At 62.8% G+C, this 201,914-nt stretch carries 183 protein-coding genes (1 of these 183 only partly in view); 87 read left to right on the top strand and 96 right to left on the bottom strand.

Going from position 1 to position 201,914, the window contains the following annotated elements:
* Positions 1-741: 741 nt before the first annotated feature.
* On the bottom strand, positions 742-1,929 hold the full coding sequence (locus ABXS05_RS17980) for a DUF2778 domain-containing protein (RefSeq protein WP_367624879.1): 1,188 nt from the start codon (positions 1,927-1,929) through the stop codon (positions 742-744).
* A gap of 415 nt (positions 1,930-2,344) precedes the next feature.
* Positions 2,345-3,766 (bottom strand): aminotransferase-like domain-containing protein, encoded by a 1,422-nt coding sequence (locus tag ABXS05_RS17975; protein ID WP_367624878.1) that lies wholly within the window; start codon positions 3,764-3,766, stop codon positions 2,345-2,347.
* 156 nt (positions 3,767-3,922) lie between these two features.
* Here ABXS05_RS17975 and ABXS05_RS17970 point away from each other — a divergent pair, with 156 nt between their 5' ends.
* Positions 3,923-4,342, top strand: coding sequence for a DUF983 domain-containing protein (locus ABXS05_RS17970; protein WP_311944250.1), 420 nt, complete (start codon positions 3,923-3,925; stop codon positions 4,340-4,342).
* A gap of 128 nt (positions 4,343-4,470) precedes the next feature.
* Positions 4,471-5,379 (top strand): hypothetical protein, encoded by a 909-nt coding sequence (locus ABXS05_RS17965; RefSeq protein ID WP_367624877.1) that lies wholly within the window; start codon positions 4,471-4,473, stop codon positions 5,377-5,379.
* A gap of 4 nt (positions 5,380-5,383) precedes the next feature.
* Here ABXS05_RS17965 and ABXS05_RS17960 read toward each other — a convergent pair whose 3' ends face one another.
* A complete protein-coding gene (locus ABXS05_RS17960) occupies positions 5,384-6,841 on the bottom strand; it encodes a DHA2 family efflux MFS transporter permease subunit (RefSeq protein ID WP_311944252.1) in 1,458 nt (485 codons plus the stop codon).
* Positions 6,842-7,247: 406 nt separating this feature from the next.
* On the opposite strand from ABXS05_RS17960, the gene ABXS05_RS17955 reads away from it, so the two are divergent.
* The 3 genes from ABXS05_RS17955 (at position 7,248) to ABXS05_RS17945 (ending at position 9,080) form a co-directional block, all read left to right on the top strand.
* Positions 7,248-7,427, top strand: coding sequence for a hypothetical protein (locus ABXS05_RS17955; protein ID WP_367624876.1), 180 nt, complete (start codon positions 7,248-7,250; stop codon positions 7,425-7,427).
* A gap of 287 nt (positions 7,428-7,714) precedes the next feature.
* On the top strand, positions 7,715-8,251 hold the full coding sequence (locus ABXS05_RS17950) for an HNH endonuclease (RefSeq protein ID WP_311944254.1): 537 nt from the start codon (positions 7,715-7,717) through the stop codon (positions 8,249-8,251).
* 103 nt (positions 8,252-8,354) lie between these two features.
* Entirely contained in the window at positions 8,355-9,080 is a 726-nt protein-coding gene (locus ABXS05_RS17945) for a haloacid dehalogenase type II (protein WP_367624875.1), read from the top strand.
* Between the two features lie 83 nt (positions 9,081-9,163).
* On the opposite strand, the gene ABXS05_RS17940 is transcribed toward ABXS05_RS17945, so the two are convergent.
* The 4 genes from ABXS05_RS17940 to ABXS05_RS17925 form a co-directional block, all read right to left on the bottom strand.
* Entirely contained in the window at positions 9,164-9,772 is a 609-nt protein-coding gene (locus ABXS05_RS17940; protein ID WP_367624896.1) for a SagB/ThcOx family dehydrogenase, read from the bottom strand.
* 144 nt (positions 9,773-9,916) lie between these two features.
* Positions 9,917-10,516: a hypothetical protein gene (locus ABXS05_RS17935; protein WP_367624874.1), complete on the bottom strand. Its 600-nt coding sequence runs from the start codon at positions 10,514-10,516 to the stop codon at positions 9,917-9,919.
* Positions 10,517-10,561: 45 nt separating this feature from the next.
* Complete coding sequence (locus tag ABXS05_RS17930) at positions 10,562-11,599, bottom strand: aldo/keto reductase (protein WP_311944258.1); 1,038 nt, start codon at positions 11,597-11,599, stop codon at positions 10,562-10,564.
* 92 nt (positions 11,600-11,691) lie between these two features.
* Complete coding sequence (locus ABXS05_RS17925; RefSeq protein WP_367624873.1) at positions 11,692-12,576, bottom strand: LysR family transcriptional regulator ArgP; 885 nt, start codon at positions 12,574-12,576, stop codon at positions 11,692-11,694.
* A gap of 108 nt (positions 12,577-12,684) precedes the next feature.
* On the opposite strand from ABXS05_RS17925, the gene ABXS05_RS17920 reads away from it, so the two are divergent.
* Positions 12,685-13,296 carry a LysE/ArgO family amino acid transporter gene (locus ABXS05_RS17920; RefSeq protein WP_394314316.1) on the top strand — a complete coding sequence of 204 codons (612 nt, stop codon included), beginning with the start codon at positions 12,685-12,687 and terminating at the stop codon, positions 13,294-13,296.
* Between the two features lie 341 nt (positions 13,297-13,637).
* Here the strand turns inward: ABXS05_RS17920 and ABXS05_RS17915 are convergent, their stop codons facing one another.
* From ABXS05_RS17915 to gloB, 9 genes are all read right to left on the bottom strand, one after another.
* Positions 13,638-14,318, bottom strand: a complete 681-nt coding sequence (locus tag ABXS05_RS17915; RefSeq protein ID WP_367624871.1) for a response regulator — start codon at positions 14,316-14,318, stop codon at positions 13,638-13,640.
* A gap of 99 nt (positions 14,319-14,417) precedes the next feature.
* A complete protein-coding gene (locus tag ABXS05_RS17910; RefSeq protein WP_367624870.1) occupies positions 14,418-17,087 on the bottom strand; it encodes a DUF4118 domain-containing protein in 2,670 nt (889 codons plus the stop codon).
* A gap of 204 nt (positions 17,088-17,291) precedes the next feature.
* Positions 17,292-17,897 carry a potassium-transporting ATPase subunit KdpC gene (gene kdpC / locus ABXS05_RS17905; protein ID WP_311937467.1) on the bottom strand — a complete coding sequence of 202 codons (606 nt, stop codon included), beginning with the start codon at positions 17,895-17,897 and terminating at the stop codon, positions 17,292-17,294.
* A 167-nt stretch (positions 17,898-18,064) separates the two neighbouring features.
* Positions 18,065-20,116 carry a potassium-transporting ATPase subunit KdpB gene (kdpB, locus tag ABXS05_RS17900; RefSeq protein ID WP_367624869.1) on the bottom strand — a complete coding sequence of 684 codons (2,052 nt, stop codon included), beginning with the start codon at positions 20,114-20,116 and terminating at the stop codon, positions 18,065-18,067.
* A gap of 12 nt (positions 20,117-20,128) precedes the next feature.
* Positions 20,129-21,838, bottom strand: coding sequence for a potassium-transporting ATPase subunit KdpA (gene kdpA / locus ABXS05_RS17895; protein WP_367624868.1), 1,710 nt, complete (start codon positions 21,836-21,838; stop codon positions 20,129-20,131).
* 196 nt (positions 21,839-22,034) lie between these two features.
* The gene (kdpF, locus tag ABXS05_RS17890; protein WP_195826137.1) at positions 22,035-22,133 is read right to left on the bottom strand and encodes a K(+)-transporting ATPase subunit F; all 99 of its coding nucleotides are present in this window, start codon (positions 22,131-22,133) and stop codon (positions 22,035-22,037) included.
* Positions 22,134-22,334: 201 nt separating this feature from the next.
* Positions 22,335-22,769, bottom strand: a complete 435-nt coding sequence (locus ABXS05_RS17885) for a hypothetical protein (protein ID WP_367624867.1) — start codon at positions 22,767-22,769, stop codon at positions 22,335-22,337.
* Positions 22,766-23,191: a cupin domain-containing protein gene (locus ABXS05_RS17880; RefSeq protein ID WP_367624866.1), complete on the bottom strand. Its 426-nt coding sequence runs from the start codon at positions 23,189-23,191 to the stop codon at positions 22,766-22,768. The genes ABXS05_RS17885 and ABXS05_RS17880 overlap by 4 nt, the downstream gene beginning before the upstream one ends.
* A 29-nt stretch (positions 23,192-23,220) precedes the next feature.
* Positions 23,221-23,988, bottom strand: a complete 768-nt coding sequence (gloB, locus tag ABXS05_RS17875) for a hydroxyacylglutathione hydrolase (protein ID WP_367624865.1) — start codon at positions 23,986-23,988, stop codon at positions 23,221-23,223.
* 114 nt (positions 23,989-24,102) lie between these two features.
* On the opposite strand from gloB, the gene ABXS05_RS17870 reads away from it, so the two are divergent.
* From ABXS05_RS17870 to ABXS05_RS17860, 3 genes are all read left to right on the top strand, one after another.
* Entirely contained in the window at positions 24,103-25,590 is a 1,488-nt protein-coding gene (locus tag ABXS05_RS17870) for an HAL/PAL/TAL family ammonia-lyase (RefSeq protein ID WP_367624864.1), read from the top strand.
* 65 nt (positions 25,591-25,655) lie between these two features.
* Entirely contained in the window at positions 25,656-27,527 is a 1,872-nt protein-coding gene (locus tag ABXS05_RS17865) for a tetratricopeptide repeat protein (protein WP_367624863.1), read from the top strand.
* 35 nt (positions 27,528-27,562) lie between these two features.
* Entirely contained in the window at positions 27,563-28,417 is an 855-nt protein-coding gene (locus tag ABXS05_RS17860; RefSeq protein ID WP_311937441.1) for an amidohydrolase family protein, read from the top strand.
* A 197-nt stretch (positions 28,418-28,614) separates the two neighbouring features.
* Here the strand turns inward: ABXS05_RS17860 and ABXS05_RS17855 are convergent, their stop codons facing one another.
* On the bottom strand, positions 28,615-30,069 hold the full coding sequence (locus ABXS05_RS17855) for a M48 family metalloprotease (RefSeq protein ID WP_311937438.1): 1,455 nt from the start codon (positions 30,067-30,069) through the stop codon (positions 28,615-28,617).
* A gap of 22 nt (positions 30,070-30,091) precedes the next feature.
* A complete protein-coding gene (locus ABXS05_RS17850) occupies positions 30,092-30,820 on the bottom strand; it encodes a thermonuclease family protein (RefSeq protein WP_367624862.1) in 729 nt (242 codons plus the stop codon).
* A gap of 170 nt (positions 30,821-30,990) precedes the next feature.
* Here ABXS05_RS17850 and ABXS05_RS17845 point away from each other — a divergent pair, with 170 nt between their 5' ends.
* From ABXS05_RS17845 to ABXS05_RS17800, 10 genes are all read left to right on the top strand, one after another.
* Positions 30,991-31,329 carry a P-II family nitrogen regulator gene (locus ABXS05_RS17845; RefSeq protein ID WP_068293571.1) on the top strand — a complete coding sequence of 113 codons (339 nt, stop codon included), beginning with the start codon at positions 30,991-30,993 and terminating at the stop codon, positions 31,327-31,329.
* Between the two features lie 47 nt (positions 31,330-31,376).
* Complete coding sequence (locus ABXS05_RS17840) at positions 31,377-32,690, top strand: ammonium transporter (RefSeq protein WP_311937432.1); 1,314 nt, start codon at positions 31,377-31,379, stop codon at positions 32,688-32,690.
* Between the two features lie 349 nt (positions 32,691-33,039).
* The gene (locus tag ABXS05_RS17835) at positions 33,040-34,611 is read left to right on the top strand and encodes an ABC transporter substrate-binding protein (protein ID WP_311937430.1); all 1,572 of its coding nucleotides are present in this window, start codon (positions 33,040-33,042) and stop codon (positions 34,609-34,611) included.
* A gap of 227 nt (positions 34,612-34,838) precedes the next feature.
* Positions 34,839-35,789, top strand: coding sequence for an ABC transporter permease (locus ABXS05_RS17830; RefSeq protein WP_311937427.1), 951 nt, complete (start codon positions 34,839-34,841; stop codon positions 35,787-35,789).
* Between the two features lie 10 nt (positions 35,790-35,799).
* The gene (locus ABXS05_RS17825) at positions 35,800-36,633 is read left to right on the top strand and encodes an ABC transporter permease (protein WP_068293556.1); all 834 of its coding nucleotides are present in this window, start codon (positions 35,800-35,802) and stop codon (positions 36,631-36,633) included.
* A 10-nt stretch (positions 36,634-36,643) separates the two neighbouring features.
* On the top strand, positions 36,644-38,269 hold the full coding sequence (locus tag ABXS05_RS17820) for an ABC transporter ATP-binding protein (RefSeq protein WP_311937422.1): 1,626 nt from the start codon (positions 36,644-36,646) through the stop codon (positions 38,267-38,269).
* Positions 38,270-38,339: 70 nt separating this feature from the next.
* Complete coding sequence (locus ABXS05_RS17815; protein ID WP_367624861.1) at positions 38,340-40,340, top strand: CocE/NonD family hydrolase; 2,001 nt, start codon at positions 38,340-38,342, stop codon at positions 40,338-40,340.
* Positions 40,341-40,410: 70 nt separating this feature from the next.
* Positions 40,411-40,761 carry a ferredoxin FdxA gene (fdxA, locus tag ABXS05_RS17810; protein ID WP_367624860.1) on the top strand — a complete coding sequence of 117 codons (351 nt, stop codon included), beginning with the start codon at positions 40,411-40,413 and terminating at the stop codon, positions 40,759-40,761.
* 147 nt (positions 40,762-40,908) lie between these two features.
* Positions 40,909-41,247 carry a ferredoxin FdxA gene (gene fdxA, locus ABXS05_RS17805; protein WP_311937414.1) on the top strand — a complete coding sequence of 113 codons (339 nt, stop codon included), beginning with the start codon at positions 40,909-40,911 and terminating at the stop codon, positions 41,245-41,247.
* 514 nt (positions 41,248-41,761) lie between these two features.
* Positions 41,762-42,352 (top strand): CarD family transcriptional regulator, encoded by a 591-nt coding sequence (locus ABXS05_RS17800; RefSeq protein ID WP_367624859.1) that lies wholly within the window; start codon positions 41,762-41,764, stop codon positions 42,350-42,352.
* Between the two features lie 149 nt (positions 42,353-42,501).
* On the opposite strand, the gene ABXS05_RS17795 is transcribed toward ABXS05_RS17800, so the two are convergent.
* Positions 42,502-43,719, bottom strand: coding sequence for an MFS transporter (locus ABXS05_RS17795; RefSeq protein ID WP_367624858.1), 1,218 nt, complete (start codon positions 43,717-43,719; stop codon positions 42,502-42,504).
* Positions 43,720-43,948: 229 nt separating this feature from the next.
* Here ABXS05_RS17795 and ABXS05_RS17790 point away from each other — a divergent pair, with 229 nt between their 5' ends.
* Positions 43,949-44,860 (top strand): LysR family transcriptional regulator, encoded by a 912-nt coding sequence (locus tag ABXS05_RS17790; RefSeq protein ID WP_367624857.1) that lies wholly within the window; start codon positions 43,949-43,951, stop codon positions 44,858-44,860.
* 17 nt (positions 44,861-44,877) lie between these two features.
* On the opposite strand, the gene prmC is transcribed toward ABXS05_RS17790, so the two are convergent.
* From prmC to ABXS05_RS17760, 6 genes are all read right to left on the bottom strand, one after another.
* Entirely contained in the window at positions 44,878-45,747 is an 870-nt protein-coding gene (prmC, locus tag ABXS05_RS17785; RefSeq protein WP_367624856.1) for a peptide chain release factor N(5)-glutamine methyltransferase, read from the bottom strand.
* The gene (prfA, locus tag ABXS05_RS17780) at positions 45,744-46,823 is read right to left on the bottom strand and encodes a peptide chain release factor 1 (protein WP_367624855.1); all 1,080 of its coding nucleotides are present in this window, start codon (positions 46,821-46,823) and stop codon (positions 45,744-45,746) included. Before prfA ends, prmC begins: the two co-directional genes overlap by 4 nt.
* Positions 46,824-46,931: 108 nt before the next feature.
* On the bottom strand, positions 46,932-49,196 hold the full coding sequence (gene ptsP, locus ABXS05_RS17775) for a phosphoenolpyruvate--protein phosphotransferase (RefSeq protein WP_367624854.1): 2,265 nt from the start codon (positions 49,194-49,196) through the stop codon (positions 46,932-46,934).
* Between the two features lie 264 nt (positions 49,197-49,460).
* Positions 49,461-50,711: an aspartate kinase gene (locus tag ABXS05_RS17770; RefSeq protein ID WP_245314937.1), complete on the bottom strand. Its 1,251-nt coding sequence runs from the start codon at positions 50,709-50,711 to the stop codon at positions 49,461-49,463.
* Positions 50,712-50,943: 232 nt separating this feature from the next.
* A complete protein-coding gene (locus tag ABXS05_RS17765; protein WP_367624853.1) occupies positions 50,944-53,016 on the bottom strand; it encodes an OmpA family protein in 2,073 nt (690 codons plus the stop codon).
* 194 nt (positions 53,017-53,210) lie between these two features.
* Complete coding sequence (locus ABXS05_RS17760; RefSeq protein WP_068293722.1) at positions 53,211-53,639, bottom strand: Lrp/AsnC family transcriptional regulator; 429 nt, start codon at positions 53,637-53,639, stop codon at positions 53,211-53,213.
* Positions 53,640-53,762: 123 nt separating this feature from the next.
* Here ABXS05_RS17760 and ABXS05_RS17755 point away from each other — a divergent pair, with 123 nt between their 5' ends.
* From ABXS05_RS17755 to ABXS05_RS17730, 6 genes are all read left to right on the top strand, one after another.
* Positions 53,763-54,851, top strand: a complete 1,089-nt coding sequence (locus tag ABXS05_RS17755; protein WP_311937392.1) for a saccharopine dehydrogenase family protein — start codon at positions 53,763-53,765, stop codon at positions 54,849-54,851.
* A 183-nt stretch (positions 54,852-55,034) separates the two neighbouring features.
* The gene (locus ABXS05_RS17750) at positions 55,035-56,306 is read left to right on the top strand and encodes an ROK family transcriptional regulator (RefSeq protein WP_367624852.1); all 1,272 of its coding nucleotides are present in this window, start codon (positions 55,035-55,037) and stop codon (positions 56,304-56,306) included.
* Between the two features lie 123 nt (positions 56,307-56,429).
* Positions 56,430-59,006 carry an ATP-binding cassette domain-containing protein gene (locus tag ABXS05_RS17745; protein WP_367624851.1) on the top strand — a complete coding sequence of 859 codons (2,577 nt, stop codon included), beginning with the start codon at positions 56,430-56,432 and terminating at the stop codon, positions 59,004-59,006.
* Positions 59,003-60,013, top strand: a complete 1,011-nt coding sequence (locus ABXS05_RS17740; RefSeq protein ID WP_367624850.1) for an ABC transporter permease — start codon at positions 59,003-59,005, stop codon at positions 60,011-60,013. The genes ABXS05_RS17745 and ABXS05_RS17740 overlap by 4 nt, the downstream gene beginning before the upstream one ends.
* Positions 60,014-60,067: 54 nt before the next feature.
* Positions 60,068-61,078: a rhamnose ABC transporter substrate-binding protein gene (locus tag ABXS05_RS17735; protein WP_367624849.1), complete on the top strand. Its 1,011-nt coding sequence runs from the start codon at positions 60,068-60,070 to the stop codon at positions 61,076-61,078.
* A gap of 159 nt (positions 61,079-61,237) precedes the next feature.
* Positions 61,238-62,287, top strand: a complete 1,050-nt coding sequence (locus ABXS05_RS17730; RefSeq protein ID WP_367624848.1) for a hypothetical protein — start codon at positions 61,238-61,240, stop codon at positions 62,285-62,287.
* Between the two features lie 23 nt (positions 62,288-62,310).
* On the opposite strand, the gene ABXS05_RS17725 is transcribed toward ABXS05_RS17730, so the two are convergent.
* Positions 62,311-62,670 (bottom strand): pentapeptide repeat-containing protein, encoded by a 360-nt coding sequence (locus tag ABXS05_RS17725; protein WP_367624847.1) that lies wholly within the window; start codon positions 62,668-62,670, stop codon positions 62,311-62,313.
* Positions 62,671-62,768: 98 nt separating this feature from the next.
* A complete protein-coding gene (locus ABXS05_RS17720) occupies positions 62,769-63,416 on the bottom strand; it encodes a glutathione S-transferase family protein (protein ID WP_367624846.1) in 648 nt (215 codons plus the stop codon).
* Between the two features lie 160 nt (positions 63,417-63,576).
* Here ABXS05_RS17720 and ABXS05_RS17715 point away from each other — a divergent pair, with 160 nt between their 5' ends.
* The 3 genes from ABXS05_RS17715 to ABXS05_RS17705 all read left to right on the top strand — a co-directional run bounded on the left by ABXS05_RS17715 (position 63,577) and on the right by ABXS05_RS17705 (position 67,009).
* Complete coding sequence (locus tag ABXS05_RS17715; protein ID WP_367624845.1) at positions 63,577-64,491, top strand: aminotransferase class IV; 915 nt, start codon at positions 63,577-63,579, stop codon at positions 64,489-64,491.
* A gap of 397 nt (positions 64,492-64,888) precedes the next feature.
* A complete protein-coding gene (gene sthA / locus ABXS05_RS17710) occupies positions 64,889-66,277 on the top strand; it encodes a Si-specific NAD(P)(+) transhydrogenase (RefSeq protein WP_311937363.1) in 1,389 nt (462 codons plus the stop codon).
* A gap of 54 nt (positions 66,278-66,331) precedes the next feature.
* Positions 66,332-67,009: an HAD family hydrolase gene (locus ABXS05_RS17705; RefSeq protein WP_367624844.1), complete on the top strand. Its 678-nt coding sequence runs from the start codon at positions 66,332-66,334 to the stop codon at positions 67,007-67,009.
* 277 nt (positions 67,010-67,286) lie between these two features.
* On the opposite strand, the gene ABXS05_RS17700 is transcribed toward ABXS05_RS17705, so the two are convergent.
* Positions 67,287-67,916, bottom strand: a complete 630-nt coding sequence (locus ABXS05_RS17700; RefSeq protein ID WP_367624843.1) for a DUF4893 domain-containing protein — start codon at positions 67,914-67,916, stop codon at positions 67,287-67,289.
* Positions 67,917-68,069: 153 nt separating this feature from the next.
* On the opposite strand from ABXS05_RS17700, the gene ABXS05_RS17695 reads away from it, so the two are divergent.
* The 4 genes from ABXS05_RS17695 (at position 68,070) to ABXS05_RS17680 (ending at position 70,980) form a co-directional block, all read left to right on the top strand.
* On the top strand, positions 68,070-68,915 hold the full coding sequence (locus ABXS05_RS17695) for a lytic transglycosylase domain-containing protein (protein WP_367624842.1): 846 nt from the start codon (positions 68,070-68,072) through the stop codon (positions 68,913-68,915).
* Positions 68,916-69,378: 463 nt separating this feature from the next.
* A complete protein-coding gene (locus ABXS05_RS17690) occupies positions 69,379-69,645 on the top strand; it encodes a hypothetical protein (RefSeq protein ID WP_367624841.1) in 267 nt (88 codons plus the stop codon).
* A gap of 419 nt (positions 69,646-70,064) precedes the next feature.
* On the top strand, positions 70,065-70,568 hold the full coding sequence (locus tag ABXS05_RS17685; protein WP_311937346.1) for a class I SAM-dependent methyltransferase: 504 nt from the start codon (positions 70,065-70,067) through the stop codon (positions 70,566-70,568).
* Between the two features lie 52 nt (positions 70,569-70,620).
* Entirely contained in the window at positions 70,621-70,980 is a 360-nt protein-coding gene (locus ABXS05_RS17680) for a DUF4180 domain-containing protein (protein ID WP_367624840.1), read from the top strand.
* 1,156 nt (positions 70,981-72,136) lie between these two features.
* Here ABXS05_RS17680 and ABXS05_RS17675 read toward each other — a convergent pair.
* From ABXS05_RS17675 to ABXS05_RS17650, 6 genes are read right to left on the bottom strand one after another with little or no spacing between them, the layout of a single operon-like run.
* Positions 72,137-72,475 carry a slr1659 superfamily regulator gene (locus ABXS05_RS17675; RefSeq protein WP_311937522.1) on the bottom strand — a complete coding sequence of 113 codons (339 nt, stop codon included), beginning with the start codon at positions 72,473-72,475 and terminating at the stop codon, positions 72,137-72,139.
* Positions 72,476-72,496: 21 nt separating this feature from the next.
* Entirely contained in the window at positions 72,497-73,051 is a 555-nt protein-coding gene (locus ABXS05_RS17670; protein ID WP_311937338.1) for a slr1658 superfamily regulator, read from the bottom strand.
* 4 nt (positions 73,052-73,055) lie between these two features.
* On the bottom strand, positions 73,056-75,404 hold the full coding sequence (locus tag ABXS05_RS17665; RefSeq protein WP_311937336.1) for a SpoIIE family protein phosphatase: 2,349 nt from the start codon (positions 75,402-75,404) through the stop codon (positions 73,056-73,058).
* Positions 75,401-76,576 (bottom strand): class I SAM-dependent methyltransferase, encoded by a 1,176-nt coding sequence (locus ABXS05_RS17660; protein WP_367624895.1) that lies wholly within the window; start codon positions 76,574-76,576, stop codon positions 75,401-75,403. The genes ABXS05_RS17665 and ABXS05_RS17660 overlap by 4 nt, the downstream gene beginning before the upstream one ends.
* Before the next feature lie 5 nt (positions 76,577-76,581).
* Entirely contained in the window at positions 76,582-77,106 is a 525-nt protein-coding gene (locus ABXS05_RS17655) for a ubiquinone biosynthesis methyltransferase UbiE (protein ID WP_311937334.1), read from the bottom strand.
* A 41-nt stretch (positions 77,107-77,147) separates the two neighbouring features.
* Positions 77,148-78,866 carry a putative bifunctional diguanylate cyclase/phosphodiesterase gene (locus ABXS05_RS17650; protein WP_311937331.1) on the bottom strand — a complete coding sequence of 573 codons (1,719 nt, stop codon included), beginning with the start codon at positions 78,864-78,866 and terminating at the stop codon, positions 77,148-77,150.
* Positions 78,867-79,375: 509 nt separating this feature from the next.
* On the opposite strand from ABXS05_RS17650, the gene ABXS05_RS17645 reads away from it, so the two are divergent.
* The 3 genes from ABXS05_RS17645 to ABXS05_RS17635 all read left to right on the top strand — a co-directional run bounded on the left by ABXS05_RS17645 (position 79,376) and on the right by ABXS05_RS17635 (position 83,914).
* Complete coding sequence (locus ABXS05_RS17645) at positions 79,376-79,762, top strand: class I SAM-dependent methyltransferase (RefSeq protein WP_367624839.1); 387 nt, start codon at positions 79,376-79,378, stop codon at positions 79,760-79,762.
* 283 nt (positions 79,763-80,045) lie between these two features.
* Complete coding sequence (locus ABXS05_RS17640) at positions 80,046-80,516, top strand: Ros/MucR family transcriptional regulator (protein WP_367624838.1); 471 nt, start codon at positions 80,046-80,048, stop codon at positions 80,514-80,516.
* 677 nt (positions 80,517-81,193) lie between these two features.
* Positions 81,194-83,914 (top strand): excinuclease ABC subunit UvrA, encoded by a 2,721-nt coding sequence (locus ABXS05_RS17635; RefSeq protein WP_367624837.1) that lies wholly within the window; start codon positions 81,194-81,196, stop codon positions 83,912-83,914.
* 265 nt (positions 83,915-84,179) lie between these two features.
* Here ABXS05_RS17635 and ABXS05_RS17630 read toward each other — a convergent pair whose 3' ends face one another.
* From ABXS05_RS17630 to ABXS05_RS17540, 19 genes are all read right to left on the bottom strand, one after another.
* A complete protein-coding gene (locus tag ABXS05_RS17630; protein WP_367624836.1) occupies positions 84,180-84,932 on the bottom strand; it encodes a siderophore-interacting protein in 753 nt (250 codons plus the stop codon).
* Positions 84,929-86,905, bottom strand: coding sequence for a Fe(3+)-hydroxamate ABC transporter permease FhuB (gene fhuB, locus ABXS05_RS17625; RefSeq protein ID WP_367624835.1), 1,977 nt, complete (start codon positions 86,903-86,905; stop codon positions 84,929-84,931). Before fhuB ends, ABXS05_RS17630 begins: the two co-directional genes overlap by 4 nt.
* Entirely contained in the window at positions 86,898-87,797 is a 900-nt protein-coding gene (locus ABXS05_RS17620; RefSeq protein WP_367624834.1) for an ABC transporter substrate-binding protein, read from the bottom strand. Before ABXS05_RS17620 ends, fhuB begins: the two co-directional genes overlap by 8 nt.
* Positions 87,797-90,157, bottom strand: coding sequence for a TonB-dependent siderophore receptor (locus ABXS05_RS17615; protein ID WP_367624833.1), 2,361 nt, complete (start codon positions 90,155-90,157; stop codon positions 87,797-87,799). Before ABXS05_RS17615 ends, ABXS05_RS17620 begins: the two co-directional genes overlap by 1 nt.
* 219 nt (positions 90,158-90,376) lie before the next feature.
* On the bottom strand, positions 90,377-91,375 hold the full coding sequence (locus tag ABXS05_RS17610; protein ID WP_367624832.1) for a FecR family protein: 999 nt from the start codon (positions 91,373-91,375) through the stop codon (positions 90,377-90,379).
* Between the two features lie 98 nt (positions 91,376-91,473).
* On the bottom strand, positions 91,474-91,992 hold the full coding sequence (locus ABXS05_RS17605; RefSeq protein ID WP_311937310.1) for an RNA polymerase sigma factor: 519 nt from the start codon (positions 91,990-91,992) through the stop codon (positions 91,474-91,476).
* A 360-nt stretch (positions 91,993-92,352) separates the two neighbouring features.
* Positions 92,353-92,529 carry a type 2 periplasmic-binding domain-containing protein gene (locus ABXS05_RS17600; RefSeq protein WP_187829455.1) on the bottom strand — a complete coding sequence of 59 codons (177 nt, stop codon included), beginning with the start codon at positions 92,527-92,529 and terminating at the stop codon, positions 92,353-92,355.
* A gap of 122 nt (positions 92,530-92,651) precedes the next feature.
* Positions 92,652-92,993, bottom strand: coding sequence for a helix-turn-helix domain-containing protein (locus tag ABXS05_RS17595; RefSeq protein ID WP_149249266.1), 342 nt, complete (start codon positions 92,991-92,993; stop codon positions 92,652-92,654).
* A 511-nt stretch (positions 92,994-93,504) separates the two neighbouring features.
* Positions 93,505-94,302, bottom strand: a complete 798-nt coding sequence (locus ABXS05_RS17590; protein WP_367624831.1) for a polyamine aminopropyltransferase — start codon at positions 94,300-94,302, stop codon at positions 93,505-93,507.
* A gap of 77 nt (positions 94,303-94,379) precedes the next feature.
* Positions 94,380-94,598 carry a hypothetical protein gene (locus ABXS05_RS17585; RefSeq protein WP_311937299.1) on the bottom strand — a complete coding sequence of 73 codons (219 nt, stop codon included), beginning with the start codon at positions 94,596-94,598 and terminating at the stop codon, positions 94,380-94,382.
* Between the two features lie 179 nt (positions 94,599-94,777).
* Positions 94,778-95,083: a zinc ribbon domain-containing protein YjdM gene (locus tag ABXS05_RS17580; RefSeq protein WP_149249269.1), complete on the bottom strand. Its 306-nt coding sequence runs from the start codon at positions 95,081-95,083 to the stop codon at positions 94,778-94,780.
* A 30-nt stretch (positions 95,084-95,113) separates the two neighbouring features.
* A complete protein-coding gene (locus ABXS05_RS17575; RefSeq protein WP_367624830.1) occupies positions 95,114-96,112 on the bottom strand; it encodes a spermidine synthase in 999 nt (332 codons plus the stop codon).
* Positions 96,113-96,165: 53 nt separating this feature from the next.
* Positions 96,166-96,684: an NADH-quinone oxidoreductase subunit B family protein gene (locus ABXS05_RS17570; RefSeq protein WP_367624829.1), complete on the bottom strand. Its 519-nt coding sequence runs from the start codon at positions 96,682-96,684 to the stop codon at positions 96,166-96,168.
* Positions 96,685-96,694: 10 nt separating this feature from the next.
* Entirely contained in the window at positions 96,695-98,218 is a 1,524-nt protein-coding gene (locus ABXS05_RS17565; protein ID WP_367624828.1) for a hydrogenase large subunit, read from the bottom strand.
* Positions 98,219-98,228: 10 nt separating this feature from the next.
* Positions 98,229-99,677 carry a hydrogenase 4 subunit F gene (locus tag ABXS05_RS17560; RefSeq protein WP_367624827.1) on the bottom strand — a complete coding sequence of 483 codons (1,449 nt, stop codon included), beginning with the start codon at positions 99,675-99,677 and terminating at the stop codon, positions 98,229-98,231.
* Positions 99,674-100,336 carry a hydrogenase-4 component E gene (locus tag ABXS05_RS17555; protein ID WP_367624826.1) on the bottom strand — a complete coding sequence of 221 codons (663 nt, stop codon included), beginning with the start codon at positions 100,334-100,336 and terminating at the stop codon, positions 99,674-99,676. The genes ABXS05_RS17560 and ABXS05_RS17555 overlap by 4 nt, the downstream gene beginning before the upstream one ends.
* A gap of 1 nt (position 100,337) precedes the next feature.
* The gene (locus ABXS05_RS17550; RefSeq protein WP_367624825.1) at positions 100,338-101,288 is read right to left on the bottom strand and encodes a respiratory chain complex I subunit 1 family protein; all 951 of its coding nucleotides are present in this window, start codon (positions 101,286-101,288) and stop codon (positions 100,338-100,340) included.
* Entirely contained in the window at positions 101,279-103,288 is a 2,010-nt protein-coding gene (gene hyfB, locus ABXS05_RS17545; RefSeq protein WP_367624824.1) for a hydrogenase 4 subunit B, read from the bottom strand. The genes ABXS05_RS17550 and hyfB overlap by 10 nt, the downstream gene beginning before the upstream one ends.
* 4 nt (positions 103,289-103,292) lie before the next feature.
* Entirely contained in the window at positions 103,293-103,586 is a 294-nt protein-coding gene (locus ABXS05_RS17540) for a helix-turn-helix domain-containing protein (RefSeq protein ID WP_367624823.1), read from the bottom strand.
* Between the two features lie 335 nt (positions 103,587-103,921).
* Here ABXS05_RS17540 and ABXS05_RS17535 point away from each other — a divergent pair, with 335 nt between their 5' ends.
* From ABXS05_RS17535 to ABXS05_RS17470, 14 genes are all read left to right on the top strand, one after another.
* Positions 103,922-104,713 (top strand): YoaK family protein, encoded by a 792-nt coding sequence (locus tag ABXS05_RS17535; RefSeq protein ID WP_394314305.1) that lies wholly within the window; start codon positions 103,922-103,924, stop codon positions 104,711-104,713.
* 399 nt (positions 104,714-105,112) lie between these two features.
* Complete coding sequence (locus tag ABXS05_RS17530) at positions 105,113-106,000, top strand: amino acid ABC transporter permease (protein WP_311937274.1); 888 nt, start codon at positions 105,113-105,115, stop codon at positions 105,998-106,000.
* Complete coding sequence (locus ABXS05_RS17525) at positions 105,997-106,758, top strand: amino acid ABC transporter ATP-binding protein (protein WP_311937271.1); 762 nt, start codon at positions 105,997-105,999, stop codon at positions 106,756-106,758. The genes ABXS05_RS17530 and ABXS05_RS17525 overlap by 4 nt, the downstream gene beginning before the upstream one ends.
* A gap of 26 nt (positions 106,759-106,784) precedes the next feature.
* Positions 106,785-107,612: an ABC transporter substrate-binding protein gene (locus ABXS05_RS17520; protein ID WP_149249281.1), complete on the top strand. Its 828-nt coding sequence runs from the start codon at positions 106,785-106,787 to the stop codon at positions 107,610-107,612.
* Positions 107,613-107,765: 153 nt separating this feature from the next.
* Entirely contained in the window at positions 107,766-108,575 is an 810-nt protein-coding gene (locus tag ABXS05_RS17515) for a polysaccharide deacetylase family protein (protein ID WP_367624822.1), read from the top strand.
* Between the two features lies 1 nt (position 108,576).
* A complete protein-coding gene (locus tag ABXS05_RS17510) occupies positions 108,577-109,485 on the top strand; it encodes a polysaccharide deacetylase family protein (protein ID WP_367624821.1) in 909 nt (302 codons plus the stop codon).
* Entirely contained in the window at positions 109,478-110,878 is a 1,401-nt protein-coding gene (locus ABXS05_RS17505) for an MmgE/PrpD family protein (protein ID WP_367624820.1), read from the top strand. The genes ABXS05_RS17510 and ABXS05_RS17505 overlap by 8 nt, the downstream gene beginning before the upstream one ends.
* A complete protein-coding gene (gene argH / locus ABXS05_RS17500; RefSeq protein ID WP_367624819.1) occupies positions 110,875-112,281 on the top strand; it encodes an argininosuccinate lyase in 1,407 nt (468 codons plus the stop codon). The genes ABXS05_RS17505 and argH overlap by 4 nt, the downstream gene beginning before the upstream one ends.
* Positions 112,282-112,367: 86 nt before the next feature.
* Positions 112,368-113,276 carry a LysR substrate-binding domain-containing protein gene (locus ABXS05_RS17495; protein WP_311937257.1) on the top strand — a complete coding sequence of 303 codons (909 nt, stop codon included), beginning with the start codon at positions 112,368-112,370 and terminating at the stop codon, positions 113,274-113,276.
* A 195-nt stretch (positions 113,277-113,471) separates the two neighbouring features.
* Positions 113,472-114,059 (top strand): TetR/AcrR family transcriptional regulator, encoded by a 588-nt coding sequence (locus ABXS05_RS17490; protein ID WP_367624818.1) that lies wholly within the window; start codon positions 113,472-113,474, stop codon positions 114,057-114,059.
* 76 nt (positions 114,060-114,135) lie between these two features.
* Entirely contained in the window at positions 114,136-114,765 is a 630-nt protein-coding gene (locus ABXS05_RS17485) for a hypothetical protein (protein WP_311937252.1), read from the top strand.
* Between the two features lie 106 nt (positions 114,766-114,871).
* Entirely contained in the window at positions 114,872-115,726 is an 855-nt protein-coding gene (locus tag ABXS05_RS17480) for a cytochrome b/b6 domain-containing protein (protein WP_367624817.1), read from the top strand.
* Entirely contained in the window at positions 115,723-116,499 is a 777-nt protein-coding gene (locus ABXS05_RS17475; RefSeq protein WP_367624816.1) for a molybdopterin-binding protein, read from the top strand. The genes ABXS05_RS17480 and ABXS05_RS17475 overlap by 4 nt, the downstream gene beginning before the upstream one ends.
* 208 nt (positions 116,500-116,707) lie before the next feature.
* Positions 116,708-117,283, top strand: a complete 576-nt coding sequence (locus tag ABXS05_RS17470; RefSeq protein WP_311937244.1) for a DUF308 domain-containing protein — start codon at positions 116,708-116,710, stop codon at positions 117,281-117,283.
* Between the two features lie 438 nt (positions 117,284-117,721).
* Here the strand turns inward: ABXS05_RS17470 and ABXS05_RS17465 are convergent, their stop codons facing one another.
* From ABXS05_RS17465 to ABXS05_RS17435, 7 genes are all read right to left on the bottom strand, one after another.
* Positions 117,722-118,471 carry an SDR family oxidoreductase gene (locus tag ABXS05_RS17465; RefSeq protein WP_311937241.1) on the bottom strand — a complete coding sequence of 250 codons (750 nt, stop codon included), beginning with the start codon at positions 118,469-118,471 and terminating at the stop codon, positions 117,722-117,724.
* A gap of 160 nt (positions 118,472-118,631) precedes the next feature.
* The gene (locus ABXS05_RS17460) at positions 118,632-119,558 is read right to left on the bottom strand and encodes a helix-turn-helix domain-containing protein (protein WP_367624815.1); all 927 of its coding nucleotides are present in this window, start codon (positions 119,556-119,558) and stop codon (positions 118,632-118,634) included.
* A gap of 460 nt (positions 119,559-120,018) precedes the next feature.
* Positions 120,019-120,711 (bottom strand): aspartate/glutamate racemase family protein, encoded by a 693-nt coding sequence (locus tag ABXS05_RS17455; RefSeq protein WP_367624814.1) that lies wholly within the window; start codon positions 120,709-120,711, stop codon positions 120,019-120,021.
* A 536-nt stretch (positions 120,712-121,247) separates the two neighbouring features.
* Entirely contained in the window at positions 121,248-122,282 is a 1,035-nt protein-coding gene (locus ABXS05_RS17450; RefSeq protein ID WP_367624813.1) for an ABC transporter permease, read from the bottom strand.
* Between the two features lie 11 nt (positions 122,283-122,293).
* Positions 122,294-123,280 carry an ABC transporter permease gene (locus tag ABXS05_RS17445; protein WP_367624812.1) on the bottom strand — a complete coding sequence of 329 codons (987 nt, stop codon included), beginning with the start codon at positions 123,278-123,280 and terminating at the stop codon, positions 122,294-122,296.
* A 7-nt stretch (positions 123,281-123,287) separates the two neighbouring features.
* A complete protein-coding gene (locus ABXS05_RS17440; protein WP_311937229.1) occupies positions 123,288-124,784 on the bottom strand; it encodes a sugar ABC transporter ATP-binding protein in 1,497 nt (498 codons plus the stop codon).
* Positions 124,785-124,889: 105 nt separating this feature from the next.
* A complete protein-coding gene (locus ABXS05_RS17435; protein WP_367624811.1) occupies positions 124,890-125,894 on the bottom strand; it encodes a substrate-binding domain-containing protein in 1,005 nt (334 codons plus the stop codon).
* A 197-nt stretch (positions 125,895-126,091) separates the two neighbouring features.
* On the opposite strand from ABXS05_RS17435, the gene ABXS05_RS17430 reads away from it, so the two are divergent.
* The 3 genes from ABXS05_RS17430 to ABXS05_RS17420 all read left to right on the top strand — a co-directional run bounded on the left by ABXS05_RS17430 (position 126,092) and on the right by ABXS05_RS17420 (position 130,300).
* Positions 126,092-126,985 carry a MurR/RpiR family transcriptional regulator gene (locus tag ABXS05_RS17430; protein ID WP_311937225.1) on the top strand — a complete coding sequence of 298 codons (894 nt, stop codon included), beginning with the start codon at positions 126,092-126,094 and terminating at the stop codon, positions 126,983-126,985.
* Between the two features lie 11 nt (positions 126,986-126,996).
* The gene (locus tag ABXS05_RS17425; protein WP_367624810.1) at positions 126,997-128,673 is read left to right on the top strand and encodes an alcohol dehydrogenase catalytic domain-containing protein; all 1,677 of its coding nucleotides are present in this window, start codon (positions 126,997-126,999) and stop codon (positions 128,671-128,673) included.
* Between the two features lie 88 nt (positions 128,674-128,761).
* A complete protein-coding gene (locus ABXS05_RS17420) occupies positions 128,762-130,300 on the top strand; it encodes an FGGY-family carbohydrate kinase (protein ID WP_367624809.1) in 1,539 nt (512 codons plus the stop codon).
* Positions 130,301-130,693: 393 nt separating this feature from the next.
* Here the strand turns inward: ABXS05_RS17420 and ABXS05_RS17415 are convergent, their stop codons facing one another.
* The 9 genes from ABXS05_RS17415 to ABXS05_RS17375 all read right to left on the bottom strand — a co-directional run bounded on the left by ABXS05_RS17415 (position 130,694) and on the right by ABXS05_RS17375 (position 139,100).
* Complete coding sequence (locus tag ABXS05_RS17415) at positions 130,694-131,890, bottom strand: low temperature requirement protein A (RefSeq protein ID WP_367624808.1); 1,197 nt, start codon at positions 131,888-131,890, stop codon at positions 130,694-130,696.
* A gap of 4 nt (positions 131,891-131,894) precedes the next feature.
* On the bottom strand, positions 131,895-132,569 hold the full coding sequence (locus ABXS05_RS17410; protein ID WP_367624807.1) for a YoaK family protein: 675 nt from the start codon (positions 132,567-132,569) through the stop codon (positions 131,895-131,897).
* 80 nt (positions 132,570-132,649) lie between these two features.
* Positions 132,650-133,336: a YoaK family protein gene (locus ABXS05_RS17405; RefSeq protein WP_367624806.1), complete on the bottom strand. Its 687-nt coding sequence runs from the start codon at positions 133,334-133,336 to the stop codon at positions 132,650-132,652.
* An 87-nt stretch (positions 133,337-133,423) separates the two neighbouring features.
* On the bottom strand, positions 133,424-134,710 hold the full coding sequence (locus ABXS05_RS17400) for an alginate export family protein (protein ID WP_367624805.1): 1,287 nt from the start codon (positions 134,708-134,710) through the stop codon (positions 133,424-133,426).
* Positions 134,711-134,849: 139 nt separating this feature from the next.
* Positions 134,850-135,242 carry a DoxX family protein gene (locus ABXS05_RS17395; protein ID WP_367624804.1) on the bottom strand — a complete coding sequence of 131 codons (393 nt, stop codon included), beginning with the start codon at positions 135,240-135,242 and terminating at the stop codon, positions 134,850-134,852.
* Between the two features lie 82 nt (positions 135,243-135,324).
* A complete protein-coding gene (locus ABXS05_RS17390) occupies positions 135,325-137,310 on the bottom strand; it encodes an amidohydrolase (protein WP_367624803.1) in 1,986 nt (661 codons plus the stop codon).
* Complete coding sequence (locus tag ABXS05_RS17385; protein WP_149250343.1) at positions 137,310-137,585, bottom strand: XapX domain-containing protein; 276 nt, start codon at positions 137,583-137,585, stop codon at positions 137,310-137,312. The genes ABXS05_RS17390 and ABXS05_RS17385 overlap by 1 nt, the downstream gene beginning before the upstream one ends.
* 116 nt (positions 137,586-137,701) lie before the next feature.
* Positions 137,702-138,397, bottom strand: a complete 696-nt coding sequence (locus ABXS05_RS17380) for a hydrolase (RefSeq protein WP_311937193.1) — start codon at positions 138,395-138,397, stop codon at positions 137,702-137,704.
* A 67-nt stretch (positions 138,398-138,464) separates the two neighbouring features.
* Positions 138,465-139,100 carry an alpha/beta hydrolase gene (locus ABXS05_RS17375; protein ID WP_367624802.1) on the bottom strand — a complete coding sequence of 212 codons (636 nt, stop codon included), beginning with the start codon at positions 139,098-139,100 and terminating at the stop codon, positions 138,465-138,467.
* Positions 139,101-139,461: 361 nt separating this feature from the next.
* On the opposite strand from ABXS05_RS17375, the gene ABXS05_RS17370 reads away from it, so the two are divergent.
* Together ABXS05_RS17370 and ABXS05_RS17365 are read left to right on the top strand one after the other, a co-directional pair.
* Positions 139,462-140,400 (top strand): LysR family transcriptional regulator, encoded by a 939-nt coding sequence (locus tag ABXS05_RS17370; protein WP_367624801.1) that lies wholly within the window; start codon positions 139,462-139,464, stop codon positions 140,398-140,400.
* A gap of 182 nt (positions 140,401-140,582) precedes the next feature.
* On the top strand, positions 140,583-141,341 hold the full coding sequence (locus tag ABXS05_RS17365) for an IclR family transcriptional regulator domain-containing protein (RefSeq protein WP_367624894.1): 759 nt from the start codon (positions 140,583-140,585) through the stop codon (positions 141,339-141,341).
* A gap of 24 nt (positions 141,342-141,365) precedes the next feature.
* Here ABXS05_RS17365 and ABXS05_RS17360 read toward each other — a convergent pair whose 3' ends face one another.
* Positions 141,366-142,211, bottom strand: coding sequence for a helix-turn-helix domain-containing protein (locus ABXS05_RS17360; RefSeq protein WP_367624800.1), 846 nt, complete (start codon positions 142,209-142,211; stop codon positions 141,366-141,368).
* Positions 142,212-142,539: 328 nt separating this feature from the next.
* Here ABXS05_RS17360 and ABXS05_RS17355 point away from each other — a divergent pair, with 328 nt between their 5' ends.
* Genes ABXS05_RS17355 through ABXS05_RS17345 form a run of 3 tightly spaced genes read left to right on the top strand, consistent with a single transcriptional unit; the run spans position 142,540 to position 145,482 of the window.
* Positions 142,540-144,225 (top strand): FAD-dependent oxidoreductase, encoded by a 1,686-nt coding sequence (locus ABXS05_RS17355; RefSeq protein WP_367624799.1) that lies wholly within the window; start codon positions 142,540-142,542, stop codon positions 144,223-144,225.
* Between the two features lie 25 nt (positions 144,226-144,250).
* Complete coding sequence (locus ABXS05_RS17350; protein ID WP_311937178.1) at positions 144,251-144,712, top strand: nuclear transport factor 2 family protein; 462 nt, start codon at positions 144,251-144,253, stop codon at positions 144,710-144,712.
* Between the two features lie 50 nt (positions 144,713-144,762).
* Positions 144,763-145,482 carry an SDR family NAD(P)-dependent oxidoreductase gene (locus ABXS05_RS17345; RefSeq protein WP_367624798.1) on the top strand — a complete coding sequence of 240 codons (720 nt, stop codon included), beginning with the start codon at positions 144,763-144,765 and terminating at the stop codon, positions 145,480-145,482.
* A 543-nt stretch (positions 145,483-146,025) separates the two neighbouring features.
* Here the strand turns inward: ABXS05_RS17345 and ABXS05_RS17340 are convergent.
* The 9 genes from ABXS05_RS17340 to ABXS05_RS17300 form a co-directional block, all read right to left on the bottom strand.
* Positions 146,026-146,826: an intradiol ring-cleavage dioxygenase gene (locus ABXS05_RS17340; protein WP_367624893.1), complete on the bottom strand. Its 801-nt coding sequence runs from the start codon at positions 146,824-146,826 to the stop codon at positions 146,026-146,028.
* A gap of 147 nt (positions 146,827-146,973) precedes the next feature.
* Positions 146,974-148,731 (bottom strand): FAD-dependent oxidoreductase, encoded by a 1,758-nt coding sequence (locus ABXS05_RS17335; protein WP_367624797.1) that lies wholly within the window; start codon positions 148,729-148,731, stop codon positions 146,974-146,976.
* Between the two features lie 115 nt (positions 148,732-148,846).
* Complete coding sequence (locus ABXS05_RS17330; RefSeq protein WP_367624796.1) at positions 148,847-149,911, bottom strand: branched-chain amino acid ABC transporter permease; 1,065 nt, start codon at positions 149,909-149,911, stop codon at positions 148,847-148,849.
* An 11-nt stretch (positions 149,912-149,922) separates the two neighbouring features.
* Positions 149,923-150,786 carry a branched-chain amino acid ABC transporter permease gene (locus ABXS05_RS17325; protein ID WP_367624795.1) on the bottom strand — a complete coding sequence of 288 codons (864 nt, stop codon included), beginning with the start codon at positions 150,784-150,786 and terminating at the stop codon, positions 149,923-149,925.
* A complete protein-coding gene (locus ABXS05_RS17320) occupies positions 150,783-151,490 on the bottom strand; it encodes an ABC transporter ATP-binding protein (RefSeq protein ID WP_367624794.1) in 708 nt (235 codons plus the stop codon). Before ABXS05_RS17320 ends, ABXS05_RS17325 begins: the two co-directional genes overlap by 4 nt.
* The gene (locus ABXS05_RS17315) at positions 151,490-152,209 is read right to left on the bottom strand and encodes an ABC transporter ATP-binding protein (RefSeq protein ID WP_367624793.1); all 720 of its coding nucleotides are present in this window, start codon (positions 152,207-152,209) and stop codon (positions 151,490-151,492) included. The genes ABXS05_RS17320 and ABXS05_RS17315 overlap by 1 nt, the downstream gene beginning before the upstream one ends.
* Positions 152,210-152,280: 71 nt before the next feature.
* A complete protein-coding gene (locus ABXS05_RS17310; RefSeq protein ID WP_367624792.1) occupies positions 152,281-153,558 on the bottom strand; it encodes an ABC transporter substrate-binding protein in 1,278 nt (425 codons plus the stop codon).
* A gap of 142 nt (positions 153,559-153,700) precedes the next feature.
* Positions 153,701-154,762: a maleylacetate reductase gene (locus ABXS05_RS17305; protein ID WP_367624791.1), complete on the bottom strand. Its 1,062-nt coding sequence runs from the start codon at positions 154,760-154,762 to the stop codon at positions 153,701-153,703.
* Positions 154,759-155,568 (bottom strand): dioxygenase family protein, encoded by an 810-nt coding sequence (locus tag ABXS05_RS17300; RefSeq protein ID WP_367624892.1) that lies wholly within the window; start codon positions 155,566-155,568, stop codon positions 154,759-154,761. The genes ABXS05_RS17305 and ABXS05_RS17300 overlap by 4 nt, the downstream gene beginning before the upstream one ends.
* A gap of 128 nt (positions 155,569-155,696) precedes the next feature.
* Here ABXS05_RS17300 and ABXS05_RS17295 point away from each other — a divergent pair, with 128 nt between their 5' ends.
* Positions 155,697-156,647: a LysR family transcriptional regulator gene (locus ABXS05_RS17295; RefSeq protein ID WP_367624790.1), complete on the top strand. Its 951-nt coding sequence runs from the start codon at positions 155,697-155,699 to the stop codon at positions 156,645-156,647.
* Positions 156,648-157,081: 434 nt separating this feature from the next.
* Here the strand turns inward: ABXS05_RS17295 and ABXS05_RS17290 are convergent, their stop codons facing one another.
* Positions 157,082-157,507 (bottom strand): MarR family winged helix-turn-helix transcriptional regulator, encoded by a 426-nt coding sequence (locus tag ABXS05_RS17290; RefSeq protein WP_311937140.1) that lies wholly within the window; start codon positions 157,505-157,507, stop codon positions 157,082-157,084.
* A 329-nt stretch (positions 157,508-157,836) separates the two neighbouring features.
* Between ABXS05_RS17290 and ABXS05_RS17285 the strand changes: the two genes are divergently transcribed.
* The 14 genes from ABXS05_RS17285 (at position 157,837) to ABXS05_RS17220 (ending at position 170,770) form a co-directional block, all read left to right on the top strand.
* Complete coding sequence (locus ABXS05_RS17285) at positions 157,837-158,880, top strand: substrate-binding domain-containing protein (protein ID WP_311937139.1); 1,044 nt, start codon at positions 157,837-157,839, stop codon at positions 158,878-158,880.
* A gap of 101 nt (positions 158,881-158,981) precedes the next feature.
* Positions 158,982-160,220 carry an urea ABC transporter substrate-binding protein gene (locus ABXS05_RS17280; RefSeq protein ID WP_367624789.1) on the top strand — a complete coding sequence of 413 codons (1,239 nt, stop codon included), beginning with the start codon at positions 158,982-158,984 and terminating at the stop codon, positions 160,218-160,220.
* A gap of 81 nt (positions 160,221-160,301) precedes the next feature.
* On the top strand, positions 160,302-161,168 hold the full coding sequence (locus tag ABXS05_RS17275; RefSeq protein ID WP_311937133.1) for a branched-chain amino acid ABC transporter permease: 867 nt from the start codon (positions 160,302-160,304) through the stop codon (positions 161,166-161,168).
* Entirely contained in the window at positions 161,168-162,211 is a 1,044-nt protein-coding gene (locus ABXS05_RS17270; protein WP_367624788.1) for an ABC transporter permease subunit, read from the top strand. The genes ABXS05_RS17275 and ABXS05_RS17270 overlap by 1 nt, the downstream gene beginning before the upstream one ends.
* Positions 162,211-162,939 carry an ATP-binding cassette domain-containing protein gene (locus tag ABXS05_RS17265; RefSeq protein WP_311937127.1) on the top strand — a complete coding sequence of 243 codons (729 nt, stop codon included), beginning with the start codon at positions 162,211-162,213 and terminating at the stop codon, positions 162,937-162,939. Before ABXS05_RS17270 ends, ABXS05_RS17265 begins: the two co-directional genes overlap by 1 nt.
* Entirely contained in the window at positions 162,939-163,646 is a 708-nt protein-coding gene (locus ABXS05_RS17260) for an ABC transporter ATP-binding protein (RefSeq protein WP_149249257.1), read from the top strand. The genes ABXS05_RS17265 and ABXS05_RS17260 overlap by 1 nt, the downstream gene beginning before the upstream one ends.
* A 92-nt stretch (positions 163,647-163,738) precedes the next feature.
* Complete coding sequence (locus ABXS05_RS17255) at positions 163,739-165,253, top strand: amidase (protein WP_367624787.1); 1,515 nt, start codon at positions 163,739-163,741, stop codon at positions 165,251-165,253.
* 9 nt (positions 165,254-165,262) lie between these two features.
* Entirely contained in the window at positions 165,263-165,604 is a 342-nt protein-coding gene (locus tag ABXS05_RS17250; protein ID WP_311937118.1) for a putative quinol monooxygenase, read from the top strand.
* A 49-nt stretch (positions 165,605-165,653) separates the two neighbouring features.
* Complete coding sequence (locus tag ABXS05_RS17245; RefSeq protein ID WP_367624786.1) at positions 165,654-166,115, top strand: urease accessory protein UreE; 462 nt, start codon at positions 165,654-165,656, stop codon at positions 166,113-166,115.
* Positions 166,108-166,785 carry an urease accessory protein UreF gene (locus ABXS05_RS17240; RefSeq protein WP_367624785.1) on the top strand — a complete coding sequence of 226 codons (678 nt, stop codon included), beginning with the start codon at positions 166,108-166,110 and terminating at the stop codon, positions 166,783-166,785. Before ABXS05_RS17245 ends, ABXS05_RS17240 begins: the two co-directional genes overlap by 8 nt.
* A 12-nt stretch (positions 166,786-166,797) precedes the next feature.
* Positions 166,798-167,493 carry an urease subunit beta gene (ureB, locus tag ABXS05_RS17235; RefSeq protein WP_367624784.1) on the top strand — a complete coding sequence of 232 codons (696 nt, stop codon included), beginning with the start codon at positions 166,798-166,800 and terminating at the stop codon, positions 167,491-167,493.
* Between the two features lie 126 nt (positions 167,494-167,619).
* Positions 167,620-169,326: an urease subunit alpha gene (gene ureC, locus ABXS05_RS17230; RefSeq protein WP_367624783.1), complete on the top strand. Its 1,707-nt coding sequence runs from the start codon at positions 167,620-167,622 to the stop codon at positions 169,324-169,326.
* Positions 169,323-169,943 carry an urease accessory protein UreG gene (gene ureG / locus ABXS05_RS17225; RefSeq protein WP_367624782.1) on the top strand — a complete coding sequence of 207 codons (621 nt, stop codon included), beginning with the start codon at positions 169,323-169,325 and terminating at the stop codon, positions 169,941-169,943. The genes ureC and ureG overlap by 4 nt, the downstream gene beginning before the upstream one ends.
* Positions 169,940-170,770: an urease accessory protein UreD gene (locus ABXS05_RS17220; protein WP_367624781.1), complete on the top strand. Its 831-nt coding sequence runs from the start codon at positions 169,940-169,942 to the stop codon at positions 170,768-170,770. The genes ureG and ABXS05_RS17220 overlap by 4 nt, the downstream gene beginning before the upstream one ends.
* 340 nt (positions 170,771-171,110) lie before the next feature.
* Here the strand turns inward: ABXS05_RS17220 and ABXS05_RS17215 are convergent, their stop codons facing one another.
* From ABXS05_RS17215 to ltnD, 4 genes are all read right to left on the bottom strand, one after another.
* Positions 171,111-171,578, bottom strand: coding sequence for a hypothetical protein (locus ABXS05_RS17215; protein ID WP_367624780.1), 468 nt, complete (start codon positions 171,576-171,578; stop codon positions 171,111-171,113).
* A gap of 525 nt (positions 171,579-172,103) precedes the next feature.
* Positions 172,104-174,968 carry an autotransporter family protein gene (locus tag ABXS05_RS17210; RefSeq protein ID WP_367624779.1) on the bottom strand — a complete coding sequence of 955 codons (2,865 nt, stop codon included), beginning with the start codon at positions 174,966-174,968 and terminating at the stop codon, positions 172,104-172,106.
* Positions 174,969-175,678: 710 nt separating this feature from the next.
* Complete coding sequence (gene otnI, locus ABXS05_RS17205) at positions 175,679-176,482, bottom strand: 2-oxo-tetronate isomerase (protein ID WP_367624778.1); 804 nt, start codon at positions 176,480-176,482, stop codon at positions 175,679-175,681.
* Positions 176,483-176,487: 5 nt separating this feature from the next.
* The gene (gene ltnD, locus ABXS05_RS17200) at positions 176,488-177,402 is read right to left on the bottom strand and encodes an L-threonate dehydrogenase (protein WP_367624777.1); all 915 of its coding nucleotides are present in this window, start codon (positions 177,400-177,402) and stop codon (positions 176,488-176,490) included.
* 198 nt (positions 177,403-177,600) lie between these two features.
* Between ltnD and ABXS05_RS17195 the strand changes: the two genes are divergently transcribed.
* The 5 genes from ABXS05_RS17195 (at position 177,601) to ABXS05_RS17175 (ending at position 181,757) form a co-directional block, all read left to right on the top strand.
* Positions 177,601-178,572 (top strand): LacI family DNA-binding transcriptional regulator, encoded by a 972-nt coding sequence (locus ABXS05_RS17195; RefSeq protein WP_367624776.1) that lies wholly within the window; start codon positions 177,601-177,603, stop codon positions 178,570-178,572.
* A gap of 31 nt (positions 178,573-178,603) precedes the next feature.
* A complete protein-coding gene (otnK, locus tag ABXS05_RS17190; RefSeq protein WP_367624775.1) occupies positions 178,604-179,869 on the top strand; it encodes a 3-oxo-tetronate kinase in 1,266 nt (421 codons plus the stop codon).
* Positions 179,866-180,513 carry a 3-oxo-tetronate 4-phosphate decarboxylase gene (gene otnC / locus ABXS05_RS17185; RefSeq protein ID WP_367624774.1) on the top strand — a complete coding sequence of 216 codons (648 nt, stop codon included), beginning with the start codon at positions 179,866-179,868 and terminating at the stop codon, positions 180,511-180,513. The genes otnK and otnC overlap by 4 nt, the downstream gene beginning before the upstream one ends.
* A 419-nt stretch (positions 180,514-180,932) precedes the next feature.
* Complete coding sequence (locus ABXS05_RS17180) at positions 180,933-181,181, top strand: hypothetical protein (RefSeq protein WP_311937078.1); 249 nt, start codon at positions 180,933-180,935, stop codon at positions 181,179-181,181.
* 378 nt (positions 181,182-181,559) lie between these two features.
* Positions 181,560-181,757: a hypothetical protein gene (locus tag ABXS05_RS17175; RefSeq protein ID WP_311937075.1), complete on the top strand. Its 198-nt coding sequence runs from the start codon at positions 181,560-181,562 to the stop codon at positions 181,755-181,757.
* Positions 181,758-181,993: 236 nt separating this feature from the next.
* Here the strand turns inward: ABXS05_RS17175 and ABXS05_RS17170 are convergent, their stop codons facing one another.
* The 3 genes from ABXS05_RS17170 to ABXS05_RS17160 form a co-directional block, all read right to left on the bottom strand.
* The gene (locus ABXS05_RS17170) at positions 181,994-182,230 is read right to left on the bottom strand and encodes a hypothetical protein (RefSeq protein ID WP_311937071.1); all 237 of its coding nucleotides are present in this window, start codon (positions 182,228-182,230) and stop codon (positions 181,994-181,996) included.
* Between the two features lie 188 nt (positions 182,231-182,418).
* Complete coding sequence (locus ABXS05_RS17165) at positions 182,419-182,808, bottom strand: lysozyme inhibitor LprI family protein (protein ID WP_367624773.1); 390 nt, start codon at positions 182,806-182,808, stop codon at positions 182,419-182,421.
* A 26-nt stretch (positions 182,809-182,834) separates the two neighbouring features.
* Positions 182,835-183,722 (bottom strand): hypothetical protein, encoded by an 888-nt coding sequence (locus ABXS05_RS17160; protein WP_311937065.1) that lies wholly within the window; start codon positions 183,720-183,722, stop codon positions 182,835-182,837.
* A 340-nt stretch (positions 183,723-184,062) separates the two neighbouring features.
* Here ABXS05_RS17160 and ABXS05_RS17155 point away from each other — a divergent pair, with 340 nt between their 5' ends.
* The gene (locus ABXS05_RS17155; protein WP_367624772.1) at positions 184,063-184,557 is read left to right on the top strand and encodes a DUF3471 domain-containing protein; all 495 of its coding nucleotides are present in this window, start codon (positions 184,063-184,065) and stop codon (positions 184,555-184,557) included.
* Between the two features lie 108 nt (positions 184,558-184,665).
* Here the strand turns inward: ABXS05_RS17155 and ABXS05_RS17150 are convergent, their stop codons facing one another.
* Entirely contained in the window at positions 184,666-185,694 is a 1,029-nt protein-coding gene (locus tag ABXS05_RS17150) for an L-idonate 5-dehydrogenase (protein ID WP_367624771.1), read from the bottom strand.
* Positions 185,695-185,703: 9 nt separating this feature from the next.
* Positions 185,704-186,642: a 2-hydroxyacid dehydrogenase gene (locus tag ABXS05_RS17145; RefSeq protein WP_367624770.1), complete on the bottom strand. Its 939-nt coding sequence runs from the start codon at positions 186,640-186,642 to the stop codon at positions 185,704-185,706.
* 196 nt (positions 186,643-186,838) lie between these two features.
* Between ABXS05_RS17145 and ABXS05_RS17140 the strand changes: the two genes are divergently transcribed.
* The 8 genes from ABXS05_RS17140 to ABXS05_RS17105 all read left to right on the top strand — a co-directional run bounded on the left by ABXS05_RS17140 (position 186,839) and on the right by ABXS05_RS17105 (position 194,893).
* On the top strand, positions 186,839-187,600 hold the full coding sequence (locus ABXS05_RS17140; RefSeq protein WP_367624769.1) for an SDR family oxidoreductase: 762 nt from the start codon (positions 186,839-186,841) through the stop codon (positions 187,598-187,600).
* Positions 187,601-187,678: 78 nt separating this feature from the next.
* Positions 187,679-188,584: an NAD(P)-dependent oxidoreductase gene (locus ABXS05_RS17135; protein ID WP_367624768.1), complete on the top strand. Its 906-nt coding sequence runs from the start codon at positions 187,679-187,681 to the stop codon at positions 188,582-188,584.
* Positions 188,585-188,715: 131 nt separating this feature from the next.
* Positions 188,716-190,215, top strand: coding sequence for a sugar ABC transporter ATP-binding protein (locus ABXS05_RS17130; RefSeq protein WP_367624767.1), 1,500 nt, complete (start codon positions 188,716-188,718; stop codon positions 190,213-190,215).
* Between the two features lie 19 nt (positions 190,216-190,234).
* Complete coding sequence (locus tag ABXS05_RS17125; protein ID WP_311937047.1) at positions 190,235-191,284, top strand: ABC transporter permease; 1,050 nt, start codon at positions 190,235-190,237, stop codon at positions 191,282-191,284.
* Positions 191,285-191,310: 26 nt separating this feature from the next.
* The gene (locus tag ABXS05_RS17120) at positions 191,311-192,420 is read left to right on the top strand and encodes a substrate-binding domain-containing protein (RefSeq protein WP_367624766.1); all 1,110 of its coding nucleotides are present in this window, start codon (positions 191,311-191,313) and stop codon (positions 192,418-192,420) included.
* Between the two features lie 127 nt (positions 192,421-192,547).
* Entirely contained in the window at positions 192,548-192,892 is a 345-nt protein-coding gene (locus ABXS05_RS17115; protein ID WP_367624765.1) for a hypothetical protein, read from the top strand.
* Positions 192,893-192,895: 3 nt separating this feature from the next.
* Positions 192,896-193,804 (top strand): SMP-30/gluconolactonase/LRE family protein, encoded by a 909-nt coding sequence (locus tag ABXS05_RS17110; RefSeq protein WP_367624764.1) that lies wholly within the window; start codon positions 192,896-192,898, stop codon positions 193,802-193,804.
* Positions 193,805-193,894: 90 nt separating this feature from the next.
* Positions 193,895-194,893: a LacI family DNA-binding transcriptional regulator gene (locus ABXS05_RS17105; RefSeq protein ID WP_311937511.1), complete on the top strand. Its 999-nt coding sequence runs from the start codon at positions 193,895-193,897 to the stop codon at positions 194,891-194,893.
* A 124-nt stretch (positions 194,894-195,017) separates the two neighbouring features.
* Here the strand turns inward: ABXS05_RS17105 and dhaL (ABXS05_RS17100) are convergent, their stop codons facing one another.
* The 7 genes from dhaL (ABXS05_RS17100) to ABXS05_RS17070 all read right to left on the bottom strand — a co-directional run.
* Positions 195,018-195,671, bottom strand: coding sequence for a dihydroxyacetone kinase subunit DhaL (gene dhaL / locus ABXS05_RS17100; RefSeq protein WP_311937036.1), 654 nt, complete (start codon positions 195,669-195,671; stop codon positions 195,018-195,020).
* Between the two features lie 30 nt (positions 195,672-195,701).
* Positions 195,702-197,813: a bifunctional sugar-binding transcriptional regulator/dihydroxyacetone kinase subunit DhaK gene (locus ABXS05_RS17095; RefSeq protein ID WP_367624891.1), complete on the bottom strand. Its 2,112-nt coding sequence runs from the start codon at positions 197,811-197,813 to the stop codon at positions 195,702-195,704.
* Between the two features lie 142 nt (positions 197,814-197,955).
* The gene (gene dhaL, locus ABXS05_RS17090; protein WP_367624763.1) at positions 197,956-198,597 is read right to left on the bottom strand and encodes a dihydroxyacetone kinase subunit DhaL; all 642 of its coding nucleotides are present in this window, start codon (positions 198,595-198,597) and stop codon (positions 197,956-197,958) included.
* 12 nt (positions 198,598-198,609) lie between these two features.
* Positions 198,610-199,602: a dihydroxyacetone kinase subunit DhaK gene (locus ABXS05_RS17085; protein WP_367624762.1), complete on the bottom strand. Its 993-nt coding sequence runs from the start codon at positions 199,600-199,602 to the stop codon at positions 198,610-198,612.
* 33 nt (positions 199,603-199,635) lie between these two features.
* Positions 199,636-200,409, bottom strand: coding sequence for an SDR family oxidoreductase (locus ABXS05_RS17080; RefSeq protein ID WP_311937030.1), 774 nt, complete (start codon positions 200,407-200,409; stop codon positions 199,636-199,638).
* Between the two features lie 57 nt (positions 200,410-200,466).
* Positions 200,467-201,459: a substrate-binding domain-containing protein gene (locus ABXS05_RS17075; protein WP_311937027.1), complete on the bottom strand. Its 993-nt coding sequence runs from the start codon at positions 201,457-201,459 to the stop codon at positions 200,467-200,469.
* An 82-nt stretch (positions 201,460-201,541) separates the two neighbouring features.
* Positions 201,542-201,914: the end of an ABC transporter permease gene (locus ABXS05_RS17070; RefSeq protein WP_311937025.1), read on the bottom strand. 632 nt of this gene lie beyond the right edge of the window; the window shows 373 of its 1,005 coding nt (coding positions 633-1,005); the start codon falls outside the window, past its right edge; it ends in the stop codon at positions 201,542-201,544.

Below are 201,914 nucleotides of genomic sequence, written 5' to 3'. Positions count from 1 at the left end.
TTCAGGGCGCTGCAAAGCTGGGGCAGCCGTGCCGATCGATGTGGAACTCAAGCCGGTTTCCTCCTTCACGCGTTCTTATTCGAATGCAATTCCCGGACCAGACGAGCGCGGGGCGACGCCACGATGGCCGGTCGGCCTATGCGGGGGATGGCCCGCATGCAAAACGGGTACTTGGCCTGCTGCTCATCGTCCGCGCGGGGGGCGCAGGCAAAGGCAAGCAGACATGGCCTAGCGAGTAGCGTGCCGCGGCGCGTTCAAGGGCCTGAGGCGAGAGAGTGCAGCGTTCCGGTCTCCCTTGGCCAGCATGCACTCGAAGAATTGATTTAGCTCTATTGATTGCAGCTATGATCCATCAGGATAGAAGCCCTTGGAAGTGGCTCCCGATCGGAAGGACTTCCGCGCCAGATGTGATAATGCCTGTGTAGCGCGGTGGGCAGGGGCTGCGAATATTGCGGTGCCGGCATCAATACGATGCGGCTACTCGGCCGGTGCAGCCAAGGCGCGAGCCGGATCTGCCAGATTGAATGACAAGCTGCGATCCTAAAGCAAAAAGTGATTACTCACGAGAGTCATCCCGGACGCACTGCAGCATGCAGCGATGCGGTGCAGATCCAGGATGACCAAAGGGTGAGTAATGAAAGCAAAAGCGTTCGGGCGCAAACACTTCCTTATCTGCGTGCTTTGGTTCGAAGTCGCTTCGCGATCGACGCTTGCCTTCCGTAGCAAAAGGCTTCGGCAGGCTCAGCGCCCGGACGCAAACCACCAGCGGCTCTTGTTGCGCGAGGCGATCTGGCTGCTCGCCTTGCCGTTCCCGGTGACGACCACCAGCCTGTTGACCTCGCCATTGCGATAGGCGCGCAGGAAGCGGGCATAGTCCTTGAAGGAGACGCAGCCATTCGAATCGCCGCGCGGCCCGAGCATGTAGGTATGCGCCAGCAGGCCGTCGCGGCCGAGCACGGTGCCCGATCCGTTGGCAGGGATCATGCGCAGGGCGGCAACGCCATGGAACAGGGCTTCGCGCGGCTTGAGGTCATAGGTCTGCGGCGGCGTGGCGCCCCGGTTCTTCACATGCACCGAGCCGGGATCGTCGAGATAGGGGCCGAGGCCGGAATGGGCTTCGAGACGCTCGCCACTGGGCAGATAGACCGTGCGGGCGGAGATATCGTAGATGGCGGTGCGATTGCCGGCCATCGGGCGCGACAGCGGAGGCTCGATGGCGGGCCGGTCGAGGGGGCGTGCCTCATCCGGGTCGATGGAGGCGAGGGCCGTCAGGGGGATGGCCGGCCGGGTGGGCGGCAGCGGGACCAGATCGGCCGGATCGTTCTCGGCCAGGCCAGCGCCGATTTGACCCTCGGCGATCTGGCCGCCGTCGAGGGGGCGGATCGGCGGCAGGGGTAGGGCTTCGGCTGCGGTATCAGGCACGCTGCCGGTGGCGACGACATCCGGGGCCGCCGCTTCTGCCGGCGGCGAGGGCAAGGCCGCGACCGTCTGCACGGAACGGATGACGGGGAGGGCCTCATGCGTGCCGTCGTCATCAGGGGCAAAGGCCATCAGGCTGGCGAGCATGGGGGCAGACGGGTGAACGCGGCCGTCTGCGGCTGGCAGGCGCACACCCTGCGCGATTTCGGGACCGGTGTTGTCGGTTGCCGGTTTGGGTGCGGCGGCGGCAACCTCATGTTCCACCGGCAGTGGCGCTGGCCGGAGCACGCTCGCCTGTACCAGGGCCTTGGGCGCAAAGGGATCCTCGGCGCGCAGATGCAGATGGGAAGGCTTGGAAGCGGAGACCATCGAAGGCGCTACCAGTGCGACCGCCGTCCAGGTCGCGGCAGCAGCCCCGAAGCACAGGCCCGCAAGCGCCATCCAGCCGGCGGTGTTCCGGCGAGGCCTGCGGCTTCGGACATAGCTGCCGGTGGGACGGGCGTGGGTCATGCTACTCGCTTCCGGGTGGCCAGGCGGCCTTGCGGCGCGAGGACCCCAAGACGCGTCGAACCAAAGAGCTAGAGCAAAAAAGCGTTCACGCCTGAACGCGCTTTGCTCTAGGGGTGGGTACTGTTTGCGGGTGGTTGCGAGGGGGAACGCCCAGCGCCGTCGATCCGCCGACCGACGCGCAAATCTTTGCCCAATCTTGGTAACCAAACCCTTTACGCACGGGCCCGGATTGTCCCGTTCGCGTAATTGCGCGGTTGGTTGGATGTGGAGAGCATGGGAGTATCAGCCTCACGGCTCTATCCGATGATCGAGCGGGGCTGACATCTCGCCGATCGGCGCATGCTTCGTTTCTACGATGTCAGCCGGAGGCTGACACTCCGCATGGATGTGCCTCTTCGTTCTAACACGCCCTCGGTCAGACGATTCCCGGCACGCCCTCCGGTGGTACCGAAAGCAGGGCTGCCAGCGTGTTGAGGCCTTGGCGCAGGGCCTCGTGGCTCGGTGCCGCACCGAGCGAGATGCGCAACGCCGGCGGCGGGGCGCCGACTGCGAAGGCAGCGCTGCCGACCAGGGCGAGCCCGGCTTTGCGGGCGACGGCGCTGAGATCGGCCCCGACCCAGGCCGTCGGCAAGCTCAGCCAGAGATGGTGCGCATCCGCGGCCGCGCGATAGGTGAAGCCATTCAGCGCCGTCGCGGCGATGGCCTGGCGTGCATGGTTCTCGCGCCGGATGGCGGACGTCAGGCGGGCCATGGTGCCGTCCTTGATCCAGGCGGTCGCCAGGCCGGACATCAACGGGGGCGCCATCAGATTGATGATCCGGGTCTGGGCCGTGATTTCGAGCGCCTCGGCCTGGCCCGGCGTGGCGACATAGGCCAACCTCAGGGCGGGCGTCGCGCATTTGGACAACGTGGCGACGTGCCAGCTTCGTTCGGGGGCAAGGGCTGCAAGCGGGGCCGGCGCGTGTTCGGGCAGCGCGCCATACGCATCGTCCTCGATGAAGGCGACATCGTACCTGCGGGCGATGGCGACCAAGGCCTGCCGCCGCTCGGCGGGCAAGGTCGCGGTGGTCGGGTTGTCGAGCGTCGGCACGCAATAGAGCGCTTTCGGCCGGTTGGCACGGCAGAGCGCTTCGAAATCGTCCGGCAGGAGGCCGTTCTGGTCGGTGCGCACCGCCGCTAGCCTCACACCGCAGCGAGCGGCCACCGAACGCAGACCGGGATAGGTGACCTCGGGCGCCGCCAGCACCGATCCCGGTTCGAGCAGGGCCGAAACCACGGCGAAGAGAGCCGCTTGCGAACCCGAAGTCACGACCAGCCGCTCCGGCGCCACCGGACCGAGGCGGGGCGCCAGGAAACGGGCGCCGGCTGCACGGTCGCCGGGAATGCCGGCATTGTCCTGGTAATGCAGCCGCGCCAACGCATGGGGGGAGGCAAGGACGGTGGCGATGCCTTCGGCGATCGCCTCGCGCAGGCCGGCTTCGGCCGGCTGGGGCGGCATGTTCATGCTCAGATCGATCAGGGCCGTCGCCTCGGCCGGGCGGTGCTCGTCGACGATGATCCGGGCAGGCACGGTCCGGGAGGGGCTGACGATGGTGCCGCGTTTGGTGTTGCCCTCCACCAGCCCGGCGCGCCGGACCTCGTTGAACGCTCGCGTCACCGTGGTGAGGTCGACGCCGAGTGCCTTGGCGAGCTGGCGCTGGGGCGGCAATTGCACGCCCGCTGCCAGGCGTCCCGAGCGGATGTCGGCCGACAGCGCCTGGGCGATGGCGAGATATTTGGGTGCATCGCGGGCCAGTTCGGCGGGGAGCCAGAATGCCGCAGGCGAATTGTCTTGCATTTGTATGCCTACAATAATACAAAGCGTGTGTTGATTGACCCAGAAAATCGCAAAATTCTTCGATTCCAGGTCGATCCCTTGATTCTTGATGGCAGGATAGTCACATTTGTATGGAAATTCAATCCATACATTCTGCCGGAACGAAGGAGCCCTTCGATGGAAGAACAATCGGCAGCCTCTCAATCGATCTGGCGCTGCGGTATGCGTGGCCGTTGCCCGCGCTGCGGACACGGCAAGCTCTTCAACGGCTTCCTGACGCTCGCTCCCAAATGTAATGCCTGTGGGCTCGATTACTCCTTTGCCGACCCGGCTGACGGCCCGGCCTTCTTCGTGATGATGACCATGGCCTTTCCGGCCACCGGCTTCGGCATGTGGATGGAACTGAGCTTCGAGCCGCCGCTTTGGGTGCATTTCGTCACCACTTTGCCCTTCCTGCTGCTCTCCTGCATTCCCATCCTGCGTCCGATCAAGGGCGTGCTGGTGGCGAGCCAGTACATCAACAAGGCGGAGGAGGGGCGCCTGGTGCCGCAGGACGAACCCTCCCATGAGCAGCCGCGCCTGGCCCGACAGAGCTGACGGGCGCGATTGCCTCAGCCGGTCGCAATGGGCCAGAATGGCGCTTCTTCCGGTGCAAACGCATTCGTGACCGAGCGCTTGGTTGCGCCGGTCTTGGGTTCGACACCTGAAACAGCGGGGCTCGCCTCATGTATTCGTCCTTCGCCGTTCCGGTGTCGCCGCGCGGTTTCCATGACCGGATCTATGCCGGCGAGATCGCTCGCTTCGGCGGGCTCTCGCCGATGCAGGCATTGGTAGCCTTCACCCGAGACCTGCTGGAAGAGGCCTTCCTTCCGCACCAGCCGCCCGAGATTCATCGCCATCTCGACCATGACCAGCAGGTCGAGGAATTTTCCAGGCTGCAGAAGGCATTTGTCCAATCCGCCGAGGTCAAGCGCCTGTGGAGCGAGGTTTTCGCGGTGCTCGGCCTCGATCCGGAAAAACTCGCGCGTGACCGGCTGCATCTTCGCTTCCAGCCCCACCAGCCGCCTGCAGCGAACCTGCCACGGGCGCGCAGCACCGCCACCATCGCCTTTCACCGCGACACCTGGGGCTCCAACCTCTATGCCCAGACCAATTGGTGGGCGCCGATCTATCCGATTACGGCCGGGCGCACCTTCGCGATCTATCCGGATCTGTGGACCCGGGCGGTGCCCAATACCAGCGCCTCCTTCGATCTGGAGGCCGTGCTGGCCCGCGCCAGGATCGCCGGCCGCCATGCCGTCGATGCCGACGATGCCATTCCGCATCTGAGCGGGGCCGTGGATGTCGGGGCCGTCGAACCGGTGGCGGTCGAGCCAGGCGAGGTGATCGCCTTCTCCAGCGCGCATGCCCATGCCGGCGTGCCCAACAGCACCGATTTCACGCGCATTTCGCTGGAGACGAGGACGCTGTGGATCGAGGATGTCGCGGCCGGACGCGGCGCCCCCAATGTCGACGGCGATGCGCCCTGGATGGCCCCCGGCTGGTTTAAGCGCGTCAGCGACGGTGCCAGGCTGACGGAACTCCTGGGCCTCAACGCCCTCGAGCCTTACCGGCGCGAAAGCCCGGTGGCCTGACGTCTCACGTCGCCTGTTCGGCCTCGTGCCGCTTGCGGTGGCCGCTCATCGAGGCCCCCGCATTGTAAGGTAGCTTGGCGTTCACCGGCGAAGCCAGCAGGGAGATCGCGGTGACGAACAGGAAGGCCATCGAGAAATCCGTCAGCGTAGCGTGCTCATGGCCCAGGACCAGCTTCGAGCCGGTCAGAGCGAGGGCGCCGGCGCAGATGCCGAAGGACAGCATCAACTGCTGGAAGGTGGTGTAGAAGCTGTTGGCCGAGGAGGTGCGCGTCGGCGGAATGTCGTCGTAGCAAACGGTGTTGTAGGCGGTGAACTGCAGCGACATCGAGAAACCGCAGACCAGCAGTACGGCGAAGATGGCCCAATGCGGCCAGTCGGGGCGGAACAGGGCGCAGGCCGCATAGAGCAGGCTGGAAAAGATGCTGTTCCAGATCAGCGTGGTGCGGAAGCCGAAGCGCTTGAGGATCGGCTTGGCCGCCGCCTTCATCAGCATGGAACCGCAGGCGGTGGCGAGGGTGAGCAGGCCGCTCTCCGCCGCCGACATGCCGAAGCCGATCTGCATCATGAGGGGCAGCAGAAAAGGCTGGGCGCCCTGGGTGATGCGCGAGAGCGAGCCGGCGACCAGCGAGATGCGGAAGGTGCGCACCCGCATCAGGCTGAGGTCGAGGATCGGGGCGAAGTCGCGCGGCTTGCGAGCATGGACGACATAGATCGCACCACTGACCAGGCCGATCACCAGGAGGGCGATGGCGAGCGGCGCCTCCTCGGCGCTGCCGCGGCTGGTCATTTCGAAGCCGAACAGCAGGCAAGCGAGCGAAATGCCGGAGAGCACGAATCCCTTCATGTCGAAGGGCTCGCGCTTGTCTTCCTTCATGTTGGGAATGAAGATCTGGGTCAGCACCAGGCCGAGCAGGCCGATCGGGATGTTGATGTAGAAGATCCAGCGCCAGTCGAGGAAGGTGACGATGAAACCGCCGACCGGCGGGCCGAGGATCGGGCCGATCAGCGCCGGCACCAGCAGCCAGCCCATGGCGGAGACGAGGTCCGACTTGTCGACGGTGCGCAGCAGCACCAGGCGGCCGACCGGCACCATCATCGCCCCGCCCGCGCCCTGCAGGAGCCGCGCGGCGACCAGGACGGGAAGAGTCGGCGCCCAAGCGCACAGGATCGAGCCCAGCATGAACACCGCGATGGCGATGGAAAACACGCTGCGGGCGCCATAGCGGTCGGCGATCTTGCCACTGGCGGGAATCAGCACGGCCAGGCTGAGCAGATAGGACGTCAGAGCGATGCTCATATGCGCAGGCGAGACGTCGAAGGATTTGGCCATGGTCGGCAGGGCTGTCGCCAGGATGGTGGCGTCGAGCTGTTCCATGAACATGGCGCTGGCAATGATCAGCGCGGTGGTTCTGAAATTGGGCCGTGCCATCCGGGGCATCAGGCCAGCGGTCACTTCGGACATTGGAGCAGGCAATTCATGACAAGGCCCGTCCCAAGGGGCGGGCCAGAATGGTGGCCGACTCGACGCCGGTCATGACGCTTGATTGGTTATAGGCACGCTTTTGTTCTGACGAAATGGCAAAAGTAGGGAGAGACAACATATAGTTTCGCATAGCTGAATCGCGCTGGGCGAGATGCAAGCCGGTTTGCAGGTCCGGCGCGTCGACGCCGCATATGCCGAAGACTTTATTCAGCGATATAAGATATTATCTAATTGGATCATACATCCCGGAAAAGAGCGGGATTCTTTCGAAATTTTTGCTGTTTTTGCGGGTGGATGACGCTTTCGCGCTTGATTTTTGTCGTTTTCGGGCGGCATAAGCCTAGTCATCGGGAAGGGGATGGGCCTCTTCCTTCAAGAGCCGGACATGCCGTTGCCGACCCATTTCAACATCTTTGCGTTTGCGGATGACGCCTCCTCCCTGCCGGCCTGCATGCCGGGCATGGGCGTGGCTACCCGCAGCCAATGCAAAGTTGCCGGCCGCGACCTGTCGAATGCGAACCGTATGATCGTCGCCAGACTGGCGCAGGATCACACGAGAATCTGAACCGGCGGCAGGGCAGTCCCCTCCGCCTTGATGGCAGGAGGGTATGTACGCCCGCGACACACTCCAAACAATCCGGACGGTCGGCATGCTCCGCATGCCAGCGTGTGGCCGCGTGCACATCATCGTGCTGTCATCATTCCGTCTTTTCGTTGCCGGACAACTGTCCAGCTAGACCAGCCAACGGGGCTGGCCGGGAGTCAGACAGCGAAAACCAGAAGCCGGCCGGGTAACCGGTCATCCATTCCTCCAGCCCGTGTTAACTCCAGGAGCCGAGCGTTGAGGTAGTCATGTCGTCCCACCCCGCTTTGATATTGAATGCCGATTTCAGACCCTTGCGGTATTTTCCGCTGTCGCTGCTGTCGTGGCAGGATGCGCTGAGGGCCGTGTTTCTCGACCGCGTGAGCGTGGTGGCGGAATATGATGCCGTGGTGCGCAGCCCGTCGACGACGATGCGTCTGCCCTCCGTGGTTGCCTTGCGCGACTATCAGAAGGTGGAGCGCATGGTGCCGTTCACCCGTTTCAACCTGTTCTTGCGCGACGGCTTCACCTGCCAATATTGCGGCGATGGTTTCCAGGCCCGCGATCTGCAGTTCGAGCATGTGGTTCCCCGCTCCAAGGGCGGGGCGACCTCGTGGGAGAACATCGTCGCGGCCTGCGGCGACTGCAATGCCCGCAAGGCCGACCGCATGGACATGAAGCCCTTGCGCCAGCCGGCGCGGCCTTCGCCCTGGGAACTTCTGGAGGCGAGCCGGCATTATCCGCACAACTATCTGCACGAAAGCTGGGTCGACTATCTCTACTGGGACAGCGAACTGGTTTCGTGACAACCAAAAGGACAGGGAGGGCGGTGGCGACACCGCCCTCCTTGCGTTTGCGGCATGGGCGCCACGGCGTCTGCTGAATTCAGGGTTTTTCGAGGAGGAACCAATGCCGGAACTGGCGGACTTCAAGGTCTTGACCTTCGATTGCTATGGCACGCTGATCGACTGGGAAACCGGCATCTGGAATGCGCTCCAGCCCCTGCTCAGTGCCGGCGGGCGGGTGATCGGCCGCGAGGAGGCGCTCGCTGCCTTCGCCCGCCGCGAGACCGAGCAGGAGCTCCAGACGCCTTCGCTGCTCTATTCGTCCCTGCTTTCAGTCACCCATGCGCGGCTGGCGCAGGATTGGGGCATTGCCGCCCATGCCGACCTGCATGAGCGTTTCGGCGCCTCTGTGCCGGACTGGCCTGCCTTTCCGGATTCGGCGGGGGCGCTCTCCTATCTCAAGCGCCACTACCGGCTGGTCGTGCTCTCCAATGTCGATCGCCGCAGCTTCGCGGCCAGCAATACCAAGCTCGGTGGCCTTTTCGATGCGGTCTACACCGCCGAGGATGTCGGTTCCTACAAGCCGGACCCGCGCAATTTCAGCTACCTGCTCGAGCATCTGTCGCTGCAGTTCGGTCTCGAGCCGGCCGATGTCCTGCACACCGCCCAGAGCCTGCACCATGATCATATGCCGGCGGCCCGTATCGGCCTGGCGCGAGCCTGGATCGACCGCCGCGCTGGCAAGCAGGGCGGTGCCACCTTGGTGGTGGAAGGCGTGCCGGAGCCGGATTTTCACTTCCACAGCCTCGACGCATTGGCCGAGGCGCATCGCAAGGCGTATGCGGGGTGAGGCGGTCGTTGCAGTAGTGAAACCGGTAAGGGCCCGCTGGGCGGGGGACGGGCGCCATGACCCCCTTGGTGGGAGTTCCCGACCTATCCGGCTTTCGGATAGCCAACGGGCATCAGCCCAAGCGGCTTTTCCGTCGGGGGGATGCAAAAAGCCCGGCCCATGGCTGCATCGTCGAAGCCGGCAACCAAAACCGTGGCCAGATCCAGCGCGGCGGCTGTCAAGGCTGCATTCTGCGCAACATGTCCGGCTTCGAGCCACACATAACGTTCGGCTCGCCCTGCCGGCGGTTGATCCGCGTAGGGGATCGTCGTCTTCTCGAATGCCGCCGAAATGTGAAGCGCCAGAGCCGCCTCCGCGACCCAGGGCGCCTCGAAGGTCGCCGCGGCTGCCTTCGACAAGGCCATGGCATCGTTGTCTATCGCATCGAGAGCATGGCGTTCGACATCATAGCGGTAGAGACCAGCCGACAAGGTCGCCACACGGCGAACAGCAACCGTCAGTGTCAATGGATAGCGCGCACCCGCGGACGGCGTGAGCCTCTTGTCGTTAGCCCGTCGACGTCCCTGCATGGCGAAGAGCAAGGTACCAAGGTCGTCGATGGAAACGGACCGATCCGCGAAGTCACGGATCGAGCGGCGTGCTTCCAGCCTTATGGCAGGCAATCTGCTGGTCGGGTCTGTCAGGACAATCATCGGCACTCACCTTGCAATCCGGATGTCGCGGATGTCCGGGACAACGATGCACCGCCCTGTCCGACTTCTGCAACCCTCGGGCACGGGATCTTGCTGAACGGGATTGGCAGGCAACGGCCAGGAGCTTCGCCTTCTGCCGGCGGATCACCGACCTTTCTCGATGTGAGGCGACTGGCCGTCGCACTCGATCCCCCAACCCCATAGTTTGATCTGGCCCGCTTCCAAGTGTTGGAATGCGTCAGGCATGATCGGTGTCGAACCTAGTTTCGCGGGGGAGGACGTCTTCACCTTTCGCTGGATTCCTCTCTCAATGGAGCCAAAGGCCTTCCAATCGACGCTATCGATGATGTCCTCTGAAAACATGGAGCGCTGACGGACCCCTTTTTCGTTCCAGCATGTGATGTTCGTGGCAGCAAGGCAGCCATTCTGATCGCTGTTGCGGATAATTCGAATGAGTGCCGGACTGTGCAGTACGGACCGGCCTTTGGCATCGAGCTGGCGTTGCGTATCGAGGGCGAAGGTTATTTGCTCCAAGAACGGAACGCCGCCGACATTTTGAGGCCACGCCGCAAGACTGGAGCGGCCACCTTCAAAATAAGCGAGCGTTTTATCCCATGTTTCAAACCAACGATTGGGCTGATCCGGACGAGAGTGGTTCTCGAAGAATCTCATTTCCGGAATATCGTAAAGCCAGCGCAAGACCTGAACAGCATCGACATCCGTTCCAAAGAATGATGTTTGCATGTCGTTCCCTCTCGGGTCTTACGCCGCTTGCCCAAGCTTTCCGGGTTACGGCGCCCTCGCATCGATCAGCCCCTGCTGGCGCAGATCGCTCCAGAAGGCGTCGGGAATGGCGACACCCAGCAGGCTGACATTCTCGGCCGCCTGTTCCGGCGTAACGGCGCCCGAGATCACGCTCGCCACGATCGGGTGGCGCAGCACGAACTGGAAGGCGGCCGCCTTGAGCGGCACCTTGTGGGCAGCGCAGACGGCCTCGATCTTGCGCACCTTCTCGATGATCTCCGGGGCGGCCGGGGTGTAGCGATAATAAGGCGTGGGCACGCCGGCACCGGTGGCAAGGATGCCGGAGGCGAAGGGCGAGCCGATCACCACGCCGACGCCGCGCTCCTGGCAGAGCGGGAATTCGAGGTCGAGCGGGCCCTGGTCGATCAGCGTGTAGGGCATGGCGACCAGGAAGAAATCGAGGTCGAAGCGCTTGAGCATTTCGGGAATGGTGCCGAGCACGTTGACGCCGGCGCCGATGCCCTGGATCTCGCCGTAATGCTTGAGCATTTCGAGCGCCCGCCAGCCCGAGCGCTCCAGGTCGAGGAAATGCTGGGCGACGAGGTCGGCCGAGCCGACATGCGGAACGTCGAGGTCATGGATGAGCAGGAGGTCGATACGGTTGATGCCGAGCCGCATCTGGCTCTGCTCATAGGCGCGCATCACGCCGTCATAGGTGTAGTCGAAACGCTCCTGGAAGGAGAGGCCGCCATACCAGAACGGGCCCTTGAAAGTATCGACATCCTTGGGCCGGTGGAAGGTGCGCCCGATCTTGGTGGAGAGGATGAAGTCCGAGCGCGGCCTCTGCCGCAGCGCCTCGCCGAAGCGCAATTCGCTGAGGCCGCGGCCATACCAGGGCGAAGTGTCGAAATAGCGGATGCCGGCGTCCCAGGCGCCCCTGAAGGTGGCGCGAACCTTGTCCTCGTCGAGGTTCTCGAACATGTCCCCCATCGGGCCGCCGCCGAGGCCGACGGGCGTAAGCATGACGGAGGTCTTGCCGAGCCGGCGGGGCGCGGCATTGCCGGGCATGATGGGGAGCTGCATGGATTTCCGTCCCTGACGTCTTGAAGGTTGGATTCTGATTTGTCCGACAATGGTAGTGGTAAACTCCGTCCTGTCCAGAGGCCATGGCACCATTATGCCTGTTCCAGCCTCGCCCGCGCCGTACGCAGGATGGAGGCGGTGATGTCCTGGAGGCCCTTCTCCACGGCCCGGCTCCAATGCCAGTAGAGCGGCACCAGCAGCCGCGAGCCGGGGTGAATTGCGACGAGGGATCCCTCCTCGATATGGGGCCGCACCAGTGACAGCGGGTTCATGCCCCAGCCGAGCCCCGCCAGGGCAGCGTCGACGAAGCCGCGCGAGGAGGGGATCCAGTGGCTGGGCCGGCTTATGGGCCGGCCAAAAGTCTCGACCAGCCAGCGGTCCTGCAAGGCGTCCTTGATATCGAAGGTGAGGCAGGGGGCCTGCCGCAGAGCCTCCTCGCTGAGACCGTCGGGAAACCAGCGCCTGACGAAGGCGGGGCTGGCTGTGGCGATATAGGTCTGCACGCCCAATGCGCGGCTGCCGCAGCCCTGGAAGGGGCCCGGTGCCATGGCGACTGCCGCGCTGACCTCGCCGCGTCGCAGCCATTCGGCGGTGTTGCTCTCATCGTCGAGCACCAGATCGAACAGGCGCCCCTCCAGCCCCGACAGGGCAGGGAGGAACCAGGTTGCCAGGCTGTCGGCATTGACGGCGATACGCACGGTTGGGGCAGCCCCCGACGGCATCAGGCCGCTAAGTTCGCTGCGCAGCGCATGCTCCATCAGGCCGACTTCCTCGGCATGGCGGCACAGCCGCCTGCCGGCCGATGTCGCCGTGCAGGGTTGGCCCCTGACGACCAGGCCGGTGCCGAGGCGCTCTTCCAGGAGCTTGACCCGCTGCGAAATCGCCGAGGGCGTCACCCCGATCTCCTGCGCCGCCTTGTCGAAGGAGCCGCTACGCACCACGGCGGCCAGGGCTTCCAGCAGGGCGTAATCCAGCATCGGATCAATTTTCCTAATCTAGAGATAGATTAATTAAATTCTCTAATTTCATCGATGCGTGTAGTCAAACGCCGCTCCGACCAGTGGGTCGGATCGGGACAGCCCGTGATGGGGGAGACCATGACCAACGCGCTCATATCCGGATTCCTGCTCGGCCTCAGCCTGATCGTGGCGATCGGCGCGCAGAACGCCTTCGTGCTGCGGCAGGGCCTCAGGCGCGAGCATGTGTTCTGGGTCTGCCTCGTCTGCGCTTTGTCGGATGCCGTGCTGATCAGCGTCGGCGTTGCCGGCTTCCAGGCGGTGGGCGTGGCCGTGCCCTGGATCGAACCGGTGATGCGCTATGGCGGCGCCGCCTTCCTCATCCTGTACGGTCTCCGCAGCTTCCGCTCGGCGCTTGCCGATCATGGCGGGCTCGATCCGGGCGATGGTGCGGGGCTTGGACTTGGCCGGGCGCTCGCCACCTGCCTCGCCTTCACCTGGCTCAACCCGCATGTCTATCTCGACACGGTGGTGCTGCTCGGCTCGATCTCCACCCAATATCAGGGGGCCAAGCTCGCCTTCGGTGCCGGTGCGGTCACCGCCTCCTTCCTGTTCTTCTTCTCGCTCGGCTATGGCGCGCGCCTGCTGCGCCCGCTTTTCGCCCGGCCCGGCGCCTGGCGGGTGCTGGACGGGCTGATCGGCATGACCATGTGCGGGCTGGCGCTGAAGCTGGTAATGTGAGGGCATTGGGAGCCGGCCCTCGGACCGGGCTGGACCCGCGGCTTTTCCGGCAAAGGACGCCTTGAGAAGGAGGTGCTCTTTCTTCCCGTATTTCGCAGCCCCTCACCCTTACCCTCTCCCCGTAAGAACGGGGCGAGGGGGACGCAAGCGTCTCGACTTGTCTTCGAGATAGACACTCATCTCGCCCGACGGTTGGGCGAGATGAGACCGTGTCGGCAAAAACGAGTCGTCGAAGTTCCCCTCTCCCTGTTCTTACGGGGAGAGGGTAAGGGTGAGGGGCTGCGTTACTGATCAAACAAAGTACTTATTCTTTGGCCGGCCCGAAGACCGGCCCCCGGCGCTCACTCCTCGTCCTTCAGGCGATAGCCGATGCCGGCTTCCGTCTGGATGATGCGGGGATTGGCCGGGTCGCGCTCGATCTTGGCCCTGAGCTGGCCGATGAAGACGCGCAGGTAATGCAGGTCCTCGGCATGCGCCGTGCCCCACACCGAGGTCAGCAACTGGCGGTGGGTGACGACGCGGCCGGCATGACGCGCCAGCATGGCGAGCAGGTCATATTCCTTGGGCGTGACGCGGATGGCCTCGCCGTCCCGGCTCACCAGCCGCTTCAGCGTATCGATCACTAGGCCGTCGCTCTCGAAGCGGGTGGCATTGCCCTCCTCATGGGCCTTGTGGCGCAAAGCGGTGCGGATGCGGGCGATCAATTCGCCGATGCCGAAGGGTTTTTCGACATAGTCGTCGGCGCCGAGGTCGAGGGCAGCGATCTTCTCGGTTTCGCGATCGCGGGCAGACAAGACGATCACAGGTACTTTCGACCATTCCCGCACCTTGGTGATGATGTCCTTGCCGTCCATGTCGGGCAGGCCGAGATCGAGAATGACGAGATCCGGCGCGGCGGTGGCGATCAGGCGCATGGCGTCGGTGCCGTTGACGGCCGGCGTCACCTCATAGCCGGCGGCAATGAGGGCCGGTTTCAGGAAGCGCTGGATCTGCGGCTCGTCGTCGACAACCAGGATGTGCATAGGGGAGGGAACTCTCATTCACGGGGGGCGGGTCTTCGGACCCGCCTTCTCGATGCGCGTCGTCAGGCGGGTCCGAAGACCCGCCCCCCAATGTCGTCATCATGCCTCGGCTGGCAGACGGATGACAATGCGGGTGCCGCGCTTGCGCACGGCCGGGCTCTCGGCTGTGATGGTGCCGCCCATGGCCTCGATGAAGCCGCGGCTGATCGAGAGCCCGAGGCCGGTGCCTGGTGCCCGGCCGTCGACCTTGCCCCGCCGATAGAATTTGTCGAAGATCTTTTCCAGATCGGCCGGCGGAATGCCCTTGCCCTGGTCGGTGATGGTAACCACCACTTCGTTGTCCTCGCGCCGGGCGAACACGGCGGTCGAGGAATCCTCCCCGCCATATTTGTGTGCATTGTCGAGCAGGTTGAACAGGACCTGGCCGAGCAGCGCCTGGTCACCGCGCACCAGCGGCAGGTCGGTTGCCAGGCTGGTCTCGACCAGGCGGGTCGGAAAGGCTTTTCGCGCGCGCTCCACCGCGCCGCGGACGACGTCGGAGACATCGAGGAGGTCGCGTCGTGCATTGAGGGCGCCGGCCTCCAGGCGGCTCATGTCGAGGAGATTGGCGACGAAGCGGCTCAGCCTGGCTGCTTCCTCCTCGATGGAGGCGAGCAGGTCGTCGCGGCTTTCCTCGTTCATCTTGGTGCCGAGCTGGCGCAGCGTGGTGACGGCCCCTGTAATGGAAGCCAAGGGCGTGCGCAGATCGTGCGAGAGCGAGGAGAGCAGGGCGCTGCGCAGCTTCTCGCTTTCCTCGAGCGCGGCGGTGCGCACATTCTCCTTGGCGAGCTTGGCCCTGTCGATGGCGATGGCGGTCTGGTCGAGAATGGCGACCAGAATACGCTCCTCGGCCGGGGAAAGTGGCTCGGCCCCCTCAGGCTGCGCCAGGCCGAGCACCCCGACAGCGCCATTCGGGGTCAGGATCGGCCTGAACTCGAAGGCGATGTTGGGCAGGGTGCCGGTGCCCCGGCCGGCGATCTCCTTCTTCTCGAAGGCCCAGCGTAACGCCGTCATGTCGGTTGAATCGAGGTTGATGTCCGGTGGCCAGGCGGCCGTGACGGTGAGTTCGTCCTCCTGGGGCACGGCGATGACCACCCGTCCGTGCAGCGTCGCCTGCGCATGGGCGACGGCGGCCCAGAGCACGTCGTCCAGGCTGGTGATGCCCGAGAGCTTACGGGAGAATTCGTAGAGCGACATGATGTTGGCGGCACGCCGCCCTTCGCCCTCCGCCCGCTCGCGTACCCGGCCGGCAAGGTCGCCCGCCACCACCGCCACGATCAGGAACACCGCCAAGGCGAAGACCTCGTGCGGCTCGGCGATGGTGAAGTTGTAGAGCGGCGGGATGAAGAAGAAATTATAGGCGAAGAAGGACAACACCGCCGCCGTGATGGCACTCCAGCGCCCGACCGTGAGGGCACTGGCGAGCACCGCCATGAGGAAGAGCATGGAAGCGTTGGGCAGATAGACGAAATGCCGGAGGCCGATCCCGATGCCGACGGCGGCCGCCACGCAGCCCACCGCCATGGCGAGGCCGGCGAGCGAGGGCTGCAGGACAAGCCGGCGCCACCAGCGCCGTGCGGGCGGAGCCTCGGTCCCGGTGTTGGTGATGACGGTAACATTGATCTCGCCGGAGCGGTGCAGGAGGTCGTCGGCGAGAGAACGCCCGGTGACGCGCTGCCACCAGCTCGCCTTGCCGCTGCCGAGCACGATCTGGGTGACGTTTTCGGCGCTGGCGAGCCTGAGGATCTCGCCGACATAGTCATGGCCGTTGAGCCGCCTGACCTCCGCGCCCAGGCGCTCGGCGAGGCGCAGATTGGCCTCGAGGCCTGCAAGCGCGTCACCTCCGATTTCCTGGCCGGGCCGCTCGACCGTCACGGCCAGCCAATCGGCATTGAGCCCGGTCGCCAGGCGTCCGGCCGCCCGCACCACCTGCTGGGAAAACTGGTCGGGGCCGACGCAGACGATCAGCCTGTCGGCGGTTTCCCAGGGGCCTTCGATGGCGTTCTGGCGCAGATAGGCCAGCATCTGGTCGTCGACGCGCTCGGTCGTGCGACGCAAGGCGAGTTCGCGCAAGGCAGTGAGATTGCCGGGCTTGAAGAAGCCGTCGGCAGCGCGCCTCGCATTGTCGGGCAGATAGACCTTGCCGTCCTCCAGGCGCTGGATCAATTCGGTGGGCGTGATGTCGACGACGATGACCTCGTCCGCCTTCTTGATCACGCTGTCCGGCACGCTTTCGCGCACCGTCACGCCGGTGATGCGGGAGACGACGTCGGTGAGGCTTTCCAGGTGCTGGATGTTGAGCGCCGTCCATACGTCGATGCCCGCGCCGATCAGTTCCTCGACATCCTGGTAGCGCTTGGGATGGCGGCTGTCCGGGGCATTGGTGTGGGCGAGCTCGTCGACGATGATCAGGTGCGGCCGGCGGGCGAGCGCCGCGTCGATGTCGAACTCTTCCAGCTCACGGCCGCGATACTCGACCGTCCGCCGCGCCAGCAGCTCCAGCCCGTCCGTCAGGGCAGCGGTTTCGCTGCGTCCATGGGTTTCGACGATGCCGACGACGACGTCGACGCCGGCCTGCTTCTCCCGCCGTGCCCGCGACAGCATGGCATAGGTCTTGCCGACCCCCGGCGCCGCGCCGAGAAAGACAGTGAGGCGGCCGCGCCCCTCCCGTCCCGCCAGGCTCAGCAGGGCATTGGGATCGGGACGTCTGTCGGAGGGGCTTACGGGCAAACTTGCTTTCCAGGACTGGCGCCGATGCCTTCTCCACGAAGTGGGGAAGGTGTCATTGCGGAGCAATGACGGATGGGGTGTGGGCCGCTAGCTCTTGCCGTCTTGATAGGGAGCATGAGCGGGCCGCACCCCATCCGTCCCGACTGCGTCGGGCCACCTTCCCCACTTCGTGGAGAAGGCGCCCGCGCTTGTCCGGCAATCGTGTCACTTCGGCTTCATAGCATCAAGCGCCAGGTTCAGGGCGAGAACATTGACGCGCGGCTCGCCGATCAGGCCGAGGAGCCGGCCCGATGTCTGGCTGTCGACCAGGGCCTTCACGTCGGCTTCCGGCAGGTTGCGGGCCTTGGCGACACGCTGGATCTGCAGGGCGGCGTCGGCCGGCGAGATGTCCGGGTCGAGGCCCGAGCCTGAAGTCGTCACCGCATCGGCGGGAACGGCGCCGGTCACGCCCTGCTTGCGCAGGTCCTCGACCGAGGCGGCGACCCTGTCGGCCAGTGCCTTGGAGGTCGGGCCGAGATTGGAGCCGCTCGAATTGCTCGCATTGTAGGGTTGCGCCACGGTCTTGCTGGCGTCGTTGGGATCGGTGCCCGAGGTTGCCGAGGGCCGGCCCTGGAAATAGCGCTCGGAGGCGAAGTTCTGGCCGATCAGGGACGAACCGATCACCGTGCCATTGCTGGTGATCAGGCTGCCATTGGCCTGGCCGGGGAGGGCGACCTGCGCAATGCCGGTGATGGCGAGCGGATAGAGAATACCCAGCAACAGGGTGAACAGGGCCATCATCACGATGGCGGGGCGAAGATGGATCAACATGGGCTTGCTCCCTTGGAGCGTTGAAGGTTCTACCCTCCCCTGGAGGGGGAGGGTCGGCCAAAGGCCGGGGTGGGGTGGGAAACACATCGGTGGGCTGGCGTTGCGCTGCCACCCCACCCCGACGCTGACGCGTCGACCCTCCCCCTCCAGGGGAGGGTGTGTTGCCGTCACGCCAGGTGCAGGGCGGCGATGACGAGGTCGATCAGCTTGATGCCGATGAACGGCACCAGCAGCCCGCCGAGACCGTAGACCAGGAGGTTGCGCCTGAGCAGCGCGGCCGCGCCGACCGGCCGGTAGGAGACGCCCTTGAGGGCCAGCGGGATCAGGGCGACGATGATCAGGGCGTTGAAGATCACCGCCGAGAGGATGGCCGACTGGGGCGAGGCCAGGTTCATGACGTTCAGCGCCCCGAGTTCGGGATAGGTCGCGATGAACAAAGCCGGGATGATGGCGAAATATTTGGCGACGTCGTTGGCGATCGAGAAGGTGGTGAGCGAGCCGCGCGTCATCAGCAGCTGCTTGCCGATGCCGACGATCTCGATCAGCTTGGTCGGGCTGGAGTCGAGGTCGACCATGTTGCCAGCTTCGCGTGCCGCCTGGGTGCCGGTCTGCATGGCGACGCCGACATCGGCCTGGGCCAGTGCCGGCGCGTCATTGGTGCCGTCGCCGCACATGGCGATCAGGCGGCCGCCCGTCTGTTCCTTGCGGATATAGGCGAGCTTTTCTTCCGGTGTCGCCTCGGCCAGGAAGTCGTCGACGCCGGCCTCGGAGGCGATTGCGGCGGCGGTGATCGGGTTGTCGCCCGTCACCATCACGGTGCGGATGCCCATCGAACGCAGCTCGGCGAAGCGCTCCTTGATGCCGGGCTTCACCACGTCCTTGAGGTGGACGACGCCGAGGACGCGGCTGCCGTCGGTGACGCCGAGCGGGGTACCGCCCGTGCGGGCGACCTTCTCCACCGCTTGCCGGAAGGTTGACGGTGCCGCCTCCAGCGTGGTGCCGGCGAATTTCACGATGGCATCGACCGCACCCTTGCGGATGGAGCGGCCGTCGATGTCGATGCCCGACAGGCGGGTCTGGGCGGCAAAGGCGATGGTGGTTACAGCCTTGCAGGTCAGGTCCGGCTGGGCCAGGCCATATTCGCCCTGGGCGAGTGCGATGATGGAACGCCCCTCGGGCGTCTCGTCGGCGAGGCTGGCCAGCAGCACGGCCTCGGCCAGGTCCTGTTCGCTGACGCCGGGTACCGGCAGGAACTCGGTCGCCATGCGATTGCCGAAGGTGATGGTACCGGTCTTGTCGAGCAGCAGGGTGTCGACGTCGCCGGCGGCCTCGACCGCGCGGCCGGAGGTCGCCACCACGTTGAAGCGGATCAGGCGATCCATGCCGGCAATACCGATGGCCGAGAGCAGGCCGCCGATGGTGGTGGGGATGAGGGTGACCAACAGTGCTACCAGCACGGTGATGGAGAGCAGCGTGCCGGAATAGCCGGCAAGGCCCCACAGCGTCACCACGGCGATCAGGAAGATCAGCGTCATGCCCGACAGCAGGATCGACAGGGCGATCTCGTTGGGGGTCTTCTGGCGCTCGGCGCCCTCGACCAGCGCGATCATGCGATCGATGAAGGAGGAGCCGGGTTGGGTGGTGATGCGCACCTTGATCCAGTCCGACAGTACCTGCGTGCCGCCGGTGACGGCGGAGCGATCGCCGCCGGATTCGCGGATCACCGGGGCGGATTCACCGGTGATGGCGCTTTCGTTCACCGAGGCGACGCCCTCGATCACCTCGCCGTCGCCGGGAATGAGGTCACCGGCTTCGACGATGACGATGTCGCCGACCACGAGCTTGGTGGCGTCGATCACCTGGAAGTTTCCCAAGGCAGCCGCGGCCGAAGGCATGCGCTTGGCCTTGAGGTCGGACTTGGTGCGCTTGAGGCTCTCGGCCTGCGCCTTGCCGCGCCCTTCGGCCACGGCTTCGGCGAAGGTGGCGAACAGCACGGTGAACCACAGCCACGCAGCGATCTGCGCGCTGAAGCCGATGCCGGCACCGGTAAAGGCGTCACGCAAGCTGAGCACGGTGACCAGGGCGGCCACGACCTCGGTGACGAAGATCACCGGATTGCGGACGAGGAGTCTCGGGTCGAGCTTGACGAAGGCATCCTTGATGGCGGGCAGCAGGATGGCCGCGTCGAACATGGAGGGGGAGGTTGGTTTGGATGACATGATAGCCATTCCTCAAAAAGTCTTGCCGGCGAGCATGACGAAGTGCTCGACGATCGGCCCCAGCGCGAGCGCGGGGAAAAATTGCAGGCCGCCGACGATCAGTATGACGCCGACCAGAAGGCCGACGAACAACGGCGTGTGGGTGGGGAACGTGCCGGCCGAGGCGGGAACCCTGGTCTTGGCGGCCAGGGAGCCGGCAATCGCCATCACCGGCACGACATAGGCAAAGCGTCCGAGCAGCATGGCGATGCCGAGCGTGGCATTGAACCAGGGCGTGTTGGCCGACAGGCTGCCGAAGGCCGAGCCATTGTTGGCTGTCGTCGACGTATAGGCGTAGAGCAGTTCCGAGAGGCCGTGCGGACCGGCATTGCCGAGCTGCGACAGGGCGAAGGGCGCCATGGCCGAGATCGCGGTGAAGCCGAGGATCGCGGTGGGCAGGATCAGGATCGCCAGCACGGCGAATTTCATCTCGCGCGATTCGATCTTCTTGCCGAGGAGTTCCGGCGTGCGGCCGACCATCAGGCCGGCGATGAACACGCTGAGGATGGCGAAGACGATCATGCCGTAGAGGCCGGAGCCGACGCCGCCGGGCAGGACTTCGCCGAGCTGCATCAGGAACATCGGAATGAGGCCGCCGAGCGGGGTGAGCGAGGAATGCATGGCGTTGACGGCGCCGCAGGACAAGCCCGTGGTGACGGCCACGAAGACGGCGGTCATGGCCTGGCCGAAGCGGATCTCCTTGCCTTCCATGTTGCCGAGAGCACCGTCGAGGCCGAGATGCGCCAGGATCGGATTGCCTGCCGTTTCGGACCAGTACACCACGGCCACACCGGCGATCAGAAGGACGCCCATGGCCGACAGCAGGGCCCAGCCCTGGCGGCGGGAGCCGACCATCTGCCCGAAGGCGTAGACCAAGGCCGCCGATATCGACAGCATCGAGAAGATCGACAGGAAGTTGGCCAGTGCGGTGGGGTTTTCGAAAGGATGGGCCGAATTGACGTTGAAGAAGCCGCCACCATTGGTGCCGAGCTGCTTGATCGCCTCCTGGCTCGCCATCGGCCCCATGGCGATGGTCTGCTTGGCGCCTTCCAGCGTGGTGGCGTCGACACCGGCCTGCAGCGTCTGCGGGATGCCCATGGCTACGAAGGCCAGCGCCACGACGATGGCGATCGGCAGCAGCACATAGAGAGTGGAGCGGGTGAGATCGACCCAGAAATTGCCGAGAGTCGTGCCGCCCGAGCGCATGAAGGCGCGGGTCAGGGCGAGGGCAAGGGCAATGCCGGTGGCGGCCGAGACGAAATTATGCACGGTAAGACCGGCCATCTGGCTGAAATGGCTCATGGTGCTTTCGCCGGCATAGTTCTGCCAGTTGGTGTTGGTGACGAAGCTTATCGCCGTATTGAAAGCCAGATCCGGCGCCACATTGCCGAAACCCTGCGGATTGAGCGGCAGATAAGCCTGCAGCCGCAGGATCGCGTAGAGCGAGGCAAAGCCCGCCGCGCTGAAGAACAGCATGGCCAGCGTATAGGCAAGCCAACCCTGTTCCCGGGCGGGATCGATACCGGATAATTTGTAGAAACCCTTCTCGACCGGGGCCAGCACGGGCGTGAGGAAGGTTCTCTCACCGGTGAAGACACGGGCCATGTAGGCACCCAGTGGCTTCACCGCTACGAGCACCAGAGCGAACAGAAGGATGATCTGAAGCCATCCGTTCAAGGACATGGAAATTCTCCAAAACAACGCGAGCCCCGCCGATCCTCAGGGGAGATCGTCCCTTGGGGGATTGGCGTGGAGCCCGAAAAAGCGAGAATGAGCAGGGAGCGGGACCGTTTCCCGATGAGCCGGTCCCGCGCCCCCTCACGCGCCATCGCACCGGTGCGGGGGCAGCCGGCGTGGGAGGGCGGTGAAGCCGTGGAACTCAGAAGCGTTCGGGGCGCACCAGCGTGAAGACGAGATAGGCGCCGAGCAGGACGGCCACGAGGAGGCCGAGGAGGGGATCGAACATGATGCGCCTCACAGCCTGTCGAGGACGCGGGCATAAAGGACCATCAGCGACAGGCCACCGAGCCCCAGCGCCATATAGGCAAGATCTAGCATGACAAACTCCAACCCGATTGGGCATGGGTGTGGTTTGCCACCAAAGGGCGTCAGGGTTCGATTCCGATTATCGAGCCCGGGCGTAAGGAAAGTGTAAGGATTGGGGTCGGCGCCGACGACGTCAGAGTGTCCCCGGAGTCCATTTCAGATCGATGATCTTCCAAGCGTCGTAGAATCGCTCGTCAAAGCGAAGAGCATCCTTGCGCGCGAGACACCGCGTGGCGGCGCGAAGGACGTTGGCCCCGACCGTGGCGCTTGTCGCAGCAACCAATTCAGGTCGTCGCGCAAGCGTGCTGTCGCGATTGAAGAAAATACGCACGGTTGCCCATTGGGTGCCGGATTGCCCGATCGCGGGTGCCACACAGGGGCGCATGGCACGGGTCAAGATCTCCTGCATTTGCATGATCTGCGCAGGGTCGATCCTCGCTCTATCTGCCCGTGCTGCTGCCCCAGGGATCGCGAAGCAGGCAATGAGGGTCAGCCCAACCGCGACCGAGCGCAGGCCCTCGCCTTTCCAGATCAGGTTCGTACATGGCAAATTGCGTCGCAGGATCACTGTCCGGGCGCCCAGTTGGGCGGGGCCAGTTCGAAGCCTTCGAAGCGGAAGCCGGGCGCAACCGTACAGCCCACCAGAGTCCAGTCGCCGAGGCTGCGAGCCGCCTGCCACACGCCCGTCGGTACCACGCCCTGCGGCCGTTGGCCTGCGGCGAAATCGGTGCCGAGGATCAGGCGCTTGGTGGCAATTCCATCCGCCGAGAGGTCGAGGGCCAGCGGCGCGCCGGCATGGAAGTGCCAGATCTCGGCGGCGTCGACCCGATGCCAATGCGAACGTTCGCCGGCCTGGAGCAGGTAATAGATCGCGGTCGAGGCCGACCGGTCGCCGTGAAGGGCGCTGTCTTCGAACGTGCGGACATAGTGGCCGCCCTCGGGGTGGGGCTGCATGTCGAGGAGGGCGATGATCTCGGCGGCGGTCTTCATGATCATTTCCATTGTGTCGAAGAGGGTATTCAGAACCGGTTCTTGCGCTCGCGCAGTTCGGTGAACACGGCGACGGGATCGGCCCCGGCCAGCCCGACGGCCTTGGCGACGCCGGGATCGTCGGCGCGCAGGAACGGATTTTCCTGCTTTTCGGCGCCCAGCAGCACCGGCAGGGTGAAGCGGTGGGCGCCGCGCTGGGCCTCGACCTCGGCGGCGCGCCTGGCCAGAGCCTGGTTGGCGGGATCGACCGTGAGGGCGAAGCGGGCATTGGCAAGCGTGTATTCATGCCCGCAATAGAGCTGCGTATCGTCGGGCAAGGCTCGCAATTTCAGCAGGGACTGCCACATGTCGGCCGGCGAGCCCTCGAACAGCCGGCCGCAGCCCAGCGAGAACAGGGTGTCGGCGGCAAACAGCAGCTTCTGCTCCCGGAACCAGTAGGCGATATGGCCCACCGTGTGGCCCGGGGTGTCGATGATCTCGGCCACGAGCGAGCCGACATTGACGGTGCCGCCCTCCACGACGGTTTCGTCGACGGCCGGGATGCGGTGGGCATCGGCTTTCGCTGCGACCACCCGGCAGCCATAGGAGGTCTTCAACGCCTCGATGCCCTCGACATGGTCGGCGTGATGATGGGTGACTAGGATGTCGGTCAGCCGCCAGCCACGTCGTTCGAGGGCGGCTTCGATCGCTTCGGCCTCCGGTGCGTCGATGGCCGCGGTGCGTCCGGTCGCCTCGTCATGAAGCAGCACGCCGAAATTGTCGCTCCGGCACAAGAACAGTTCGATCAGCGCGCTCATTCTCATCCTCGCGGCATGCACATTTATTTGGAGATGCGTCCCCTTCTATGCGATTGGCGGTGCGAGGTCACGCAAACGATGGCGCGGGCCGACAGTGATGAGGGAACCCTGAAAATGTCCGGCGGAACTGTGGTGATCGGCGATGCGCCCCTGACCATCGATGCGCTCACCGCCATCGCCCGCGAGCGTTGCCATGTGATCCTGTCGCCGGCCGCCCGCGAACGCATCGGTGCGGCGCGCTCGGTGATCGAGCAGGCCATTGCCGAAAACAAGCCGGTCTATGGCCTGACCACCGGGCTTGGCGCGGGCGTCGACACCCGGCTTTCCGCCGACGATCTTGCCGCCTTCCAGCGCCGCGTTGCCTTTGCCCGCGCGGTCGGGGTGGGTGATGAAATGCCGGTCGCCGAGGTCAGGGCCATGATGGCGGCGCGTATCGCCGGCATGAGCGTCGGCCAGACCGGCGTGTCGCTCACGGTCGTGGAAGCGCTGGCCGCGGCCCTCAATGCCGGATTTCATCCCATCGTGCCGACGATCGGTTCGATCGGCGCCGCCGATCTCGCACCGCTTGCCCATATGGCCCTGGCACTGCTCGGCGAAAGCGAAGCCGACTATCGCGGCGAACGCCTGTCCGGTGCCGAGGCGCTGCGGCGGGCCGGGCTGCAGCCGGTGCCGATCGGACCGAAGGACGGGCATGCCCTGGTGGTGGCCAATGCGGCCTCCACCGGCCGCGGCGCCCTGGCGCTCGCCGAAGCGCGCCTGGCGCTCGATACGCTCGACCGCGCCGCGGCCCTGTCGATGGAAGCCTTCGGCGCCAATATCACTCCCCTGTCCGAGGCGGTGAACGCGGCCCGTCCGGCCCCGGGCCAGCGCGAGGCAGCCCGCGCGATCTATGCCCTGCTGGCCGGCGGCCCGCTCAGCGACAACAAGGCGAGCCGGCGGGTTCAGGATCCGCTCTCCTTCCGTTGTGTCGCACCGGTGCACGGTGCCGCGCGCACCGCCTTTGCCGAGGCCGAGGCGATGGTGCTGCTCGAACTCAACCATTCCGGCGACAATCCGGTGATCGTCGAGGGGCAGCTGGTGTCCAACGGCAATTTCGACATGACCGGCTTCACCCTGCGCTTCGAGGCGCTCTCGCAGGCGCTCTCCCATGTGGCGACGATCTCGGCACAGCGCGCCTTGAAGCTGATGTCGCCCGTCTATTCCGACCAGCCGCGCTTCCTCACCCCGATGGGGCAGAGCCGCACCGGCTTCGCCACGCTGCAGAAGGCGATCGGTGCGCTGGAGGGCGAGATCCGGGCGCGGGCCCAGCCGGCGACCCTGGCCTTGCTGCATGCCGCCGACGGTGTCGAGGACCATGCCGCCAACGCGCCGGCGGCGGTGACCAAGCTCGGGGAGAGCGCGGAGCGGCTGCTGGTGCTGGCGGCCTGCGAACTGGTTGTGGCGGCCCAGAGCATCGACCTGCGCGGTACGGTTGCGCTGGGGCAGGGGACTGCGCGCATCCGCGATTTCGTGCGTGCCCATGTCGAGCGCCTGGAAGAGGATCGCCCGAGCGGCCCCGACGTCTCCCGCCTGGCGGAGGCGATCAGGGCGCGGGGGTGGTGAGGCTTTACGTATCGTTACGCCTACGATAGCTCTTCGAGGCACAGTCAAGTCCTTGAAAGCTGCCCATGTCCTGGTTGCGCCGCTGGTTCGAACGTAAGCCCGTCCGAGCCGTCCCCGTGCGGGACGAGCCCGACGAAGTCGAGGAATCCTCCGGTTGTAGCCATGATCAGGCCGAGATCGAGCAGCGGATCGGCACGCCGGACTTCGATCTCTTCGTCGCCGAGGGCGAATTGGAGATCGGCGGAAATCTGAAACACGGTGCGCATCATCTTGCCTGTCTGTTGCTGGTCGATCCGAGCCGGCCCGATTGGCGCCAGTTGGCAGATCGCTATGTGGCGAAGGCCGGCAGTCGGCTCGACCGGCTCATCCCCGAAACCGCCGAGCGCTATGCGGCGACGGAAGCCTTGCGTGCCTATTTCTGGCACGCCCAGGGACGTGTAGAGGAAGCACTCCGGCACCTCGTCGGCGTTACCGAGGCGATGCATGATAAACGCTATCTCGATGCATGGGCGCATGAATGGCTGGCAGTCTCCGGCGCAGTCGAGGCGCTGCCGCCCGATCTCATTCTGAGGCTGCTGGGCTATGTCGTGACGAGGGCGCCAGAGCCTCACAAGGCATCGTTGCCGCAGTTGCGTATGGCCGAGCGCTGGGCGGATCTTGCTTGCCGTGCTCTGCCGGGGGAATTGTCCGGATTGCAGGCCATGTTCAAGGCGGGGTTGTTGCGCAAGGCTGCCCGCTATGAAGAGGCGCTCGTGGCTGTCGGGCCGTTGGCGCAAAGCGATGAAAATCAGGCGATGGCGCGCGGCTTGGTCCTGCGCCGGCTGAACCGTCCCGAGGAATCGCAGGAGGCCTTCGCCCGTGCCATCGAGCTTTCGCCGGGCAATGAGAGTCCTTTTCTGGAAGTTGGTGATACCTGGTTCGATCTTGCCCAGTGGCAGCATGCCCTGACCTGGTATGAAGGTGCGCTCGCCGTTGAGGCTGACCAACCCTGGGCGAAGGCCTCAGCTGCGTTTTGCCACTGGAAGCTGGAAGGAGGCGAGGCCCGCTACCAGCAGTTCATTGAACTAGCCAGGGAGGGGAACGGCAGAGCGAGGCAGATCTGGTACGCCCATTTCGACGCCTTGCCGCAATTCCATGATGCCACCGCCAATTGCTGGCGTCAGATGCGCTCTGATCTTGCGAAGGCAGCGCCGGGCCGGCCGGAGGGCGACCGGTTCGAATTCAAACTGGGGTTTTCGGCTCTGGAGGCTCCGAGCAATCGGCTGGCCATCGCGCTGGATTGTACCGCCGCCGGCAAAGCCCCGGCGATGGAGATCAGCGTCGATGCGATTCCTAGCCCGGATCCTCGTGTTCCTCTTACCACGGTCGACTACCTCCTATGGCGTTACGACGGTACAACGCCATTTGCTGCCGTTGATCCGCCTCGCGAGGCGATCTCGGAGCGCATCGCCGCGATGGCGCGCAAGCGCTATTCGATGGAGGCCAATTGCGCCGAGGCCAGCTTCGCCGCCGCCGAATTAGGCGTGGAAGCAATAGGGGATCTGCTCGCCGTTATGCTCCATCCGCCGGCCGTGCCGGAGGACGATCAGGCCTTGGCGTGGGTGCCTCGCATCCAATTGACGGCGGCTCTCGTCCTGGCGCAGATCGACCAGGGGTGGGACATATCGGAGCGGCGCAAGGCGTTGTATTCGATGTTGTTCGGGCCTTCCGACTGGATTACCGGAGCGGCCATTCGTGCCCTGGCCTGGATTGCGCAGACAGAGCAGGCACATGCCATGGATATCCACGAGCAGTTCCTTTTCCTGGAGCGGCAAATACCGGATATGGGAGGTTGCTGCCGGGCTGACATACTCTATGACCAATGGCGACATCTGCCCTTTCAGTCCGACGCTGAACGAGAACGATATGAGAAACGGCTGCAGGAACTGAGCGAATAGCAGTTTCGCGGCGGCGCGCCTCCACGGAGATCCCCATGCTCGACTACCCCATCATCGACAGCCATGTTCATCTGCTCGATCCGGCGCGCCTGGGCTATGCCTGGGCCGAGGGCATCACAGGCCTGCGCTCGAAGGCGGTGCCGGCGGATGTGTTCGCTGCGGCCAGACCCGTCGAGATCGAACGTTTCGTCTTCGTGGAAGTCGATGTCGATGCTGGCCAGCATCTCGACGAAGCCGCCTGGGTCAGCGAGCTTGCGGCGGCCGAGCCTCGGCTCGGCGCCATGGTCGCGAGCCTGCCGCTCGAAAAAGGGGCGGCGGTCGAGGCAGATCTCGATCGCCTGCGCGAGCACAAGCCGCTGCGTGGCATCAGGCGATTGATCCAGGGCCAGGCCGATCCGGAATTCTGCCTGCAGCCCGGTTTCCTGGCCGGCCTCAAGCTGCTGGCCCGCCACGATCTCTCCTTCGACATCTGCATCCTGCATCACCAACTGCCGAACGCGGTCCGCATGGTGCAGCAATGCCCGGATGTCCGATTCGTGCTCGACCATATCGGCAAGCCGGCGATCAAGGCGGGCGAAATGGAGCCCTGGCGCGCCGATATGAAGCGGCTCGCTGCCTTGCCCAACGTGCATTGCAAGATCTCGGGTGTATGCACCGAGGCCGATCACCGCAGCTGGACGCGCCAGGAGATCACGCCCTATGTCGAGCATGCCCTGGAAAGCTTCGGTTTCGAGCGCGTGATGTTCGGCTCGGACTGGCACGTGCTGGAATTGGCGGGGACCTATCCCGACTGGGTGCATGTCGTCGACGAGATCACGCATGACTGCTCGCCGTCGGAACGGCGCAAGCTGTTCAGGGACAATGCCGCGGCGTTCTATCGGCTGAGGTGAGGAGGCCGAGGATGGCGTTCTGTCGAGCGGCACCCCTCATCCCCCTGCCGGGACCTTCTCCCGCAAGGGGAGAAGGAATTTGATTGGGATGGGCTGCAAAATCTTGCATGCGGCCAGACCGCGCCCCTTGCCAAATGGAGCCCCTTCTCCCCTTGCGGGAGAAGGTGGCGGCAGCCGGATGAGGGGTGGACCGCCCTCTACTGCGTGACGACCTTGACGCGGTCGCCCGGCCTGAGCGGGCTGGTTTCGTCAAAGCCGTTCAACACCAGGAAGCGCTCGAGCTGGTCCTGGGGGCCGGCCATGCGGGCTGCCAGGGACTGCAGCGTGTCACCCGAGCGCACGGTGATGATGTCGATATGCTCGGGCCGCACATTGCGCAGCTCGTCCGGCGTCATTCGCCGGAAGCTGTTGGCGGTTTCCTGGAACAGGGCGTCGGTGGCGGGGTTGAGGTCGCGGGCCGCCAGGATCAGGCGGTAGACGTCGCTGCCGAAGCGGATGGCATAGAGGCGGAAGCTCCAGTCCGTGCCACGGGCGAGGGCGGTTGCCGCCTCGTTGCCGTTGATGCGCAGGGTGGAGACCGAAGAGGTGTCCACGCCGCTGATCCATCCCGAGGCAAGATAGTCGGATAGCGACTGGCCATCCTTGGTCTTGACCGTGTCGAGACGCAGCGCCCGACCATTGCCGTCGACACCGAGAATGGCCTGCGGCGTGTTGTCGAGGGTGAAATTGGGGGGCGCGGTGAAGGTGAAGGCCAGGCGCGGCTGCCAGAAGATACGGCCCTGCACATAACCCTGCGCGGGATCCTCGCCATAGGTGATGCCGTCGATCACCGACAGATAGCGGAACTTGTCATGCTCGCCCGAGCCGGGAGCGCCATATTGGGCAGCTTCGGTGTTGGCCTTGGCGATACGTTCGGGCGTGGAGGGATGGGTTGACAGGAAGTCCGGCGTCGCCTGGCGCGAACGCGCCTCCACCTGCCGGCGCATCGAGGTCAGGAAACGCGCGGCGCCATAGGGATCGAAGCCGGCCTTGGCGATCGTGCGAATGCCGATCTCGTCGGCATTCAGCTCCTGCTGGCGCGAAAAGCTCGCCAGGCTGTTCTGGCTCGAGGAGACCAGGCCGGGATTGTGCACCATGCTCGCCACCTTGGAGACGACCAGGGATTGGCGCTCGCGATCGGCACGCGCGGCAGCGTGGCGCGCCGAGACATGCGCCATCTCATGGGCGATCACGGCCGCGATTTCGGCATCGTCATTGGCCAGCGCGAGCAGGCCGCGCGTCACGTAGAGCCGGCCGGAGGGCAGGGCGAAGGCGTTGATCGACGAGGCGTTCAGCACCGTCAGCTTGTAGGGAATGTCGGGCCGGTCGGACTGGGCGGCAAGACGCTGGACGAGATCGTCGAGATAGCGTTCCAGGGCGGCGTTGCGATAGGCGCCGCCATAGGAAGCGAGAACGCGGGCGCTTTCGCGGTCCTCCGCATTGGGGGGAGCGATGACACGCGGGGCTTCGGCCGGAAGGGCTGCGGGCGTGGCGCGCGGAAGATCGCCCGCCTGGTCGTTGTCGCCCACGGTGGCGCAAGACGACAGGCCGAGCGCAAGCGCCAGGGCGCAAGCCCTCCGCCAGTTCGGTTGTCTCGCCGCGCCCCCCAGCATCTCGCTCAGCTTCCCACTCCTCCTACGGCGACACCGGTGCGACCTGTTCGATCGCCGCCGGCTCGGTAATTTCGATGCGGGGCCCGTCGCGCATCGTCACGACGCCACGAGCCCTGACATAGCTGCCCTCGAGAGCGGCAGCGGTGTGACCGGTTGCCTCGAAACGTGGCCATTGTTTGGCGGGTATCGCCAAAGTCACGTCTTCGCGCCAGATTTTGCCGAAATCGATCCACACGGTCGTCTTCGTCACTCCAACATGCAGCACGCGTCCCGCCACGATGGCGAAGCCATCGGCGTGTCGGGCAACGGCCTCAGGAGTCGCCGCATCGGCGACTGCATAGCCCGGTTCGGCCCAGAGGCCAAGCCGAGCCCGGCGGGCATTGTCTTCTGCAGTCATTAATTCTGTGTAACACACATCTTCCCCAACGGAAGGCCGAATGCGCGCCAAGCCGCGGGCTGCGAGATCGGCCGCCAGATCGCGGCCTTCGAAATAGAGCGCTCCGCGCCATGCGCCGTGCCTGTCGGGCGTGGCCGGGCCCACCAGGGTCGCAGTGGCATCGGCAAGATCGGGCAGCCTCAGCGAGGAAAGATCCACGCCCGCAAGCCTTATCCTGCGGCCGTCCGCGAGCAGGAGGTGGCCCTGTTCGTCCTTGCCGGCAATCGTCACATTCTCGCCTGCTTCCGCCGGGACGGCGCACGGATCAGCGAACGCCTTGTGCACGTTGCTCGAAAATATCGCAACGACGGCCATTGTGCCTAATATTTGCGCAACCCTTGGCAAGCGAGTGGTCCTTACATTGGGCAGGGGTAATTTTTATCGTGATTTTTCATGATCTTAGCATGGCGTTTGGCAGTTGGCACGCGGCTTGAAAGAGGATGTCTGACGCCAAATTGCAAAACGCCTTAAGGGGATAGAGCAGCATGAAAATAGTGATGGCCATCATCAAGCCGTTCAAGCTCGAGGAGGTGCGCGATGCCCTCACGGGTCTGGGCGTGCACGGTCTGACCGTGACCGAGGTGAAGGGGTATGGCCGCCAGAAAGGGCATACCGAGATCTACCGCGGCGCCGAATATGCCGTGAGTTTTCTGCCCAAGCTGAAGATCGAGGTCGCGGTGCCCAGCGAGCTGGTCGCCAAGGTGATCGATGCGATCACGGCGGCCGCCAAGACCGGCCAGATCGGCGACGGCAAAATTTTCGTCATGCCGATCGAAACTGCGGTGCGCATCCGCACCGGCGAGCGCGACGGCGACGCGCTCTAGGTCTGCCGCCGATGCCCTCGACTCCCATGAGACAGGATCCTTTCCCGATGACTTCCCTCCGTTTCCTCAAATCCGCCGTCATGGCCCTCATGGGCGCCGGGCTGCTTGCGGGCCCCGCTCTCGCCCAGACCGCAGCGCCGCCGCCCACCCTGAACTCGGGCGACACGGCCTGGATGCTGGTGTCCTGCGCGCTGGTGCTGATGATGATCGCGCCGGGCCTCGGCCTGTTCTATGGCGGCCTGGTGCGCGCCAAGAACATGCTCTCCATCCTCATGCAGGTGCTGATCGTCGCCTCGGTGGTGATGGTGATCTGGGTCTTCTACGGCTACACCCTCGCCTTCAGCGACGGCGGTCCCCTCTTCGGCGGTTTCTCCAAGGCCTTCCTCGCCGGCATCACCAAGGACACGCTGAGCGGCACCATTCCTGAATATGTGTTCGTCTGCTTCCAGATGACCTTCGCGGCGATCACGCCTGCCCTCATCGTCGGCGCTTTCGCCGAGCGCATGAAGTTCTCGGCGGTGGTGCTGTTCTGTCTGCTCTGGGTCACCTTCATCTACATCCCGGTCGCCCATTCGGTGTGGCAGTCGACGGGCTGGCTGTTCAAGCTGGGCGCCTTCGATTTCGCCGGCGGTACCGTCGTGCACATCAATGCCGGTGTCGCCGGCCTGGTGGGCTGCCTGATGATCGGCAAGCGCACCGGCTTCGGCAAGGAACAGATGCCGCCCCATTCGCTCACTCTGTCCTGGGTCGGTGCCGGCATGCTGTGGGTCGGCTGGTTCGGCTTCAACGCCGGTTCGGCCCTCTCGGCCGGCGCCAGCGCGGGCCTGGCCATGATGACCACCTTCGTCGCCACGGCGGGCGCTATCCTGGGCTGGTCGCTGGTCGAATGGTTCACGCATGGCAAGCCCTCGATGCTGGGTGCGGTCTCGGGTGCGGTCGCCGGCCTGGTGGCGGTGACGCCCGCAGCCGGCTTCGTCGGTCCGGCCGGCGCCATCGCGCTTGGCTTCATCGCCGGTATCGTCTGCTTCTTCTTCGTGACGACCGTGAAGAATGCCTTCGGCTATGACGACAGCCTCGACGTCTTCGGCGTGCATGGCATCGGCGGTATCCTCGGCGCTCTCGGCACCGGCGTGCTGGCATCGCCGTCGCTGGGTGGCGTCGGCTATGCCGATGGCGTGACGATGGGCGCCCAGCTCTGGGTGCAGGTCGAGGCGGTTGCCTTCACCATCGTGATGACGGGCGTGGGCTCGGCGATTCTGTTCAAGCTGGTCGATCTCGTCGTCGGCCTGCGTGTCGACCGCCAGACGGAGGCCGAAGGCCTCGATATCGTCGAACATGGTGAACGCGCCTATCACAGCTGACGTGATGGCATACGCAAGATCCGATCCCCGGCCGCATGGCCGGGGGTTTTCTGTTTATGGGCGGATGGATCCGATATCATCCGTTGTCGCTCGCGCCGGGCGAGATCCTTTTTGGCCGAAATTGACGAAAATTAGGCCTGCTAATTGAAAATTGGGCTTTACCCGACGTTCAAATTCGCAAATCGAGCCTGATTTGGGTTTCATGAAAATGAAAGAACGTCGCCCTGCTGTCATTTGATGTCGTTTGTAGGTCTCTTGCACAGCGGCTTGCAGGACACGATAGTGGGCAGGTCGAACGCTCGGGCAACGAGCGCAAATTCCATACAGGCGAGCCGCAGGGAACATTGACATGACGGGTAAGAACTTTACGCAGGGATCGGGCCTGATCCTCGACCGCCGCGAATTGATGAAGAGCGCTGCTGCGCTCGGTTTGAGCCTTGGTGGCCTGGGCGCGCTCGGCGGCTCGGCCCTGGCGGCTGATACCCCCAAGAAGGGCGGCACCTTGAAGCTGGGCATGGAGGGCGGTTCGGCCTCCGACAGTCTCGATCCTCGCACCTATGCCGATTCCGTGCCGATTTCCTACGGCTACCAGATCTGCAACGGGTTCGTCGAAATCGGCGATGACGGACTGCCCAAGGGCGAGTTGTTCGAAAGCTGGGAATACAAGCCCGGCGCCAAGGAATGGATCTTCAACATCCGCAAGGACGTGACGTTCCACAATGGCAAGACGCTCGATGCCGATGATGCGATCTATTCGATCAACCTGCATCGCGGCGACACCAAGTCCGCCGCCAAGGATCTGCTGAGCTCGATCACCGACGTCAAGAAGCTCAGCGCCAACCAGATTCAGATCACCTTGTCCGAGGGCAATCTCGACCTGCCCTACAACCTTTCCGATTATCACGTCCTGTGCGTGCCCAACGGCTATAGTGACTTCTCCAAGCTGGTCGGCACCGGTGCCTACAAGCTCGAAGTGTTCGAGCCCGGCGTGCGCGTGGTCACCAAGAACACCGGCAATTACTGGAAGCCTGGACGCGGCAATTTCGATGGTATCGAGCTGCAATACATCCAGGACCAGGCGTCGCGCCTGCAGGCCCTGATCTCAGGCCAGGTCGATGCCATCAACCGTCTCGATGCCAAGACCATGGACATCGTGACCTCCTCGCCCGACGTGAGCGTGGTGCAGAGCAAGGGCACCGGCAACCGCTTTGCCTTCGTGGCGCTATGCGACACCGACCCCTATACCAATGCGGACCTGCGCTGGGCGCTCAAATACGGCATGGACCGCAAGAAGATCGTCGACACCGTCTACCAGGGCTATGCCACCGTCGGCAACGACACCACCATCAGCCCGTCGCACAAATACTATGCCAAGGACGTGCCGCAGACGCCCTACGATCCGGAGAAAGCCGCCTTCCACTACAAGAAGGCCGGCAGCCCCAAGCTGGAACTCAAGGTTTCGGAAGGCGCTTATAACGGCGCAACCGACGCTGGCTTGCTCTACCAGGAAGCCATGAAGCAGGCGGGCATCGACCTGACCGTCACGCGCGTTTCGGGCGATGGGTACTGGTCGAATATCTGGCTGAAGGAACCCTTCTGCGCAGTCTACTGGGGCGGGCGCCCCAACATCGATCTGCAGCTGTCGCAGACCTTCCTGTCCACCGCCAATTGGAACGACACCCATTGGAAGCGGCCGGAATTCGACAAGCTCTTGATCTCCGCCCGCGTCGAGACCGACGATGCCAAGCGCGCACAGATCTACTCGGAATGCCAGAAGATGATCCACGACGATGGCGGCATGGTCTGCTACGCGGTCGGCGATTATCTCGACGCCTACTCCAAGAAGATCATGGGGACGGCGCCGCATCCGCGCTACGACATGTGCGACCAGCGTGTCGCCGAAAAGGGCTGGTTCGCCTGAGAGCTCTGGAGCCGGGGGCGTTTGGCGACAAACGCTGCTTCGCCCCTGCTCCTTGTTTCGACGTGTCCTTGCGAATCCTGGCGTAGCCGCCAGACCGCAGGGCGTGTCGGGGGCGACGCGCGTGAGGCGCCTCGCTCTTTTCCTTTCATACTGCAGAGGGACGGGCGCGTGCGGGGGGAACTGCAGCGTGCCCGGCCTCCGTCGGCAACAGGTCGAAAGGGCACATTGTGGGACGTCTTATCGGTTGGCGCATCGTCCAGGGGGTGGCGACGCTCTTCGCCATCTCCCTCATCTTGTTTATTCTAACCCTCAACCTGCAGGGAAATGCGGCGGATGCCGTGCTCGGCCAGGCCGCAACGGCGGAAACCAAAGCCGCTTTCGAACGCAGCATTGGCCTCGATGTGCCGGCCTGGCAGCGCTATCTGAGCTGGCTGTGGAACATCATCACCCATTTTGATTTCGGCCGGTCCTATACCAACCAGAACGTCATCGTGAACGATCTGTGGCCGCGTTTCACCAACACGCTGTTCCTGGCCTGCTACGCCGCCGTGATCGCCGTGCCGCTCGCGGTCATCACCGGCATCACCTGCGCCATCACCGAGGGACGTCTGGCTGACCGGGCCGCCAACGTGCTGGCGCTGATCGCCATCTCGCTGCCGGAGTTCTTCATCGGCGGCGTGCTGATCCTGCTCTTCGCCGGTTATTGGCGCTGGTTCCCGCCTCTGGCGGCCGTCAACCCCGACATGGGCTTTTTCACGCGCCTCTACGTGACTTTCCTGCCGGCGGTGGCGCTGACCTGCCTGGTCACCGCGCATATGATGCGCATGACGCGCAATTCGGTGCTGTCGATCATGTCGACGCCCTATGTCGAAATGGGCTTCCTCAAGGGCCTGACGCGGGCCCGCGTCGTCACCAAGCATGCGCTGCCGAACGCGGCCTCGCCGATCATCTCGGTGGTGGCCCTGAACATCGCCTATCTGGTGGTCGGCGTGGTCGTCATCGAGAAGGTGTTCACCTATCCTGGCGTCGGCCAATACATGATCGACGCGGTGACCAAGCGCGACGTGCCGGCGATCCTGGCCTGCGGCATCCTGTTTGCGGCCGTGTTCATCATCCTCAATACGATTGCCGACGTGCTGGCGATCATCCTCAATCCGCGTCTGCGGCATCCCCGGTAGAGAGGGCAGCATGGTCATTTTCGGACACAAGGCGCCGCTCACCGCCGTCATCGGCCTGTTCATCATCGCGCTCAATGTCGTCGTCGCCATAGCCGGCCCTTGGCTCGCGCCCTATTCGGAGACGCAGACCGTCGGCAAGACCTGGGCGACGATTTCAGCGACCAGCTGGCTGGGGACCGACCAGATCGGCCGCGACATGCTCACCCGCCTGATCTACGGCGCCCGCCTCACCATCGGCATCGCCCTGGTCACCACCATCCTGTCCTTCGCCATCGGCATCACGCTCGGCCTGGTAGCGGCCGTGACGGGGCGCTGGATCGATGCCGTGCTCTCGCGAACCGTCGACATCGTCATGTCGGTGCCGCTGCTGATCTGGGCGCTGATCATTCTGTCGATCTTCGGCCAGACCCTGACTTCGCTGGTGCTGACCATCGCCTTCCTCGATTCCAGCCGCGTCTATCGTCTCGCCCGCGCGCTCGGCATGAACCTCGCCTCGCTCGATTTCGTCGAGGTGGCCAGGCTGCGCGGCGAGGGCATCTGGTGGGTGGTCTGGCGCGAGATCCTGCCCAATGCCGCAGCACCGCTGATGTCGGAGTTCGGCCTGCGCTTCTGCTTCAACTTCCTGTTCATCGCCGCGCTGAGCTTCATCGGCCTCGGCGTGCCCCTGCCCTATGCGGACTGGGGCGGCATGGTGCGCGACAACATCACCAGCCTCAAGCTCGGGCGGGCAGCGGCCCTTTATCCGGCTGCCGCCATTGCTCTCCTCACCATCGGCATCAATCTGGTGGTCGATTGGTTCCTGTCGATCGATGCCCGCCCGTCCGGCGCGCAGGCGGAAATGTAAGGGGGCTGAGATGGCAAACGACAAGACCTCTTCCGATCTGATCCTCGAACTCGAAAAGCTCAGGGTCGAGACCATCACCGGCCGCGTTCTCGTCGACAATGTCGACGTGACGCTGCGGCGGGGCGAAATCCTCGGCCTCATCGGCGAATCCGGTGCCGGCAAGTCGACCATCGGCCTGGCGTCGATGGCCTATGCACGGGCCGGCATGCGCATCACCGGCGGCTCGATCAAGCTCGACGGTACCGAGCTGCGCGCCTCCACCGCCGCGCAGCGCCGTAATTTCCGTGGCAAGAGCATCGCCTATATAGCCCAGAGCGCCGCCGCCTCCTTCAACCCGGCCATGACGCTGATGGACCAGGTCTGCGAGGCGCCGGTCGTGCATGGCGTGATGACGCGGCCGGAAGCGGAAGCCTATGCCCGCAAGCTTTTCCGCATCCTGCAGCTGCCCAATCCCGACACGATCGGCGATCGTTACCCCCACCAGGTCTCGGGCGGCCAGCTCCAGCGTGCCATGGCCGCGATGGCGATGAGCTGCCGGCCCGATGTGATCGTGCTGGACGAGCCGACCACGGCGCTCGACGTCACCACCCAGATCGAGGTGCTGGCGCTCTTGCGCGACCTCATCCGGGAATTCGGCACGGCCGGCCTCTACATCACGCATGACCTTGCCGTGGTGGCCCAGATCGCCCATCGCATCATGGTGTTGCGCCATGGCAAGACCGTCGAGGTCGGCGAAGCCCAGCAGGTACTGGAGGCGCCGCGGACCGACTATGCCCGCGCTCTGGTGAACGAGCGGCGCGAGGCCGAGCATCTCCAGCTGACCGCGCCGGCGGAGGGCGCCGAGCCCGTACTCTCCATGACCAACGTCACCGCTGGCTATGGCCCGGTTGCCATCGTCAAGAACGCCTCCTTCAAGCTCGCCAAAGGCGAGACGCTGGCGGTGGTGGGCGAGTCCGGTTCCGGCAAGAGCACGATCGCGCGCATCATTGTCGGCCTGCTGCCGCGCTGGGAGGGCGATGTCTCGCTGAACGGCAAGACCCTGCCGCCGGCACTGCCCCAGCGCAGCAAGGACATCCTGCGACGCCTGCAGATGGTGCACCAGATGCCGGATGTGGCGCTCAATCCGCGCCAGACCCTGGGGCAGATCATCGGGCGCCCGGTGAGCTTCTACTTCAACCGCTCGGCCGGCGACGTGCGCAAGCGCGTGCTCGAACTGCTGCGGCAGGTCGGCCTGCCGGAGGAGTTCGCGGATCGCCGGCCCGGCCAGCTTTCGGGCGGGCAGAAGCAGCGTGTGTGTATCGCCCGCGCCCTCGCCGCCGAGCCGGAGGTGATCATCTGCGACGAGCCGACCTCCGCGCTCGACCCGCTGGTGGCGGAGGACGTGCTCAAGCTCCTCAAGAAGCTGCAGGACGATCTCGGCCTCGCCTACATCTTCATCACCCACGATCTCGGCACGGTGCGCCGCATCGCCCATCGCACGGCGGTGATGTTCAAGGGCGAGATCATCGCCCAGGGGCCGACGGCGGATATCTTCGCCCCGCCGTTCCATCCCTATACGGAGAAACTGATCAGCTCCGTGCCGGAGATGGATACGCATTGGCTCGACAATATTCTCGCCAGCCGCAAGGTGGCGTGATCCAATGGTTCGTTGAAAGGGCCGGTCTTCTGACCGGCCCTTTCGTTCGTTTTTCTTGAAGTATTTTCCAATGTCCCCAGTCCGCACGATCGAACATTTCTTCATTCCCCTCGCCGATGGTACCCGGCTTGCCGCGCGCCTGTGGCTGCCCGAGGATGCCGAAGCCAAGCCGGTGCCGGCGATCCTCGAATATATCCCCTACCGCAAGCGCGACGGCACGCGCGGGCGGGACGAGCCGATGCATGGCTGGTTCGCAGCCAATGGCTATGCCGCCATCCGCGTCGACATGCGCGGCAGCGGCGAGTCCGACGGCCTGCTCGAGGATGAATATCTGCAGCGCGAACTCGACGATGCCTGCGAGGTGATCGCCTGGCTCGCGGCCCAGCCCTGGTGCTCGGGCTCCGTCGGCATGATGGGCAAGAGCTGGGGCGGCTTCAATTGCCTGCAGGTCGCGGCGCTCAACCCGCCGGCCCTCAAGGCCATCATCACCGTCTGCTCCACCGATGACCGTTACGCCGACGACATCCATTTCATGGGCGGCACCTTGCTCAACGACAATCTGTGGTGGGGCTCGATCATGCTGGCCTATCAGGCCAGGCCGGCCGATCCGGCGCTGGTCGGCGAGGCCTGGCGAGCGCAATGGCAGTACCGCCTCGACCATCTGCCCTTCTTCCCGGCGCTCTGGCTCGCGCATCAGAGGCGCGACGCCTATTGGCGGCACGGTTCGATCTGCGAGGATTTCTCGGCGGTACAATGCCCGGTCTTCGCCGTCGGGGGCTGGGGCGATGCCTATACGAATGCCATTCCCCGCCTGCTCGAGGGCCTCACCGTACCCAGGCTCGGCCTGATTGGGCCCTGGGCCCATATCTATCCGCAGGACGGCGTGCCGGGGCCGGCCATCGGCTTCCTGCAGGAAGCAACCCGCTGGTGGGATCACTGGCTGAAGGGGACGGATCGCGGCATCATGGCCGAACCGATGATGCGGGCTTTCGTCGAGGAGTGGACGCCGCCTGGTCGTCGCGATCCGGTGCCTGGCCGCTTCGTCGGCGAGGCGACATGGCCTTCGCCGGCGATCGTCGCCAAGACCGTCCATCTGGCGCCGGGCACCCTGGCGGTTGAAGCTGGACCGGCCAGCGAGATCGCCTTCACCTCGCCGGCCTGGACGGGAGCGGCAGCCGGGGAATGGATGGGTACCGGCGTCACCGGCGAGGAGCCAGCCGATCAGCGCCATGACGACGCCTTCTCCTGCTGTTTCGATGGCGAAGTCCTGACCGAACGGCTCGAACTGCTCGGCGCCCCGGAGATCGAGGTCGAGATTGCTTCCGACAAGCCCCTGGCCCAGCTCTGCGCCAGGCTCTGCGACGTTGCGCCGGACGGCTCCTCGCGCCGTATCGCCTATGCGGTGTTCAACCTGACCCACCGCGACAGCCATGCCGAGCCCGAGGCGCTGGTGCCTGGCCGCTTCTATCCCATCCGCCTCAAGCTCAGCGATTGCGGCTATGCCCTCGCGCCGGGCCATCGCCTCCGGCTTGCCCTGTCGACCGCCTATTGGCCGCTGATCTGGCCGGCGCCCGAACCGGTGACGCTCACCCTGCGCTGCCCGGGCCGATTGGCCCTCCCGGTGCGCCAGGCCCGCGCGAACGACCCCGTCGTTGCCTTCGAGCCGGCGCTGAGCGCTGCCCTCACCCCGACGACCAAGGTCGCCGAAGGCCGCATGGCGCGTACCACCTCGCTCGACCTGCTGACGGATACGGCTACCTATGTCACGGAAGGGGAGGGCGGCCTGTTCGGCGAGGGCGTGCTGCGCTTCGACGAGATCGACACCACGCTCTCCCACAGCCTCCGGCGCGAGCTGACCGTCAGGGGCGATGACCCTCTCAGTGCGCGCTACCGCCTCAGCGAGAGCTATGAGATGGGGCGCGAGGGCTGGCAGATCCGCATCGAGGTGAAGACCGCGATGCAGGCGACCGCCACCGATTTCATCCTGGAGGGCGAACTCAGGGCCTCAGCCAATGGCGAGCTGGCCGCCGAGCGCCGCTGGTACGAGAAAATCCCCCGCGATCTCTTGTGACCGCAATTGCGCCTTAGGCGCGCCATAACCGGCCGTTCCACTGAGGGCTCTCTCCGGATGGAACGGCGCCATGGCCTATGTGGTCACCGAAAACTGCATCAGATGCAAATATATGGACTGCGTGGCCGAGTGCCCGGTCGATTGCTTCCGGGAAGGCGAGAATATGCTCGTCATCGATCCCCTATTATGCATCGATTGCGGCATCTGCGAACCGGCCTGTCCGGCGGATGCCATCCGCTCCGATGCGGAGCGCGGATTGGAGGCTTGGGTTGAATTGAACGCGCGCTATGCCCATCTCTGGCCGGAGATCACGGCGCGGCGCGAGCCGCCATTGGATGCTAAACAATGGGACGGCGAGCTTGGCAAGCTCGCCTTGCTCTCGCCTCGGCCGGGCGCCGGAGACGCAGGACAGGCCGGGTAGAGGACAGGTCCAGTGCTCCGTTTGTGATGAACTGAGTCAAAGCCTCTACCGCGGCGAATGGCTGCTCTGTGCAAGCGCGCCTTGAACCGTCGGCGCAGTTCGGCTAGGCAGTTTTAGCAAGATTATAAACTTTCGGGATTTTCTGGCATGACCTACGTGGTCACTGAGAACTGCATCAAGTGCAAATACATGGACTGCGTGGAAGTCTGCCCGGTGGACTGTTTCTACGAGGGTGAGAATTTTCTCGTCATCCATCCCGACGAATGCATCGATTGCGGTGTCTGCGAGCCCGAATGTCCGGCGGATGCCATCAAGGCCGATACCGAAAAGGGCCTGGAGGCCTGGCTCGAGCTGAATGCGAAATTCGCGCAGAGCTGGCCCAACATCACGGTCAAGCGTGACGGTTTTCCCGATGCCAAGGAGTGGGACGGCAAGCCGGACAAGCTGCCGCTGCTCTCGCCGGAACCGGGCCAGGGCGACGCCTGATTGCAAATTCCGGCCGAATCCGACAGGGTTCGGTTTCCCCTGCACGGGTAGCATGGCTGCCCGTTTTAGGGGCTTCGGCAGCGGGCATCTGTCGAGGCACCCTTTGGACCGCCCGGCGCTTTTTGCATAGCGGCTATTCACAAAAACCGCGCAGTATCAACCTTAACGAGCGCTTTACGCGCCGTTTTGGCGTGTAAAAGCGTTGATTTTTGCCGATTTTTGGTATATACAGGGGCATGGTCAAGAGAGAGACCGAGTTACCCCGCCGCTGCTCCGCACAGGGGCAATTTTTTTGTGCTCAGCTTCAAGGGACCTCAGTCGGTCGGTGCGGGTAGCGCCGATAGATACATGGAATTTTTGACCGTCCTTCATTTCGACGTTCCTCGCGGCGGCTCTTGAAGCTTTGGCCTGGTTTCACTGTCGAATGGTGTTTGCGGCAACAGGCGTGAGCCTGCCCGTGGTTTGGTGCGGCTGCCGATTCGGCATCCGCCAATGATAGGAGCGTTGAAGCGTCATGACGACAGCGAAGAAGACGTCCACGAAGCAGGGTTTCAAGACGGGCGAGAGCATTGTGTACCCCTCGCATGGCGTCGGCAAAATCGTGTCGATCGACGAGCAGGAAGTAGCCGGTTTCAAGCTTGAGCTGTTCGTGATTTCCTTCTCCAAGGACAAGATGACGCTGCGCGTGCCCACCACCAAGATCGCTTCCGTCGGCATGCGCAAGCTGTCCGAACCGGCCGTGGTCGCCAAGGCGCTCGAAACGCTCAAGGGCCGTGCCCGCATCAAGCGCACCATGTGGTCGCGCCGTGCGCAGGAATACGAAGCCAAGATCAATTCGGGCGATCTGATCGCCATTGCCGAGGTCGTGCGCGATCTCTATCGCTCCGATGCTCAGCCCGAACAGTCCTATTCCGAGCGTCAGCTCTATGAAGCGGCTCTCGATCGTATGGCGCGCGAATTGGCCGCCGTCGACGACCTCATCGATTCCGAGGCCGTAAAGGTGATCGAAGCCAATCTCGCCAAGGGTCCCAAGCGCGGTGGTGCCAAGGAAGCCGAGGCCGAGTTCGACGATGCGACCGAGGAAGAAGAGGAAGCCGCCGCCTGAGGCGTTTCCCCATCAGACATACGGAAAACCCCGCTTCGGCGGGGTTTTCTTTTGGCTGCGAGGCCGAGAATGGCGGAAAGCCCAGACAGCAAGGGAGCAGGTAGGCCCTGGGTCTCGCCGTGCCCGGGTCCTGTCTCGCGGCAATGGCCTCAGGTCGGGTCGGGGCAGTCGGACCAAACCTCCGGCTTGGTTGCCTTCTCGGTGCCGACGAAGGTGAGGGCGAGGCCGACAAGGGCCAGCAATCCGCCGGCAATCGGAATGGCAGCATAGCCCAGGCCCAGGCTGAGGGTCGCGCTGCCGATAGCCGCGCCAAGGGCGTTGCCGAGATTGAAGGCGCCAACATTGATCGAGGAGGCCAGGCCCGGCGCGGCCGATGCCACTTGCATCACCCGCATCTGCAGAGGCGGCACGATGGCGAAGGCGGCCATGCCCCAGACCATGAGGCCGATGGCGGCGCCATAGCGGGAGGTCAGGGCGAGCGGCAACACAGCCATGATCAGGCCGAGGGCCGCGAGCGAGAGCCTGGCGGCACCGTCGAGTGACCAGTCGGCCAGGCGCCCGCCCAGCGCGTTGCCCAGGGTCAGGCCGATGCCGATCAGGGCAAGGGCGAGGGTGATGAAGCCGGCCCCGGCGTGGGTAATCTCGATCAGGACCGAAGTCACATAGGTATAGAGCACGAACATGGCACCTGCTCCCATCACGGTCGCGGCCATGGCGGTCAGCACGCTGGGCTGGGCGATGGCGCCGAACTCCCGGCGAATGTCGGGCATGCGGCCGGGCTCCCCCTTCGGCAGGGCGAGGAAGAGCGCCAGGATGGCCACCAGCCCGAGCAGGGCCGTCGCTGCGAAGGTCTGCCGCCAGCCGATGGCCTGGCCGATCCAGGTGGCTGCCGGTACGCCGCCGACAGTGGCGATGGTCAGGCCCAGGAACATTGCGGCAATGGCGCTGGCCTGGCGTTCACGCGGCACGAGGCTGGCAGCAACGATGGAACCCAGGCCGAAGAAGGCTCCGTGATTGAGGCTGGTGATGATGCGGGCGGCCATCAGGGTCCAATAACCCGGTGCGATCGCGGCCAGCAGATTGCCGAGCGCGAAGATGCTCATCAAGGCGATCAGGGCCGTGCGTTTGCGTAAACGCGCCAGCAACAGCGTCATGAGGGGAGCACCGGCCATCACGCCGATGGCATAGGCGCTGATCAGCAGGCCAGCCGTCGGGATGTCGACGCTGACACCCTGCGCGATGTCGCGCAGCATGCCCATCGGCGAGAATTCGGTGGTGCCGATGCCGAAGGCCCCGATGGCCAGGGCCGTCAACGGCCAGAAGCTGGAAGGTGTATCGGTGTTGGGGGTGCGTGGTTGTACGGCCATGGCATCCATTGCGTCTCGACTTTCGATTTCATCGGTTCCAGTCAGCCGCGGCCCAGGCGGGGTTGGATATTCTGCGGAGTCCGCCTGATCGTGCCCGTGGCTCGATCAGGAGCCCCCTGCCTGGCCGCTGCTGAAGTCGGGATGGAAATGGGCTCGTCGACGAGCGCTGGAAAGGCGCCCGGGATCACCTTATTTATGAAATCGTTTCATCAATGAGAGAGGCCCGACCATGGACAATCGCTTCGGCGAAATGCAGGTGTTCCGGCTGGTCGTCGAAACAGGCAGCTATTCGCGTGCCGCCCGGCAGCTGCGCATGACGCCCTCCACTGTGAGCAAGCTGATCGCGCGGATCGAGGCGCGCCTGGGATTGCGCTTGTTCGAGCGTTCCACCAGGCGCCTGTCTCTCACCGAGGAGGGACGGGCCTATTACGAGCGCGGCGGCGCCGTCATCGACGATCTCGATGCGATCGAGCGGGATTTGAGCGGGCAAGCCGTCACGCCCACCGGCACCGTGCGCGTGACGACGTCGCTGGCCTTCGGGGCAATGGCGATCGAGCCGATCCTGCCGGCCTTCTGGCAGGCCTATCCGGAGATTGCCGTCGACCTGGCGCTTTCGGAAGAAAAGCTCGACCTCTATCTGGAGCGCATCGACGTCGCTTTCCGTGTGGGCGCCTTGCCCGATTCGCGCCTGCGGGCACGTCGTATCGGCACCTCGCGACGTCTGATCGTCGCCGCTCCTGCCTATCTCGACCGCCACGGCACGCCGCGATCAGTCGACGATCTCGTGCGGCACAATTGCCTGGGCTTCAGTTTCCGCCGCGCTGTGCCGGTGTGGCCGCTCAGCGAGAGCGGTCGTATCGTGGACCGCGCCGTCCGCACGACCCTGCTTGCCAACAATGGCGAGACGCTGCGCCGCGTGGCCGTCGCAGGCATAGGTCTGGCGCGCCTCGCCGATTATCATATACGCGACGATCTCAAGGCGGGGCGCCTCGTCGAGATCCTTGCAGACGTCGTCGCGCCGGATGAGGAGGACATGCATGCCCTCTTCTTCGGCGGGGACAACATTCCCCATCGCGTCAGGGTATTCCTGGATTTCTGCGTACCGAGGCTCCAGCGCTTTCTGCGGGAGGCTGCGGGTTGAAGGCATATCCGCGCAAATCAGGCCGGTCGCGGGTTCCCCGGCCACCTGCCTGCCAAGGCGCGGGGAACGCCCCCGAGGTCCCTGCGCGCCGGACCGAGCATCTCGAAGCCTGCACGGCGCATCAGCCCGGCCACAGCCTCTTCCTGGCCGATGCCGAGCTCGAAGACCAGCAGCCCGCCGGAGCGCAGCAGGCGAGGGGCGTCGGCGGCAATGAGGCGATAGGCATCGAGGCCGTCGAGGCCGCCGTCGAGCGCGAGCAGGGGATCATGCTCACGTACCTCCGGTTCCAGCCCGGCAATGTCGGCGGAAGGGATATAGGGCGGGTTGGAGACGATGAGGTCGACTTCATCCTCCAGGCCCTCCATCCAGTTTCCCAGCCGGAAATCGGCTCTATCGGCAACGCCGTTGTCGGTGGCATTCAGGCCTGCGACCGTCAGGGCGTCGGCCGCCTGGTCGATCCCGATCCCGCTCGCGCGCGGTCTTTCATGCAGCAGGGCGATCAGGATGGCGCCGGTGCCGGTGCCGAGATCGAGCAGGCGGTAGGCCGCTTCGCGGTCGGGCAAGAGGGACAGGCAGGTCTCGACGATCGTCTCCGTATCCGGCCTTGGCGACAGCGTGGCTGGGCCCAGGCGAAATTCCAGGCTCCAGAACTCCCGGTGCCCGAGGATACGGTCCACCGGTTCTCCCTGCAGGCGCCGGGCCTGGAAGGAGCGGGCCTTCTCCGCAGCCTCGACCGTCACAGGGCCGTCGGGGGAAAGCGTGATTGCGGTCGCCGGCAGGCCGGTGGCTCCAGCCACCAGCCAGCGGGCATCGAGTTCGGGCGTGGGCAGTGCGGCAGTGCGGAAGGCAGCGAGGAGTTCCCGGTAAAGGCCGCCGAGCGTGCTCACGCCCTTGCCTCGCTGGCGGCGAGGAGCCTCGCCTGGTTCTCAGTCACCAGCGCGTCGATCACTTCATTGAGGGCGTCGCCGGCGATGATCTGGTCGAGCTTGTAGAGGGTGAGGCCGATGCGATGGTCGGTCAGGCGTCCCTGCGGAAAATTATAGGTGCGGATGCGTTCGGAACGGTCGCCGGAACCGACCTGGTCGCGCCGATCGGCGGCGCGGGCACTGTCGACGCGTTCGCGTTCAGCTTCGTAGAGGCGCGCGCGCAGCATCGCCATGGCCTGCGCCCGGTTCTTGTGCTGGGAGCGCTCTGCCTGCACCGCCACGGCGATACCGGTGGGCAGATGGGTGATGCGCACGGCGCTGTCAGTGGTATTGACGTGCTGGCCGCCCGCGCCGGAGGCCCTGAAGACGTCGACCTTGAGGTCCTTCTCCTCAATGGCGATGTCGACCTCCTCGGCCTCGGGCAGGACCGCGACCGTGGCAGCCGAGGTGTGGATGCGCCCGCCGGCTTCCGTCACCGGCACGCGCTGCACCCGATGCACGCCGGATTCGAATTTCAGCTTGGCGAACACGCCCTTGCCCCTGATGGCCAGCGCGATTTCCTTGTAGCCGCCCATGGTGCCTTCGGATTCGGACAGGATCTCGGTCTTCCAGCCCTGGAGATCGGCATAGCGCATATACATGCGCAGGAGATCGCCGGCGAAGAGCGAGGCTTCGTCGCCGCCGGTGCCGGCGCGCACCTCCAGGATGGCGGATTTTTCGTCGGCGGCATCCTTGGGCAGCAGTGAAAGCTTGATCGCCGTCTCCAACTCGCCGAGGCGCTCGAGCAAAGTCTTGCGCTCCTCCTCCGCCATCTCGGCCATCTCGCCGGCCATGGCCGGCTCGGCGATGATGGCCTCGACGCCTTTCAACTCGTCCTGCGCGCCCTGCCATTCGCGGATGAGCGCGGCAACGGGATCGAGCTCGGCAAGTTCGCGCGCCAGGGTCACATAGGTATCGGCGTCCGGGCCGGAGGCGAGCTCGGCCTCGACGAAATCGCGGCGGCGAAGCAGGGCATCAAGGCGGTCGAGGGGAAGCATAGGGCGGTCCTGGGAGTGTCGGAGCGCGGACATCCTGTCCGCATCTGGAAACGATGTGCATGGGGAGAAAAAGCGGACGAGGACGTCCGCGCTCCCAGGGCAGCCTCGCTATAACGGAATGCCGCGTTCGGCGGCGAATTCCCTGAGAGCAAGGCGCAGCGGCCTGTCCGCTTCCGGCTTGAGATGGTGATCGACGAGCTCCATGATCTCGGCTGCGTCGATCTCGAGCAGCATGGCCTTGACCGGGCCGATGGCCGACGGCGTCATCGACAATTGCCGGAAGCCGAGGCCGATCAGGGCAAGCGCCTCCAGCGGCTTGGAGGCCAGCTCGCCGCACAGCGTCACCGGCACGCCGGCCGCGTTGGATTTATCGGCGATCATCTTCAGGGCCCGCATCACCGAAGGTGAGAGCGTGTCGAAACGGCCCGCCACGCGCGCATTGCCGCGATCGACCGCATAGAGGAACTGGAAGAGATCGTTCGAGCCGACGGACAGGAAATCGGTGCGCTGCAGGATCTCGTCGAGCTGGAACAGTAGGCTCGGCACTTCCACCATGGCGCCGAGCTTGACGAGATCGGGCAGGGGTTTGCCGTGGCGGCGCAGGAAGGTAATCTCGCGCTCCACCACTTGACGCGCCTGGTCGAATTCCTCGGAGGCCGAGATCATCGGGAACATCACCCTGAGCTCGCGCCCGGCGGCGGCCTGCAGCAAAGCGCGGAGCTGCGAGCGCATCAGGCCGGGACGGTCGAGGCCGAGGCGGATGGCGCGCCAGCCGAGCGCCGGGTTCTCTTCCTCGATCTGGTGCATATAGGGCAGCACCTTGTCGCCGCCGATATCGAGGGTGCGGAAGGTGACCGGCCGGTCGCCGGCAGCCTCCAACACGGCCTTGTAGAGCGCATATTGCTCGCCGGTGCGCGGGAACTGCGAGGCGATCATGAACTGCAGCTCGGTGCGGAACAGCCCGATGCCGTCGGCGCCGCTTTCCTTGATGTGCGGCAGGTCGACCAGGAGGCCGGCATTGATATAGAGCTTGATATCGCAGCCGTCGCGGGTGCGGCTGGGCTTGTGGCGCAGGGCGAGATATTGCTCCTGGCGCTTGGCCCGGAAGCGCACCTTCTCGGCATAGGCATGCTCGACATCCGGGGCCGGGCGCACCTGGACTTCGCCGACCGAGCCGTCGACGATGATGGCATCGCCCTGCTCGACCAGGCTGGTGATGCCCTCGACCTCGCCCACGGTGGGAATGCCGAGTGCCCGCGCCACGATGGCGACATGGCTGGTCGGCCCGCCCTCCTCGAGAATGAGGCCGCGCAGGTTGTCGCGCGAATAGTCGAGCAGGGCCGCCGGCCCCATCGAGCGCGCCACCAGCACTGCATCCTTGGGCATGGACTCGGAGGGGACGTGATGTCCGTCGCCGGTGAGCTGGCGCAGCAGGCGATTGGCGAGATCGTCGAGATCGTAGAGACGCTCGCGCAGGATCGGATCGGCGACGCGCTGCATGCGTGCTCGCGTATCGGACTGCACGCGCTGCACCGCCGCCTCGGCGGTGACGCCGGTGGCGATGACCTCGCGCATCTTGGTGATCCAGCCGCGATCCTGCGCGAACATGCGATAGGCTTCGAGCACGTCGAGCGTCTCGGTGGCGCGGGCGAGGTCGCCGCGGTCGAGCATGGCGTCGATCGCATCGCGCAGGCCGACGATGGCATTGTCGAGGCGATCGGTCTCGCGGCCGACATCGTCGGCGATCAGGGTCTTCACCACCACCCGCGGCTCGTGCAGCACGACATGGCCGAGCCCGACGCCTTCGGAGAGCGGTGCGCCGGTCAGCTGCAAAGCACGGCGGCTGGCGAGGTCGGCGCCCGGGCGGGCCAGGGCCTGGAGCTCGCCGGAAGCGATCATCTCGGCCAGCACCATGGCGACCGTGGCGAGCGCCTCGATCTCCTCTTCCGAATAGGCTCGCTGGGCCTTGTTCTGCACGACGAGGACGCCGAGCGTCTCGCCGGCACGCAGGATCGGCACGCCGAGGAAGGCGTTGTAGATCTCTTCGCCCGTTTCCGGCTTGTAGGCGAACAAGGGATGGTGCTGCGCGTCCGAGGTGGTGACCGGCTCGGCTTCCTTGGCGACGAGGCCGACCAGGCCTTCGCCCTTGCGCATGGTGGTCAAATGCACCGCGTTCGGATTGAGGCCTTCGGTGGCATAGAGTTCGAGCGTACCGTCGGTGCGCAGGACATAGACCGAGCAGACCTCCGCGACCATGTTCGCGGCGATCAAGACCACGGTCTTGTCCAGCCTCTCCTGCGCCGAAACAGGCTCCGCCATGACTTCGCGGAGCCGCTTGAGGAGCAGGCGCGGGCCGCCGATCGCGCCACGCATCCGATGCCTCCATGTCCTCGACAGGTCAGGTGACCCGGCGAACCCGGGGCCGTCCGCTGCCTCAGAGGGCCGGCCGGTTCTGGCGAAGCGGCCGGTCATAGAATGAATAGGGGGCGTGCCTCGCGCGAGAATCCAAACGAAGCACGCACTAACTTTTTGTTCTGTCGCAAGATTTCACGGAAATTGAAAGAAGTATTTCCGTTTCTGCCAGGCACTGCGTCATCGGGGCGCTGTGCCGTCGTCGTGAGAACAAGGCGCGGTTGCTCAGGCCTTGTCGAGCCCGTAGAGCGTGTGCAGCGTGCGGACCGCCAGTTCGGTATAGGCCGCATCGATCAGCACCGAAATCTTGATCTCGGAGGTGGTGATGGCGCGGATATTGATGCCGCGGCCGGCAAGGGCCTGGAAGCAGGTTGCCGCCACGCCGGCATGGCTGCGCATGCCGATGCCGATCACCGAAATCTTCGAGACGTCCATATTGGTCTCGACATTGTCGCACACCACGTCCTTGCGGGCCTTGTCGATCACGTCCTTGGCGCGCTGGAACTCGGCCTGTGGCACGGTGAAGGTGATGTCGGTGGAAGCGCCGTCGGCCGAAATGTTCTGGACGATCATGTCGACATTGATGTTGGCGTCGGCCAGGGGCACGAAGATGGCGGCGGCGACACCCGGGCGGTCGGCCACGTCGCGCAGGGTGATCTGCGCTTCATCCTTCGAATAGGCGATGCCGGTCACAACCTGCTGTTCCATGATGTCTTCCTCGTCGCAGATCAGGGTTCCGGGATTGGGGTTTTCGGGATCGTCGAAGGACGATCTTACATAGGTTTTCACCTTGTGGACCATGGCGAGCTCCACCGAGCGCACCTGCAGCACCTTGGCGCCGAGGGAGGCCATTTCCAGCATTTCCTCGAAGGCGATGCGGTCCATGCGCTGCGCCTTCGGTACGATGCGCGGATCGGTGGTGTAGACGCCGTCGACATCGGTGTAGATGTCGCAGCGCTCGGCGCCGATCGCGCCGGCGATGGCGACGGCCGAGGTGTCGGAACCGCCGCGTCCCAGCGTGGTGATGCGCCCGCTCAGGGGCTCGATGCCCTGGAAGCCGGAAATCACCGCAACTTCCCCGGCAGCAAAGCCGTCATCGAGATTCTTGGAGGGGATCGCCGAGATGCGCGCGGAGCCGTGGGCGGCCGAGGTCTCGATCGGCACCTGCCAGCCCTGCCAGGAACGGGCCTTGATGCCGATGCTGGTGAGCGTCAGCGCGAGCAGGCCCGAGGTCACCTGTTCGCCGGAAGCGACGATGGTGTCGTATTCGCGCTGGTCATACAGCGGCGAGGCCTCGTTGCACCAGCCGACCAGCTCATTGGTCTTGCCGGACATGGCGGAGACCACCACCGCCACGTCATAGCCGGCGGCAACCTCGCGTTTGACATGCTGCGCCACATTCTTGATGCGCTCGACAGTGGCGACAGAGGTGCCGCCAAACTTCATGACAAGACGGGGACGCGGGCTGCCGGACATACGGCCACTAGGCTCCGATGAATTCTCGAACGTTGGTAAGACGCTCTCGATGAGGGGACGCCGCACAAAAGCGGGCCAGGATGCGGTCCCGGCCGTGGCTACATGCATGAGGCGAGGAGATGCGGAGACCTGCGGTCACCGCGCCGCGGGATTTAAGCGAAAGGGCCGAGGATGGCAAGCAAAAGCGGCGCGCATCCGACAGGGATGTGCGCCGCGATCGTGATGGTAGCCGTCAGTTCTGCAACAGGGGCGTGATGCGGCGCAGGGTCACGCGGCGATTCTCCTGCTCGGGCTCGGGCGTCGGGATCTTGAGATAGCGCTCGCCGAGGCCCGCCGTGACCAGGTTGTCGGGCGCGATCACGTAATATTGGGTCAGGGCCTGCTTCACCGCCTCGGCCCGCTCCTTGGACAGGCGCAGATTATAAGCATCGTCGCCCACCGCATCGGTATTGCCCTCGATCACGAAGACCTCGTTGGGATGGGCGGCCACGATCCGCTCGATGATGCGGCCGATGCGGTCGAGATTGGCGATCTCCTCCTCGCGCACGAATGATTCGTTGAAGCCGAAATGAATGGTGTCCAGTTCCACGCTGGGGATGGACTGGCGGATGGCCGGCTGTTCCATCACCGCTTCGGGCTGGGCAAGGAATTCGGACCGCGCATAGCGGCGCGGCAGCGGCTTGAGCGGACGGGAGGCGAATTGCTGCTCGATCTGGTCGTCGTCGACTTCCGCGGCCCAGACGCTCTGGTAGCGCTGTCCACGCGGATTGATGTCCACGTCGAAACGCCCGTCGCCTTCATAGCGCCGTAGGCGATCGGTGCGCTGGCCGCGATCGCTCAGCAGGCGGCGGCGCAGGTCGTTGCGATCGTCCTGCAGATATTGTGCGAAGGCCTCGCGGTCCTCGGGGTTGTAGCGCTGGTCGTTGGCGGCATCGCGATAGACCAGGATGCGCCGGTTGAGCTGGTCGACGGTCAGCACGTTGGAGGGGCGCCGGTCCGCCAGGATGGCGGGGATGTCCTGCGGCCGGGGCGAGCCCTGGCGGAACTGGGAGCGGCCGAAGGGCGAACCCTGCCCACTCTGGCCCTGCTGCTGTTCGCCGCCATATTCCTGGTCGGCCACGCGGTTGCGCAGGGCGGCGCGCGCGCCGTTCAGGCGCTGGATCAGGGCCTGTTCGGTGGCTTCCGACAGGTTGCCGGCTGACAGGGCCGAGCGGTAGACGTTGAGGCGCTGGCGCAATTGCTGGTCGTTGAGGCGATCGGGCGGCGTGGCATCACCCAGCAGGCCGATGGCGCGCTGCTCCGCTGCCCGGTCGACCGGACCCTGCAGGGGGCGGCCCTGGCCTTGCTGGCTGCCGTTCTCCGGCTGCGGCGGAAGGCCCGGTCGGCCTTCCTGCCCCTGTTGTGGGCCGTCGGCCGGCAGGGGAATCCCGCCTTGCCCGGGGAGCTGGTTGCGACCGCTGGGGCGACCATCCAAGGGGCGGCTGTCCGGCTGGCCGTTGTCGAGGCCCTGCGGCGCCCCCTCGGTGCCGGGCTGGCCCTGGGTGCGGTCGCGACGCTTGCCGCGCGGTTCGGGCGTGCCACCGTTTTCCGGTCCTGCACCCGGCTGGCCGTCGCCGGCGGTGGGCTGCTGGGGCACAGGCTTGGGCTGGACAGGCTTGGTCTGCGCGGGCGCGCCGCTGCCTTGATCCGCATCCGGCTCGGTGGGAGTGCGGGGTTTTGCTGCGGGCGTGTCTTGTCCCGTGGTGTCGCTAGGCGCTGTGGGCTTTTGGCGCTTGGGCTTTGCAGCCGGGGCCTCCTGTGCAGGTTCTCCCGCGGTTGGCTTGCCGGGAGCTTCCTGGCCGGCCGAATCGGCGGCCGGCTTCTGGCGCTTGGGCTTGGCAGCGGGGGGCGCTTCGCCGGGCGCGGGTTCGCCGGGCGCGTCCTGGCCGGCGGCCCCCGGGGTCGGCTTCTGGCGGCGGGGCTTGGCGGCAGGCGCTTCGTCGCCGCCTGAACCGGATGCTGCGCCGTCCTGCTCGGCGCTCGGCTTCTGCCGCTTCGGCTTGGCGGCCGGAGCACCGCCGTCCTGGTCCTGCGATTCGGCGGGAGCTGCCCGTTTTGCCGGCGCGCCCTCGCCATCCTGGCCGCCGCCCTTCTTGTGGCGCTTCAGCACGTCCTCGATCGAGGGCTTGGCACCCGGCGCGGGCGCTTCCGTGGTGGGCGCCTGGGCATCCTGCGCCAGCGCGTCCTGCACCAGCACGATCGCCGTGGGCGAGACGGCGAGCATCAGCGTACCAGCCAGACTGATCAGTTTCTTGCGCAGGAGCATCGCGACCTCTCTTGATTGGGCCGCCATCATCCCGATTGCGGCTGAACCGAAACTGAACGCGGATCGTCGAATATCCGTCGGTGCCGGGACACGCCTCACACGGCCGGACTCGATTCCGAAATCGAGACCGTTGCCGTAAATCATTGTTATTGCATGATTTCTTCCGAGAATCGACGCGCGCTTTTCGGTACGCCCTAGCGTTCGATCCGCGTCGACAGGATGAGGGAGGTCGACGTGCGCTCGACGCCTTCCAGCGCGCCGATGCGATCGGCCAGTTCGTCGAGCTCGCCGACCGAGCGAGCCTCGATCACCGCGATCATGTCGAAATTGCCGCTGACCGAATGCAGCGTGCGTACGGCCGGAATCTCGCGCAGGCCCGCCTCCACCTGGCGAATCAGCTTGGGCACGGTGGTGAGCAGCACATGGGCGCGCAGCAGCGAACGGGTATGCTCCTCCGAAAGCCGGATGGTGTAGCCGGCGATCACGCCGCGATGTTCGAGACGAGCCAGGCGGCTCTGCACTGTGGTGCGGGAAACGCCGAGGCGCCGGGCGATCTCGGCCGTGGAGGCGCGGGCGTTCTCGCGCAGGATGGCAATCAGGGCGTCATCGGCGGGCGTCGTCATAACGACGATATAGCGGATGGCATTGTGCAAAGATAGCTCGGCATTTCGTCGAAATGCAGGCTTCGAAAAGCAGGGAGGCAGGCGTAGGCTTTGCTCAGGGAAACACGGCAGGGGAGGCGGACAATGCGCAAGATCGTGGTGGCGGGAGCAGGCAAGATCGGCGCATGCATCGCCGATATCCTGGCGGTCAGCGGGGACTATGAAGTCACGGTGATCGACCGGTCGGCCGCGCAACTGGAGGGCGCCGAACTGTCGGCGGGCGTGGAGCAGCGTGAACTCGATCTCGAGGACGGAGCAGCCCTGCGCACCGTCCTGGACGGTGCCTATGCCGTGCTCAGTGCCGCGCCCTTCCATCTCACCACCCGTATCGCCGAGGCGGCGGCGCGCGCCAACGTTCATTATCTCGACCTGACCGAGGACGTCGCCTCGACCCGCCGGGTGCGTGACCTCGCGGCTTCGGCCAGGAGCGCCTTCATCCCCCAATGCGGTCTGGCGCCCGGCTTCATCTCGATCGTCGCCAACGATCTCGCCCAGCAGTTCGACAGCCTCGATTCCATCCGCATGCGCGTCGGCGCACTGCCGCAATATCCCTCCAACGCGCTCAACTACAACCTGACTTGGTCGACGGACGGGGTCATCAACGAATATTGCGAGCCTTGCGAGGCGATCGTCGACGGTCATCGCGTCGAGGTGCCGGCGATGGAGGAGCGCGAGGAATTCTCGCTCGACGGCGTCACTTATGAGGCCTTCAACACCTCGGGCGGGCTCGGCAGCCTGTGCGAAACCTATCTGGGGCGGGTGCGCACGTTGAACTACCGTACCATCCGCTATCCCGGCCATGCGGCGATCATGAAGGCGCTGCTCAACGACCTCGATCTCCGGCATCGCCGCGACGTGCTCAAGGACATTCTCGAAAATGCCCTGCCGGCAACGATCCAGGACGTGGTGGTGATCTTCGTCACCGTCAGCGGCAAGCGCCACGGCCATCTGGTGCAGGAAACCTATGCCAACAAGATCTACAACCGCCGCGTCGGCTCGCGCCTGCGCAGCGCCATCCAGGTGACGACGGCCTCGGCCATTTGCGCCGTGCTGGACATGCTGGCCAAGGGTGAACTGCCGCAGAAGGGCTTCATCCGCCAGGAGGATATCGCGCTCTCGGCCTTCCTCGCCAATCGCTTCGGCAGCGCCTATGCGCAGACGGCGGCGCGATAGGTTTCCAGAGATCGCAGGCGTCCTCGCCCGCATTCACTTTTTCTGCGTAGTCAGAGTTTTCAAGAGCGGGCAGGGTGCCTGCGGTCCCAGGACGTCCCCCCTTGATAATTAAGCATAGTGCTTTAATAATTGAAGGATCTTTCCGGCTCGAGATCCTTCATTCCTTGGAGCACGATGGCGATCATGTCCCAGCCGAACGCGCCCGCGAGCCGCAAGGGCAGCAATTCCGTCCAGGTGCGGCGCTACAATGAGCGTGTGGTGCTCGAGGCGTTGCAGCGCCTTGGCCAGGCTTCCAAGGCAGAGCTCGCCCGTTCCGCCAATCTCACGCCCCAGGCCGTGGCCGTCATCGTCGATCACCTCGAGGAAGTCGGGCTGGTCCGCCATGAAGGCAAGCGCGCCGGACAGGTCGGCCAGCCTTCCACCCTCTATGCGCCGGCGCCCGACGGCGCCTTCTCGATCGGCCTGCATGTCGGCCGGCGGGCCTTCGATGCGGTGCTGGTCGATTTCACCGGCCGCACCCTGCGCATGGAGACCAGCGAATACGAATATCCCGAGCCGCAGATGGTGGCGGAACTTGCGGCCGCCTATGTCCGCACCTTCCGGGCCGGCCTGACGCCCGATTTGCGCAGCCGGGTGGTCGGCGTCGGGGTGGCGATGCCCTATTTCATGGATAGCTGGACCAAGGAACTGGGCATGCCGGCCTCGATCACCCAGGCCTGGGAGGATTTCGATTTCGCCAAGGCCCTTGCTGACAGCATCGACCTGCCGTTGTTCTTCGAGAACGACGCCTCCGGCGCGGCGACAGCCGAACTGGTCTATGGCCGGGGCCGGGAGGTCCGGGACTTCATCTATCTGTTCATCTCCACCTTCATCGGTGGTGGACTGATCATCAACGGCAATCTGGAGACCGGCCCGAACGGCAATTCGGCGGCTTTCGGTCCCTATCCGGTGACGCCTTCGCTGCTGTCGAGCGTGCCGGCGCCGAAGGGACCCTTCGAGATCCTGCTGCGCCGCGCGTCGATCTATGTGCTGACCAATCATCTGCGCGAGAACGGCGTGCCGATCCGCCGGGCTCTCGAGCTCGACGAAATCGGCGAGAAGGCCGAACCCTTTCTCGGCGAGTGGGTCGAGGACTGTGCCGATGCCCTGGCTCAGGCCATCGTCGGTGCCATCGCCGTGGTCGATGTCTCGGCCATCGTGATCGACGGCATCCTGCCGGCGGCCATCCTGCAGCGCACGGTCGAGGCGGTGTCGCGTCGCTTCGGCGAGATCGTACCCGAAGGCCTGTTCGCGCCCGAGATCGCGGTCGGCACCATGGGGCCGCGCGCCGCAGCGATCGGCGCAGCCATCCTGCCGCTCTATGCCATGTTCGCGCCGGACAGTGCCACGCTGGTGAAGGCCAAGGCGCCGGGCATCGGGCGTGCCAGCCTGAGAACCTATATCGGGGCCGCTTAGGCGCGAGGGGCATGCGCTTGACAGTTTGGGGTCATCGATATATCCATTTGCTTTAATAATTAAAGGTGAGGGGACGTTGATGGTGGGCGCATCTCGGTCGCATCGTCGCCGGCGGGCAAGGCCATGAAGAGCAGCCTGGCGGATGAGGATTTCGGAGCCTCGATCGCGTCCTCCGTCGCGGCCGCCGGCTTGGTGAACGCCTCCAAGCGCTTCGGAGGGACGATCGCCCTTTCCCACGCCAGTTTCGATCTCCTGCCCGGTGAGGTGCTGGCCCTGTTGGGCGAGAACGGTGCGGGCAAGAGCACCTGCGTCAAGCTGCTTGCCGGCGTCTACAGGCCGGACGAGGGTGCGGTGACCATCGGCGGCGATCCGGTGGAGCATTGGTCGCCCCTCGAAGCGCAGCGACGCGGCATTGCGGTGATGCACCAGCATCCCGGCCTGTTCGGTGACCTGACGGTGTTCGAGAACATCTTCGTCGGCCACATGCCGCAGCGTGCCTTGGGACGCATCGACTATGAACGCATGCGCGAGGAAGCGCGCGCGCTGCTCGATGTGGTCGGGCTGCAGTGCTCGCCCGAGGACACGCTGAAGGAACTGCGCACCTCCGAGCAGCAGTTGGTTGAGATCGCCCGCGCCCTGTCGGTCAATGCCAAGGTGCTGATCATGGACGAGCCGACCGCGGCCCTGTCCCAGCGCGAGGTCGAGCGGCTCTTCGCCGTGGTCGCCGACCTCAAGGCCCGGCAGGTGGCGATGATGTTCGTCGGCCATCGCATGGAGGAGATCTACCGGATTGCCGACCGCATCGCCGTCCTGCGCGACGGGCACCTGATCGGCGTGACGCAGGCAGCCGAGCTCGACCGCGACCAGGCCGTGCAGATGATGATCGGGCGGCCGCTCAAGGCCATCTATCCGCAATGGGAATCAAAACCCGGCCAGGAGGTGCTCTCCGTCTCCGGCCTGTCGCGCGAAGGGGCGTTCGAGGATGTCTCCTTCAATGTCCGGGCCGGCGAGATCGTCGGCCTCGGCGGGCTGGTGGGCAGCGGGCGCACCGAGATCGCCCGCGTGCTGTTCGGCATCGACCGGCCGACGGCGGGCCGCATCGAGATGGAGGGCAAGGCGGTGGCCTTTGCCGATCCGCCTGCTGCCATGGCCGCCGGCATCGCCTATGTCTCGGAAGACCGGCTTGGCCAGAGCCTGGTGATGGATTTTCCCATCCTCGACAATGCCTCCCTGCCGGTGATCGAGAAGGCCACGATGGCCGGGCTGGTGATGCGCCGGCAGGAGCTGGCCCTGGTCGAGCCGCATCTCAAGCGCCTGAAGCTGAAATTCCGCAGCTTCGACCAGCCTGTGAAGACACTCTCGGGCGGCAATCAGCAGAAGGTGGTGCTGTCGAAATGGCTCGCCACCCAGCCCAGGCTGCTCATCCTCGACGAGCCGACCCAGGGCATCGACGTCGAGAGCAAGTCCGAAGTCCATACCATGATCGCGGAACTTGCCCAGCAGGGGCTGGCGATCATCCTGATCTCCTCGGAGCTGCCGGAACTGGTCAGCATGTGCGACCGCATCGTGGTGCTGCGCGAAGGCCGGATGGCCGGCGCCTTCACCCGCGAGGAGGCCGACCAGGAAAAGGTCATACGCGCGGCCACGGATGCCGGCGGGGTGATTGCGGACAAGCAACCGGCGCTGGCATCGCGGGATGACGCCACCAAGGCCGATGAGGCCAAGGCGGGCTGGCTCAAGGCGCTGCTGCGCCGGCGCGAGGTCGGGCTGGTTGGTGCCATGGCCGCTGTGGTCCTGCCGGTGATGTTCCTCAATCCGCGCATGGTCAGCCCGGAAAACCTCACAGCCATCGCCATGGACGCGGCGCTGCTGATGATCGTCGCCGTGGCCCAGATGCTGGTCCTGCTCACGCGCAACATCGACCTATCGGTGGCCTCGGTGATCGGCCTCTCGGCCTATGGCGCGGCGAGCTTCATGCATGCCCACCCGGACAGCTCGGTGCTTCTGGGCGTCGGCGTGGCCTGTGTGGTCGGCCTGGCCTGCGGTGCCCTCAACGGGCTGGTGGTGACCCTTGGGCGCGTGCCGGCCATCGTGGTCACCCTGGGGACGCTTTCGGTCTTCCGGGGCCTGAACAGCCTGTGGGCGGGCGGCCGCCAGATCAGCGCCGACCAGGTGCCGCAGGCCTGGCTCGACATGACCAGCGCCCGCATCGCCGGCATTCCAGCCGTGATCCTCATCGCCCTTGCCTGCCTGGTGGTGATCGGACTGATCTTGAGGCACTGGCCTGTCGGCCGGGAGCTCTATGCCATCGGCTCCAATCCGGACGGCGCTGCCCTGATCGGCATCCGCCGTACGGCCCTAGTGCTCGGGGCCTTCATGCTGGCAGGCCTGCTGGCCGGCTTCGACGGCGCCCTTTGGGCCTCGCGCTATGCCACCATCGACGCCCGCGTGGCGCTCGGCTTCGAACTCACCGTGATAGCCTCGGTGGTGGTGGGCGGCGTCGCCATCAGGGGCGGGGCCGGAACGGTGCTCGGCGTCGCCCTGGGGGCGCTCACCTTGCTGGTGATCCAGAACGGACTGACGCTGGTGCGCGTCGATCCCCTCTGGCTGCAAGGGGTCTATGGCCTCGTCATCCTGCTCGCCATCGGTGTCGATACCATCATCGGGCGGCGAACCCATCAGGGACGGAGGGCGCGATGAAGACCAGCCTCATCGAAAGGATCGCCAGCTGGGAGAACTTCCTGGCCCTGTTGACGGTGGCGGTGCTCGCCTATGCGGTGTTCGCCGTGCCGAACTTCGCCACGGTCTTCAACATCTCTCAGGCCATTGCAGGCGCATCCGAGCGGGCGCTGATCGTGCTGCCGATGGTGCTCCTGATCATCGCCCGCGAGATCGACCTGTCGGTTGCCAGCATCCTGGCCCTGTGCAGCGTGGTGTTCGGCGTGCTGATCCGCGAGGGCCTGCCGCTGGAGGGGGCGATCGCGCTGGCACTGCTGACCGGCATCCTGGCAGGCGCCTTCAACGGCGTACTGGTGACCTATCTCGGCCTGCCCTCGCTGGTGGTCACCCTCGGCACCATGGCGATGTTCCGCGGCATCGGCTACATCCTGCTCGGTACCGGCTCGGTGAACGAGTTTCCCGAGAGCTTCACCGATTTCGGCATCGACACGCTGGGCGATACGCCGATCCCCTGGACCATCGTGCCCTTCCTCGTGCTGGCGCCGGTCTTCGCCATCCTCCTGCAGATGAGCAGTATCGGCCGGCGCATCTATGCCATCGGCGGCAGCCCCGATGCGGCACTCTATGCCGGCGTGCGGGTGGCGCGCATCCGCCTCGGCCTGTTCGTGCTCAGCGGCTTCATCTGCGCCATTGCCTCCATCGTATTCACTGCCCGCCTTGCCAATGCGCGGGCCGACAATGCCATCGGCCTGGAGCTCGACGTGATCACCATCGCGCTGCTCGGCGGCGTCAGCGTCTTCGGCGGCAAGGGCAAGCTCACCGGCGTGTTCCTGGCGCTGGTGCTGATCGCCACGCTGCGCAACGTGCTGGGCCTGAGCCAGATCGGCGGCGATGCACAGGGCACGGTGATCGGGCTCTTGCTGATCGTCTCGCTGCTGCTCAGCACCACGGCCCAGCGCCTTTATGGCGGCCTCCAGGCGAAGTTCAAGACAGCCAGCCTGCCGAAAGGGCCGGAACGAACGACCTGACTGAAAGCGTAGACAACAACGACCTCGAGAAAGGCGTGAAGGAGGAGACAAGCCATGAAAAAAGCGACGAGAACCCATCTGATCCTGACCACGGCCGTCATGCTGGGCGCCCTGGCGGCCCCGGCTTTCGCAGCCGAGAAATGCGCGAAGGAACCCGTGACCGTCGGCTTCCTGCCCAAGCTCGACACCGATCCCTATTTCCAGGTCGCCAGGACCGGGGCGGAGGAGGCGCAGAAAGAGATCGGCGGCAAGGTGATCCAGCAGGCGCCGTCCCAGGCGACAGCCGAAGCGCAGATCGAGTTCATCAACAATCTCGTGTCCCAGAAGGTCGACGTCATCGCCATCTCCGGCAATGACGCCAATGCCGTGGCGCCCGCCCTCAAGCGCGCGGCCAAACAGGGCGTCAGGATCGTCTCCTATGATTCCGACGTTTCGGAAGCCGCCCGTTCGCTGTTCTTCAACCAGGCCAAGGGCGACAGCCTGGCCGAGATGATGCTGGAGAGCATGGGCCAGATGATCGGCTATGAGGGGGATTTCGCCATCCTGTCCTCGACCCCGACGGCGACCAACCAGAATGCCTGGATCGACTTCATCAAGAACAAGATGAAGGAGCCGAAATTCGCCAAGATGAAGCTGGTGCAGATCGCCTATGGCCAGGAAAGCGAGCAGGTCAATCAGCAGCAGGCCCTGGCGCTCGTCCAGGCCTTCCCGAACCTCAAGGGCATCATCATCCCGGCCGGCATCGGCCTGCCGGCGGCGGCGCGCGCCCTCGACCAGGCGGGCAGCCTCGGCAAGGTCAAGCTGACGGGGCTCGCTCCTGCCACCCTGATCAAGAAATACATCCAGAACGGCTCCGTCCAGGACATCTGGTGGAACGTCAAGGACCTCGGCTACCTGACCTATTACGGCGCCCAGCAACTGGCGCAGTGCAAGATCGCCGGCAAGCCGGGCGACAAGTTCAAGGCCGGGCGCCTCGGCGACTACACGGTGGGCGAGAAGGGCGAGGTGGTCCTCGGTCCCGCCAAGATCGTCACGCCGGCCAATGTCGAGGAATTCAAGTTCTAGCCGAACCGGCGAAGGGGGAGGACCTTTGTCATGCCCGGGCTTGACCCGGGCATCCAGCGCTCCGGTCGTCGCTGCTTCGAACGCAAGACTGGATTGCCGGGTCGAACCCGGCAATGACAAGGGTCGAGCCACCTTCGTTCAGACATTCGGGACATTCGCATGCCGCAATCCTTCTCGCTCGACTGGTCACACGGTCAGGTGACGGTGCATGACGGCGCCGCCGCTCTGGGCCGCGTGCGCTTTCGCCTCGAGGATGGTCGCTTCGTCGAACCCTTCCACGAGGCGCCTTGGATCACGGCCGGCGAGATGGTCGAGCCGGGCCTGGAGAATCTGCGCGGCGATTGGCCCTGCCTGCCCTTTGGGCGGCTCTATGGCGGCGATGATCCGTTGGTCGGCGCCTGGCGGAGGCTGGTGGATGCCTCGCTGCCGGAGACTGCCCATCCGCTGGTCTCGAGCGACCGCCTGCTGCATGGCTACAGCGCGGCTGCCGAATGGAAGCTGGTGTCTCGCACGCAGGATGCGATCACGCTTGGCCTCGATTATCCCGGCGACTCGCCGGTCGAGCGGATCACGCGCACGATTCGGCCAATCGACGGGCAGCCCGGGCTGGAGGTCTGCGTCGAGATCCGGGCTCGGCGCCGTTGTGTCAGGCCCTTCGGCTTTCATCCCAACTTCGCCCTGCGCGGTGCGCCGGGATCCTTCCGCATCGAGCCCGGCCCCTATCGGTTCGGCCTGACCCATCCGGTCGCGGAGCCGGCGGCGCGGGCCGAACCGGATCGCCGGTTCACGACACTTGCCGAGGTCGCGGTCAAGTCAGGCGGGCACGAGCGTTTCGACAGGCTGCCCTTCGCCGATGACCGCGAGGACATCCTGCAACTCTGCGGCATCGAGGGCGGCGTGCATCTCGTCGACGAGCACGACCGGGTTGCCTGGGATCTTTCCTGGGACACGACGAAGCTGCCGTCCTGCCTGCTATGGATGAGCAATCGCGGGCGCAAGTTCGTGCCCTGGAACGGGCGCCACCTGTGCGTCGGCGTCGAGCCCGTGGCCTCGGCGTTCGATTTCGGATCTGTGATCGCCGCCTCGGACAATCCGATTGCCCAGTCCGGCGTGCGCACGGCGATCACACTCGAGCCGGGAACGCCGCTCACGCTCGGCTGGCGCATTCGTGGCCACGCCTTGGCGCTAACCAGACCGGAAGAAATCTGAGCTTTTTCGACCTGTAGGGACCGCTATCTCGGAAATTCCCCCTTTGTGAACACGTGTCCCTGCGCGCTTGCTTCTTGGAAACTGGCGCCGTTTAAGTCGGCTCCGTCAAAAATCGCTGCATCCAGCGCCGATCCGGAGAACGTCGCATGGGCGAGTCTTGCCCCCGAGAAGTCGCATGTTTTCACATTGCAATCGGTGAAGTCCGCATCTCGGAGATCAGCGTTCCTAAAGCTGGCGAGGATAAAACTTCCAGTGAAAATCGCACCGCGAAGGTCAGAATCGCTGAAATCGTAGAAGCGATCATCGAGATCGAAATCTCGAAAATCCCTGTCCCCTGCTGCGTAGCGGTCAAGGATTTCCTGGGTTTTGGAATCGCGGCTCATACGATCACAGAGGTCAGAAACTTTTCTGCAGTCAAGAGTTCCTGGCTAAGAACATCTAGCTCGTAGATTCTGTCGGCTGGACTTTGTGAGCGTATGTTTTAACGGTCTGATGGGGCGTTGACCGCAAATTGGGCGGCAAAGGCCCTGACATAGGCGGGCCGGGCTTCGCCGCGAGCGACATAGGCCGCCAGGTTTTGATATTCGTCCAGGAGGCCCGACATTCTCAGGCGCAACAGCACGGATACCATCAACAGATCACCGGCGCTGAACGCCCCGTCGAGCCAGTCGGCAGTGCCCAGGCGCGCCGAGAGCTGGTCGAGCCGGGCGCGAACGCGGTCCTTGACCAGCGGCAGGCGCTCCTCGCTCCAGGGCTTGTCGGCTTCGAATATCCTTGCTGTCGTCAGGTCGAGGATCGGCGGCTCGACGGTGTTGAGCGCGGCGAACATCCAGGTGATCGCCCGCGCGCGGGCATTGGGATCCTCAGGCAGCAGGCCCGCATGCTGCTCGGCAAGGTGAAAGACGATCGAGCCTGTCTCGAACAGCGACAGGGAACCGTCCTCATAGGTGGGGATCTGGCCGAAGGGATGGAGGGCCAGATGGGCAGGTGCCTTCATCTCAGCGAACGAAACCAGGCGAACCTCGTAAGGCTGGCCCACTTCCTCGAGCGCCCAGCGCACGCGGGTATCGCGCGCCAGTCCCTTGCCGCCGTCGGGCGATCGTTCAAATGCCGTGATGGTGATCGTCATCGTGTCGGTTCCCTTGCCTGGCCGAATGTCCCGGCCTCCTCTCGTGACGACGAACGAGCCGACCGGAGGGCGACATCAGCCTTGAATTATTTCGAGGGCCGGGCGCAGATCGCGCATGTTCGATTCCGATGAGAGATCGCAGGGACAAGAGTGGGGTCGCATGAACTATCCTGCCGGAACAGCCTATATCGATGGCGCCTTCGTGCCGATGTCGGAAGCCAAGATCTCGGTGCTCGACTGGGGCTTCCTGCATTCGGATGCGACCTATGACGTCGTGCATGTCTGGAAGGGCCGCTTCTTCCGTCTCGACAGCCATATCGAGCGCTTCGCGCGCTCGGCCGACAGGCTACGCCTCACTTTACCGGTCTCGCCCGGCGAGTTGGCCCGGATCCTCGCCGAATGCGTCGCCCGCTCCGGTTTGGAGGATGCCTATGTCGAGATGGTGCTGACGCGCGGCACCTCGCCGACCTTCTCGCGCGATCTTCGCGAGGCCCGTAACCAGTTGATCTGCTTTGCCATTCCCTTCGGCTGGATCCTCAAGCCCGAACAGCGCGAGGCCGGGCTTTCGATCGTGCTGTCCGACATCCGCCGCATCCCGCCGGATTCGGTCGATCCCACCGTCAAGAACTATCACTGGCTGGATTTCGTCATGGGCCTTTACGACGCCTATGACCGCGGCGCCCAGAGTGCCGTGCTGACGGATGCCGGGGGCAATCTTGCCGAAGGCCCCGGCTTCAACATCTTCACCGTGCGCCAGGGCCGGATCGCCACGCCGGATCGCGGCGTGCTGCGCGGCGTCACCCGCCAAAGCGCCATCGAACTTGCCGCCGAGTTCGGCTTTCCCCTGGAGGAGCGGGTCGTGGCGGCGGCCGAGGCGCTGGCAGCCGACGAGGTCTTCATCACCTCGACGGCCGGCGGCATCATGCCGGTGACGCGGATCAATGCCGCCGCCGTCGGCGAGGGGCGCATGGGGCCGGTCACAAGGGCGCTGCTCGAGGCCTATTGGGCCAAGCACACGGATAGCGGATGGTCGACGGCGGTCGCGGATGTGCTGCCGGGCCGGCGGGCAGGGTAGGGCGCGACGGACGTTCTGCGCGAAGCGGCTGTCGCAGTCGCACATCTGACGAATTCAGTATTGAGCGCAGCGACGGAAGGGGGAGAGTGGAGCAACAGGTCAGAAAATGGGGAGGTCGCACCACTCTACCCCACTCGACCTCGCTACGCTCGGTCACCCTCCCCGAAGTCGGGGAGGGATCCTTGCGCCTGAATGCGGCGGCCGCTTCGCGGCGAAGGCAAATGTGCTTCATTCTGCCGGCAGCATGGCAGATGGTTCGACAGTGCCGTGGCATTTTTTCTTGTCTCTTGGCAGACGGCAGCCCTATGTGCATTCATGCTGTCATGCAGCATGACGATGCTGCGGGGCATTTCCCGCCTTTCGACACCTTGTTCCAACGGCCTAGAGACTTCCCTCCATGTATGATTATGACATGCTCGTCATCGGTTCGGGCCCGTCCGGCCGGCGTGCCGCCGTACAATCGGCCAAGCTTGGCAAGTCGGTCCTGGTGGTGGAGAAGGGGCGGCGCGTCGGCGGCGTGTCGGTGCATACCGGAACGATTCCCTCCAAGACGCTGCGCGAGACGGTGCTCAATCTTTCGGGCTGGCGCGAGCGTGGCTTCTATGGCCGGGCCTATCGGGTCAAGCAGGATATCGGCGCCACCGATCTGATGGTCCGCCTGCAGAAGACGCTCGACCACGAGGTCGAGGTGCTGGAGCACCAGTTCAGCCGCAACACCGTGCGCACGGCCCGCGGCGAGGCGCGCTTTCTCGGCCCGCACGAAATCGAGATCACCACCGAGACCGGAACCAAGAGCACGGTAACGGCGAACTACATCCTGATTGCCTGCGGCACGCGGCCCTTCCGCCCCGATTACGTGCCGTTCAATTCGGACAATGTCTTCGACAGCGACGAGATCATCGAGCTGCCCCGGCTGCCGCGCAGCCTCACCGTGATCGGCGCAGGGGTGATCGGCGTGGAATATGCCACCATCTTCAGCGCTCTCGACGTCGCCGTCACGCTGATCGAGCCGCGTTCGAGCTTCCTCGATTTCATCGACAAGGAGCTGATCGAGGAATTCATGCATGAATTGCGCGATCGCAACGTCTCGCTGCGCCTGGGCTCGCCGGTCGTCTCGATCGAGCGCGAGGAGAGCCGCGTCGTCACCAAGCTGGGCGATGGGCGCAAGGTCTCCTCCGAGATGCTGATGTTCGCGGCCGGGCGCGTCGGCAATACGGATCGGCTCAACCTCGATGCCGCTGGCCTGAAGACCGATCACCGCGGCCGCATCGGCGTCACGCCCGCCACCCTGCAGACCGAAGTTCCGCACATCTATGCCGCCGGCGATGTCATCGGCTTTCCCAGCCTGGCCTCCACCTCGATGGAGCAGGGGCGGGTGGCCGCCTGCCACGCCTTCGGCCTCGATCCACCGCCGCCGCCCGAATATTTCCCCTATGGCATCTATTCGGTGCCGGAGATCTCCACCACCGGCCTGACCGAGGAGGAAGTGCGCCAGAAGGGCATTCCCTACGAGGTCGGCATCGCCCGCATGCGCGAGACCTCGCGCGGCCACATCATGGGGCTCGACAGCGGCATCATGAAGATGATCTTCTCGACCAAGACCCGCCGCCTCCTCGGCGTGCACATCCTGGGCGAGGGGGCGACCGAACTGATCCATATCGGCCAGGCCGTGCTCAACCTCAAAGGCACGATCGATTATTTCATCGAGAACACCTTCAACTATCCCACCCTCGCCGAGGCCTACAAGATCGCCGGCCTCGACGCCTGGAACCGGATGGGGCGCTGACGCGGTTCGTTCCGTGCCACGTCCGCCGTTCGCCTAACCTCACAGGAGTTCGCCGTGTCCCCTGACCGCAAGCTCGTCGTCCTTCTCGACGTCGACAACACGCTGCTCGACAATGACCGCTTCGGCGAGGACCTCGGCGACCATATCGAGGAAGCCTTCGGCGCCGACCAGCGCGCACGCTACTGGGCGATCTACGGCAAGATCCGCGACGAATACGGCTATGCCGACTATCTCGCTGCGCTCCAGCTCTTCCGCGCCGGGCTGGACGATGATCCCGACCTCCTGCAGATGTCGAAATTCCTGCTGGAATATCCCTTCGCCGAGCGCGTCTTCCCCAAGGCCCTGGAGGCGATCGCCTATCTCAAGACGTTCAGCGCTCCCGCCGTGCTCTCGGATGGCGACATCGTGTTCCAGCCGCGCAAGGTGCAGCGCGCCGGCCTGTGGGACGCGGTGGAAGGGCGGGTGATGATCTATCTGCACAAGGAGCAGATGCTGGATTCGGTGCAGCGCCACTACCCGGCCGAGCATTACGCCATGGTCGACGACAAGCCGCGCCTGCTCGCCAAGATGAAGGCTGTGATGGGCGACAAGCTCACCACCATCTTCGTGCGCCAGGGCCACTATGCCCTGGAAGCCGACATGAGCACCATCGAGCCCAAGCCCGACGTCACCATCGAGCGCATCGGCGATCTCCTAGCGCTGGATCGGACGGCCTTTACAAAGGTGGCATGAAACCGGGGGCGAGTTTTCGACCCCCCATCTCAAGGTCATTCGGAACAAACCGGAGAAAGGCTGGATAGGGCATCACGACCCCTCATCCGCCCCTACGGGGCACCTCTAGTCAACTCAAGAGCGTTGACGACACCCGCAAGGGGAGAAGGCGACTGGCTCGTGCTGCGACTTCAAAACAATCCCCTTCTCCCCTTGGGGGAGAAGGTGCCGGCAGGCGGATGAGGGGGGTGCACCGCTCTATCGGCACTCCATACCCGGCATTTCTTTCCCGGCAGGCTCAGCGCACCAGTTCGAGGATTTCGAGCGTGCTGCAGCAGGTTTGCGGCAGTTCCAGGCGCAGCTTGCGCGGGCCGGCCTTGAAGAGATAGGCGACCGCATCGGATTTGGGCGAGGCGCCATAGGCGACCGGCGGATCGTCGCCATTGGCATTGCCGCCGAGGAAGACGAAACGGGTGTTGCTGACGCGATAGAGAAAGCCGCTGACGCGCTGGGAGCCGTTCACCTTGGCGAAGAAGAGCTTGCCGCCGCGCTCGCTGATGGCGCATTTGAAATAGGGATAGGTATAGACGCTGCCCTTGCCGTCATTGGTCTTCGAGCCATCGTCGAGCTGGGCGCTGCGGCAGCGCCAGGTGCCGACGAGTTCGCGCGTATTGGCGATCGGCCTGGGATCGCCGGCGAGGATCTCCTCCAGGGCCATGCCGTCGGCGGTGTGGCGGGCATTGGAGCCGAGCACCGCATCGATGGCGCTGCGGCGCGTCGCCTCGAAGTTCATCAGGCGGGTGCGGTCGGCATCCTCGATCGACACGGGCAGCAATGGCGTGGGATCGAAGTCGGAGGCGGCCAGGGCCGTGCCGGCGGAGGCCGCGAACCAGGCGAAAGCGGCGACGACCCAATGGCATCTAGTCATGATGGAACTTCCAAGTGGCGGGGCGTCCTGTTTGCACCAGTCGACGCGATCCTGGCAAGGCGGGCCCGGCGTCATGGGTCATCGCATGGCATCTGGAGCGCCGCAGTGTTTTCGCCTAAATGCTAGCTTGCCCCCAACGGCGAGACATTGTCTGTGAACGTTCGTTATCTCATTGCAGCAGCGCTGCTGTCGGCAGCTTTCGTTTGCCTTGCCATGCCGGGGAAGGCTCAGGCCCGCCAGGAGAGCCTGGACGAGGCGATCTGCCGCCTGATCGAGACCTCGGCGCGTGCCAACGACATTCCACCCGAGCTCTTCACGCGGCTGATCTGGCGCGAAAGCAGCTTCCGGCCGCACGTCGTCTCCAGTGCCGGCGCGCAGGGCATCGCCCAGTTCATGCCGGGCACGGCCGCCGAATGGCAACTCGACGATCCCTTCGATCCCGAAAAGGCGATACCGGCCTCGGCCGCCTATCTTACCGCCCTGAAGAAGCAGTTCGGCAATTGGGGCCTGGCGCTGGCCGCCTACAATGCCGGGCCCAAGCGCCTCTCCGACTGGCTGGCGGGTGGGCGCTACCTGCCCTCGGAAACGCGCGCCTATGTCTATTTCATCACCCATCGCAATGTCGACGATTGGGTTTCCGGCGACGGCCTCAAAGCCGGGGAGGAACCCGCTGCCAAGCCAGTCGATTGCCTCGCCGTCGTCACGGCCGTGCGCAAGGAGGTGCCGCGCCTGATCGAGGGGCCCTACGCGCCTTTCGGCGTGCAGCTCTCCGGCAATTTCTCCAAGGCCATCGCCATCGCCTCCTATGAGCGGGCGGTCAAGCGCTTCCCGGCCATCCTGGCGGGCCGGGAGACGCTGATCCTCGGCACGCGCATGGCCGGGCGCGGCCGGCGAGCCTTCTATCGCGTTCGCCTGCCGGCACGCAGCATGCGCGAGGCCAGCCTCATCTGCGACAAGCTGCACCGGGCCGGCGGCAGTTGCGCGGTGCTGCGCAACTGAAGCCGATACGGCCGGTGCAAAGAAAAAGCCGGATGCGGGGGCACCCGGCAGTTGGGTCGTTGGGTCGGGCCACAGAGCCCGAGGAAACTACGAGTGCGTCAACAGCTCGAAGTCATGCGGGCGGGCCCGCTCGAATGCCAGGAACGGTCTCAAGGCATCCGACTGGGGACTGAACCGGTGGGCCGGGATTTGGTTCCATGCTTCGTGCGAAAATTTTTTGAGTTGCCACGAATGCGCTGCCGAGAGCGTCGGCTAGGGCGTGACGGCTTTGTCGATATTAGAACATATCATGAACAAAAAGCTCGACAGCCACGGCACCCTCGCCTAATTTTCCGGTCTCGATTCCGAAATCCTCCAGCGGTTTGCCGGCAACGGCAGAGACCAGGCCGGGTGGGATTCGTGCATCGTCCCGGTGGAGCGCGATATCCGCTGGTTCCAGTTTTCTGAACAGGGAGATCCGTCAATGACGTCGCAAGCCAGCAAATCCGAACAGGCTTTGCCGGAGGATCTGGAGGCGAGCGTGGAGCGCGTCATCGCCGATTGCGACGGCGATGCGCGGATGGCCGTGCGCGTCCTGCTGGTCGCCAACAGCCACGCCATGTCCGAAATCGCTGCGATCGAAGCCGAGATGGCCAAGCTCCTTGCCGACGTCTCGCGCGGCTATGCCCGCGGCCACTGGGAGTGGCTGCTGGAACGGGCCGAGATCGGCATTCCCTATTCCCGCGGATAACCGAACGGAAGCTGGTGCAGCCCGGCGCCCCTATCAATGCAGGCAGGAAAAGAAAAAGCCCGCTTGCGCGGGCTGGGAGGTTAGACGAGAGAGAGACGAGCTGGAAAGACGCGAACAACACGGCAGGGAGGGGATCTGTTCGGAGATTGCCGCGCCGTTCGCAGAATCAACTTAGCCGGTACGCTGTGTTCGCGCACACCGGCAAATTTGACGGACATTCGGAGGGACCCGCATGCGGTGGCTGTCAGGCCGCCCGGCGTCGTGGAGCCCGCAGGATCGCTTGCCTCGCTCGGGGCCGGTGGCTTATGACGATCGGCATATCCGGTCCGGAGGCTGCATCCGAGAGCCGGCTCCCGGCGCCCGCCGGGACGGCGGCCCGAATGGCCGGCCGGGATTTCTGCAATGATGTGAAATGGATAATGAGCTACCTCGATAATTTCATCAATCGCATGACGGCCCAGCGCAATTGCCTCGACCTTGCCGTCGAACTCGTCCGGGGGATCGAGGGGCCGGTGCTCGAATTCGGCCTTGGCCATGGCCGGACCTATGACCATCTGCGCCAGAACTTTCCCGATCGGGACATCTATGCCTTTGAGAACCGGGTAAGCCCCAATGTCTTCGTGCGCCCGGCGGATGAACTGCTCTTCCTCGGCGACATCGCCGATACGATCCGCACTGCCGCGGCGCGCCTGCCGCGCAAGGCGGCGCTCGCCCATTCCGACCTCGGCCTCAAGGACAGGCAGGGCGCCGTGCCGATCGTGGCCGACATCATCGCCTATCTGCCCGGCTTGATGGCGAAGGGCGGCTTCTACATCTCCAATGTCGACATCGCTCTGGTCGACGGCAGCGTGCCGCCCGCCTTCCGGCGCCGAGACTTTCCGCAGGCGACGGGCGACCAGTATCACATCTACGAGATCGTCTGAGGTCGGAGCCACCGGCACATGCCGCTGCGACGGGCCGCTTAGGAGAATAGTCATGAGCGACAGAGTCGAGGAGATCCGGGGCATCCGGGTGCTCATCTGCGCCGAGGACGGTAAGAAACTCGCCGGCGAAGGCGATATCAACGGTTTTCTCGGCAAGGCCTGGGAGCAGGAAGCGACGATGGTGGCGATCCCTGTCGCCCGGCTTGTCGACGACTTCTTCCGTCTGCGCACGCGGCTCGCCGGCGCCGTGGTGCAGAAGTTCGTCAATTACCGCCTGCGTCTTGCCGTGATCGGCGACATCTCGGCCTGGGTTGCCGAGAGCGACGCCCTACGCGATTTCGTCCGCGAAGCCAATCGCGGCCGGGACATCTGCTTCGCCGCCGATTTGGCCGAGCTGCGCAGCCGGCTGTAAGCCGGCAGGGATTGGACGGGTGTTTCCTGCAGCCACACCTGTTGGCGCCGAGGCTCGCCGAGGTGAAAGTTCCGGGCGGAATCGTAGCAGAGGCCGCAGATGACGGTGACGCCCGCCTGCGCTTCCTTTTCATCGCCCCAGACATAGTCGGCCTTGGCCAGACCGGTCTCGCAGGCATCGCACCAGGCATCGGATCTGGGATTCACCGGATCGTCGCCGAACCAGAAGCCGACACGATAGCCACGTTGGGCACCCTGGACGATGTGCTGGCAGACAAAGGCCGCCTGCTGCCGTCCGTGGATGGGGCAGTGAATGGTTCTGTCTGCTGGATCCACGATCGGCCCCGGCGGCTCTTGGTGACGATGCACGATAGGTTGTCCGGTCCGATCTGACAATCGTGTCGGGCTCGGCACGCCTGCCGGCCTGCCTGTTGCTTAGAGCAAAGCGCGTTCAGGCGTGAACGCTTTTTTACTCTAACTCTTTGATTCGACGCGACTTTGCGATTCTTGGTGGTTCAACCAAATCGCAAAACGCTTTAGTGCTTCGATGGTCTCCATGGAAGATAGGAGGGGCCCTGTTGTATTGGCGACAGTTCCCAACGCTTCGCGGATCCTTGTTCCCAGTTGATCATCCGAGCCAGTCGCCGAACGGATGTTGATGGCGAGTGCGAGAAAAATGGTGCGAGGCCATGGCCGTTTCTCCACGTCGGAGCGAATGGAGGCGACGATGTTTGAGTGTCCATTTCCTGGCACCGAGTTTACCCGGTAGCCCACCTGTCAAAGGTGCCGGCGCCTGTAACTCCCAGTATGACGGCATTGGGCGTGGCGGTGTCGATGGCATCGCCTTCGGTCGGCAGCACGGCAGGCATCCAGCTGGCTGCACCTGTCGAGTTCTGCGCCTTTAACCATGCCGACCAAACAATACGCGGTCAGCATCATTGTCACAAGTAGATCATCGAAATGGGGACAAGTGTGACACATTTTCTTCGCTGCAATGTGTCACCCAGAGCCATGAACCACGTCTTTCAAGTAGAATTTCTATGGAAGAACAAGATGATCTCTATTCGATTTGAAGGCTGCCTTGCAGAGATCTCTTGCTAAGCAATCCAGATCTTGAAGCCGACGCTTACTACCATCGCCTGCCTTGGCCGAACGGGTCAATCGATCTGCAGGGAGATCGCCTGGTGGAGCTTCTTGAGATTGGGTAGGGACTTGCTCTGCCAGGGAATCTCGGAACTGCCGCGCACGACGAGCGTCACGTCTGGGTGCTTGCGCACCTCGATTGTAAACTTTGCCAACAAGTTAATTCCTGAAGAATTGAGGAACTCGAGATCGGTCAGGTCGAGGACAATCGTCGGCGGCGCGGCCGTCAGGATGTCAGTCATGAGTGTCATGATCGGAGCATAAGCATCCGTTCCCGACAGGCGCATCGTGCCGTCGAAATGGATGACATTGTCTTCGGCCCAGACTCGATATTCGTCAGTCGTGATCTCAATATTTGGCTTCATGGTTCACTGTTAAAAATGAGTGACGGGAAGGGTGGCGAATGTTCCTACATGCACCCGGCTGCCATCTTCAACGGGGTTGAAAATCCAGGCCAGGCGAGCGCCATAGTCATTCATCAAGGTCAGCAATCCAAGACCCGATCCGGAAGTCTCTGGATCTGCAGCGTTGGCTTCGATGCGCTCGATGAGCAGGTCACCAGGGTCACCAACAGTAATTTCAGCGAGCAGGGCCTGGAATGAGGTGGCCGCGTTGGCGCTGACAACATTGGAAACCTTCACTTTAAAGGCATCGGTATCCATCGCCGCCTCGACTCTGATTTCGCCGGGCTCATGGAACTTGACCGCATTCTCGATCAACTCGTTTACCAGGTACCCGATATTGTGCCGGACCGCGCGATAGTCGTTGCGTGAAGTTCGGAATGGCAGGGCGAATATGTCGGCGATGAAATCCGATGTCGTTGCGCAATGGTGCCATCGCAGGTCGAGGGGACCGTCGAATAGGCTCACGCGGCTCACGCGTTCGTTCATACCGATCACAATGTCTTTCGATCCGTACAAAGTGGTCATGATGTTACCTGTGCCTAATAACGACGAGCGTTATGTCGTCGTGGATCTTACTGGTTCCAATGTAGTCCATCAGATCTTGAATAATCCCGTTCTTTATTTCCTCAGCGCTCGAGCCATGACGCTGACGTGCGCTCTCGACAAGACGATCCAAGCCGAACAGTTCGCCCTTCCCACCTTCGGCCTCGGTCACACCATCGGTATGTAGCACCACCACGTCACCGCTTGCGAAAGCTATGTTGCGGGTGGCGACAAAAGGCGAAATGTCCTTTTCGAGTCCAATCGGAAATCCCAGATCAATGGTATCGATACGCTCAACTCCACCGCCTGCACGCACCACCACGACTTCCTCGTGCTGGCCCGAAAGCGTGAGCTTACCATCCTCATAGTCTAGAAATGAGAGCGACAGATGCTTGTCCGAATTGGTTCGCTCGAGATTTTTGAATATTGCTCGGTTGAGTCGATCAAGGAACTGGGCGGGATTATTCTCGCCGGTTTCTTGGAGCGCACGCGCTACCGACTGCACCATCAGCATTAGAACGCCGCTCTCCAAGCCGTGGCCGGTGACGTCACCGATGCCCACCTTAAGCTTCTTGCCGTCCCGCAATACGTCGTAATAGTCGCCCCCCACCTCGTCCGCGGGGCGCATGTAGGCTGCGATCTCTACCCCTGGCATTGCGGCTAGTTCGCGCTCTTTGGGGAGCACCATTTTCTGGATCTGGCGGGCCACGTCGAGTTCGGCACCGAGCCGCAAATTTTCGCTGCGCAGCTGTTCGTTAAGCGATGAAATTTCCAGGTTAGCGCTCTCGAGATCGCGCGTGCGATCCTCGACGAGCTTCTCCAGGTTCTCGGTATGGTAGCTTATCTCCTCGGCCATTCGATTGAATGCCACCCCGACCTCGCCGACCTCATCCTTGGTCGGAATGTGGACCCGAACAGAATAATCCTTGGCCTGCAGCTTACGCGCCGCTCCGGCCAAGGCGCTGAGGCCAGCCGTGATGCGTTTCGACAGACCGAATACCGCTGCAAATACAATGCATAACGCAACGAAAATTGCTGCGAGTTGATAAAGAAGAATACGGTTTGTCGCCTTGGAAATACTATCCTGAGCGGCAATCAAGGTGGCGTATATCTCGTGCTCGGGAACGACGATGCCGACCGTCATTGTTTCCTTGGTTATCGGGCCGGCACTCCACATGTTCGTCGGTCTGAGTTTTTTGAGGACGACGATGTAGTTGACCTTTTCGCCGTTCCGGTCGAGCGAAATGGTCTGTATGACGCCATCGTTGTTCTGATCGAGTGGTAGCGCCGCGACTGCAGCGTCGGTGCTTTTGCGCAGTGACCGGTCGAACACCGTCGGGCTCGAATTGCCGATGCCCAGTGTTTTCTCACCCTCGGGCGTGACGGCGAGTACATTCCCATTGGACATAGCGAGGAATGCAAACCCGGTGTCTGCAATCTTCACGCTTTGCACGATGTCTGCCATCTGATCCAATGTAAGGTCAGCACCAACGACGCCGGCGAGGTCCTTGCGGTCCTTGGTCCATACGGGTTCGAAGAAACTGACGATCAGCTTGCCCGTGACTCCGTCCTTATAGGGCGAAAGCGTCGTGATTTTCTCGTCGACCGGCTTGCTCGCGGGATCCTTGAGCCACCGCTGCCAATCCTCGTAAAGTTGAGGAAAAAAGAAGTCCCACCAATTCGTTGCGTTATGGCCCGGATAGACGCGATCGAACGTGGTGCCTTGGTCAGTATAGGGGGTTGAACGCAAAATGGGAGCGCTCTTTGGGCCGATATAGTAGACTTGCAGCTTTCGTGTGCCGTTAGCCTGGACTGCGGGACCGAAAATGTTGAAAGCCGTGCTGTCGCGTACGACTTTTGCAACGTCTGGCGGCAGGTTTTTGGTCGCATTGAGGAGGTACCCCCAAACCGTCACCGCTGACGGGTCACCAGCTCCATTTTGCCACCAATTACTCGATGGATTGTAGGTAAGCGGAGTGGAGAACGTCGGATCGCGCTCGATTGCCTCCCCCACCGTGGCCGCGATTTGGGGATGATCGATCAGGGCCTGCGTCGAGCCAGCAAGAATATTCACCTCCGTATGGACCTGATCGAGCAGAAGATCGGTCCGTTCGGCAGTGGTCTCGATGTAGTTGTGCAGGTATTCGCCGGTTGCCTTCGTCAGGCCGAGACCGACTTGCTGGGTGGCATCCACCGAAAGTCGGTTCACGTTCCAAAGAGCAAGGCCGCCACTGATCAACAGATCGAACAGGACTGCGCCACCGACAACCAGTACAAACTTCGCTCGGAACGAGCGCAAGCCAAACCGCGACGAATTTCCGCCTTTCGCACTCATAGCGGCTTTCGTCCCGACGCAACCCAGATCGGCCAGCCAGCGTATCCCTTCGGATGCAATGCTGCGAAGATATGGTCCTGAAAGCCTTTGCGAAACTGCTTGATGAACTCGGGATCGTCGCCGCGTTTCTGGGACATTTCTCCCGCGAATGTATCCTCCCACGCCTGGACGATATCGGCGAAATCCTGCGGGTCACCATCGAGATTGGTGACCATGAAGGATTCTGCACGAATATCATCAAAACCGGCATCCATCAGATAATGCCGGCTCTTGGGACCCAGTTCGAGATCCATGTTGAAATGGCCGAAGAGTTTGGACAGTTCGTTATATGTCCATTGAATGGACTCGCCGCGAGGTTCTCCCAAGCATTGCGAGATCTTCTCATTGGTTACATATACGCGGCCGCCGGGCTTACAGATTCTGTACATTTCCTTGAGGATCAGCGCAGGGCGATCGAATATCTGCAACGAGTGGCGACAGGTGACGAGATCGAATTGATTGTCTTCGAGCAGCATCTCCGAGGCATCGCCGTAAATATACTCGATCCCACTGATCTTGAACTCCGACGCCACCCGACGTGCATAGGCAAGACTGGAGCGCGAGTGGTCGAGGGCGACAATTCGCGCGGGTGTGAATTCCTTTTGAACGAGTGCAGCGAAATCGCCGATCCCGCAACAGATATCCGCCATGTAGACCCCAGCCCGCATGCCGTGGCGAGGCAAGATGTTGCGTTCGTGCCGCCATGTCATCTTAGTTTGGGTGCGCAAAACCGGAATGAAGCCGCCTTCTTCGAGAAAGCTCTGACCTGGATAGAAGCTGGCGTCATACTCCTGGACTTTGATGGCCGGTTCGATCCGACTCAGGCGGCCGAACTTCTCAGTTGTCCATCCGACCACGCTGGAGGTCACGATAACAAACTGCATGTCCGGCCTCGCCCGGCTGGCGTCCAGCATCTCACGTGCGAACGCATGGAATGCCAGGTTGTTCATCTGCGCAAGCCGCCGTACGTTGAGATAGAACACGCCACTCACACGGTTGATCGAATCCCGCAGCAACGCCAAGCTTGACGCCATCTCGTTCAAGGACTGGGGACGCAATGTGCCAGAAAGCGAGTATTCCTGATTGCTAAGGTCGAATTGCGCATTGAAGCGTACATCGTAGGCGAAGGTGATCGCGCTCAATGTGTCAAGCCTCCAAGTGGCAGATCGACAGAGAGCGTTATGGTGTTGTCGCCAACCGTGGTTAGGGTCACCGCAGCGTTGTAGCTGATGGCTAATTCGACCAGGAGCATGTCACGGCTCAGGTCGGCGGCGTTCGACAACGAGTCCATGTAGTTGGCTTCAGCGTGACTGCCTCGAAGGCGGATCACCGCCTGCTTGAAGAAATCACGTTCATCTTCGCTACAGGTGAAGGTGAGCTCGACCCTTTCGGTATCGCCGTGGCGCGAAATCTTGCAGACGAAAGTTCCCCCGACATGGTTGCTGCGGAAGGTGATCTCCAGCAACTCATTGAGTGCAGATGAAAACAAGTTTGCAAATAGTACAGAGTCTGGCCGATTATGGCTAATCACCCGAGCTAAGAAGGTGGCGATATAATCGCAATGTGTCCAATTGGAGTTGAACGCCTCCATTTCCATGTCAATTTGTACCATGATACGAAAATCATGATCCAAGCTATCGTTGTGCGTGACGTTCGGCGCCATATTACTCTCTGCTATTGCGATGCCTGGCGGAATGTGTCGATTCAGTTGACGCGCTCTCGACGTCTTCGTGGGGCTCCGGCCTTGGAAGCGAATATCCGTGCTCTCTCGGCACTCATGGCCTGGCCGAGATGGTGGCCCTGGAGGACGTCACACCCTTCCTTGATCAGCCATTGCGCTTGCACGGCCGTTTCCACCCCTTCGGCTGTCACCATCATGTCCAGACCGTGCGCCATGCCGATGATTGCCCGTACAATTGTCTGGCTTTTATGCTCTTTTTCGACATTTTGAATGAAGTACTGGTCTATTTTCAATGAGTCGAAGGGAAAATTCTTGAGATAGTTGAGCGACGAATATCGCGTGCCGAAGTCGTCTAGGGAGATGCGGATACCGAGTACGTTCAGCGTATTCAGGGTGTCCAAATTATCGACGGTCTCCTCCAGCAGCACTGACTCCGTGATTTCCAGTTCTATTCTGTCTGCGTTGATGCCGGTACTATCGATGACCTGAGCCACGATGTCAGTGATGGACCCGCCGAGAAACTGCGCGGGCGATAGGTTGACGGCGACATTCAGAGTTTCTGGCCAGGTCATCGCTTGTTTGCATGCTTCCTCGAGCACCCAGCGGCCGATTTCATCCATCAATCCATCCGCTTCGGCGATAGGAATGAACACATTGGGCGTTATCCGCCCGATTTCCGGGTGATCCCAACGCACCAGCGCCTCAAAGCCGACGACCTTGCCCGATGAGCGGAGTAGGGGTTGGTATTCAAGCAGAAGTTCGCGTCGCTCCAGCGCCAGTCGAAGGCTGCGTCTTAGGCTTTCTCGCTGTTCGATCAAAAGCATCATCGAGCGATTGAAGGTCCGCGCACAACCCCGCCCCTCTCCCTTGGCAGCATAAAGCGCGATATCAGCCGCCTTCATCAGTTCCTCGCTCTGCGTACCATGCTGAGGGCCGAATGCGATGCCCACGCTGGCGCCAACGAAGAGCGGTATTTCATTGATCATGAAGGGTATCTTGAAAGCATCAACGAGAGCTTGTGCCACACTCTCGGCTTCGATCGGGTCCTTGCCAAACTGGATGATCGCAAACTCATCGCCAGCGTAGCGGAAAGCCGAATCGCCCTCCTGCAGCACACCTCGTATCCGATCGGCAGCCATTTTGAGCAGGGCGTCGCCCGTGCCGTGTCCCAAGGTGTCGTTGACTGATTTAAAATCGTCAAGATCGATCTGCAGCAGCGCCGAACGCGTATGCTGGCCGTCGGTCGCGGCCAAGATCTCCTTGAGCCGATCACTGAGGCGTTGCCGGTTCTGGAGGCCGGTCAACACGTCATGATTGGCTTGATACATCAGCCTGTTGTGCTCGGCCTCCGCGCGCCTTGCAGGAGAATTCGCCACTTCGATCAGGCCGATCCCGTCGGCGGCGGGAAACGCCCAGGCTTCCATTCCTTGGTTGGACGCGGTGGCAATATTGAGGATCATAGGAGCCCTGGTAGCAAGTACCTTGTCCACTGCCTTCCGCGCTTCGCCCGTAGCAACGCCAGGATAGATATCAAACAGGCTCGCACCAATTGACATACTGCCATTGCGCACAGTCCCAAGCTGGGCTGCGAATTGGATAAGTCTTAATTCTCCATCGTAGAAAGAGATTAATTCCTGTGTATGTTTTAGAAATTCTGAGAGAGCTTGCTCGCCCGCTTCAATCTTTTCGACCTCTACTGGGGTCCCTTTTGGTAACCTAAACTTTCTCCAAAAGCGGAACAATTCCAGATCCTCTGACGGTTGTTCAGACAGTCATATATTCACGGTAAATTCCTACTCCGATTTCCGTACGGGATACAATTCAGAATGTCGATTCATTGACGAAAACATTGCGAAGAACGGTCACGGCGCTGGAACGATTCAAATAGGTGAGCCGCAAGGTGACGGCCGACACACGACCGATTGTAGCCATGTGGGGTTTCGCCGAAGTGTAACTGCGAGCGGGGCTGCGGATAGCCGCTCCGTCGCCTGGCCTCCATCAGCTTGGGCCGGCAGACCCGGCTGGAGCTCGAAAGCCCAGGCGTCTGCGGGCGTCGAGTTAAGGTGATGGCACAACTGGCGAAGGGAAGGCTCGTCGAGGGATCGAGGATCAATCCTCCTCCATTGCCGTCTGCGTCGAGATCAATCCACGCCTCGTCAAGATCGGCCGCAAGCTGTTGCCGGAAGCACGATGGATCTGCGCCGACCTGCTCGACCCTCGGTAAGGGTGGAAGGATCAACTTGAGGCAGCCGTGTTCGACTGGGCCATTGTCAGCCCGCTCTTCGGGAAGGTGGCAGCCTCGAGTGATCGTCGCGGCTTCAAATCCTTCGAGTTCGCCGCGATCGATATTGCGTCCGAAATCGCGGACAATGACGTATTCATCCTGCCGCAAGGCTCGGCCTCGTTTCGCTATTCCGGTCGTCCATGCGTCGAGCGTCTGACCTTGGGAACGTGCATCGGGTTCGAGCAGCGAACAGGCCTATTCATGGACTGCGGCATCGACACCAGCATCTATCGCGGTCAATGGCGCGACGTCGCACCCTTGTGCGAGATCGTCACGATGAAATTTTCTGGTTGGCTGAGACGTCCTCGGGCCCAAGCCTCGGCGGACGGATGTGTGCGGCTCGTCTTGTTTTAAGGGAACTGGCCGGTGTTCCAACAGGTGCATGTAGATCGAATGTTCTCTAATCACTTATTTTTATAGTGATTTGCACAGAGGGCACGAGCGATCGAAACAGAATCCGAAAAGGCTCGAAATAGTGCACAGGCAGCCATGATCATCCCCGAGGATGATCTTTACAGTTACTGGAATTTGCCGGAGAATCTGAGCCAGCGCAGCGAACGGGTCCACAATGCTGCGTTCATAAAGAAAAACAGCACTCACTTCGACATCACCACAAAAAACAAGAAGGTGACTGAATATGTCTGAGGACGACGCAAGTCTGGTCGACCTGACAGTCGACATCGTCTCTGCCTATGTTTCCAACAACCAGGTTGCCACCGCATCCCTCGCGGATCTGATCCATTCGGTGCACAAAGGACTAACGGATCTGAACAATCCAAGGTCGGTCGAGGCGGTTACCCCGCCAAAGCCCGCCGTTCCGATCAAGAAATCCGTCACCCCGGATTATCTGATCAGTCTGGAAGACGGGCGCAAGTTCAAATCGCTGACCCGGCATCTGCGGACGACCTATGAAATGACGCCCGAGCAGTATCGGGAGAAGTGGGGCCTGCCCAGCGACTATCCCATGGTTGCGCCGAACTATTCAGCTACCCGCGCGCGCCTGGCCAAGGAACTCGGACTGGGCCAGATGAATCGAAAGGCGAATAGCGCACCGCCACCGCCACCGCCTCCCGCGCCCAGCAGGGGCAGAAAGAAAAAGGCGTCATAGCGGCCTTGGCGTAGGGCGGAATGAACCAAGCGCATCTGGTCACGGACGTTCTTGTCGGCCTGCGGATGTCTATGGATCACCCATAAATATCGGGATGGGGCGCCGTTGAAGCGTTCTTGCCATACCGGCACGCCGTCAGGCAGCTTGGGATCGTCTTCCTCGATTTCAAGCTAGGATGGCGTGCCGTCCCTTTGGCGAAGTCGCCGGCACATGGGAGCCCTCCTTGCGCAGCCTTTCCAAGGCTCCGGAAAAGCCTTCGGCAGTGCGGTGAGTTCCTCGCATTTGACGACATTGACGATCTCCGCCCTCGTATCCAGCCACTTCACGGCCCAGAAGCGGACATAGCTCGGCAGCCGGGTATAGATGCCGGTGGCCGAAAATCACATCTGAGCAATCCACAGCGGTCGAGCCTTCGGTTCATTCGGAGGAGTTCTGTAAAAACCTGTCTGATCTTTGTGATCGGATTACCACCGCGGAGCACCGTCTCTTGGCGGCCGTCGATAGCGGTGACGACAAGCACATAGAGGATATTCGCCATCGATTGGACAGGCTATATCGCCAGTTCATCTACCTGTGAGCTTGGTTATGGCGTGATTTCCTGTGATGTCGTCGATTTGGACGCTGTTCCGATGGTGTCGAAATGCGAGGCCGTGCAGGGATGGCGCGGGAAAAGTGGAATGAAGACAAGAACTCCGCCTGTTGGGGCGAGCATTTCTGGCAATGGACAGGTTGAGCGTCCCTCATGCGTGCAGGTTCGCGGAGCGCGTCAGAACAACCTCAAGAATGTCGACGTCGATATTCCGCGCGATGCCTTCGTTGTGTTCACCGGCATATCCGGCTCGGGCAAGTCGTCGCTCGCCTTCGGAACCCTCTATGCGGAAGCGCAGCGCCGCTACCTGGAATCGGTCGCACCTTATGCGCGTCGCCTGATCGATCAGGCTGGCGTGCCGGAGGTCGATGCGATCGACGGATTGCCGCCCGCCGTCGCGTTGCAGCAGCAGCGCGGTGCGACGAACGCGCGATCCTCCGTCGGCAGCGTGACGACGCTCTCCAGCCTGGTGCGGATGCTCTATTCGCGCGTCGGCGCGTATCCACGCAATCAGCCAATGCTCTATGCGGAGGATTTTTCGCCCAACACCGTGGCCGGGGCTTGCCCGACATGCCATGGGATCGGTCGCGTCTATGACGCGACCGAGAAGACGATGGTGCCGGACGATACGCTCACCATTCGCGAGCGGGCGATCGCCGCCTGGCCGCCGGCGTGGCACGGCCAGAACCAGCGCGATATCCTCGTGTCGCTCGGCTATGACGTCGATACGCCATGGCGCGATCTGCCGAAAAAGGATCGTGACTGGATTCTCTTTACCGACGAACAGCCGACGGCACCGGTCTATGCGGGCCTGACCCCCGAGCAGACCCGTGTCGCACTCAAGCGCCGGATGGAACCGAGCTATCAGGGCACCTTCACCGGCGCCCGTCGCTACGTGCTGGAAACGTTCGCCAACACGAAAAGCGCTTTGATGAAGAAGCGCGTTTCCCAATATATCATCGGTCGCGATTGCCCGACCTGTCATGGCAAGCGCCTGAAGCGCGAAGCTTTGTCGGTGAAATTCGCCGGGCTCGATATCGCCGAGTTCGGTGACCTGACGCTGCTGAAGCTCATGGATTTGCTGACGCCCATCGCGCACGGCGAGTACGGGGAAACCACGGCAACCCCGAAGGGCCATATCCTGAGCAAGGTGGCCCGTGATGCGGCGGTCGAACGCCGGGTTGCTGCGGGCGGTTCGGCGCATAAGAGCGCGCCCGATGTGCGCCGCACTCCCAACCTTTCCGATGAAAAGCGGGCCGCCGCGCAACGCCTCGCGTCCGAATTGCTCGAACGGCTCGGACCGCTGATCGATCTTGGCCTCGGCACCATCTCGCTCGACCGCGGCACGCCGACGCTTTCCTCCGGGGAACTGCAACGTCTGCGCCTTGCGACCCAATTGTCATCCCAGCTTTTCGGCGTGGTCTATGTGCTGGACGAGCCTTCGGCGGGATTGCATCCGGCGGATGGGGAAGCCTTGCTCTCGATCCTCGAGCGGTTGAAGGCGGCGGGTAACTCCCTGTTCGTTGTCGAGCACGATCTCGACGTGATCCGCCATGCCGAGTGGCTGGTCGATGTAGGACCGGGCGCCGGCGGGAAGGGCGGCGAGGTGATCTATAGCGGGCCGCCCGAGGGGTTGGCCGACGTGGAAGAATCGATCACGCGCCGCTATCTGTTCGCTGCACCCGTGGCCAATAATAGGACACCGCGCCAAGCCAGAGCATGGCTCCGTCTGGAGGGCGTGACCCGCAACAATCTGCACGGTCTCGATGTCGCGTTTCCGATCGGCTGCTTCACGGCGGTCACGGGCGTATCGGGATCGGGCAAGTCCAGCCTTGTGAGCCAGGCGCTGCCGGAACTCGTTGCCGAACATCTCGGCGGCCCCCCGCCGACGACCGAAGACGAGGATGTCGATCCGCTGCTCGACGTCGCGCAGGAGGAAACGGAAGGACGCATCACCGCAGGAATGGAGTACATCCGGCGCCTGGTGCGGGTCGATCAGAAGCCGATTGGCCGCACTCCTCGCTCGAACCTCGCTACCTATAGCGGCCTGTTCGACCACGTGCGCAAGATCTTCGCCGATACGCCCCTGGCCCGCCAGCGCCGCTACAGTCCCGGCAGATTCTCGTTCAATGTGGCACAGGGCCGATGCCCTGTATGCGAGGGCGAAGGCTTCGTGATGGTGGAATTGCTGTTCCTCCCCAGCGTCTATGCGCCCTGTTCGACCTGCCATGGCAGCCGCTACAACCCGCAAACGCTGGAGGTCGAATGGAACGGACGCAACATCGCCCAGGTCCTGGAGATGACGGTGGACGAGGCTTGCGGGTTCTTCGCCGAAGAACTGCCCATCCTGCGACCCCTCGACGTGCTGCGACAGATCGGCTTGGGTTATCTGCGGCTCGGCCAGCCTGCGACAGAATTGTCGGGCGGTGAGGCACAGCGCATCAAGCTCGCAACGGAGTTGCAACGCGCGCAGCGCGGCAACACCATCTACATTCTGGACGAGCCGACTTCGGGTCTGCACCCCTCCGACGCCGATCGTCTGATGCGGCATCTGCAGGGACTTGTCGATGCCGGCAATACGGTCGTGGTCGTCGAGCATGACATGCGTGCCGTTGCCCAAGTCGATTGGATCGTCGACCTGGGACCGGGAGCCGGCGAAGATGGCGGCCATATCGTCGCCAGCGGCATTCCCAACGATGTTGCCGACGCGAAAGGAAGCCTGACCGCGCCCTATCTGAAGGTGGCGTTGCAACCGTTTGGCGCGGCGGCGACAGAAGAGGATGAGACAACGACAGTTGCGCCGATGTGAAGAGGTTCTAGGCGCTTTCTCCGGGCGAGCGGTCGCATGGTAGGAGGCAATGCGGCAGCGCGAAGCAATAATCCAGGATCGCCATAAAGTAGGGTTTCCAGTGCTTTGCGGTGTTTCTCAAATGATCGAAAGTAATGATTAGCTCCTGTCACGCTGCCAATTCTGCTATGAATCGCTCGTCATCCGCCTCTATTTGCCCCGATGGTTTATGGTGCTCGATCGCCGACTTAGGCGAACGAAGCAGTTCCGCCGGTTCCTATTTCTATTAGCGCCGCCAGTAACAAACATTGATGTAGCGCGGTTTCGGAATGGCAGCGAGGCGCGGGCGAAAGGCTTCGTAGGCACCGAACTCTCCCGCCAGCCAGATGAAATAGTCTTTTGAGCCCGCGCAGACTTCGATCTTCTCCCTGACGGACTCGATGAAGCCTCTGCCCGGCCCCCGATCCCTTGGCCACCGGTCGACCCACCTGATCGTCATGCCGGCCGGTGCGGCGAAGGGCAGCCGGTCTTCCGGTCCGCATGTTTCGATGACGATATCGCCCCGAACATCGGGCGGCAATGTCTCCGCGATCCGCGCGATGGCGGGCAGCGCCGTTTCATCGCCCGCCAGGAGGTAGCGGCTCGCCTTCTTGACGCCGAGACCACAAGGCCCGGAAATACCGCAGATGTCGCCAGGCTTTGCCTGCAAGGCGAAATTGCAGGCGGGGCCCGCATGGGCATGCAGCACGAAATCGATGTCGAGCCAGCCGGTGGCGGCGTCGATGCGCCGGATCGTGTAGTAGCGCGTCACCACGTTCGACGAGGCGCCCTTTCGACGAGGGCCGTCGCCAGCCCCCTCAACAGGTGTCCCGGCTTCCGCCTTGTGCCGCGCCTCGACATGGAGCCGGACATGCAGATTGCCGAGCGTGTCGAAATGGACGAGATCGTCACCGGCCAGGCGCAGGCGCTGCATGTGCGGCGCGATACGTTCGACGCCCACGACACGCATCATGCGGAAGCCGTCGCCTTGCTTGCTCATCCTCGCCTCGCGATCAGCACCAACAGGAAGGGCCCGCCGACCATGGTGGCGAACAGGCCGGCAGGGATCTGGAATGGAAAAATGATGTTGCGGCCGAGCCAATCGGCGACCAGAAGGATGAGGCCGCCAATGATGGCCGATGCCGCGAGCTGCATGCCCGCCCGATGAAAGCCGGCAAGGCGGGCGATATGCGGCCCCATCAGCCCGGCAAAGCTCAAGGGGCCGACCAGGATGGTCGCCCCTGCCGTGAGCAGGGCCGAGATCGAGAACAGGATGTTGCGGCTATGGGCGATGGGCACGCCCGAGGCCGTCGCCGTGGCAAGGCCGAGCGGGAGCAGTTCGAGCCAGCGCCGGATGAGGGGTATGGAGGCGAGAGCAAGGGCCAGCAGGGCCGCCGACAGCAGGGCCTCTGCCCGCCGCACCGCATAGGTCGAGCCCGACAGCCAGGCCAGCAATTGATCGAGGCGCGGATCCTGCGACGTCATCAATACGGCCATGACGAAGCCGGAAACGGCTCCCAACGTGATACCGATCAGCAGCATTCGATCACCGGAAAAGCCGGGTTTGCGTGACAGGCCGAGCATCAGGAAGAGGACGGCCAGGGCACCGGCAGCACCGGCGGCTATCTGCTCGGCGCGGGTCGGGGCAGTTGCCGTCAGGAGCAGAAGGATCACGCCCAGCATTGCGCCGGAAGAAACACCGAGCACCTCGGGTGAGGCCATGGGGTTGCCCGTCACGCGCTGAAGGATGGCACCGGCCAGGGCCAGCATGGCTCCTCCGCTGAAGGCGGCGAGGGCGCGAGGCCCCCGCCAATCCAGAAAGGGCACGATCTCCTCTCTCGCCGCGAACGACCAGCCGTCTGGTCCCTGCCCCAGAGACAATGCCAGCCAGAAGGCGGGGACGAGCAGCGTCGCCAACAGGAAGAGTGCGACGGCCGGATGTCTCAGCCTGCCCGGAACCGCGCCTGGCGCCATGTGCGGGGGAGCCAGCAGTTTCAGGCGCCTGATCAGCATGAACAGCAGCGGAGCGCCCAGCAGGGCCGTCGCCGCTCCCGTCGGAAACAGGCGGTAGGTCACGGGCAAGGAGAGCACGGTCTGGTCGGTGGCCATGAGCAGCAAGGCCCCCAGCAGTGCAGACCAGGCCAGATGCTCGCCCGCCCGCCTGGCACCGGAGGCGCGTGCCAGTGCGGGACCGGCAAGCCCGACGAAGCTGATGATGCCGACCGAGGCGGTGACGATCGCCGCCAGGGCTGCCGCGGCGACCAGTGCGACCAGGCGATAGGCTGCAACGGACAGGCCGAGACTCCTGGCGCTGTCGTCATTGACGCCAAGCAATGTCAGCGGGCGCACGAGAAAGGCGAGGAGGATGGCGACGAGCAGGAGCCTTGGGTAAAGAAATTGCACCCCGCTCCAATCCTGCTGGTCGAGATAGCCGGCGCCCCAGAGAAAGATGCCGGTGAGAAAATCGTGATTGAACAAGGTCAGCGCGGCGCTGACCGCCCCGCAATAGAGGCTGACGATCATGCCGGCCAGGGTCACGGTGACGGGCGACAGCCCCTTGCGCCAGGACAGGGAGAGGACCGCAAGAAGGGCCAGGGCGGCGCCGGCAAAGGCAATCCACTCGCGGCCGAATGTAAGCCATGCCGGAAACCACAGGGTGACGATGGACAGAACGAGATAGGCGCCGGCCGAAATGCCGAGCGTGGCCGGCTCGGCCAGGGGGTTGCGCAGAATGCGTTGCAGGACGGCGCCGGCAAGCCCAAGCCCGGCTCCGACCATCAGGCCGACGACGATGCGGGGAAGCACGGTGTGATGCAGCATCATCTGCGCCGTGACATCGGGATCCGGAAAAACGATTGAGCGCCATGAGGCGCTGTCCGGCAGCAGCCCCCTCACGTTGAAGGCAGCGAGGGACAGGGCCAGGACCGCAAGAAGAAGTGCCGGGATCGGCGTAACGGCATGCGGCCTAGCCATTCGGTCCACCTGCCGAGAGAGCGGCGGATGCCAGCCGCGCGAAGCGGCGCACGGGTGGCAGGCCTCCGTAGAAGAGGACGTCCGGAATGCGCACGATACGGTTCTGCTTCACGAAGGGCAGGCTGGCGATGACGGGAGATTCCAGCAGGCTCTTCAACGTATCGCGGCTGGTGTCGCCCACGCAGAGCAGCCGCGCATCGGGGCGAGCCGCCAGCCGATCGGCGCTGACCGTGGTATGGCCATAGCGGGATACGGAGCCGGCCCAGGCGTTCTCGATGCCGAAATGATCGAGCACGTCCTGAAAAAGGCTGTTCCTGCCGAAGATCAGCAGGCGCCTGCCATCGATCACCGTCGCCACGTAAAGGGGGCGGCGGTCATATCGGGCCATCAGCCGTTTTCCCGCCGCCAGTTCCGCGTCCAGCGTTTGCATGAAACGCCCGAACGCACCCGACGCGCCGAGCTGCCCGGCAAGGGCCGAAAGAGCCAGGCGGGCGTGCGCCAGGCGGCCGGATTCCCCAAAATGATCGGGATCGAAGGAGCATATCGGCGCGATGGCCGCCAAGCGCTCCCGCATCGGCGCGAGGTCGCCATTCATGACCACCAGTTTGGGCTTCAGGCGATGGATCAGCTCGAGATTGGGCTCCGACCGCAGGCCTAGTTCGCGCATGTCCGATGCTGGCGCCGGTTCCACCACCAATTGGGAGTAGCGTTCGATTTCAGGCATGGCGAGAGGCGCGATACCCAGGGCGAGCAGGTTCTGCCCGCTCACCCAGTCTATCGCCAGGGGCCGCCTGGCAGGCTCCTCGGACGAATGCGCGGCACGGGCAAGGCACATCGCTGCCGCTCCGCCGAGAAGGGCCCGGCGGGACAAGCCTATAGGCTGCATCCCCATCAGAACTTCATCTGGGCAGAAAACGCGACCGTTCTCGGGGCTCCCAGATAATAGCTGTTCTGCCAGTAGTTCTTGTTGGTCACGTTGCTGACATTCAGCCGCAAGGTCAACGGATTGCCGAACCGCTCGGTCGTGTAGCGCATGCCGACATCGAGGGTAGTATAGGCGGCAAGGCGGTCGTCATTGACATCGTTCGCCCATTGCTTGCCGGTGTAGTAGACGCCGCCAGTCAGCACGAGGCCCTGAATGGCGGGAATCTCATATTCGAGATAGAGCTTGGCCAGCACCTTGGCCACGTTCATCGGCTGTTTGCCGTCAAATTCGCCGCCCTCCACCTTGGCGTCCAGCACGGTGACGCCGCCCAGAAGCGTGAGTTCGTCGGTTACCTTGCCCGTTGCCGTGACCTCCACGCCGCGATGCCGCTGCCGCCCGTCCTGGGTGTAGACGCCGCTCGCATTGGTGAATTCATAGGCCTTTTCGATATCGAACAAGGCGCCGGTCAGGAGTATGCCGCCCACTTCCGCCTTGACGCCGATCTCCTTTTGCTTGCTCACCATCGGGGCCATGACCTGCCCGTAATTGCTGCTCGTGTCTGGGGCGACGCCGCCCTGCTCCAGGCCCTCGATGTAGCTGCCATAGACCGTCATCCACGGCACGGGCTTGAAAAGGAGCGAGGCCGAGGGCGAGAGCCGCCCCTCGTCGTAGTCGGGCTGGGTGCGCGTGCCTGTTATGTCGAGCGAGCGACTCATGATGCGGCTGTAGTTGACGCCCACCAAAGCCGACCAGCGCTCGTTGAATTCGATCTGGTCGCCGATGACGAAGTTATGATTGCGCACATAGCCCTGGTAGTAGGGCGACGAAGTATCGACTGGGAAGGTCGGCCTGGGAAGGTGGACGGGCGAGGACATCGGAAACGGCCCGATCCAGCCTGTGTTCGGGCTGTAGGGCGTCTGCCAGGCCCGATCCGAATACATATGGTAGCCGGCGGTGACCTTGTGGGAAATCGGTCCGGTATCGAACGTGACATCCGCAAAGGCCTGCGCCGCGTCGAAGATGTTCTTGGTTTTGCCCGAGTGAATCCCGATCTGATAATATTCCCCCGGCGACCGCACCGAATTCATCGTGTGGTCCTGGACCGGCCGATCGAGATATTCACGCATATAGGCGCCGCGCAGCGTGATGAAGTCGTTGAGTTTGTAGGTCAGCTTGCCGGAAAGGCGCGTCTTCTCGAATTCATCGCGAACCCAGGGCTGGCTCCAGTTCCTGCTGGCGTCCGGCGCCGAGCCATGGGGAACGCCGGGATTGAAAAACCAGTAGGAATTGGGAACGTCCGTCTTGTACTTGCTGTAGGACGCGTTGAGTTCCAGCTTCAACCTGTCGGTAATGTCCCAATCGATGGCCCCGCTGACGAGGAACCGATTGATGTTCTGGTCGTCTATCGCGGTATCGCCGCCTTGCTTGACGATGTTGAGGCGATAGCCGGCACGGCCTTCGGGATCGATGCGGCCGCCGAAATCGCCGTGGATGTATTTCTGCTCGGCGCCATAGGTGCCGATGGTCAGGCTGTTCAGGCGCTCGATCGTCGGGCGCTTGTAGACATAGTTGATCATGCCGGCCGGGGCAGCGGCCCCATACAGGAATCCCGAAAGCCCGGTGAGGACTTCGATACGCTCCTTGTCCTCGAGATTGGTCGCGTGACTATAGGAACGCCGCAGGCCGTCCTCGGCCGTGTCATAGGTGGTGAAGCCGCGCATGTTGACCATCGGCGACCATCCCGACGCCTGCGGCGTCTGAATACGGGTCGTCGGGCTGATCCGGAAGATGTCGTCGGGAGACTGGGCCTGGATATTCTGAATGAGCTCGCGCGGCACGACGCTGACCGAAAAGGGCGTATCCCGGATGGATGTCTGTCCCAGGGGCCCCAGCGAGGAGATGGTGTTCGTGCGGTAGCCATCCTTTGCGAGCCCGTCCTGCTGAATCGCCGCAGTGCCCTTGGCTTCGACGATGACGGGATCGAGGAGGATCGCCCCATCCGCGCTTTCGCCGCCGGCGGGCTCCGCCGACATGGCAAGCAGGGTCACGGCATTGCCGCCGGTAAAGGAATAGCCAAGCCCCGAGTTCGAAAGAAGCCGGGCCAGCGCTGCCTGCGTGGTCATGCCGCCGGTTACGCTTGGTGCGCGCGTATTTGCCGCGATGGAGGTCTTGTAGGCGATCTGAACGCCGGATTGGTCTGCAAGCATACGCAAGGCCCGGGCCAGCGGCTGGCTGGGAATGTTGAAGTTATGCGTGATTGCGGTCTGGGCGGCAGCCGGTGACATCGGTACGAGCAGTGCCGGCACTGCACAAAACGCCGCGCTCACCAGGAGCTTCGTCACCAGACCGCTAGGCGCGCTTCGCCTCGATCCCCTCGCTATCCTGCCGTGCACCACCGAGCCCCCTCAACATGTCCCCTGGAAACAGCCCTCGCGGGCTCAAATGAAGGGAGTGGGTGTGTGCTGCCTCGGCCCTTCGCCATATTGACGCGCGAGCGAGGCGATCGCCTAAAGACGGCGTCTCAATTTTTTTGAAGGGATGCCGCGTCAGGAAATCAGGAGCAGGACACCGGGAATCCGACGCACCGACAGCCCCTGGGTTTTCGCCAGCGCCTGGACGGCAGCAAATGCTTCCGCCGTCGAGAAGACCGCACTGACGGGGACGGATCGATCGATGCCGGGCCGGATCACGATCCGTTCGGGGACATAGCGGCCGAGTTCGGCCATCGCCCGGGAAAACGGCCGCCCCTCGAAGATGATGCGGCCTTTCCGCCATGCGAGCGCCGCCTGGACATCGGCGGACTGGGCCGGTCGCGGCGCTTCTCCCCGCGCATACAGGGTTTGCTGGTTCGCAGCCACCTCGACGCCCGTGACGCCGGGATCGTCGGTTGCGGTCGGGCTGGCCGGGCCGGCAACGTCGATGCGCCCTTCGGCGGAGGTAACCGTTGCCACATCCTCCAAGATCCCGACCGAGAAGCGGCCCGCTTTGGCGGTGCTGTTGCCGCCCAGCGCCGCCACCCGGAACACCGAGTTCCGATCCGGAGCGACCTTGAATTCGGCTTCGCCTTTCAGCAGCTCGACCAGTCTGAGGCCAGGCCGGTAGCCGATGCTGACGGCACTATCCGTGTTGAGGGTGGCGACCGACCCATCCGGCAGGGTGAACTCGCGCTGGTCGCCGACGGCTGTCGAGAGGTCGGCGTTCCACCAGACTTGCAGCCTCGGTACGGCCACGAGGCCGATGGCTGCGGCAGCCACAGCCGCACCGCCGATGACAAAGCTGCGCCGCCCCATCAGGACATGGCGGCTCGGCTCGGCGGCAGCCGGCAAAGGCATGCCGGCCGACCCGGTATCGATGGCCTGTAGTTGCTGCCAGAACGAACGCTCGCGCTCGAAAGCCAGCTTGTGATCGGGAGACAGGTCCCGCCAGGCCTTGAAACGCTGGAGGTCGGCGTCGCTGACATTGCCCGAGGTCAACCGCACGATCCAATCGCGTGCGTCCAGGCCGATGCGGCGTTCAATGTCCTTGCGTTGCTTGTGCTCGTCCATGCGCTCGAAAGCCGGTGCGGATAGGGACTCGATTCGAGCTGTTCTAACCTATTGACGCGTGAACGCACCCGCCACCTAAACACGATCCGGAAAATTTCTCAGTCGGCGAGTTCGCCGCGCAGATCGGCAAGGTGTTCCAGGGCCCGGCGGATATGATAATAGACCGCCTCGCTCGTGATGCCGTGCAGTTCTGCCAGCTGGCGATGCGATATGCCGTCGATCCGGTTCATCAGGAAGATCGTGCGGGTTTTTTCCGGCAGTTCGTCCAAGGCCTTCCTGACTGCCTTTAGATTTTGGCGGCCGATCAGCACCCGTTCCGGCGAAACCAGGTCGCAGTTTTCCCACAAGATGTCGGTGAGTTCATCGTCGATTTCATTGCGCCTGCGCTGGTTGCGCAGATGGCTGGTGACGGCATGCTGCGCAACGCGGGTGATGAACCCGGCCGGATTGCGGATCGCATTGTCTTCCAGACCGGCGTTTTCCAGTTTCAGCCAGGTGTCCTGCATCAAGTCCTCGGCTGTCGCCGAGCAACCGGTGCGTGCCTTGGCCACCGCCTGCAGCCGCGGCCGCATCTTCGCAAAGGCACTGATCAGTTTTCCGAGAGACAGCCTGTCCACGCCAGCCCGCAACATAGATAAGAAGAACAATGCTCCTGAAGGTGAAGCAATCCCAACCTAGAGGATGAGGAAAACCCCTGCAATAGCAATGATTTATAGAGATTCTAACTTGCGCGGCGACCCATGCGGCGGTTCTGCAACTCCGCGCCTCGTCAAAAGATCAGAGCCCCCGGCGCTCGTCCTTCTTCACAAGAAGACCATTGGGGAGCTTATCGCCATCCTTCAGTGCCCAAAGCACGGCGATGGCTTCGTCGCGATATGCTTCCCACACGGGCTTGCCATCGAACCGACTGCTGCCAGAGTGACCATGGTGACGGCACAAAGCCCGGCAGACACGCTCGATGGGGTCTTTTCGAAATATCACAGGATGCCGCTCAGATTGGCTGGGGTCTGGCCATAACGCGCCAGGACCACCGCGCCTTCAAAACCACCGGCGTCCCGATTCACCGTGCGGGACAGGGCCATGGCCCCGACATAGGTGACCGCATCGAATCCCGGCCCCACGCCCCTCGCGATCGTGGCTGACGTCCCGACCATCGTTGAGGCCATCTCCCTTGCCTTCGGCTCATCGGGCATGTCGATGGCAGATTGGGCGAGAAGATCTCCATCAAGAGTGCGGATAAAGGGAAGCGCGAGATAGCGTGTGATCCTGGGCATTGTCAGTTTGCCTCTCCAAGAAACTTGATGAAATTGATGGCCTGCCGATATTTGTCTGCCGGTAGCCGACGCAAAAGCTCCAGCATCTCATTTTCGCTGTTCGGGTCGACACTGATGAGTTCAGCCGGCGAGCAATCAAGAGCTGCCGCCAAGGCCTCCAGAACCTCCTGGCTATAGGGCTGCTTGCTCATCTCGATCCGGTTGATCGAGACATGCGTGATCATGGGTTTGCCGTCCGGCAGTGTTTCAAGACGATCCTCGAGCCTGCGCAAAGACAGCCCTCGCTTCAGTCGCCACTCCTTGATGTAGGTCTTGCCAAGGCTACGGTGCCGTATGCTGCCCATATTGCTCTTTTTCGCTACACAGGAGGTTGCATCGTTCGGACTCTATAGGCCTTTTGCTAAGGCTGAACAACTCAGATGTAACGCATGGTGGAACAATCGTTGATGAGCATTGATCTGGATCAACGCGAGTGCCGGCGTCCTGTGTCTTCCTATTTCAGGCGCGGTTGCTGCACATAGTCGGCAGGAATGGCGCCTGTTCCATCCGATCCATTCAGTAGGGAAGATCCATGTCAGGCGGTGAAGTTCTCATGCTTACGATGATTATTGCAGGCACCTCGATCTTGGGTATTGCCCTCGCGATTGCCGGCTGGCGTAATTGATCGAATGAAATCCGGGTGGTGCTGACGCTCGGCTGGGCTTTGCAATCTTCGCTGCCGCAGTTGGCTGGCCGATTGCATGATGGCGGTTGACTTGCCGCCTCTCCTTAGGAGGAAAATTCAATCGCCAGCCCTCTTGTCCTTCCCGGATGGAGAACCCGATTGGAGATTTCGCCAATAGCCCGCCAGGCCCTTCAGCGTGCATATTTGTCAGCGCTTTCCAGGTGCGAACGCCTGACAAGCCATCGCGCTGCGTCGGTGGCAACCGTGTCCGGCAAAATCTGCCATTGAATGTCTAGATGGCCTTCTGGAACACAGGCGATCACCGCATTGCGGTCCGGTTCCCTAACGACCTCGTCAATGATCCAGGTCTGCAAGCCAGGGCCGGCAAGTCGCTTGCCGGCGATGTCCGGAAGCAGATCCATCCCGTACTCGATCAGAACATTCATGGCGATCCGGCCACTGTGGCCCAAACGGCCGAGGAGAGTGCGGCAGGTCATTTCGTCGAACTCGGTGGCGTAGTCGAATCCGGGGCCACCGACGTCGACGGCAATCGCATCGAAGCAATCCCGATTGTAGGTGATGAAATCCTTGAAATCGGCGGCGATGCATCGAACGTCCGACGGCATCCAGAAATATTCGCGCGCAAGCGTGAAGCTCAGCGGGTTTCTGTCGATGACTGTAACGGACTTACCCTGCCGATGCAGCATCGTGGCCAGCGTGCCGCCGGCACAACCAAGCACCAGAACGTCTCTGGCCGGCTGCAGGAGAGCCTTCATCAGGTGAACATAGGTGAAGCAGCTCTCTCCGGACCGCCAGGCATGGCTCTGGAAGGAGCCTCCCTCATAGTACCGACGGGCACCCGTGGCTTTCTCCTCGATGACGAAGATCCTGCCATGGATGCCCTCGAAACGGGCTAGCAACTGCACGGTGCCTCCCTCCATATGCGGATAATGTGCCGAATGCTGCTCGGGATACTCAACCGCGTCCATCCAGCATCACCAGCTTCTCGGCGACCGCCCTGCCGTGCATCGACCAGACAAGCGTTCGAAGGTGACTCTGCGACCCTTCATTCGATCACGAACCGACCGTTCGTTGAAAGAAAGACCAATGTCTGTCGATAAAACAGGGGGATGGTCAGAATGGGCTCATTGTCCCGATAGCCTTGGATCGGCGGGCCGATCACGGCAGCGTGGCGCCTCAGATATGCTTCCCATATCGTCGGGAAATCCAGACCTTCCGCGATCATGTCGTTGCATTTTCGAACCAGATTATCGGTTTTTCCCATGTGGCAGCGCCATCATTGAGTTCCTGCATAGAGATCGGGCATGAACTCATTGGCGTGGCATTGATTTGGATCAATGCCACAGCATGCCTGGGCAAGATCAGCATTGCGACAATGGCCGCCTTCCAGGCTAAGTGCGGAAATGGAGATGCGGCTGCCCTCAAAGATGGCGCCGCGACCCATCAACGCTTGCGCACGAACTCCGTGCGCAGAACCAGGCCCTTGATTCCTTCATAGCGGCAGTCGATCTCCTCATCGTTGTCAGTGAGGCGGATCGACCGGACCACCGTCCCCTGCTTCAAGGTGAGACTGGTTCCCTTGACCTTGAGATCCTTGATGAGGGTGACCGCGTCGCCATCGGCAAGGACATTGCCAGCCGAGTCACGAACCGTTTTTTGGCTGGCCTCAGCGGCGGCCTTTACTTGCGAAGCGGGCAGCCATTCGCCGCTCGCCTCATCATAGATATAATCTTCATTGTCGTTGGCCATGGCCACTCCATCTAATGTTGGTCGAGCAGACTATCGTGCAGCGAGAGGCCGTTCGTCCGAGGCTGGTCCGATGTCGAACATGCGCTGCATGAACAATTCGGCCAGTTGCCGCTCCAACCCGCTCACGGGTGTTTTTTGTCTGTGATGATAGGGGGCCAAGGGGCTGCGCGGAGGCCTTTTCGTCCAAGGAACATTGTCCAAGGCAGTCCCGTATACCTCATCTCGCAGGTTGTGATGCTCAGTGGGCGGGAGGCGAACAAGCACGGCGTTGAAGTCCCGCTCTCCGATCTGGTCGTAGATCCACAGGCCGGCACCTTCGGCCATGAGCCCTGAGGCGATATGGTCGGCGAGTGTATCGGCGGCCTCGGGAATGATCAGGTTCATGGCCAGGCGGCCGGCTGGGCTTAGCCTCTTGCAGATTGCCTCGCAGGTCGGCGCATCGAACAGATCCTGGAAGGCGACGGTCGGCCCACCGATGTCGACCGCGATGCCGTCAAATTGGGCGCTCTCCGTTTCCAGGTAATCTCGAAAATCCGCTGCCACACATCGTATGGCTGGCGCCATGCCAAAATAGTGGCGTGCGATGCGAAAACTCTCCGGATTGTTGTCGACAACGGTCACGCGCTTGCCGGATCGGTGGAGCATCGTCGCCAGTGAGCCGCCGGCACAGCCCAGCACCAGGACCTCTTTGCAGGGAGAGAGGACATCCGCCATCAGGCGAACATAGGACAACAGGCTGGTTCCATCCGGGTCGGCGTAGGTCTGAATGGCGCTACCTTCCAGATAGATACGGCCGCCTCGACGATCTTCGTAAATCGCGACCACGCCCGATTTTGAGTCGATGAGATCGATCTGACGCATTGAACCCCGATTGAGCGTGCTGGCGATCGGCAGACTTGTTGCCTCCACCATACAAAACCAGCGCAGAACGGACGCCAGTTTGATGTTTAAAGCATCAATGATAATGCTATATATAGCAATAAGCAGGTGCGGGCCGCAAGAGGAGTAAATCATCCAGGCCGCGTTCAATCATTCACTGCGTCGCTGAAGTGCGCGCAACCGCCCTCTCGTGGCTGTGACGATTACATCTGCGTTCGGCTCAAAAGCGCCAGAAGGCCTTTGAGAAGCGCGGTGGGTGTGGGCGGACAGCCGGGGATATGGAGATCGACGGGTATGACGTCGGATACCCCCTTCGCGCAGGCATAGCTACCCGCGAACAGGCCGCCATCCAGCGCACATCCTCCGGCAGCAACGACCCATTTGGGCGAGGGCATGGCCTCATAGGTCCTTTGCAACGCCTCGCGCATGTTCAGCGTCACAGGTCCTGTAACCATTAGCACGTCGGCGTGCCGTGGCGAGGCCACGAGATGCAGGCCGAAGCGCTCGAAATCGTAGAAGGCGTTGCCAAGAGCGTTGATCTCAAGCTCGCAGCCATTGCAGGAGCCGGCGTCGACCTCGCGGATGGCGAGGCTCCGGCCCAGGCGCGCCTGGGCAGACCGGCCCAGTTGAGCAATGAGGCCGGCGATTTCCGGGTCGTGGGGGGAGGGGGCCGGTTCGGTGAGCGGGGCTTTGCGCAATGTATCGAACAGCAAACGTCTCATGACCGGAACCTCACAGATCATGTCCGGAATAGGAACAGTTGAAGGATTTGTTGCAGAGCGGAAAATCGGCCACGATGTTGCCGTCGATCGCCGCTTCGAGCAGAGGCCATTGGAACCAGGACGGATCGCGCAGATGGCAGCGGCGGATTCGTCCGTGCTCATCGAGGCTGACCCAGACGAGGATATCGCCGCGAAAGCCCTCCACCAAGGCCATCGCCTCGCCGGCTCTTGCCTGGGATAGATCGGCGTGGACGGGGCCTGGGGGGAGGCGCTCGAGGATCTGGTCGATCAGCGACAGGCTCTGCTCGACCTCCCTGATCCGGATCCAGACCCGGGCATTGACGTCGCCGTCGGTCAGGACCGGTATTTCGAACCGCAGATCGTCATAGGGGGGATAGGGCAGGACGCGACGCGTGTCGAAACGCCGACCCGATGCCCGGCCGATGAACCCGCCGCATCCGTATTGGCGTGCCAATGCGGGATCGACGATTCCGGTTCCTACCGTCCGGTCCTGCAGCGAGGCCGTATTGTCGTAGAGCTCCACGAGCGCCGGAAAGACGTGGCGAATTTCAGTCAGGAGGTCCTTTAGCGCGACCTCCCCGTCCGCGACCAGATCGTTGCTGACGCCGCCGGGAATGATGCGATCCATCATCAGGCGGTGCCCGAAGCAAGTCATGGCAGTGCGCAGGACGCGTTCGCGCAGCACGCTGCAATGCGCGTGCATCAAGGCGAAGGCCGCATCGTTGCAGATGGCGCCGATATCGCCGAAATGATTGGCGAGCCGCTCGAGTTCGGCCATCAGGCCCCGCAGCCATACAGCACGCGCCGGCACTGTGGCGTCGTGGACAGATTCAACAGCATTCGCAAAGGCCAAGGTATAAGCGACGGTGCTGTCGCCGGACACGCGACCGGCCAGCTTGGCAGCATGCCCGATATCGGCACCGATCATCAGCCCTTCCATGCCCTTGTGGGTGTAACCGAGCCGTTCCTCGAGCCGGACAACCGTCTCGCCGCCGGCCGTGAATCGGAAATGTCCCGGCTCGATCACGCCGGCATGGACAGGACCCACAGGGATCTGGTGCAGGCCTTCACCTTGCGCGCCGAGGAAGGGATAGGGCACGGCCAATGCGGGGGAAGGGGTCTGGCCGCCGAGCGGATGCCGCACCGGCCACATTCCGTGATCGAGCCATGGCCTCGTGTCAGGCAGGCCGATCGGCAGCAACCCGAAGAGATCGTGCACGGTGCGTTCCAGGCGCATCGCCGGCGGGTGAGACTTGCTCAAGGCAGGATATTGACCACCCGGGCAATCATGGATGACCACCGCCCCGGTCCGCTGCGCTTCATCGACCACCGCGACGCGAACGACGCCGCCACTCTGCCGATTTTCCCCCCATAGACCCAGCAGCGTGACGGCACCCTGTTGCAGTTGTTCGGCCAGGTCGTGCCACAGGGCATCGTCGGCACTGACATGAGGCCAGGAAGGATGCTCCCCAGGCGTAGGATTGGCGGTCAGCAGCTCTTGGAGCGTTGCCATGGCTTGCATCCTAACCAAGCATGTTCGCGACGTGCTGGAACCAGGCAACCAGCGGTGCAGGCAGATAGAAGCCTGCGATCAAGACCAGGGCCAGATGGAGGGCCAGGGGAACATAGGATGCCTTGACCGGCGCCATCGTTCCTTTCGGGGCGCCGAAGGCAAGCCCTTGCATGCGCAGGATCAGGGCTCCGAAGGCGACCAGCAATCCCATCACCAGCGCCAAGGCCAGCAGGGGTTGCCGCCCAAACGTGGCGCTCACGATCAGGAATTCGCTCATGAATACCCCGAGCGGCGGCAGGCCGGCGATGGCGAGCACACCAAAAACCAGCCCCCAGCCGAGCGGTGGGTGGCTCTGGGTCAGGCCGCCGATCTCGGCCATCTTCTGGGTGCTTTTGGCTTGGGCGACATGACCGACGGCAAAGAAGATCGCCGATTTCGTCAGGCTGTGCATGGTCATGTGCAGGAGGCCGGCAAAATTGGCGAGCGGGCCTCCCATGCCAAAAGCAAAGGCGATGATGCCCATGTGCTCGATGGAGGAGAAGGCGAACATGCGCTTCATGTCGCGGCGCCGATAGAGCATGAAGCCGGCGAAGATGAGCGAGACGAGGCCCATCGTCACCAGCATCGGACCGGGCGCGATGGCCGCGGGGTTGGCGGCGAGCAGGAGCTTGAAACGCAGCACCGCATAGAGGGCGACATTGAGCAGCAGGCCGGAGAGCACGGCCGAGATCGGTGTCGGCCCTTCGGCGTGCGCGTCGGGCAACCACGCGTGCAGGGGCACCAGGCCCGCTTTGGTGCCGTAACCCAACAGCAGGAAGATGAAGGCGAGATTGAGCAGCGAGGGATCGAAGTCGGCGGCGTGCCGCAGCAGGACCGTCCAGACCATGCCGTCCACGCCTTCGCCCACGATGGGGCGGGCTGCCATATAGACCAGGATGGTGCCAAAAAGGGCCAGTGCAATACCGACACTGCCGAGAATGAAGTATTTCCAGGCCGCCTCGATGGCCTCCTGGGTCTGGTAGATCCCCACCATCAGGACGGTGGTCAGCGTGGCAACCTCGATGGCGACCCAGATCAGGCCGATATTGTTGGCCAGCAGAGCAAGGTTCATCGCAAAGAGCAGGACCTGGTACATCGCGTGATAGAAGCGCAGATGCGAGGGCGTCAGCCTGCCGATTTCCAGCTCATGGCCGATATAGCTGGCGCTGAACACGCTGGTGGTAAAAGCCACGAAGGTGTTGAGGAGAAGGAAGACGATATTGAGATCGTCGACCACGATGAAGGAACCTGGGTCCGGTCTGTAGAACAAGAGAGAGAATGCGGCCGCAAGGGTCAGGAAGGCGGAAAGCGCGTTCAGCCTGGCCGACAGCCGGAAATCCGGCAGGACCGCCATGAGGATGGCGGCCAATATCGGAATGATCAGGATCAATGTCGAACCGTCCAGGGCAAGGCCGCTCATTGACGTTCTCCCTGAAAACGGTCGAGAGCCTTGGAATCCACGGTGTCGAAGCGCTCGCTGATGCGAAACAGGAAGATGCCGATGACGAAAAGGGCAATCAGCACCGAAAAGGCGACACTGATCTCGACCACCAGGGGCATGCCCTTTGCCCCGGTGCCTGCGAGGATCAGGCCGTTCTCGATCGACATGAAGCCCACCACCTGGCTGACGGCGTTGCGGCGTGTCACCATCATGAGAAAACCGAGCAGGACGACCGAGAGAGCGAAGGAAAGGTCCTCACGTGCCAGGGGATCGGCGCCGGCCGTGACGCGCAGCATGATCACCATGGACAGGGCCACCAGGCCGATGCCCGCGAGCATGGTCAATCCCGCGCCCACGACCGTCTCCACCTCCCGGTGAATCCCGAGGCGGGCGATGATGCGATGCAAGGCGACGGGAATGATGATCGCCTTGAAGATGAGGGCGATCACCGCGGTGACGTAAAGGTGTGTCGCGCCTTGAACCCAGGCTTGCCAGGCCACGGACAGCGACAGCACCACGGCCTGAAGCGCAAAGATGTTGAGCAGCGCGTAGAGGCGGTTCTGGTAGAGCATCATGAAGCTTACCAGCACAAGGCCGCCGGCCAGGACATGGGCTATGTCGAAGGTGAGCCCGTTCATGTCACAAACTCCTCGACACGAAGAGAAGCAGCGCCCCCAGCAGGCTGAGCATCAAGGCTGCGCCAAGAAAATCGGGGACACGGAAGACGCGCATCTTGGCCACCATCGTCTCGAAAACGGCGAGGAGGGCAGCGGCAAGTAGGAGCTTGATGAAGTAGACGATGGCGCCGATCAAATAGGCGCCGGCGGGCGCACCGGCAGGGGCAAGCCACCAGGGAGCGAAGACGCAGCCGATCAGCGAGATATAGAGCACGAGCTTGAGCGAGGCCGACAGCTCGATCAGCGCGAGGTGGCGTCCGGAATATTCCAGCACCATCGCCTCATGCACCATTGTGAGTTCGAGATGCGTGGCCGGATTGTCGATGGGGATCCGCCCGTTCTCGGCAATGGCCACCATCACCAATGCGATCAGGGCGAGCGCGAGCGATACCCTCAGCCCGACCGAGACCATGAAGCCGGCGAGATAGGAAAGCTGGGTCGAACCGGCGAGGAGAGCGACGGAGAAGACGATCATGATCATCGCCGGCTCAGCCAGCGTGGCGATCATCATTTCCCGGCTGGCGCCGATGCCGCCAAAACTCGTGCCGATATCCATGCCGGCCAGGGCCAGGAAGAAGCGGGCACTGCCCAGGAGAGCGATCACGACGATGAGGTCGGCCGACCAGCTGAACTGCAGTCCGGTGGCAAAGGTCGGCACGAGAGCGGCGGCCACCCATGTCGCGGCGAAGATCGCATAGGGCGTGACGCGAAAGAGCCAGGAAGCATTGTCGGCCAACACCACCTCCTTGCGCAGGAGGCGCAGAAGGTCGCGGTATGGCTGGAATGGGGAGGGCCCGCGCCGGCGCAACAGATGAGCCTTGATCCGCCGCACCAAGCCGGTGACGAGCGGTGCCAGGCAGAGCACGAGAAACATCTGCAGGGCCTGGATGGCCAGGCTTTCGATCACGGCCATGACGCCAGCACCACGAGGAGGAAGACAAGCAGGAGGAAGACCAGGCTCAGATATTGCCGGATGGTGAGATATTGCAGGCGGTCGAGCCGGTCAGCGGCGAGCAGGACGGCCTTGACCAACGGTCCGTAGATCCCATCCCAGACGAGGTCCCGCAAACTCACCAGAAGACGAGCGGGCCGCTGGTCGCCAGGCCTGGGCATGTCAACGCTTTCGCGCGCGCGGAACAGGGTGGCGCCGTAGACGCGCCGGATCGGCTGGGAAAAGCTGGTGGCGCTGTATTGCGTGATCGGATTGGCGTCCGGAAAGCCGCAATCCCAGGCAGGACCTCGCCTTACGGCCCGCGACGCCAGGCGGTGGATGGCGTAGGCGGACAATGACGCCGAAAAGGTGATGAAGACGAAGACGAGCAGGCCGTTGTAGGAACTGCGGCTCGCGGCCACCGGTATGATGGTGAGCCAATCCACACCGGCCTGTGCCGGCATGCGCGCCTGAACCGCGTAGGACACCGCCGGTGCGATGCCATCGATGATGAAGCCCGGAAGAATTCCCGCCAGCAGGCACAAGCTGGCAAGTGCGATCATCGCGCTTTGTGACCAGCGATCAACCTCGCGTGCTTCCTGGGCTGCGAGCGTGCGGGGGCGCCCCAGGAAAATCGTGCCAAAGGCGCGAACGAAGCAGGCCGCCGCCAGGGCTGCGGACAAGGCGAGCAGGGCGCCGATGGCCGGCACCAGCAGCTTGAGGCCCCATTGGGGAATCTGCGGGCTGAGCAGGATGGCCTGAAACGTCAGCCATTCGGATGCGAAGCCGTTCAACGGAGGCAGAGCCGAGATGGCGACACAGGCGACCAGTACGACGACGCTCGTCACGGGCATGCGGTGAATGAGCCCGCCCAGCGCGTTGAGGTCACGTTGCCTGGTCGCCGTCAGGATGGCGCCGGCTCCGAAGAACAGCACGCTCTTGAACAGGGTATGATTGAGGATGTGGAACAAGGCAGCCGTCATGGCCAGCGCGGCCGCTGCGCCAAAACCATTGGCCTGGAAAGCCAGTGCCAGGCCGAGGCCGGCGAATATGAGCCCGACATTCTCGATCGTGCTGTAGGCGAGCAGCCGCTTGAGATCGGTCTGCATCAGAGCCTGGAGAATGCCGAGAACCGCCGAGGCACCGGCCGCGACCAGGATCGGGACGCTCCACCACCATTCCGGCGAGCCGAGCAGGTCGAAGACGATGCGGATGAAGGCATAGATCGCAACCTTGGTCATCACCCCGCTCATGAGGGCCGAGACATGGCTCGGTGCTGCCGGGTGAGCCAGGGGCAGCCAGACATGGAGAGGCACCAGGCCAGCCTTCGAGCCGGTGCCGAGCGTCGCCAGGGCGAGCACTGCGGCGATCGCCGTTCCCGTCGGGACTTGATGGCGAATTTGATCGAAGGCGTAAGCGCCCTGGCTACCGGCCAGAAGGCCGAAGGCCAGCAGCAGTGCCAGCGAACCGAAACTCGCCATCACGATATAGACATAGCCGGCCTTGAGGTTGTCCTCCTCGCGATGATGCGCGAGCACCAGCGCCCAGGACGCCAGCGACATCAACTCCCAGGAAAACAGGAAGGCGAAGGCATCCGCGGCGAGGACGACAGCGTTCATTCCCGCAAGGAAGGCGGGATAAAATGGCAATACGCGCAAAGGCTCGTGCTCATGCTTTCCGTAGCCGAGCGCGTAGAGGCTTGCAGCGGAAGCACCGAGGTTGACGATGGCCAGGAAGAAGGCGCTCAACGCATCGATATGGAAATTGGCACCAATCCAGGGCAGGCCGAGGGGCAATTTCAGATCCGCTTCCGGAAGCCGGCCGAGCAGTTGGGCGAGCGCCGTCGCCAGAAGCACGGATGAAACACACAGACAGGCCGAATAGATGAACGTGGTTGCAGACGAGAGGCGTCTTGCCAAGAGCGCCGCGAGTGCAATGGCCAGCAGGACCGCGATACACCCCAAAGCGACGGCAAGCGTCATGGCCTCATTCCTCCATTCCGTCCATGGCGACGGTGCGTGGGGCCTTTGGCGCGGATTGCCTGAGGCGAACCCCACGCCCGCCTGACGAACTGATGCTGCCCTCGCCGATCAGTTCGACACCGGCCGCGGCGAGGGCCTCCACAAGCTTCATCAGAGAGTCGACATTGCCCCGGATAAGGCCCGTTCGTGCCTCCATGCGCTGGATCGTCGGCACGGAAAGATCCGACAGTGCGGCCAGCTTTTTCTGGTCGATACCGAGAAGGGCACGGGCTGCCCGCAATTGCGCTGCAGTGATCATTGTCCCACGCTCACTGAGTGCCATAATTTATATGCAATTTAGAGCTTAATACCACTATATAACAATCTCAACACTTATTATTGATGTTTTATGCATCAATGGTGCCAATGAGGTGCGGCGGGAGACGATACCCAGATTGGCAATGCACTTGCGACGCGTTGGCGGGAGTTTTTTGAAGATGCGTTATTGGAAAATATTTTTAGCGCAGTTGGTGAAATAAGTTATGTATATTTTTCAAATATATATAAATATACCATCGGTATTTTAGTTTGGATTTTTTATTAAAAGTAAAAATATGAATTCGAATAAAATTTAGATTTGGTGTCTGGCGCATAATGAGCGAATTTTCTGATCATTCGAAAAGGCGTACTTTAGCAGTCCAGTTTGTCGATGGTCTGCAAGGTGCGGTCGGTGTCGAGCGCAACGAAATCGCGGATACCCGACTCGGCGTCGCCCTATGCTTCATCGCCGGTGGCGTGAATGCAGGAGGGTTCCTCGCAGTCGGACAGTATACCTCCCATATGTCCGGCGTGATCTCGTCGCTGGCCGACAACCTCGCGCTTGGGGCCACACATCTGGTGCTGGGGGGCTTGGGTGCGTTGACGGCATTCCTTCTGGGCGCCGCCTGTTCGGCTTTCCTGATCCATTGGGGGCGGCGGCATCGCGCCTATGGTCAATATGCCTTTCCGCTGGTCGTAGAGGCGATTCTATTGCTCCTCTTTGGTCTGATCGGCGGCCTCTACAATCACCGGGTCTTCTTCGTACCGGTGGCCATTCCATTGCTGTGCTTTATCATGGGCCTGCAAAACGCAATCATCACCAAGATTTCCCGGGCACGAATTCGGACTACCCATCTGACCGGCATGGTGACGGATCTTGGAATAGAACTGGGCAAGCTTTTCTATTGGAACAGGACGGCAAATACTCCCGGTGCCAGGGTTGTCGCTGATCGAACGAAGCTCTCCTTGCTGTGCTCTTTGCTTGGTGCCTTTCTGACAGGCGGGTTGGCGGGCGCTTACGGGTTTCATTTGATTGGCTTTGCAGCCGTGCTTCCATTGGCCACCCTCTTGTTGATCTTAGCGGGGGTGCCATTGGCCCTGCGCCATCCGGGGCAGCGATACCCTTAGGCTCAGGACGTTGGTATTGCGGCTGTCCCACTCGAGCAGTAAATGACGATCCGAACATTGCCGTCACGCTGCTCGTGCGATCAATTTGCCGTCGCACGGATCGGCTCCGCGCCACCTGCGCCCTGTCCTTCGCCTGAAGGCGTATCGAGGGCATGTTCCCTGCTGCCGGCCTGCCGGTATCGAGGCTTCGACGCGTTCCTCTGATAATACGATCGCGACGTTTAAACAGGAGCCCGGATACATCCGCCCTGAGCGGCATGGGATTTATGCGATTCACGCATTAATTCCATGCCCATAACTCGTTTGTATTGGTCCATCCGCTCAGCGTAATCTCATTCTGGAACTAAAATAAAGTCAGCATCCACAATAAGCTGGCGAACGCCGGAACGGGGATAGTGCATGAATGGTGCGCCCTTGCAGGGTAATGGTGGGTTGACGATCGTCAAGCCAAGGAAGTACGGCACGACTTTGCTGGCATTCCTTTGTATCCTGACGCTGGTTTTTATTGGGAATGCATTTAGAACCGGCGACATTGCTTGGTCTTATGTTGCGGAATATCTGTTCTCCCGACCCGTCATGCTCGGTGTGGTCGGCACAATCGTCATGACATTCTGTGCCATGGCGCTTGGCGTTACGCTCGGCATCGCCGCCGCGATCATGCGGATGTCCGACAACAAGGTGCTGCAGGCGATCTCCAGCGGCTATGTCTGGCTTTTCCGCGGAACGCCGACGCTTCTTCAGTTGCTTTTGTGGTTCAATCTCGCGCTGATCTTCCCCACCATCAGTTTCTTCGGCCTCTATTCGGTCAATACGGTCGATGTGATGACGCCGTTCATGGCGGCTTTGCTCGGGCTCGGCATTCAGCAAGGCGCCTATACGGCCGAAGTGGTGCGCGCCGGCCTGCTCTCCGTTGATCGCGGCCAAACCGAAGCCGCTCTCTCGATCGGGATGACGAAGTTCCGCGCCATGGTCGGCATCGTCTTGCCGCAGGCCATGCGCGTGATCGTGCCGCCTATCGGCAACGAGACCATCGGCATGGTGAAGCTGACGTCGCTCGCCAGCGTCATCCAGTATTCGGAAGTGCTGCGCAGCGTGGAAGACGTCTACTACGCGAATTCGCGCGTGATCGAACTGCTGATCGTCGCAACCATCTGGTACATGGTCGTCGTCACCGTACTCAGCGGTATCCAGATTTATATCGAGCGCTATTTCTCGCGTGGCTGGGGGCGTCGCGACCAAGCCAAGGGGCCGATGCCGAACCTGCCGGCGGAAGAGGTGGCGAAATGACCCCGGTGATCTCCATCAAGGGCGTGCAGAAGTCCTTCGGACAATTCCAGGTCCTCAAAGATATCGACTTCGAGATCGCAAAGGGCGAGGTCGTCTGCGTGATCGGCCCGTCCGGTTCCGGCAAGAGCACGTTCCTGCGCTGCATCAACCAGCTCGAAAGCGTCGATGAAGGCATCATCATCGTCAATGGCGAGATTGCCGGCTATCGCCGCAAGGATGACAAGCTCTATCCCCTCGGCGACCGGGCCGTCGCGCGCCAGCGCCAGGCCGTCGGCATGGTGTTCCAGCGCTTCCATTTGTTTCCCAACAAGACGGTCCTCGAAAACATTACCGAAGGCCCGATCAAGGTGCAAAGGCGCAATGGCGAAGCCTGCCGGGAGGAGGCGCGTTCCCTGTTGCGGCGCGTCGGCCTGGCCGACAAGGCCGGCTCCTATCCCTCGGAACTCTCGGGCGGCCAGCAGCAGCGCGTGGCGATCGCGCGGGCCCTCGCCATGAAGCCGGAGGCGATGCTGTTCGACGAGCCGACTTCGGCGCTCGATCCCGAGCTGGTGGGCGAGGTGCTCGGCGTCATGAAGGAACTGGCCAAGTCGGGCACCACCATGATCGTGGTCACCCATGAAATCGGCTTCTGCCGTGAGGTCGCCGACCGCGTGCTGTTCATGGATCGAGGCACCATCGTGGCCTGCGGCACGCCTGCCGAGATCCTGGAAAACCCGCAGAACCCTCGCGTGAAGAGCTTCGTTTCCGCGGTCCTATGACAACAAACATGAAAGAGGAGAACACAATGAAGGGTTTGTCGCTCTTGGCGGCTACCGTGGCGATACTCGCCGCAACCAGCGCTTTCGCGGACAACAAGCTCAATCTGAAGACCGAGGGAGAGCTGCGTGTCCTGATCAACCCGATCTATCCGCCCATGGAGTTCGTGAACCAGAAGAGCGGCGTGCAGGATGGCTTCGACGTCGATCTGGCCAACGCCATCGGAAAGAAGCTGGGCCTGGAGGTCATCTTCATCAATTCCGCCTTTGCCGAGCTGCAAAGCGGCCTGCAGACGGGGCGGGGCGATGTGATCATTTCCGGCATGAGCGACAACCCCAAGCGCCAGGAAGTCATGGATTTCGTGGACTACATCACCAGCGGCCCGATCTTCTTCACCACCAAGGCCAATGCCGACAAATACAAGACCAGTACGGATCTGTGCGGCCAGAAGATCGCTGGAAGCCGCACCGGCACGTTTCCCGACAATGTGAAGGCTTGGAGCGAGAGCAATTGCGTCGGCAAGGGCAAGCCGGCCGTCCAGTTCGACGGCACGGCGGATTCCAATGCGGCTCGCCTCGGCATGCGCCAGGGGCGCTATGATGCCGTCGTTCAGGGCGTCGAGACCATCGCCTATCAGATGAGCGTCGAGCCTGACACCTATGTCATGGTCGGTGAGCCGATCCTCACCAACGACGTCTTTGGCATGGGCTTCAAGAAATCGAACACGGCCCTGCGCGACGCCGTTGCCCAGACCTTGGACGGTCTGATCAAGGACGGCACCTATGCCGACCTCCTGAAGAAATGGGGCTTGAACCACAATGCCGTGGAGAAAGCCGTCATCAATGGTGTGAAATAGCGGCCGGGCAGGCGGCGGGCGACCCCAAGGCGACAATGCGCTGGGGTCGCTGCCCGCCTCGCACCGCTCGTCGGTCATATTCAAATGTTGGACTCTCCTTATGACAGCCGCAGGCGCCCTTCCTGGCCCTCCGGAAAACGATCTGCCGTCGCCTTGGCCTTCGATGTCGACGGACCGACGGGCGATGCCATGCTCGACGGCAGCCTGCGCGACAATCTGCGTTACTTTACCGAGGGCGCCTACGGCCCCTGGCGGGCCGTGCCGCGCCTGCTGGGGCTGCTTGAAGAATACAGTCTCGTCGCCACCTTCTTCGTCCCCACCTGGGTGGTCGAGCACTGGCCGGCCCGATGCGAGGCGATCCTGCGGGCAGGGCACGAAATCGCCTATCACGGCCATCGCCACGAAGTCTTCATCGACTGCACGCCCGACCAGCAGCTCGAGATCATGCACCGCTCGGCGGCCGTGTTCAGACAGAGGCTCGGGATCGGGCCGGTCGGCTTTCGCACGCCGTCGGGGGACTGGAGCCTGCAGACAGCGGCGCTGCTGCGCGATTTCGGCATTGTCTATTCAAGTTCGATGCGTGGGGACGATCGCCCCTATTTCCATCCTTCCTCGGACGGCAAGCCGGGGCTGGTCGAAATACCTGGCCGTTGGGATATCGACGACTATACGGCGCTCGCCTATTTCGAGGATCCGGATTTTCCCGTGGGCCTCGATCGCATTCCCGATTTCCGGGCGGTGGAACGCAATTGGCGGGCCGAATTCGAGGGCTTTCACCGCGACGGATTATGCTGGACCACGATTTTCCATCCCAAAGTGTCCGCCAAACCTGGCCGCCTCGCCATTCTGCGCGGCCTGTTCGAGGCAATCCGCGCCCATGACGATGTCTGGGTCGCCCGCTGCCGCGACGTCGCGCAGTGGTGGCTCGATCTGCACGGTTTTTCCGACGAAGTGATTGCGTGACATGACCGTTTTTAAAAACGTCGATGCGCCCGAGAGGTTTTCCTGGCCGGCGGGCAAATCCTGCGCCGTGGTGGTGAGCGTGCTGTTCGACGATGGCCTGGATGCCATCGCTCGGGCACCCGATCTCAGGAACCGGAGCAAGAGTTTCTCGGTGTGGGAATATGGTGCCAGGCGCGGCGTCGATCGCCTCCTGGAACTGTTCGATGAGCTGGCGCTGCGGACCAGCTGGTTCGTGCCGGGGCTCGTCGCTCAAAAACATGCCGATCTCGTGAGGCGGATCAGCAGCAGCCATGAGATCGCCTGCCGCGGCCTGGCCTTTGAGGATTTCGGGGTGCTTCCGGCCGAAGAGCACAAGGAAATCCTGCTGCGCTCGCGTGCCATCATCGAAGACATCGCAGGCCGACCGGCCGATGGCTTTCGTCTGCCGCAAGGAAGATGGCCGCGGCATTTCGACCAGTGTTTGGTCGAGGCCGGCTTCAAATGGTCGGCCTCGCTCAACGGTGATGATCTGCCCTATCTGCACCGCTCTTCGCTGGTCGAGATCCCCGTCCATATCGAGCTGGAGGATCGACCCTATTTTCAGTTCAATTTCACGCCTCCCTTCCCGAAGGGCCTTGGGCGTATCGCGTCCTACGACGGCGTCCTGCACAATTGGATCACCGAATTCGACGCCTATCGGCGCTATGGCCTGTGCTACGTGCTCCAGGTCCGCCCCGAAATGCTGGGTACGCCCGGCCGTATCTTCATTCTCCAAGACCTGCTGCATCACATGCTCGACCATGACGATGTCTGGTTGACGACGGGCGGAGACCTGGCGGCGTGGGCGGCGCAGCGGGTATCGCCCGCACCTGCTGACCATCCGCTGGAAGTCTTCGAGGCCTACCGCAGGGAAGAGGCCTGCGATGAGTGAATTTCTGGCAGAAAACCTGGCGCGCAAGATCGGGCAGGTCCGGTTCTCGGACTTTCCCGCCGCCACCGTCCACAAGGCGAAACTTCATATCCTCGACACGCTCGGCGCGGCCCTGGCCGGATCGGCTTCGCCGGAAACACGGTCCGTGATCCACGGCCTCGGCCTGGGGCGGGACACCGGCGACACGCCCGTCTGGGGTATCGGCCTCATGCTGGACAACCGGACCGCGAGCTTCGTCAATGGTGTGTCGGCCCACGCCTTCGAGCTCGACGATGCCGGCGGCTGCGATCATTCCGGTGCAGTCGTCCTGCCGGCGGTTCTTGCCGCCTTGACCGATGTCCAGGTTTCCGTCGACGGGGCCGGTTTCCTGAAGAGCATCCTGATCGGCTATGAGGTCGGTCGCCGCGTGCTGGAAGCCTCCGGTGGTTATGAAGCCCATAACGGGCTGGGCTGGCATTCGACCGGCACCTGCGGCGTCTTCGGCGCTGCGGCGGCAGCCGGCGTGCTGCTTGGCCTCGATACGCCGCAATTGACTTCCGCACTGGGCTTGGCCTGTTCCTATGCCGGGGGAACCTGGGCCTTCATCCAGGATGGGAGCCAGGCCAAGAAACTCCACGCCGGGCGCGCAGCCGAGGGGGGCCTGATCGCTGCAAAACTGGCTCGCGCTTCGCTGACCGGTCCGGCGGCACTCTTCGATGCGCAATGCTGGGGAGGTTTCTTTTCGACCTTCGCACGCCACACCGGCGATACGGGCCTGCTGGTCTCGGATTTCGGCCAGAACTGGCGTTTGAACCGCTGTTCGATCAAGCCATATGCCACCTGCCGCGGAACGCATTCGGCCATCGACGCCATCGGGCTCGTTCTCGGCCGGGAGGGGCTCGTGCCCGAAGACGTCGCGGCAATCGAGGTGCGCATGAGTGCCTTTCAGATCGGCATGTGCGGCGGAAAATCGGTATCAACCCGGGCCGATGCCCAGATGAGCTTGCCCTATGCCCTGGCCGCAAGGCTCCAATACGGACAGGTGACCTTGGCGGAACTCGGGGAGACTGCTCGCATGCATCCCCAGATCGCGCGCTGGTTGTCGTTCATCCGGACAGAAGCCGATCCAGACATGAGCGATGATGCCGAGCCCGTGATTGCCGTCACCACCGGGGACGGTCGCCGCTTCGTCGAGACGGTGGAACAGCCATTGGGCAGTCCGGCAAACCCGATGGCCGATGAAGCCGTGATCGCCAAGTTCACCGGCCTGGCATCCGGCGTCGTCGGGCTTGAGCGCAGCGACGCCATCCGGGACTTCGTGCTGAATCTGGAGCGCCAACCGGCAGTTCATTGCCTGTCCGCCTTGCTCCGGCATCCGTCCCCCGCAATTCCAATGTCAGGAGCTAAGGCATGACAACCTCTACCGACAAGACCTGGTCTCCCCTGTTCAAGGAACCGGTGTCCGCCGACTTCCGGGATTTCCATGAATGCCTGGATCAGGACAAGCGCATTGCCCTGCACGATGTGGCCGGATCGCGGGTCCATGCCGACATGCTCGCGCGTGCCGGGATCATTTCGCCAGCCGACAACGAGGCCATCCAGGGTGGGCTTGCGGCGATCGCGCGGGAAATGCGCGAGGGCACCTTCGCATGGAAGAAGGAGCTGGAAGACGTTCACATGAATGTCGAGCAGCGCCTGACCGACCTCGTCGGCGATGCCGGCAAGAGGCTCCACACCGCTCGCTCGCGCAACGACCAGAATGCCACCGATATCCGCCTCTACGCCCGTGACGAGCTCGATGCGCTCGCCGGCGAGATCAAGGTCCTCATCGCATCCTTCGTCGATCTTGCCGAACAGCATCCCGCGACCATCATGCCGGGCTTCACCCATTTGCAGGTCGCCCAGCCCATCACCTTCGGCCATCATCTGATGGCCTATGCCGAAATGTTCCTGCGTGACCTCGAGCGCGTGGGCCAGGCGCGCGGCCGCCTCAACGTCTCGCCCCTGGGGGCCGCAGCCCTTGCCGGCAGCGGCTACCCCATCGATCCCGAATATAGTGCACAGGCCCTCGGCTTTGCCGGCGTCTGCCACAACTCGCTGGATGCGGTCTCCGATCGCGACTACATCTGCGACATCGCCAATGCCGGTGCTCTCATCATGGTCCACCTCTCCCGTTTTTGCGAGGAAGTGATCATGTGGTGCACCCCGATGTTCGATTTCATCGAGGTCGGCGACCAGTTCTGCACCGGCTCGTCCATCATGCCCCAGAAGCGCAATCCCGATCTCGCCGAACTCGTGCGGGGCAAGGCGGCGCGTGTGATCGGCAATCTGAGCTTTGCGGTGACGCTCAACAAGAACCTGCCGCTGGCGTTCAACAAGGACCAGCAGGAGTGCAAGCCACCGCTTACCGATACGCTGGAGACGACGCGCGGCGCCGTGTCCGTGGTCGCACAGATGATCCGCACCATCAAGGTGCACAAGGACAAGATGCTCGCCGCCGCGGACAAGGGCTATTCGACTGCGACCGACCTTGCGGACTATCTGGTGCGCGCCGGCTTGCCGTTTCGCGATGCCCATCATGCGGTGGCGGCCATTGTCGGCCTGGCCCGGGAGCGGGGGCTTGGAACCTTGTCGCAACTCGCCCTGGCCGACATGCGTCGCTTTGCGTCCGTGATCGGCGATGATGTCTATCAGGTCCTGACCGTGGAAGGCTCCGTGGCCAGCCGCAACCATACTGGCGGAACGGCGCCTGGACAGGTCCACCGCCAGATCGCACGAGTTCGTGCAATGCTGGCCCGACCATCCACCCACCTGTAAGTCAGGAGCCTGTGCCCTTTTGGAAAGCGCAGGCTTTGCCTATGGTTTGACATTGCCGACAGGGACCTTGAACCGACGGGGGTAAATTGGAGCATAAGATCGACGCCAATCGCCTGCCTCCCCTGCAGACGCTTCAAACCTTCGCCGTGGTCGCGGCAACTGGCAGCTTTACACTGGCAGCAGAGCAACTGAACTTGAGCCAAAGTGCGATCAGCCGGCAGATCCAGCAGTTGGAACACTATTTCAGCTGCAGCCTGTTCGAGCGGCATACGCGCAAGGTCGTCGTGTCGGCGCAGGGACAGGCGCTGCTGCCTATCGTCGAAAGCCTGATCCTGTCGTTCAAGAACTCTTTCGAAGCCTTGCGGGCCCAGTCACGGACATTGACGGTGCGCATGACGCCGACCTTCGCGCGGAGGTGGCTGCTTCCAAGACTTCCGCTTCTCAAGCAGGCTCATCCGGACCTGAGTATCAGCATCGACACGGCCTGGTTTATCAGGCCGACCTTTGGGTTGGGGGATGTCGATATGGTGATAACCTATGGCAATGGCACGTCTCCAGGCATGGATGTCATTCCCCTCCTGGAAGAACGCCTGACGCCGATGTGCGCGCCGAGCGTGGCCGCCGCGCTCGGGTCGCCAGCCAATCTGCACAACCTGTCGCAGTTCACCTTGTTGCATTCGAACGTGCGCCATAGCGATTGGGTTCTCTGGCTGCGGGCGGAGGAGCAATATAATTTCAAGGCCTTCAGCCACCAGGTTTTCGATACCCATGATTTTGCCCTTACTGCCGCCGCTGCCGGCTTGGGTGTCGTGACGGGAGATCTGGGCATGGCAGTGGAGGATCTCAGGCGCGGCGATCTGGTGACACCCTTCGATCGGGTCGTGTCGAGCGGCTACGGCTACTTTGCCTTCTATCCGGCCCAGGAGGACGCCAGAAGGAAGGTTGCGGACTTCGCCGATTGGCTGCGTAAAGCCTGCGCCAGCTTCCAGGATTAGTGCCGGCTCTGCCGCAGCGGCGATGTGAAGTCGCGACAAGGCTACGTGTTTAGTCCCGGCATTTGGTGGATTTGAAACAGGGTGGAAGGCCTTGCGGGTCATTTGCGATGCCGGGGCCGAGCGTGTTCAGCTATGAAGCAGGCGGAAAACAGATTTACGCTTGACGGCCTCCCTACTAAAAGGTAGACAAATCCCATGAGCAACCTCTCGACGACGTCTGACGATATCCTGGCCTCTGCGCGCTCCCTCGTCATGAATGGGGGGTATAACGGTTTCAGCTACGCCGACATCGCTGAAGTCGTTGGGATCCGCAAGGCCAGCATTCATCACCATTTTCCAAGCAAGGTGGACTTGGTCCGCACGCTCGTGCGGCGATATCGCGAAGAAGCCGAGTCGGGTTTGGCGGGGCTTGAGCGGAATGTGCGCAGTCCTGTCGAACTCCTCAATGCCTATGCGGGCTTCTGGGCCAAGTGCATTGAGGATGCGAGCATTCCTTTTTGCGTTTGCGCTCTGCTCGCCAGCGAGTTGCCGGCGCTGCCCCCGGAAGTGGCGGTGGAAGTGAGGGCCTTTTTCCGGTTTCTATCGGGTTGGCTGACGTCAGTCTTGGAGCGTGGCTCGAATGAGGGTGTCTTGAAGCTGTCAAGCGAGCCGCGGATCGAGGCTGAGGCGTTCATGGCGTCCGTGCATGGAGCCATGCTTTCAGCGCGCGCTTACGGAACCCCGGACGTGTTCGCCACCATTCTGGCGCCCACCTTGGAGCGGCTGTCGTCGCCTGCTGCTTGACAACGCTCGGGGCGGAATAGTCTGCCCCGCGCAGAAATTATATCCAATAAACTACCAACTAGTAGGAAGTTATTCAATGATCAAGAACTTTTTCCCGGCGCTCGCCCTTGGCCTGTCGGCTCTCTCCTCGGCGGCTGTGCTGGCATCGCCTGTGCATGCCGAAGATAAGAAGGCAGGGCAGATCCATGTCCGGGGCAGCATCCTCAATTACAGTGGGTCTATCCTCAAGGTAAAGACCCGCGAAGGAGAGACACTCGATGTGGCCCTTGCTGATGGCTGGAAAGTATCCAGCGTGGCGAATGCAAAGGTAACCGACATCAAGCCTGGCGATTTCGTCGGTATTGCATCGCTGCCCAAGAAGGGCGGTGGTGACGGTGCGCTGGAGGTGCTCATCTTCCCGCCAGCACTCAAAGGCACAGGAGAGGGCAGCTACGGCTGGGACCTCAAGCCCAACAGCAGCATGACCAATGCTACCGTGGCGGATGCGGTCAAAGGTGTCGATGGCCGGACGGTCACGGTGTCCTATCATGGCAAGGAAAAGAAGATTTCCATTCCGGACGGCACGCCGATCGTGACCTTTGCGCCGGCGACCGCGGACGATCTCGTTCCCGGCGCTGTCGTCTTCGTACCTGCCGAGAAGGCTGGAACCGGCACTATCGCCCATCAGGTTCTTGTCGGAAAGAATGGCGTAGTTCCGCCCATGTGAAGCGCCTCGCCGCCGATCGACCCGGTCACTCCGCCGGTTCGATCGGCGCGCCTGAAAATGCCGCCTGACCCGAGACCCATGAATGCCAAGAACCGAGGGCGTCTTCATGAACGGAAATGCCAGCAATGATAACGCCCGATATCGGCGAACGGTATTCATCCGCCGTCACTCCCTCAGCACGCGGCTCACGCATTGGCTGAACGCGCTGTGTCTGAGTTTCCTCCTCTTGAGTGGACTTCAGATCTTCAATGCTCATCCCGAATTGTACTGGGGCCATTATGGGGGAGACGGGGATCGTGCCGTCCTGACCATCGGTTCGGAGGGCGAGGGCGCCCAGACACGCGGTTTTGTGCGTGTCGCCGGCATGCAGTTTGCGACGACCGGGGTTCTGGGGGTGTCGGACGTGGAAGGCGAGCCGATATCGCGGGCTTTCCCGCCATGGGCCACGATACCTTCGTTTCAGGATCTGGCGGCTGGAAGGCGCTGGCATTTCTTCTTTGCCTGGCTGTTTCTCCTCAACGGCATCTTTTACCTCGGCTTCAGTGTCTTGAGCGGCCACTTCAGGCGAGACCTGGCACCGACGACGCGAGAACTTTCACCGCGCCATCTGTGGCGCGAAGTCCTTGATCACGCCCGCCTTCGCTTCCCCGAGGGCGAAGACGCAAGACGGTATAACGCGCTGCAGAAGCTCACATATCTCGCCGTGATTGTCGTTCTGCTGCCCCTGATGGTCCTTACCGGCCTGACCATGTCGCCCGGCATCGACGCAGCTTTTCCCGCGCTGGTCGACCTCTTTGGCGGGCGCCAATCCGCCCGAACCATCCACTTCATCACGGCATCTCTTCTGGTGCTGTTCGTCATCGTCCACATCGTGATGGTCGCGCTGTCGGGCGCTTGGAACAATCTTCGCTCGATGATCACTGGCCGCTACGCCATTCACGAAAAGAGTCCCAAATCATGAGCCAACTTCTCACCCGTCGCCGGTTCCTGATTGGCAGCATGCTTGGAGCCAGTGTCCTGGCTCTTCCCGGCTGTGACGCGTTGGAGCAAAATGCCGATATTGGTGCTGTCCTGCGTTCAGCGGAGAAGCTGACGATGAAGGCTCAACGGCTGCTTCAGGGGCATGATGCCTTGGCCCGTGAATTTGCCGAGAGCGATATTTCGCCCTCTTTCCGCGTCAATGGCACCAATGCTCCCGACAGCGACGAATATGTGGAACTGGCGGAGGGTAAGTTCCAGGGCTGGAGACTGAAGATAGGCGGCTTGGTGGAGCGACCCCAGGAGATATCGCTCGCGGACCTCAAAAAGCTCCCGGCGCGCACTCAGATCACCCGCCATGACTGCGTCGAGGGTTGGAGCGCCATCGGCAAGTGGACGGGTGTTCCGCTCCTGAGCCTCCTGCGCTTGGCCGGCCTGAAGCCCACGGCGCGCTACGTGGTCTTCCATTGTGCCGACGAGCTCGAGAAGACGCTCGATGGAAGTGGCCGGTACTATGAGAGCATCGATCTCATCGACGCGTTTCACCCGCAGACCATCCTTGCCTATCAAATGAATGGGCAGGACCTGAGCATAGGCCATGGCGCCCCGCTGCGCCTGAGGGTCGAACGCCAATTGGGTTACAAGCAGGCGAAATACATCATGCGCATCGAACTCGTCGACAGCTTTGCCGGCCTATGGGGCGGAAACGGCGGCTATTGGGAGGATCGAGGATACGAGTGGTACGCGGGGATCTAATCCACGCGCGCTCCGAGTCCGGCGAATGTTCTCTTCGCTTCGGTGCGACCCATGTGCGTTGCCGGCAAATGAGCCCTCGAGATCAGAAATGAGAGCAGCGATAGGGCGCGGGGACCAGCCTCCCCGATCAAGCCGATCGACAGGGCATTTCAGCAGGCTGACATCGACCAACAAACCAACCTTTTTCAGCACTTCATAGGAAATTACCATGCCTACCGATCAAAAGAGCTTAGCGGCGAGCGACAAAGACCATTGGTTGAAGCGATATTATTTCGCCCGAGCCGTGTTTTCTGGAATCTGGGTTGCAGCGGCATTGACCGCCGGTCGTCATTCTTTTCCCGTCGCGGCGGCCCTGCTCATCCTATATCCGGCCTGGGACGCAGCGGCCAACTTCGTCGACGCAGCACGAAACGGCGGCTTGGCAAATAACCGGAGCCAAGCGATCAACGTGGCCGTCAGTTCGGTGATGATCGCTGTCGTGATTATTGCGCTCACGATGAGCATGAATTGGGTTCTCGGCGTCTTTGGTCTCTGGGCTATCTTTTCGGGTCTCCTGCAACTGGGCACGGCGCTTCGCCGCTGGAAGACGCGTGGTGGCCAGTGGGCCATGATCCTAAGCGGCGGCCAGTCTGCCGTGGCAGGTGCCTTCTTCATCGCTCAGGCGCGAATGCCGGAACTGCCGTCGATTGCCGACATTGCAGGATATGCGGGCCTCGGCGCTTTCTATTTCCTGGTTTCCGCTCTATGGCTCAGCTTCAGCGAGATGCGTCGTGCTAGAGCATAGTGCGGCCTGTCGCCCGACTATTGTGGGCGATACGAGCTCCGGACGCAAAATCGCGGCTCCGACCGGGCGATCAGTTCAGATCAGCGCCGATTAGCGTTCTGTCAGTGCACCGGGAGAGGCCGCAGGCGGAGCACGGCGATGCCTGAGCATCGCGTGACGAAATCAGGTCGCCGTGCGCCAGTCGATCGGCGCAGAGCGTCTGTCGTCAGCCCCATCCTATCATCCGGTGGTCATTTCGGTAGACAGTCGGCGTTGCCTCCAAAGGAGGTGAACGACTATGATAGGCAATCGACAAAAATGCATGTTGTTGACCTTGCTCTGGCCTCGATCGCCGAGTGATGCCGGATGCGCAGGCTGAGCCTCGCGCATCTTCCTTTTCTTGCTTGTGACGGTTGGCGTGAATGCTATTGGGGTGACCGGCGATCGTCGGCAAGGCGCCTACCAGCCCTGCTCGATTGGCAGAACGAAGAGTTCCGCAACGTTGACATGGGCCGGTGCCTGGGCCGCAAACAGAATGGTCTCGGCGACGTCTTCGCCCTGCAGGAAGGTCATCTGCTTGGCAAGATCCTCCATCTGCTGGCGGTAGCCGGCGTCTGTGATCTGGTCATAGAGCTCGGTGGCGACGGCGCCGGGCTGGATGCAGGTGACGCGAATATTGTGCTTTTGCCCGACCTCCATGCGCAGGCCATCGGAGAAGGCGGTCACCGCGTGCTTGGTGGCGCAATAGACGGAGAGCCCCTTGAAGACCTTGCGGCCGGCGATCGAGGACGTATTGAAGATGTGCCCAGAATGCTGCTCGATCATCTGCGGCAGCACCGCCGCCGTCGTATTGAGCAGGCCCCCGACATTGACCTCGACCATGCGGTGCCATTCGGCGGTCTTGAACTGGTCGATATCGGAGAGCGGCATCAGTCCTGCATTGTTGAAGAGAATGTCGATCGAACCGTAGGCTTCGACCAGCATCTTGACGCCGGCCTCGACGGAGGCCGGATCGACCACGTCCATCGGGATGACGAGAGCTTCGCCGCCCTCCTTGGCGATGTCGGCTTTCAGCGCTTCGAGGCGATCGGTCCGCCTGGCGGCGATGCCGACCTTGACACCCGCACCTGCGAGCTTGAGGGCCGTTGCCGCGCCAATACCGCTCGATGCGCCGGTGATCAGGGCGACCTTTCCACTGAGGTTGGTCATGACGTGTCTCCTTGTTGACTTCGAACCCGATCCGGGGAGCGGAAGGGCGTTCGCTTTTCGGCAAGGAGGAATCTAGAAAACCTTGGTCTTTCTCTCTCCCGGCCCCTTGCGGAGGCTGTCGGGATCTTGCTCGTTTCTGACTTCTGACGAGCTTGGCGCCTCAGCCGCGACGGTAGTCGCTTGGCGACAGGCCCGTTTCACGACGGAAGATCTGCGCGAAATGGCTGGGACTGGAGTAGCCGACGGCCATGCCGATCTCGAGGATGCTGGAGTCGGTTTCCTGCAGCAATTGCTGCGCCTTGGCCACTCGCTGGCGAATGACGTAGAGCGAGGGAGAAAGGCCTGTCGCCCTCTTGAAAAGCCGACTGAAATGGAACCCGCTCATTCCCACCTCATGTGCCAGGCCGTTGAGATCAAATGGTTGATCGAGCCGGGCTGTCATCAAGGCAGTCGCCCGTCGCAGTTTCGAGCCAGGCAAGGCGTTTCTGACGCGCCTATCGGTATCTGCAACCGCATAATGGCGCACCAGATGCACAGCCAGGCCCTGTGCCAGGCCTTCAACAAACAGCGAGCTTGCTTTTTCTGCCATCGCCAGTTCGCCATGAAGGAGGCTCAGGATATGCGAGAGCGTGGTGTCGCTGCCCCCGGAGACGTCCTTCACGGTGACGTCACTGCAGGCTTTTCCGAGAATCCCTCGCACGACCCTCTCGAAGAGTGGAACCGAGAGATAGAGGTGCATCACCTGAAAGGGTTGATCGCCATCGGCCTGCCATTGCAGTTCATAGGGAGTGGGTGACCTCGTCAGGAAGAAATCGCCCACGCTCACGCGACTGGTGGCCCATTCACCGCCAAGATCCCGTTCTGCGACGGTGGCGCTGCCCGACACGACCCAAACGATCAGTGGCTCGGCGACGGCAGGAACGAGGAAAGAGTGTTGCGTGCGATTGCGCGAGAAGACCTGCACGAAAACGTCTTTCCATGCCGGTCCGTCGCCGGTGATCAACCTGATACCGCTGATGTGGTTTTCGAGCCCGATTGGAGAGGTGCGCTCAGGGGGCGGAGCGGCTACGTCCTTCAAAGTCAACATCGTCTCCGTTTTGTTGGGTATCGGATGCGGTCGCAAGCGCCGTGGGCTCATCGCATGTGTTGAAGGCTTCCCTTCCGCTCGTCGAGCGGCCATCCACCTGCTTCTTCCTGGTGCCAATGCCGGGAACACGGGAACGCTTCCTCCGGTAGTCGAGCTCGGATATCTCGCTATAAAAAACTCAAGCTCACAACGCAGCTTCGCATCAGGAATGGCGCGATCGAAAATCAGACCGCCAGGCGCGAAGGCCGATCGTGTTGCAATGCGATTTTAGAGCCGGTCACGGGACCAGTATGTCCCGATATCCAGAACACGATCGAGCTTGTCGATGAGAAGCGCAAGGTCCTGACCTCTCAAAGCACTACAGCATCGGACTTGATTTCGGAATCGAGTCCGATGCTGTAGGTTATTGTTGTCGCATCGCTTTTTATGAAAACCGGCGTCCACTTTTCGGTGCGATGCTCTAGCCAGCCAAAGCCATGTCGATGGCAGCCTCGCAATGGATCAGCGTGGTATCGAAGACGGGGGCGGAGACGTTACTCTCGTTGAGCAACATGCCGACTTCCGTGCAGCCGAGAATCAAGCAATCGGCGCCGTTCACAATTAAACGCTCTGCGATCGCCTCATAGATCGAACGGCTCTCCTCTGTCGTCATGTCCTTGCAAAGTTCATCGTAGATGATGCGATGCACCTCGGCGCGGTCGGCGTCAGGGGGAATAACAGGTTGGAGCGCGGCCGCCTTGAGGCGATCAGTGTAGAAAGTCTGCTCCATGGTGAAGGCGGTCGCTATCAGGCCAGGCTTGGTGAGGCCAGATTTGACGATCCGATTTGCGGTCGCATCCGCGATGTGAATCAAGGGGATGTTCACGCCGCTCATCATCTGGTCAGCCAGTTTGTGCATCGTATTTGTCGCCAGGACGAGAATATCCGCGCCGCCGCGTTCCAGTGCTTGCGCCTCGACGTTCAATCGGCGCCCAGCTTGATCCCATTGACCGTTGACTTGCAGCGTCTCGATCTCTGCGAAGTCGAGCGATCGGATCAAGAGTTGCGGAGAGTGCAAACCACCAAGGCGTTGCCGTGTGATCTCGCAGAGCCTGCGATAGTAGATCTGCGTCGATGCGGCAGACATTCCTCCCAATATGCCAATGATCTTCATGTATTTTCCGACAAAATTTGGTTTATTGAAAATTCCAGATATGATTCAAGTTTTTATATAAAATTCTTCAATCATATCTCATCTCAAGACCGCCCCATGGGAACATATTATTGTTTCTGAGCCGTTTGCGCGCGGCTGTATCGGGCTTCCAAAGGCTTCGTGTCTTGAAGCGCGGTTTCCTGCGGTGGCACGCTTGTTCAACCACCACGCAGCAACCGATTTCAGGAAGCAAGCCAGGCATGGCTACGCGGCGGATCACCTATGGAAATTGCACTACAGCACGAAACCGCCTGTTTCCAGCCCGTGATGCCAGGTCCGGTAAACATCGATAGGCTAAGGGGAAACACGATGTAGGAGCAAATCCTGCCCGAGGCAATCACCGCGACGCGCAAGTCCCGTCCGGCGCAGGATTTATTGTGTTGAGGCCAGGCCTTGCCGCCGCATATTCAAATTGGCGCTTCGAGGTGCCCGCCGGTACGGCGGGTCGATGGCGCTGGAGTGCCGATGACCCCGGGGGGCTTGCTCTGACACAGGCGCTATCGCCCTGCTTTAAGGGATCTCGTGCCGAATATGGTCGCCCATGAGAGCCGCTGCTTTCGCAGGAGCATGATGGCATCGATCACCACCACGATCACGAGGACGAGACCGATCACCGAGCTTTGCCATTCGGAGGGGACCTCGAAGAGATTGAAGGCATTCGTCATCAGGCTGATGAAGCCCACACCCAGCATGGCCCCGATCAACGAGCCCTTGCCGCCGGCAATGCTGCCGCCCCCCACGAGGCAGGCGATGATGATGTTCATCTCCAGCCCGACGCCGAGATAGCGATTGGCCATGCCGATGCGGGCCGTGACCAGCACGCCGGCCAGCGATGCCATCAAGCCGGAAAAGACGAAGACGCCGATGCGCAGACGGGTGGCGTTGATGCCGATCATGCCGGCCGCTTCGGGATTGCCGCCGAGGAAATAGAGCCGCCGCCCAAGTATGGTACGGCGCAGGATGAACTCGCCGGCAATCACCAGCCCCAACGCGAAGATGAACATGCCGTAGATCCCGAAAACCTGGCCGTTACCGAGCAAGGTGAAGGCGGCCGGAAATTCGGTGAAGCCGCCGAGGCCGGTACCGATCAGCATGACCTCGACCAGCCCGCGAACCATGTACATCATGCCGAGCGTGGCGATCAGGTGATTGATCCTGAAGACCGCGACCAGAACGCCGTTGGCAAGCCCGATCACGGCACCGACCGCGAGGCCGCAGACGATGGCTCCGGCCATGCCGAAGCCGGCCGACAGCGCATAGGCCGTAACGATGCCGGACAGGCCCATGACCGCCCCGACCGACAGGTCGAACAGGCCGGTGATGAACAGCACCATCATGCCGATGGCGATGATCATGTTCGGTGCAAGGCTGGTCTGCAGCGAGTCGAGATTGTTGGCATTGAGGAAGGCCGGTGCGCCGAAGGCCAGCAGCAGCACGAGTGCGGCGACCACGCCCAGCGTGATCGCCTCCTGCTCCAGTCGCCAGCGCTTCAGCAAGGGCATCGTCTCGGGGGTGGCGGAACGGGTGGCCATTTCTGTCTCCCTCAGACGCGATGACGGTTGAGAAGCGTGTCGATCGCGACGGTGGCGATCAGCAGGGCTCCCACGACGAATTGCTGGAAGACGGGTTCGATGTCGTACATCGCCATGCCGTTGATGATCACGGCGAGCAGGAAGAGGCCGAGCACCGATGCGGCAGCGTTGCCGCGCCCGCCATAGAGGCTGGCGCCGCCGAGGACCGCCGCAGTGATCATGCTGAATTCGAGCCCGACCCCCATGTTGGAATCGGCATGGGTGATGCGCGAGGCGGTGTAGATGCCGGCGATACCGGCCATCAGGCTCGATGCCACGAAGGCGAGCACCTTGATGCGGCCCGTGCGGATGCCGTAGATCGTCGCCGATTGCAGGTTTTCGCCGATGTAGCACATCTGCCGGAACAGCACGCTACGCCATTGGAAGAGCAGGGCGGCAATCACCAGGACGATCATGGCGATGATGGTGAGGTTGACGCCGAAGAAGGCCTGGCGGGCCAGGCTGCGAAATTCGCGCGGGAAGATGTTGCCGCGCAGCGTGGTGGTCATCACGCCGACGATGCCGCGCACGATCAGCATGGTGCCGATGGTCAGCATCAAGGAATTGATGCGAAAACGCACGACCAGGAAGCCGTTGACCAGGCCGACCAGGGCGGCGGCACCCAGGGCGAGTGCGATGGCGAGCGGCAGCGAGAGGCCCTGCAGCAGGAGATAACCCGATAGGACGCCGGAAAGGGCGTAGACCGCGCCAACGGAAAGATCGATCTCGCGCAGCACCATGACATAGGTGAAGGCGAGCACGACCAGTGCCTCGATCGAGACGGCGAAGGCAAGCGAATAAAGATTGCTCGCCGTCAGGAAATTCTCACGCGTGATGGCGAGAAAGGCGCAGAGCGCGAGGGTGATCACCAGGAGCGGGATCGTCCCGAGGCGGGCGCGCCGGCGGGCAGGGGCCGAGGGCGCAGCCGCGGCAAGCGGAGCTGTCTCTTGCTGGCTCATCCGATCCTCACTTGTTGCCGGCGGCCAGGGCCATGACCTGCTCTTCGGTCATCGCCGTGCCGGTTAGCCAGCCCGCGACCCTGCGTGCGCGCATCACCAGGATGCGGTCGGCGAGAAGCAGGATCTCGGGCAGCTCGGATGAAAACACCAGGAGGCTGCGCCCCTCGTCGGCCAGGCCGGTCAGCGCCCTGTACACATCCACCTTGGCGCCGACATCGATGCCGCGCGTGGGCTCGTTGACGATCATGATGGTGGGATCGCAGGACAGGCAGGCGCTCAGCATCACCTTCTGCTGATTGCCGCCGGAGAGCTCCCGGGGCGGGACATTGGTGCCGGCGACGCGGATGGCGAAACGCCTGATCGCTTCGCCGGCCCGCGCCACCAGGCTCCTTTCGTTCAGAAAGCCCAGACGCGCGAAACGGCGCAATACCGGTGCCGAAACATTGTCGGCAATGCTGCGCTGCATGAAGAGGCCGGCATCCTTGCGGTTGGCGTTGAGATAGGAGACACCCGCCGCCATCATGCGGCGGGGTTCGAGCGAGGCGACGGCCTTGCCGGAAATTTCCATCTGCCCGCCCTCGATAGGATCGAGGCCGAAGAGGGAGCGCGAGAGCTCCGCCGTGCCGGAGCCCTCGAGGCCGTAGACGCCGACGATCTCGCCGCGGCGCAGCGACAGGGAGACGTCCTCGAAACCATCCTGCCGCCTTGCCCCCTCGACCTTGAAGACGATTGGCTCCTCGCTTGCCCTGGCCGGGCGGTCGCGGTGATGCACTTCTGCCAGCTTGCGGCCCACCATGCGGTTGACGAGATCGCTTTCCTGCAGACCCTGGTTGTCGAGCGTCTCCACCACGGCGCCATCGCGCAGGACGGTGATGCGGTCGGAGATGCGCATGACGTCGCCGAGACGGTGGGAGACGAACAGGATCGTCTGTCCCTTGGCCCGGAGCCTGGCGAGCAGGTTCAGGAGGATGCCTGAATCATGCGCGTTGAGGCCGGAGGTCGGCTCGTCGAGGATGACGATCTTGCGCTCGACATTCACGGCCCGCAGGATCTCGATGATCTGGCGCTGGCTGGGCGTGAGCTCCAGCACGCGGGTGCGTGGATCGATGTCGAGCTCGAACATCGCCAGGAGTTCAGCCGTGCGCCGGTTCATTCCGGTGACGTCCACGAGACCGCCGCGCAGCGGCGGGCTGTCGACGAAGATATTCTCGGCCACCGTCATGTTTTCGAAGACGGCGAGTTCCTGGTGCACCATGGCAATGCCGTGCCTGGCGGCATTCGAGGGCAGGAACTCGGTGACGGTCTCGCCATCGATGATTACCGTGCCGGTCGTCGGGGTGACATCGCCTTTGATGATCTTGAGAGTGGTGCTCTTGCCGGCACCGTTCTCGCCGAGGAGCGTGTGAATCTCGCCCCGTCGCACGGAGAAGCTGATGCCGCCGAGGGCCTTCACCGCACCGAACGACTTGGTGACATCCTTCAGCGAGAGGACGATGTCCGCCATGGCTGGCATTCCTGACTTGATGATCCGAAGCGGTCTTCGCGAAGGGCCTTCGCCCGCAGACGCACGCTCTGCAGGCGAAGGAGCGGGATCCTGCGAAGCCCGGGCCTATTTGAACTTCGGCATGTTGGCGGCCAGGAAGTACTGGATGTTGTCCTTATCGATCACCTGCGTTCCCATGTAGATATATTGCGGGAAGGGGATGACGCCGGCTGCCTTGTTGTCGCTGGAGATCGGCACGGTGGCCAGGCCGACCTTCTCGTCGTTGTAGGCTTCGAGCAGTTGGATCGCCATATAGGCCTGCAGTGCCGTCTTGTTGACGATGGTGGCATCGATGTCGCCGCTCTGGACGCATTCCAGGACCGGCGCCTCGCGATCGTGCACGATGACGGTGAGAGGCTTGATGTCCTTGTCGAGCTCCTCGGCCGCCAGGCAGATGCCGGTCCCGGACGAGGAATCGAGCCCGATGACGCCGGTCATGTCCTTATAGGTGTTGAACATGGTCTTGGCGGCGTCGATCGCGGTCTCGGTGGTCGCTTTGTCGTCGACGCGGCCGAGCAGCTCCCATTGCGAATTGGCCTTGAGGTAGTCCATCAGGCCCTTGAACTTGGCGTCCGTGTTGGAGGCTCCCCAATTGCCGGAGACCACCAGCTTGCCTGTCTTGCCCGCCCGCTTGATCAATTCCTTGGCCGTGTCCACGCCGGCCTCGTAATTGTCCAGGCCCACGAAGGTCAGGGCGCCGCTGTCGGGCGTTACCGCCTCGATCACCACCACCGGGATGCCCTGGCTCATGGCACGCTTGATCGCTGGCACGGCGCCAGGCTCCCACAGCGTGGTCACGATGCCGTCCGGCTTCTTGGCGATGGCCTGTTCTACCGCTTCGGCATGCGCCACCGGATCCCAGCTCTGCGGGCCGAGCGTGACGATGTTCACGCCGAATTTCTTGGCGGCATAGTCCATGCCAAGTAGAGAATCGAGAAGATAGGGGTGCCCCTGCAATTGGGAGGCGTAGTAATACGTCCTCTTATGCTCCTGAGCTGCGCTCTGGCCACTGAAAGTGGCGGCTGACAAGGCAAAGGCCGCTGCAGTCAGGCAGGAATATAGTCTTTTCACGAGCTTTCTCCCTCACAATTTCTTGCCGCTTCCCACTTTGCGGGGAAGTTCGATAGGCCGAAACGCTAGCATCGGCGGACCTGGGTGTCTAGAAGGAAATTTCCTTGCAAGATACAAAGAAAGAAAGTTACTTTCATAAGCGAGGGCTCCGAATGATGCTAAGCAGAGCGCCCGACGAACGGTTTTGGGAGTGACCTGTGCAGGGACCGCAAACGGAGATTACGCGACGCATCAACGCTCTGCGCGGCGGGCTCAATCCAACCCTGAGGCGCATCGCCGATTTCGTGCTCGACAAGACGGCCGATGCCAAGGCCATGAGCATCAAGGAACTGGCCGAGGAAGCCGGTGTCTCCCAGTCGTCCGTCAGCCGTTTCGTGCGCTTGGTCGGTGCCGATTCCTATCAGGAGTTCCGCATCATGCTGGCCGAAGGGCTGACGCGCAAAGCGGCCCGGGGCAGGGCGGCCGAGCACGAAGTTTATGAAGGCATCGCGCCGGGGGACGATGCCGCCGCGATCATCGCCAAGGTATCGCGCCGCCAGGCCGAGATCATCACCGGCGCCACGATGACGCTGGATCCCGCCGAATTGCGGAAGGCGGCGCTCCTGGTTTCAGAACACCACACCATCGTGTTCTTCGCGGTCGGATCCTCGCTCCTTGCCGCGGAGAATGGCGTCATGCGTTTCCTGCGCATCGGCAAGGCCTGCATCTTCAACCGCGATGCCAATATCCAGATGTTCTCGGTGGCGGGCCTGGCCGGGCGCGCCGTCGCCATCGGCATCAGTGACAGCGGCCGCACCAAGAGTACTGTCGAAGCGCTGCGCGAGGCGAAGGCCCTGGGCATGCCCACCATCGCCATCACCTCTGCCGGCGGTTCGCCTCTCGCCAAGCAGGCCGACGCCGTGCTGACCCTGCCAGGCGCCGCACCCGAACCGACGGGCGGCGAAGGCATGTATGAATCGATGGTCTCCAAGATGGCGCAGCTCACCGCCATGGATGCGCTCTACGCGCTGGTGGCCCTCCAGGATCACGACAAGGCTCTCGAACGCCTCGATTACACCGATGGCGTCATCGCCAGAAGCCGATTGAAATAAGCGAGTATCCCATGCGCCGTACTGCCCTTTCCCAGAATGCCGTGCCCTCCGGCCTGCCGGTTCTCAACCGGAGCTGGCCCTTTGCCGGTGGCGGCATCCGCGATATCGGTATGGATGGGCGCTATGTCGATGAACCGCAGGCACCGGCCGGGCCGGACGAGGTGATCGCCCGCATTGATGCCGTCTGCATCTGCTCGTCGGACATCAAGATCATCCGCATGGGCAAGGCTCACCCCCTGTTTGCCGATCGCGACCTTGCCGACAGCCCTGCCGTGCTCGGCCACGAGATGGCGCTGACGATCGTCGATGCCGGGGCCAATTGGCGCGATCGGTTCCGGCCGGGGGACAGGCTCGGCCTGCAGCCGGCCATCATGGTCGAGGGTAGGCGCCGCACCGTCGGCATGGACCTGCCGGGTGCCTTCGCCGAATATATCCGTCTCGACGCGCGCGTGCTGGCAGGCGAAGGCCCCTATGTCTTCCCGGTGCCGGCCGATGTCAGTGCCGCCACCATCGCCATGCTGGAGCCCTATGCCTGCGTGGAGGCGGCCTATCGCCCCAATTGCCGCACGAGCCTGAAATCCGGCGGCCGCCTGCTGGTGGTGGAGGCGGTGCCGGGAACGCGCTTCGATCGACCGGCGCCGGACGGCGAGGTCGTTCTGGTCGGCGCCGGTGAGGCTGCGCGTGCCTGGGCGGGCGGCGCAGCTTCGGTGGCATGGCATGAGAGCCTGGATGCCTTTGCAGCCTCGGAAGCTGGACAGGCGAGCTATGACGACATCATCCTCGCCGGTCGCCTCGACGCGGAGGCGACAGCCCGGCTGGCGAACTGCCTTGCCAAGGGCGGCCTGATGGTCCTGGTCGGCTCAGAGTTGGGGCACGAGAGCGTCATCCTCGATGCCGCGCGCATCCACTATCACGAGCTCTCTTTTCTGGGCTCTCCCGGCCCCTCGCTGTCGGAAGCCTTCCTGCCCGCGCGCACGCGCTTCGAACTGCGCGCGGGCGGCATAGCCCTTGTGCTGGGTGCGGGCGGCGCCATGGGCCGTATTCACACGCATCGCGCCCTGGAGCTGAAGGATGGGCCGGCGACCGTCATCGCCACCTCGCGCAAGGGCGCCCGCCTCAAGGCGCTGGAGGATGACTTCGCCCCGCTCGCCCGGCAGCATGGCAAGACGCTGGTGGTGATCGAGGACGGCGAGGTCGAAGCCTGCGTCGCTCGCCTGGCCCCCGAAGGCTGCGACGACGTGGTGGTGGTTGCACCGGAGGTCGCGGTGATCGAGCGCGGCGCCCGCCTGATGCGGGCCGATGGCATGCTCGTGCTGTTCGCCGGCATGCCTTTCGGCCAGCCTTGCGCCCTGCCGCTCGGGCTGGTCTCCAGCGCCAATGCACGCATCACCGGCTCTACCGGTTGCACGGTCGCGGACCAGCTTGCCGTCCTCGATCGCGTGGTGGAAGGTTCGCTTGAACTCTCGGGCAATCTGGAGGCGGTGGCGGGGCTCGGTGCCCTGCCGGATGCGCTCGAGGCGGTCAATGCCGGCAAGGTCTCGGGCAAGATCGCCATCTATCCCGCCCTGCTCGACCTGCCGGTAACGCCGGTGCGTGACCTGCGCCAGGACGACCAGCCGGTCCGCTGGTCGCTGGAGGACGAAAAACGCCTCTTTGACGGTGGCATATCCAACGCTTCGCAAGGCTGAGCCGATACGACTATCCACCGGCGCGAACGGGCCGGTGGCGCGACAATGGCGGGATGAAACTGCCAGGGCCAATTCAGGGAGAGACGCCATGGCAAACGCCGTGATCGGCATCGATATCGGCACGACCGGCACCAAGACCGGCATCTACGACGAGACCGGAAAGCTGCTGGGCTCGGCTTTCGAAGAGTCGGTCCTGATCTATCCCAAGCCAGGATGGGTGGAGCAGCAGCCCGACGATATCGAAGGCTCCGTCCATCGAACCATTCGCGCGGCGATGGAAGCTGGTGGGGTGAACCCCTCCGATGTCGTGGCGATAGCCCTCGATGGCCAGATGGGCGGCGTATGCACCGTCGACGACGACTGGAATGCCCCGACGCATTACGATTCCTGGCTCGACAATCGTTGTGCCGCCTATCTGCCCCGGTTGAAGAAGCGTGGCATGGAGATCCTGCAGGCCTCCGGCTGCACACCCTCCTATAATCACGGGCCGAAGATCCTCTATTGGAAACACGAGTTCCCCGAGGTCTGGGAACGCATCCGCGCCTTCGTGCAGCCTGCTGCCTATGTCGCCGGGCGCCTGGCTGGTCTCAAGGGCAAGGATGCCTTCATCGACAGGACCTATCTCAACTTCTCGACTTTCGCCGACACGGCCAACTGTCGATGGAATGAGGATCTGCTCGCCGATTTCGGCCTCGACACGGCCAAGCTTCCCCGCATCGTCGAGCCTTGGGAAGTGGTGGGCAGGCTGACGCATGCGGCAGCCGAGGCAACCGGTCTCATGCAGGGGACGCCGATTGCGGCCGGATGCGGCGATCAGGCTGCGAATGTGCTCGGGGGCGGCATCGTCGATCCCGGCATGATCTACGATGCTTCCGGCACGGCCTCGGTGTTCTCGATCGTGCTCGATAGCTTTGCCACCGATACCACCCATCAGGCCCTGATGACCTGTCCCCACGTCGTACCCGGGCTCTACTACGCCATGGCCTATGTCGCCGGCGGCGGGCTCAATCTGCGCTGGTTCCGCGATGCCATCTGCGACGCGGAGAAGCCGCAATGGGAGAATGAGGGGCGCAACCCCTACGACGAACTTGGCCGCCTGGCCGAGTCCGCGCCGCCCGGTGCGGACAAGCTGATCTTCCTGCCGCATCTCGGGGGGCGCAATACGCCCAACAATACGGATATGCGTGGCGCCTTCGTCGGCCTGACCTGGCGCCACGGAAAGGCGCACATGGTCCGTTCGATCATGGAAAGCATCGGCTATGAATATCTGCTCTACCTGCGCTCGGTGAAGGCGGTTGCGCCCGATCTCGTGCCGAGGCGGGTCACGAGTATTGGCGGAGGAGCCCGCAGCCAGACCTTTCGGCAGATCAAGGCCGACATCCTGGGCCTGGATTACGGGCGCCTCGATCGCGACGAGTTCGGAACGCTCGGCAGTGCCATCGTAGCCGGCAAGGCGGTCGGCTTGTTCAGCGACATGGCCGATACAGCCCGCCGGTTCGTAAGGGAAGAGGGGGAACCGACCCATCCAGACCCTGGGCGGACGGAACTTTATCGAAGCTATGCGAAGTTCTATGCCGACATGCTGGACGAGTCTGCCGGCTTTTTCGGCAGGCTTTCGGCGATATGACCCGCGGTTGGTGGATGGACCCAGATGCTCCAGGTGCTCCAGGCATGGAAGCCGCGGAGTTGGATGCGCAGGCAGCGGCACATCGCCTGCCTTGGTGATCTGCGCGCTACGCCCCGCTTGAAATCGTCGCTGAAATGTCCAGGTGCCAGCATGGCCTCCTTGCCTCAAAATGAGGGAAGAAGTCATCCACAGACCTATAGCATCGGACTCGATTTCTAAATCGAGTCCGATGCTATAGGTCATTGTTTTCGCGTCGCTTTTTTTGAAAACCGGCGTCCCCTTTTCGGCACGATGCTCTAGATCCTTCGGTCGCCTTTCGCAGGTCGTTGCTCGCTACCGCGCGATGACGGCACGTTTGTGCTTCCCATGGAATATTCATCCGTCGAGGCCGATTCAGTCATGTCCTTCGGTCTTCTTGGCATTGTGGGGGCCAAGGCGCTGCCGACAGACGACTGCCAGCACAAGGAGCGCTGCGATGATTTCCGCCGGATGGGGAGCGAGTGCGGCGCTCGCTAGGATCAGGGCGGCTGCGACGACAAGAAGCCATTGCATGGCGCCACGATGGATTGCGCGGTCACGCACCAGCCAAAGCGACCCGAGGTAGAGCGCGATCGGAATGGCGATGGCAAAGGAAGCGATTTGCGCAGGAACCTCGGCGCGCTTGGTAGCGAGAGCTAGGAAAACTGCAAAACCTGCCGCCGTTGCAGCGCCGGCCGCGAAGAGCACGTAGTGGCCATAGGCCCAGACCAGGACGGAGCCGAGGTCGCGGCGAAGCAACTGCTCCTTTCGGTCGAAATAGAGGCCCCACATGGAAAATGCGATGACGGAGCACAGGCCGGCCAGCCGGAAATGTCCGAGGTCCGGCGTCCCGGAATCCGCGATGATTTTCGCAACCGCGGCGAAGCATTCGCCGAGAACGATGATATTGAACATATTGTAGCGATCGACGATGTGACCGTGGTGCCAACTGGTGGTGGTCTGCCGCTCCGCGAACGCCGGCACCGCCAGCTCGCCAAGAACACCCAGCACGAACAAAAGCGGATATATGGAGCCCTGTGGCGGAAGGATGACGATCACCATCACCCAATAGAGCTGCATCGTGCCGATCCCCGCTGCATAGCGCAGGGCCATCGAGCGGGCTGTTCGATCGCCATTGGCGGCCCCCAGCCATAATATGATCATGCAGACCCGCATGATGACAAAGCCGGCGAGTGCAAGCCAGATCGGCTGATCGCTGTAGGTGATCTGGATCCCGGCGGCCAGCACCAGCGATCCGAACATGATGATCATCGTCAGGACGCGAAACGCGGTCGACTTGTTGTCATAGGCCGAAGCGAACCACGTGTAATTGGCCCAGGCCAGCCAGGCCATGAAGAAGCTGCCCGCAAACCGGACGGCGCCCGCGGCAATATGGCCGCTGCCGACTTCCTGCGCCAGGCCGTGGGCCGCGGCAGCAACCGCCACGGCGGTCGCCAGGTCGAACATCAGTTCCAGTGAGGTCGAGCTGCGGTTCGCCTCGTGTTGATCGCGCGGGGTGAGCCGAAAGATCATCGCCGGAAATGCCAAGGGCGGCCCGATGAGACGGCCCATTGTGTCAGCTCGGCTTCTGGCCATTCTGCGGCGCATAGAAAAACCCGATCAGGAACAGCAGAAGCGTTGGCAGGAGCATCCCGGCGACACCGACAGTTTTTTGAGCAAAAGCGCCCGCGCCACATCCCGCGACAAAGCCGATGACGAGGATGATCGAGGTCAGCGACTGGGCCCATTCTTCCGGGCGCTCCTTGTAGCCGATGAGCCGGCGCGTGCCTGCGACCGCCAAGCCGGCGATGTTGCCGGTCATCAACGAGAATGGCGGTCCGAGCCGGGGATCGAGGCGCTCGATCGCCGTCAGCATGCCCATCGCCACGACAGCAAAAAGCGCACAGGCCGAGTCAGGGCCGGTCTGGGTGATCGCAAGAACCGCCGAAATCGCAAATGCACAGGCCGCGGTGACGATCGTACAGGACGTGGCGCGACCCAGTGGCCGGATCCAGGCGACCAGGATCGCCGCAAGGCCGGCGCCCAGCATGAAGAGCGGGAAGGTCAAGAGCTGCAGCCCGTGCAGGCCGCCTTTCTCATGCCCGATCAGGCCCAGTCCGAGGAGGATGACATTGCCGGTGACCAGGCCGACGAAGAGCCCGCCCAGATGAATGAAGAACAACGCATCAGCGAAGCCGGAAATGAACGCCAGAATAAGTGAGTTGCCTTTGCTACGAAGTGTTTTGAGCATGTTTTGCCATCACCCCTTTCTTTTTTGAGATGCGGCCCGGCGGGATCGGGACGCGCATTCCCTATCGATACAGATGGGCGTCAGGCGATATCCGGCTCTGGATCGAGGTGGATCGAGAGCACGGTCGCGAGCGCGATGAATGGCGGGAGGAGGAAGGCGTGAAGGCCAATCAGGATGAAGATGAGCGCCGCCGCGCCACAGCCGGCTGCAAAAGCGACAATGGCCGGCACCATCTTCCTGAGCCGACCCCGGATGTCCGAGCGCTGCTGTTGCGAAGCGCTTCCAGACAATAGGTCGGCCAGATCCAGCATGATTTGCGTGGTCGTACCCGTCATCAGCGTCGAGGGAGGAATTTTCGGCAGATGAACGCGATGAGAGGCGTTCTGAATCGCCATCGCACAGACCAAAATCATGCCGGTCAGGATGGCCCGCCAGGTGTCGCCATCTGGGAACGGCCCCCAGGCCAATGCAAGAGCCGCGGCGAGGGCGAGCAGCAGCACCTTGATGCCGAGCATGGTCTTCAAGGCGATTGAGCCCGATGCGCCGAAGCGAAGGCTGATCATCCGCGTCAGCAGGATTGTCAGGCAAAACACCGGAAGCGCGAGAAGCTTGGCAAAAGCACCGGACGTACCGTTCACCAGTGCTGCGCCGAACGTTACGAAGTTGCCTGTCACATGCGCTGTAAAGAGCCCCTGCAGCGCCAGGAAACCGGCGGTATCGACATAGCCGCCGTTAAGACTGAGCAGGAGTGATGTGCCCTGTTTCAATTGCTGGTTCCTTTTTTCCGGCGGCTGCGGAACACCCCCATGCGCTTGTCGCAAGGGCTTCGCGTCGTTGCGGCCTTTGCTGCGGGATCAGAATGAAATTGCTGCCCATGCCGCGGCGAACGATCCGGACTTTCCGCCCGCCTGCCGTATCCTCTTTCCGGGTGTGTAGTTTACATAGGTGCCGCCGAAGGTCAGATGCTTGGTTGGTGTCCAGGTAAGGGTCGTGGAAACTTGCTGACCCATATACCGACCGGTGCCGCCCGCCGTGGATGCGACCGGGGTAATGGCCGGCCCGTAGAAGGCATCGGCCGTCGCTTCCTTCCAGAGCGGATTCCAGCCGATGTTCAACACCACGTTCTTCACCACAGTCAGCGTCAGATTGGGCTGGATGTCGATGAGGTTGGCGGGGCCGACCAGATTCGCTTCGGAGAAATAGGGCAGCTTCGGGAACAGCGGATTGAAGGTCCCAAGCGTGCCGTTGCGCAGATTGTGGTCGCCACTGATCACATCGGCGTTGAGGCCGATCCGAGGAGAGAACGGCGCGTCCTGGAGCGTGTAGCCAAGCTCGGCCGAAACGGTCCAGGCACTGATGTCGGCGGTGCCGAAACGGCCGAATTGATAGGCACCTTCCAGATCCCAATCGAAATTGTCGGCCTTGCCGAACAGGCGTGCACCAACAGTGTGCCGATGTTCATTGCCGGTGCCGCGCGCGAACTTCGCATCGTCCCGGTTGAGGCCGAAATAGTAGAGATCGGCCTTCAATGCAGGGATGCCGGGAACGGGACTCGTGGCATAGACGCCCCAGAAGGCCTGGCTGGTGTCCGATTTGTCGTCGAACACGCCGGAGAGCAGCGAAACCGGGCGCACGAGGAAGGCGTCGATACGTGTGTCCGGCGACGCTATCCAAGCGGCGCGGACACCATCGAAGGCGCGACGGATGTTGGGGCTCTCGCGCACGGAGACGAGGCGCGAAGAGCCGAAGCTCATCTCCTGCCGCCCGGCCCGGACCATAAAACTTCCAGCAGCTGACGGAAGCGTCAACTCGCCATAGCCTTGCATGAGATCGAAGCGATCAAACTGCGTTGCCGGAGGCGTTCCGTTCCAGGAAGGGGCCAGCCCGCTGCCCAATTGGACAAAGGTTCTCAGGTAAGGCCCGAAATGAACGTCCGCCGAGAGCAAAGAGCGGATGAGCAGGACGTCATTGTGTTCGGGCTTTGCCAAGCCGAAGACCGGGTGGTTCGAGGACTCTCCGCGAAGCCGCAACTGTCCCCCGAAATCGACATAGACGCTGCCATCCGAGGAGAGCGGGATGTTCTTCAGCGCGTCGAAGGGATCCTTGTCGGCCACGCCATTGGAATTGGTCTCCTGCGCCATTGCGGCGCCGCCAAATATCAGGCCGCACAGGGCAAGTGCGACACAAGATAGACGCGCCATGGGCAACTTCCTTTCTTTTGGCGTGAGGAGCCAAGTGGCCGATCAAGGCGCACGGCTGGATCTGTGGGCGACAGCCGGCCTAACGCTGCCCGTCACGCGCGGTGTCTTTCGTCTTGGTCAGATCGTCGATGGCCACGAGAACAAATCCGCCGATGAGGCCGAGATGCTCGAAGAAGGCGTTCATCGCCATCATTCGCCCCTGCCCGGCCGGGATTTCCCAAAAGCGCAGGGCGACGAAGGTCGCGATCAGCGTGAACCCTGCCAAAGCGAGGGCCGCGAGCCAGCGCCAGAGGCCGAACAGCACCATCGCACTGGCCACGAGCTCGAAGGCGATCACCGCCACCGCGAATGGCGGTGCCGGCGATAGTCCGAAATGCGTCATCTCCGCGATCGCGCCGTCGAAATCGAGGATCTTGGTGACAGGGCCCTGGATGTAGGCCGCGCAGAGGCCGAGATAGGCAAGACTTCGCATGGTGGCCGATCCGAAGACCGGACGCGCGGCCGTGGCCAACCTCGCCACGACGGTCGTTGGAGCGTTCGATGAAGAGGCCACGTCACACCGCCCAGCAGGAGCATCCGAGCGCTCCCCAGAAGCTCTTGAGGTCGGAGATCGGTAGCTTCGATCCCCAGGCGCTGGCATGGTCGTGACCATGCACGCCGCAGGACGATTGACACCCGCACGAGGCGATCGCCATGCGCTGCAGCGAATTCTTGCCTGCACCCTCCGGTTCGCCCCAGGCCGCATAGCCCTTGAAGCTGCGTACCGGCGACCAGTTTGGCATCGCCGGCGGGACAGGATTCTCGTCGAGCTTGGAGAAATCCCCGGCGCCGTAGACGATCTTGCCGCCCACCATCGTCAGGTCCGAGGTGAGGAAGGAGATTTCGTCGTCGGGGCAGGTGAAGAAGTCCTTGTTGGGCACGCATGCGTCCGCGAACTGGCCCTTCTCGATCCGCCCCCGCTTGCCTTCGTCGTTGGAGAACCAGGTGACGTTTTCGGTCCACATCCGCAGGGCGGTCTCGCGATCGAGGCAATTGCGTTGCGGATAGAGGCGCAGGCCGCCGACCGTCTTGCCGGTGATCATCCAGCTGAGCGAGACCCAGGGGTTGTAGGACGCTACGCGTGTCGCATCCGTACCCGCCGAGACCTTCACGCCCTTTTCGAGCATGCGGGCGACCGGCGGCGTCGCCTCGGCCGCGCCGGCACCATAGCGCTCGACGAAATATTCGCCCTGATAGGCCATGCGATGCTGGACGGCGATGCCACCGCCAAGTGCCGAGATGCGATCGATGGACTTTTCCGAAATCGTCTCGGCGTGGTCGAAGAACCAGTTCAAGCCCTGGAGCGGGATATCCCTGTTGACCTTCTCGAACACGTCGAGCGAGCGCGAGATCGTCTCGTCATAGGTCGCATGCAAACGCCAGGGCCAGCGGTTCTGCGCCAGCACGCGCACGACCTCCTCGAGTTCGCCCTCCATCTCCGGCGGCATGTCGGGCCGTGGCTGGCGGAAGTCCTCGAAATCCGCTGCCGAGAACACCAGCATTTCGCCGGCGCCGTTGTGGCGGAAATAGTCGTCGCCCTGCTTGTATTTTACCGAGGAGGTCCAGTTGAGGAAGTCTTCCTTTTCCTGCTTCGGCTTCTGGGTGAACAGATTGTAGGCGAGACGGACGGTCAGCTGGTTGTCGTTCGAGAGCTTCTGGATGACGGCATAGTCTTCCGGATAGTTCTGGAATCCGCCGCCGGCGTCGATGGCGCCGGTCACGCCGAGGCGGTTGAGCTCGCGCATGAAGTGGCGGGTGGAATTGACCTGATAGTCGAAGGGGAGCCTTGGGCCCTTGGCCAGCGTCGCATAGAGAATGGCGGCGTTCGGCTTGGCGAGCAGGAGACCGGTCGGATTGCCGTTGGCGTCACGCGTGATTTCGCCGCCGGGCGGCTCGGGCGTGTCCCTGGTATAGCCGACCGCGCGCACCGCCGCTGCATTGAGCAGGGCGCGATCATAGAGATGCAGCAGGAAGACCGGCGTGTCGGGCGCTGCGGCGTTGATCTCCTCGATCGTCGGCAGGCGCTTTTCAGCGAATTGATGCTCGGTGAAGCCGCCGACGACACGGACCCATTGCGGAGCGGGGGTCACCGCGACCTGGCGCTTCAGCATGTCCATCGCGTCGGCCAGCGAGCGAACGCCGTCCCAGCGCAGCTCCATGTTGAAGTTCAGCCCGCCACGGATGATGTGGAGATGGTTGTCGATCAGGCCGGGCAGCAGGCGCCGGCCCTTGAGGTCGATTTTCCTGGTCTTGTCGTCCGCAAGTGCGAGTACGTCCTTGTCGCTGCCCACGGCGAGGAACTTGCCATCCTTGATGGCGACGGCACTCGCGACCGGGTTTGTCCGATCAAGCGTGGTGATCTTGGCGTTGTGGATGACGGTATCGGCATTCATCGCGGCATCTCCGTTTGAATTGCTGTCGCCGGCGCGGGCCCGCGAGACGATCGTCGGGAGTGCGAGGCCGGATACCCCGCCGAGAAAGGCGCGACGGGTGGTCTTCATCAGGTCTTTTCCTTCGATGTTTCGGAGGCCTGCGCGATGTGGCGGCCCGGCAGCTGGCCGAAGACATGGGTGACGGCATGGCTCTTGTCGCAGGCGGAGGCGAAGGCCTTGCCGGAGATCAGCTGCTTGCTGACCGGGATGATCTGTTCGCCAACCAGAATGCCCAGGAGACCGACGAGCGCGACGACCGGAGGCGCGGGCGAGCGGACATCCAGAAGGCTGTAGATCAAACCGACCAGCAGGCCGGCGCCCAAAGAGACGAGATAGAGTTTCATCAGATAGCTTCCCTGAGACCGGAGCCGTGCATGAGCCTTGGGCGACGGCGCGGTGCGCGCTCCGTCGCCCATGACCCTCCGACCCTTCCGGATTGCAGCGGGGAGGGGCGGGTGGTTCAGGCCTGCTTTGCGGGATTGGGGCCGATGCGCTCGCCGTGCTTCACGCGCTCGGGCGCCTTGTGCACCATGGTGTAGGCGTAATCGACGCCCATGCCGTAGGCACCGGAATGCTCCTTCACGATGTTCATCACCGCGTCATAGGTGTCCCTGCGCGCCCAGTCGCGCTGCCATTCCAGCAGGACTTGCTGCCATGTCACCGGCACCACGCCCGCCTGGACCAGGCGATCCATGGCGTATTTCTGGGCATCGGCGGAGGTGGCGCCGGAGGCGTCGGCAACCATGTAGATCTCATAGTCGGTGTCACGCATGCAGGAGAGCGCGAAGGTCATGTTGCAGACCTCGGTCCACAGGCCCGAGCAGACGATCTTCTTGCGGCCGTCCTTGGCGTTCTTCGCCAGGGCGTCGCGGACGTTCTGGTCGTCCCAGGAGTTCATCGACGAACGCTCGAGGAGCTGGTTCTCGGGAAATACGGCGAGCAGTTCGGGATAGGTGTTGCCGGAGAAGGACTCGGTCTCGACCGTCGTGATCGTGGTCGGGACCTTGAACGCCTTGGCGGCCTTGGCCAGGCCGACGACATTGTTCTTCAGCACTTGCCGGTCGATCGATTGCACGCCGAACGCCATTTGCGGCTGCTGATCGATGAAAATGACCTGGCTGTTTTGAGGCGTCAGAACTTCGTGAAGTTTGCTCATGTCTAGTCTCCGTTAGAAGCTCGGGATGGGTTGGCCGGCTGCGCGTCGCGCGCCATGAACCGCGGGATCAGGGCGCCGCGACGAGGGCGGACAAGAGCGCACGGACCTGATCGACTTCGTCGTCGTTGATCTCGTGGCCCATGCCCGGATAGATCCTCTCGACGACTTGGCCGCCGAGGGCCGACAACACGCGGCTGCTTTCACGCACCCGTTCAACAGGGATGTGCGGGTCGATGTCGGAGCTGCCCAGAAAGACGGGCGTATCCGCGAGCGAGCCGGCATAGTCCCGAGGCGCCCTGTCCGGGCCGATGAGACCGGCGCTCAGACCGATGACGGCGCCGTAGCGGCGTGCGTTGCGGGCCGCGAACTCCAGCGCCAGGCAACCGCCTTGGGAAAAGCCGAGCAGCGCGATCCGGGCCAGGTCCAGCTTCTTGTCCTGCAGCCATGAGACGGCATTGCCGACCTCGGCGAGAGAACTGGAGAGATGGGGTTCGTTGCGATCGAGCGCGGCCAGGAATGAGTACGGATACCAGGTGCCGCCCGGCGCCTGCGGCGCAAAATAGGCGATATCGGGCTGCTCGAAGATATCGGCCAGACCGAACATGCTCTCGGCGGCGGCGCCGCGCCCATGCAGGAGAATGACAGCCGCTTTGGCCTTGTCCAGCGAGGCCCCCGTCGTTGCAATGGAGTAGTTTTTGCTCATGTTTCTCTCCATCCATCAAACGAAGTGGCTGCGCGTGCGGAAACAGCCGTTATTCGCGGCTGGTCGCGTTCGACGAGATGATTGTCGGTATGTCGTTAGCGGAAGAAAGTTCAGATCGGTGGGCGCAATACGTCACCGTTACTTGAGATCAGCAGAAATCATACTTCTGATCCCAAGCGTATGTGCCGCACCGCCTTGCGAATGCAATCTTCATCTCATGCAGCGGACGATAGTTTCGTTCCGGAGCATTGACAATATCAAATCGTATGGCGTATTTGTCCACGATATGGCGACAAGCTGACGGGCGCCGACCGAGCGCCGATAGTTTGCGCGGCCGGTGTGGCAACCTGCGGAGGCACGCTTGGACAAACTGACCAATATGAAGGCGTTCACAAGGGTCGTGAACCATGGCAGCTTCAGCGAAGCGGCGAGAGAGCTGCGTCTTTCCCGGTCCGCCGTCAGCAAATATGTCATCGATCTTGAGATCGAGCTCGGTGTGCAGCTGCTTAATCGCACCACGCAGAGCGCGGCACCAACCGAAGTCGGGATGCGTTATTACGAGCGCTGCCTGGCCATCCTCGCCGAGATCGAAGACGCCGAAACCTCGCTATCGCAGTTTCAGGTCGAAGCTCGGGGGCTGTTGCGTGTCAATGCGCCGATGTCGTTCGGGACGATGTTTCTGGGACGGTTGATCGGCCAGTTCATGGCCCGGCATCCCGACCTCCAGATCCAGCTGGTCCTGAGCGATCAGCAATTGGATACGGTGCAGGAAGGCTTCGACGTCACGATCCGCTTGACGGATTCGCCGCCGCCCAATCTCGTGACCCATGAAATCGCGTCGGCGCCGCGGATCATATGCGCATCCCCGGCCTATCTGGAAGAGAGGGGTATACCTCAGCATCCAAGGGACCTGCGAGACCACGCTGGCCTGCACTATGGCTATCTCGAAACCGGTGCGCAGTGGAAGCTCACCGGCAAGGACGGTGACCACTGGGTACCGGTGTCGTGGTGCCTGTGCAGCAACAACGGGGAAGTGTTGCGCGACATCGCCGTCGAAGGGCGCGGCATTGCGCTCCTTCCCAGTTTTATCGTCGACTCCTGCTTGCGCGACGGCACTCTCAGGGAGGTGTTGTCGGATTATCATGCGCCTGAAATGTCGATCCACGCGATGTTTCCGCCGACGCGCTACCTGCCGTACAAGCTCAGGGTCTTCATCGATTTCCTCATGAAATCCCTCTCCGACGGTTTCAACTTGCCGGCAGGCGCCATGCCCGAGCAAGGGCGCAGCGAGCATCCCTGATTGCCGAACGCGTACTCACTGCGATTGCCTGTTCTCCGTTCGCCCGGTTCTGATGGCCCATACGGCGCGCCGTCAGCGCGCATTCGTTCCTGTCCCCTGCATTGCACCCTGATCAATTTCGCTCGCCTGGTGCGATAGCCGAGTATACGTTCGATATTCGAACGAGGGTGCCTATGACGAAAATGGAGAAGGATGGCGACATGATGGGGGGCTTCGCCAAGGGGCTCTCGGTCATCGAAGCTTTCGACGAAGACCATGAAGCCCTTTCGATCGCCGATGTCAGCCGCCTGACCGGACTCGACAGGGCAACGGCGCGTCGCTGCCTTCTTACCCTGCTCAAGGGGGGCTATGCCAGCACGGATGGCCGCTTGTTCGCCTTGACGCCGCGCGTGCTGCGCCTGGGCTATGCCTATCTTTCCGCCGCGCCATTGCCAAGGCGCCTGCAGCCCTTCCTCGAAAGGCTATCTGAAACCACGCAGGAAAGCGCTTCCGCCGCCATCATGGACGGGAGCGACGTAGTCTATGTCGCGCGTGCTGCCCAAAAGCGGGTGATGTCTGTCGCCCTCAATATCGGCAGCCGCTTGCCGGCCTATTGTTCATCCATGGGCCGGGTCCTGCTCGCCGCCCTGCCACCCGAAGAAGCGCGGGCCTTGCTCGAGGGCAGCGAACGGCCGGCGATGACGCCAAGGACACTGACCGATGTCGACGATCTCATGGCCGAGCTCGGAAAAGTACGCCGGTGCGGCTACGCCCTCGTGGATCAGGAGCTCGAACTCGGCCTGCGCTCGATCGCCGTGCCGATCGTCACGACGGGCGGGCGGGTTGTCGCGGCCCTGAACACCGGCGCCCAGGCCGCCCGGGCCTCCACTGCGCGCCTGAAGGCGGAAGTCCTGCCGCTCCTGCTCGATGTGCAGGCGCAATTGCGGCAGGTGTTGGCCTGACTGGCGCGGCAGCAAGTCCCGTGTTCACGTTCGCGCGCGTTCGCGCCATGCCAACGGCGTCAGCCCCAGCCGCCGGCTGAAGGCACTCGTCATGTGCTGCTGGGAGGCAAAGCCGCAACTGGCGGCGATCTCCCGCAGCGGCGCTGAGGTCGCGGTGAGCTGATGCTGCGCGATCTGCACGCGCCGCTCCAGGACGAACTGGTGCAGGGGCAGGCCGGCTTTGCGCTGGAAGCGCCGCCGCAATGTGATCACCGGCAGGTCGAGCAGATCGGACAGCTCGACCAGGCTCAGCCGTTCGGCGATATTGGCATCGATGTGCTCGCGAAGACGGGCATATTCCCGGTCCGAAAGCGGGCCACAGGCGGTCTTGCTTGCGAAGGCCCGCAGCGAGCGGAAGACATCCACCAGGGCAAGTTGCGAAACGGCCTCCACGGCGATGCTGTCGGGCTGCGACGAGGCATTGAACAGGGTGCGCGCATAGGCCACCAGGCCGGCAATCGATGGGGAGGCGATGTTGTCGATGCTGGTGGGGATGGGGGCGAGGCGATAGTCCGCGCCCAGCAGTTTGTGCTGGAGTTCGGGCGCAAAGCGGAAGGCGGCAAAGCCCGCGGACACGGCGCTGGCCTCGACCGCCACGCGGCCGCCGGCGGGATGGAAGGCAGCCGTCAGGGCATCGAAACGCATCGCGGATGGGCTGCGTCCGTCATAGCCCGTCTTCGCCTCGATCGCGCCGAGCAGGAGGCAGACCACATCGGCCTCGTTCTCGAATGACAACCGATAGGGCTTGGCGGGCTCCAGATGCCAGAGCGCGCATTCTGCTTGGGCGCCGCCGGTGTTCATCGTGGCGGCGAGGCATTGCGGGGTGTCCATGGCGTCCCCCATCCGGCGTGCCCTCGCGGGCGCACCTGCGTTTCGAGCGCTTCCCGGCAGCCATCCGATCTTGATGCCGGACCGGCTACATTCAAACGCGCGGATACTGCCAGGAAATTGCGCTGGGTGCAATATTCGCACCTTTGTACGATATTCGCACATCTGTCTTTTCGTTGACCTGATCAGTTTTTGTAACGCCCCGATCGTGAAAGACGTCGGCGCCCGATTTCCGGCAGCCTGTACGCAACGGTCGAGCGGCTTGTCCGCGACAGACCTCGATGTTCGGCGGCCCAGCGCTTCAAGCGGGCCGGGAGAGGGGAGGACGCGCATGACTGCATCCATGAAACTGCCGGCCCGTGCCAGCGCCAAGCCGGTGACCGCGGCCGATTTCGATATCGAAACCGATATCGTGGTGGTCGGCGGCGGTGCCGGCGGGCTCGCTTCCGCGCTCTTCGCGCGCTGGGAGGGCAATGAGGTCGTCCTGCTCGAAAAGGCGCCGGAACTCGGTGGCACTACGCGCAAGGCGGCCTTCTGGTACTGGGTGCCCAACAACAAGGCTATGCAGGCGCTCGGCATTGCCGACCCCAAACCCGATTGCATCCGCTACATGGCGCGCCTGGCGCGGCCGGAGCGCTATGTCGCCGGTCATCCGACCTTCGGCCTCGACCCATGGGAATACGCCATGTGCGAGGCCTTCTACGACAACGCCTCGACGGCGACCGAGCTTCTGGCCGAGAAGGGCGCGCTTGAATATCGCCATTGCCCCGACGTGCCGGATTATTGGGCCGAGTTCGGCGAGGACAAGGCGCCGAAAGGCCGGGTGCTGCTGCCCAAGGGCGCCAAGGACAGCATGTCCGACGGCGGCGAGGTCGCGATCCGCACGATGTCCGCCACCGCGAGGCGCCACGGCATCGAGATCCGCACGGGCATGCGGGTCCAGCGCCTCACCCGAGGCGATGACGGAGCGGTGAACGGCGTGCAGGCAAGCGACATCGACGGGCGCCTGACCACCGTGAGGGCACGCAAGGCCGTGATCTTCGCCAGCGGGGGTTTTACCCATGATGCCGAGATGCGGCGCAATTTCCTCGCCGCCCCGGTTTTCGGCGGCTGCGCCGCCGTTTCCAACGAGGGCGATTTCGTCCGGATCGGCGCGGCGGCGGGCGGGCAGTTGCGCAACATGAACTATGCCTGGATGTGCCCGATCGTGCTGGAAAAGGCGCTCAATCGTGATCCTGGCCTGATCGGCACCTTCTCGCCCTCGGGAGACTCGATGATCTATGTCGACCGGCAGGGCCGGCGCGTCACCAATGAGAAGCTCGCCTACAACGAATCCGCGCAGGCCTTCTTCCAATGGGATGCTGCCAAGGGCGAATATCCCAATCTCGTGCTGTTCGCGATCTGGGACCAGCGCAGCCAGGATCATAGCGCCAGCGACGAATATGGCCGCTTCATCGTGCCGCCCGGCGCCGACGATGCCCATGTCGTCAAGGCCGATACGCTGGAAGGGCTCTCAGTCGGCATCGCCGAGCGCCTGGCCCGGCACGCAGACAATATTGGCGGCCTTGGCCTCTCCGCGGATTTCGCTGCGAGCCTCGGCGCCACCATCGACCGCTTCAACGGCTTTGCCGAGAGCGGCAGGGATCTCGACTTCCGGCGTGGGGAGCGGCCGGTCGAGCAGCTCTTCAACGGTCCGGTGGCCGAGCCGGCCGGCAAGAACCCGACCATGTACCCCATCGCCAAATCGGGCCCGTTCTATGCGGCCCTGCTCAGCGGCGGCAATCTCGACACCAAGGGCGGGCCGAAGACCTCGCCGCAGGGACAGGTGCTCGACGACGAGGACCAGCCCATTCCCGGCCTTTACGGTGTCGGCAATTGCGTCGCCTCGGCCTCGGCGCGGGCCTATTGGGCCGGCGGCGGCACGCTCGGCCCCATCCTCGCCTATGCCTATCTCGCCGCAAGGCGAGCCCATCTCGAACCGATCAAGACGGCGGTCGGCAAGATCGCAGCCGAATGAAGCATCGACAAGGGAGAAAACGCCGATGGCCCTGACCCGGCAGACCATGACCGACGAGCAGCGCAAATCCGTCGCCCTCGAATATCTCAAGGCCTTCGACAAGGCCGGCGTGACCTCGGATGGCGGCTCCATCCTCGACCTCTTCGCCGAGGATGCGCAGGTCTATTTCCCCAAATGGGGCCTCGCCGACGGCAAGGAGGCAATCGGACGCCTGTTCGGCGATGTCGGCGGCACGCTGAAGAGCATCGTCCACCATTATGCCGCCTTCAACTGGGTGTTTTCGGGCGGCGATGTCATCGTCTGTGAGGGCACCAGCCACGGCGAGCACAAGGACGGTCCCTGGCGAGCTGGCGTGCCCGATTGGGGTGCGGGGCGCTGGTGCGACGTCTTCGAGATCCGCGACTGGAAGATCCAGCGCTGCTTCATCTATCTCGATCCCGATTACGCCGGGAAGGACAGTGCCCGCTATCCCTGGCTTGGCCGGTAGCGTCGGACGTCTACTTTTGGACTTAACGATCAAATTTAGGAGGAAGGGCCATGCGGCTCAAGGACAAGGTCGCCCTGGTTTCGGGTGCAGCCCGCGGCATGGGCTATGAGATTGCCGCGCTCTTCGCCCGCGAGGGCGCAATCACCTATGCCGGCGACATCGCCGGCCCCGATCACCCGCACGCCGCCGGCGTGGAAAACGTGCGCCTCGATGTCAGCCGCGAGGAAGATTGGGCCGGCACCGTCGAGACGATCCTCGCCAGGCACGGCCGCATCGACGTCCTGGTCAACAATGCCGGCATCATCGCCTATGAGCCCTTGGACGAACTCGATCTTGCCGCCTGGCAGCGTGTCATCGCCGTCAACCAGACGGGAGTGTTTCTCGGCATGCGCGCGGTGGTGCCGGCCATGCGCCGGCAGAAAAGTGGGTCGATCGTGAACTTCTCCTCGATCTGGGGCAATGCCGCCGTCGGTGGTGCCCATGCCTATCACGCCACCAAGGGCGCCGTGCGCAACATGACCAAGAATGCGGCGATGAGCTATGTCGCCGACGGCATCAGGGTGAATTCCGTTCACCCGGGTTTCATCGACACGCCACTCACTCAAGCACAGGCCTCCGACATCAATGCCTTCGTCATCGCCTCTACCCCGATGAAGCGGGCCGGCAAGCCGATCGAGGTGGCGAACGGCGTGCTGTTCCTCGCCAGCGACGAAGCGAGCTACATGACCGGGGCGGAACTGGTGATCGATGGCGGCTATCTCGCCCAATAGTCCGCTCCGACAGGCGGCCGATCCCGTGCCGATCCAGACCTTTAGCTAACAAAGATCGAAAGCAGAGCGCGTTCAGTCATGAGCGCGCTCTTTCCTTTCATGCCGATGGCATTGATGCCTGACCGATCAAGCACTGTCATTGCAAAACGATGCAGTGACGCCTGGATCAAACATCGTAGCCGTTGGCGATAAACATTTGTTTTGTATATGATTCTACTCGAAGAAGCTGCGCGGGGTGGTTGCTCACTCCGTCAAGGTCGGCACTGCCCCTCACCCTTACCCTCTCCCCGCAAGAGGCGGGGCGAGGGGGACTTCCGCCGCTTGTTTCATTCCTAAAGCGGTCATCTCGCCCACCGATCGAGCAAGATGACGGCCCCGAGGTGGATCGCGACGCTTGCCGCCCCCTCGCCCCGCCTCTTGCGGGGAGAGGGTAAGGGTGAGGGGCGGCACCACGTAAGCAATTATGGCGCGGGCAGTGGCTTGCGATCGGAAGGGGCGAGCAATATACCCGTGCGGCTTTTTGCTCCCTTCGATCCATCCTCCTCAGGCTCCGGCCGTGTCGGGCGCCATGATGAAGTCGAAAGGTGAGCGCCACAGCGTCTTTTCGCCTTCGAGCCTGTCGAACGGTGCGATCAGCGACTTCTTCACGCCGAATACGGCATCGGATTCGAGATATTCATCGCCGCCCACGAAGGTATGGGTGACGATTGTCTTGAACCCGGGCGCCGTTACCAGATAGTGCATATGCGCTGGGCGGTAGGGATGGCGCCCCACTGCCGCCAGCATCTTGCCGACCGGGCCATCGTCCGGGATCGGATAGGAAACCGGCTTGATGCCGATAAAGCTGTATTTGCCGTCCGGCCCGGTGATGAAGATGCCGCGATTATTGCCCTTGGGTTGAATGCCGGGTTGCTGCACATCGTAGTAGCCGTCGGCATTGTCGGACCAGACATCGACGCGCGCTCCCTCGATGGGGTTGCCCTGCAGATCCAGCACGCGGCCCTCGAACAGGCAGCTCTCGCCCTTGCCGTCGAGCGTGATGGTCGCCCCCATCTCGCGCACCGGGGCATCGGCGACATGGAACGGCCCGTAGACCGTATTCTCCGTGGCGCCCGAGGGGCGGCGATTGTTGATGGTGTCGACCAGCATGGACAGGCCGAGCGTATCGGACAGCAGGATGAATTCCTGCCGCTCGCCGGAACAGATCTGTCCCGTGCGGGTGAGGAAATCGATGCCGAAATTCCACTCCTCCTGCGTCAGCTCGACCTCCTTGGCGAAGGCGTGCAGATGCTTGACGAGGGCTGACATCACTATGGCGAGACGCGGGTCGATATCCCGGCCCATGCGGCCATTGACCGTCTCGATGGAATGGTCTTCGGAAAAATAGCTCACGGCTTACCTCGTTCGAGCTTGCGATCACCGAGCTGGCCCGGTGTCGATAAGGGGAGGGTGGCGCGCTCGGGCCACCCGACCGAAATTGACGGGACGGGGTCAGGCCCGTGCCAGGATGTCCTTCAACACGCGGCGTAGCTCTGCGTCCGGCTTGGCCGGCAAGGTCTTGGCGCGCCAGGCAACGTGATGATCCGGGCGAACCAGGACCGCGCCGTTCTCCTCGATCTCGCTGACGCGTGCCCACTCGCCGGCCAGGTCCTGCCATTTCTGGCGGGGGCCGATGACATGGACGGCGATGTCGAGGCCGAGTTCCTGCCCGACGGCCTGGGCTTCCTTCACCCAGTCCTGCCCGCGAATACCGGTCAGGATGGTGAACTTGCCATGACCGGTCAGGTCGAGCGTCGAGGCCTTTTCGCCGCGCCCGCTGAACACCCAGGCATGCGGGAGGCGGGCGCCCGGCCATGTCGTCTGCTGGAAGTGCAGTTCGGCGTCCTGCTCGAAGGACGGTTCCTCCTGCCCGTCCGGCTGGACGGCCTTCGATCGGTAGCGCTGGTTCATCTCCACGCCGTGCGCGTCGAACTCATAGACCTTGGCGGCAATCGCCTCGCGGATGGCCTTGCGCTGGGCCTCGCCTGCCTCGTTCGGATTGCAGCGGGCGTCCATGTTCTCCTGCATCTTCACCGGGTCGATCGAGTCGAGCAGGCCGAGCGCCTTGAAGATCGGTCCGAATTCCTCGATCGACTTGTTGGCGCGGGTGACGATCTGCCTGGCGACGGGGGCGCGTTCGGCTTGATAGCTGTCGAGCAGCTCCTTGCCCGCCTGGCCCTTCAGCACGAAAGCGAGCTTCCAGGCCAGGTTGAACGCGTCCTGAATGGAGGTGTTGGAGCCAAGGCCGTTCGACGGCGGATGGCGGTGGATGGCGTCGCCCATGCAATAGACCCGGCCGTTCGATACCGTCTCCGCATACATGTTGTTGACCGTCCAGGTGGAGACCTGATCGATCTCGACATCCAGCTCAGGATCGCCGACGAGTTCACGCACGACCTTGGTGGCGAAAGCTTCGTCGACCTTGGGCGCGGGCTGGTTGATGTCATAGCCCCAGACGATCAGCCACTCGTTCCACGGGCGCACCATGCGCACCAGGCCCATGCCGATGCCGCCGACATCGGCGCCCGGCTGCACCACCCAGTAGAGCACCGAGGGACGGTGCGCGACATATCGGGACAGGTCGGCCTTGAACAGGATGTTGATCGAGCCGCCGAGACCCATCTTGCCGCCATATGTCAGGCCGGCATGCTCCGCCACCTTGGAGTTGGAGCCGTCGGCGCCGATCAGATATTTCGAGCGGATGGTGAACTGCTTGCCGGTGAGCCGGTCGAGACAGGTGGTGGTGACGCCGTCCTCGTCCTGCACATGCGCTATATATTCGGTCGACAGCCGCGCCTGGGTGCCGCGCGAGCAGGCGGTCTTGAACAGCAGCGGCTCCATGAAGGTCTGCGGCAGGTCGTTCATCAAAGTCGGTGAGGACAACAGGTGCTCGGCCTTGGAATGCGGGCTGGTGCCCCAGCTCTTCATGCGGCCGATCTCCTCGCCAGTCAGCGACGTGCAGAACACGTTCTCGCCCATCAGCTCCTGATGCGCCGCGAACAGATAGGCCTCATCCTCCACCTCACGGCCGAGATCGCGCAGCACTTCCATCGTGCGCTGGTTGGTGATGTGGGCCCGCGGCGTGTTGGCCAGCCAGCGATAGCGATTGATCGCCATGTTCTCGATGCCATAGCTCGAGAGCAGCGCCGCGGTGGCGGAACCTGCCGGTCCGGTGCCGATGACGAGGACGTCGGTGGTGATGTCGGCCATGTTCCCTCTCCATATCCAGAGCAAAATGCGTTTGGGTTGGGCGTTCGTTCCTCTTGACGTGTCTGGAACGGAGCATTTTGCAGTTCTTGATGGTTCGATCTAAAAACAAGACACTCTACTTGTTGGATTGTCTGGGTGTGAGTATGCGGCGAACCGGGAAGAGCTGAATGCCGGTCCGTTCGGTAAACAGCCCCCACAGGCCGCGTGGGGCGAACAGCATGACGACGATGCCGATCAGGCCCAGGACGAGCAGATACCAGGAGCCGAAATCGGCCAGCAGGCTCTGCAGGATGTAGAGGACGATGACGCCGACGATCGGTCCTTCGATCGACCCGATGCCGCCGATGACGACGATGAAGATCACATAGGCGGTCCAGTCGGTCACGGCGAAGGCCGCATTGGGCGAGATGCGCGCCTTCTGCACATAGATCAGGGCGCCGGCGAGGCCGGTGATGAAGGCGACGATGACATAAGTCGCCGCCTTGACCTTCAGGGCGTCGACGCCGACCGCACGGGCGGCCTGGGCGTTGTCGCGTACTGCCGCAAGACCGAGGCCCTGCCGCGAGCGCAACAGGCGATAGATGAAGACGATCGAAGCGACGGCGAGGGCCAGCGCGAGCCAGTAGCACAGAATATCGACGGCCTGGGCCGAGCGCACGCCGAAGAGGTTCTGAACCAGATTGACGCCGACCATGTCGCGGGGGGCGCGCGAGGGCAACGAAGTACCAGTGCCGCCACCGAGTGTCTTCACTTGCGCCATCGCAAGGCGCACGACCTCGGCGATGACCCAGGTGCCGATGGCAAAATAGGCGCCTTGCAGGCGGAACACGAAGAAGCCGGTGGGAATGGCGAGCAGGGCGGCGGCCAGCCCGCCGGCGACGACGCCGACCAGCGGGTCGAGGCCGAACAGGATGACGACGGCGAACATGGCATAGGCGCCAAGGCCGACGAAAGCCTGCTGGCCCACCGAAACCAGGCCGGCATAGCCAGCCAAGAGGTTCCAGCATTGCGCCAGCACCAGCATGGTCAGGATGAAGAACAGGTCCTGTATGCCGCTGCGCGGCAGGAACAGGGGGGCGACGAAACCGAGCGCCACGACCAGGAACGCGGCGAGGCAGAAGATCGAGGAGGCGCGGGTGCGCGTCTCGACTTTCCAGGCGGTTGGGGCTTGCATGCTCATCTCGGCTCCCCTCAGTCGACGGCTCTGGGGAACAGGCCGCGCGGCCTGAACAGCAGCACGGCCAGGAAGGCGATATGGCCGGCCAGGATCTGCCATTCCGGATTGAGGCTGGCGCCGAGCGCCTGCGCCACGCCGATGACGCAGCCGCCGGCGAGCGTGCCCCAGAAGGAGCCGAGCCCGCCGATGATGACCGCCTCGAAGGCGTAGATCAGGCGCGCGGGCCCGATGGTCGGGTCGAAATTGGCGCGGGCACCGAGATAGAGCGCGGCGATGGTGGCGACCACCAGCGCCAACCCTGTCGCGACGGCGAAGATGGCGTCGGGGCGAATGCCCATCAGGCCTGCCGTAACGCGATCGTCCGAGGTGGCGCGGAAGGCGCGGCCGAGCGACGTGCGATAGAAGATGAGGTTCAAGGCCAGGATCACGCCGACCGCCGAGAGAAAGGTGACGAGGGGCATCACGCCGATGGTGGTGAAGCCCAGGTCGAGCGAAGCGGTTTCGATCGAGCCGAGCGTGATGCGGCGGCTGTCGGCGGAGAAGGTCTCGAGCAGCCCGTTCTGGATGACGATGGAGAGCCCGAAGGTGACCAGCAGCGGCGGCAGGATGTCGGGTCCCAATGTCCGGTTGAGCACGAAATATTGCAGGGCCCAGCCGACGGCGAACATCAGCGGCATGGCGATCAGCGCCGCCAGGAACGGGTTCAGGCCCAGTGATGAGACCAGGAACAGGATCGCGAATGCGGCCATGACGATGAGGTCGCCATGCGCCAGGTTGACGAGGCGCATGATGCCGAAGACCAGCGCCAGGCCGGCCGCGAACAGGGCGTACAGGCCGCCCAGCAACACGCCTTGAATGATCGTGTCGATGAGGTTCATGCATGCGCTCCGAAATAGGCGGCGTGGATCTGGTCCCGGCTGATGTCCGAGGGCTTGCCCGACAGCGTGATGCGGCCTTCCATCATGCAGTAGACATGATCAGCGACCTTCAGCGCCTGGCCGATATCCTGCTCGACGATGACGATGGATGCGCCGCTGCCGCGGATTTTCGGGAAAGCGGCGTAGATGTCCTTGATCACGACCGGGGCAAGGCCGAGGCTCAACTCGTCGCACAGCAGCACGCGCGGATTGGACATCAGGGCGCGGCCGATGGCGACCATCTGCTGCTGTCCGCCCGACAGGGCGGTGCCGGGATTGTGGCGGCGCTCCTTCAGGATCGGAAACATCTCGTAGATCGCATCGAGCGACCAGAAGCCGTCGATCGCCCGTCCGTATCGGCCGATCAGTAGGTTTTCCTCGACGCTCAGCGAAGGGAAGAGCTTGCGGCCCTCCGGCACCATGGCGACACCCAGCGCCAGCACGTCGGGGGCGGCGAGATCGCCGACCGGGCGCCCATCGAACCTGATCTGGTCCGCCGCGTTCTTCAGCACGCCGGCGATCGAGCGCATCAGCGTCGTCTTGCCCGCCCCGTTCGCGCCGATGATGGCGACGGTCTGTCCTTCGGCCAGCGCCATGTCGACGCCGAACAGTGCCTGGAAGTCGCCATAGAAGGCCGTGAGGGATCTTGTTTCGAGCAGCGCCATCACACATCGATCCCGAGATAGATTTCGCGCACGGTCTTGGAGGCCATGATCTCGTCCGGCTGGCCGATGCCGATGACCTTGCCGAAATCCAGCACCAGCAGGCGGCCGACGACAGCGGTCAGGGCATGCAGCACATGCTCGATCCAGACGATGGAGATGCCTGTCTCGTGCACCGCGCGGATCGTGTCGACGAGCTGGCCGCATTCGCCTTCGGTGAGGCCGCCGGCGATCTCGTCGAGCAGCAGCAGCGTGGGCCGGGTGGCGAGGGCACGGGCAAGTTCGAGCCGCTTGCGTTGCAGGAGGCGGAGGCCACCTGCCATGTCGTTGGCCCGGGGCGAAAGCCCGGTTCGCCACAGAATGTCGGCGCAGCGGTCGGTGGCTTCGCTCTCCGACTGGCTTGCGCCGAAGGTGCCGGCGACCAGCAGGTTTTCGAACACCGTGAGCTTGTCGAAGGGCTGCGGGATTTGGAAGGTGCGGCCGACGCCGGCCAGGCAGCGCGCCATCGGCGGCGTGCTGGTGACGTCACGGCCCTCAAAGATGATGCGGCCGCCGTCGACGTCCACATTGCCGGTAATGAGGTTGAACAGCGTCGATTTGCCGGCTCCATTCGGGCCGATGATGCCCAGGGCTTCGCCCTTCTCCAGCGCGAAGGAGACGTCCTGCGTCACCTTCAAGGCGCCGTAGCTCTTCGAGACGTTTTGCAGGGCAAGGATCGTCATGATCTTCTCCTGTCCCTCTCCGCGTCGATGGGGAGGAGGGAGCCGCGATGGCACCGGATAAGGAATGGCCTCTAGGCGATCGCTTCCATCTTGCCACCGGTCGGAATCTGCGGCGCGGTCTGGTTATCGGTGATGACGAGATCGTAGCCGCCGCCATCCCTAAGCCGCCACTGGCCGCCGACCAGCGGGGTCTTGGCGACGTTCTTCGCCGCGAAGGGCGGGAGGTTGGCACCGTCCCAGGCGACCCTGCCGACGATGGTGTCGAGCCTGGTGGCGGCGATGGCTGCGATCACCGTCTCGGCATTGGTAGGATCGGCACGTTTCATCACGTCGGCGGCCAGTTCGAACAGGGCATGCACGAAGCCGATGGGCTGGGTCCACGGACGGTTCGTCGCCTTGGTGAAGCCAGCCGCCAAGGCCGCCGAGCTGTCGCCCGTCAAGGAAGACTTGAACGGATGGTTGGGCGTCCACCACACCTCGGACGACAGGTTGTGGCCGGCCTTGCCCAAGGCTTCGACGGCTTGCGGGAACAGGATGGCCTTGCCGATCGAGGCGATTTTCGGCTTGAAGCCCTGCTGCTGCGCCTGGTTCCAGAAGGTGGTGAAATCCGGCGGGATCATCACGCCGGTGATGATCTCGGCCTTGGCTGTCTTGAAGGCGTTGATCTGGGCGGAGAAGTCGTCGGTCAGGTTCTGATAGCGGCCGGGATCGGTGAGGGTGAGGCCCTTCTTATCGAGCACCGGTGGAAAGCCGACTTTCGGATCCCCCCAGGCATTGCCGTCGCCGTCATTGGGGAACAGGCCGCCGACGCTCTTGTTGGTTTCGAGCTGGCCCCACATGTTGGTGAAGACGGCGATGACGTCTTCCAGGCCCCAGAAGAAATGGAAGACGCTCTCGAACGGCTTCCAGGAATCCGGTGCGCCGGGATTGCCCTGCTGGCCGATGAACCAGGGTTGCCAGGGCGCCACGGTCGAGATGCAGGGCATGCCCTCGGCCTCGCAGATCGTCGCCACCGGATTGGTCGTCTCGGGCGTCGAGGCGACCAGCATCAGGTTCACCTGGGAATCGACCACCAGTTCCTTGGCGACTTCGGCGGCACGGTTCGGATTGGACTGGCTGTCCTTGACGATGACCTCGAAGTTCGCGCCCACGGCCTTGGTCGCCGCCAGGAAGCCCTCGATGATGAACTTGTCGGCTTCGGCGAAGGCGGCCAGCGGCCCGGTCTGCGGGCTGACATAGCCGAGCTTGATCGCGGCGCCTGCCGCGATGGCCGGGCTGGCGACCCCGCCGAAGGCGGCGCTCGTGCCGAGCACGGCGGAAGTCTTCAGGAAATGGCGACGCGTAATCATTGCTTTCCTCCCCAGGAAGATCGTCGTGAAACCAGAGAAAAGTGCGATTTCTCCGGATCGCATCTTTTCCTCTAACTTATTGTTTTGGCGCGTTTTCTTGTTCGAAGAGCTATCGGCATCTCTCGAAAGCGCCTTAGTGGGCCTAAAGTGGCGGTCGGCTTCCCTCCCAGGCATCCTGGAGCAGGGCGCGGATGGAAGCGCGGTCGATGGGCCGAGGGTTGGCGTAGGGGTTTCTGGTCGCAATCTCGGCGGCACGGTCGAGATCGATTTCCTTCAGGCCGAAATCCTTCAGCGCCATCGGTGATCCGACGGACCTGGCGAAATCGTAGAGTGCCTGGCCGGGTGTGCCGCCAAAGATGTCGGAAACCGGTTGCAGCTCTTTTCCAGCGGCGCCTGCGTTGAAGCCGATGGTGTGCGGCAGCATGATCGCATGGGTTTCGGCATGGGGCGTGTCGAAGCTGCCGCCCAGCGTGTGGCAGATCTTGTGGTGCAGCGACATCGCGACCTGGCCCAGCACCGAGCCGCAGAGCCAGGCCCCGTAAAGCGCATCGGTGCGAGCCTGCCTGTCCCTGGCCGAGGCGATGATGACAGGCAGCGCCTGCCGGATGGCACGCATGCCCTCGGCCGCCATCAGCGCGGTGATCGGGTTGCCGTCCGGCGCATAGAGCGCCTCTGCGGCATGCGCGATGGCGTTCAGGCCGCTGGTTACGCTCATGGCGACGGACAGGCCCAGCGTCAGGCCGGGATCGTAGATCACCACTTCGGGCAGGACCTTCGGGCTGCGCAGCGTGGTCTTCTCGCCGCCTTCGGTCTGGCCGAGAATGGGGGTCACCTCCGAGCCGGCATAGGTGGTGGGCACCACGATCTGCGGCAGGTCGGTGCGATAGGCGATTGCCTTGCCGAGCCCGGTGGTCGAGCCGCCGCCGAGCGCCACGACCACGTCGGCCTTCAAGTCCAGAACACGTGCAACGGCCGCTTCGGTCACATCGACCGGGGTGTGCATCGTGGCGTTGTCATAGGTTCCGACCGCAAGCCCGCCAAGGGCCGTGGCCATGGCCTCGCCCTCGGCTTTCTGGTGCGGCGTGGTCAGCACGAGCGCCCTGCTGGCACCGAGCTTTTCAACCCACTCGCCGACATGCCTGGACGAACCTTCGCCGAAGACGATATGCGCGGGGCTGCCTTGATAGACGAATGAGAGGTTCATGCTGCACGCCTTTCCTGCCTGGCCCGGGCCATGACGAACGTGAAGTCGAGCGCCCAGCCATCGCCGTCGCGCCTGAAGTCCCCAACGAGCTCGGGCTTGACGCCGAACAGGGCGTCCTGGCCCAAGTCCGGGTCGCTACCGTCGAAGACATGCGTCGAGATGGTCTCGAAACCCTCGGCGCTGATGATGAAGTGCAGATGGGCCGGCCTACGCAGCGAGACGCCGAGGCCCGCCAGCATCCGGCCGACGGGGCCGTCGGCCGGTGTCGCATAGCCGGCGGGGCGCACCGTGCGGTAGAGAAAACCCCCATGGCCGTCGGTTTTCAGGACACCGCGCAGGTTGAATTCCGGCTGCCGATCGGGCTGCTGGTTCTCGTAATATCCGTCGGCATTGGCCTGCCAGGTCTCGACAAGGGCGCCCGGGATGGCCACGCCGTCAAGGTCGACGACACGGCCGCGAACCAGAAGGGCCTCGCCGGCACCATCGAGCGAGATCGACCCGCCATTCGCGATGGCGGGTGCGTCCGGACGATAGAACGGCCCGCGCACCGTATTGGGCGTGGCGCCCCTGTGGCGCTGGGCATTGATCTCTTCGACGAGGGCGGTGACACCCAGCAGATCCGAGGCCAACACCCACTCCTGGCGCCGGTCATCGGTGGCGTGACCAATGTCGGTCAAAAGCTGCATGGCGGAGCGCCACTGGTCCCTGGTCGGCCGGGTTTCGCGCACAAAGGCATGCAAATGCCTCACCAGCGAATTGAGGAATGAAGCGGAGGTTTCCTTTACGCCGGGGCCGACGCGCTCCATCACGACATCAGCCGAGTTCTGTGCGTTCAATGACCTGATAGCCACCGGCTGTTCCTCCCGAGGAGCAACATACCCGGCACCAGCCTGCATATTGATCATTTCTCAATTAAACAATATAGCAAATTGCTATGAAGCTTGACGAGCGCCACCTGGTCCAACTTGCCGCCGTGGTCCAGGCCGGCGGCGTGACGGAGGCTGCGATCCTGCTCGGCATGACGCAGCCGGCCGTGTCACGAACGATTGCGATGATGGAGCAGCGTATCGGCGAGCCTCTTTTCGTCAAAGGGCGGCGGCCCCTGCAACCGACGGCCTTGGGACAGGCGCTGGCGAGCCACGGCCAGACCATGCTTGCGGCTTCGCGCAAGGCATCGGCCCTCGTCGCCGGATTTCAGAAAGGCGCGTTTGGGGTCGTCAGGGTGGGCGGTTCTCCCTTCTTCTCCGACGCACTGATCTCGGGCATGATCGCCGAATTCCAGGACAGGCGTCCCGATGTCCGTGTCGAGCAGAGCTATGGCTATCTGGGGCAATTGCGGGCGGCGCTGGACGCGGACCGCATCGATATTGCGATCTGCCCCATCGACGTGCTGAAGGAAGGATCGGGCCTGCGTTTCGACGTGGTGTTGCCCGGACGCAATGTCGTCGCCTGCCGCACGACTCACCCCTTGCTGATGAAGCGCCGTCTCGATCCGGCAAGCCTGCTCGACTATCCCTGGGTCGGTCCGCCGGAGGGCAGTCCCCTCTATGCCGACCTCAATAGCCTGGCGCTGTCACTGGGGGCCACGGAAATCAAGATCCGCTATTCCGGCGGCTCGCTGTCCAGCGCCATCAACTACCTGAAATCAAGCGATGCGCTCACCGTGCTGCCCCACAGCGTGGTCTTCGCCTATCGCAACGAGAAATCGATCACGGCGCTGCCGGTCAGAATTCCCCACCCCGAGCGCGCCTTGGGCATATTGCAGCAGAGCAACGCGACGCGAGCTCCGGCCGTGGATGCTTTCGTCGCTCATGTCACCAAGCGCTTCAAGGATCTGGCGCTGCTGATAGAACGCCATGAGAAGGCCATCGTGTGGGGCCTATAGCCATTTGGTCGTCACCTTGCGTATCGTGGGCATGCAAGCAAGAGAACCCATCTCTTCACTTGTTCGTTTGGAGATGCGCGATCACTGGTTTCGACAGACTGTACCAATTGGGCTGCAGTACGAAATAACCCGCCGGAACCGTCGACGCGCATAATTTGTAGCATGCCGTGACGTGTCTGTGATGACCGCCAATAATGATCAAATCCTGCCACCACAACCAGTTCTGGCATAGATCAACTGCTGTCCTGGTCTGATCGGCAGGACGGTCTTGCATTTTATAGCCGGGATTCGGAGGAGTTTGGCCGCACTGCGTCCGGCGGGCACAAAATTGGATGACGAACCGACATCTCAACTTTTGCGTTGGCGATAAAATGCCTCCAAAAGGCAGTCTTGGACCACCACCCCGTCATGCCGTCAGAGCTTGTTCACAAAACCTAGTCCATCATCAGATCGCGCAGTAACCCTTTGAGAGTTTCCGCTTTGTCACCCCGCAGGCGATCGATGATATGACGCTGTTGGTCACCGACGATCTCGTCGAGCTTGATGTGCAGAGCCGTGCCCTTGCTTGCGAGATAGATGAGAACCTTGCGGCGGTCGTTCGGATCCGGCCCCCGATATACCAGCGCGTCAGCCACCATGCGATCGATGATCTTTGTCAGGGTGGTCGCATCGACCAGCACCAGCTCGGCGAGATGGCCCATCGACAGGCCGCTCCGCGCCGCCAAGGCAGTCAGGATGCGGAACTGCTCGATCGGAATGCCCTCGGGCCTCAGCCTGTCCTCTAGATCCTCCTCAAGCTGGCGGTTCACGCTCGCAATGAGATAGGCTAGTTGATCTTCCATCTTGTCGGAGCGTGCCAAGCCGAACTTCTCATCTTCAATATTCGCAATTTCAGATAATTACCCTACTCGGCCCGTGCCGTTCAAGCGTCCAAACCAAAATTGTCGTCATGATGGTTCGGTCATACCGCGCATAGCCTTCGCAGTTGTTTCTGCGATGAGAAATCCGCCAATTGCCCAAGAATACGGCGTTGGACCAGCGCGTTCGACAGCATCCTGCTTTTGCACATCGCGGCTCTCGGCAGCTTGGGGACAAAAACACGGTCCGCTACCGGTGGCATGGTTTGTGCATGCGGATCCGGTGACTTGGATGGACCTCAGACGGCTGTAATGTCCGAACGTCGACCGAGATGATCAAGATTGGCTTGCTCACGCCGCGGCAGGGTCCCGCCGGCATTTGGTCCGCGTCCGCCGAAGCGAGCGCAATTCTCGCGGTTGCCGAAATCAACGTCGCGGGAGGCCTGATCGGTCAGGAACTTGAACTGGTTCTCGCCGATGCCGGCACGACCGGGCGCTCGGCCGCGCTGGCGGCGGCAGACATCGTCGATATCGATGAAGTCGATGCGGTCGTCGCCCTTGTGCCCAGCTATGCGCGCAGGGCCATCTCCCACGCTGTCGCCGGTCGCGTACCCTATATCTACACGCCGCAATTCGAAGGCCATGAAAGCGATCGCGGCGTGGTCACGGTCGGTGAAACTTCGAAGGAATTGTTGCATCCGGGCATTGCATGGCTGGCAAACAAGAAGGCGGTGCGACGCTATTACCTGGTCGGCAACGACTATGTCTGGCCGCGTGCCACCTTCGAAGAGGCGCGGCACATCATCCAGTCGGCAGGCGGCATCGTCGTGGGTGAAACGATCTTGCCTTTCGGCTTTGACGACTATGAACCGCTGCTCGACAAGATACGTCGCGCGCAGCCGGATGTGGTCATGCCCTACCTGCTCGGCTATGAGGCAATCGGCTTTAACCGCGCCTTTTCAGAGGCCGGCCTGGCGAGGAAGATCCTGCGCTTCTCCTCGGCGATCGACGAGACCATCCTTTATGGCCTGGGTGCCGACTGCACCGAGAACCTTTTTGTGACCTCGGCCTATTTCTCGGCTCTGCGCTCTCGCAACAACGATGCGTTCCTCGAGCGCTATCACAGTTGCTTCGGTGAGACGCCGCCGCCGATGAACGGGTTCGGCCAGTCCTGCTACGAAGGGATTCATTGTCTCGCCTGCCTTGTCGCGTCGGCTGGGGGGCTGCGTCCGGGAGATCTGCGCCGCAGGGTGGGCCGCGCCATGCAGGTGCGGACAGCACGTGGCTTCAAGGCACGGATCGTTGCCGGGGGCAGCCAGCCCGTCCATTTCGCCGAGGTCGACGGCCATGAGTTTCGTGTCAGGGACCCGTGGTGAAGTCTTCCATATTGCGGTGCAAAAAGTTATTGCAATTTCATATATTGTAATTTCATATAACTCTCATGGGCGGCCGAACACGCCCTTGAGGGGACCAATCTATGCCGACGTCGCGCCGCAGCTTTCTCAAGACGACCCTTTCCGCATCCGTTGCCGCCATCGCAGCACCGGCCCTGATTTCCAGAAGTGCTTTCGGCGCGGAGGCGCCGATCCTGGTCGGCAGCCTGCACGACCAGTCGGGGCCCATCGCCGCTTCGGGTGTTCCGATGGTCGACAGCCTCAACGTCGCCATCGAGGAGGTGAACGCCTCCGGCGGACTGCTCGGCCGGCCGCTGAAGCTGGTGCATTACGACACCCAGTCGAATATCCAGATGTATTCACAATATGCCCAGGCTCTGGCGCTCAAGGACAAGGTTGCGGTCGTCCATGGCGGGATTACTTCCGCCTCGCGCGAGGCGGTCCGGCCGACCTTCGATCGCTTCAAGATCCTCTACTTCTACAACACGCTTTACGAGGGTGGCGTCTGCGATCGCAATACCTTCTGCACCGGCACGACTCCGGCGCAAACGGTGGAGAAACTCGTCCCCTATGCGATGAAGAAATGGGGCAAGAAGGCCTACATCATCGCCGCCGACTATAATTACGGCCAGATCACCGCAAAGTGGATGACGAAATACGTCAAGGACAATGGCGGAGAAGTCCTGTCGATCGATTTCTTCCCGCTGGACGTCACCAATTTCGGTCCGACCATCAGCAAGATCCAGGCCGCCAAGCCGGACATCGTGCTGTCGGCGCTCGTCGGCGGCAACCACACCTCCTTTTACCGGCAGTGGACGTCGTCCGGTATGAAGGGGCAGATCCCGATCGCCTCCACCACTTTCGGGCTGGTCAACGAACCAACCACGCTTGATGCGACCGAAAGCGAGGGCGTGCTGGGAGCATATGGCTATTTCGAGGAGCTCACGACATCAGCCAGCACAAGCTACGTCAAGAAACTCAAGGATAAATATGCTGATATTCCCTATATCAGCGAGCTCGCTGCGGCGACCTATGAAGGCTTCTATTTGTGGGTTGCGGGGGTCAAGGCCGCCGGTTCGATCGATCGCATGAAGGTGATCGCTGCGCTCGAAAGCGGCGTGTCCTTCGACGGCCCGAGCGGCAAGGTCGTTCTCGACCACGCCACCCATCATGCGGTGCGCAACGCCTATCTGGCCGACGTGAAGGCCAAGAAATGGTCGGTACTCGAAACCTATGAGCAGCAAAAGCCGCTGGATACGGCCGGCGTCTGCGATCTGATCAAAACCCCGACCGACAACCAGCAATACATTATCAAGATCTGAAGACGGCACCATCGCTTCGGTGCCGCGACCTGATGCGGCACCGCCTTTCGTTTGGCGAACTTGGCGGAGCCTGCCCCATTCATGGAACTTGCAATCATTCTCGCGCTTGACGTGCTGAACGGCGCGGCATCCCTCGTCCTGCTCTGCCTCGGGCTGGCGATCATCTTCGGGATGATGAAGATCATCAACCTCGCTCATGGCGAGTTCGTGATGCTCGGTGCCTATGCCACCGTCATCTCCGCCAATGCCGGTGTGAACATCTGGATTGCCATGCTGATCGTCGCGCCGGTTTTCGTCGGCCTGGTCGGCATCATCGTCGAACGTTGTCTGATCCGCTTCCTATATGGTCGCCTGGTGGACACGATGCTGGCGACCTGGGGATTGAGCCTGTTCATTGTCGGCCTGGTCACCACGATCTACGGCAATACCATCAAGGGGGTTCCAACTCCCCTCGGCGGCTTTTCGATCGGGGAGTACAAGTCGAGCTACTATACGTTGTTCCTGGTTGCTGTGGCGCTGATCATGCTGGCGCTGATCTTCGGCATGCTGCGTTACACGCGTTTTGGCCTGGTTTCCCGTGCCACGATGCAGAATCCCGGCATGGCTGCGGCGCTCGGTGTCAATCCGAGCCGGATCTACATGACGACCTTCGGCATCGGCGCAGCCATTACGGGCCTGGCAGGCGGCGTATTGGCTCCGGTCTCCGGCGTGGTGCCGACCATGGGCGCCGCCTATGTTGCCAAGGCCTTCATCACGGTGGTCGGCGGGGGGAGTGCCATTCTGGCGGGGACTGCCTCGGCCTCGGGGCTCTTCGGCCTGATCAACCAGATGGGTTCCTACCTGACCACGCCGGTCTTCGGTGAGGTCATCCTGTTCATATCGGCCATCATCCTCATCCGCCTGCTGCCCCAGGGCATCTCCGGCCGCTTCTTCAAGGGAAGGCTGTGATGTCGGCAAAAGCCAAGCTATTCCTCCAATTCATCGCTCTGGCCGCCGCGATTGCAGCAACGGCGATGGCGCCGCAAATATTCGAGGTCTTCGATCTCATGCAGCTGACGCTGTTTGCGGCGATGGGTGTCCTGGCACTCAGCCTCGGCTTCATCTGGGGCTTCGGCGGTATTCTGTCCTTCGGGCAGACCGCCTTCTTCGGCCTCGGCGGTTATGCTTATGCGGTTGCTGCAATCAACTATGGCGACTCCACCGGTGCCATCCTGCTGGCCATGATCGTGCCGGCAATCTTTGCCACGGTCCTGGGCTATTTCGTTTTCTATGGGCGCATCAGCGACGTCTATCTTGGCGTCATTACGCTGACCGTCACGCTGATCCTGTTCAACGTCGTCAATTCGACGGCCGGTGACGAATACCGCATCGGCACGGCTCCACTGGGCGGCTTCAACGGCATGCCGTCGGTACCGACCTTCAACATGCCATTCGATCCTGAGACAGTGCTCGATCCCGTCCAGGGCTGGTATGCCACGGGTGGGGGGCTCATCCTGGTCTATATGTTCCTGCGTCTGCTGCTGTGGAGCCCATTCGGGCGTGTCGCCGTCGCTGTCCGGGAAAACGAGGTTCGCGCCTCGCTGCTGGGCTACGATCCGCGCCTGATCAAGCTTGCCGTCTTTGTCGTCGGCAGTGCCATTGCCGGTCTCGCCGGTGCTCTTTACGTCAACTGGGGCGCGTTCGTCAGCCCGACGATCTTCGCCCTGTCTCTTTCAGCCGAGATCATCATCTGGGTGACGGTCGGTGGCCTTGGCACACTGATCGGGCCGGTGGTCGGCTGCTTCCTGATTCAGTATCTCGTGGCACAGATCGGATCGCAGCAGACATTCAACTCCAACCTCATTCTCGGCGTGATCCTGATCGCCTTCGTGCTGCTGCTTCCCAAGGGACTGATCCCGGCGGTGCGTGATCTCCTGCTGCAGGCGCTCCGAGCCTTGCCACGCCGTGCGCCGTCTATCGGTGACGCCGATCAACCCGTGGAGGCCGAGTGATGGCAGATCTCGTTCCGCTGCTGCGCACGCAAGGCCTGACCATGCGCTTCGGCGGTGTGGTGGCCGTCAACACGGTCGACTTCACCCTCGGGGAGGTGGAGCTGCGCTGCCTGATCGGACCCAACGGTGCCGGCAAGAGCACATTCTTCAAGATGCTGACCGGCCAGCTGACGCCCACGTCCGGTCGTATAGCGTTTCGCGGCAGTCCCATCGCCGGCGCGCCCTCGCATGAAATCGCGCGCCTCGGTGTCGGCATCAAGACACAGGTCCCGAACGTGTTCAACGGGCTGTCCGTGCGGGAGAACATCTGGCTGGCGGCACGTCGGCGCAACCCGCCAATGCGTACCAAGGCACTGGTGGAGGAAGTGTTGGACAAGATTCATCTTGCCAGGCGCGCTGATGACATCGTGGGTCAGCTCTCGCATGGCCAGCGGCAATGGGTTGAAATCGGCACGGTGCTGGCGGGCGAACCCGAGCTGATCCTGCTCGATGAGCCGGCAGCCGGCATGACGGACGAGGAAACTGTCCGCACAGCCGAGATCATCCGCGAAATCAACCTCACGCGTGCGCTCATCGTGGTGGAGCATGACATGCAGTTCATCAAGATGATCGCCAAGACCGTCACGGTCTTTCATCAAGGCCAAATCCTGATGGAGGACACAATCGATGTCGTCATGCGAGACCCGCGTGTACGCGACGTCTATCTCGGCAAGAAGGTGGCCGCCTGATGCTCGTCGTCAAGAACCTGCACGCCGCCTATGGCCGCATTCCCATCCTGACAGGCGTCAGCTTCGCGCTCGAGCCCGGCGAATATCTCGGCATCCTCGGTCACAACGGCATGGGCAAGACGACGTTGATGCGCGCTCTCATGGGCTCTCTGCCGACCACCGCCGGCTCCGTCACCTTCGACAATCGCGATGTGACGCGACTGGCGGCCCATGCCCGCTCACGGCTCGGAATCGGCCTGGTACCGCAGGGGCGCGAGATCTTTCCCAGCCTCACGGTCATGGAAAACCTGCGGATGGGCCTGGCCAGCGCCAAGCGGGAAGATCCAGCCGTCATCGACGACGTTCTGAGTGAATTTCCAAGGCTGGTACGCCTGCTCGACCGGCGCGGTGGCGCACTGTCCGGGGGCGAGCAGCAATTGCTCGCCCTTGCCCGCTGCCTGTGCACACGCCCGCGCCTTGTTTTGCTCGATGAACCGACCGAAGGCATTCAGCCCTCGATCATCGAGGAGATCATCGAGACGCTGCTCCGTCTCAAGCACAAGCACAGCATCGCCATGATCCTGGTCGAGCAGAATCTCGACTTCATCACTTCGCTTTCGCAGCGCGTCCTCACCATCCAGAAAGGGCGGATTACTGGAGAGATCAATCCCAATGATCTCAAGGACAGCGAGGCCGTCGCCAGTTACGTCGGTATGACCATGAGCTAGCGACCGCGGTCTTGCGAGGCCACCGTCGGCGGCCTCTCCCCCAATACACTCCAAACTTCTTGATTTCCCTTGCTTGCGAGAAAGGAAAGACGATGGCTATTACCCGACCGACCGCCCTGCAGATTGTCGAGGTTGCTGCAGAGCTCGGCATGGCCCTGTCGGCAGAACAGGCGGCCGGCTATCTGACGTTGATGCAGCCCAATTTCGACGCGTACGATATCATCGACGCCATGCCCGACAACGTGCCGGCTGTGAAATATCCGCGTACCCCCGGTTATCGCCCCGGTCCGGACGAAAACACCTATGGCGCCTGGTACTACAAGAGCGTGGTCAAGGGGGCCGCACGAGGCAAGCTGGCCGGTAAAACGGTCGTGCTGAAGGACAATGTCAGCCTGGCTGGCGTACCAATGATGAATGGCGCGTCCACGCTCGAAGGCTTCGTGCCGAGCGTCGATGCTACCATCGTGACCCGCATGCTCGATGCCGGCGCTACCATTCTCGGCAAGGCCACCTGTGAGCATTTCTGCCTGTCCGGAGGCAGTCACACCTCGGATCCAGCTCCCGTCCACAACCCCCATAAGCCCGGCTATTCGGCCGGCGGCTCATCGTCGGGCAGTGCCGCGCTGGTTGCAGCCGGCGAAGTCGACATGGCGATCGGTGGGGATCAGGGTGGATCGATCCGTATCCCCGCATCCTATTGCGGCATCTATGGCATGAAACCGACACACGGGCTGGTGCCCTACACCGGTGTCATGCCGATCGAGACCACAATCGATCACACCGGCCCAATGACGGCGAACGTCAAGGACAACGCCTTGCTGCTCGAAGTTCTCGCCGGGGCGGACGGGCTCGATCCACGCCAATACGCGCCCAAAAAAGCGCCCTATACCAGGGCTCTCGACAGGGGCGTAAAGGGCCTGAAGATCGGGGTCCTGAAGGAGGGCTTCTCAACCGCCGGCATGCAGGCCGATGTCGTCGACAAGGTCAAGGCGGGGGCCGAGCGGTTCCGCGAACTTGGCGCTACGGTGGAGGAAATCTCCATTCCCGAGCATCCTCTCACGGCGGCGGTATGGCAACCGATCGGCCTGGAAGGCCTGACCGCCCAGATGATGTTGGGCAATGGCATGGGCTTCAACTGGAAGGGCCTGTACGATGTCAGTCTGATCGACGCCCATTCGGCCTGGCGCGAACGTGCAGACGATCTGTCCCCAACTCTCAAACTGTCCATGATCGTCGGCCAGTATTTCCTCACGCATTATCGTGGGCGTTACTACGGCAAGGCCCAGAATATCGCCCGCCGCATGAAAGCGGCTTATGACAGCGCCTTCGCCTCCTACGACTTGCTGCTGATGCCCACGCTGCCGATGAAGGCCACCCCTCTTCCTGGCTCCGATGCTCCGCTGGCCGAGATCGTCGCGCGTGCCTTCGAAATGATCGGGACGACCTCCCAGTTTGACGTAACCGGGCACCCGGCAATGTCGATCCCGTGCGGCTTGAGCGAAGGGCTGCCGATCGGCCTGATGTTGGTGGCCGGAGACTATGGCGAGAGCACCATCTACCAGGCAGCGAGTGCCTTCGAATCGCTTGGCGACTGGAAGACGATGTGAGGTGTCGCCATGGTAACGATCACGGCGATCATTCGGGTCCGCAGGGGCTCGGAGGCGGCGATGCGGCAGGCGCTTCTGGAGGTTGCTGCCCATGTCGAGGCGCACGAGCCGCGAACCGTCAGCTTTTTCGTCTCACAAGATAGCAGCGATCCCGCCCTGTTCACGACCTATGAACGTTTCGTTGACCGGGCCGCGATGGACACCCACAACGGTTCCGCGGTCGTTGCCCGCTTCTTCGCCACGGCCGATCCCCTCCTGGAGGGAAAGGTCACGCTCGTCATCGCAGACGAAATCTCGGCAAAGGCCTGCGGTGGTGCAAGTGGCGTCACCGGTGGTCCTGGCTTGCTCTGAGGCGGCCTCCAATTTCAATGACGTCCATTCCCGGCAGAGGAGACCGGCATTGAACCAGGACAGGATCGGTCGCGTCGTCATTGGCGCCATCTTGGGCAATCGCGCCGAGGCTGCCATGGCAGCCCAGCTACATGACATCGGTCATGACGGAGGTCTGGAAACCTTGATGCTCGCCCCTGTCGACCTGCCGCGCCGCCGCTTCCACGCGGTGACACAGACAGGGACGCAGTGCTTCATTCAACTTCCTCGGGATAGCGTGCTGTTCGATGGCGCCGTGATCTACCTGGAGAACAGGCGGGCAATCGTGGTGCATGTCGGCGAGCAGCGATGGCTGAGACTGCGTCCCGCCGCCGGAGCCGAGCTGGAACTGGGTTATCTCGCCGGCAATCTGCATTGGCGCGTTCGGTTCGAAGGCGGCGTCCTCTTGGTGGCACTCGATGGCCCGATCGAGTCCTACCAAGCGCGGCTGCGGGATTTTTTGGAGCGAGGCAAGGTGACTATCCTTGAGTGAAATCGAGAGACTTCTGACGGCTCTCCAGTTCGGGGACGGGCAATTCCCGGCGGGCGCTTTTGCCTTTTCCTGGGGACTCGAATCCTTGATCGCCGACGGAGCGGTCGCCCGGGCTGACTTTCCCGCCTTTCTGCTGGCTCAATTGGCGTACCGATGGGCCTCGTTCGATCGTATCGTCGTCATCCGAGCCCATGAGGCGGCCCGGGACATCGGGCAATTATGCGAGCTCGACGACTTCGTCGATGCGGCGACCACGGTGGATGCCGGCCGCCTCGGTTCGAAGCGCGCAGGCCGCGCCCTTCTGAGTACCCACCACCGGTTGGGCATTTCCGGTGCGGCTGCCCTCGGACAGGCTGTCACGACAGGCCGGGCTGCAGGTCATCTGGCGGTGGTTCAAGGTTGCGTGCTGGCCGGCCTCGGACTGGACCGCATGACGGCGTTGACGGTTAGCGCCTACTCGACCGCGTCGGCCCTTTCCACCGCGGCCATCCGGCTCGGATTGATTGGCCATCTCGATGCTCAGCGGGCCCTGCTTGCGGCCCACCCCTATCTGTCCGGCGCCATCAAGCGGGACGACGCGGATCTTGACGGCGCCTCGAGCTTTGTACCAACCGCCGACATCGCCATGATGAGGCATGCCATCCAGACCCAGCGGCTCTTTTCCAACTGACAAGGCAGCGCCATGAATCTGTCCCCGACCGAGATCGAGCGCCTGACCATTTTCATGGCGGCCGAACATGCCCGCAAGCTGCGCACAGCCGGCATAGCTTTGTCGCATCCGGAAGCCGTGGCCCTGATCGCGGACGAGATGCTGTTTTCAGCCCGGCGAGGCCTGACTTACGAGATCATCGTCGACACGGCGTCCCGGCTCCTTACCACCGACGACGTCGAACCGGGTGTCGCCTCCATGGTGGAATTCGTGGCGGTCGAAGCGAGTTTTTCAGAAGGCACCAAGATGGTGATCGTTTTTCGGCCGATCGAGCAAGGACAGAAGCCGGTTGCCGATCCGCTCGAGCCCGGCGAACTCATCGTGCCGGACGGCGATATCGAACTCAATGCAGGTCGGGCCGCCATCACGATCGAGGTCCTCAACACTGGCGACCGCGATATCCAGGTCCGAAGCCACAGCCATTTTTTCGAAACCAACAGGGCATTGGACTTCGACCGCGCCGCGGCTTTCGGTTACCGGCTCGATGTCCGATCGGGAGGTGGGGAGCGGTTCGAACCGGGCCTGCGCAAGACCGTCACGCTCGTCCCCATGGCAGGTGCCCGCATTGTGCGTGGCCAAGCCGGATTGACCAATGGCCCGCTGGACGATCCGGACGTGCGGCGGCGTGCTTTCGCAGCGGCAAGCCGTTTCGGCTATCGCGGCCTCTAGAGCAAACCACGTTCAAGCGGAAACGCGGTTTGGCTCTGGCTCATCATTCCGACGCGTCTTTGCGCTTCTCGCAGGTTCGGCAAAGCGCAAGATGCTTCGAGCTTCAACCCACCAGGCGGGACCACCATGGCAAGAATTTCACGGCGTGACTATGCAGATGCCTATGGCCCCACCACGGGCGATATGGTTCGTCTCGGCGACACCACATTGCTGGCCGAGATCGAGCATGACTACACCGTCTATGGTGAGGAACTCACCACCGGCGCCGGCAAGGCGATGCGCGACGGCGAGGGCCTGCAGACCACCGGCACCGCGGCCTCCGGTGCGCTCGATTCCGTCATCCACAACGCAACCATCATCGATGCCGTCCTCGGCATCGTGAAGGCGGATATCGGTATTCGCGACGGTCGTATCGCCGGTGTCGGCAAGGCGGGCAATCCGGACATCATGGCGGGCGTCGATCCTGCCTTGCGAACAGGTCCTAACACGACGATGTATCATGGCGAGCATGTGATCGTGACCGCCGGCGCCATCGAGGCCCATGCGCATTTCCTGTCGCCGCAGCAATGCGAGCATGCGCTGGCCGGCGGAACGACGACCATGATCGGCATGTCGCCGGGACCGCATTTCGACACCAGCTGCGCGGGCCCCAATGTTGTAGGGCAGCTTATCCAGGCGGTCGACCATTCCTGTCTGAATTTCGGTTTTCTGGGACGCGGGGCTTCTGACCCAGGCGCGGTGGAGGAATCGGTAGCGGGCGGCGCTCTGGGCGTGAAGATCCATGAAGATCTGGGTGCCTCGGGCGCCGTGATCGACGGATCGCTGGTCGCGGCCGAACGAAACGATTTCTCGGTCAACGTCCATACCGACACCATCAACGAATTCGGCTTTTGCGAGGATACCCTGCGGGCAATCGCCGGCCGCACGGTGCACATGTTCCATACCGAGGGCGCAGGTGGTGGCCATGCTCCCGATCTGCTCGTGGTCAACGGCCAGCCCAACGTGTTGCCCTCCTCCACCAACCCCACCAATCCTTTCACCGCCTATGCCCTCAACGAGGGCGTTCCCATGACCATGCTGGCCCATGCGATGAACTGGCGGCTGGCCGAGGATCTTGCCTTCGCCGAATCCCGTATCCGGCCGCAAAGCATGGCGGCTGAAGATTTCCTGCACGACATGGGTGCGATCTCGATCTTCGCAACCGACAGCCAGGGAATGGGAAGGCTTGCAGAGAATGTCGCAAAATGCTGGCAGCTCGCTTGCGTGATGAAACGGCGGGCCGGACGCTTGCCGGAAGAAACCACGGCCCGCGCCGACAATGAGCGGATCAAGCGCTACATCGCCAAGTTGACCATCAACCCGGCGATCGCCGCAGGCATAGATCCCCATGTCGGTTCGATCGAACCGGGCAAGATGGCCGATCTCGTCTTCTGGTCTCGCGCTTCCTTCGGCATCAAGCCGCGCATGGTGATGAAGAGCGGCTTCGTGGCCTGGGCCGCGATGGGAGACGGTAATGCAAGCCAGATCGACAGCGAACCGATCATACAGCGCCCCATGTGGGGGAGCACCGGCGTGTCACCTCAGCATCTCGGGGTGACCTTCGTGTCCCGCCTCGCTTTGGAAGCGGATGTCCATCGCAAGCTGAAGGTCGCCAAGGCATTCGTGCCGATCTGCTCGGTGCGGGCCCTCACAAAGCGCAACCTTGTGCGCAATGACGCTTTGCCTCGCATCGAGGTGGATCCGAATACATTCGAGGTCCGGGCGGACGGGAAACTCCTGACCTGCGAGCCAACCTCGATCGTGCCGCTCAACCGGAGATATATGCTGCGATGAGGATCAGGGGCGCCGCGAGAGTCGGCATCGGCGGGCCGGTCGGCTCGGGCAAGACGGCGCTGCTGGAGCGCCTAGTTCCTACATTGCTCCGGCGTAGGCTCGAGGTGGCCGTGATCACGAACGATCTCGTCACCCAAGAGGATGCCGAGCGCTTGCGTCGCACGGGTATTTTGGCGCGGGAACGGATCCTGGCCGTGGAGGCCGGGGCTTGTCCGCATACCGTGATCCGCGAGGATCCGACGCTGAACATGGAAGCAGCCGATAGTCTCGATCATGCCTTTCCCGGTCTCGATCTCATTTTGATCGAAAGTGGCGGCGACAACCTCGCTTCCACATTTTCACTCGATCTTGTCGATTATTGGCTGTTTGTCATCGACGTCGCCGGGGGCGACGACATCCCGCGCAAACGCGGTCCGGGGGTGGTGCAATCCGACCTTCTGATCGTCAACAAGGTCGATCTCCACCCCTATGTCGGAGTCGATCTGCCGCGCATGATCGCACAGGCGAGCACTGTGCGTGGTAATCGCCCGGTCCTGTGCACCAACTGCCGCACCGGGGAAGGCATAGATGCTGTTGCCGATGCAATCAGCAACGCTGTGCTGAGCCGCGAGCCTTGAACATCTCCGAACCTCGACCGGTTCAACTCAATCTTGCCTTCGTCCGGGCGATCGACGGGCGCACGGTCCTCGCATCCCGGGCTGTGTCCTATCCATATTGCGTCACAGCCCCGCTACGCGCCGCGACGACGAAGACGGCGGCTCGCCTCATCCTGCAGTCATCCTCCGGCGGTCTCTATGCCGGGGAGCGCCTAGCCCAGACGATAACAGCTGGCCCACAGGCCCGTGTCGTCATCGAATGCCCGGCCGCGACCGTCGTACATGGGATGAAACCGCCGACATTGGCCAAGCAGGTCCTAAGCATTGCCGTGAGCCGCGATGGTCAATTGCGCTACCTGTCCCGTCCGCTGATCTTTTTTCCCGATGCCGAGCTGGAGCAACGGGTGATGTTGCGTGCGTCAGCCGATGCGACGATCCTCTATCGTGAGGGCTTTTGCCTGCATGATGCCCGCGGGGGTGACCGGGCATTCCGCCAATTCCGAGGCTCTACACAGGTGCTGGATGAAAATGGCGCCTTGCTGGCGCTCGACCGGACCGTGGTTGAGGGAGCGCAGATTATCGCCGGCATTCCTGGTATGGGCGGAGCTTTTCGTGCCTTCGGATCGATATACCTCGTCCGGTCCGTGGACGAAGCCGAGGTTCTGCAATTCAAGGGCGCGCTCATGGCTCGTTTCGCCGGTTCGCCCTTGATCTATGCGTCGGCCGGTGGGCTACGTCGTGGGTGCGGGCTCCTGGTCCGTGTGGCGGCTCGTGACGGCGGTGCACTTGCCGATGCTCTGGAAGAGATCACGGATCGCCTGGCAAGTGTCTTCCTTGAGCAAGGTTGACCGGGCGAAGCCCAGCTTTCAGCTCTGAGCCATGAGTGCGGTGGGGCGATTCACTCAAAGCTCAAGCAGATCCAGAGCAGCCAGTCGCCCTGTATCGTGGCGATGCAAGCATGCGACGCGAGCATTCCTCCGCAACCAAATTGCAGCACGCCGACCACGTTAAATCTACGCTACTCTACGACGCGCTCTATCCTGTTGGATCGATAGGTTCAAATCAGGTTCGGATCGATCCTGACTGGCAACGGCCCATTGTGCCTCTCCAGGGATGCATTGGACAGCTTGGGGGGCAGTCGCAAATCATTCGTCAGGATGTTGGCTCTGGCCTACCGCCCACGGGCAATCACCCTGGGCCATCCCGCGGGGGCAGGTCACTTGTTTCGGCGAGGACCTTGTTGGCGATCTGCGCCCAGACGGGGTTCGAGTCAGCGCTGTACTGGACGCATTCAATGATGGCCCACAGTGCGTACCGATAGCGATCGGAGATCTCCAATGCGTTGTTTAAATGTAGTTTCAACTTGTCGACAGTCGCGTCCCGGCGGGCGATGCCGTCTTCCCTCAATAATCGATTTTCCATTGGTGCAGCGACACGCGCAAACTCATGCTTTGTGACGTCGACATTGTATTCGTAGTCGATTTCGAGCCGAGCATGGCACCGTGCTATCTCCGCTTCCTGGGCACGCAGTGCATGGGCGGCTTCGATCATTGTATTGTTGGCGTCATCGATGTCGAACAGTTCCGTCTCGTTGTCGTCATGCATTCCGCAGGAGGGCACGCCTAGCTCAAGCCGTTCGATCAGGTCATCGTTCATCGTGTCCTCCGTCTGCTCGACGCAAACCGACCGGGTCCAAAAGCGTTGATCGCCTCGGCAAGAAGCTTGAAACGTATCTGGGCATAGCCATGCGAAGCATGCTCAACAATGATCCACCATGCGGATGCTTCCCTTGAGGCAGCGATCTCGTCGAAATCAAATGGCATGACCAAAGCGCTTCGCAAACTCGGTTGTATCGAGCCTACCCTATTCATAGTCAAATAATATGGGAGTCCGGCATTGCGCGACACTGCCGGGCTGGCCTCGACAAAGGGCAATTGCGGGGGCGTAGCGGCTCAAATCGCCAATTCGTGAAGGCACCAAGTCCGGTGCATCCGCTTCGAGCCCGCATTGATCGCGATCTATCGTTCCCGTTTCAGGGATATCTGAAAATAACCCTCACGGATGAGGGCCTTGCCGTCCGGCATTTCCATGTCGGCAGGAAATGCGCCCCTCACTGAGGGGTGCATTTTGTCTTTCTGCGATGTCTTGAGCGCCGCCATCCGTTCGTTTCAAAGCCGGAGCCTAGAATCTCCAGACGAAATTGCCCCGGACGCTCTGGTCGGCGGCCTTGTTGCCGAATTGACCGTTGTAGGAGACGCCGAGGCTGACCGCCTCGGAAAAGGCGACGCTGACGCCGGCATCGACGACCAGGGCATCGCGGGCGATCGGGATTCCGGCGGAAGTGAAGACCGTGCCGTTGGCCAATGCGAGGACGGCTGTAGGCTTGACGTCGCCATAGGCATGGCGCCAGCCCAGGCTCGCCTGCAGGGTTGCGATGGTGCCCTCGGTCAGATCGAAGCTGGTGGCCACCTTGGTGCCCAGGGTGGTGAAGCCGAGATCGGTGCTGCTGCTGCCACCGGCGAGGGCGGCATCGCCGCCGGTTTCCCGAAAGCCGTCGGTGTGCAGATTGAGATAGGCGGCATTGGCGAAGGGCTCGAGGCGGAAGGCTCCGGCATCGATGCGATAGCCGAGCTCGCCGAAGAGTTGGGCGGTGGCGGCATCGTAGGAGGTGGTGAGGCGGTTGACATAGCCGGGCACGGCCACGGTGCGGTCGCTGTCGATATCATGCCAGGTGTAGGTGGCGCCGAGCCTCAGGGCGAGGGCGTTCCACCGGCGTCCGGCATAGAGGCCAATATGATAATTGTCGGCCTTGCCGGAGGCGGAGCGGGCATCGACGTCGAAGGTGGAATGGCTGTAGCCGGCGAGCGCGCCCAGGCGCCAGTCCTGCAGGAACGAGCCCTGGACCAGAGTATCGAAGCCGATGAGGAAGCCGCCGGTATCATGGTCGATGCGGGCATTGCGCCCACCGCCGCCCAGATGGCCCCAGGAGCCGAAGCCCTGGGCCCAGAAGCCGGAAAGTGGAGCTGGCGCGGCAGCCGCGTCGAAGGGCGAGGGTCCCTTCATGGACGGGGTCTCGGCATAGGATGTCAGGCCGGCGACGGGAGGGGCAGGGGCGAGGGCCGGCGTATCGGCATTGGCGAGGCGGTTGAGCACGGCATCGCGAATGAGGCCGCTATCCTGGATCAGGGCGCTCCTGGCTGAGGCATGCACATCGCCCGACAGGGTGGAAAAGGCCTGGCGTGCGCTGGTGTCGTCCGGCGACAGGGCGACGGCATCATAGAGCTTGTTGCCGAGCGCCAGCGCCTCCACACTTTGAGCCACCGCACGCTGGTTGGTATCCAGGGCGGCGAGCGAAGCGAAGGAGGCACCGTTGCGCGCTACATTCACATAGATGTTGTTGACATTCTTGGACAGGCTGAAGTCGACGAAGGGGGCGTTGTCGGTAACCTTGTCGAACTGTCCGGTGATGCCGCCATTAGCGGTCAGGATCTTGTAGTGCCGGCCGATCTCGTAGGTGCCCTCGACGGGAACGACATAAACCGTGCCGCCATTGACGGTGGCAGTGCCGGTGGCATGGATGAAATCGCTGTGGCCGGCCGCATCGACATTGACCTGGACTGTGCCGCCATTGTTGACGAAAGTACCGACCGTCAGTGTCGACGGCGTGCCAGGCCGGAAGGCGATCCTGCCGGCATTCGTGACGGTGCCGGTGACGGTGGCCGCGCTACCGCCCGGTATCGCCCACAGGGTACCGGGATCGCTGAGCTGGATCGAAGTGGCATTGTTTGCCGTGCCGATCCAGCGCGATCTGTCCGCAAGGGTCACGCTGCCGAGCGATCCCTTCGCCACCGTCAGATTGCCGCGCCAGAGGGTCGTACCTTCGAGGCGGCCATCGAATTCGTTGGCGCCGGCCTTGCCCGGCGCGTCCACCTGCACGTCTCCGGACAGGGCGGAGTCCTGGGCTCTCAGGGTCAGTTTCCCTATATCGAAAGAATTCGTCGGTACGAAGTCCACGGCTGCGATGCGTGCGAGCAGGCCGCCCTTGCTGCTGGCGACAGGTGTGATTGCCGACCCATGGGTCAAGGTGACGTTGGCAGAAGCACCCTCCACCAGTATGCCCGAACCGGCCGATTTCAGCGTGATCTGACTGTTGTCGAGCATGAAGGAGGAGGAGCCTCCATTGCCGGTGACGTGAATTCCGTTGATGGGGCCGCCCGTATTGGTTCCCTCGAAGGTGCTGTCGATGACGAAGAAGCGGCTGTTGTCCCAGACACTCGCCAGGAAGTCAGTCCCGTCAGAGTCGTGAGAGACATTCGTGTTGGCGCTGGCCGTCACGCCTCGCATCGAAATCAGGCCGCCGCCCGATGAGAACACCCTGTAAGTCGAACCCGTGGCGGTAACGGTGCCGCCGCCGTTGAAATAGATGTCACCGGCGTCGGCATGGGCGAAGTCGAGCCACACCCCGCTTGCTTTGATCGGACCATTCAGGGTGACCGTGCCCAGACGAGCTTCAATGCCATAGCCGCCACCGCCGCGGGCGGTCATGGTCGTCGTGCCGTCGAGCGTGATCGTACTGTTGTAGTTGACGCCGATTCCGAAGGCTCCGGCATCCATGTCGAATGTCAGGTCGTGCCCCGTGATCGTGCCGGGCGTGACCTCCTTAAAGGGATGGCCAGCCCAAAGCCCCCAGGTATCCGTGCCAAGGTGGAAGGTTCCGCCGCCGTCGAGATGAATGGTCCCTCCATTCCAGGCCATGGCTCCGAAGTAAAATGGCCCTTCGGTCGGCCAACTGTTCGGGGTCGTCACGTCAATGGGCGTGCCCGCATTGTTATGCAGCAGCGAACCTGCATCAAAGGACTGGAAGCAGTCTTTGCCGCTGCAGGTTGCCTGCCCTGGCGCTATCTCGACCGTCTGGCCGCCGCTGGCGGTCGCCTGTGCCTGGGCGCCTTGGCAGATCAGAACGGCGCTCGATGCCAGGAGGAAACCCAGGAGCGGACCCCTCGGCAGAGTGGGGCGGGTGGAGGCCCTTCCAGTTGATGACGTCACGGACCTTCTCCTTTCGAATGCCAAGGGCGCCCCGAGTTCCGCGCGACCGGCTGAACCGGCGACGATGGGGGTAAGGCGGGTAGGCGTCCTCCAACACCTGCGGAATAGGAGCGAAGATCGATATTTCCGCAGAATATGGCCCGAAATTATCGAGTCATGACGAAACATTCAAGTTTGTAATTTCAAAAATATAAGGAATATTGATATGTGATATGCTATAGTTTGGAGTTGCGTGTCAATTTGAATTTACGGAACTAAAAATTTTGTTAAATACACACACAACTAAATCATTAAGTTAGAATGTTAAAGTTATATTTTCAAAAAATATTTCATCAATTTCACGATGGATCTTTATAATGCTGGCTCGCTTGTGCTCCAGCCAGTCCTTCGCGACTGTGAGCTGTCCGAGGACGGCAGACATCGGCGCTTTTGCGCTCATATAGGTCCCGGCCCTTGACGATCGAAGCGAGCTTCTTGTGAAGCCCGCGTGCCCCGTCCCAGGACAGTTCCCGTGTCAGGGCTCATTGCTTTGGGGACCTGATCTCATGGGCGCGGCACTCGCGTACCGCAGCGCGGACTGAATCACCAGAAGATCCGCCTTTGCGGGAGCTGATGGCGAGTTGCGGATCCGATCACGTTTCCGGCCAGCGAATAGTCTTCGTTCCTCGGCGCTGTGCGCAGCGCCGCGAATCTCCGATTGACGGAGTTGCTCACTCGGGCGTAGGGCGAGTTCCGGTGTCGGGGGCCTGCACCGCCTTCAACCAACCAAGCCCTTCCTCGGTTACACCGGCGGGGCGATATTCGCACCCGACATAGCCCTGATAGCCGATGGCGTCGATCTCGGTGAACACCAGCCGGTCATTGAGCTCGCCGGTTGTCGGCTCGTTGCGTGTCGGCACGGCGGCGATTTGGATATGTCCGATCTTCGGTGCCATTCGCCGTAGGGCCATGATGACGTCGCCGTGCAGGATCTGACGATGGTAGACGTCGAACTGCAGGCGGACATTCGCGTGATCGAGGTCGTCGATGAACTCGAGTGCCCGATCGAAGTCGTTCAGGAAGTATGCCGGCATGTCGCGCGTGTTGATCGGCTCGATAACGAGGCCGATGCCTGCGTCAGCCGTCGCATCCGCGGCTCTGCGCAGATTGTCCTTGTAGGCCGCAATCGACGCAGGGGAATCCCAAGCAGCATTGCCCGCCATCATGTGCAGCAAAGGCGTTCCAATCGTCTTGGCGTAGGACACCGCCAGGTCCAGCCCTTTGAGGAACTCCGCGCGCCTGTCCGGCAGGCTGGCCAGGCCGCGATCGCCCGCTGCCCAATCGCCAGGCGGCATATTGAAGAGCGCCTGTTTCAGACCGGCCGTCGCCAGCGCGTCCGCGACGATTTCCGCGGGATGGTCATAGGGAAACAGATATTCGACGGCACCGAAGCCCGCGTCGGAAGCCGCCTGGAATCTCTCCAGGAAGGGACGCTCGTTGAACATCATCGATAGATTGGCGGCAAATTTGGGCATCTCGATCAAACCTCTTCCGACATACCGGGCAGGCGAAGGCCGGCGATCTTGGCGAGCAGCCGGGCGACGGAGCTGTCGTCGTCCCGGCCCATGCCTGCCGCTTCCGTCATGATGAACAGCTGCAATGCTGCAGCTGTGATCGGGAGCGGAAACTTCACCTTCCTCCCGATGTCGGAAACAATGCCAAGGTCCTTGGTGAAAATGGAAACCGCACTATGGGGGGTGTAGTCTCCGGAAAGGACATGTGGAATACGGTTCTCGAACATCCAGCTATTGCCGGCGGATTTGGTGATCACCTCGAAGACACGCGAAATATCGAGGTCGAGGCTCCTGGCGAATGCAATTGCTTCGCAAGCCGCGGCGATGTGGACGCCCGCGAGCAACTGGTTGACGACCTTGAAGGACGAGCCGATGCCCGCTTGATTGCCCAGCTCGTAGACCGTTCCGGCCATCGCATCCAGTGCCGGCCGGGCTGCAGCAAAGGCCTGGGCGGAGCCTGATGCCATGAAGGTCAAATCGCCGGAAGCTGCTTTCTTGGCGCCACCGCTAATCGGGCCGTCGAGATAGAGCAGGCCTGCGGCTTCGGCGCGTGAAGCAAATCCCTTCGCCTCCGAAGGGGAGATGGTGGCGCACGAGACGATGACCGCTCCAGGCCGCAAGGCAGACACGACGCCGCCCTCGGCGAAAAGCACAGCTTCTGTCTGGGCCGCGTTCACGACGACGATGACGGCAATGTCGGCGTCGGCAGCCGCCTCCTGCAGGCTGGCGGAGGCCAGACCGCCATCCTGGCTGAACGCCTTCAATGCATCTGCGTTGACGTCATATCCTCTTACAGTCCGTCCGGCCCGGAGCGCCGAGCGCGCCATCCCCAATCCCATCGAGCCCAGACCGATTACGGCAATCGTCGATTGGTCGCTCATCCTGGACGGCGCCTCCCACTTTCCAAATCAAATCAGAATCGCCTATCTCAGCGCTAACACTTGCTAATCACATCCTATTGCAAGGATCAAGCGAATGATGTTAGCGCTTACACATAACGCCCTGACCTTCGCCGTCGGGCGCAGATCCTGCGGTGAGGTCGTCCTTTGACAGCGCTTGAAACGCCAACCCTCGCCCATGTGGCGAGACTGGCCAACGTCAGCGAGAACACAGTCTCAAGGGTCATCCGAGACAAGGGGGCGATTGCACCGGAGACGCGCCGGCGGGTCATCGAAGCCATCGACGCGCTCGGCTATGTGCCAAACCGAGCAGCCGGCTCGCTCGCATCTTCCTCCTCGATGATCGTCGGGGTGATCTTGCCCTCGCTCTCGAACATCGTCTTTCCGGAATTGCTTCGTGGCATTCATGCCGGCCTGGCGGGAACATCGTATCAGCCAATGATTGGTGTGACCGACTATGACCTCGAGAAGGAACAGCAACTGATCTCGTCGCTGCTGGCGTGGCAGCCGGCGGCGATCATCACCACGGGCTTCGATCATACCGATGCAGCGAGGCGGATGTTGGAGGCAAGCAAGGTTCGTGTCGGCGAATTGATGGATATCGACCGCAGGCCGATCGACCTTGCCGTCGGCCTCTCCCACCGCGGGGCGGGGCGTGCCATGGCTCGCCATCTCATGCGCCGCGGATACTCGAAGATCGCCTATGTCGGGCATGATTGGGACGCGGATCGCCGGGCCCATGCGCGCTATCTCGGGCTTTGTGAAGGCTTGGGGGACGTCGGGCTGGCATTGGTCGCGGAGCATAGAGTCGACGGACCAAGCTCGACCTTGAGCGGCCGGCAGGCCCTGGCGGCAATTCTCGCCGATGGGGCCGAGATCGAGGCCGTCGCATTTTCCAACGATGACATGGCCGTTGGCGGATACCTGCACTGTTTGGCCGCTGCCGTTCCAGTGCCCGACAGGCTCGCCCTCATGGGATTCAACGGGTTGGAGATTGGCCAGGCGCTTCCGAAGCCGCTCGCGACGGTGCTTTCCAATCGTTTTGCCATCGGCAAGACGGCGGTGGAGACTCTCCTGAAATCCCCCGACCGCGCGTTCGAGCCGGCAATTATCGACACAGGGTTTTCCATCATTGACGGCGCGACCGCGTAGTCGGGCCGCCTTTTCGCAACAGGAGTAGGGGATGTTACTCGGCGCTATCGCTGACGATCTTACCGGAGCAAGCGACCTTGCCCTCATGCTTTCCCGAGAGGGAATGCGAACCATTCAAACGATTGGCGTCCCGTCGGGAAACGTCGATCTCACTCATATCGACGCAGTCGTGGTTGCTCTCAAATCCAGGACCAACCCGGCCACAGAAGCCGTCGCAATGTCGCTTGAGGCCTTGGCGTGGCTTCGCGCGGCAGGCGCTCGGCAAATCATCTTCAAATATTGCTCGACCTTTGATTCAACGGCAAAGGGCAATATCGGGCCGGTGACCGATGCGCTCCTTGCTGCGCTCGACGTGGATCTCACCATTGTTTGCCCGGCTTTTCCGGCAAATGGCCGCACCGTCTACAAAGGCCATCTCTTCCTTGCCGAGAAGCTCCTCTCAGAGAGCCCGATGCGGAATCATCCGCTGACCCCCATGACGGATTCCTCCCTGGTACGGCTCATGGCCGCGCAGTCGTCCCTCAAGGTAGGGCTCGTTGGACAGGAGATCGTGGCACGGGGCGCAGAGGCCCTGCGTGAGGCCTTTAGGGCGGCGCGCGCGCTTGGCGATCGAGTGCTGGTCGTCGATGCGATATCCGACCAAGACTTGCGGACGATCGGGGAGGCCGTTGCCGATTTTCCGTTGATCACCGGAGGGTCCGGCATCGCGATCGGCTTGCCGGAGAACTTTCGCCGTGCCGGATTGTTATCGGGCAATTCCGAACCCGGCTCCTTTACCGCGCCACGCGGCGGCGCTGCAATCTTGGCTGGCTCATGCTCGGAGGCAACGAGGGGCCAAATACAGGCTGCCATTGCCGCCGGCATGCCCTCCATGCGGATCGATCCGATCGACATAGCGCAGGGGCGCGTCACCGTGGGCGGCGCAGCGGATTGGGCATTGGAGCAGGGGGAGAACACCCCCCTCATTTACTCCAGCGCCGACCCCACCGAAGTTCGTGCCGCGCAGGATGCCCTCGGACGGCAGAAGGCCGGTGAAATCATCGAGCACTTCCTGGCAGAAACCGCGATCATGCTGCGTGCGAATGGTGTTCGACGCATTATCGTCGCCGGTGGCGAAACGTCCGGGGCGGTGGTTGGCGCCCTTGCACCTGCCGCCCTCTATATCGGACCGGAAATCGACCCCGGAGTTCCCTGGACGCTGACGATGGGGGAGGCGGAGCCGATGGCTCTGGCGCTGAAATCGGGAAACTTCGGTACGGCTGACTTTTTCCTGAAGGCCTGGGAGCTGCTGCAATGACAGCCATCATTTCCGAGACAACCCGCGTTCGAGATGAGATCGCGGCGGTCGGCAAGTCCTTGTTCGAGCGAGGCTTCACTTTTGGGTCGACCGGAAACATCAGCGCAAGGCTCTCGAATGGCGATCTTCTGATGACGCCGACCAACGCCTCCCTTGGAGCGCTTGATCCGGGGCGGCTTTCCAGATTCAGCGCGGAAGGTGTCTTCGTCGATGGCGACAAACCCACGAAAGAAGCGTTTCTGCATCAATGCATGTACTGCGCGCGTCAGGGGGTAGGAGCGGTCGTCCACCTCCATTCGACGCACGCGGTGGCCGTCAGCGTGATCGACGGCCTGGATCCGGAAGATCTCCTGCCCCCACTCACCGCATATTATGTCATGCGAGTTGGGAAGCTGCCGCTGGCGCCCTATTTCGCTCCGGGAGATGTCGCTTTGGCAGAGGCGGTTCGCGAGAGGGCACGCACGAGCCATGCGGTGCTGCTCGCCAATCACGGTCCGGTCGTCGCAGGAAAGTCGCTTCGCGAGGCCCAATACGCAAGTGAGGAACTGGAGGAGACTGCGAAGCTGTTTTTGATGCTGAGAGGAGAAAGGATCAGACCGCTTACCACGGATCAACGCAATGAACTCACGAAGCCTTCAGAATAGAAACTGCTTGGATCGTACCAAGCATTGGGCTCACCGCAGTCGATCGGTGCACTGTCGCGGAAATGCTCAGGTTGGTGGCGTGAAGGCCGCGGCAGTTCGGAATCGCCCGCCGCCGGCGAGCGATCCAAGGGTAGCACCCCTCCGGTATGTGCGTTTTAACACGCCGCCCGAACACCATCTGGCCTATTCAAGCATCGCCGTGGTCAAGCTCAACGGCTCTGTCATATCCGACAAGACTGCCCGGCGTGTAGCGTATCGCTGGGCTTTTCTTTGCCTGCTTGCTTTTTTGCATTGAAACTTTAGGTGCGTTCGTTGCAATGCAATCCTTTTTGACGCTCGCAATCCAGCCTCCGGAACATATGATGATGCGGTGATCCTGGCGCGATATGGGGCTACGCCAGAGGATCTGACGCAGAACAATGTCCACTGTGACGCACTACATCATTTTCCCCTTCGTCCGAGACAGCGAGGGCAACCTTGTCGCCGGACAGGGGCAAAGGGCCTATTCGAATACGATGGCGCGTTTCCGTGCTGCTTTCTGTGTGGGAATCAGGCAAGGCGACGAAACGATCGTCGGGGCCGTTGCGTTCATGCGAACTGGCGATAGTCGGCCGGTGATCCTGGCAAAATATGGCGAAACGCCGAAAGGCCTTGCGGAGATGGAATGATCCGGCTTCTGCCGCCCTTGCGCGCCATAGAGGGGATCCGGCGGGATGCACGATGGCGTATGGTAACTGCCTGCATCCAATAGCGAGGAAGTCTGCTTGGCCGGCCCGTCTTCGGTCGGTCGCGGCCATGAAACGCAACCGAAGTGCGGTGCTCGAAACGGCGAGTCCATCGATGATGCCCGTGGCGGGTCGACCTTTCCCTTGATGTTCTTCCTGTCGATCCGTTGGTATGGCTGTGTCCTGCCCGGTCGGGGGTGGGCTCTTTCTGCCAGATCTTCACAGAGGTTTTTAAGGTCCCGTTACACATTGCAGGGTAAATTGCACCCGACCTAACGATTATCAGCGCAGGATAATCAGTTGATTGAGGAAGGGTCTGTCATGGCGAAGTCAATTAGCATCGTAGGAATCATTGCATTTGTTCTTGGTTGTATAATGATCCCAACGGCATCGGGGCTTCTACAGGAATTGGAAGGCGCCGTTGCACTGGGGTTTGGTCTGCTGACCTTTGCCTTGGGCCGAATCCTCGACTCCCTCGTCGAGATCAGAAAGGCGCTCGACAAGAATCCGTCTTCCTGATCGAGCGCAGGACCTTGTCCCACGCGACCTGGTTTGCGCCATCGTTCACCTGACCTGGCATTCGCGCCGCGCTTCCGGTGACGAACGTGGATCATCGGCAAATCAGGCGTGTCGTTTGCGCATCCCATGAACCAATTCGATGCCGGAGAGCATGATCTCGGCCCTTGCCATGACATGGCGCCTTGTGCAGCCTTGCATGGGATGTTGGCACCGCGCTTTGCCGCCTGATCCGGCACTCAGTGAGGCTGGGCGCGTTTTTCGAGTTGCATGGCCGCAAGATCTTCCTCCAGCCGGTTCAACCGATCATGGATGTCCACGGACCGGTAAGCGTGCTCCTCCAGGATAGAATTGATCAGCACATTCATCGACATGCCTTTGAAACTTGCCTGGCCTTCGAGAAGTTTCCGCAGTTCGGGGGCCAGGCGGATGACCAGCGGCTTGAAGGATCGGGTGAGACCCCTAGTTGCATTCATGATTGGTAACGACCTCTGTTGGGCATATTGTAGACACCTGCGCTATCCTGCCTATCTATTGTTTCGTGTGACATGGATGTGACTCGGAGAGGCAAACAAAAACACCTGCTTGTTCATCGAAGCTTTTGGCTCCGATGTGCTGGATCAAGATTTGGCCTGGGCTGGCCGTCCATGATCTTGGCGGGGGACTAGCCTGGGTTGCGGACGCGTTTCTCCAGTTCGAGCGTGCGCTTGGCGATATCGTCCAGCTCGAAGCTTTGTGAGATCATGAAGGCGCCGGAGCCGGTGTCGGGATCGCTCGCAAGGCGCCTGGTCTCGCCGAGGTGATGGACAAGCCAGGCTTTTTGTTCTGCCTGCAGCTTTGTCCGTTTGCTGCCGTCTTCTCTGTGCAGCAGGGCTCGGTAGGCGATGTTCAGCCTGGCATCCCACTTGGCAATTTCTGTCTTTCCACATTCAAGCATGTTGGTCGAAACACCATCCGCGCGATCGACGCAGGCGGTCATCTCGTCGGTCGATTGTGCGTTCACGGACTGGGCGGCGAGAAACAACACGCTGGCAAGGGCATATTTCGAGATCATGGGTGGCACCTCCTGCTTTGCACGGGTCATTGCACCGAGACGACGAAGTGGCCTTGGTGAAGGGCGAGCTTGCCTTCCAAAGAGATCATGTCGGCTGAGAAATCGCCTTCGATCTTGCCGGCTTCCATCTTCGTGATGGTCAGTGCGGCCTCTGCATTCGGGCTTTCATCGGTCTTGTAGTGGCTGTCATTGGTGCTGAGTTCGATGCAGGGGGCATTCTTCTGGCAGTCGCGGGTGAGCTTCTGGGTGCCGGTGGCGCTTGCGTCGAACTGCAGTCGCAGTGTCGTCGCATCGATCGTCCTGTCCGGCTTGATGATGGGGGCCGTGTTGACGAGAACGGTGCTGCCCAACTTCACGACGATGAGCGAGGAGCCGCCTGCCGACCAGGTCCTATCCCCGATCTCAGCCGAAACCCGATCGCCCTCCTGCGTGCTGGCGACGATCTTGGGCGGTTGATTTTGAGAGGGCGGGCTCGTTGCGGGTTGCGGCTGAGCCGCGTTTTGTTGAGCGATGCCGGGCATTTGGAGGGTAAAATTGAAGACTTGCCACGCGCCTGCAGCGTTCTTGGTCAATTCTACCCTGGCAGGCAGAGACACGTCCCCGTCCAGCAACAGCGTCCCCGATACGCTGCCCCGGCCGTTCTCGATTTCTCGTTCGGGCCATGACGCGCTCTTGAACCGTCTCAGACCCGCTCGGTTGGCGAGTGCGGCGAAACTGCTTTCGCTCATGGCCTGCTGGAATGCCGGGGAGGCGCTGCGATAGGCATTCTCCGGCCCGCTGGAAGCGATGGTTGCAAAAAAGACGGTGGCCGTGTCGGCGACGCCCTTGGTGAAATAGTAGACGCCGGTGCCGACGGCCGCTCCGATCACGACCACGATTCCTAAAGCCAGCAAAATCTTGCGCATTGTCGACATGTCGGATCTCCACGATCCCAAAAAGGATCAATATGGCTCCTTGTTCTCTACGGCCTCCGCGGGGCCGGCCGGGCGACCGGCTGCCACGCAGTCAGGCCATTTGCCGGGGGCTTGGGCTGCCCGGGGGGCGCCCTTTCTGCCAGGAGCGAAATTCCTCTCATAATGCAATGGTTCGGTGACCGATCTGCCGAGAACGATACCCGCTAAAACGGAGCAACAGCTGAAACGACGGTAACACAAGATGATATCGAATTCGTGCTATCGAAATGCCGATCGATGAGCCATTCCGGCGCCTTCTTCGTGGGGGGGGGCGGCATTCCATGTTTTGCCCGATGCCGATATGGGCATCGTTGTTCTCACCAATGGTGCTCAGGTGGGGGCCGCAGAAGCCATCGCCACGGAGTTCATGGACATCGCCCAGTTCGGCGACGTCACGCGCAACAGCTGGTACGAGATCGCGCACGGTCATTTCATGAATTTCTATAAAGCGTCAGGCGATCTGGTCGGTAATTCACCGCCTCAAAATCCCAATTTCCCGCATCCGCTCGCGATCTATGAAGGGATCTACAGCTCGGCCTATTTCGGCGAGGTCGAGGTCTGGGCGAACGGCGATCATCTGATCCTGCAGATCGGCCCCCGCAAGTTGCAGTTCGTCCTCAAGCACTGGGACGCGGACGTCTTCCAGATGGATCCTGGCCGTGAGTTCACCGCCAAGGGGTCGCTTTACTCGGTCGGGTTCGCGCTGTCCGGCGGAAGGGTGACGTCGATGACCGCCGCCTATTTCAACGACAATATGCTCGGCACCTTCCCGTTTGCGAGGCCCAGGGGGACCTGAAGCAAAGCGGAGCACACGGTGAAGGAAACGAGGTTGCAGTCGATGCGTGACCTCGCGCCCACCGGTCGACGATTCCTGGTGTGTGGGCTGACGCCTCCCCGGATGGCGTCAGAACGACAATTGCACCTTCATCGCGCGGCGGCGGTCATTGGCCAGGGCGAAGGCCGAGACGGCATCGTCGAGCGCGAAGCTGCCGGTGAGCAGGGGACGCAGGTCGATCTTGCCGGTATCGATCAACTGCGTCGCCAGGGCGAATTCGGCGTGGAAACGGAAGGAACCGACGACCGAGAGTTCCTTGGCAACCACGAGGTTCTGGGGGAAGGCGACATCGCCGCCCAGGCCGAGCTGGACGACGATGCCGCGCGGGCGCATCGCCTCCAGGCCTGCGCGCAGCGCCTTCTCGTTGCCGGAGCACTCGAACATCACGTCGACCTGGCCCTTGTCCACCGCCAAGGCGGCGAGGGTCTCGGGTGCCTGCGCCGCATTGATGGTGCGATCGGCGCCGAGCCTGGCCGCAATGGCGAGCGGCTCGTCGACGATATCGGTGACGATGATTTCGGCGGCCCCATGAAACCTGGCCGCAGCCACGACGAGCGCGCCGATCGGCCCGCATCCCGTCACCAGGATACGGCGCCCGAGCAGCGAACCGGCGCGCGACACGGCGTGCAAGGCAACCGAGAAGGGCTCGACCAAGGCGAGTTCGTCCGCGCCGGCATTGTGCCCGACTTCGCACTGCACGGCATCGCAGACGAGGAGCTGGCGAAAGGCGCCCTGGACGTGCGGCATGCGCATGGCGCTGCCGTAGAAATGCATGTCCATGCAGTGATTGGGCAGGCCCTGCAGGCAATAGCGGCAATGGCCGCAGGGTCGACTCGGATTGACGGCGACCCGGTCGCCGCGTCGCAGCGAGCCGACATCCGCCGCGACCTCGACGATCTCGCCCGAGACCTCATGGCCGAGGATCATCGGCTCCTTGAGCCTGACGACCCCGAAGCCGCCATGGTTGTAATAATGCAGGTCCGAACCGCAGATGCCGCCGGCCTGGACGCGGACCATGACCTGCCCGTTCTGGAGCGGACCGGGGTCGCGTTCCTCCAGGCGCAGGTCCTTGGGGCCGTGGATGACGAGAGCACGCATGGCTACCTCTCAAATGACCGGTGTCAGAAGGGGAAGACCGGCAAAATGCGCGGTGAGATTGTCCCGCACCAGCTGGCCCATCGCCCGCCGGGTCTCGATCGTCGCACTGCCGAGATGGGGCTGCAGCACGACATTGTCGAGCCTGGCGAAGCGGGGATCGATGCGCGGTTCGTTCCAGAAGACGTCGAGGCCGGCTCCCGCAATCGTACGGGCCTCCAACGCCTGCAGCAGGGCTTCCTCGTCGACGGTGGTTCCGCGCGAGACGTTGACGAGATATCCCTCGGGGCCGAGCGCCTGCAGGACCTCCTTGCCCACGATCTTCTGGGTTGCGGCACCGCCGGGAAGGGTGAGAACGAGCAGGTCCGCCCAGGCCGCGAGCGCCGTCAGATCGTCAAAGAAGCGGTAGGGTGCATCCTCGTGCGGGGAACGGCCGAAATAGCCGATATCCATGTCGAAACCCGAAAAGCGGCGGGCGACGGTCGAGCCGATGCGGCCGAGCCCGGCGATGCCGAGCTTCTTGCCATGAAGCCGCGGCGTCAGCGGCGGATTCCCCTTCGCCCAAGCGCCCGAGCGAACATGGGCGTCCCCGGTTGGAATCCGCCGCATCGCGGCCAAGGCGAGGCCGATCGCGAGGTCGGCGACGTCGCCATTGAGGACCTCGGGGGTGTTGGTGACGCGAATGCCCCTTGCGCGCGCCATGTCGAGATCGATGGCATCGACGCCGACGCCATAGCAGGCGATGATCTCGAGATGAGGGAGGATCTCCAGTGTCTGTGCGTCCACGCCCAGGTCACCGCGCGTGGCGATGGCCCGGATGAGCGGGCGGATCGAGACGGCGGGCCCGTCGGAGCCCAGTTCCCAGAGCTTGTGCAGCCGATAGGCGCTCGACAGGGCCTCCATGTCCCCGTCGGGATAGGAACCCATCATCAGCAGGTCAGGTTTCATCATCCTCGCCTCGGCATATTTTTGTTATCGATATCACAACTGTATAGGGGAGCAAGCCTCTTTCCACGGCCCATCACTTACGAACGAAATGCTGGTCGCGGTCGTCTTTAAGCGCGTTGACAAATTTTGTTATCGATATCAATTTGTCGAGGAAGAGCGCCGATAGCGAACAGGCGCCGGCAAGACAAGGGAGACCGACGTGACGCTGTTCGATCTGACCGGGCGCAGGGCCCTGATAACCGGGGCCAGCAAAGGCATCGGCTATGCGATTGCAGAGGCTCTGGCCGGCGCCGGTGCCAGCGTGGTGCTCAATGCCCGCAATCTCGACCGTCTGGAGGACGCCAGGGTGGCGCTCGCGGCCAAGTCGCATACCGTCGATATCGCGCCCTTCGATGCCGCCGATCCCGATGCCGTAGAGGCAGGCATCGCCGAGATCGAGCAAAGGCTCGGGCCGATCGACATTCTCGTCAACAATGCCGGCATGCAGCATCGGGCGCCGCTGGAGACTTTTCCACTCGATGCCTGGAAGCGCTTGTGCGCCACCAATATCGACAGTGCCTTCCTGGTGGGGCAGGCCGTGGCCCGCCGCATGATTCCGCGCGGCCGGGGCAAGATCATCAACATCTGCTCGGTGCAGAGCGAGCTGGCGCGCCCAGGCATCGCGCCCTACACCGCGACCAAGGGCGCCCTGAAGATGCTGACCAAGGGCATGGCCACCGACTGGGCCCGCCATGGACTGCAGGTCAATGCCATCGGTCCGGGCTATTTCAAGACCGAGCTCAATGCCGCCCTGGTTGCCGATGCCGACTTCTCGGCCTGGCTGGAGAAGCGCACGCCGGCGGGCCGCTGGGGCGAGGTGAAGGAACTGGCGGGCGCTGCGATCTTCCTGGCCTCGGACGCCTCCAGCTTCGTCAACGGGCATGTCCTCTATGTCGATGGCGGGATCACCTCGAGCCTGTAGGTTTTCCCGAGGCCGGCGAGAGGAGGGGTGCTGCGCCCTCCTCAGCCTCTTGCGATGGGACGAAGGGGAGAACGGCCGATGACAGAGAGCCAGAAAGCCGCCGTTTCCGTGGTCGGAACCGGCATCATGGGATCGGCGATCGCGACGCGCCTGCTGGGGACGGGACATGCCGTGACTGTCTTCGACCTGGACACGGCCAAGGTCGCGACGCTTGTCGCGAAAGGGGCCAGGGCTGCCGCCAGCGCACGGGAGGCGGCGGAGGCGAGCCGCTTCATCATCACCAGCCTCAACAGCGCGGCGATCGTACGGAGAGCCGTGTTCGGCCCGAGCGGCATTGCGGAGGGAGCGGATGTTTCCGGACTCCTGATCGACATGTCTTCGATCGATCCGGCCTCGACACGGGAGCTTGCCGGGCAGTTGGCGGAGACGACGGGCATGCGGTGGGTCGATGCCCCGCTTTCCGGTGGGGCGCCGGGGGCCTTGGCGGGCCGCCTTACCGTGATGGCCGGCGGGGCCGCCGAGGATGTGGACCGGGCGCGCGCCATCATGGACAGCCTCTGCGCCAACTACACGCATATGGGTCCGAGCGGCGCGGGGCAGACGACCAAGCTGGTGAACCAGGTGCTCTGCGCGCTGGGCTTCCAGGCGGTCGCGGAGGCGGTCAGGCTGGCGGAGGCGGGGGGCGTCGATGCGGCCCGCCTGGCGGAAGCCCTCAAAGGCGGTCGCGCCGACAGCGCCATCCTGCAGGAATTCGGGCCGAAAATGGCAAGACGCGATTATACGCCGACCGGCCGCATCGACAACATGATGAAGGATCTGGAGGCCGTGCAGGCTTTCTCCGGCAGCCAGCGTCTGCCGCTGCCCGTGACCGGGCTGGTTACCGACCTGCACCGGTCCCTGCTGGCCGCGGGCCTCGGACCCCGCGATACGGCGGCGATCATGCTGCAGTTCACCGGGTTTCGCGAGCAGTCCGATGAAGGCTGATGTCGGGGTCGGTCACCGACGGGTATCTTGACAGGATCATGTTTGTTATCGATAACATATGAAAACCGGCCGTAGAGCCGGGCGGGCTTTGCGGGGCTGGAAGGCCCTCGAAGTTGTGGAGGACGAACGCGATGGCAGGGCAGGAAGCTCTCCGGTTCGAGAATGTCGTCAAGGCCTTCGGTGGCACCCGTGCGCTCAAGGGCGTCAGCCTGGAGGTCGGGCGCGGCGAGGTCGTGGCCCTGCTGGGCGAGAACGGTGCCGGCAAGTCCACCCTCATCAAGATCCTCGGCGGTATCTTCAAGGCCGATGACGGCCAGATCACCATCGGTGGCGAGGTCTATCGCCACCGTGCCAATGCGCGGGGTCAGCGCCAGAGCGTGGCCTTCATCCACCAGGACCTCGGCCTGGTCGAATGGATGACGGTGGCCGAGAATATGGGACTGTCGCAGGGCTTCTCCCGGCGCTGGCTGGGGGGCATCGACTGGCGCGAGGCGGAGCGCAAGGCCGAGACGGCGCTGAAGCTGGTCGGCTGCGACATCGATCCCACCCTGCGCGTGCACAGCCTCAGCCGGACCGAGAAGTCGCTGGTCGCCATTGCCCGGGCCCTGGTGGTGGACTGCGATTTCCTGGTGCTCGACGAGCCGACGGCCAGCCTGCCGGCCGACGAGGTCGAGCGCCTGTTCGAGGCAGTGCGGCGCCTGCGCGAGCGGGGCGTGGGCATGATCTATGTCTCCCATCGTCTCGACGAGATCTTCCGTATCGCCGATCGGGTGGTGGTGATGCGTGACGGCCTCAAGGTCGACGAGAAGCCGGTGGCGGAGACCACGCCCGACGAACTCGTCAGCATGATCGTCGGCCGCTCCACCCTCGAACTCTTCCGCAAGGCCGAATTCCATTCGGGCAAGGCCCGCGTGGTCCTGCGCGATGTGGTGACCCCGGCGGCCGGCCCCGTCAGCTTCGAGGTTCGCCAGGGCGAATTGCTCGGCCTCGTCGGCCTGCGTGGCGCGGGTCAGGAAGATATCGGGCGCAGCCTGTTCGGGGCGGTGCCGCATCGCGGATCGATCACCATCGATGGCCAGGTGCCCGATCTCTCCTCACCGCGGGCGGCGCTGAAGGCCGGCGTGGGGCTGGTTGCCAGGGACCGCATGGAAGAGTCCCTCGCGCCTTCGCTCAGCATCCGCGAAAACGCCTTCCTTAACCCGGAAGCCGCCGGACGGCCCTGGTATGTACCGCGTTCGCCCGCGGTCGAGGCCAGGCTGGCGAGTGAGCTGGGCGAGGCTGTGGGGCTCAGGCCCAACGATCCGGACCTGCCGATCGAGGGGCTGTCAGGCGGCAACCAGCAGAAGGTGGTCGTGGGGCGCTGGCTCGCGACCGGCCGCCGGCTCCTGGTGGCGGAGGATCCGACCGCCGGCGTCGATGTCGGCGCCAAGGCCGAGATCTACCGCCTCATCGCTCGCGCCCTGGAATCCGGCCTTGCCGTGGTCGTGGTGTCCACGGATTTCGAGGAAATCGCCCATATCTGCCACCGCGCCTTGGTGTTCAACCGCGGCCGGATCATTGCCGAACTGGCCGGCCCAGCCCTGACCACGGAGGCGGTGATCTCGGCCGCCTCGGCCTCCGAAGCCGCGTGAGCGCAGACAGGAAAGCTCCATGTCCACCAACTCCATCAAGTCCGACGCCCTCGAGCCGACGCGCGGCGAACTCAAGCAGGCCTCGGCGGGCGAACGACTGCTGCGGCGCCTGCCGGTCTATGGCCTACCGATCCTCACGGTCCTCTTGATCGTCCTGTTCTCGCTGATGCTGCCGCAGACCTTTCCGACCATGCTCAACGTCCGCTCCATCATCGCGGACAAGGCGATCATCGCCATGCTCTCGCTGGCGGCCATGATCCCGATGGCGGCCGGCAAGATCGACCTCACTGTCGGCTATGGCATCGTGCTCTGGCACATCCTCGCCATCAGCCTGCAGACGATGTTCGGGCTGCCCTGGCCGGTGGCCGTGGTGGTGGTCGTCCTGTTCGGCGCCCTGATCGGCCTGCTCAACGGCCTGCTGGTCGAAGTGGCGCGCATCGACAGCTTCATCGCTACGCTCGGCACCGGTACCGTGCTCTATGCCGTCGCGCTCTGGCATACGGGGGGACGCCAGGTCGTGGCGAGCCTGCCCCAGGGCTTCCTCTCGCTCAACGGCACCATGGTCTTCGGCCTGCCGATCACCGGCTTCTACGTGCTGGCTCTCGCCCTCGCCCTGTGGTTCATCCTCGAGCACCTGCCTGTTGGCCGCTATCTCTATACGATCGGCGCCAATCCCAAGGCGGCTGCGCTCAACGGCATCCCGGTCCAGCGCTACACCATGGGCGCCTTCGTGGCTTCCGGCGCCCTGACGGCGGTGGCCGGCGTCCTGCTCGCCTCGAAACTGCGTATCGGCCAGGCCAGCGTAGGTCTCGAATATCTGCTGCCGGCCCTCGTCGGCGCTTTTCTGGGCTCGACGACGATCAAGCCCGGCCGCGTCAATGTCTGGGGCACGGTGGTCGGCGTTGCCATCCTCGCGGTCGGCATCGCCGGCATCCAGCAATTCGGCGGCTCGTTCTGGGTCGAGCCCATGTTCAACGGCGTGACCCTGCTGATCGCGATCGGCATCGCCGGCTATGCCCAGCGCCGACGCGGCTCGGCCACCCGAAATTTCAAGAAGACGGGCAACTGACGACCCGTCGCATTCAGGAGGAGATCATGTTGAGACGAAATGTGTTGATGGCGGCTGCCGGCCTGGCGGCCCTGGCCCTGGCGCCCGCTATGGCGCGGGCGGATGCTTTTGTCGACGAGGCGAAAGCAGTCGTCGCCAAGGCTGCGGCGCGTGCCGACAAATGGGATGGACCGACGTCCGGGCCCAAGGCGGCGGCCAGGAAGACGGTTGTCTATGTGGCTGGAGACATGCGCAATGGCGGCATCCTGGGCGTCGCCCAGGGCGTCAAGGAAGCAGCCGGCGTGATCGGCTGGACCTATCGTGAGATCGACGGGCAGGGCACGGTATCCGGCCAGGCCGCGGCGCTCAGCCAGGCCGTTGCCCTCAAGCCGGATGCGATCATCGTTGGCGGCAGCGATGCGGTCGAGCAGAAGGCGGCGCTGGAGGATGCGGCCAAGCAGGGCATCACCATCGTCGGCTGGCACTCCGGCCCCAAGCCCGGGCCGCTCGACGGCACGCCGGTCTTCGCCAATGTCACCACCGACGCCATGGAAGTCGCCAAGGTGGCGGCCATGAAGGCGATCGCCGATTCCGACGGCAAGGCCGGCGTGGTGATCTTCGCCGACTCGACCTATGCCATCGCCATCGCCAAGGGACGGGCGATGGAGGAGGTCATCAAGAAATGCCAGGGCTGCGCCGTGCTCTCCTTCCAGGACACGCCGCTCTCGGATGTTTCCACCCGCATTCCCCAGCTGACCACCACCCTCCTGCAGCAGCAGGGTGCCAAATGGACCCATTCGCTGGCGATCAACGATCTCTATTACGATTTCATGCCGCCTTCGCTGGCAGCGGCCGGCATCGCCGGGGATGGCGATCCCCAGAACATCTCGGCGGGCGACGGTTCGGAAGCCGCCTATCAGCGCATCCGCGCCAAGGACCACCAGGCCGCGACGGTGCCCGAGCCCCTCGCCATGCAGGGCTGGCAACTCGTCGATGAGCTGAACCGCGCCTTTGCCGGCGAGAAATGGTCGGGATACGTCCCCGGCGTGCACCTGGTGACGCCCGACAATATCGGCTTCGACGGCGGCCCCAAGAACGTCTTCGATCCCGACAATGGCTACAGGGACGCTTACAAGAAGATCTGGGGTGTCAACTGAGCCGGAAGCGTGGCGGGGGCGCGTAGGCGCCTCCGCAATTGCCAGGCTGAAAGATAGATTATACCGCATTATTCGAGGGTTGAGCCAAGTTCTTCAACTCTCTCTCCACTTCAATGGTCGCTCAATCATGTATATACGCTGCGCATTTTTTCGCGGCCACGTCCGCCCTGGGTCGGAAGACGCCTTTACGCAGTTCGTGCGCGACAGGCTCGTTCCGCTCTGGACCCGCTTCCCGGGGGCCGACGAGGTGCGTGTCCTGCGTCAGGAAGAGGCCGATGTGGCGGAGCCGCATTACGCCATGGTGCTGGCCATCCGCTACCCCTCGCGCGCCGCCATCGAGGAGGCTCTCGCCTCGGAGGTCAGGACGAAGAGCCGGGCCGTCACCGCCGAACTGATGCCTCTGTTCGATGGCGACATCTTCCACACGGTCTTTCGCGCCGACGAGTTCCCGATGTCGCCGGAACGAGGATGAGGGATGAGCGACTACGAGATCCTCGACGAGCGCTTCGCCGCCCTGATCATCGGCCACGCCCGGCTCGAAAAACTCTGGACCGGATGCCGGTGGGCCGAAGGGCCGGTCTATGTGCCGGCCGCCAAATCCGTGTTGTGGTCGGATATCCCCAATGACCGCGTGATGCGCTTCGACGAGACGGATGGATCGGTCAGCGTCTTCGAGAGCCCCTGCGGCTACCATAATGGCCACACGCTGGATCAGGCCGGCCGGGTGATCGCCTGCGAGCATGGCGGACGGCGCTTGACGCGCCTGGAGCCGGACGGGCGCTGGAGCGTGCTGGCCGACAGCCATGGCGGCAGGCGCCTCAACTCCCCCAATGACGTGGTGGTGAAGAGCGATGGCTCGATCTGGTTCACCGACCCGACCTACGGCATAGACAGCAATTACGAGGGTCATGCCGCCGTCTCCGAGATCGGGGCTTCGTATGTCTACCGGGTCGACGCCGCCACCGGCGCGGTCCAGCCCGTCATCACCGATCGCATCAAGCCGAACGGCCTGGCCTTCTCGCCGGACGAAAGCCTGCTCTATGTCGCCGATACCGGCGCCAGCCACGTTCCAGGGTTGCCCCGGGCCATCCACGCCTACGATCTGTCCGCCTCGGGTGAGACCATCGGTCCGGCACGCACCTTCGCCGTGTGCGAAGCTGGTTTCTTCGATGGGTTTCGGGTTGACCGCGACGGCAATGTCTGGGCTTCCAGCGCCGATTCAGTCCGCATTTATGCCCGGGATGGCAGTCTGATCGGGCGCATCCCGATTCCGGAGATCGTCTCCAATCTGTGCTTCGGAGGCCCGAAGCGCAACCGCCTCTACATCACGGCGCAGAGCTCCCTCTATGCCATCTACGTTAACAATCACCCGCCGGGCTGGTAACGCTCCGGCTATGGCGATTGCGCCAGAACTGCCCTAACGGATTGCTTGATGCCTCGCGACAACGACAGACCGCTCAAAAGCCAGCCGACCATGGCCGATGTCGCCGAGCGGGCGGGAGTGTCGACCATGACGGTTTCGCGCGCCCTGAAGAAGGGGGGCTCGATCTCCGAGAAGACCCGCGGCAAGATCATGGCTGCGGTGGACGAGCTGGGCTATGTGCTCGACCAGATGGCGGGCACGCTTTCCTCCAAGCGCTCCGGTTTCGTGGCTGCACTGGTGCCCTCGATCAACAGCTCCAACTTTGCCGACACCGCCCGCGGCATCACCGAAGCCATCGAGGGCAGCGGCCTGCAACTGCTTCTCGGCTATACCGACTATCAGATCGAGAAAGAGGAACGGCTGGTCGAATCGATGCTGATGCGGCGTCCCGAAGGCATCATCGTCACCGGCGGCCGCCACACCGATCGCACCCGTAAGCTGCTCGAGGCCGCCGGCATCCCGGTGATCGAGACCTGGGACGTGCCAGATAAGCCGATCGAGCACGTCGTCGGTTTCTCCAACGCTGCCGCCATGAATGCGCTCGTGCATCATCTCCATGGCCGTGGCTATCGCAATATCGGTTTCATCGGCGGCACCAGCAATCGCGACACTCGCGGCGCCGATCGTCGCCAGGGCTACATCCAGGCGATCGAGCAACTCGCCCTCCCACGCGGTCGGGTCATTTCCTTCGGCAAGCCGCCGATCTCGATGGAGCAGGGCGCCCAGGCCATCGTGCATCTGGTGTCCCAATGGCCTGATGTCGATGCGGCGGTCTGCGTTTCCGATCTGTCGGCCTTCGGGGCCCTGATGGAGTGCCATCGCCGCGGCTGGGCGGTGCCGGGGCGTATCGCGATCGCCGGCTTCGGCGATTTCGAGGTTGCGCGCTGCGCCTACCCGAGCATCACCACGGTTTCCGTCGATGCCAAGGAGATCGGTCGGGCGGCAGGAAACCTTCTGCTCCGGGCAATAGAAGCCCAGCGGTCGCAGCAGCAAATTCCGCCGGAGATGATGCTGATGCCGTTCGTCGTGATACCGCGTGAAAGCAGCTGACGGACCTTCGCAGTTTCCGCCCGCCGGCACGGCTCAGCTGCAAACCCTGCGCTCCCTGGCTTGGCGCCACGGGACCCACCTCACGGCTTGATCGCCAGTGGCAGAAAAACCAGGCTCGTACTTCCTAAGATTCCGGTCGCTCGGCGAAGGCTTCCTGCATTGCCCGTAGAATGATGAGGGCGGACGCTGCGCCGGGGTCCATATGGCCCAGGGAACGTTCTCCAAGCCGGGCGGCACGCCCTCGGGTTGCGACCATGGACCTTGTCGATTGCGCGCCTTCCGCGCCCGCCTCCACGATATGGCGCCACATCTGCCCGATGGTCAGGCCGTTTGCCTTGGCGTGAACGGCGACCTCCATTGCCGGTATCCATGTGTCGAGCATCGTCTTGTCCCCGCGCTGCCCTTTGCCGCGCAGTTGGATACCTTTGGTAATGGCTTCGACGATGGCGACCTGTTCCGGCAGCTCGAGGGACAGCTGGTTCTTCAAGGCCTTGGCGGCGTTTTGAAAGCCTGTTGCATAAAGGGGACCGGTGGAGGCGCCGACGGCATCGAGAAAGGCGGATGCCGCTGCCGCGAAGACGTCGGAGGGCGATGCCTCATCAAGGTCGAGTTTTGCAAGCGCGCTGGTGACGGCCGAAAACCCCAGCGCCATGCTGATCCCGTGATCGGCGTCGCCGATGGCGCCGTCGAGATCGGACAGATATTCCTTCTCCGCCTTTATCGACAGGGCAATCAGCTGGAACATCCAGCTGAGGCGTCGCGCTGCGGTTTGCGGCATTGCATTGATCTCCCGAACAGCGTGGAATTCTCATTGGGCCGCAGGTAGCGGCCCTTTTTCGGTGATCCGAAGAAAGGCCGTATCGCAAGGATGCGACAGGAGATCGGATAGTTCCTGATCCAGGTGCAGGATGGATATGGATGCACCGTTCATGTCGAGCGACGTGCAGTAATGGCCGACCCAGTTTGCCGCGATGACGATCCGCTTGGCGCTGAGGCGCTCTTCCACGCGCTTGAACAGAATGTAGAGCTCCATCAGGGGGGTCGAGCCGAACGAATTGACAAGAACCGCCACCTGGTCGCCCGGGCCGGCCGTCATCTCGGAAAAGACCCTGTCCATGATGCGGTCGACGATTTCATCGGCTTGCATCATCTTCTCGCGGATGACGCCTCGCTCGCCATGAATGCCCATGCCGATTTCCATCTCGTCAGGGCCGATCTCGAAGTTGTGCCGGCGGGTTTGCGGCAAGGAACAGGGTTCCAGCGCGACCCCCATCGTATAGGTGCGCCTGTTGGCCTTGCGCGCAATGGCCTCGCATTCGTCGAGCGACAGCCCGCGATCGCAGGCGGCGCCGGCGATCTTGAAGACAAAGAAATTGCCCGCCACGCCGCGCCGTCCGTCGCGATCCTCTACCGGTGAGGAGGAGATATCGTCAGTCGTCAGCACCGTGCGCGTGGGGATGTTCGCCTCCTGCGCCAGCTCGGCCGCCATTTCGAAGTTCATCACGTCGCCGACATAATTGCCGTAGACGAAAAGGACGCCGGCTCCGCCTGAGGCAGCCTTTGCGCATTCGAAGATTGGAACAGGGGGAGGCGAGGAGAAGATGTTGCCGATCGCTACCGCGTCGGCCAGCCCCTTGCCGACATAACCGAGAAAGCAGGGTTCGTGGCCGGAGCCACCGCCGATGACCAGGCCGACCTTGCCCTTACGCGGACCATTGCGTGCAACCAAGGCACGCTTCGAGCCGTTGATCGGTGCGATATGAGCGGCATGCGCCTTGACCACCCCGTCAAGCATTTCATCGACAACGTCATCGGGGTTGTTGAGAAATTTCTTGATGTGGGTGCGATTGTAGCTGGGCGGGGCAGCCTCGGATTCCTGCCGCAAGCGTTGGGCCGGCTTGTTGTGGATCTGCGCTACGCCATCGGCGTTGAGGATGCCACGCCCGGTCGCCGCATCGGTGATCAACACGCTGACATAGCCGCCTCTCAGCGCCGCCAGAATTGCCGGCACCTTGTCGAAACCGCCGGCAACCGCAACGCGCATGTCGCTATCCCGCAGCCGATCGAGCGAAATGCCGATGGTTCTGTCATCTAGGGGACCGGAAACGGGGTGGCCATGGGAGTCGATGAAACGGCCTGCAATCACGCCGACTGCATTTCTGGCCAGATAGTCCTGTATCGAGACGTCCTCAAAGAATCCGCTGGTATGGATCGTCGAATTCGGCCGAAGGGACGAAATGCCGAAAAGTGCCTTGTTGGCCCGGGTCAGTGCTTGAAATTGTTCGGCAATGACCGGTTCGTCCAAGAAAGCCGATTTGACCTGCGCATTCGACACGATGGCCGGCGCGGTGATGTTGATGAGATGGGCATTCGTGGCTTTGGCGAGCGCTGCCGCGCATAGCTCCGGCGTGTAGGCGAAACCGGCCCGAGTGCCGCCGGTGGCCTGGACGACCGTCACATCCTGCAGATTGGATATATGCAGGTTTTGGGCAATGGACAGGACTGTGCGCCCCCATGCGACGGCGACCGTATCGCCGGATTTCAGCAGCTTCGCAACGGCTTGCGCGCCGGCGGCTCCCAGGCGGTCGATCAGGGTTCGCGATCCGTCATCGTTGGGCACGACGAGGCAGTCGGTCAATCCGAAATGCTGTTTTAGCTCCTGTGCGATTATCAGCGAGCTCAGCCGCGAAGGTTCGATGGAAATGCTGACAATTCCACGGCTGCGCGCTTCGGCAAGGTAGCTGTTGACCGTTGCGCGCGAGATTCCCATGATCTCGGCGATATCGCCCTGTGTGCGCCCGTCCTCGTAATAGAGCCAGCAGGCCCACACATAGGGATCGTCGCCATAACGCAGCGGTATGACATCGGTCAATTCCGCCTGACCGGGCTTGGCCATAGCGGTTTTATTACTCGGCGCCATCTTGTTTGCCATCGCTCCTGCGTCGGTCGGGAAGGCTTGCAGGACAATGCCTTTGTCTCGTCTTGCGAAAATTCACAACAAAAGGCGGCCCAACTTTCCAAGCATAAAGTGGGGCCGCCATGTTGCGCAAATCGGCTGTCCCTTATTGCAGCTGCTCGCGGGCGCGGAGTGACAATTCCTTGAGAATGATGGCACAGGAGGTTGCCCCGGCGTCCAAGACTCCGCGGGAACGTTCGCCCAGACGGCTGGCGCGTCCGATCCTGGCGACCAGATCTATTGTGGAATCTCGCCCCTTTTCCGCGGCTTCGACGAGCGCATCCAGAGCTTCGGCAAAGGATCTGCCGGCATTGTTCGCATCGTCGAACGCGGCAAGGGCAGGAACGAACGTGTCGAGAAGCGTCTTGTCGCCTACCTTGGCTGAGCCGATGGATTGAATGCCTTCGAGGCCCGCATGCAGCATGCGGCTGAAGGCGGTGGCATCGATGGCGTCGACACCGTCGATCTTTTCGGCGAATTCCGTAAACATGACGCCATAGAGCGGTCCCATCGAGCCGCCGATTTCGGTCATCAGGACGGTGCCGAGCGTATCGAGCGAGCCTGAAAGGGACGCGTTCTTGCCCTTGAGCCGTTCGGCAGCCAGGTTGAAACCTTTGGCCATGTTGACGCCGTGATCGCCGTCGCCGATCTTGCCGTCGATTTCGCTGAGATAGGCCCGATTTTCGATAATGCGTTCTGCCATGGCCAAAACGATATTGCCGGCTTCCGCATTGTTCAGGGTTTGCATGGGGCGTTCTCTCTACAAGATTGCAGTGCAGCGCACGTCCGTATCGAGCAGTTCCTTCAGTTCGTCGTCAAGAGCCATGACCGTCAGGGTTGCGCCGATCATTTCCAGAGAGGTGAAGTAATTGCCGATATAGGTGCGATGGATTTTCAGGCCGCGTTTGACGATCTCGGATTCGATCGTATCGTTCAGGATGTAGAGTTCGTTGAGCGGTGTCGCGCCGAGGCCGGAAACCAATACGGCGACTTCTGTGCCTTCGGGAAGATCGTGGTCGTCGAGAACGATCCCGCACATGTCGCGAGCGATCTCGGCCGCGGATTTCAGCGGCTCCACACGGACGCCTGGTTCGCCGTGATGGCCAATGCCGACCTCCATCGTGCCCGGAGCGATCTCGAAATTCGGATGGCCGACAGCAGGCAAGGTACATGGACCGAGGCCCACGCCGATCGAGCGGCAATTGTCGATCGCCCTTTGCGCGGTGGCACGGACGTCTTCGAGCGAGGCGCCCTTTGCCGCCTTGGCGCCGCCAACCTTCCACATGAAGATTTCGCCAGCAACGCCCCGGCGTTTTTCGCGCTCGTCTTGGGGCGCCGAGCAGACATCGTCGTTGGCGACCACGGTCGCCACTTCGATGCCATCCTTGGCGGCAAGCTTGATCGCCATCTTCACGTTCATGTTGTCGCCGGCGTAATTGCCGTAGAGCACGACGACACCTTTACCGCCATCGGCTTCGCGGATGGCGTCATGGAAGCTTTTGGCCGTGGGGGAGGAGAACAGCTCGCCGACAGCCACGGCATCGAGCATGTTCTTGCCGGTATAGCCGATGAAGGCCGGCTCGTGACCGGAGCCGCCGCCCGTGACGACACCCACCTTGCCGGCCTGAGGGGCATCCCTGGCGGCGATGACACGGGGATTGTCGGCGAGGCGAACAATATCGGAATGGGCCTTGACGAAACCCTTCACCGTGTCTTCGACGACTTCGTCGGGATTGTTGACGAAACGCTGCATGATTTCTCCTATGGGTTCCTGGAGCGCTTCGGCTCAAAGGATGGTGTAGCCGCCATCGATCAGCAGATCGGCGCCGTTGATCATGTCCGCACCGGCGGAAGCGAGGAAGACGGCAGCGGCCGCGATTTCCTCGGGAAAGGCGAACCGGCCGGCGGGAATGCGTTTTTTGGCGGCGTCGCCCTTTTCTCCCGCCCAGGCCTTCTTGCCCAGTTCGGTGAGCACGATGGTGGGAGAAAGCGTGTTGACGGTGATGCCGTATTTGCCCCATTCGGCCGCAAAGGTCTTGGACATGCCGATCACGCCGAATTTCGAGGCGCAATAGGCCACATGCTCCTCGATGGCGACAGTGCCGGCCTGCGAAGCGAGGTTGATGATCCTGCCGCCCTTGCCCGCGCCGATCATTTCCCGGCCGACAGCCTGCGTGACCAGGAAGCTGCCCTTGAGATTGATGTCGATCGTCCTGGTCCAGTGGTCCAGCGACAGATCCTCGGCCGGAGCCAGGAACACGACCCCGGCGCTGTTGACCGCAATGTCGATGCCGCCAAAAGCAGCCTTCGTACCCGCGATCGCGGCGTTGACGGATGCAGGATCGGTGACATCACACGCGAATGCGTGCGCGCCATTCCCAAGCTCGGCCGCCTTCGCGGCGGCAAGTTCGGCGTTGATGTCGAGAACGGCGACCCGGGCACCCTTGGCGACGAAGGCGGTTGCAACGGCAGCACCGATGCCGGAGGCGGCTCCAGTGACAAGGGCGACCTTGCCGGAGAGGGGGAAGGTCAGGTCGATCTGAGGCGCGATATCGGTCATGTCGATGGGTCCTGGCGGTAGGAGGCGCGGGGTGAAACGCTACCCCGCGCGGAAGAATCACTTGCTGCGGGCAGCGAGCAGCTTGTCGACATTGTCGGCGGTGACGGGCGTCCACGGCACGTTGTATTCCTTGGCCTTACCGTCGTTGAACGGCATGGTCGGATACTGGGCCCAGATATCGGATTGCGGCTTGTAGTCGCCCTTCCTGGCCTGGAAGATGGCAAGATCCAGGGCTCCCTGCGCCTGCGCGCGGGCGTCCTGCAGGATCGAGGTCATCGTGCCCTGCTTGACCGCATTGAGCGCATCGGTGACACCGTCGATGCCGGCAATGGCAAAGTCCTTGACGTTCAGCTTGGCCGCCTTGATGGCTTCGATCGCGCCGAGCGCCATCTCGTCATTCTGGCCGATGACGCCATTGATCTGACCGGGATGTGCCGTCAGCCAGTTTTCCATCAGCGTCTGCGCTTCGGCGCGTGACCAGTTGGCCGTCTGGTCTTCAATGACCTTCACATTCGGGCATTCCGCAAGAGCCTTCTTGTTGCCCTCGAGACGGGAGATCTGCGCCGACTGGCCGATCGGGCCTTCGATGATCACGACATTGCCCTTGCAGCCGATCTTGTCGAGCACGCTCTTGGCCTCCAGATAGCCCGAGACCGTGTCGTCGGAGCCGACATAGGACGCCAGCAGGTCGGAGTGGACACGCGTGTTCGAGCCGACGACGGGAATGCCGGCGTCATGGGCGGCCTGGACGGCAGTGGCGCCGGCCTCGATGTCGATGGGCACGAAGATGATCGCGTCGAATTTCTGCGTGATCATCGTGTTGAACTGTTCCTGCTGCACGAGCGCATCGTAGCGCCCGTCGAACACGGTCAGCTCCACCTCCCCATTCTTGACGGCAGGATGCTCCTTCAGCGCCGCTGTCCAGATCTGCATGAACTCGGCGTTGAGGCCGTAGGGGGCCGCCCCGATCTTGATCTTCTTGTCCTGCGCCAGGGCAGGCGTCACCAGCAACGCCGTGGCCGCGGCCAGGGCGACAAGCAGTTTCCTCATGGTCGTTCTCCTCCGAAAATTGCCGCAGCCATGACGGCACGCGGTTCTGGATCGCGGGCGCGAGCGTCCGGATGGCACGGGCTTATTCGCCCTGGTTTCTCTTCTGATCCAGCATCACGGCACCGACGATCAGGGCGCCCTTGAGAACCTGCTGGTAGTAGGATTGGATGCCCATCAGATCGAGGCCGTTGTTCATCACGCCGATGATCAGGGCGCCGATCAGCGTGCCGGTGATACGACCGACGCCACCCGACAGGCTGGTCCCGCCGATCACCACGGCCGCGATGGCATCGAGTTCGTAGGCGATGCCGGCCTGGGGCAGGGCGGAACCGGTGCGGGCGGCCAGCATCATGCCCGCCAGGCCCGAAAGTCCGCCGGAGATGACGTAGACGCTGAAACGGATGCGGGCAACGTTGATGCCCGACGTCTTGGCGGCATGCGGGTTGCCGCCCACG

The organism is Labrys neptuniae, from assembly GCF_040797145.1.
GTDB classification, from domain to species: Bacteria; Pseudomonadota; Alphaproteobacteria; order Rhizobiales; family Labraceae; genus Labrys; species Labrys neptuniae.
Note: the sequence above shows the minus strand (reverse complement) of the source record. Positions and strands in the feature narration are given on the sequence as shown.

Excerpts from the sequence above, each read along its gene's own strand:
- ABXS05_RS17980 (WP_367624879.1), bottom strand. The coding sequence starts at position 1,929 with ATGACCCACGCCCGTCCCACCGGCAGCTATGTCCGAAGCCGCAGGCCT.
- ABXS05_RS17975 (WP_367624878.1), bottom strand. The coding sequence starts at position 3,766 with ATGCAAGACAATTCGCCTGCGGCATTCTGGCTCCCCGCCGAACTGGCC.
- ABXS05_RS17970 (WP_311944250.1), top strand. The coding sequence starts at position 3,923 with ATGGAAGAACAATCGGCAGCCTCTCAATCGATCTGGCGCTGCGGTATG.
- ABXS05_RS17965 (WP_367624877.1), top strand. The coding sequence starts at position 4,471 with ATGTATTCGTCCTTCGCCGTTCCGGTGTCGCCGCGCGGTTTCCATGAC.
- ABXS05_RS17960 (WP_311944252.1), bottom strand. The coding sequence starts at position 6,841 with ATGTCCGAAGTGACCGCTGGCCTGATGCCCCGGATGGCACGGCCCAAT.
- ABXS05_RS17955 (WP_367624876.1), top strand. The coding sequence starts at position 7,248 with ATGCCGTTGCCGACCCATTTCAACATCTTTGCGTTTGCGGATGACGCC.
- ABXS05_RS17950 (WP_311944254.1), top strand. The coding sequence starts at position 7,715 with ATGTCGTCCCACCCCGCTTTGATATTGAATGCCGATTTCAGACCCTTG.
- ABXS05_RS17945 (WP_367624875.1), top strand. The coding sequence starts at position 8,355 with ATGCCGGAACTGGCGGACTTCAAGGTCTTGACCTTCGATTGCTATGGC.
- ABXS05_RS17940 (WP_367624896.1), bottom strand. The coding sequence starts at position 9,772 with ATGATTGTCCTGACAGACCCGACCAGCAGATTGCCTGCCATAAGGCTG.
- ABXS05_RS17935 (WP_367624874.1), bottom strand. The coding sequence starts at position 10,516 with ATGCAAACATCATTCTTTGGAACGGATGTCGATGCTGTTCAGGTCTTG.
- ABXS05_RS17930 (WP_311944258.1), bottom strand. The coding sequence starts at position 11,599 with ATGCAGCTCCCCATCATGCCCGGCAATGCCGCGCCCCGCCGGCTCGGC.
- ABXS05_RS17925 (WP_367624873.1), bottom strand. The coding sequence starts at position 12,576 with ATGCTGGATTACGCCCTGCTGGAAGCCCTGGCCGCCGTGGTGCGTAGC.
- ABXS05_RS17920 (WP_394314316.1), top strand. The coding sequence starts at position 12,685 with ATGGGGGAGACCATGACCAACGCGCTCATATCCGGATTCCTGCTCGGC.
- ABXS05_RS17915 (WP_367624871.1), bottom strand. The coding sequence starts at position 14,318 with ATGCACATCCTGGTTGTCGACGACGAGCCGCAGATCCAGCGCTTCCTG.
- kdpC (WP_311937467.1), bottom strand. The coding sequence starts at position 17,897 with ATGTTGATCCATCTTCGCCCCGCCATCGTGATGATGGCCCTGTTCACC.
- kdpB (WP_367624869.1), bottom strand. The coding sequence starts at position 20,116 with ATGTCATCCAAACCAACCTCCCCCTCCATGTTCGACGCGGCCATCCTG.
- kdpA (WP_367624868.1), bottom strand. The coding sequence starts at position 21,838 with ATGTCCTTGAACGGATGGCTTCAGATCATCCTTCTGTTCGCTCTGGTG.
- ABXS05_RS17880 (WP_367624866.1), bottom strand. The coding sequence starts at position 23,191 with ATGAAGACCGCCGCCGAGATCATCGCCCTCCTCGACATGCAGCCCCAC.
- gloB (WP_367624865.1), bottom strand. The coding sequence starts at position 23,988 with ATGAGCGCGCTGATCGAACTGTTCTTGTGCCGGAGCGACAATTTCGGC.
- ABXS05_RS17870 (WP_367624864.1), top strand. The coding sequence starts at position 24,103 with ATGTCCGGCGGAACTGTGGTGATCGGCGATGCGCCCCTGACCATCGAT.
- ABXS05_RS17865 (WP_367624863.1), top strand. The coding sequence starts at position 25,656 with ATGTCCTGGTTGCGCCGCTGGTTCGAACGTAAGCCCGTCCGAGCCGTC.
- ABXS05_RS17860 (WP_311937441.1), top strand. The coding sequence starts at position 27,563 with ATGCTCGACTACCCCATCATCGACAGCCATGTTCATCTGCTCGATCCG.
- ABXS05_RS17855 (WP_311937438.1), bottom strand. The coding sequence starts at position 30,069 with ATGCTGGGGGGCGCGGCGAGACAACCGAACTGGCGGAGGGCTTGCGCC.
- ABXS05_RS17850 (WP_367624862.1), bottom strand. The coding sequence starts at position 30,820 with ATGGCCGTCGTTGCGATATTTTCGAGCAACGTGCACAAGGCGTTCGCT.
- ABXS05_RS17845 (WP_068293571.1), top strand. The coding sequence starts at position 30,991 with ATGAAAATAGTGATGGCCATCATCAAGCCGTTCAAGCTCGAGGAGGTG.
- ABXS05_RS17840 (WP_311937432.1), top strand. The coding sequence starts at position 31,377 with ATGACTTCCCTCCGTTTCCTCAAATCCGCCGTCATGGCCCTCATGGGC.
- ABXS05_RS17835 (WP_311937430.1), top strand. The coding sequence starts at position 33,040 with ATGACGGGTAAGAACTTTACGCAGGGATCGGGCCTGATCCTCGACCGC.
- ABXS05_RS17825 (WP_068293556.1), top strand. The coding sequence starts at position 35,800 with ATGGTCATTTTCGGACACAAGGCGCCGCTCACCGCCGTCATCGGCCTG.
- ABXS05_RS17820 (WP_311937422.1), top strand. The coding sequence starts at position 36,644 with ATGGCAAACGACAAGACCTCTTCCGATCTGATCCTCGAACTCGAAAAG.
- ABXS05_RS17815 (WP_367624861.1), top strand. The coding sequence starts at position 38,340 with ATGTCCCCAGTCCGCACGATCGAACATTTCTTCATTCCCCTCGCCGAT.
- fdxA (WP_367624860.1), top strand. The coding sequence starts at position 40,411 with ATGGCCTATGTGGTCACCGAAAACTGCATCAGATGCAAATATATGGAC.
- fdxA (WP_311937414.1), top strand. The coding sequence starts at position 40,909 with ATGACCTACGTGGTCACTGAGAACTGCATCAAGTGCAAATACATGGAC.
- ABXS05_RS17800 (WP_367624859.1), top strand. The coding sequence starts at position 41,762 with ATGACGACAGCGAAGAAGACGTCCACGAAGCAGGGTTTCAAGACGGGC.
- ABXS05_RS17795 (WP_367624858.1), bottom strand. The coding sequence starts at position 43,719 with ATGGCCGTACAACCACGCACCCCCAACACCGATACACCTTCCAGCTTC.
- ABXS05_RS17790 (WP_367624857.1), top strand. The coding sequence starts at position 43,949 with ATGGACAATCGCTTCGGCGAAATGCAGGTGTTCCGGCTGGTCGTCGAA.
- prfA (WP_367624855.1), bottom strand. The coding sequence starts at position 46,823 with ATGCTTCCCCTCGACCGCCTTGATGCCCTGCTTCGCCGCCGCGATTTC.
- ptsP (WP_367624854.1), bottom strand. The coding sequence starts at position 49,196 with ATGCGTGGCGCGATCGGCGGCCCGCGCCTGCTCCTCAAGCGGCTCCGC.
- ABXS05_RS17770 (WP_245314937.1), bottom strand. The coding sequence starts at position 50,711 with ATGTCCGGCAGCCCGCGTCCCCGTCTTGTCATGAAGTTTGGCGGCACC.
- ABXS05_RS17765 (WP_367624853.1), bottom strand. The coding sequence starts at position 53,016 with ATGCTCCTGCGCAAGAAACTGATCAGTCTGGCTGGTACGCTGATGCTC.
- ABXS05_RS17760 (WP_068293722.1), bottom strand. The coding sequence starts at position 53,639 with ATGACGACGCCCGCCGATGACGCCCTGATTGCCATCCTGCGCGAGAAC.
- ABXS05_RS17755 (WP_311937392.1), top strand. The coding sequence starts at position 53,763 with ATGCGCAAGATCGTGGTGGCGGGAGCAGGCAAGATCGGCGCATGCATC.
- ABXS05_RS17750 (WP_367624852.1), top strand. The coding sequence starts at position 55,035 with ATGTCCCAGCCGAACGCGCCCGCGAGCCGCAAGGGCAGCAATTCCGTC.
- ABXS05_RS17745 (WP_367624851.1), top strand. The coding sequence starts at position 56,430 with ATGAAGAGCAGCCTGGCGGATGAGGATTTCGGAGCCTCGATCGCGTCC.
- ABXS05_RS17740 (WP_367624850.1), top strand. The coding sequence starts at position 59,003 with ATGAAGACCAGCCTCATCGAAAGGATCGCCAGCTGGGAGAACTTCCTG.
- ABXS05_RS17735 (WP_367624849.1), top strand. The coding sequence starts at position 60,068 with ATGAAAAAAGCGACGAGAACCCATCTGATCCTGACCACGGCCGTCATG.
- ABXS05_RS17730 (WP_367624848.1), top strand. The coding sequence starts at position 61,238 with ATGCCGCAATCCTTCTCGCTCGACTGGTCACACGGTCAGGTGACGGTG.
- ABXS05_RS17725 (WP_367624847.1), bottom strand. The coding sequence starts at position 62,670 with ATGAGCCGCGATTCCAAAACCCAGGAAATCCTTGACCGCTACGCAGCA.
- ABXS05_RS17720 (WP_367624846.1), bottom strand. The coding sequence starts at position 63,416 with ATGACGATCACCATCACGGCATTTGAACGATCGCCCGACGGCGGCAAG.
- ABXS05_RS17715 (WP_367624845.1), top strand. The coding sequence starts at position 63,577 with ATGAACTATCCTGCCGGAACAGCCTATATCGATGGCGCCTTCGTGCCG.
- sthA (WP_311937363.1), top strand. The coding sequence starts at position 64,889 with ATGTATGATTATGACATGCTCGTCATCGGTTCGGGCCCGTCCGGCCGG.
- ABXS05_RS17700 (WP_367624843.1), bottom strand. The coding sequence starts at position 67,916 with ATGACTAGATGCCATTGGGTCGTCGCCGCTTTCGCCTGGTTCGCGGCC.
- ABXS05_RS17690 (WP_367624841.1), top strand. The coding sequence starts at position 69,379 with ATGACGTCGCAAGCCAGCAAATCCGAACAGGCTTTGCCGGAGGATCTG.
- ABXS05_RS17685 (WP_311937346.1), top strand. The coding sequence starts at position 70,065 with ATGAGCTACCTCGATAATTTCATCAATCGCATGACGGCCCAGCGCAAT.
- ABXS05_RS17680 (WP_367624840.1), top strand. The coding sequence starts at position 70,621 with ATGAGCGACAGAGTCGAGGAGATCCGGGGCATCCGGGTGCTCATCTGC.
- ABXS05_RS17670 (WP_311937338.1), bottom strand. The coding sequence starts at position 73,051 with ATGACCACTTTGTACGGATCGAAAGACATTGTGATCGGTATGAACGAA.
- ABXS05_RS17665 (WP_311937336.1), bottom strand. The coding sequence starts at position 75,404 with ATGAGTGCGAAAGGCGGAAATTCGTCGCGGTTTGGCTTGCGCTCGTTC.
- ABXS05_RS17655 (WP_311937334.1), bottom strand. The coding sequence starts at position 77,106 with ATGGCGCCGAACGTCACGCACAACGATAGCTTGGATCATGATTTTCGT.
- ABXS05_RS17640 (WP_367624838.1), top strand. The coding sequence starts at position 80,046 with ATGTCTGAGGACGACGCAAGTCTGGTCGACCTGACAGTCGACATCGTC.
- ABXS05_RS17635 (WP_367624837.1), top strand. The coding sequence starts at position 81,194 with ATGAAGACAAGAACTCCGCCTGTTGGGGCGAGCATTTCTGGCAATGGA.
- ABXS05_RS17630 (WP_367624836.1), bottom strand. The coding sequence starts at position 84,932 with ATGAGCAAGCAAGGCGACGGCTTCCGCATGATGCGTGTCGTGGGCGTC.
- fhuB (WP_367624835.1), bottom strand. The coding sequence starts at position 86,905 with ATGGCTAGGCCGCATGCCGTTACGCCGATCCCGGCACTTCTTCTTGCG.
- ABXS05_RS17620 (WP_367624834.1), bottom strand. The coding sequence starts at position 87,797 with ATGGGGATGCAGCCTATAGGCTTGTCCCGCCGGGCCCTTCTCGGCGGA.
- ABXS05_RS17610 (WP_367624832.1), bottom strand. The coding sequence starts at position 91,375 with ATGGACGAGCACAAGCAACGCAAGGACATTGAACGCCGCATCGGCCTG.
- ABXS05_RS17600 (WP_187829455.1), bottom strand. The coding sequence starts at position 92,529 with ATGGTCGGGACGTCAGCCACGATCGCGAGGGGCGTGGGGCCGGGATTC.
- ABXS05_RS17595 (WP_149249266.1), bottom strand. The coding sequence starts at position 92,993 with ATGGGCAGCATACGGCACCGTAGCCTTGGCAAGACCTACATCAAGGAG.
- ABXS05_RS17590 (WP_367624831.1), bottom strand. The coding sequence starts at position 94,302 with ATGGACGCGGTTGAGTATCCCGAGCAGCATTCGGCACATTATCCGCAT.
- ABXS05_RS17585 (WP_311937299.1), bottom strand. The coding sequence starts at position 94,598 with ATGGGAAAAACCGATAATCTGGTTCGAAAATGCAACGACATGATCGCG.
- ABXS05_RS17580 (WP_149249269.1), bottom strand. The coding sequence starts at position 95,083 with ATGGCCAACGACAATGAAGATTATATCTATGATGAGGCGAGCGGCGAA.
- ABXS05_RS17570 (WP_367624829.1), bottom strand. The coding sequence starts at position 96,684 with ATGAGACGTTTGCTGTTCGATACATTGCGCAAAGCCCCGCTCACCGAA.
- ABXS05_RS17565 (WP_367624828.1), bottom strand. The coding sequence starts at position 98,218 with ATGGCAACGCTCCAAGAGCTGCTGACCGCCAATCCTACGCCTGGGGAG.
- ABXS05_RS17560 (WP_367624827.1), bottom strand. The coding sequence starts at position 99,677 with ATGAGCGGCCTTGCCCTGGACGGTTCGACATTGATCCTGATCATTCCG.
- ABXS05_RS17555 (WP_367624826.1), bottom strand. The coding sequence starts at position 100,336 with ATGAACGGGCTCACCTTCGACATAGCCCATGTCCTGGCCGGCGGCCTT.
- ABXS05_RS17550 (WP_367624825.1), bottom strand. The coding sequence starts at position 101,288 with ATGGCCGTGATCGAAAGCCTGGCCATCCAGGCCCTGCAGATGTTTCTC.
- hyfB (WP_367624824.1), bottom strand. The coding sequence starts at position 103,288 with ATGACGCTTGCCGTCGCTTTGGGGTGTATCGCGGTCCTGCTGGCCATT.
- ABXS05_RS17540 (WP_367624823.1), bottom strand. The coding sequence starts at position 103,586 with ATGATCACTGCAGCGCAATTGCGGGCAGCCCGTGCCCTTCTCGGTATC.
- ABXS05_RS17535 (WP_394314305.1), top strand. The coding sequence starts at position 103,922 with ATGAGCGAATTTTCTGATCATTCGAAAAGGCGTACTTTAGCAGTCCAG.
- ABXS05_RS17530 (WP_311937274.1), top strand. The coding sequence starts at position 105,113 with ATGAATGGTGCGCCCTTGCAGGGTAATGGTGGGTTGACGATCGTCAAG.
- ABXS05_RS17525 (WP_311937271.1), top strand. The coding sequence starts at position 105,997 with ATGACCCCGGTGATCTCCATCAAGGGCGTGCAGAAGTCCTTCGGACAA.
- ABXS05_RS17520 (WP_149249281.1), top strand. The coding sequence starts at position 106,785 with ATGAAGGGTTTGTCGCTCTTGGCGGCTACCGTGGCGATACTCGCCGCA.
- ABXS05_RS17510 (WP_367624821.1), top strand. The coding sequence starts at position 108,577 with ATGACCGTTTTTAAAAACGTCGATGCGCCCGAGAGGTTTTCCTGGCCG.
- ABXS05_RS17505 (WP_367624820.1), top strand. The coding sequence starts at position 109,478 with ATGAGTGAATTTCTGGCAGAAAACCTGGCGCGCAAGATCGGGCAGGTC.
- argH (WP_367624819.1), top strand. The coding sequence starts at position 110,875 with ATGACAACCTCTACCGACAAGACCTGGTCTCCCCTGTTCAAGGAACCG.
- ABXS05_RS17490 (WP_367624818.1), top strand. The coding sequence starts at position 113,472 with ATGAGCAACCTCTCGACGACGTCTGACGATATCCTGGCCTCTGCGCGC.
- ABXS05_RS17485 (WP_311937252.1), top strand. The coding sequence starts at position 114,136 with ATGATCAAGAACTTTTTCCCGGCGCTCGCCCTTGGCCTGTCGGCTCTC.
- ABXS05_RS17480 (WP_367624817.1), top strand. The coding sequence starts at position 114,872 with ATGAACGGAAATGCCAGCAATGATAACGCCCGATATCGGCGAACGGTA.
- ABXS05_RS17475 (WP_367624816.1), top strand. The coding sequence starts at position 115,723 with ATGAGCCAACTTCTCACCCGTCGCCGGTTCCTGATTGGCAGCATGCTT.
- ABXS05_RS17470 (WP_311937244.1), top strand. The coding sequence starts at position 116,708 with ATGCCTACCGATCAAAAGAGCTTAGCGGCGAGCGACAAAGACCATTGG.
- ABXS05_RS17465 (WP_311937241.1), bottom strand. The coding sequence starts at position 118,471 with ATGACCAACCTCAGTGGAAAGGTCGCCCTGATCACCGGCGCATCGAGC.
- ABXS05_RS17460 (WP_367624815.1), bottom strand. The coding sequence starts at position 119,558 with ATGTTGACTTTGAAGGACGTAGCCGCTCCGCCCCCTGAGCGCACCTCT.
- ABXS05_RS17455 (WP_367624814.1), bottom strand. The coding sequence starts at position 120,711 with ATGAAGATCATTGGCATATTGGGAGGAATGTCTGCCGCATCGACGCAG.
- ABXS05_RS17450 (WP_367624813.1), bottom strand. The coding sequence starts at position 122,282 with ATGGCCACCCGTTCCGCCACCCCCGAGACGATGCCCTTGCTGAAGCGC.
- ABXS05_RS17445 (WP_367624812.1), bottom strand. The coding sequence starts at position 123,280 with ATGAGCCAGCAAGAGACAGCTCCGCTTGCCGCGGCTGCGCCCTCGGCC.
- ABXS05_RS17440 (WP_311937229.1), bottom strand. The coding sequence starts at position 124,784 with ATGGCGGACATCGTCCTCTCGCTGAAGGATGTCACCAAGTCGTTCGGT.
- ABXS05_RS17425 (WP_367624810.1), top strand. The coding sequence starts at position 126,997 with ATGCGCCGTACTGCCCTTTCCCAGAATGCCGTGCCCTCCGGCCTGCCG.
- ABXS05_RS17420 (WP_367624809.1), top strand. The coding sequence starts at position 128,762 with ATGGCAAACGCCGTGATCGGCATCGATATCGGCACGACCGGCACCAAG.
- ABXS05_RS17415 (WP_367624808.1), bottom strand. The coding sequence starts at position 131,890 with ATGGGCCGTCTCATCGGGCCGCCCTTGGCATTTCCGGCGATGATCTTT.
- ABXS05_RS17410 (WP_367624807.1), bottom strand. The coding sequence starts at position 132,569 with ATGCTCAAAACACTTCGTAGCAAAGGCAACTCACTTATTCTGGCGTTC.
- ABXS05_RS17400 (WP_367624805.1), bottom strand. The coding sequence starts at position 134,710 with ATGGCGCAGGAGACCAATTCCAATGGCGTGGCCGACAAGGATCCCTTC.
- ABXS05_RS17395 (WP_367624804.1), bottom strand. The coding sequence starts at position 135,242 with ATGCGAAGTCTTGCCTATCTCGGCCTCTGCGCGGCCTACATCCAGGGC.
- ABXS05_RS17390 (WP_367624803.1), bottom strand. The coding sequence starts at position 137,310 with ATGAAGACCACCCGTCGCGCCTTTCTCGGCGGGGTATCCGGCCTCGCA.
- ABXS05_RS17385 (WP_149250343.1), bottom strand. The coding sequence starts at position 137,585 with ATGAAACTCTATCTCGTCTCTTTGGGCGCCGGCCTGCTGGTCGGTTTG.
- ABXS05_RS17380 (WP_311937193.1), bottom strand. The coding sequence starts at position 138,397 with ATGAGCAAACTTCACGAAGTTCTGACGCCTCAAAACAGCCAGGTCATT.
- ABXS05_RS17375 (WP_367624802.1), bottom strand. The coding sequence starts at position 139,100 with ATGAGCAAAAACTACTCCATTGCAACGACGGGGGCCTCGCTGGACAAG.
- ABXS05_RS17365 (WP_367624894.1), top strand. The coding sequence starts at position 140,583 with ATGGAGAAGGATGGCGACATGATGGGGGGCTTCGCCAAGGGGCTCTCG.
- ABXS05_RS17360 (WP_367624800.1), bottom strand. The coding sequence starts at position 142,211 with ATGGACACCCCGCAATGCCTCGCCGCCACGATGAACACCGGCGGCGCC.
- ABXS05_RS17355 (WP_367624799.1), top strand. The coding sequence starts at position 142,540 with ATGACTGCATCCATGAAACTGCCGGCCCGTGCCAGCGCCAAGCCGGTG.
- ABXS05_RS17350 (WP_311937178.1), top strand. The coding sequence starts at position 144,251 with ATGGCCCTGACCCGGCAGACCATGACCGACGAGCAGCGCAAATCCGTC.
- ABXS05_RS17345 (WP_367624798.1), top strand. The coding sequence starts at position 144,763 with ATGCGGCTCAAGGACAAGGTCGCCCTGGTTTCGGGTGCAGCCCGCGGC.
- ABXS05_RS17340 (WP_367624893.1), bottom strand. The coding sequence starts at position 146,826 with ATGGGCCGGGATATCGACCCGCGTCTCGCCATAGTGATGTCAGCCCTC.
- ABXS05_RS17335 (WP_367624797.1), bottom strand. The coding sequence starts at position 148,731 with ATGGCCGACATCACCACCGACGTCCTCGTCATCGGCACCGGACCGGCA.
- ABXS05_RS17330 (WP_367624796.1), bottom strand. The coding sequence starts at position 149,911 with ATGAGCATGCAAGCCCCAACCGCCTGGAAAGTCGAGACGCGCACCCGC.
- ABXS05_RS17325 (WP_367624795.1), bottom strand. The coding sequence starts at position 150,786 with ATGAACCTCATCGACACGATCATTCAAGGCGTGTTGCTGGGCGGCCTG.
- ABXS05_RS17320 (WP_367624794.1), bottom strand. The coding sequence starts at position 151,490 with ATGGCGCTGCTCGAAACAAGATCCCTCACGGCCTTCTATGGCGACTTC.
- ABXS05_RS17315 (WP_367624793.1), bottom strand. The coding sequence starts at position 152,209 with ATGACGATCCTTGCCCTGCAAAACGTCTCGAAGAGCTACGGCGCCTTG.
- ABXS05_RS17310 (WP_367624792.1), bottom strand. The coding sequence starts at position 153,558 with ATGATTACGCGTCGCCATTTCCTGAAGACTTCCGCCGTGCTCGGCACG.
- ABXS05_RS17305 (WP_367624791.1), bottom strand. The coding sequence starts at position 154,762 with ATGAACCTCTCATTCGTCTATCAAGGCAGCCCCGCGCATATCGTCTTC.
- ABXS05_RS17300 (WP_367624892.1), bottom strand. The coding sequence starts at position 155,568 with ATGGAGCGCGTCGGCCCCGGCGTAAAGGAAACCTCCGCTTCATTCCTC.
- ABXS05_RS17295 (WP_367624790.1), top strand. The coding sequence starts at position 155,697 with ATGAAGCTTGACGAGCGCCACCTGGTCCAACTTGCCGCCGTGGTCCAG.
- ABXS05_RS17285 (WP_311937139.1), top strand. The coding sequence starts at position 157,837 with ATGATCAAGATTGGCTTGCTCACGCCGCGGCAGGGTCCCGCCGGCATT.
- ABXS05_RS17280 (WP_367624789.1), top strand. The coding sequence starts at position 158,982 with ATGCCGACGTCGCGCCGCAGCTTTCTCAAGACGACCCTTTCCGCATCC.
- ABXS05_RS17275 (WP_311937133.1), top strand. The coding sequence starts at position 160,302 with ATGGAACTTGCAATCATTCTCGCGCTTGACGTGCTGAACGGCGCGGCA.
- ABXS05_RS17270 (WP_367624788.1), top strand. The coding sequence starts at position 161,168 with ATGTCGGCAAAAGCCAAGCTATTCCTCCAATTCATCGCTCTGGCCGCC.
- ABXS05_RS17265 (WP_311937127.1), top strand. The coding sequence starts at position 162,211 with ATGGCAGATCTCGTTCCGCTGCTGCGCACGCAAGGCCTGACCATGCGC.
- ABXS05_RS17260 (WP_149249257.1), top strand. The coding sequence starts at position 162,939 with ATGCTCGTCGTCAAGAACCTGCACGCCGCCTATGGCCGCATTCCCATC.
- ABXS05_RS17255 (WP_367624787.1), top strand. The coding sequence starts at position 163,739 with ATGGCTATTACCCGACCGACCGCCCTGCAGATTGTCGAGGTTGCTGCA.
- ABXS05_RS17250 (WP_311937118.1), top strand. The coding sequence starts at position 165,263 with ATGGTAACGATCACGGCGATCATTCGGGTCCGCAGGGGCTCGGAGGCG.
- ureB (WP_367624784.1), top strand. The coding sequence starts at position 166,798 with ATGAATCTGTCCCCGACCGAGATCGAGCGCCTGACCATTTTCATGGCG.
- ureC (WP_367624783.1), top strand. The coding sequence starts at position 167,620 with ATGGCAAGAATTTCACGGCGTGACTATGCAGATGCCTATGGCCCCACC.
- ureG (WP_367624782.1), top strand. The coding sequence starts at position 169,323 with ATGAGGATCAGGGGCGCCGCGAGAGTCGGCATCGGCGGGCCGGTCGGC.
- ABXS05_RS17215 (WP_367624780.1), bottom strand. The coding sequence starts at position 171,578 with ATGAACGATGACCTGATCGAACGGCTTGAGCTAGGCGTGCCCTCCTGC.
- otnI (WP_367624778.1), bottom strand. The coding sequence starts at position 176,482 with ATGCCCAAATTTGCCGCCAATCTATCGATGATGTTCAACGAGCGTCCC.
- ltnD (WP_367624777.1), bottom strand. The coding sequence starts at position 177,402 with ATGAGCGACCAATCGACGATTGCCGTAATCGGTCTGGGCTCGATGGGA.
- otnK (WP_367624775.1), top strand. The coding sequence starts at position 178,604 with ATGTTACTCGGCGCTATCGCTGACGATCTTACCGGAGCAAGCGACCTT.
- otnC (WP_367624774.1), top strand. The coding sequence starts at position 179,866 with ATGACAGCCATCATTTCCGAGACAACCCGCGTTCGAGATGAGATCGCG.
- ABXS05_RS17180 (WP_311937078.1), top strand. The coding sequence starts at position 180,933 with ATGTCCACTGTGACGCACTACATCATTTTCCCCTTCGTCCGAGACAGC.
- ABXS05_RS17175 (WP_311937075.1), top strand. The coding sequence starts at position 181,560 with ATGGCGAAGTCAATTAGCATCGTAGGAATCATTGCATTTGTTCTTGGT.
- ABXS05_RS17170 (WP_311937071.1), bottom strand. The coding sequence starts at position 182,230 with ATGAATGCAACTAGGGGTCTCACCCGATCCTTCAAGCCGCTGGTCATC.
- ABXS05_RS17165 (WP_367624773.1), bottom strand. The coding sequence starts at position 182,808 with ATGATCTCGAAATATGCCCTTGCCAGCGTGTTGTTTCTCGCCGCCCAG.
- ABXS05_RS17160 (WP_311937065.1), bottom strand. The coding sequence starts at position 183,722 with ATGTCGACAATGCGCAAGATTTTGCTGGCTTTAGGAATCGTGGTCGTG.
- ABXS05_RS17155 (WP_367624772.1), top strand. The coding sequence starts at position 184,063 with ATGGGCATCGTTGTTCTCACCAATGGTGCTCAGGTGGGGGCCGCAGAA.
- ABXS05_RS17150 (WP_367624771.1), bottom strand. The coding sequence starts at position 185,694 with ATGCGTGCTCTCGTCATCCACGGCCCCAAGGACCTGCGCCTGGAGGAA.
- ABXS05_RS17145 (WP_367624770.1), bottom strand. The coding sequence starts at position 186,642 with ATGATGAAACCTGACCTGCTGATGATGGGTTCCTATCCCGACGGGGAC.
- ABXS05_RS17135 (WP_367624768.1), top strand. The coding sequence starts at position 187,679 with ATGACAGAGAGCCAGAAAGCCGCCGTTTCCGTGGTCGGAACCGGCATC.
- ABXS05_RS17130 (WP_367624767.1), top strand. The coding sequence starts at position 188,716 with ATGGCAGGGCAGGAAGCTCTCCGGTTCGAGAATGTCGTCAAGGCCTTC.
- ABXS05_RS17125 (WP_311937047.1), top strand. The coding sequence starts at position 190,235 with ATGTCCACCAACTCCATCAAGTCCGACGCCCTCGAGCCGACGCGCGGC.
- ABXS05_RS17120 (WP_367624766.1), top strand. The coding sequence starts at position 191,311 with ATGTTGAGACGAAATGTGTTGATGGCGGCTGCCGGCCTGGCGGCCCTG.
- ABXS05_RS17115 (WP_367624765.1), top strand. The coding sequence starts at position 192,548 with ATGTATATACGCTGCGCATTTTTTCGCGGCCACGTCCGCCCTGGGTCG.
- ABXS05_RS17110 (WP_367624764.1), top strand. The coding sequence starts at position 192,896 with ATGAGCGACTACGAGATCCTCGACGAGCGCTTCGCCGCCCTGATCATC.
- ABXS05_RS17105 (WP_311937511.1), top strand. The coding sequence starts at position 193,895 with ATGGCCGATGTCGCCGAGCGGGCGGGAGTGTCGACCATGACGGTTTCG.
- dhaL (WP_311937036.1), bottom strand. The coding sequence starts at position 195,671 with ATGCCGCAAACCGCAGCGCGACGCCTCAGCTGGATGTTCCAGCTGATT.
- ABXS05_RS17095 (WP_367624891.1), bottom strand. The coding sequence starts at position 197,813 with ATGGCGCCGAGTAATAAAACCGCTATGGCCAAGCCCGGTCAGGCGGAA.
- dhaL (WP_367624763.1), bottom strand. The coding sequence starts at position 198,597 with ATGCAAACCCTGAACAATGCGGAAGCCGGCAATATCGTTTTGGCCATG.
- ABXS05_RS17085 (WP_367624762.1), bottom strand. The coding sequence starts at position 199,602 with ATGCAGCGTTTCGTCAACAATCCCGACGAAGTCGTCGAAGACACGGTG.
- ABXS05_RS17080 (WP_311937030.1), bottom strand. The coding sequence starts at position 200,409 with ATGACCGATATCGCGCCTCAGATCGACCTGACCTTCCCCCTCTCCGGC.
- ABXS05_RS17075 (WP_311937027.1), bottom strand. The coding sequence starts at position 201,459 with ATGAGGAAACTGCTTGTCGCCCTGGCCGCGGCCACGGCGTTGCTGGTG.